The 228,624-nt window shown below is 71.0% G+C and carries 196 protein-coding genes, 1 tRNA gene and 3 pseudogenes (1 of these 200 only partly in view); 105 read left to right on the top strand and 95 right to left on the bottom strand.

Features of this window, described 5'->3' with window-relative positions:
- The 7 genes from ABIA35_RS13455 to ABIA35_RS13425 all read right to left on the bottom strand — a co-directional run.
- A protein-coding gene (locus ABIA35_RS13455; RefSeq protein ID WP_370358079.1) for a hypothetical protein crosses the window boundary here: on the bottom strand, positions 1–1,123 show its 5' portion. 1,001 nt of this gene lie to the left of the window's left edge; 1,123 of the gene's 2,124 nt are visible here — the first part of the coding sequence; the start codon lies at positions 1,121–1,123; its stop codon lies beyond the left edge, outside the window.
- 84 nt (positions 1,124–1,207) lie between these two features.
- Positions 1,208–1,939, bottom strand: a complete 732-nt coding sequence (locus ABIA35_RS13450) for a hypothetical protein (protein ID WP_370336898.1) — start codon at positions 1,937–1,939, stop codon at positions 1,208–1,210.
- 283 nt (positions 1,940–2,222) lie between these two features.
- Complete coding sequence (locus ABIA35_RS13445; RefSeq protein WP_370358168.1) at positions 2,223–3,161, bottom strand: LysR substrate-binding domain-containing protein; 939 nt, start codon at positions 3,159–3,161, stop codon at positions 2,223–2,225.
- Between the two features lie 95 nt (positions 3,162–3,256).
- The gene (locus ABIA35_RS13440; protein ID WP_370336900.1) at positions 3,257–3,835 is read right to left on the bottom strand and encodes a phosphonate degradation HD-domain oxygenase; all 579 of its coding nucleotides are present in this window, start codon (positions 3,833–3,835) and stop codon (positions 3,257–3,259) included.
- Positions 3,836–3,896: 61 nt separating this feature from the next.
- Positions 3,897–4,541, bottom strand: coding sequence for a bifunctional 4-hydroxy-2-oxoglutarate aldolase/2-dehydro-3-deoxy-phosphogluconate aldolase (locus ABIA35_RS13435; protein ID WP_370336902.1), 645 nt, complete (start codon positions 4,539–4,541; stop codon positions 3,897–3,899).
- Positions 4,538–6,181 (bottom strand): amidohydrolase family protein, encoded by a 1,644-nt coding sequence (locus ABIA35_RS13430; RefSeq protein ID WP_370358078.1) that lies wholly within the window; start codon positions 6,179–6,181, stop codon positions 4,538–4,540. Before ABIA35_RS13430 ends, ABIA35_RS13435 begins: the two co-directional genes overlap by 4 nt.
- A complete protein-coding gene (locus ABIA35_RS13425; RefSeq protein WP_370336906.1) occupies positions 6,181–7,515 on the bottom strand; it encodes an alanine racemase in 1,335 nt (444 codons plus the stop codon). The genes ABIA35_RS13430 and ABIA35_RS13425 overlap by 1 nt, the downstream gene beginning before the upstream one ends.
- A gap of 122 nt (positions 7,516–7,637) precedes the next feature.
- Here ABIA35_RS13425 and ABIA35_RS13420 point away from each other — a divergent pair, with 122 nt between their 5' ends.
- The 5 genes from ABIA35_RS13420 (at position 7,638) to ABIA35_RS13400 (ending at position 12,207) form a co-directional block, all read left to right on the top strand.
- The gene (locus ABIA35_RS13420) at positions 7,638–8,870 is read left to right on the top strand and encodes a sugar kinase (RefSeq protein ID WP_370358077.1); all 1,233 of its coding nucleotides are present in this window, start codon (positions 7,638–7,640) and stop codon (positions 8,868–8,870) included.
- A 58-nt stretch (positions 8,871–8,928) separates the two neighbouring features.
- Positions 8,929–9,669 carry an IclR family transcriptional regulator gene (locus ABIA35_RS13415; protein WP_370358076.1) on the top strand — a complete coding sequence of 247 codons (741 nt, stop codon included), beginning with the start codon at positions 8,929–8,931 and terminating at the stop codon, positions 9,667–9,669.
- 84 nt (positions 9,670–9,753) lie between these two features.
- Complete coding sequence (locus tag ABIA35_RS13410) at positions 9,754–10,164, top strand: RidA family protein (RefSeq protein WP_370358075.1); 411 nt, start codon at positions 9,754–9,756, stop codon at positions 10,162–10,164.
- Between the two features lie 132 nt (positions 10,165–10,296).
- Positions 10,297–11,523 (top strand): alpha/beta hydrolase family protein, encoded by a 1,227-nt coding sequence (locus ABIA35_RS13405; RefSeq protein ID WP_370358074.1) that lies wholly within the window; start codon positions 10,297–10,299, stop codon positions 11,521–11,523.
- 27 nt (positions 11,524–11,550) lie between these two features.
- A complete protein-coding gene (locus tag ABIA35_RS13400) occupies positions 11,551–12,207 on the top strand; it encodes an NAD(P)H-binding protein (RefSeq protein WP_370358073.1) in 657 nt (218 codons plus the stop codon).
- Positions 12,208–12,254: 47 nt separating this feature from the next.
- Here ABIA35_RS13400 and ABIA35_RS13395 read toward each other — a convergent pair whose 3' ends face one another.
- Complete coding sequence (locus ABIA35_RS13395; RefSeq protein WP_370358072.1) at positions 12,255–13,952, bottom strand: serine/threonine-protein kinase; 1,698 nt, start codon at positions 13,950–13,952, stop codon at positions 12,255–12,257.
- Positions 13,953–14,250: 298 nt separating this feature from the next.
- Between ABIA35_RS13395 and ABIA35_RS13390 the strand changes: the two genes are divergently transcribed.
- Positions 14,251–14,592 carry a hypothetical protein gene (locus ABIA35_RS13390; protein ID WP_370336920.1) on the top strand — a complete coding sequence of 114 codons (342 nt, stop codon included), beginning with the start codon at positions 14,251–14,253 and terminating at the stop codon, positions 14,590–14,592.
- A gap of 112 nt (positions 14,593–14,704) precedes the next feature.
- Here ABIA35_RS13390 and ABIA35_RS13385 read toward each other — a convergent pair whose 3' ends face one another.
- Positions 14,705–15,748, bottom strand: coding sequence for an SGNH/GDSL hydrolase family protein (locus tag ABIA35_RS13385; protein WP_370336922.1), 1,044 nt, complete (start codon positions 15,746–15,748; stop codon positions 14,705–14,707).
- A 409-nt stretch (positions 15,749–16,157) separates the two neighbouring features.
- On the opposite strand from ABIA35_RS13385, the gene ABIA35_RS13380 reads away from it, so the two are divergent.
- On the top strand, positions 16,158–16,724 hold the full coding sequence (locus tag ABIA35_RS13380; protein WP_370358071.1) for a peroxiredoxin: 567 nt from the start codon (positions 16,158–16,160) through the stop codon (positions 16,722–16,724).
- On the top strand, positions 16,724–17,254 hold the full coding sequence (locus ABIA35_RS13375) for a carboxymuconolactone decarboxylase family protein (RefSeq protein WP_370358070.1): 531 nt from the start codon (positions 16,724–16,726) through the stop codon (positions 17,252–17,254). Before ABIA35_RS13380 ends, ABIA35_RS13375 begins: the two co-directional genes overlap by 1 nt.
- Here the strand turns inward: ABIA35_RS13375 and ABIA35_RS13370 are convergent.
- From ABIA35_RS13370 to ABIA35_RS13345, 6 genes are all read right to left on the bottom strand, one after another.
- Positions 17,251–18,468, bottom strand: a complete 1,218-nt coding sequence (locus tag ABIA35_RS13370) for a low temperature requirement protein A (protein ID WP_370358069.1) — start codon at positions 18,466–18,468, stop codon at positions 17,251–17,253. The genes ABIA35_RS13375 and ABIA35_RS13370 overlap by 4 nt on opposite strands.
- Before the next feature lie 192 nt (positions 18,469–18,660).
- Positions 18,661–19,560 carry a lytic transglycosylase domain-containing protein gene (locus ABIA35_RS13365; RefSeq protein ID WP_370358068.1) on the bottom strand — a complete coding sequence of 300 codons (900 nt, stop codon included), beginning with the start codon at positions 19,558–19,560 and terminating at the stop codon, positions 18,661–18,663.
- 373 nt (positions 19,561–19,933) lie between these two features.
- The gene (locus tag ABIA35_RS13360; RefSeq protein WP_370336930.1) at positions 19,934–20,839 is read right to left on the bottom strand and encodes a transglycosylase SLT domain-containing protein; all 906 of its coding nucleotides are present in this window, start codon (positions 20,837–20,839) and stop codon (positions 19,934–19,936) included.
- A 324-nt stretch (positions 20,840–21,163) separates the two neighbouring features.
- Positions 21,164–22,498 carry a PhoH family protein gene (locus ABIA35_RS13355; RefSeq protein WP_370336932.1) on the bottom strand — a complete coding sequence of 445 codons (1,335 nt, stop codon included), beginning with the start codon at positions 22,496–22,498 and terminating at the stop codon, positions 21,164–21,166.
- Positions 22,499–22,728: 230 nt separating this feature from the next.
- On the bottom strand, positions 22,729–23,508 hold the full coding sequence (locus ABIA35_RS13350; RefSeq protein WP_370358067.1) for an isoprenyl transferase: 780 nt from the start codon (positions 23,506–23,508) through the stop codon (positions 22,729–22,731).
- A gap of 231 nt (positions 23,509–23,739) precedes the next feature.
- A complete protein-coding gene (locus ABIA35_RS13345; protein WP_370358066.1) occupies positions 23,740–25,593 on the bottom strand; it encodes a phosphoenolpyruvate carboxykinase (GTP) in 1,854 nt (617 codons plus the stop codon).
- Positions 25,594–25,830: 237 nt separating this feature from the next.
- Between ABIA35_RS13345 and ABIA35_RS13340 the strand changes: the two genes are divergently transcribed.
- From ABIA35_RS13340 to ABIA35_RS13325, 4 genes are all read left to right on the top strand, one after another.
- Complete coding sequence (locus ABIA35_RS13340) at positions 25,831–26,496, top strand: hemolysin III family protein (RefSeq protein WP_370336938.1); 666 nt, start codon at positions 25,831–25,833, stop codon at positions 26,494–26,496.
- A gap of 217 nt (positions 26,497–26,713) precedes the next feature.
- Positions 26,714–27,475 (top strand): helix-turn-helix domain-containing protein, encoded by a 762-nt coding sequence (locus tag ABIA35_RS13335; RefSeq protein WP_370337594.1) that lies wholly within the window; start codon positions 26,714–26,716, stop codon positions 27,473–27,475.
- Positions 27,476–27,604: 129 nt separating this feature from the next.
- Positions 27,605–28,585: a hypothetical protein gene (locus ABIA35_RS13330; RefSeq protein ID WP_370358065.1), complete on the top strand. Its 981-nt coding sequence runs from the start codon at positions 27,605–27,607 to the stop codon at positions 28,583–28,585.
- Between the two features lie 65 nt (positions 28,586–28,650).
- Positions 28,651–28,890 carry a hypothetical protein gene (locus ABIA35_RS13325; protein ID WP_370358064.1) on the top strand — a complete coding sequence of 80 codons (240 nt, stop codon included), beginning with the start codon at positions 28,651–28,653 and terminating at the stop codon, positions 28,888–28,890.
- Between the two features lie 18 nt (positions 28,891–28,908).
- Here the strand turns inward: ABIA35_RS13325 and ABIA35_RS13320 are convergent, their stop codons facing one another.
- The gene (locus ABIA35_RS13320; protein WP_370358063.1) at positions 28,909–29,229 is read right to left on the bottom strand and encodes a hypothetical protein; all 321 of its coding nucleotides are present in this window, start codon (positions 29,227–29,229) and stop codon (positions 28,909–28,911) included.
- A 125-nt stretch (positions 29,230–29,354) separates the two neighbouring features.
- Here ABIA35_RS13320 and ABIA35_RS13315 point away from each other — a divergent pair, with 125 nt between their 5' ends.
- On the top strand, positions 29,355–29,987 hold the full coding sequence (locus ABIA35_RS13315) for a DUF47 domain-containing protein (protein WP_370336946.1): 633 nt from the start codon (positions 29,355–29,357) through the stop codon (positions 29,985–29,987).
- 3 nt (positions 29,988–29,990) lie between these two features.
- Positions 29,991–31,001: an anion permease gene (locus ABIA35_RS13310; RefSeq protein WP_370336947.1), complete on the top strand. Its 1,011-nt coding sequence runs from the start codon at positions 29,991–29,993 to the stop codon at positions 30,999–31,001.
- A 59-nt stretch (positions 31,002–31,060) separates the two neighbouring features.
- On the opposite strand, the gene ABIA35_RS13305 is transcribed toward ABIA35_RS13310, so the two are convergent.
- Positions 31,061–31,354, bottom strand: coding sequence for a 4a-hydroxytetrahydrobiopterin dehydratase (locus ABIA35_RS13305; RefSeq protein ID WP_370336949.1), 294 nt, complete (start codon positions 31,352–31,354; stop codon positions 31,061–31,063).
- An 83-nt stretch (positions 31,355–31,437) separates the two neighbouring features.
- On the opposite strand from ABIA35_RS13305, the gene ABIA35_RS13300 reads away from it, so the two are divergent.
- The 3 genes from ABIA35_RS13300 (at position 31,438) to ABIA35_RS13290 (ending at position 35,351) form a co-directional block, all read left to right on the top strand.
- Positions 31,438–31,842 (top strand): (deoxy)nucleoside triphosphate pyrophosphohydrolase, encoded by a 405-nt coding sequence (locus ABIA35_RS13300; protein ID WP_370336951.1) that lies wholly within the window; start codon positions 31,438–31,440, stop codon positions 31,840–31,842.
- A gap of 231 nt (positions 31,843–32,073) precedes the next feature.
- Positions 32,074–34,551 carry a SpoIIE family protein phosphatase gene (locus ABIA35_RS13295; RefSeq protein ID WP_370336953.1) on the top strand — a complete coding sequence of 826 codons (2,478 nt, stop codon included), beginning with the start codon at positions 32,074–32,076 and terminating at the stop codon, positions 34,549–34,551.
- A 167-nt stretch (positions 34,552–34,718) separates the two neighbouring features.
- On the top strand, positions 34,719–35,351 hold the full coding sequence (locus tag ABIA35_RS13290) for a LysE family translocator (RefSeq protein ID WP_370336954.1): 633 nt from the start codon (positions 34,719–34,721) through the stop codon (positions 35,349–35,351).
- Positions 35,352–35,372: 21 nt separating this feature from the next.
- On the opposite strand, the gene ABIA35_RS13285 is transcribed toward ABIA35_RS13290, so the two are convergent.
- The 4 genes from ABIA35_RS13285 to ABIA35_RS13270 form a co-directional block, all read right to left on the bottom strand.
- Positions 35,373–36,182 (bottom strand): arylamine N-acetyltransferase, encoded by an 810-nt coding sequence (locus ABIA35_RS13285; RefSeq protein ID WP_370336956.1) that lies wholly within the window; start codon positions 36,180–36,182, stop codon positions 35,373–35,375.
- 78 nt (positions 36,183–36,260) lie between these two features.
- Entirely contained in the window at positions 36,261–37,040 is a 780-nt protein-coding gene (locus ABIA35_RS13280) for a succinate dehydrogenase/fumarate reductase iron-sulfur subunit (protein WP_370336958.1), read from the bottom strand.
- A gap of 2 nt (positions 37,041–37,042) precedes the next feature.
- Positions 37,043–39,292 (bottom strand): fumarate reductase/succinate dehydrogenase flavoprotein subunit, encoded by a 2,250-nt coding sequence (locus tag ABIA35_RS13275; RefSeq protein ID WP_370358062.1) that lies wholly within the window; start codon positions 39,290–39,292, stop codon positions 37,043–37,045.
- A 17-nt stretch (positions 39,293–39,309) separates the two neighbouring features.
- Entirely contained in the window at positions 39,310–40,134 is an 825-nt protein-coding gene (locus ABIA35_RS13270) for a hypothetical protein (RefSeq protein ID WP_370358061.1), read from the bottom strand.
- A 319-nt stretch (positions 40,135–40,453) separates the two neighbouring features.
- Between ABIA35_RS13270 and ABIA35_RS13265 the strand changes: the two genes are divergently transcribed.
- On the top strand, positions 40,454–43,117 hold the full coding sequence (locus tag ABIA35_RS13265; protein WP_370358060.1) for a serine/threonine-protein kinase: 2,664 nt from the start codon (positions 40,454–40,456) through the stop codon (positions 43,115–43,117).
- Between the two features lie 122 nt (positions 43,118–43,239).
- Positions 43,240–45,135 carry a translational GTPase TypA gene (typA, locus tag ABIA35_RS13260; RefSeq protein WP_370358059.1) on the top strand — a complete coding sequence of 632 codons (1,896 nt, stop codon included), beginning with the start codon at positions 43,240–43,242 and terminating at the stop codon, positions 45,133–45,135.
- A 124-nt stretch (positions 45,136–45,259) separates the two neighbouring features.
- Here the strand turns inward: typA and ABIA35_RS13255 are convergent, their stop codons facing one another.
- The 5 genes and pseudogenes from ABIA35_RS13255 to ABIA35_RS13235 form a co-directional block, all read right to left on the bottom strand.
- Complete coding sequence (locus ABIA35_RS13255) at positions 45,260–45,937, bottom strand: cell wall-binding repeat-containing protein (protein WP_370358167.1); 678 nt, start codon at positions 45,935–45,937, stop codon at positions 45,260–45,262.
- Positions 45,935–46,192, bottom strand: a pseudogene (locus tag ABIA35_RS13250) (cell wall-binding repeat-containing protein); the annotation flags it as partial. The gene ABIA35_RS13255 and the pseudogene ABIA35_RS13250, both read right to left, overlap by 3 nt.
- A 240-nt stretch (positions 46,193–46,432) precedes the next feature.
- Entirely contained in the window at positions 46,433–47,167 is a 735-nt protein-coding gene (locus ABIA35_RS13245) for a DUF4232 domain-containing protein (protein ID WP_370358058.1), read from the bottom strand.
- 90 nt (positions 47,168–47,257) lie between these two features.
- On the bottom strand, positions 47,258–49,516 hold the full coding sequence (locus ABIA35_RS13240; protein WP_370358057.1) for a WD40 repeat domain-containing serine/threonine protein kinase: 2,259 nt from the start codon (positions 49,514–49,516) through the stop codon (positions 47,258–47,260).
- Between the two features lie 153 nt (positions 49,517–49,669).
- Positions 49,670–51,817, bottom strand: coding sequence for a prolyl oligopeptidase family serine peptidase (locus ABIA35_RS13235; protein WP_370358056.1), 2,148 nt, complete (start codon positions 51,815–51,817; stop codon positions 49,670–49,672).
- A 74-nt stretch (positions 51,818–51,891) separates the two neighbouring features.
- On the opposite strand from ABIA35_RS13235, the gene mshB reads away from it, so the two are divergent.
- The 8 genes from mshB to ABIA35_RS13195 all read left to right on the top strand — a co-directional run bounded on the left by mshB (position 51,892) and on the right by ABIA35_RS13195 (position 63,296).
- Complete coding sequence (mshB, locus tag ABIA35_RS13230) at positions 51,892–52,911, top strand: N-acetyl-1-D-myo-inositol-2-amino-2-deoxy-alpha-D-glucopyranoside deacetylase (protein WP_370336974.1); 1,020 nt, start codon at positions 51,892–51,894, stop codon at positions 52,909–52,911.
- Positions 52,911–53,483: a hypothetical protein gene (locus ABIA35_RS13225; RefSeq protein ID WP_370336976.1), complete on the top strand. Its 573-nt coding sequence runs from the start codon at positions 52,911–52,913 to the stop codon at positions 53,481–53,483. The genes mshB and ABIA35_RS13225 overlap by 1 nt, the downstream gene beginning before the upstream one ends.
- Positions 53,484–53,761: 278 nt before the next feature.
- Positions 53,762–57,793 carry a VanW family protein gene (locus ABIA35_RS13220; RefSeq protein WP_370358055.1) on the top strand — a complete coding sequence of 1,344 codons (4,032 nt, stop codon included), beginning with the start codon at positions 53,762–53,764 and terminating at the stop codon, positions 57,791–57,793.
- 483 nt (positions 57,794–58,276) lie between these two features.
- Entirely contained in the window at positions 58,277–59,371 is a 1,095-nt protein-coding gene (locus tag ABIA35_RS13215) for a glycosyltransferase (RefSeq protein WP_370336980.1), read from the top strand.
- A 195-nt stretch (positions 59,372–59,566) separates the two neighbouring features.
- On the top strand, positions 59,567–60,532 hold the full coding sequence (locus ABIA35_RS13210) for an ABC transporter ATP-binding protein (RefSeq protein ID WP_370336982.1): 966 nt from the start codon (positions 59,567–59,569) through the stop codon (positions 60,530–60,532).
- Positions 60,529–61,251 (top strand): ABC transporter permease, encoded by a 723-nt coding sequence (locus tag ABIA35_RS13205; protein ID WP_370336984.1) that lies wholly within the window; start codon positions 60,529–60,531, stop codon positions 61,249–61,251. The genes ABIA35_RS13210 and ABIA35_RS13205 overlap by 4 nt, the downstream gene beginning before the upstream one ends.
- A 44-nt stretch (positions 61,252–61,295) precedes the next feature.
- On the top strand, positions 61,296–62,618 hold the full coding sequence (locus ABIA35_RS13200; RefSeq protein WP_370358166.1) for a sensor histidine kinase: 1,323 nt from the start codon (positions 61,296–61,298) through the stop codon (positions 62,616–62,618).
- 51 nt (positions 62,619–62,669) lie between these two features.
- The gene (locus tag ABIA35_RS13195) at positions 62,670–63,296 is read left to right on the top strand and encodes a response regulator (protein ID WP_370336985.1); all 627 of its coding nucleotides are present in this window, start codon (positions 62,670–62,672) and stop codon (positions 63,294–63,296) included.
- Between the two features lie 27 nt (positions 63,297–63,323).
- On the opposite strand, the gene ABIA35_RS13190 is transcribed toward ABIA35_RS13195, so the two are convergent.
- Together ABIA35_RS13190 and ABIA35_RS13185 are read right to left on the bottom strand one after the other, a co-directional pair.
- Positions 63,324–64,145: a hypothetical protein gene (locus ABIA35_RS13190; RefSeq protein ID WP_370336987.1), complete on the bottom strand. Its 822-nt coding sequence runs from the start codon at positions 64,143–64,145 to the stop codon at positions 63,324–63,326.
- Between the two features lie 10 nt (positions 64,146–64,155).
- Positions 64,156–64,659: a SigE family RNA polymerase sigma factor gene (locus ABIA35_RS13185; protein ID WP_370336989.1), complete on the bottom strand. Its 504-nt coding sequence runs from the start codon at positions 64,657–64,659 to the stop codon at positions 64,156–64,158.
- 130 nt (positions 64,660–64,789) lie between these two features.
- Here ABIA35_RS13185 and ABIA35_RS13180 point away from each other — a divergent pair, with 130 nt between their 5' ends.
- Positions 64,790–64,975, top strand: a complete 186-nt coding sequence (locus ABIA35_RS13180; protein WP_370336991.1) for a hypothetical protein — start codon at positions 64,790–64,792, stop codon at positions 64,973–64,975.
- Between the two features lie 53 nt (positions 64,976–65,028).
- Here the strand turns inward: ABIA35_RS13180 and ABIA35_RS13175 are convergent, their stop codons facing one another.
- The 5 genes from ABIA35_RS13175 to sdhC form a co-directional block, all read right to left on the bottom strand.
- Positions 65,029–65,496: an SSI family serine proteinase inhibitor gene (locus ABIA35_RS13175; RefSeq protein WP_370336993.1), complete on the bottom strand. Its 468-nt coding sequence runs from the start codon at positions 65,494–65,496 to the stop codon at positions 65,029–65,031.
- Between the two features lie 170 nt (positions 65,497–65,666).
- Entirely contained in the window at positions 65,667–66,437 is a 771-nt protein-coding gene (locus ABIA35_RS13170) for a succinate dehydrogenase iron-sulfur subunit (RefSeq protein WP_370336995.1), read from the bottom strand.
- The gene (sdhA, locus tag ABIA35_RS13165; RefSeq protein WP_370336997.1) at positions 66,437–68,200 is read right to left on the bottom strand and encodes a succinate dehydrogenase flavoprotein subunit; all 1,764 of its coding nucleotides are present in this window, start codon (positions 68,198–68,200) and stop codon (positions 66,437–66,439) included. The genes ABIA35_RS13170 and sdhA overlap by 1 nt, the downstream gene beginning before the upstream one ends.
- A gap of 8 nt (positions 68,201–68,208) precedes the next feature.
- On the bottom strand, positions 68,209–68,658 hold the full coding sequence (locus ABIA35_RS13160) for a succinate dehydrogenase hydrophobic membrane anchor subunit (RefSeq protein ID WP_370336999.1): 450 nt from the start codon (positions 68,656–68,658) through the stop codon (positions 68,209–68,211).
- Positions 68,659–68,665: 7 nt separating this feature from the next.
- Positions 68,666–69,064 (bottom strand): succinate dehydrogenase, cytochrome b556 subunit, encoded by a 399-nt coding sequence (gene sdhC / locus ABIA35_RS13155; RefSeq protein WP_370337001.1) that lies wholly within the window; start codon positions 69,062–69,064, stop codon positions 68,666–68,668.
- Between the two features lie 360 nt (positions 69,065–69,424).
- Here sdhC and ABIA35_RS13150 point away from each other — a divergent pair, with 360 nt between their 5' ends.
- Positions 69,425–70,675, top strand: a complete 1,251-nt coding sequence (locus ABIA35_RS13150) for a cytochrome P450 (protein WP_370358054.1) — start codon at positions 69,425–69,427, stop codon at positions 70,673–70,675.
- Positions 70,676–71,099: 424 nt separating this feature from the next.
- Positions 71,100–72,683, top strand: coding sequence for a methylmalonyl-CoA mutase (locus tag ABIA35_RS13145; RefSeq protein ID WP_370337005.1), 1,584 nt, complete (start codon positions 71,100–71,102; stop codon positions 72,681–72,683).
- 102 nt (positions 72,684–72,785) lie between these two features.
- On the opposite strand, the gene ABIA35_RS13140 is transcribed toward ABIA35_RS13145, so the two are convergent.
- Positions 72,786–73,514, bottom strand: a complete 729-nt coding sequence (locus ABIA35_RS13140) for an alpha/beta hydrolase (RefSeq protein WP_370358053.1) — start codon at positions 73,512–73,514, stop codon at positions 72,786–72,788.
- A gap of 214 nt (positions 73,515–73,728) precedes the next feature.
- Here ABIA35_RS13140 and ABIA35_RS13135 point away from each other — a divergent pair, with 214 nt between their 5' ends.
- From ABIA35_RS13135 to ABIA35_RS13125, 3 genes are all read left to right on the top strand, one after another.
- Complete coding sequence (locus ABIA35_RS13135) at positions 73,729–74,301, top strand: SigE family RNA polymerase sigma factor (RefSeq protein ID WP_370358052.1); 573 nt, start codon at positions 73,729–73,731, stop codon at positions 74,299–74,301.
- Entirely contained in the window at positions 74,298–75,248 is a 951-nt protein-coding gene (locus ABIA35_RS13130) for a hypothetical protein (protein ID WP_370358051.1), read from the top strand. The genes ABIA35_RS13135 and ABIA35_RS13130 overlap by 4 nt, the downstream gene beginning before the upstream one ends.
- Positions 75,249–75,385: 137 nt before the next feature.
- Positions 75,386–76,843: a N,N-dimethylformamidase beta subunit family domain-containing protein gene (locus tag ABIA35_RS13125; RefSeq protein WP_370358050.1), complete on the top strand. Its 1,458-nt coding sequence runs from the start codon at positions 75,386–75,388 to the stop codon at positions 76,841–76,843.
- Positions 76,844–76,900: 57 nt separating this feature from the next.
- On the opposite strand, the gene ABIA35_RS13120 is transcribed toward ABIA35_RS13125, so the two are convergent.
- A complete protein-coding gene (locus tag ABIA35_RS13120; protein WP_370337015.1) occupies positions 76,901–78,094 on the bottom strand; it encodes a N,N-dimethylformamidase beta subunit family domain-containing protein in 1,194 nt (397 codons plus the stop codon).
- 166 nt (positions 78,095–78,260) lie between these two features.
- On the opposite strand from ABIA35_RS13120, the gene ABIA35_RS13115 reads away from it, so the two are divergent.
- From ABIA35_RS13115 to ABIA35_RS13075, 9 genes are all read left to right on the top strand, one after another.
- On the top strand, positions 78,261–79,511 hold the full coding sequence (locus tag ABIA35_RS13115; RefSeq protein ID WP_370358049.1) for an amidohydrolase: 1,251 nt from the start codon (positions 78,261–78,263) through the stop codon (positions 79,509–79,511).
- A 350-nt stretch (positions 79,512–79,861) separates the two neighbouring features.
- Positions 79,862–81,013 (top strand): BMP family protein, encoded by a 1,152-nt coding sequence (locus tag ABIA35_RS13110; protein ID WP_370337019.1) that lies wholly within the window; start codon positions 79,862–79,864, stop codon positions 81,011–81,013.
- Between the two features lie 27 nt (positions 81,014–81,040).
- Positions 81,041–82,708, top strand: a complete 1,668-nt coding sequence (locus ABIA35_RS13105) for an ABC transporter ATP-binding protein (RefSeq protein ID WP_370337021.1) — start codon at positions 81,041–81,043, stop codon at positions 82,706–82,708.
- The gene (locus ABIA35_RS13100; RefSeq protein WP_370337023.1) at positions 82,701–83,990 is read left to right on the top strand and encodes an ABC transporter permease; all 1,290 of its coding nucleotides are present in this window, start codon (positions 82,701–82,703) and stop codon (positions 83,988–83,990) included. The genes ABIA35_RS13105 and ABIA35_RS13100 overlap by 8 nt, the downstream gene beginning before the upstream one ends.
- 63 nt (positions 83,991–84,053) lie before the next feature.
- Positions 84,054–85,358: an ABC transporter permease gene (locus tag ABIA35_RS13095; RefSeq protein ID WP_370337025.1), complete on the top strand. Its 1,305-nt coding sequence runs from the start codon at positions 84,054–84,056 to the stop codon at positions 85,356–85,358.
- A 241-nt stretch (positions 85,359–85,599) separates the two neighbouring features.
- Entirely contained in the window at positions 85,600–86,004 is a 405-nt protein-coding gene (locus ABIA35_RS13090) for a cytidine deaminase (RefSeq protein ID WP_370337027.1), read from the top strand.
- Between the two features lie 10 nt (positions 86,005–86,014).
- Positions 86,015–87,304: a thymidine phosphorylase gene (locus tag ABIA35_RS13085; RefSeq protein WP_370337029.1), complete on the top strand. Its 1,290-nt coding sequence runs from the start codon at positions 86,015–86,017 to the stop codon at positions 87,302–87,304.
- A gap of 9 nt (positions 87,305–87,313) precedes the next feature.
- On the top strand, positions 87,314–88,417 hold the full coding sequence (locus ABIA35_RS13080) for an adenosine deaminase (RefSeq protein WP_370337031.1): 1,104 nt from the start codon (positions 87,314–87,316) through the stop codon (positions 88,415–88,417).
- 171 nt (positions 88,418–88,588) lie between these two features.
- Positions 88,589–89,254 carry a hypothetical protein gene (locus ABIA35_RS13075; RefSeq protein ID WP_370337033.1) on the top strand — a complete coding sequence of 222 codons (666 nt, stop codon included), beginning with the start codon at positions 88,589–88,591 and terminating at the stop codon, positions 89,252–89,254.
- A gap of 255 nt (positions 89,255–89,509) precedes the next feature.
- Here the strand turns inward: ABIA35_RS13075 and ABIA35_RS13070 are convergent, their stop codons facing one another.
- From ABIA35_RS13070 to ABIA35_RS13060, 3 genes are all read right to left on the bottom strand, one after another.
- Positions 89,510–90,118 carry a hypothetical protein gene (locus ABIA35_RS13070; RefSeq protein ID WP_370337035.1) on the bottom strand — a complete coding sequence of 203 codons (609 nt, stop codon included), beginning with the start codon at positions 90,116–90,118 and terminating at the stop codon, positions 89,510–89,512.
- Complete coding sequence (locus ABIA35_RS13065) at positions 90,115–91,662, bottom strand: ATP-binding protein (protein WP_370337037.1); 1,548 nt, start codon at positions 91,660–91,662, stop codon at positions 90,115–90,117. The genes ABIA35_RS13070 and ABIA35_RS13065 overlap by 4 nt, the downstream gene beginning before the upstream one ends.
- A gap of 108 nt (positions 91,663–91,770) precedes the next feature.
- The gene (locus ABIA35_RS13060) at positions 91,771–92,448 is read right to left on the bottom strand and encodes a response regulator (protein ID WP_370337039.1); all 678 of its coding nucleotides are present in this window, start codon (positions 92,446–92,448) and stop codon (positions 91,771–91,773) included.
- A 116-nt stretch (positions 92,449–92,564) separates the two neighbouring features.
- Here ABIA35_RS13060 and ABIA35_RS13055 point away from each other — a divergent pair, with 116 nt between their 5' ends.
- A complete protein-coding gene (locus ABIA35_RS13055; RefSeq protein ID WP_370358048.1) occupies positions 92,565–93,104 on the top strand; it encodes a SigE family RNA polymerase sigma factor in 540 nt (179 codons plus the stop codon).
- 183 nt (positions 93,105–93,287) lie between these two features.
- Positions 93,288–94,085 carry a hypothetical protein gene (locus tag ABIA35_RS13050; RefSeq protein WP_370358047.1) on the top strand — a complete coding sequence of 266 codons (798 nt, stop codon included), beginning with the start codon at positions 93,288–93,290 and terminating at the stop codon, positions 94,083–94,085.
- A gap of 203 nt (positions 94,086–94,288) precedes the next feature.
- Here ABIA35_RS13050 and ABIA35_RS13045 read toward each other — a convergent pair whose 3' ends face one another.
- The 4 genes from ABIA35_RS13045 to deoC form a co-directional block, all read right to left on the bottom strand.
- The gene (locus ABIA35_RS13045; protein ID WP_370337045.1) at positions 94,289–94,615 is read right to left on the bottom strand and encodes a hypothetical protein; all 327 of its coding nucleotides are present in this window, start codon (positions 94,613–94,615) and stop codon (positions 94,289–94,291) included.
- 83 nt (positions 94,616–94,698) lie between these two features.
- Positions 94,699–95,748 (bottom strand): aldehyde dehydrogenase family protein, encoded by a 1,050-nt coding sequence (locus ABIA35_RS13040; protein ID WP_370358046.1) that lies wholly within the window; start codon positions 95,746–95,748, stop codon positions 94,699–94,701.
- Complete coding sequence (locus tag ABIA35_RS13035; RefSeq protein ID WP_370337600.1) at positions 95,741–97,168, bottom strand: aldehyde dehydrogenase family protein; 1,428 nt, start codon at positions 97,166–97,168, stop codon at positions 95,741–95,743. Before ABIA35_RS13035 ends, ABIA35_RS13040 begins: the two co-directional genes overlap by 8 nt.
- A 26-nt stretch (positions 97,169–97,194) precedes the next feature.
- Positions 97,195–98,136: a deoxyribose-phosphate aldolase gene (gene deoC, locus ABIA35_RS13030; protein WP_370337049.1), complete on the bottom strand. Its 942-nt coding sequence runs from the start codon at positions 98,134–98,136 to the stop codon at positions 97,195–97,197.
- Positions 98,137–98,254: 118 nt separating this feature from the next.
- Here deoC and ABIA35_RS13025 point away from each other — a divergent pair, with 118 nt between their 5' ends.
- Positions 98,255–98,977 carry a hypothetical protein gene (locus ABIA35_RS13025; protein WP_370337050.1) on the top strand — a complete coding sequence of 241 codons (723 nt, stop codon included), beginning with the start codon at positions 98,255–98,257 and terminating at the stop codon, positions 98,975–98,977.
- Between the two features lie 37 nt (positions 98,978–99,014).
- Here the strand turns inward: ABIA35_RS13025 and ABIA35_RS13020 are convergent, their stop codons facing one another.
- The gene (locus tag ABIA35_RS13020; protein ID WP_370358045.1) at positions 99,015–99,698 is read right to left on the bottom strand and encodes a TetR/AcrR family transcriptional regulator; all 684 of its coding nucleotides are present in this window, start codon (positions 99,696–99,698) and stop codon (positions 99,015–99,017) included.
- A gap of 83 nt (positions 99,699–99,781) precedes the next feature.
- Here ABIA35_RS13020 and ABIA35_RS13015 point away from each other — a divergent pair, with 83 nt between their 5' ends.
- A complete protein-coding gene (locus ABIA35_RS13015) occupies positions 99,782–100,891 on the top strand; it encodes an FAD-dependent oxidoreductase (RefSeq protein WP_370337054.1) in 1,110 nt (369 codons plus the stop codon).
- A gap of 10 nt (positions 100,892–100,901) precedes the next feature.
- Here the strand turns inward: ABIA35_RS13015 and ABIA35_RS13010 are convergent, their stop codons facing one another.
- From ABIA35_RS13010 to ABIA35_RS13000, 3 genes are all read right to left on the bottom strand, one after another.
- A complete protein-coding gene (locus ABIA35_RS13010) occupies positions 100,902–102,572 on the bottom strand; it encodes a phospho-sugar mutase (RefSeq protein WP_370358165.1) in 1,671 nt (556 codons plus the stop codon).
- 122 nt (positions 102,573–102,694) lie between these two features.
- Complete coding sequence (locus tag ABIA35_RS13005) at positions 102,695–103,504, bottom strand: purine-nucleoside phosphorylase (RefSeq protein WP_370358044.1); 810 nt, start codon at positions 103,502–103,504, stop codon at positions 102,695–102,697.
- A gap of 129 nt (positions 103,505–103,633) precedes the next feature.
- Complete coding sequence (locus ABIA35_RS13000; RefSeq protein ID WP_370337060.1) at positions 103,634–105,013, bottom strand: MFS transporter; 1,380 nt, start codon at positions 105,011–105,013, stop codon at positions 103,634–103,636.
- A 79-nt stretch (positions 105,014–105,092) separates the two neighbouring features.
- Here ABIA35_RS13000 and ABIA35_RS12995 point away from each other — a divergent pair, with 79 nt between their 5' ends.
- On the top strand, positions 105,093–106,508 hold the full coding sequence (locus ABIA35_RS12995; protein WP_370358043.1) for an NAD(P)H-quinone dehydrogenase: 1,416 nt from the start codon (positions 105,093–105,095) through the stop codon (positions 106,506–106,508).
- Positions 106,509–106,623: 115 nt separating this feature from the next.
- Positions 106,624–107,193: a DUF6215 domain-containing protein gene (locus ABIA35_RS12990; protein WP_370358042.1), complete on the top strand. Its 570-nt coding sequence runs from the start codon at positions 106,624–106,626 to the stop codon at positions 107,191–107,193.
- Between the two features lie 189 nt (positions 107,194–107,382).
- On the opposite strand, the gene ABIA35_RS12985 is transcribed toward ABIA35_RS12990, so the two are convergent.
- Positions 107,383–108,837, bottom strand: coding sequence for a hypothetical protein (locus tag ABIA35_RS12985; RefSeq protein ID WP_370358041.1), 1,455 nt, complete (start codon positions 108,835–108,837; stop codon positions 107,383–107,385).
- 80 nt (positions 108,838–108,917) lie between these two features.
- Positions 108,918–110,681, bottom strand: a complete 1,764-nt coding sequence (locus ABIA35_RS12980) for a biotin carboxylase N-terminal domain-containing protein (protein WP_370337066.1) — start codon at positions 110,679–110,681, stop codon at positions 108,918–108,920.
- A gap of 238 nt (positions 110,682–110,919) precedes the next feature.
- Between ABIA35_RS12980 and ABIA35_RS12975 the strand changes: the two genes are divergently transcribed.
- The gene (locus ABIA35_RS12975) at positions 110,920–111,693 is read left to right on the top strand and encodes a rhomboid family intramembrane serine protease (RefSeq protein WP_370337068.1); all 774 of its coding nucleotides are present in this window, start codon (positions 110,920–110,922) and stop codon (positions 111,691–111,693) included.
- A gap of 21 nt (positions 111,694–111,714) precedes the next feature.
- Positions 111,715–113,052 carry a hypothetical protein gene (locus tag ABIA35_RS12970; RefSeq protein WP_370358040.1) on the top strand — a complete coding sequence of 446 codons (1,338 nt, stop codon included), beginning with the start codon at positions 111,715–111,717 and terminating at the stop codon, positions 113,050–113,052.
- A gap of 58 nt (positions 113,053–113,110) precedes the next feature.
- On the opposite strand, the gene ABIA35_RS12965 is transcribed toward ABIA35_RS12970, so the two are convergent.
- The 3 genes from ABIA35_RS12965 to ABIA35_RS12955 all read right to left on the bottom strand — a co-directional run bounded on the left by ABIA35_RS12965 (position 113,111) and on the right by ABIA35_RS12955 (position 116,240).
- The gene (locus ABIA35_RS12965; protein WP_370358039.1) at positions 113,111–113,668 is read right to left on the bottom strand and encodes an isochorismatase family protein; all 558 of its coding nucleotides are present in this window, start codon (positions 113,666–113,668) and stop codon (positions 113,111–113,113) included.
- 61 nt (positions 113,669–113,729) lie between these two features.
- The gene (locus ABIA35_RS12960) at positions 113,730–115,043 is read right to left on the bottom strand and encodes a cytochrome P450 (protein WP_370337074.1); all 1,314 of its coding nucleotides are present in this window, start codon (positions 115,041–115,043) and stop codon (positions 113,730–113,732) included.
- 93 nt (positions 115,044–115,136) lie between these two features.
- Positions 115,137–116,240, bottom strand: a complete 1,104-nt coding sequence (locus tag ABIA35_RS12955) for a GGDEF domain-containing protein (RefSeq protein ID WP_370358038.1) — start codon at positions 116,238–116,240, stop codon at positions 115,137–115,139.
- A gap of 124 nt (positions 116,241–116,364) precedes the next feature.
- Between ABIA35_RS12955 and ABIA35_RS12950 the strand changes: the two genes are divergently transcribed.
- The 3 genes from ABIA35_RS12950 to ABIA35_RS12940 all read left to right on the top strand — a co-directional run bounded on the left by ABIA35_RS12950 (position 116,365) and on the right by ABIA35_RS12940 (position 117,258).
- A complete protein-coding gene (locus tag ABIA35_RS12950) occupies positions 116,365–116,574 on the top strand; it encodes a hypothetical protein (protein ID WP_370337078.1) in 210 nt (69 codons plus the stop codon).
- A gap of 67 nt (positions 116,575–116,641) precedes the next feature.
- Complete coding sequence (locus tag ABIA35_RS12945; protein WP_370337080.1) at positions 116,642–116,848, top strand: type II toxin-antitoxin system VapB family antitoxin; 207 nt, start codon at positions 116,642–116,644, stop codon at positions 116,846–116,848.
- Complete coding sequence (locus tag ABIA35_RS12940) at positions 116,839–117,258, top strand: PIN domain nuclease (protein ID WP_370358037.1); 420 nt, start codon at positions 116,839–116,841, stop codon at positions 117,256–117,258. The genes ABIA35_RS12945 and ABIA35_RS12940 overlap by 10 nt, the downstream gene beginning before the upstream one ends.
- 89 nt (positions 117,259–117,347) lie before the next feature.
- Here ABIA35_RS12940 and ABIA35_RS12935 read toward each other — a convergent pair whose 3' ends face one another.
- From ABIA35_RS12935 to ABIA35_RS12915, 5 genes are all read right to left on the bottom strand, one after another.
- Entirely contained in the window at positions 117,348–118,262 is a 915-nt protein-coding gene (locus tag ABIA35_RS12935; protein ID WP_370337084.1) for a hydroxymethylglutaryl-CoA lyase, read from the bottom strand.
- Positions 118,263–118,363: 101 nt separating this feature from the next.
- The gene (locus tag ABIA35_RS12930) at positions 118,364–119,656 is read right to left on the bottom strand and encodes an adenylate/guanylate cyclase domain-containing protein (protein WP_370358036.1); all 1,293 of its coding nucleotides are present in this window, start codon (positions 119,654–119,656) and stop codon (positions 118,364–118,366) included.
- A 90-nt stretch (positions 119,657–119,746) separates the two neighbouring features.
- Positions 119,747–120,286, bottom strand: a complete 540-nt coding sequence (locus ABIA35_RS12925) for a PH domain-containing protein (protein WP_370337088.1) — start codon at positions 120,284–120,286, stop codon at positions 119,747–119,749.
- A 122-nt stretch (positions 120,287–120,408) separates the two neighbouring features.
- Positions 120,409–121,320 carry a biotin--[acetyl-CoA-carboxylase] ligase gene (locus ABIA35_RS12920; protein ID WP_370337090.1) on the bottom strand — a complete coding sequence of 304 codons (912 nt, stop codon included), beginning with the start codon at positions 121,318–121,320 and terminating at the stop codon, positions 120,409–120,411.
- Positions 121,317–121,808 (bottom strand): RNA-guided endonuclease InsQ/TnpB family protein, encoded by a 492-nt coding sequence (locus tag ABIA35_RS12915; protein ID WP_370358164.1) that lies wholly within the window; start codon positions 121,806–121,808, stop codon positions 121,317–121,319. The genes ABIA35_RS12920 and ABIA35_RS12915 overlap by 4 nt, the downstream gene beginning before the upstream one ends.
- Before the next feature lie 178 nt (positions 121,809–121,986).
- On the opposite strand from ABIA35_RS12915, the gene ABIA35_RS12910 reads away from it, so the two are divergent.
- The 4 genes from ABIA35_RS12910 (at position 121,987) to ABIA35_RS12895 (ending at position 125,445) form a co-directional block, all read left to right on the top strand.
- Complete coding sequence (locus ABIA35_RS12910) at positions 121,987–122,112, top strand: helix-turn-helix domain-containing protein (protein ID WP_370358163.1); 126 nt, start codon at positions 121,987–121,989, stop codon at positions 122,110–122,112.
- Between the two features lie 173 nt (positions 122,113–122,285).
- Positions 122,286–123,878, top strand: a complete 1,593-nt coding sequence (locus tag ABIA35_RS12905; RefSeq protein WP_370337092.1) for an acyl-CoA carboxylase subunit beta — start codon at positions 122,286–122,288, stop codon at positions 123,876–123,878.
- Positions 123,875–124,150 carry an acyl-CoA carboxylase subunit epsilon gene (locus ABIA35_RS12900; protein ID WP_370337094.1) on the top strand — a complete coding sequence of 92 codons (276 nt, stop codon included), beginning with the start codon at positions 123,875–123,877 and terminating at the stop codon, positions 124,148–124,150. The genes ABIA35_RS12905 and ABIA35_RS12900 overlap by 4 nt, the downstream gene beginning before the upstream one ends.
- A 215-nt stretch (positions 124,151–124,365) precedes the next feature.
- Positions 124,366–125,445 (top strand): hypothetical protein, encoded by a 1,080-nt coding sequence (locus tag ABIA35_RS12895; RefSeq protein ID WP_370358035.1) that lies wholly within the window; start codon positions 124,366–124,368, stop codon positions 125,443–125,445.
- An 85-nt stretch (positions 125,446–125,530) separates the two neighbouring features.
- On the opposite strand, the gene ABIA35_RS12890 is transcribed toward ABIA35_RS12895, so the two are convergent.
- On the bottom strand, positions 125,531–126,163 hold the full coding sequence (locus ABIA35_RS12890) for a nucleoside triphosphate pyrophosphatase (protein WP_370358034.1): 633 nt from the start codon (positions 126,161–126,163) through the stop codon (positions 125,531–125,533).
- Positions 126,164–126,324: 161 nt separating this feature from the next.
- A complete protein-coding gene (locus ABIA35_RS12885) occupies positions 126,325–126,816 on the bottom strand; it encodes a hypothetical protein (protein WP_370358033.1) in 492 nt (163 codons plus the stop codon).
- Between the two features lie 176 nt (positions 126,817–126,992).
- Between ABIA35_RS12885 and ABIA35_RS12880 the strand changes: the two genes are divergently transcribed.
- Entirely contained in the window at positions 126,993–127,814 is an 822-nt protein-coding gene (locus tag ABIA35_RS12880; protein WP_370358032.1) for a polysaccharide deacetylase family protein, read from the top strand.
- A gap of 233 nt (positions 127,815–128,047) precedes the next feature.
- A complete protein-coding gene (locus ABIA35_RS12875; protein WP_370358162.1) occupies positions 128,048–129,232 on the top strand; it encodes a hypothetical protein in 1,185 nt (394 codons plus the stop codon).
- Between the two features lie 17 nt (positions 129,233–129,249).
- On the opposite strand, the gene fdhD is transcribed toward ABIA35_RS12875, so the two are convergent.
- Positions 129,250–130,140, bottom strand: coding sequence for a formate dehydrogenase accessory sulfurtransferase FdhD (gene fdhD, locus ABIA35_RS12870; RefSeq protein ID WP_370337104.1), 891 nt, complete (start codon positions 130,138–130,140; stop codon positions 129,250–129,252).
- Positions 130,141–130,261: 121 nt separating this feature from the next.
- On the opposite strand from fdhD, the gene ABIA35_RS12865 reads away from it, so the two are divergent.
- On the top strand, positions 130,262–132,175 hold the full coding sequence (locus tag ABIA35_RS12865) for an ABC transporter ATP-binding protein (RefSeq protein WP_370358031.1): 1,914 nt from the start codon (positions 130,262–130,264) through the stop codon (positions 132,173–132,175).
- Entirely contained in the window at positions 132,172–134,067 is a 1,896-nt protein-coding gene (locus ABIA35_RS12860) for an ABC transporter ATP-binding protein (protein ID WP_370358030.1), read from the top strand. Before ABIA35_RS12865 ends, ABIA35_RS12860 begins: the two co-directional genes overlap by 4 nt.
- 690 nt (positions 134,068–134,757) lie before the next feature.
- Here ABIA35_RS12860 and ABIA35_RS12855 read toward each other — a convergent pair.
- Entirely contained in the window at positions 134,758–135,135 is a 378-nt protein-coding gene (locus tag ABIA35_RS12855; RefSeq protein WP_370337110.1) for a hypothetical protein, read from the bottom strand.
- Between ABIA35_RS12855 and ABIA35_RS12850 the strand changes: the two genes are divergently transcribed.
- A complete protein-coding gene (locus ABIA35_RS12850; RefSeq protein WP_370337112.1) occupies positions 135,134–135,439 on the top strand; it encodes a hypothetical protein in 306 nt (101 codons plus the stop codon). The genes ABIA35_RS12855 and ABIA35_RS12850 overlap by 2 nt on opposite strands.
- Before the next feature lie 189 nt (positions 135,440–135,628).
- On the opposite strand, the gene ABIA35_RS12845 is transcribed toward ABIA35_RS12850, so the two are convergent.
- Both ABIA35_RS12845 and ABIA35_RS12840 read right to left on the bottom strand, forming a co-directional pair.
- On the bottom strand, positions 135,629–136,522 hold the full coding sequence (locus ABIA35_RS12845) for a 2-dehydropantoate 2-reductase (protein WP_370337114.1): 894 nt from the start codon (positions 136,520–136,522) through the stop codon (positions 135,629–135,631).
- Between the two features lie 26 nt (positions 136,523–136,548).
- A complete protein-coding gene (locus tag ABIA35_RS12840; RefSeq protein ID WP_370358028.1) occupies positions 136,549–138,048 on the bottom strand; it encodes a peptide MFS transporter in 1,500 nt (499 codons plus the stop codon).
- 93 nt (positions 138,049–138,141) lie between these two features.
- Between ABIA35_RS12840 and ABIA35_RS12835 the strand changes: the two genes are divergently transcribed.
- Positions 138,142–138,810, top strand: coding sequence for a response regulator transcription factor (locus tag ABIA35_RS12835; RefSeq protein WP_012785064.1), 669 nt, complete (start codon positions 138,142–138,144; stop codon positions 138,808–138,810).
- 18 nt (positions 138,811–138,828) lie between these two features.
- Positions 138,829–140,136, top strand: coding sequence for a sensor histidine kinase (locus ABIA35_RS12830; protein WP_370337118.1), 1,308 nt, complete (start codon positions 138,829–138,831; stop codon positions 140,134–140,136).
- Here the strand turns inward: ABIA35_RS12830 and ABIA35_RS12825 are convergent.
- Positions 140,099–140,680 carry a GtrA family protein gene (locus ABIA35_RS12825; protein WP_370358027.1) on the bottom strand — a complete coding sequence of 194 codons (582 nt, stop codon included), beginning with the start codon at positions 140,678–140,680 and terminating at the stop codon, positions 140,099–140,101. The two genes, ABIA35_RS12830 and ABIA35_RS12825, sit on opposite strands and share 38 nt — an antisense overlap.
- 46 nt (positions 140,681–140,726) lie before the next feature.
- Positions 140,727–141,281: a GtrA family protein gene (locus ABIA35_RS12820; RefSeq protein ID WP_370337122.1), complete on the bottom strand. Its 555-nt coding sequence runs from the start codon at positions 141,279–141,281 to the stop codon at positions 140,727–140,729.
- Between the two features lie 246 nt (positions 141,282–141,527).
- On the opposite strand from ABIA35_RS12820, the gene ABIA35_RS12815 reads away from it, so the two are divergent.
- From ABIA35_RS12815 to ABIA35_RS12755, 13 genes and pseudogenes are all read left to right on the top strand, one after another.
- Complete coding sequence (locus tag ABIA35_RS12815) at positions 141,528–142,685, top strand: 5-(carboxyamino)imidazole ribonucleotide synthase (protein ID WP_370337124.1); 1,158 nt, start codon at positions 141,528–141,530, stop codon at positions 142,683–142,685.
- Positions 142,678–143,235 carry a 5-(carboxyamino)imidazole ribonucleotide mutase gene (gene purE / locus ABIA35_RS12810; protein WP_370358026.1) on the top strand — a complete coding sequence of 186 codons (558 nt, stop codon included), beginning with the start codon at positions 142,678–142,680 and terminating at the stop codon, positions 143,233–143,235. Before ABIA35_RS12815 ends, purE begins: the two co-directional genes overlap by 8 nt.
- A gap of 152 nt (positions 143,236–143,387) precedes the next feature.
- Complete coding sequence (locus ABIA35_RS12805) at positions 143,388–147,659, top strand: protein kinase (protein WP_370358025.1); 4,272 nt, start codon at positions 143,388–143,390, stop codon at positions 147,657–147,659.
- Positions 147,660–147,746: 87 nt separating this feature from the next.
- Positions 147,747–148,175, top strand: a complete 429-nt coding sequence (locus ABIA35_RS12800) for an NADH-quinone oxidoreductase subunit A (protein WP_370337129.1) — start codon at positions 147,747–147,749, stop codon at positions 148,173–148,175.
- A pseudogene (locus ABIA35_RS12795) lies at positions 148,166–148,720 on the top strand (NADH-quinone oxidoreductase subunit B); the annotation flags it as partial. The gene ABIA35_RS12800 and the pseudogene ABIA35_RS12795, both read left to right, overlap by 10 nt.
- 319 nt (positions 148,721–149,039) lie before the next feature.
- Entirely contained in the window at positions 149,040–149,666 is a 627-nt protein-coding gene (locus tag ABIA35_RS12790; protein WP_370337130.1) for an NADH-quinone oxidoreductase subunit C, read from the top strand.
- A complete protein-coding gene (locus tag ABIA35_RS12785; protein WP_370337132.1) occupies positions 149,663–150,631 on the top strand; it encodes an NADH-quinone oxidoreductase subunit H in 969 nt (322 codons plus the stop codon). Before ABIA35_RS12790 ends, ABIA35_RS12785 begins: the two co-directional genes overlap by 4 nt.
- Before the next feature lie 3 nt (positions 150,632–150,634).
- Positions 150,635–152,461 (top strand): 4Fe-4S binding protein, encoded by a 1,827-nt coding sequence (locus ABIA35_RS12780; RefSeq protein ID WP_370358024.1) that lies wholly within the window; start codon positions 150,635–150,637, stop codon positions 152,459–152,461.
- Positions 152,458–153,072: an NADH-quinone oxidoreductase subunit J gene (locus ABIA35_RS12775; protein WP_370337134.1), complete on the top strand. Its 615-nt coding sequence runs from the start codon at positions 152,458–152,460 to the stop codon at positions 153,070–153,072. The genes ABIA35_RS12780 and ABIA35_RS12775 overlap by 4 nt, the downstream gene beginning before the upstream one ends.
- 1 nt (position 153,073) lies before the next feature.
- Positions 153,074–153,472, top strand: coding sequence for an NADH-quinone oxidoreductase subunit NuoK (gene nuoK / locus ABIA35_RS12770; RefSeq protein WP_370337136.1), 399 nt, complete (start codon positions 153,074–153,076; stop codon positions 153,470–153,472).
- Positions 153,469–155,610 carry an NADH-quinone oxidoreductase subunit L gene (locus ABIA35_RS12765; protein WP_370358023.1) on the top strand — a complete coding sequence of 714 codons (2,142 nt, stop codon included), beginning with the start codon at positions 153,469–153,471 and terminating at the stop codon, positions 155,608–155,610. The genes nuoK and ABIA35_RS12765 overlap by 4 nt, the downstream gene beginning before the upstream one ends.
- 8 nt (positions 155,611–155,618) lie before the next feature.
- The gene (locus ABIA35_RS12760; RefSeq protein ID WP_370358022.1) at positions 155,619–157,133 is read left to right on the top strand and encodes a NuoM family protein; all 1,515 of its coding nucleotides are present in this window, start codon (positions 155,619–155,621) and stop codon (positions 157,131–157,133) included.
- A gap of 1 nt (position 157,134) precedes the next feature.
- The gene (locus ABIA35_RS12755; RefSeq protein ID WP_370358021.1) at positions 157,135–158,661 is read left to right on the top strand and encodes an NADH-quinone oxidoreductase subunit N; all 1,527 of its coding nucleotides are present in this window, start codon (positions 157,135–157,137) and stop codon (positions 158,659–158,661) included.
- A 20-nt stretch (positions 158,662–158,681) separates the two neighbouring features.
- Here the strand turns inward: ABIA35_RS12755 and htpX are convergent, their stop codons facing one another.
- The 7 genes from htpX to ABIA35_RS12720 all read right to left on the bottom strand — a co-directional run bounded on the left by htpX (position 158,682) and on the right by ABIA35_RS12720 (position 168,480).
- Positions 158,682–159,563 carry a zinc metalloprotease HtpX gene (htpX, locus tag ABIA35_RS12750; protein WP_370337145.1) on the bottom strand — a complete coding sequence of 294 codons (882 nt, stop codon included), beginning with the start codon at positions 159,561–159,563 and terminating at the stop codon, positions 158,682–158,684.
- A gap of 135 nt (positions 159,564–159,698) precedes the next feature.
- A complete protein-coding gene (locus ABIA35_RS12745; protein ID WP_370358161.1) occupies positions 159,699–160,475 on the bottom strand; it encodes an ABC transporter permease subunit in 777 nt (258 codons plus the stop codon).
- Positions 160,476–160,488: 13 nt separating this feature from the next.
- Positions 160,489–161,664 (bottom strand): outer membrane lipoprotein carrier protein LolA, encoded by a 1,176-nt coding sequence (locus tag ABIA35_RS12740; protein ID WP_370358020.1) that lies wholly within the window; start codon positions 161,662–161,664, stop codon positions 160,489–160,491.
- Positions 161,665–161,730: 66 nt separating this feature from the next.
- Positions 161,731–162,222, bottom strand: a complete 492-nt coding sequence (locus ABIA35_RS12735) for a YajQ family cyclic di-GMP-binding protein (protein ID WP_370337149.1) — start codon at positions 162,220–162,222, stop codon at positions 161,731–161,733.
- 286 nt (positions 162,223–162,508) lie between these two features.
- A complete protein-coding gene (locus ABIA35_RS12730) occupies positions 162,509–164,095 on the bottom strand; it encodes a S8 family serine peptidase (RefSeq protein ID WP_370358019.1) in 1,587 nt (528 codons plus the stop codon).
- Between the two features lie 96 nt (positions 164,096–164,191).
- A complete protein-coding gene (locus tag ABIA35_RS12725; protein WP_370358018.1) occupies positions 164,192–166,276 on the bottom strand; it encodes a protease pro-enzyme activation domain-containing protein in 2,085 nt (694 codons plus the stop codon).
- A 95-nt stretch (positions 166,277–166,371) separates the two neighbouring features.
- Positions 166,372–168,480 carry an alpha-galactosidase gene (locus tag ABIA35_RS12720; RefSeq protein WP_370358017.1) on the bottom strand — a complete coding sequence of 703 codons (2,109 nt, stop codon included), beginning with the start codon at positions 168,478–168,480 and terminating at the stop codon, positions 166,372–166,374.
- 24 nt (positions 168,481–168,504) lie between these two features.
- Between ABIA35_RS12720 and ABIA35_RS12715 the strand changes: the two genes are divergently transcribed.
- The 3 genes from ABIA35_RS12715 (at position 168,505) to ABIA35_RS12705 (ending at position 173,243) form a co-directional block, all read left to right on the top strand.
- The gene (locus ABIA35_RS12715; protein ID WP_370358016.1) at positions 168,505–170,445 is read left to right on the top strand and encodes a glycoside hydrolase family 5 protein; all 1,941 of its coding nucleotides are present in this window, start codon (positions 168,505–168,507) and stop codon (positions 170,443–170,445) included.
- Between the two features lie 137 nt (positions 170,446–170,582).
- The gene (locus ABIA35_RS12710; RefSeq protein WP_370337159.1) at positions 170,583–172,325 is read left to right on the top strand and encodes a sigma-70 family RNA polymerase sigma factor; all 1,743 of its coding nucleotides are present in this window, start codon (positions 170,583–170,585) and stop codon (positions 172,323–172,325) included.
- Between the two features lie 24 nt (positions 172,326–172,349).
- Complete coding sequence (locus tag ABIA35_RS12705) at positions 172,350–173,243, top strand: fructosamine kinase family protein (protein WP_370358015.1); 894 nt, start codon at positions 172,350–172,352, stop codon at positions 173,241–173,243.
- A 6-nt stretch (positions 173,244–173,249) separates the two neighbouring features.
- Here the strand turns inward: ABIA35_RS12705 and ABIA35_RS12700 are convergent, their stop codons facing one another.
- On the bottom strand, positions 173,250–173,855 hold the full coding sequence (locus ABIA35_RS12700) for a TetR-like C-terminal domain-containing protein (protein WP_370337163.1): 606 nt from the start codon (positions 173,853–173,855) through the stop codon (positions 173,250–173,252).
- A 115-nt stretch (positions 173,856–173,970) separates the two neighbouring features.
- On the opposite strand from ABIA35_RS12700, the gene ABIA35_RS12695 reads away from it, so the two are divergent.
- The 5 genes from ABIA35_RS12695 to ABIA35_RS12675 all read left to right on the top strand — a co-directional run bounded on the left by ABIA35_RS12695 (position 173,971) and on the right by ABIA35_RS12675 (position 178,719).
- Entirely contained in the window at positions 173,971–174,990 is a 1,020-nt protein-coding gene (locus tag ABIA35_RS12695; RefSeq protein WP_370358014.1) for a zinc-binding dehydrogenase, read from the top strand.
- A gap of 186 nt (positions 174,991–175,176) precedes the next feature.
- On the top strand, positions 175,177–176,124 hold the full coding sequence (locus tag ABIA35_RS12690) for a YdcF family protein (protein WP_370337167.1): 948 nt from the start codon (positions 175,177–175,179) through the stop codon (positions 176,122–176,124).
- Between the two features lie 46 nt (positions 176,125–176,170).
- Positions 176,171–176,761 (top strand): PolC-type DNA polymerase III, encoded by a 591-nt coding sequence (locus ABIA35_RS12685; RefSeq protein ID WP_370337168.1) that lies wholly within the window; start codon positions 176,171–176,173, stop codon positions 176,759–176,761.
- Between the two features lie 113 nt (positions 176,762–176,874).
- Positions 176,875–177,936: a redoxin domain-containing protein gene (locus ABIA35_RS12680; RefSeq protein ID WP_370358013.1), complete on the top strand. Its 1,062-nt coding sequence runs from the start codon at positions 176,875–176,877 to the stop codon at positions 177,934–177,936.
- Between the two features lie 54 nt (positions 177,937–177,990).
- Positions 177,991–178,719: a TetR/AcrR family transcriptional regulator gene (locus tag ABIA35_RS12675; RefSeq protein WP_370358012.1), complete on the top strand. Its 729-nt coding sequence runs from the start codon at positions 177,991–177,993 to the stop codon at positions 178,717–178,719.
- Between the two features lie 158 nt (positions 178,720–178,877).
- On the opposite strand, the gene ABIA35_RS12670 is transcribed toward ABIA35_RS12675, so the two are convergent.
- Positions 178,878–180,074, bottom strand: coding sequence for an MFS transporter (locus tag ABIA35_RS12670; RefSeq protein WP_370358011.1), 1,197 nt, complete (start codon positions 180,072–180,074; stop codon positions 178,878–178,880).
- Positions 180,075–180,163: 89 nt separating this feature from the next.
- Between ABIA35_RS12670 and ABIA35_RS12665 the strand changes: the two genes are divergently transcribed.
- Entirely contained in the window at positions 180,164–181,108 is a 945-nt protein-coding gene (locus tag ABIA35_RS12665) for a helix-turn-helix transcriptional regulator (protein WP_370358010.1), read from the top strand.
- Between the two features lie 85 nt (positions 181,109–181,193).
- Here the strand turns inward: ABIA35_RS12665 and ABIA35_RS12660 are convergent, their stop codons facing one another.
- Genes ABIA35_RS12660 through ABIA35_RS12650 form a run of 3 tightly spaced genes read right to left on the bottom strand, consistent with a single transcriptional unit; the run spans position 181,194 to position 183,063 of the window.
- On the bottom strand, positions 181,194–182,150 hold the full coding sequence (locus ABIA35_RS12660) for a hypothetical protein (RefSeq protein ID WP_370358009.1): 957 nt from the start codon (positions 182,148–182,150) through the stop codon (positions 181,194–181,196).
- Positions 182,147–182,845 (bottom strand): cytochrome b N-terminal domain-containing protein, encoded by a 699-nt coding sequence (locus ABIA35_RS12655; RefSeq protein WP_370358008.1) that lies wholly within the window; start codon positions 182,843–182,845, stop codon positions 182,147–182,149. The genes ABIA35_RS12660 and ABIA35_RS12655 overlap by 4 nt, the downstream gene beginning before the upstream one ends.
- Positions 182,842–183,063: a hypothetical protein gene (locus tag ABIA35_RS12650; RefSeq protein ID WP_370358007.1), complete on the bottom strand. Its 222-nt coding sequence runs from the start codon at positions 183,061–183,063 to the stop codon at positions 182,842–182,844. Before ABIA35_RS12650 ends, ABIA35_RS12655 begins: the two co-directional genes overlap by 4 nt.
- A gap of 374 nt (positions 183,064–183,437) precedes the next feature.
- Between ABIA35_RS12650 and ABIA35_RS12645 the strand changes: the two genes are divergently transcribed.
- The 8 genes from ABIA35_RS12645 to ABIA35_RS12610 all read left to right on the top strand — a co-directional run bounded on the left by ABIA35_RS12645 (position 183,438) and on the right by ABIA35_RS12610 (position 190,132).
- Positions 183,438–184,187, top strand: coding sequence for a response regulator transcription factor (locus ABIA35_RS12645; protein ID WP_370358006.1), 750 nt, complete (start codon positions 183,438–183,440; stop codon positions 184,185–184,187).
- A gap of 4 nt (positions 184,188–184,191) precedes the next feature.
- Complete coding sequence (locus tag ABIA35_RS12640) at positions 184,192–185,634, top strand: ATP-binding protein (RefSeq protein ID WP_370358005.1); 1,443 nt, start codon at positions 184,192–184,194, stop codon at positions 185,632–185,634.
- Positions 185,635–185,754: 120 nt separating this feature from the next.
- Complete coding sequence (locus ABIA35_RS12635; protein ID WP_370337187.1) at positions 185,755–186,387, top strand: hypothetical protein; 633 nt, start codon at positions 185,755–185,757, stop codon at positions 186,385–186,387.
- A gap of 128 nt (positions 186,388–186,515) precedes the next feature.
- Positions 186,516–186,824, top strand: a complete 309-nt coding sequence (locus ABIA35_RS12630; protein ID WP_370337189.1) for a hypothetical protein — start codon at positions 186,516–186,518, stop codon at positions 186,822–186,824.
- A 3-nt stretch (positions 186,825–186,827) separates the two neighbouring features.
- Positions 186,828–187,895 carry an FAD:protein FMN transferase gene (locus ABIA35_RS12625; RefSeq protein ID WP_370358004.1) on the top strand — a complete coding sequence of 356 codons (1,068 nt, stop codon included), beginning with the start codon at positions 186,828–186,830 and terminating at the stop codon, positions 187,893–187,895.
- Positions 187,892–188,659 (top strand): ferric reductase-like transmembrane domain-containing protein, encoded by a 768-nt coding sequence (locus ABIA35_RS12620; protein WP_370358003.1) that lies wholly within the window; start codon positions 187,892–187,894, stop codon positions 188,657–188,659. The genes ABIA35_RS12625 and ABIA35_RS12620 overlap by 4 nt, the downstream gene beginning before the upstream one ends.
- Positions 188,656–189,912: an NADH-ubiquinone oxidoreductase-F iron-sulfur binding region domain-containing protein gene (locus ABIA35_RS12615; RefSeq protein ID WP_370358002.1), complete on the top strand. Its 1,257-nt coding sequence runs from the start codon at positions 188,656–188,658 to the stop codon at positions 189,910–189,912. The genes ABIA35_RS12620 and ABIA35_RS12615 overlap by 4 nt, the downstream gene beginning before the upstream one ends.
- Position 189,913: 1 nt before the next feature.
- Entirely contained in the window at positions 189,914–190,132 is a 219-nt protein-coding gene (locus tag ABIA35_RS12610; RefSeq protein WP_370337197.1) for a ferredoxin, read from the top strand.
- Positions 190,133–190,158: 26 nt separating this feature from the next.
- Here the strand turns inward: ABIA35_RS12610 and ABIA35_RS12605 are convergent, their stop codons facing one another.
- Positions 190,159–191,958 carry a CDGSH iron-sulfur domain-containing protein gene (locus ABIA35_RS12605; protein WP_370358001.1) on the bottom strand — a complete coding sequence of 600 codons (1,800 nt, stop codon included), beginning with the start codon at positions 191,956–191,958 and terminating at the stop codon, positions 190,159–190,161.
- Between the two features lie 43 nt (positions 191,959–192,001).
- On the opposite strand from ABIA35_RS12605, the gene ABIA35_RS12600 reads away from it, so the two are divergent.
- Positions 192,002–192,628, top strand: coding sequence for a TetR/AcrR family transcriptional regulator (locus tag ABIA35_RS12600; RefSeq protein WP_370358000.1), 627 nt, complete (start codon positions 192,002–192,004; stop codon positions 192,626–192,628).
- Positions 192,629–192,777: 149 nt separating this feature from the next.
- Positions 192,778–194,157, top strand: coding sequence for a condensation domain-containing protein (locus ABIA35_RS12595; protein ID WP_370358160.1), 1,380 nt, complete (start codon positions 192,778–192,780; stop codon positions 194,155–194,157).
- Positions 194,158–194,491: 334 nt separating this feature from the next.
- Here ABIA35_RS12595 and pstB read toward each other — a convergent pair whose 3' ends face one another.
- From pstB to ABIA35_RS12530, 13 genes are all read right to left on the bottom strand, one after another.
- The gene (pstB, locus tag ABIA35_RS12590) at positions 194,492–195,376 is read right to left on the bottom strand and encodes a phosphate ABC transporter ATP-binding protein PstB (RefSeq protein ID WP_370357999.1); all 885 of its coding nucleotides are present in this window, start codon (positions 195,374–195,376) and stop codon (positions 194,492–194,494) included.
- Positions 195,377–195,410: 34 nt separating this feature from the next.
- A complete protein-coding gene (locus tag ABIA35_RS12585) occupies positions 195,411–196,478 on the bottom strand; it encodes a sortase (RefSeq protein WP_370357998.1) in 1,068 nt (355 codons plus the stop codon).
- Positions 196,479–196,578: 100 nt separating this feature from the next.
- Positions 196,579–197,064 carry a hypothetical protein gene (locus tag ABIA35_RS12580; RefSeq protein WP_370357997.1) on the bottom strand — a complete coding sequence of 162 codons (486 nt, stop codon included), beginning with the start codon at positions 197,062–197,064 and terminating at the stop codon, positions 196,579–196,581.
- The gene (locus tag ABIA35_RS12575) at positions 197,061–198,230 is read right to left on the bottom strand and encodes a WxL protein peptidoglycan domain-containing protein (protein ID WP_370357996.1); all 1,170 of its coding nucleotides are present in this window, start codon (positions 198,228–198,230) and stop codon (positions 197,061–197,063) included. The genes ABIA35_RS12580 and ABIA35_RS12575 overlap by 4 nt, the downstream gene beginning before the upstream one ends.
- A 149-nt stretch (positions 198,231–198,379) precedes the next feature.
- Positions 198,380–199,957, bottom strand: a complete 1,578-nt coding sequence (locus ABIA35_RS12570; RefSeq protein WP_370357995.1) for an Ig-like domain repeat protein — start codon at positions 199,955–199,957, stop codon at positions 198,380–198,382.
- Positions 199,958–200,008: 51 nt separating this feature from the next.
- Positions 200,009–201,007: a hypothetical protein gene (locus tag ABIA35_RS12565; protein WP_370337213.1), complete on the bottom strand. Its 999-nt coding sequence runs from the start codon at positions 201,005–201,007 to the stop codon at positions 200,009–200,011.
- A complete protein-coding gene (locus ABIA35_RS12560; RefSeq protein ID WP_370357994.1) occupies positions 201,004–203,874 on the bottom strand; it encodes a hypothetical protein in 2,871 nt (956 codons plus the stop codon). Before ABIA35_RS12560 ends, ABIA35_RS12565 begins: the two co-directional genes overlap by 4 nt.
- On the bottom strand, positions 203,871–205,586 hold the full coding sequence (locus ABIA35_RS12555; protein WP_370337217.1) for a phosphate ABC transporter substrate-binding protein PstS: 1,716 nt from the start codon (positions 205,584–205,586) through the stop codon (positions 203,871–203,873). The genes ABIA35_RS12560 and ABIA35_RS12555 overlap by 4 nt, the downstream gene beginning before the upstream one ends.
- Positions 205,583–206,962, bottom strand: coding sequence for a phosphate ABC transporter permease PstA (pstA, locus tag ABIA35_RS12550; RefSeq protein ID WP_370357993.1), 1,380 nt, complete (start codon positions 206,960–206,962; stop codon positions 205,583–205,585). The genes ABIA35_RS12555 and pstA overlap by 4 nt, the downstream gene beginning before the upstream one ends.
- Before the next feature lies 1 nt (position 206,963).
- Positions 206,964–208,004 (bottom strand): phosphate ABC transporter permease subunit PstC, encoded by a 1,041-nt coding sequence (pstC, locus tag ABIA35_RS12545; RefSeq protein WP_370357992.1) that lies wholly within the window; start codon positions 208,002–208,004, stop codon positions 206,964–206,966.
- Positions 208,001–208,399, bottom strand: coding sequence for a hypothetical protein (locus ABIA35_RS12540; protein ID WP_370357991.1), 399 nt, complete (start codon positions 208,397–208,399; stop codon positions 208,001–208,003). The genes pstC and ABIA35_RS12540 overlap by 4 nt, the downstream gene beginning before the upstream one ends.
- 443 nt (positions 208,400–208,842) lie before the next feature.
- Positions 208,843–208,923 (bottom strand) — tRNA-Tyr (locus ABIA35_RS12535).
- Positions 208,924–209,144: 221 nt separating this feature from the next.
- Positions 209,145–210,098: an ArsR/SmtB family transcription factor gene (locus ABIA35_RS12530; protein WP_370357990.1), complete on the bottom strand. Its 954-nt coding sequence runs from the start codon at positions 210,096–210,098 to the stop codon at positions 209,145–209,147.
- 211 nt (positions 210,099–210,309) lie between these two features.
- Here ABIA35_RS12530 and ABIA35_RS12525 point away from each other — a divergent pair, with 211 nt between their 5' ends.
- Positions 210,310–211,539, top strand: a complete 1,230-nt coding sequence (locus tag ABIA35_RS12525) for an alpha/beta hydrolase (protein ID WP_370357989.1) — start codon at positions 210,310–210,312, stop codon at positions 211,537–211,539.
- Between the two features lie 14 nt (positions 211,540–211,553).
- Here ABIA35_RS12525 and ABIA35_RS12520 read toward each other — a convergent pair whose 3' ends face one another.
- On the bottom strand, positions 211,554–213,050 hold the full coding sequence (locus ABIA35_RS12520; protein ID WP_370357988.1) for an AAA family ATPase: 1,497 nt from the start codon (positions 213,048–213,050) through the stop codon (positions 211,554–211,556).
- Between the two features lie 53 nt (positions 213,051–213,103).
- Positions 213,104–214,858 (bottom strand): hypothetical protein, encoded by a 1,755-nt coding sequence (locus tag ABIA35_RS12515; RefSeq protein WP_370357987.1) that lies wholly within the window; start codon positions 214,856–214,858, stop codon positions 213,104–213,106.
- Positions 214,859–215,139: 281 nt separating this feature from the next.
- Here ABIA35_RS12515 and ABIA35_RS12510 point away from each other — a divergent pair, with 281 nt between their 5' ends.
- On the top strand, positions 215,140–215,955 hold the full coding sequence (locus ABIA35_RS12510; protein ID WP_370357986.1) for an ATP-grasp domain-containing protein: 816 nt from the start codon (positions 215,140–215,142) through the stop codon (positions 215,953–215,955).
- A 34-nt stretch (positions 215,956–215,989) separates the two neighbouring features.
- Complete coding sequence (locus ABIA35_RS12505) at positions 215,990–216,682, top strand: RibD family protein (protein WP_370357985.1); 693 nt, start codon at positions 215,990–215,992, stop codon at positions 216,680–216,682.
- Positions 216,683–216,738: 56 nt separating this feature from the next.
- Here ABIA35_RS12505 and ABIA35_RS12500 read toward each other — a convergent pair.
- Both ABIA35_RS12500 and ABIA35_RS12495 read right to left on the bottom strand, forming a co-directional pair.
- Positions 216,739–217,427, bottom strand: a pseudogene (locus tag ABIA35_RS12500) (YqjF family protein).
- 109 nt (positions 217,428–217,536) lie between these two features.
- A complete protein-coding gene (locus ABIA35_RS12495) occupies positions 217,537–217,953 on the bottom strand; it encodes a PPOX class F420-dependent oxidoreductase (protein WP_370357984.1) in 417 nt (138 codons plus the stop codon).
- A 42-nt stretch (positions 217,954–217,995) separates the two neighbouring features.
- Here ABIA35_RS12495 and ABIA35_RS12490 point away from each other — a divergent pair, with 42 nt between their 5' ends.
- The 5 genes from ABIA35_RS12490 (at position 217,996) to ABIA35_RS12470 (ending at position 226,371) form a co-directional block, all read left to right on the top strand.
- The gene (locus ABIA35_RS12490) at positions 217,996–219,666 is read left to right on the top strand and encodes an alpha/beta hydrolase (protein ID WP_370357983.1); all 1,671 of its coding nucleotides are present in this window, start codon (positions 217,996–217,998) and stop codon (positions 219,664–219,666) included.
- A gap of 89 nt (positions 219,667–219,755) precedes the next feature.
- Positions 219,756–220,373: a hypothetical protein gene (locus ABIA35_RS12485; protein ID WP_370337243.1), complete on the top strand. Its 618-nt coding sequence runs from the start codon at positions 219,756–219,758 to the stop codon at positions 220,371–220,373.
- A gap of 385 nt (positions 220,374–220,758) precedes the next feature.
- Positions 220,759–224,181 (top strand): S8 family serine peptidase, encoded by a 3,423-nt coding sequence (locus ABIA35_RS12480; RefSeq protein WP_370357982.1) that lies wholly within the window; start codon positions 220,759–220,761, stop codon positions 224,179–224,181.
- A 139-nt stretch (positions 224,182–224,320) separates the two neighbouring features.
- A complete protein-coding gene (locus ABIA35_RS12475) occupies positions 224,321–224,761 on the top strand; it encodes an iron chaperone (RefSeq protein ID WP_370357981.1) in 441 nt (146 codons plus the stop codon).
- Positions 224,762–224,823: 62 nt separating this feature from the next.
- On the top strand, positions 224,824–226,371 hold the full coding sequence (locus ABIA35_RS12470) for an SDR family NAD(P)-dependent oxidoreductase (RefSeq protein ID WP_370358159.1): 1,548 nt from the start codon (positions 224,824–224,826) through the stop codon (positions 226,369–226,371).
- 11 nt (positions 226,372–226,382) lie between these two features.
- On the opposite strand, the gene ABIA35_RS12465 is transcribed toward ABIA35_RS12470, so the two are convergent.
- Complete coding sequence (locus ABIA35_RS12465) at positions 226,383–227,126, bottom strand: helix-turn-helix domain-containing protein (protein WP_370357980.1); 744 nt, start codon at positions 227,124–227,126, stop codon at positions 226,383–226,385.
- 72 nt (positions 227,127–227,198) lie between these two features.
- On the opposite strand from ABIA35_RS12465, the gene ABIA35_RS12460 reads away from it, so the two are divergent.
- On the top strand, positions 227,199–228,449 hold the full coding sequence (locus tag ABIA35_RS12460; protein ID WP_370357979.1) for an alpha-L-fucosidase: 1,251 nt from the start codon (positions 227,199–227,201) through the stop codon (positions 228,447–228,449).
- The last annotated feature ends 175 nt before the right edge of the window (positions 228,450–228,624 follow it).

Genomic DNA, 228,624 nt, shown 5'->3' with positions numbered 1-228,624 from the left:
GGTGCTGTGACACCGAGACCGAGGCGCCGACGAGGTCGGTCGGGGAGGTCCCGGACAGGGTGACGATGTGGTCGGTGGCGGTCGGCAGGAAGGAGACCACGCCGGGCTTCGCAGAGAGCTGAGTCGGGGCGGCGCCGGGCTGGCCGGCGGCGAGCTCCATGATGCCGGTCGGCGTCGAGTAGGCGATCTGCTTGCCGTCCGGGGTCCAGGTCAGGTGCGTGGCGTTGGCGGCGTCGGCTTCGAGCGTCGTGGCCGGCGGCGTCGTGCCGTAGGCCTTGGCCATCGCGGCGGCGGTCGCCATCTCGATCCCGCCGCCCTTGCCGACGAACGCCAGAGCCCCGTCGGCGCTCAGGGCCGGCCAGCTGCCCTCGGCGAACTGGTCGGCGGAGTTCGCACCGCCGCGCGCGTTGCTGTCCTCGTGGTGGATCCACAGCTCCTGACCCTTGGCGCTGTGCGCCTGGAAGACCAGGGTCGAGGAGGTCCCGAACAGGTTCCGGGCCTCGGTGCTGGTGGGGTTCGACGCGTCGGCGACGGTGGTCCAGGTGCCCTTCTCCGTGCTCGCCGGCGTGGACATCTCGCTGCTGGAGTGGTCGCTCTGCCCCACGGCCTGCGCCTGCCGGACGAAGTGCGTCCCGGCCGCGTTCTGCTCGGTGTACAACACGGTCCCGCCCTGCCACGACGGGCCGGACAACTTCGACCCCTGATCCGGCTTCACCAGCACGACCATGCTGCTGCCGTCCGGCCGCGCGGTGGCCACGTTCCCGGACCCGTCGACGAACGCGATCCGGCTGCCGTCCGGGGACCAGGAGGCCTCGGACACCGTCGTCGGGAACGTCACCGGGGTCCCGGCGATGGTCACCGTCGCCGTGCCGTCGGAGATGAGCGGCGTCCCGGCGGCGTACTGCGGTGCCGGCTTCGCAGGGGACGCAGGGGACGCAGGGGACGTAGACGACGTGGACGGCGCGGCGGACGTGGGTGCGGCCGCCGACGTGTGCGTGGCGGCGGCGGCGACCGGCGCCGTGCTCGGCTGCGCCGCCGACTTGCCGCAGGCCGAAGCCAGCAGCGCGACCGACGTGGCGGCAGCAGCGGTGACCAGCAGGCGGCGCGAAGAAGAGCGGCTCACGGGAGGGGTCCTTTCCCCGAAACGATGTCGCCCTGTAGACGTGCGTGCAGGCCCCTGGTTTGCTGCCGAACCGCGCGCGGCGGGTCACATTTCGGTAACGCCGCCCCCGGCCCTGCTCCGCGCCATCGCAGCCTCCAGCAACGCCCTCGCGTACTCCCCGGCCGCCTCCTCGTCGTCGAGCAGGTAGGGCGGGCAGGACTCGGTCGGCGGCTCGGCGTCGGCCAGGGCGGCGACGAGCTCCGGGATCTGGTCGGCGCCCAGCTGGTGCGTGCGCAGTTCGGTCAGGCCGGTGAACAGGAACGCCACCTGGTTCGAGCCCGGCGTGTAGCTGAATTCGTAGTCTGCGAAGCCCGCGACCGCGCCGCCGACGGTGCTGCCGGCCTCGGCCGAGCTGCCCCGGGCCGTGCCGCGGGCCAGGGAGGCGCCCATGACCTCCGCGTCCTGGCCCCGGCGGGCGTTGGGACGGGCCAGGAAGGGGCAGGTGAAGGCGGCGAAGAGCATGCAGGCGCGGTGGCCCGGGGGCTCGGGGGAGGGCGCCTTGTTCGCGGCGTCGGTCCGGCCCGCGGCGTGCGCGGCGGCCAGCGCCTCGGTCTCGGCCGCCGCGATGACGCGGTACACCGGCCCCGCGGCCATCGGGGTCCCGCAGATCGAGCAGCGGCGCTCGATCGCGCAGATCAGCGTGCGGGCGGCGCCGGTGATGGCGAACGTCGGACTCCCGTCGGCGTCGCGGGGCGTGATCGCCGGGATCGGGTAGCCGCGCGGGTCGTGCGGCAGGGCGGCTATCGCGGGCGGCACGGGTGCTTCGCGGGGCGTCATGGCGCTATTGAAGCACCGGCGGGGGCACTGTGCGGTGGATGATCAACTGTGCGGTACGTAGCGGTAGCATCACCAATCGGTCATGTTCACGCAAAAGTTGATAACCGATCGGCAACAGCCCTTGGCGTTTCACTCAATTCTCAGCATTATTTGCAGGTGAGCCGGAGCTGGCGCTTCACTTGCGGCGGGGACAGATGAAGTGTCAGCTCCGACTGTCCGCTTCCGGGACCGGCAGCCGGACCGCCGGCTGGACCGGCAATCGGGCCGACAATCGGGCCGCCAATCAAACCGCCAGCCGCACCGGCAGCCGCGCCGCCGTCACCGCGTCGCGCATCGCCTCCGCCAGTCCGCCGAACTCCTCGGCACGCGCCGACGACGACCGGTACAGCAGCCCGATCCGCCGCGACGGCGCGGGAGCGTCGAATCTGCGCGCCTCCAGGCCCGATCCGGCGCGCGCGTCGACCGCGACCGCCGTCTCCGGCAGCAGCGTCACCCCTATCCCGCCGGCGACCAGCTGCACCAGCGTCGACAGTGACGCCGCGCGCGTCGCCCCGGAATCGGCGACGCCCACTTCGGTGCACACATCGAGCGCTTGGTCGCGCAGGCAATGGCCCTCTTCCAGCAGCAGGATCTGGTGGTCCTTCAACACTTTCCGCGACACCGGACCGTCCCCGGCCGGCAACGTGTGCTCGGGCGCGACCACCAGGAAGTCCTCGTCGTAGAGCGCCAGCTCCTCGACCCCGCTCGTCCCGGCCGGCAGGGCCAGCAGCCCCAGATCGAGGCGCCCGGAGGAGATGCCCTCCAGGAGTACGGCGGTCTGCTCCTCGTGGACGAACAGATCCAAGTCCGGGAAGCGCTTTTTCAGCGGACGCAGCAGCGCCGGCAGCAGATACGGAGCCAGCGTCGGGATCACGCCGACCTTCACCGTCCCGGTGTACGGCCGGCGCGCCGTGGCGGCCTCCTCGACCAGGTCGTCCATCGCGGCCAGGACCCGCTGTGCGTGCCGCGCGACCCGCTCGCCGGACGACGTCAGAAGGACTCTGCGCGTGGTGCGCTCGACCAGCCGCGTCCCGAGGTTCTCCTCGAGCGCCGCGATCGCACCGGACAGCGCCGGCTGGCTCATCCCGAGCACCGCGGCCGAGTCCCGGAAGTGCAGATGCTCCGCGACCGCCGTGAACGCCTTGAGCTGCGCGATGGTCGGGGTACGGGGGGACGTGGCGATGGTGGTGCTCCCGGCATGTGCGCTTGCGATTGATAGATCCAGTTTATCGCGGTATGCGCAATGCCCGGTGCGAGGCGATCAATCCAGCGAGGTGATCATTCTCTCGGCGCTGCCGCGTCGGCGCGCACCAGCCCCGCCAACAGCCCCCGGTAGTGCTCGAATCCCGGGTCGCCGGCGTCCGGCTCCTTCGCGGCCTCGTCCCAGCGCCGCAGCCGCACCGCGTCCTCGGCGTGCGGACCGGCCTCGAACTCCGCGACCTCCCGCGCCGACATCGGGCCGCCCTGTACTGACAGCGTGTACACCGAAGCCTCGGACAGCTTGCCGAAGTAGTCGGGCTCGACCGCGCACAGGTAGCGCTTGGCGGCGACGTGCAGCCGCACCGGCTCGGTGACCTCCGGCCCGAACCACGCCGCGAGCCAGTCCGCGCCCTGGTGGCTGTGCCGGTTGTCGTGGCCGGCCATCAGCTCCCGGCCGTGGACCGCGCCGGTGAAGTGGCCGACGTCGTGCAGCAGCGCGGCCGCGACGAGCGAGGGCGCCGCGCCGTCGCGCTCGGCCAGCGCCGCCGCCTGCAGCATGTGCCCGGCCTGGGTGACCGGCTCGCCGAGGTATTCGGCGCCGCCCTCTCCGGCGAACAGGGCGGCGATCCGGTCCACGACAGCTTCGGGGGTGCTCACGCCGTGAAGGGTAGCGAGGTGGCGGAGTGCGATGTAAGTGGCGATCGGCCTATGGCGGCTATCAGGCCGGTCGACGTACCGCCGCCATGAACGCCCGGGCCCGCCGCGTGATCTCCTGCCAGTCTCCCGCGGCCACGACGTCCGGCGGCACCACATCAGTACCCGCACATACCGCCAACGCGCCTTGCGCCAGGAACTCGGCGGCGTTGCCGGCGTTGACGCCTCCCGAGGCGACCAGCGGCAGCCCCGGATAGGGCCCGCGCAGATCCTTGAAGTAGCCCGGGCCGAAGGCCTTGGCCGGGAAGATCTTCACGGCCGCCGTGCCGAGGTCGAGGGCCTGCGCGACCTCGGTCGGCGTCAGCGCCCCCAGCACGACCGGCACCCCGGCCTCGTGCGCCACCTCGGCGACCTCGGGCCGCAGGCCGGGGGTGACCAGGAACGAGACCCCGGCGTCGATCGCCTCCTTGGCCTGCGTGGCGGTCAGGACGGTCCCGGCGCCGATGCGGTGCCCGGCGGCGACGGCGGCTCGCAGATGCCGAACCACGTCCGGAGTGCTGAAAGTGAGCTCCGTGCAGGTGATTCCCCCGCCGGCCAGCGCCGCGCACAGCGCCGCCGAATCAGGGATCGACGGTGCCCGGACCACGGCTATCACCGGTTCGGCGGCCAGCCCGGCCCGGAACTCCGGGTGCGGAAGGTCGAGTGTCATATTGCTGATACCCCCTGTTCTGTGCGTCGCAGCGCCCGGCCGGGGAGGGCCCCGGTGGGCTTGCCGTCTGTCAGTACCGACACGCCGTTGACCAGTACCTCGACCACGCCTTCGGCGGCCTGGCGCGGCTGCTCGAAGGTCGCGGTGTCGCGCACGGTCCGCGGATCGAACAACACCAGATCCGCGTGGTGGCCGAGCCGGATCAGGCCGCGCCGGTCGAGCCGCAGGCGCCGGGCCGGTCGGCCGGTCATCCGCGCGATCGTCTCCTCCAGCGTCAGGACGCCGAGGTCGCGGCTGTAGTGGCCGAGGTAGCGCGGGAACGTGCCCCAGGCGCGGGGATGCGGACGCGCTCCGACCAGCAAGCCGTCGCTGCCGGCGGTGTGCGCGCGGTGGCGCATGATGGCGCGCACGTTCTCCTCGTTGCCGACGTGGTGCAGGATCGTCGTCCCCAACCGGTCGGCGGTGAGCAGGTCGAAGAACGCGTCGGTGCCGGTCACGGCGCGCGCGGCGGCGATCTCGGCGACGTTCTGCCCGACGGCGTCGGACAGTGCGGTGTCGCGCACCCCCGAGATCTGGATGGTGCGCCAGTCCACGACCATGCCGTGGTTGCCGTCGCTGCCGCGTTCCTCGACGTCGCGCCGGATCCGCTCCCGGGCCGCCGGGTCGGCCAGCCGCGCCAGCGTCGCGTCCGGGCCGCCCTCGGCCGACCAGCTCGGCAGCAGCGCGGCCAGCGTGGTGGACCCCGGCAGGTAGGGATAGGTGTCGAGGCTGATGTCGCAGCCCACTGACTCTGACATGGCCGCGTCGATCAGGTCCAGGAACTCGGCGGCCCGGCCCGCGTTGACTCCGAAGTTCATGGTGGCGTGGGCCAGATGCAGCGGGCAGCCGGAGCGGCGCGAGATCTCGATCATCTCGGCGTAGCCGCCGAGCGCCCCGGCGCCGTAGGAGCGCTGATGCGGCGAGTGGTATCCGCCGTGCGCGGCGACGACTTCGCAGAGTTCGATCAGCTCGTCGGTCCCCGCGTACATGCCCGGGGTGTAGGACAGGCCGCTGGACAGGCCGACCGCGCCCTCGCGCAGGCCCTGCGCGACCAGTTCGCGCATGCGGTTCAGCTCGGCGCGGCTCGGTTCGCGGTTCTCCCAGCCCATCGCGAGCATGCGGACGGATCCGTGCGGGACGAGGTAGCAGGCGTTCACCGCAATACCCTGATCCAGCCGGTCCAGGTATTCGCCGACGGTCCGCCAGTCCCAGTCGAAGTCCTCCGGATCGCCGTTCCAGCCGGCGATCTGGCGGCGCAGGGCGGGCAGCGTGGTGTCGTCGACCGGGGCGTAGGACAGGCCGTCCTGGCCGAGGACCTCGCAGGTGACGCCTTGCGTGACCCGCGAGGGGTGGTCGCGCTCGACCAGGGCGCGCAGGTCGGAGTGCGCGTGCATGTCGATGAAGCCGGGGGCCAGGACCAGGCCGTCGGCATCGATCACGCGCGCGGCGGTCGCAGGCCGCGCGGAGGTGTCGGCGTCGGCGTCGGTGTCGGTGGTGTTGATGGCGGCGATGACGCCATCGGTGACGGCGACGTCGGCGCGGTAGCGGTCGGCTCCCGTGCCGTCGATGACGGTGGCGCCGCGGAAGAGCAGCTCGGCCATCAGAAGAAGGTCCTCACCAGATCGACGACTCTCGGGTCGGCGCTGTCAGCGTCGTCGAGGACCGGGATCAGGGTCCACTTGTCGAACGCGGTGCAGGGATGGGAGAGGCCGAGACGGATGACGGCACCGACCGGTGCGGTATCGCCGGCATCGCGCAGGAACGCGTGCTGGTCGTTGAGCGCGGTGATGACGCCGGAAGCCGGTCCGACACCGCGGACGAGCTGAGGGATGGGCAGGCCCTCATCGAACGGGAGGTCGCGCTTGCCCGCGTCGAGGAGGGAGAGCTGCGGTTCGGGGTGCGAGACGACGCGGGCCCAGCCGTGCATCGCCGCTCGGAAGGGGGTCGAGGTCTTGGCTTCCCGGGAGAGCGGGGAGATGCCTCGGTAGAACCCGTCGTCGTGGATGACGTAGGCGCCGGACCGCACGACGACTTCGGCTCCTGATTCGGTCGCCGCCGGCACCAGGATCTCGGCGACGGTGTCGAAGTACGCGCTGCCGCCGGCCGTGACGACGGGATGGTCGGTCTCGTAGGCGGCGGCGAGCCGGCGGTGCAGTTCGGCGAGGTCGCGGAGGTAGGAGCGGACGGCGTCGAGTCCCTCGGGCGAGGCGTCGTGCGCCAGCGCGCCCTCGTATCCGGCGACACCCGCGAGTCGCAGCGTCGGCGCCGTTACGACGGCGCGCGCGACGTCTTCGGCCTCTGCGATGCTGCGCGCCCCGGTCCGTCCGCCGGCGCCGCCGAGCTCGACGAGGACTTCGATCGGGCGGTCCGTCTCGGGATCGGGGCCGCTGCCGACGCCGGCGGCGCGCAGGGCGGCGTCCATCAGGGCGACGGTGTCCACGGAGTCGGCCCAGCAGGCGAAGGCGAAGTCCGGATCGGCGGCCAGCTCCGCCGCGATCCAGGCCAGGCCGGCCGGAGCTGTGTCGACCAGGGCGTTGGCGAGCATGAGGCGCTGGACGCCGAAGGCGCGGGCCACACGCAGCTGCGGGAGGTTGGCCAGTGTGATGGCGACTGCTCCGGCGTCCAGTTGGGCCTGCCAGAGCGCGGGGGCCATGGTCGTCTTGCCGTGCGGGGCCAGGGAGACGCCGGCCTCGTGGCACCACGCGGCCATGGTGCGCAGGTTGTGGTCCAGGGCGCCGGCGTCGAGGGTGAGCAGCGGGGTGCCGAGATCGGACAGGCGGGGGCCGGTGGCGACGTAGGCGTGCGCGGTGCGTCCCCAGGCCTGCGGCGGCAGGGCTTTGAACCGCCAGTCCAGGTGCTCGTCGCCGAGGGCGGCGACGGCGGTCCGGTCGATGCCGGCGCTCGCGGTGCGGCTGCCGAACGTCTGATGGACCATGCGTCGCCTCCGCTGCCTGTGGGATTGCAATATATGCAACGCTCGTTGCATATGCTGTGCATCGGTTCTAGCATTCCAGGCGAAGGGCGGTCAATGCTGTGGGTGCAGTGACTGTGGGTGCGATGACTGGGGAGGCCGGAGTGGTGACGGCTTGGGCGGTGTGCGTCGGCGAGTCGATGGCGGCGTTGCTGCCGGACGTGCCGGGCCCGCTGGACGCGGTCGAGTCGTTCGCGGTCTCGGCCGGTGGCGCGGAGTCGAACGTGGCGTGCGCGTTGCGCGCCTTGGGCGTGCCGAGCGCGTGGGTCAGCCGGGTCGGCGACGACGGCTTCGGACGGCGGCTGGTCGGCGAGCTGGCCCGGCGGGGCGTGGACACCTCGGGGGTGGCGGTCGATCCGCTGCGGCCGACCGGGCTGTACCTGAAGGAGACCGGCGGATCGGGGCGTGACGGGGACCTCGGCGCGGGTCGCAGCAAGCTGCATTACTACCGCGCGGGGTCCGCGGCGTCCGCGATGTCGGCGGCGACACTGCGCGAGCCCGAGGTGGCGCGCTTGGTGGACGGCGCGCGGCTGCTTCACCTGACGGGGATCACGCCGGCGTTGTCGGGGACGTGCCTGGAGATGGTGCGCGCGGTGCTGGCCGCGCCGCGCGGGCGGCGGCTGGTCAGCTTCGATCTGAACTGGCGGCCGACGCTGTGGCGGGACCGGGACCCGGGCGTGCTGCGGGAGTTCGTGAACGCGGCCGACGTCGCGCTGCTCGGCGCCGACGAGGCGGAGATCGCCTTCGGCACCGGGGATCCGGGCGAACTCAGGGCTCTGTTCCCGGGGCCGGCGACGATCGTGGTGAAGGACGCCGAGCGCGTCGTGACCGCGCTGACCGCCGACGGTGCGGTGTCCGAGCCGGCGCTGGCGGTGGACGTGGTCGAGCCGACCGGGGCCGGGGACGCCTTCGCGGCGGGGTATCTGGCCGGGACGCTGCACGGGTTCGACGAGCGGCGGCGGTTGCGGCTCGGGCACCTGGCCGCGGCGTCGGCTTTGGTGGCGCATGGGGATGTGGGGGAGTTGGGGGATCTGAGCAGGCTTGCTGACGATGGCCGCGCCGACCGCGCCGACCGAGCCGACCGAGCCGACCGAGCCGCGCATGCCGAACCTGCCGCGCACGACGGCCAGTGGTCGGCGGTCACGGTCGCCGCGCTGCTGGAGGCCTCGGAGGAGCAGTGGCGCGCGACGCGGATCTCGGCCGGGGGCATCGCTTTCGGCGGCGGTGCGGCTGGCGGCGCTGAGGCCGATGACATCGCGGTCGGCGGCATCCAGGCCGGCGATATCCAGGTCGGTGGCTCGGAGCCGGTGCGCTCGTGATGCCCGCTCTCCCACCCAAGTCGCGCAGCCGATCATTCCGCGAGAAGGTGAGGGTCTCATGAGCCAGACCGTCACCCGCGCCCTGCGCCTGCTCACCGAGCTCGGCGAGGGCGAGCGCTCGCTGGACCAGCTGGCCGAGGTGGTCGGCGTCCACAAGACCACGGTCCTGCGGCTGCTCCAGTCGCTGGAGGCCGACCGGTTCGTCTATCGCGACGCCGAGTACCGCTACCACCTCGGCGCCGGGTTGTTCGCGCTGGCCGGGCTGGCGATGGAACAGCGCGGCATCCGGCCGATCGCGGCCCCGCATCTGGCGGCGCTGAACGCGGCGACCGGGCAGACCGTGCACCTGGCCGCGTACGAGGGCGGCGAGGTCGTCTACATCGACAAGTACGACTCGCGTCACAGAGTACGTATGTACTCGCGTGTCGGGCTGCGGGCCGGGTTGCACAACACCGCGGTGGCGAAGGTCCTACTGGCGGATCTGCCGGTGGCCGAGCGGCGGCGGGTGGTGGCGGGGATCGAGTTCGTGCCGCACACGCCCAACACCATCGCCTCGGTGCCGCAGCTGCTCGCGGAGCTGGAGACCGTGGCCGCGCAGGGGTGGGCCCAGGACCATGCCGAGCACGAGACGTTCATCAACTGCATCGGCGCGCCGGTGCGGGACGCCTCCGGGCGCGCCGTCGCGGCGGTGTCGATCTCGGTGCCGGACGTGGTGCTCCCGTATGAGCAGGTGCTGGAACTGCTGCCGCAGCTGCTCGAAACGGTGCGCGCCATCTCCGCCGACGCCGGCGCCCCCTGATTTCGCTGCGCCCTGACCTTGGTGCCCCCTGACTTCCAATCCTCTGTTCCGAGAACCATCTCCGAAAGAAAGCGAGCTCTCCCGATGACTTCCGCGAAGACCGAGATCCGTACCGACGGCGCCCCGGCCCCGATGCCGGTGTTCTCCCAGGGCGTCCGCAAGGGCCCGATCCTGCAGGTGTCCGGGCAGGGCGGCGAGGACCCGGCGACCGGCCAGTACGTGGCCCCCGGCGACGTGAAGGCGCAGACCGCGCGCACGCTGGAGAACGTGAAGGCGATCGTCGAGGCCGGCGGCGGCACCGTCGACGACATCGTGATGCTCCGTGTCTACCTCACCACGCGCGACCACTTCGGGGCGATGAACGAGGCGTACGCGGAGTTCATCGAGGCGAACCTCGGCGCGGACGGGGTGAAGCCGAGCCGGACGACCGTCTTCGTGCAGCTGCCCAAGGAGTCGATGCTGGTGGAGATCGACGCGCTGGCCGTCGTCGGCTGATCGGCTCGCCGGACCTCATGGCAGGGGCTTCATCCTGGGGGATGAGGCCCCTGGACCTGGGGGATGACAGGGCTCGAAGGTGCCATCCGTGGGGTGATCCGCGATGAGACGCCCCGCTCATACCTTCAACCCATGGTTACCAACCGACGCCGCCTGGCGGCCTCCGCGATCGTCGCTCTGTCCGTTTCCGCGCTCACCCTTGTCGGGTCAGGCGCCGCTTCCGCTGCGGCTCCGCATGCGGTTTCCGCCTATTCCGCCGCCGCATCGGCCCACTCTCCGGCATCCACTTCGGCTTCCACTCCGGCCTCCGCGCAGTACTCGCTGCCCGCGCCGACCGGCCGCTACGCGGCGGGCGAGGACGTCCTGCACCTGACCGACGCCAGCCGCCTGGACCCCTGGAATCCCTCGGCGGGCCATCGCCAACTGACCGTCTCGATGTTCTACCCCGCTCGCCAGGGCACCGGTCAGCCCGCGCCCTACATGAGCGCCGGCGAGGCGGCGAACTTCGTGGCGCTGCGGGTCCCGCCGGGCTTCGGGGTCACCGCCGACGCCGTCGCGGCTCTGCAGACCCACGCCTTCACCGGTGCCAAGGCCGCTCCCGGCAAGTTCCCGCTGATCGTGCTCTCGCCCGGGCTGGAGAACCCGCGGGCGACCCTGACCTCGCTGGCGACCGGTCTCGCGAGCCGGGGGTACGTCGTGGCCCTGGTCGGGCACCCGTACGAGGACAGCGGCGAGCAGCTCGCGGACGGAAGCATCGCGCCGTGTCTGTGGTGCAGCCAGAGCGGGCCGGACCCGGCGAGCAACGAGCAGCTGGTCAGCAGCCGCGCCGTGGACGTGAAGTTCGTCGTGGACCAGCTCACCGGCGGGCATGTCTGGGGTCTGAGCCACCTGATCGACAAGTGCGCCGTCGGCATGGCGGGTCACTCGGTCGGCGGCGCTTCGGCGGCCGCGGCCATGGAGGCCGACCCGCGGATCCGCGCGGGCGTGAACATGGACGGGACCTTCTTCCCCGCCGTGCCGGCCGGCGGCCTCGGCGACCGGGCGTTCATGATGTTCGGCAAGCAGAGTGACCACAGCGCCGGCGACGCGCCCGACTGGGACCAGACCTGGGCCGACCTGACCGGCTACAAGCGCTGGTTCGCGGTGGACGGGGAGGCGCACGCGTCCTTCACCGACATCGCCGTGCTGGCCGAGGAGGCCTCGATGCCGGTCCCCGGGCAGAGCCTGGACGGGTTCCGCAGCATCCAGATCACCCGTGACTACGTCGCGGCGTTCTTCGACAAGGCCCTGAAGGGGATCCCGTCGCCGCTGATGGACGGCGCCTCGCCGGCGTACCCGGAAGTGGCCGCGCAGCCGTAGACGGGCCGTTGATCGGAGAATGGCGCCATGACAGTTCGTGATTCCGTGGCCGATGGCAGGTACCTGGTGCTCGGCGGCTCCGGCCGGACCGGCTCGCTCGTGACGGCGCTGCTGCTGGAGCGGGGGGCGCGGGTGACGGTCGCCGGCCGGCGCCCGCGCGGTGTGGCCGGCGCCGACACCGCCGTGGTGGACCTGTCCGCCGGCTTCGACGCCGCGCTGCTCGACGGGTACGACGGCGTGGTCGTGTCGGTCGAGCCGCCGACCGACGACCGCGGCGCGGAGGCGGTGATGCACCGGGGTGTGGCGGCGGTCGGCGAGGCCGCCGCCCGGAGCGGGGCGCGGGTGGTGCTGGTGTCGCAGATCTACATCACGCGGGCCCACGAGCACCCGGACTTGGCGGGGATCATCGCGGCCCGGGCACGGGGCGAGGAGGCGCTGCGGGCCAGTGGTGCCGCGTACACGATCGTGCGGCCGGGGTGGCTGACGTCGGGGCCCGCGGCCGGGATCCGGCTGGAGCAGGGGGACAAGGGGGACGGTCGGACCAGCCGAGCGTCCGTGGCCGGGGCTTCGGTGGCGGCGCTGACTGCCGCGGACGCCGTGGGGAAGACCTTCGAGATCTACGACGCCGGCGACGCGGCGCCGGACTGGTCGGCGGAGTTCGCGGCGCTGGCGGCCGACAGCTAGCGTGCTGACGGTGCCCGCTGGTGGCCGGTGGCTGCGGTAGGCGCTGTTCAGGGCGTTTTCTGCGCGGCCTTTCGTTTCGCGTCGGCCTCGACGGCCCAGCCGATCGCGACCGTCAGGATGCCCGCCAGGGTTCCGGCCGACGCCCACAGCGCTCCGATCGGCGGCAGCCAGGTCTTGTAGATCCCGGCGCCCGCGGCCTCCGCGCAGAACGCGGCGGCGCCGCCGGCGGCGAAGACGAAGATGCCGGCGACGACCTGGACGGTGGCGCCGAGAGCGTCCGGGATCGCCTTCACGGCCGCGATGGTCCACAGGACCGCGGCGGTCACGACGACGAAGACGGTCGGCGCGATGACCCACCAGCCGGGGGAGTAGGCGTCCTTGGTCGGGTCGATGCGGTCCTGGACGATGACGCGGGCGTCCTGGTCGGCGGTGACGGGGTGCCAGGCGGCGGGGATCTCGGCGTGGTTGAGGGCGTAGGCGGCCAGGCCGAGGAGGGCGAGCATGAGGAGGAGGATCGCCTTGGACTGCCAGGGGGATCGGGGTTTCGCAGGGTTCTGGCTCTGGCTCTGGCTCTGGCTCTTGTTCTGCTTCTTGTTCTGCTTCTTGGTCTTGTCCGTGGCGATGCCGGTGAAGGTCGATGCGCCTGATGGCGTCGACTGGCCCGACTGATTCGACTGGCCTGTCTGGGCTGACTGAGCTGCTCGGGCGCGGCGGTTCTGTTGTGCCGACTGGATGCGGTTCTCGGCATGGAGGACCGCGGCGGCCGCGTTCTTGCGGAGCGCCTTGGCCAGCAGCCCGGCGACTTCCTTGGCGCCGCCGCCGTTCTTGGCGGGGTCGTCGAACGGCATGAAGGGGCGTGTGTAGGCGCGGGTCGATCCGAAGGTCGTGGTGGCGCCGTCGCCGAGTTGTTCGGCCGCCTGCTGGACCATCGTCAGGGCGTCGCTGAGCTCGGGGCGGTTCGCGGCGTCCTTGTGCAGGAGCGCGCCGAGGAGCGGCTTGAGGGCTCCGGCGCGTTGCGGTTCCGGGGGATCTTCGAGGAGTACGGCGGTCAGTGATCCGGTGGGGGTGTCGCGGTGGAAGGGCGAGACGCCTTCGACCGCGTGGTACAGGGTCACGCCGAGCGAGAACAGGTCGCTGGCGTACGTCGCCTCGTGTCCGCGCGCCCGCTCGGGCGCCATGTACTCGGCCGAGCCGAGGATGACGCCGGCGGTGGTGATGGAGGGGTCGGCGTCGTTCACCGCGATGCCGAAGTCGGTGAGCAGGACGTCGCCGTCCTCGGTGAGCATCACGTTGGCCGGCTTGATGTCGCGGTGCACGACCTTCACGGCCTGCGCCGCGCGCAACGCCTGGAGCAGCGACGCGGCGAGGTAGACGGCGTCGGGCTCGGAGAGCGGGCCGCCGTCCTTGATCCGGGTCGCCAGGGTCCGGCCCTCGACGAGCTGCATGACGATCCAGGGGCCGCCGTCGTCCACGACGTCGTGCACCGCCACCACGTTCGGGTGGTCCCGCAGCTTGGCGGCGTGCCGCGCCTCGCGCAGCGCGCGCTCGGTCTGCGCCGCCTGCTGCGACTGCGGCGCGTTCAGCGGAAGCCGCACCTGCTTGACCGCGACATCGATGTCCAAAGACCGGTCCCGCGCTCGCCACACCTCCCCGAAGCCGCCCTCGCCCAACCTCGCCAGCAGGCGGTAGCGCCCGCCGACCGACCGCCCCAGCCCCGTCGCCCCCGGGCTCGTAGTCTCCACCACGTCCCGCCCTTCCCCGCTTGAGCGCCCGGCTACTCAGGAGGGGTCCCTTGACAGGAGGGCGATCATCGGTGACTCGGTGATCGCGCGCAGCTTGAAGGGCACCGAACGAGTGACCGGGCGGGTGACTGAGCGTGTGCCCGGGCGAGTGACCGAGCGAGTGCCCCACGACGGCCGAGCGCGCCCCCGCGCCGCCGGATCATCCCATCGGCCTACGCCTGCGCGAGCCCTGACGTCAGCGTGCATAGCATCCGAAAAGGGGGGGAGTCAGAGTTAGCACACCTGCGGAAGGAACCGGTTCATGGCTGACAACGGCACCCGCGTCAAGGCGGCCGACAACCCCATGGTCTACGTCGTCCTCGAGGGCAAGCGGCGGGCCCTGAACGAGTCGTCGTACCTGAACATCTTCAACGACTGGGAAGGCATCACCGAGGTCAACGTCGAGGACCTGCAGGACGGCGGCGCCATCCAGGACGGCTACATCGGCAACGCGAACGGCGAGAGCTACCTGGTCGCCGACAACGTCAAGTACCGCATCAACGGCAACGCCACCGCCGAGCGCCTCAACCTGAAGGTGACCACGCCCCGGCCGCTGAGCGAGCAGGAAGTCGGCGCGCTGGCCGACGGGCCGCAGTTGGGCTGATCGCGCGGATCGTATTGATCGTGCTGACCGCGCGGGTCTTGCCGATCGTGCGGATCGCGAAGCCGGCCGCGGGGTTGAGGATGCGCCTCCCCCGCGGCCGACTTCGTGCAGTTCAGCGTTCGAGCAGGGCGATGCGGATGGCTCGCTCCACGTGGGCGGCGGTGTTGGCGTAACCGGCGGCGTTGGGGTGGACGAGGGTGAGGCGCTTCTTGATGGGGGCGCAGTTCAGCAGCGTGCCAGGGAGCGAGGTCGGCCAGTAGTCCTCGGCGTCGCCGCAGATTCCTTCGACCCACTTGGTGTCCGCCGGCTTGCAGGCGTCGTGGCCGATGCTGGAGGAGTAGATGTCGACGTAGCGGTCGCCGAAGAAGTTCGAGACCCGCTGGATCGTGCTGTTCAGCTGCTTGAGGACGTCCTCACGGAGCCAGTCGATGTCGGCGGCGGTGACGGCGCCGAGCTGGGTGAGACTGAAGCGGGTACAGTCGCTGCCTTGCTCCGGCAGCACGGCCGGGTAGCCGACGGTGATCACCTTGGCGTTGGGCGCGGCCTGGTGCACCTTGGCCAGCATCTCGATGTACTCGTCCTGGACCCGGGCGAGCTTGTCCTGCATGCTCTCCTCCCCCGCGGGGGGATTGGTGTAGTAGTCGCGGCACGACTTGCCCAGCAAGCCTGTCTCCTGGCACTTGAGGAGAATGCCCCCGAAGGGCAGGCTGTTGCCGCCGACGCCGATGGTGACGACGTCGGTCTTGTCGTCCAGCTGCGCGCGCTGGATCTGCGTGGGCACCGAGGGCCAACCGTCCGCGGGCGGCTCCACGGGACTGATCGGCACCTGCTTGGCCGTGGCGATGTCGGCGATGGTGGCGTTGCCACAGCTGACGTTGGTCAGGTGGACGGGCTTGCCCGGCGGGAACTCGGCGAGTTCACGGTCGACGACGTCGGGGTAGGCGTTGGTCGTGCGGTCGCAGCCGTCGCGTGACGGATCGCCGAGCGGCGGCAGCGGGTCCCCGACGAAGCCGCCGGCGGTGTACGAATCGCCCAGCGCGGCCCACTGGTACTGGTCTGCCGCGCTCGCGGAGCCCAGGGGCGAAAGCGCGGAAGAAGCCGCCAGGGCGAGCCCCACGGCGAGTGCTCGCGTTCGCAGGCGGGAAACATGTCGCATGGATCCTCCAGGATGTGTGGAATCCACCCGGGACCGGAATACGGCAGCCGGGCGGAGGGCGCCTTCGCCAAGATCATCAAGGCGCCGCGTCCAAGATCATCCATGCCGCGGGGCCGGCGTTTGGGGAGGTCCGGGCGGTTCTGCACTCGATGCACTCGATCGAGTTAATGGAGGCGGATCCCATCTCATTCCGTGATGGTGATTCGTCACGGTCGGGATTCTGGGTGACACTGCTGGAAGCGTTTGGCGCCGATCCGCGATTGATCGGCTCTCCCTATCGCGACTCGCCCCTCGTGCCTATTTCACTGATCAATTCCGGTCTGACAGCCTGGTGATGTCGCGCCCGCGGACCCTTCGAGGCCGCCTGAGGCGCAGGTGCAAGGCAACCCTCATCGCTAGGAGACCAACCGTGGCCACGCTGACCATCGGCGACCAGTTCCCCAAGTTCAACCTGACCTCGGTCGTGGACATCGACCAGGCGAACCCCGAGGACGCGTTCGTCCAGATCACGGATGAGTCCTACGCGGGCAAGTGGAAGGTGGTGTTCTTCTGGCCCAAGGACTTCACGTTCGTCTGTCCGACCGAGATCGCGGCGTTCGGCAAGCTCAATGGGGAGTTCCAGGATCGGGACACGCAGGTGCTGGGGGTGTCCGTCGACAACGAGTTCGTGCACCGGGCTTGGCGGCTGGACCACAAGGATCTGCGGGAGCTGCCGTTCCCGATGATGGCGGACGTCAAGCGGGAGCTGACTGCTGCTTGCGGTGTGCTGAACAAGGATGGGGTTGCCGACCGGGCCACGTTCATTGTGGATCCGAACAACGAGATCCAGTTCGTCATGGTGACGGCCGGGTCTGTCGGGCGGAATGTTGATGAGGTGCTGCGGGTGCTGGATGCGCTGCAGACTGATGAGCTGTGCCCGTGCAACTGGAAGTCCGGCGACGAGACGCTGGTTGTGCGAGAGCTGCTGAACGCCTGATGGGGTACGAGGTTCTGAAGGACGCGCTGCCGGAGTACGCCAAGGACGTCAAGCTGAATCTCAGCTCGATGATCAACACCTCGAAGCTCACCGAGCAGCAGTTGTGGGGTGCGATTCTCGGGACGGCTATCGCGTCGCGGAATGCGAAGGTGATCGCGGAGCTTTCGGCTGATGCCAAGACGCATCTGTCGGAGGTGGCGTATGTCGCTGCCAAGGGGGCGGCGGCGATCATGGCCATGAACAACGTGTACTACCGGGGTATGCACCTGCTGGGCGACCCTGAGTACCAGAATCTGCGGGCCGGGCTGCGGATGAACTTCATGGCCAATCATGGGGTGGACAAGCTCGACTTCGAGTTGTGGTCGCTGGCCGTCTCGGCGATCAACGGGTGCCAGCGGTGCTTGGAGTCGCATGAGCAAGTGCTTGTGAAGGCCGGTGCCTCCCGCGAGACGGTGCAGGAAGCGGTTAAGATTGCTGCCATCGTCAACAGTGTCTCCGTGACGCTGGAGGCGGAAGACTCGCTGGCTTAAGCAGCACCCTGGTTTTGCCGGCGTCTGACCGCCGCCTTCCACTTCGTGACGATCTCCGAAGCCAGGAAGGCGGCGGTCGCGACGCATACGGACAGCAGCGTCCACATCGCGCCTCCCGCGGCGCCCGCGGCGGTGCCGATGACGAAGACCGCTCCCGATGCCATCAGCCAGCGCGAGCACGCTGCCCATTCGCTGACCTTGCGGAGCAGGGCGATGGCGGCCAGGAAGCCGGCCACCGGGATCGTCAGGGTCAGGGCCATGGCTGTGCGGCCCAGTGCTCCGTCGTCCTGGGCGACCTGCTCCAGGAGTGCGGCGAGCGTTCCGCCGATGGTGGTCAGGGTGCCGTAGACGAAGTAGTGGCCGTAGCCCCAGATGAAGGCCGTGCGCATCCGGGTCAGGTCGTATTCGCCGAGGAACCCGAAGTACAGCCACCACAGGCAGAAGGCCAGGATCGCCGCGCTGATCGCGCCGACCATCAGGGTCGCCAGGTGCTTGTGGTCCGTCAGGGCCGTGTTGAAGGCCGTTGAGGCGACCAGGACGATCTCGCCGAGGATGATGATCGTGAACAGGCCGTAGCGCTCCTCCACGTGCTCGGAGTGCGGCAGGGGGGCCACCTCGGCGCGCTGGGCCCAGGCCGGGACCGCCAGTTCGACGACCACGCCGATCGCGAAGAACGGGATGGTCTGCAGCGGGGTCAGGCCGCTCAGCCCGAAGCCGAACAGCACCCAGCCGACCTGGACCGCCAGGATGCCGTAGGCCCAGCGGTTGCAGAAGGGGCGCAGGGCCGGGTTGGCGTGGCCGGCGCGCATCCACTGCGCGGCCATCACCAGACGGATCACGACGTAGCAGCCCACCACGATGCGGAAGTCGTCGTGCTCGAACACGTCCGGGATGCCCGAGGCGATCCCGAGCGAGGCCAGGAGCTGTACCAGCACCATCAGGCGGTAGGGCACGTCGTCGGGGTCGAAGAAGTTCGCGAACCAGGTGAAACCCATCCAAGCCCACCAGACACCGAACACCATCTCGACCAGGGAGATGACGCCGTGCAGCAGCTGCCCGGAGATCACCGCGTGGTGCCACTGCTGGGCGATCGCGCTGATCGTGACCACGAAGACCAGGTCGAAGAACAGCTCCAGGGTGGTGGAGGTGCGCCCCTCCTCGTTGTGGTCGCGCAGCAGGATCGGCCGGATCAGGATCGTGGGTGAGGACGGCATAACCGCATTAAAGAACACCGGCGCCCCGTCCGGTCGCAAGATCCTTGCGAACGGACGGGGCGCCGGGGTGGCACGGCCCGTCGTCAGGCGGCGCTCAGGGGAAACCGTCGCCGGAACTCGGCTACGAGAACCAATCAGGGCGTGCCGGATCAGCGCTTCGACAGCGCCGGGATCAATCGGAGACCGCTGGTATCAGTACCAGTTGTGCGACTGCCAGAAGGACCACGCGCCGCACGGCGAGCCGTACCGCGAGTCCATGTAGGACAGCGTCCACTTGATCTGGGTGGTGGGATTGTTCTCCCAGTCCGAGCCGGCCGAGGCCATCTTGCTGCCCGGCAGGGCCTGCCCGAGGCCGTACGCGCCCGACGAGGGGTTGGTCGCGTGGACGTTCCAGCCGGACTCGCGCTCGATGATGTTCGCGAAGCACGCGAACTGGCCGGACGGCACGATCGACTGCGCGATCGCGTAGGCCGAGCCGTAGGAGCCGCCGCTGGGCGTCGTCGGCTTCTGCGTCGGGGTCGGGGTCGAGGTCGCGGTCGGCGTCGAGGTGGGCGACGACGACGCGCTCGGCAGCGGCTGGCGCTGCTGGTCGCGGTTCGCGGCGGCGGCCGCCGCGGCGCGGTCTGCCGCGGCCTTGTCAGCGGCTGCCTTGTCGGCTGCCGCCTTGTCCGCGGCTGCCTTGTCGGCTGCGGCCTTGTCCGCGGCCGCCTTCGCCGCCGCGTCCGCCTCGGCCTTCTGCTCCGCGGCCTTCTCCGCGGCCGCGTTGGCGGCGGCATCGGCCTGTGCCTTGTCGGAGGCGGCCTTCTGCTCTGCCGCGAACTGTGCGGCGGCCACCTGCTTGTTGTGGTTGGAGACGTCGTTCGAGTGGACCGCGTACGCGCTGCCCGCGCCTGCCAGGACCAGGGTTCCGGCCGCTGCCACCGCGGCTATTCGGGAGGTCTTGGTGGGGAGCTTGCCGGTCATGAACGAGACGGTCTTGCCTGCCGCGGTCGATGCGGCGCCCGCGATCCCGGACTTCGGGTCCTGCGAGGTGGGGTTGTGCTGGTCGTACTCGTGCTCAGTCTCGTGCTCAGTGCGCCTATGGCTGGACAAGAGTTGCCTTCCGCAGTGCCTCACCCCTTTTCGACGGCCGTTTTCGCACAGCCCGGATTGATCCGCGGCGTGTGGGAAGTGACGACCGGCTCCCTCATGGAGCGGCGCATGGGCGAACGGATAGGCGGCATCTTCGCCGCCACATCCACCCCCTGGTGGATCAACGTCCTTGAAGGACCTTGGTCCCGCGGGCCCGAGCGCGGGGTCTTCCGAAAATCGAGCCTCTCCCGGAACAGAGATCGAACTCAAGCCGGGAGAGCGTCGGAAAAATCACAGTGCACTGAGTAAGCGACCGGCCACTGTCGGGGACAGTGGCCGGTCGCTGGGGGTTTTCAGTTGTACCGCAAAGGGTTTTCAGCTATTACTGGGCGGCTTAGTAGCCGAACCAGCAGGAGCCACCGCAGCGCGCGGCGACGACGTTGTCCAGCGAACCGTAGGTCGCGGCCGCGTAGCGGGCGCCGGCGATGATGTTGTCGACCGGGTTGTAGATGTTGTTGTGGCCGGCCAGGTGGTAGGCGTTGAACGTGGGCTGGATCACCTGGAGCAGACCGATCGACGGGGTGCCCTTGGCGGCGTTGGAGTCCCAGCCGTTCACGGCGCTCGGGTTGCCCGCCGACTCGTGCATCGCGGCCTGGTAGACGGCGTTGTACGAGGTCGGGGTGCCGTTGGAGTCCAGGATCGAGACGGCCTGCTTGATCCAGCCGTCCAGGTTGTTCGCGTAGGTCGGGGTCGCGGCGGCGGCAGCGGCCTTGGCCTTCGCCGCGGCGGCGGCCTGGGCCTGCGCCTGGGCAGCCTGGGCGGCCCGGGCGGCAGCAGCCTGGTCGGCGGCGGCCTTGGCGGCCAGAGCCTTGTCCGCGGCGGCCTTGTCGGCAGCGGCCTTGTCCGCGGCGGCGTGCTCGGCGGAGGCCTTGGCGGCGGCGTCGGCAGCGGCCTTGTCGGCAGCGGCCTTCACAGCGGCGTCGGCGGCGGCCTTGTCGGTGGCCGCCTTCTGGGCGGCGGCCTGCGCGGCCGCGGTGTCGGCGGCCGGCGAGGCGGCCGGCAGGGCGGCGCGCTGCGCGCTGCGGTTGGCGGCGTCGGCCGCGGCGGCGCGCTGCGCCACGATGTCAGCGGCGCTCTTGGCCTGGTCGGACTTCATAGTGGAGACGGCGGCGGCGTCGGCCACAGCGGCCTTGCCGGACTTGACGGACGAGGCGTGAGCGGCCACACCGGTGGCGACGAAGGCGCCGGTGACGGCGAGAGCGCCGGTGATGGCCAGGGCCTTCGTCCGGGAAATACGCATACCGGACACAGAATTCCGCACGGAGAACAAAGGGAGCCTTCCGAAGTGGGTTCACCCCGCTGCGGCTCGACTCGCCGCCCGTTCACGGGCAGCGACGATGCAATAACTCATTGCAGTCGAGGCGAAAGTCGAGCCGGGAAAACTCCCTGTTCTCGCTTTCGGCGCCGGCGGCCGTCAGGCCCTGGATCGTCGAATGCGATTGCCAGACGCGGGGTCTTACGCATTCGACGATGCAGGGCCTTTGGTCCCTTTTCAACTCAATCGTGCGTGTCCTGCGTCACAGTCGACGCAGCGTGATAACCCCTGCACGAGGGGGGTCCGCAGTTATACCGCCAGTTCCTCCAGCAACTCTGTCACCAAAGCGGCGATAGGGGACCTTTCGCTTCTGCTGAGAGTTACATGGGCGAAAAGGGGGTGCCCCTTCAGCTTTTCCACGACCGAGACGATGCCGTCGTAACGCCCCACACGCAGATTGTCACGCTGTGCCACGTCGTGGGTGAGGACGACGCGCGAACCGGTCCCGATCCGGGACAGAACGGTGAGTAGCACATTGCGTTCAAGCGACTGCGCTTCGTCGACGATGACGAATGAGTCGTGCAGAGAACGGCCGCGGATATGGGTGAGCGGGAGCACTTCCAGCATTCCCCGGTCCACCACCTCGTCGATGACGGCCTGTGAGGTCAGTGCCGACAGCGTGTCGAACACCGCCTGGCCCCACGGCGACATCTTCTCGTTCTCGGTGCCGGGCAGATAGCCGAGCTCCTGACCGCCGACCGCGTATAACGGGCGGAACACCACGACCTTGCGGTGCAGGCGGCGCTCCATCACCGACTCCAGGCCGGCGCACAGCGCCAGCGCGGACTTGCCGGTTCCGGCCCGGCCGCCCAGGGAGACGATGCCGATGTCCGGGTCCAGCAGCAGATCCAGCGCCACGCGCTGTTCTGCCGAGCGGCCGTGCAGTCCGAAGACGTCGCGGTCGCCGCGCACCAGGCGGACCTTCTTGTCCGGGGCGACGCGCCCGAGCGCCTTGCCGCGCTCGGAGAGCAGCACCAGCCCGGTGTGGCAGGGCATGCCCGCGGCTTCGGGGACCTCGACGGTCCCCGAGGAGAACAGCTCGTCCACGACTGTCCCGGCGATCTCGATCTCGGCCATGCCGGTCCAGCCGGACGCGGCCTCCAGCGCGATCTCCGCTCGGTACTCCTCCGCGGGCAGCCCCACCGCGCTGGCCTTGACCCGCATCGGCAGGTCCTTGCTGACCAGCGTCACGTCCAGGCCCTCGGCCCGCAGGTTGCAGGCCACGGCCAGGATGCGCGAGTCGTTGTCGCCGAGGCGGAAGCCCGGCGGCAGACCTTCGGGATCGGTGTGGTTGAGCTCCACACGGAGGGTTCCGCCGGACTCGCCGACGGGGATCGGGGCGTCGAGCCGTCCGTGGACGACCCGCATCTCGTCCAGCATCCGCAACGCGTTGCGGGCGAAGTAGCCGAGCTCGGGGTGGTGCCGTTTGCCCTCCAACTCAGTCACGACCACGATCGGGACGACGACCTCGTGTTCGGCGAACCTGGTCAGCGCCGACGGATCGGCGAGCAGGACGCTGGTGTCGAGGACGTAGGTGCGGCGCCGGGCCTTGCTGGAGGCGCGGCGGCGAGGGGTAGCTGCCACTGTTGTCTGTCTCCCCAGAAGCGACTGATGCCGGGGAGCAGACCCGTCACAGCCATCTGTGTGAGTCGACCTTGCTCCACCGGCACGTCTGGAAAGTTCCCGTCACCTGTTGGGGCTAAACGCGGGCGCCCGTCATGTCACGGTTCTGACCTGTAGTGATAACAGAACGTAACAGAATGCGCGCGGCGCTGGACAGCACGGACTGAGGGCCCTGAGGCTGTGACCGTGAGCTATGCGCCGTAGCGGCGGTGGCGATTGGCGTAGTCGCGCAGTGCCCGAAGGAAATCGACCTTGCGGAACGCCGGCCAGTAGGCCTCGCAGAAATAGAACTCGCTGTGCGCGCTCTGCCACAGCATGAAACCGCTGAGCCGCTGTTCCCCGGACGTCCTTATGATCAGGTCGGGATCCTGTTGGCCCTGCGTGTACAGATGCTCCGTGATGTGCTCGGCGTCGAGCATCTGCACCAGGTCCTCGATGGAGGTGCCGCGGGCCGCGGCGTCGGCCAGCAGGGAGCGCACCGCGTCGGCGATCTCCCGGCGGCCGCCGTAGCCGATGGCGACGTTCACCTGGATCCCGGGGTTGTCCCGGGTCTGCTCCTCGATCTCCTTCAGGTGCCGGGCGAAGTCGGACGGCAGTATGTCCAGCGCGCCCAGCGGATGGACCCGCCAGCGGCCCGTGTCGGCCAGCGAGCGCACCGAGCCCTCGATGATCCGGAGCAGGTCGGTGAGCTCCTCGGGCGGCCGGTTGAAGTTGTCGGTGGAGAACAGCCACAGGGTGACGGTCTCGACCCCGGCCTCCTCGGCCCAGTCGAGCACCTCGTGGATCTTGTCCGCCCCGCGCTGGTGGCCGGTGGCGATCTGCTCGCCCATCTGCTTGGCCCAGCGGCGGTTGCCGTCCATGATGACGCCGATGTGGCGCGGGACCTTCTTCTTGCCCCGCTGGACGTCGCTGTGCAGGCGAGCCGCCAAGCGCCGCTCGTACAGGCTGTAGGCGATGTCTCGCAGACTCACAGCGCGGCGCCTTTCTCGCATTTTCGACAATAAACCGGGGGCGGGGAGGACTCATCGAGGTTATCGGAGTCCCACCGGGTCTCGTCACGGCCTTCAGTAAACCTTCGGGTGCGGGTTTCGTGAAGAAGCCCGGGGGCGCCTTGACGGCCGTCAGGCCCGTCCCCTCGGAGGGAACGGGCCTGACGGTGGTGCTCAAGACCACACGGGGCGCGTGAGACGCCCGGGGCGGGACTAGCTGTCGAGCCGGGTGAGCAGGCTCTCGTACTCGGCGGTCAGCTCGGCCGGCAGGTGGTCGCCGAACCGGTCGAAGTGCGCCGGGATCTGCGCCGCCTCGCGCTTCCAGACGTCCTTGTCGACGCTCAGCAGCACGTCCAGGTCCGCCTCGGACAGCTCCAGACCCGCCAGGTCCAGCGAGTCCTTGGTCGGCAGCACGCCGATCGGCGTCTGGACGCCCTCGGCCGCGCCGTCCAGCCGGTCCACGATCCACTTCAGGACGCGCGAGTTCTCGCCGAAGCCCGGCCACAGGAACCGGCCGCCCTCGCCCTTGCGGAACCAGTTGACGTAGTAGATCTTCGGCAGCTTGTCGGCCTCGGTCTTCTCCCCGACGCGCAGCCAGTGGCCGAAGTAGTCGCCCATGTTGTAGCCGCAGAAAGGCAGCATGGCGAACGGGTCGTGGCGCAGCTCGCCGGCCGTGCCCTCGGCCGCCGCGGTCTTCTCGCTGGCCACGTTGGCGCCCAGGAAGACGCCGTGCTGCCAGGAGAACGACTCGGTGACCAGCGGGACCGCGGTCGCGCGGCGGCCGCCGAACAGGATCGCCGAGATCGGGACGCCCTTGGTGTCCTCCCACTCCTCGGCGATGGTCGGGCACTGCGCGGCCGGGACGCAGAACCGGGCGTTCGGGTGCGCCGCCGGCTCGTCGCTGTCCGGGGTCCAGTCGCGGCCCTTCCAGTCGGTCAGGTGCGCCGGCTTGTCCTCGGTCAGGCCCTCCCACCACACGTCGCCGTCGTCGGTCAGCGCGACGTTGGTGAACACCGAGTTCGCGTACAGGGTGTCGATGGCGTTGGAGTTGGTCTCCCGGCCGGTGCCCGGGGCGACGCCGAAGAAGCCGGCCTCGGGGTTGATGGCGTACAGCCGGCCGTCCGCGCCGAAGCGCATCCAGGCGATGTCGTCGCCCACGGTCTCGACCTTCCAGCCCGGGATGGTCGGCGTGAGCATCGCCAGGTTGGTCTTGCCGCAGGCGCTCGGGAACGCCGCGGCCACGTACTTCGCCTCGCCGCTGGGCGGCGTCAGCTTCAGGATCAGCATGTGCTCGGCCAGCCAGCCCTCGTCGCGGGCCATCACCGAGGCGATGCGCAGCGCGTAGCACTTCTTGCCGAGCAGCGCGTTGCCGCCGTAGCCCGACCCGTAGGACCAGATCTCGCGGGTCTCCGGGAAGTGGGTGATGTACTTCGTGGTGTTGCACGGCCACGGCACGTCGGCCTGGCCGGCCTCCAGCGGGGCGCCGACGGTGTGCGCGGCCCTGACGAACTCGCCGTCCGTGCCGAGCTCCTCCAGCACCTTCTGGCCCATCCGGGTCATCACGCGCATCGAGACCACCACGTACGGGGAGTCGGTCAGCTCCACGCCGATCGCCGACAGCGGCGAGCCGATCGGGCCCATCGAGAAGGGCACGACGTACATCGTGCGGCCGCGCATCGAGCCGGTGAACAGGCCGCCGAGGATGCCCTTCATCTCGGCCGGGGCCATCCAGTTGTTGGTGGGGCCGGCGTCCGACTCGTTCTCGGAGCAGATGTAGGTCCGGCCCTCGACGCGCGCGACGTCGCTCGGATCGGACTTGGCGTAGAAGCTGTTCGGGCGCTTGGCCTCGTTCAGCCGGGTGAAGGTGCCCTGCTCGACCAGCAGGGAGGTCAGGCGTTCCCACTCAGCGTCCGAGCCGTCGCACCACTCGACCCGGTCGGGCTGGGTGAGCTGGGCGATCTCGGCGACCCAGGCCTTCAGGGCCTGGTGGCCGGTCGGGGCGTCGTCGAGCCCCGGTATGGCCGCGGGGCTGTTCGCGGGCACGGTTTTTGTGGACACGTCAGTCATGGCGCGCTCCTAAGGCACCGAGGTCGCTTCCCATCCGCACTGGTAGGCAGCCCCGGTCGATGTATGAGGGTATTTCGGAGTGTACCCAGCGCAGTCCACATGGTGGATAGTCGGCGATGGCTAGTTCGTCACAGTGGGTTCGACATGGTGTCCTGCTTTTGACGGTTTCCGGACTGTTTCTGGAACGGACGCCCACCCGCCTACCGAAGTTACGGTCCCGTAAGTTACCCTCCGGTTATGACGCCGCTTGTGGATGCCGTATCGAACGCCGTCACTCCGATCAAGCCCAAGCTGCGCGGCTGGCTGCATCTGTGCGCCGCGCCCTTGGCCCTGGCCGGCGGGATCGTGCTGATCGCGCTGGCCGACAACGGCCGGGCCCGGATCGCCTCGGCGGTCTTCGCCTTCTCCGCCGTGATGCTGTTCGGCACCTCGGCGCTGTACCACCGCCGCACCTGGGGCCCGCGCGGAGAGGCGATTCTGCGCCGCCTGGATCACGCCAACATCTTCCTGATCATCGCCGGCACCTATACGCCGTTCACGGTGATCCTGCTGCACGGCAGCGCCGAGCGCGCGCTGCTGTACACCGTCTGGATCGGCGCCCTGGTGGGCATCGCCTTCCGGGTCTTCTGGCTCGGGGCGCCGCGCTGGATCTACACGCCGTGCTACGTCGCGCTGGGCTGGGCCGCGGTGTTCTTCCTGCCGCAGTTCCTGCACTCCGGCGGCGTCGCGATCCTGGTCATGATGGTCGTCGGCGGGGTGCTGTACTCGATCGGCGCGCTGGTCTACGGCACGAAGCGGCCGGACCTCTCGCCGCGTTGGTTCGGCTTCCACGAGGTGTTCCACACGCTGACCATCGCGGCGTTCTCGCTGCACTTCATCGGGGTGTCGATGGCGGCCATGTAGCCGGCCGGATCGTGTCCTTATATAAGGACACGCTTTTACTCGGCGGCCGGCGGCGTCCGGCCGCCGGCCCTTTCCGGTCGAACAGTCGGGCCGCCTTTCGTATCGTGAGGCCATGAGCACCGCGACGATCGCCGCGCCCCGGACCACCGTCACGACCGACCCGACCGCGGCCCAGCTCAAGAAGCAGCCGCCGGCCACCGCCGCCGACTTCGGCGCCATGCTGCGGGCCTGGCGCCGGACCCGCAACATCAGCCAGCTGGACCTGTCCTCGGCCAGCGGGGTGTCCACGCGGCACCTGAGCTTCATGGAGACCGGCCGCGCCAAGCCCAGCCGGGACATGGTGCTGCGGCTGGCCGACGAGCTCGAGGTGCCGCTGCGGGACCGGAACAAGCTGCTCGTCGCCGCCGGCTACGCTCCGGAGTTCAAGGCCCGGTCGCTGGCCAGCCCGGAGATGACCGCGGTGCGCCGGGCGATCGACGTCGTCCTCACCGGGCACCTGCCGTACCCGGCGCTGATGCACGACCAGCGCTCCAACATCATCGAGGCGAACAAGACCGTCGGGATCTTCACCGACCTGGTCGCGCCGCACCTGCTGGAGAACGGCGGCAACACGGTGCGGATCACGCTGCACCCCGAAGGGCTCGCGCCGCACCTGGTCAACCACGGCGAGGCCCGGGACCGGCTGCTGCGCGCGCTGAGCCGGCGCGCGGCGGCCTCCGGCGATCCGGAACTGACCGCGCTGCTCAAGGAATGCGTGGCGTACCCGCATCCGGATCCCGAGCCGGAGCCGGATCTGTACGCCGGCGTGGTGCTGCCCTTCCGCTTCCGGCGCGACGGACAGGTGCTGACCTTCTTCAGCTGCACCGCGGTGTTCGGCTCGGCGGCCGACCTGACGCTCGCGGACATGCAGCTGGAGACCTTCTTCCCGGCGGACGAGGCGACCGGCGAGGCGCTGCGGGAGTATGCGGCACGCGGCTGATCGTCCGGGAGTGCACTAGCACGCCGTCGTCCGATCCGGTGGTATCGACGCGTCATCACGTAACCACCCTCGGTATGGCTCGTTGGGCAGCGGGATCAACCGCCGTCCCGAACCCACCAGGGGGTAGCCGTGAACCGTCGCCGTCTCGCCATCGGGGTCTCCTCGGTCAGCGGCCTGGCCGTCGTCGCCGTCGGCGCGATGGGCATGTTCGGATCCGGCGGCTCGGCGAACGCCGTCGACCTGCACGCGGCCCCGGTAGCGGCGATCACCGGCGCGGCCGGGGCGACGGTCCAGGCCGGGACGGCGCAGACCGACACCGTGGTCACGGTCGACAACCCGGCGGTCCCGGCGTACGGCTCGACGGCGGCCACTGCCGCGCAGACTCTGACCATGCACGGCTCGGGGCTGTTCGACTTCGGCACGGAGCGCGGCTCGGTCGACCTCACCCTGCCGACCGGTGCCCTGAACGAGGTGATGACACCCGGCACGGTCTGGGTGCGCCGCCCCGCGGCCGCCGCGACCCCGACCGCCGCCGCCGTCCCGGCCTCGGTCTGGAGCCCGACGTCGACCGGCAAGGTCTCCGACGGCAACCTGATCTCCGGCGGCTCCACCGACCCCTCGCTGATCATCGCGATGCTCCGCGGCGTCCAGCCCGGCGTGCAGCAGGTCGGCCAGGACGTGGTCCGGGGCGTTCCGGTGGCGCACTACCAGGGCACGCTGGACCTGGGGCAAGCCGCCGCCGCGCTGAGCGGGCCGGCCTCGGCCCGGGACGCCGAGGCGTCCTACGCCGCGGCCGACAAGCAGGCGCTCACCAACGCGTCCCGCGCGTTCACCACCACCAGCGTGCCCTTCGACGCCTACCTGGACGCGCAGGGGCGCCTGCGCCGCTTCGTCGCCACGTTCGCGTTCGTGGAAGTCGGGCCGACCAAGCCGGTCGCGCACGTCACCTCGGCGACCGAGCTGTTCGGCTTCGGCACCCCGGTCAGCATCACCGTGCCGACCGTCGCGCCGTCGGTCCGGCCGGCCCCGTCGGCGGCACCGAGAACGCCCGGCCGGCGCGCCACCAGCCCGTCGGCCCATCCGACTAGCCCCACCCGCTCCCACAAATAGTCCTGTTGGGCCATACCCGCAGGCCCTGGTACCCAATAGGCTCGACTGTCGGGGACCATGGGGTCGTGAGGACGGGCGGTGATTCAGCCATGACGCTCTACCAGCAGGATTCTGGTTCGGCGTACGGCCGCTACGGTGCGCTGCCCTCGGTGTACGACAACTCGGCGCTCGACGAGATCCGGCTGTACGGCGACCTGTTGCAGGTCGTGGCCGAGCATCCGGCCAGCGAGAAGCGGCTGGACTGGGCGGTCATCGACCGGGCGCTCGGGCTGATGCCGGCGGACCCGAAGCGGGACCGGAACTAACCTCGCGGGGCCGGCGGTTCAGCTTCCGGCCCGTGATTCGGCCGCGGCCCGCAGCCGCTCCAGGGCCTGTTCGATCGACCGGGCGTTGCTCGCTTTCGTCGTCCGCCTCGAGGGGCTCCGGCCGGTAGCTCCAGGTGGCGCATGAAGTGCCGCCAGCCGATCCGCCGCTCTTCTTCGAACTCGACCACTGTGTTGCGGATCCGGTACGGCGCGCAGGCCCTTATCCGCATCCGCATCCCGAACTTCGATCAGCACGTGCTGGCGGGGGTCGGCGAGGATGGCGAAAATCACATCGGCGGGCGCGAAGATCGTCATAGAACGGGACACAGGCTCGGCCACGGCGGCAACGGTAGTGGCTCGGTTGTGCGCTCGGTAGGTTGAGCACCTAGCATCCTTACGGCGAACAAGCCAGAACAAACAGCCGCTGCCCGGATTAACGGCAACTGAAGACCCGGAGACTTCCAGTGAAACTGCGTCTGACCCCCAGGGAGACCAGCTTCTACGACCTGTTCGCCGAGCAGGCTGACCACCTCGTCGTCGGAGCCGGCATCCTCACCGAACTGCTGGGGGCCGCCGGGCCCGGGGCCGGGGCCGAGCGGGCCAAGATCGCCGAGCGCATGCGGGCCGCCGAGCACGCCGCCGACGACACGACGCACAAGATCTACAACACCCTGAACTCCTCGTTCATCACCCCGTTCGACCGCGAGGACATCTACGCGCTGGCCTCCAGCCTCGACGACGTCATGGACGAGATGGAAGAGGCCGTCGACCTGGTCAACCTCTACGGCATCCAGACGCTGCCGTCCGGGGTCGCCGATATGGTGGACACGCTGGTGCGGGCCGCGGAGCTGACCGCCGAGGCGATGCGCAAGCTGCGCGGGATGAAGGACCTGTCGGGCTACTGGATCGAGGTCAACCGGCTGGAGAACGCCGGCGACCAGTCCTACCGCAAGCTGCTGGCGCACTTGTTCTCCGGGGAGTACGACGCGCTGACCGTGATGAAGCTCAAGGAGGTCGTGGACTCGCTGGAGGCGGCCGCCGACGCCTTCGAGCACGTGGCCAACACGGTCGAGTCCATCGTGGTCAAGGAGTCCTGAGGCGTGCACTGGCTCGGCCTGATCACGGTGGTGGCCGTCGCCCTGGGGTTCAGTTACACCAACGGCTTCCACGACTCGGCGAACGCCATCGCCACCTCGGTGTCCACCCGCGCGCTCACGCCGCGGGCCGCGCTGCTGATGGCCGCGGTGATGAACCTGCTCGGCTCCTACATCGGGCTCCGGCTCGGCGGCGGCGTGGCCTCGACGATCACCAAGGGCATCATCAAGGTCCCCGGCGGGGACGCGGGCCTGTGGATCGTGTTCTCGCTGCTGGTCGGCGCGATCGTGTGGAACGTGCTGACCTGGTCCTTGGGGCTGCCCTCGTCGTCCTCGCACGCGCTGATCGGCGGCATGATCGGCGCGGGTCTGGCGGCCGGCGCCACGGTGGAGTGGAAGGGCGTCTGGGAGAAGGTCATCCTGCCCATGGTGACCTCCCCGCTCGTGGGCTTCGTGCTGGCGTTCTTCCTGATGGTCGGGATCCTGTGGGCGTTCCGCAAGGCGCACCCGGGCCGGGTCACCCGGGGCTTCCGCATCTCGCAGACCATCTCGGCCGCGGCGATGGCCCTGGGCCACGGCATCCAGGACGCGCAGAAGACCATCGGCGTGATCATGCTGGCGCTGATCGCCGGCGGCCACGCCACCAGCAAGTCGGCCGTGCCGAACTGGGTGCTGCTGTCCAGCGCGTGCGCGATCTCGCTGGGCACCTACGCCGGCGGCTGGCGCATCATGCGGACCCTGGGCCGGAAGATCATCGAGCTGGACCCGCCTCGTGGTTTCGCCGCCGAGACCGTCGCCTCGGGAGTGCTCTACTTCACCGCGTTCGTGTGGAACGCGCCGGTGTCGACCACGCAGATCATCACCGGGTCGATCATGGGTGTCGGCGCGACGAAGCGGAAGACCGCGGTGCGCTGGGGCGTGGCGCGGAACATCCTCGGGGCGTGGCTGTTCACGCTGCCGTGCGCGGGGGCTTGCGCGGCCCTCGTGTGGTGGATCACGAACGCGATCTTCGGATAGCGCGATCCGCTCGGGCGCGGTCCGGTTCGGTTAGCTCCGGTTCGGTCCGGCTCGGACCGCTACCCGGGCTGCGCGGCCAGCAGCGTCTCGATCCGCCGGGCCAGCTCCAGGTCGAGCTCGGTGACGCCGCCCGCGGAGTGCGTCGAGAGCCGGAACCGCAGGGTCTTCCACCGGATGTCGATGTCGGGGTGGTGGTTCATCTCCTCGGCGATGACCGCCACCTTGTCGACCACGGTGATGGCCGCGGGGAAGTCCGCGGCGGTGAACACGCGCGAGAGATGCTCCGCGCCGCCCGTCCACTCGGGATGGTCGGCCAGCAGCGGGGAGATGTCCTCTTGCCTGAGAAGGCGCATGTACCCATTGTCGACCCGATGCCAAGAGGGGGCCAACGGCCGGTTACGGAACGTAGCCGGCGGTGCCCCCTAGACTCCCTGGAATGACCACCCAGACCCCCGTCATCGTCGTCGGCGCGGCCATCGTCCGGGACCAGACCGTGCTGTGTGCCCGCCGGTCGGCACCGGCGCGTCTGGCCGGGAAGTGGGAGTTCCCCGGCGGCAAGGTCGAGCCCGGAGAGGACGACGCCGAGGCGGTCGTCCGGGAGTGCCGCGAGGAACTCGGCGTGGCGGTGACGGTCGGGGCACAGGTGGGTGCGGACGCGCGGATCGACGAGCGCTTCACCCTGCGCGTCTTCCTGGCGCGCCTGGAGCCCGGGCAGCCCGAGCCGTCGCCACTTCAGGACCATGACTGTTTGGCGTGGGTCCCGCGCGGGGAATTGCTTGGTCTGGACTGGCTGACGCCCGACGTGCCGATCGTCGAAGAGTTGGGGCGTACGGCCTGGTGAAACCTGTGGGACCCGGTGACTGCTCTCATAGTGTGAAAGTCAGATCAATTGCTTGAGGGTGCGGCATTCCGGGAAGGATCACGGAAGACCCGGATCCGCAACACGGGGTTCCCGACCGCACAGATTCTCTGACAGCACAGAATCGAAGTCCGCCCTATGCCCGACTCGCCAGAGCAGCAGCCCCACAGGGAGCGGCAGGACAATCCCGGCTGGCGCGGCCGGGGATGGGCCATGACGACCTCCGTCTTCGGCCAGGGATCCGAGGGCGACGCGCAGCGTCAGCTCGGGCGGATGGCCGGAGTGATCGAGCGGGTACGCTCGGCGACCTTCATGCTGGACGGCGACGGTATCATCCGCGAGTTCCGGCTCAACGCCGAGGAACTGCTGGGATGGCAGCGTACGGAGATGATCGGCAAGCCGTTCCACGCGATGTTCCGGTCGGCCGATCGCGAGGCGGCAGACCGGATGGTCGCGGCGGTGCGGTCCGGCGACGACGCGCGCGGTGAGCTGGACGCGGTCACCCCGAACGGCGCGAGCGTGCATGTCGACGCGCATCTCATGGGTCTGCGGGACGGCGAGGGCCACGTCGTGGTGTTCGGCTACGCCAACTCCGCCGAGGACCTGATCCGGTTCACCCGGGACCGGGCGGTGCTGGACTCGCTGTTCGAGCAGTTCCCGGTCGGGATCGTGGTCTACGACGAGCAGGGACGCTACGTCCGGCTGAACCGCGCGCTGGAGCGTATCAACGGCCTGCCGGTCTCCGAGCACATCGGCAAGCGGGTCCGCGAGGTGCTGCCGGGCCTGGACCCGCGCCTGGAGGAGATCCCCGACGAGGTGCTGCGCACCGGCATCCCGGTGGTCGACGAGCAGTACGGCGGGTTCACCCCGGCCTCCGACGAGGAGCGGGTCTGGTCGGTCAGCTACAACCGGCTGCACGGCCCGGACGGCGAGGTCATCGGGCTGTCCGGATTGATACTGGACGTCACCGACCGGCACCGCGCCGCGGCCGCCGCGGCCGGCGCCCGCCGGCGGCTGGCGCTGGTGAACAAGGCCGGCTCGCGGATGGGTACCGCGCTGGACGTCGAGCGCACGGCCCGGGAACTGGCCGACGTCGCGGTGCCGGACTTCGCCGACGCCATCGTCATCGAGATCAAGGAAGAGGTCTTCGACGAGCGGATCGGCCCGGTCGGGCCGGTGTGGCTGGCCCCGGTGCGCCGCCGCCGGGTGCTGGTGCACCAGGGCTTCGGCGCCGTCCCGGATCCGGTGCGGGCCGAGGGGTTCAGCGCCTGGAGCACCGACTCCGACATCAGCGACCGCATGCTCGACGGCGCCGCCTGGCACTCCTCGGCCGGGATCAGCGCGGTCGCCAAGGAGCCGATCCGCTCGGTCGACGGCACGCTGCTGTGGCAGCCCACCGGCGGCGACTCGATCCTGGTGCCGCTGTGGGCCCGCGAGGCGCTGCTGGGCGTGGTGCACTTCCACCGGCACCCGGAGAGCCCGCCGTTCGAACCGGAGGACATCGAGGTCGCCGAGGAGATCACCACCCGGGCCGCGGTGTCGATGGACAACGGCCGGCTGTACTTCCGCGAGCGCAGCACCGCGCTGATGCTGCAGCGCGCCCTGCTGCCGCAACGGATTCCGAGCCTGCCCGGCGTGCAGGTGGCGTACCGGTATCTGCCCGGCTCGGTCGGCGCGGAGGTCGGCGGCGACTGGTTCGACGTGATCCAGCTGTCCGGCGCGCGGGTGGCGCTGGTGGTCGGGGACGTCATGGGCGTCGGGGTGCGGGCGGCCGGCATCATGGGCCAGTTCCGGACCGCGGCCCGGACCCTGGCCGGCCTGGACCTGTCGCCGGCGCAGGTGCTGCACCAGCTGGACGAACTCGGCGCCTCGCTGTCGGAGAACCACCTGGCGACGTGCATCTACGCGGTCTACGACCCGGCGACCGGCAAGCTCGCGGTGTCCCGCGCCGGCCACCCGCCGCCGCTGCTGCTGGCCCCGGACGGCACGGTCGGCGGCCTGGACGTGCCGCCCTCGCCGCCGCTGGGGGTCGGCGGAGGCGCGTACCGCAGCTGGGTGTTCGAGACGAAGGAGTTCGACATCCCCGACCGCTCCCGCGTGGCGTTCTACACGGACGGGATGGTCGAGGACAAGGGACGCGACATCGATGAGGGGATCGGGGTGATGGCTGCGTTGCTGGCGAACTGCCCTCCCGACTCGTTGGAAGAGTGCTGCGACGCGGTGACGGACGTCCTCGGCATAACCGGCGACACCTCCGACGACGCGACACTGCTCCTGGCGCAGGTCCAGTCCATCCCGCAGAACCGCAAGGCGCACTGGCAGCTGGACGCGCACCCCTCCGCGGTCTCCGACGCCCGCCGCAAGGTCCGCACCAAGCTCAAGGACTGGAACATGGCCAGCCTGTCGGACACGGCGGAGCTGCTGGTGAGCGAGCTGGTGACGAACGCACAGCGTTACGGGCGCTCGCCGGTGTCGCTGGACATGCTGAAGACGGACCGGCTGCTGGTGGAGGTCGGGGACGCGCTGGACGTGGTGCCGCAGGTGCGGCGCGCGCAGGAGACGGACGAGGGCGGGCGCGGGCTACAGCTGGTGAACCAGCTGGCCACGCGCTGGGGGACGCGGACGGCGGGGGACGGGAAGATCGTGTGGTTCGAGTTGGCGATGGGGGACAACGAGTTGGGAAGGCCATAGCGGGGGCGCGCCTGGCGAGCGAAGAGGGCCGCTGGGCGGAGAGCGCGTGTGCGGGGAGATGCGGGCAGATGGGTGGGGGAGTGGTGGATTCCTTTGCGCGGCCAGGCTTTTCGCCCTGCTGAGTAGCGGAAAACGGCGATCAGGGGTCCCTGGGATACTCCAGTCCCATGACTGGTTCGGTCGTCCACGCGCTGCTTTCCTTCGCCCTCGTCGCGGGGCTCATCACGATCATCCCGGGCCTGGACACCGCCGTGGTGCTGCGCTCGGCGCTGGTGCTGGGGCGGCGGCAGGCGTTCGCGGCCGCGTTCGGGATCAATGTCGGCGCGCTGGTGTGGGGTGCCGCGGCGGCGACCGGGGTGTCGGTGCTGCTGACCGCCTCGCACGAGGCGTACACCGCGCTGCGGGTCGTCGGGGCGGTGTACCTGCTGTGGATGGGGGTCGGGATGCTGCGGGCCGCGCGGCGGGGCGAGCTGCACGAGGCGGTGGAGCGGGCGCCGGATGCCGGGCTGGCGCGCGCGTTCTTGCGGGGTGCCGGGACCAATCTGCTGAATCCGAAGGTCGGGGCGTTCTACATCGCGATCTTCCCGCAGTTCATGCCGGCGCACGTGTCGCATCTGGCCATGGGGCTGATGCTGGCCGGTGCGCACGATGTCGAGGCCATGGTGTGGTTCACCGTGCTGATCCTGGGTGCGCACCGGGCGCGCGGGTGGTTCGCGAAGCGGCGGGTCAAGCGGGCCATGGACGCGGTGACCGGGACGGTGCTGGTCGGGTTCGGTGTGGAGTTGGCGCTGCGGGGGTGAGGTGAGGCCGATCGGGTGGTGCTACTGCTGCTTGCTGCGCTGCGGCGCCGTCGCCAGCTCGATCCCGAACCGCTCGCGCAACAGCCGCAGCAGTTCCTCGTCCGAGGCGACCTCCTCGACCCGCCGGCCCGCGTCGTCGGTCGTGATCAGCTGGTCGCCGGTCAGCGTCACCCGGCCGTCGTCGGTGAGCCGCGAGCAGATCACGTTCTGTGTGAAGTGCGACTCCGGCGACGTGCACTGCCACCAGCACGCCTGTGTGAAGTCCGCCAGCGCCAACGGCTTGGGGTCCAGGCGGTACGAGGCCTCGCCGTCGTGCAGGACGGTGAACTCGGCGTCGTCGTTCTCCGCGATGCGGAACAGGCCGCCGGGGTCCTTCTGGTCGGCGCGGTCGTCGAAGCGGAGCGGGAACTCGGTGTGGCGGCCGAAGCCGACGTCCGCCAGCCAGGCGTCGCCGGCGCGGTCGACGACCCGCAGCGCCAGGTGGTCCAGCGGCGGGCTGTAGCCGCGCGCGGTGCTGAAGGTGCGGGCCGACAGGCGGTGCACGCGGTACCCGAGTGCCTCCAGGAGCAGGGCGAACAGGCCGTTCAGCTCGTAGCAGAAGCCGCCCCGGCGGTGCCCGACGATCTTCTCGTACAGCGCCGTGCCGTCCAGCGGGACCGGTTCGCCCAGGTGGATGCTCAGGTTCTCGAACGGGACGGTGTGCAGGTGCGCGCTGTGCAGGCGGCGCAGGGTATGGGCGTCGGCCGGCGGCTCGGCGCTGCCGGCATCGATGCCGATGCGGTCGAGGTAGGCGGCGACCTGCTCGTGGTTCAGGGCGTGCGTGGGAGCCATGGATCCTTTATCGCAGATCTTGCCGGGAAGCGCCTGGGGCCGCGGTCCTAAGACCGCGGCCCCAGCTCGATATCCGCCTCAGGCGTCGGACGAGGTCCGCCGCCGGATCTTGTTACCCAGCCACACCAGCGGGTCGTACTTCTTGTCGACCACGCGCTCCTTCAGCGGGATGAGCGCGTTGTCGGTGATGTGGATGTGCTCCGGGCACACCTCGGTGCAGCACTTCGTGATGTTGCAGAAGCCGAGGCCGTGCTCCTCCTGGGCCGCCTTCTTGCGGTCGGCGGTGTCCAGGGGGTGCATGTCGAGCTCCGCGACGCGCATCAGGTAGCGCGGGCCGGCGAAGTTCTCCTTGTTCTCCTCGTGATCGCGCACCGCGTGGCAGGTGTTCTGGCACAGGAAGCACTCGATGCACTTGCGGAACTCCTGCGAGCGCTCCACGTCGATCTGCTGCATGCGGTACTCGCCGGGCTTCAGGTCCTTGGGCGGGGTGAAGGACTTCACCTCGCGGGCCTTGGTGTAGTTGAAGCCGACGTCCGTCACCAGGTCCTTGATCACCGGGAAGGTGCGCAGCGGGGTGACGGTGACGGTCTCGTCCTGCTCGAAGGTCGACATGCGGGTCATGCACATCAGCCGGGGCTTGCCGTTGATCTCCGCCGAACAGGAGCCGCACTTGCCGGCCTTGCAGTTCCAGCGGCACGCCATGTCCGGGGCCTGCGTGGCCTGCAGGCGGTGGATGATGTCGAGGACGACCTCGCCCTCGTTGATCTCGACCTCGAAGTCCTTCAGGTCTCCGCCGGACGCGTCGCCGCGCCAGACCTTGAACTTGCCGACGTAGCCCTTGCTGGATGTCGCGCCCATGCTCACTTCTCCTCGGCGGCGGTGTCGGACTTGGCGTCGTCGACCTGGGCCTGGGCCTCGGCGGCGGCGGTCTGCTGGCCGGGGATCGAGGCGGCCTCGGTCTTGGCGTCGGTGTCGGTGTCGGTGTCGGGCTTGGCCTCGGTCTCGGCGTCGGCGTCGGCCACGGTCTCGGTGTCGGGCTTGGCGTCGGCTTCAGTCTCGGTGTCGGGCTTGGCGTCGGCCACAGCCTCGGTCTCGGGCTTGGCGTCCTGCGCGGTGTTGGTCTCCGGCTGGTCGTCGGCCTTGGCCTCCGGCTCGGCCGCGACCGCGGCCTCCGGTCCGGCGCCGACCTGGCCCTGGTTCCCGAGAACCGCCAGCTCCTCGTCCGTGAAGTACTTCTTCAGCTCCGAGATCTCGAACAGCCCCAGCAGGTCCGGACGGATCGTCGGGATCGGCTGGTGCTTGAGGTCCACGCCGGAGCCGTCCTCCTTCAGCGTGCAGATCAGGTTGACCTGCCGCCACGTCGAGGACATCGCCGGGAAGTCGTCGCGGGTGTGCCCGCCGCGGGACTCCTCGCGCTCCAGCGCCGCCTTGGCCACGCACTCGCTGACGATCAGCATGTTGCGCAGGTCCAGCGCGACGTGCCAGCCGGGGTTGAAGCGGCGCCCGCCGATCGAGCCGACCTTCTTGTGCCGGGGCTTGAAGTCCTCCAGCTTGGTCAGCGCCTCGCTCACCTCGCCCGGCTTGCGGATGATGCCGACCAGGGTGTTCATCGTGACCTGCAGGTCGTGGTGCAGCGTGTACGGGTTCTCGCCGTCGGCGTTGACCAGCGGGGCCAGCGCCTCCTCGACGGCGGCGTCCACGTCGGCCGCGGCCACCGCCGGCGCACCGGCCGATCCCAGCCCGTCGACGTACTCCGCGGCGTGCAGGCCCGCGCGGCGGCCGAAGACCAGCAGGTCGGACAGCGAGTTGCCGCCGAGTCGGTTGGAGCCGTGCATGCCGCCGGAGCACTCGCCGGCCGCGTACAGGCCGGGGACGTTCGTACCCTGGGTGTCTGGGTCGACCTCGATGCCGCCCATGACGTAGTGGCAGGTCGGGCCGACCTCCATCGGCTGCGCCGTGATGTCGACGTCGGCCAGTTCCTTGAACTGGTGGTACATCGACGGCAGCCGGCGGCGGATCTCCTCGGCCGGCAGGCGCGTGGAGACGTCCAGGTACACGCCGCCGTTCGGGGTGCCGCGCCCGGCCTTCACCTCGGAGTTGATCGAGCGGGCCACCTCGTCGCGGGGCAGCAGCTCGGGGGGACGCCGGTTGTTCTCCTGGTCGTCGTACCAGCGGTCGGCCTCTTCCTCGGTCTCCGCGTACTGCTTGCGGAACACGTCCGGCACGTAGTCGAACATGAACCGCTTGCCCTCGCTGTTGCGGAGCACGCCGCCGTCGCCGCGGACCGACTCGGTGACCAGGATGCCCTTCACCGAGGGCGGCCAGACCATGCCGGTCGGGTGGAACTGCACGAACTCCATGTTCACCAGCGCCGCGCCGGCGAGCAGGGCCAGCGCGTGGCCGTCGCCGGTGTACTCCCAGCTGTTGCTGGTGACGGTGTAGCTGCGGCCGATGCCGCCGGTGGCCATGATGACCGCCGGGGCTTCGAAGAGCACGAACTGCCCGGTCTCGCGGTAGTAGCCGATCGCGCCGGCGATCCGGCCCTGCTCGTCCTTGAGCAGCCGGACGATCGTGGTCTCGGCGAAGACGCGCAGGCTGCCCTCGTACTCGCCGGTGGCCTCCTTGTCCTCCTGCTGCAGGGCGACGACGCGCTGCTGCAGGGTGCGGATCAGCTCCAGGCCGGTGCGGTCGCCGACGTGCGCCAGCCGCGGGTACTCGTGCCCGCCGAAGTTGCGCTGGCTGATCTTGCCGTCCTTGGTGCGGTCGAACAGCGCGCCCCAGGCCTCCAGCTCCCAGATGCGCTCCGGCGCCTCCTTGGCGTGCAGCTCGGCCATCCGGAAGTGGTTCAGGAACTTGCCGCCGCGCATCGTGTCGCGGAAGTGGACCTGCCAGTTGTCCTTCGGGTTCACGTTCCCCATGGCCGCGGCGGCGCCGCCCTCGGCCATCACGGTGTGCGCCTTGCCGAACAGCGACTTGCTGATGATCGCCACTCGCTTGCCCGCGTGCCTGGCCTCGATCGCGGCCCGCAGTCCGGCGCCGCCGGCCCCGATCACCACCACGTCGTAGGAGTGGCGCTCGATGTTCTCTGCGTTCTCGGTGTTGTCAGTCATGATTGCGCACTGATCCTTTAGAAGAACGTCGGGTTGCTGAACGTGCCGTTGGCCACTAGGGCGACATAAGCGTCCGTCAGCGCAACGCCGAACAGCGAAATCCACGCGAAGAGCATGTGCCTGTGGTTCAGCTTCGACACCAGCGTCCACCCCTTGTAGCGCAGGGGGTGCTTGGAGAAGTGCTTGAGCTTGCCGCCCATGATGTGGCGGCAGGAGTGGCACGACGCCGAGTACAGCCACAGCATGCTGGCGTTTGCCAGCAGCACCAGCGTGCCCAGGCTCATGTGGCCCCAGGCGCCGTCGGCGTTGCGGAAGGCCAGGATCGCGTCCCAGGTGAGGATGACGTTGAAGAGCAGGCCCGCGTAGAAGAAGTAGCGGTGCGCGTTGTTCAGGATCAGCGGGAAGCGGCGCTCACCGGTGTACTTGCCGTGCGGCTCGGCGACCGCGCAGGCCGGCGGCGACTGCCAGAAGGCCCGGTAGTAGGCCTTGCGGTAGTAGTAGCAGGTCATCCGGAATCCCAGCGGGAAGATCAGGATGAGCAGCGCCGGCGAGAGCTTCCACCACGTGCCGATGAACGTGAAGCCGCCCAGGGGCGAGTCCGGCACGCAGTTCGTGGAGATGCACGGGCTGTAGAACGGCGAGATGAGGCCGTCCGAGTAGTAGTCGGCGTTCTGGAACGCGCGGAACGTCGCGTAGAAGATGAAGGCGACTAGCACGAGCATCGTCAGGAGCGGACTGAGCCACCACCTGTCTGTGCGCAGCGTCTTCTGTTCGATCTGTGCGCGCGCCGGGCTCAGCGGGGCAGGTGCCTCGGGGCCGGGCGCGATGGTGTCAGTCGCCATCGACTTGTGTCTCCCAGACGGGCAATGTTCTTACACTGATGTCTTGCACTTAGACGGTCTTGCTTCGGATCGGCAGGGCTCTGAGGAGCTGCGCGAACTCTAATGGACATCGCGTCAGATTCCATAGAACGCGTCACTCGGAGTAGTGGAAACGTGATCTACGTCACATCCTACCGAGCGCTGATCAGGGCCCGGACGGCGGGGGGACCGACAAGGGTTTGGCATCATGCTCCTCGGCACGACGCTCAACGCGCCGACGGTGCGACGGGGAAACGGGAAACGGCGCGCGCGAAGCGGCCGTGATCAAGGAGTGGTCGCGATGGTCGGAGCGTCCGGGGCGCCCGGATCGGTGATGGGGCCGTTGATCGAGGGGGACCCGCGCCGGGTCGGCCCCTACACGACGATCGGCCGGCTCGGGGTCGGAGAGCTCGGCCCGCTGTATGGCGCGCGCGCCGCCGACGGCCGGGCCGTCGCGGTCCGGACGCTGCGCCCGGATCTGCTGGCCGACCAGACCGTCAAGGCCCGGCTGGCCGCCGACATCGCGGCGGCGCGCACGGTCGGGGGACCGTACGTCGCGCCGGTGCTGGCGGTGGATCTGGAGTCGACGACGCCGTGGCTGGCGTCGGAGTACGTCGCGGGCGTGCCGCTGGCCAATGCCGTGGCCGACCACGGACCGCTGCCCGAGCCGGCGCTGCTGAGCCTGGCCGCCGGCCTCGCCGAGGCCCTGACGGCCCTGCACGCCGCCGGCGTGATGCACGGCGACCTGCGCCCCGGCACGGTGCTGCTGACCCCGGAGGGGCCGCGCGTCGTGGACTTCGCACTGGCGCGCGCCTTCGACGGCGCGGCCGAGATCGGCATGGCCGGCTTCCTGGCGCCGGAGCAGGCGACGGGCCGGACGGTGACGCCCTCGGCGGACATGTTCGCACTGGGCTCGACGCTGTTCTTCGCCACGACCGGGCGCGCCCCCTTCGGCGAGGGACGCGCCGAGGAGGTGAAGAAGCGGGTCGCGAAGTCCTCGCCGGTGCTGGGCAAGCTGCCGGCTTCGCTGTCGGAGCTGATCCGCGGCTGCTTCCAGAAGGACGCGAACAGCCGCGCGCAGCCCCGGCAGGTGCTGGAGTACGTGCAGCGGCGGGCGCCGATCCCGATGGGGAGCGGTTGGCTGCCGCCGGCGGTGGCCGCGGACGTGCGGGCGGCGGCCGCGGAGGGGCTCGGCGGCGGGGCTGGGATGCCGGACGCGAGCGACGATCCGCATGCCACGATCGTGGTGGCTCCGGTGGCTCCGGTGGCTCCGGTGGCTCTGGTGGTGCCGGCGGCTCCGGGGATGCCGGGAATGCCGGCGGGCGGTGGCCGGGCGGGGACGACCGGTCCGATGCCGGCGGTGCCGCAGCAGGCTGATGGCGGCGCGGCGTTCGCCTCCGCGCCCGGCGGCCCGGCGACCGGTCCGATGCCGGTGGCCGGTGTCCCGGCAGCCGGTCTTGGAACGGGTGCCGCCCCCGGCGGCCAGATACCCGACTTCGGCGCACCGCAGCACGGCGCGCCCTCCGGCTACGGCGCGGCGGCTCCCACCGGTCCGCAGCAGTTGGTGGCCGCTCCCGGTCCCAGCCGTCGCAACCTTCTGCTCGCTCTCGGCGGCGCGGTCGTCGTCGTGGGCGGCGGCACCGCGGTGGCCCTCGGGCTCGGCGGCAGCTCCGGGACCACGACCACGGCCGATGCGCAGCCTTCTGCGGGTTCCGTAGGCGCCGTGCCGTCTGTCACCGGCACCTCCCTTCCCGCGCCCGGCGGGGCCGCCCCCAGTGCCTCTGCCAGCGCCTCCGCCAGCGTGCCCTCCGATGGCAGGCTTCCGTTGCCGCCGGGCGGGGCGCTCGCGCCGCCGGTGGGTGCGGCCGGCACGCTGCAGGGGCCGGATGCTGCGCCGTTCTGGCAGCTGCCCGGGGTGGGGACGGTCTCGTCGCTGGCGGTCGGGGGCGGCGTGCTCGTCGTGGGCGCCGCGGACGGTGTCTCCGGCTACGACCTCGGGTCCAACCCGAAGTGGGGACCGGTGCGGGCCACCGCTGTCCCGGGATCCGGCAACGGTGTGGTCGCCGGTGGCGCGGCCTGTCTGATCGTCGCTTCCGAGGACGGCGGCGCGGCCGGCGGTGAGGTGCTCGCGCTCGACGTCCAGACCGGTGCGCAGCGGTGGCGGGCGCCGCTGCCCCAGGCCTCGGCCGGGGCGCGGATCGGCGGCGCGGTGGACGGCATGGTGTTCGTGGTCGGGTTGGCCGGGCCCGCTCCCTTCCTCTGGGCCCTGGACGCCGCCACCGGGCGACCGCTTTGGCAGAAGAGCGGTGTGGAGTTCGCCACGCTCGCGGTGCCGGCCGAGGGCACCCAGATCCTGACCGCCGGAGCGTCGGCCCCGAACGCCTCGGGGTCCTACATGGCCTGGAACAGCGCCGGTCAACAGGTGTGGACCCATCCGCTGAAGACCGGCGTGGACTACAGCCGGGTGTCGCTGAGCAAGGCCGTGTACGCCGGCGACCAGTACGTGCTCCTGCTCACCGGGGCGCCGAACGGCGATTCCCTGGTCGGCGGGTCCGTGGCGGGCGGTCAGCCCACGTGGAGCACGGTGCTGCCGGAGCCCGCCGGGGACGCCGGCTCGCTCTCGCTGATCGCGGGCTCGCCCGACGCGCAGGCTGTCGTCGCCCTCTCGCGCCACGGCCTCTACGCCGTCGATGTGAAGTCCGGCAACGTGCTGTGGCAGTCGCAGGGGCCCGGTTCCTTCACCCTCACCTCCGACGCCGGCGCGCCGCAGCTCGCGGACGGCAACGTCTACGTCTGCGACGACCAGGGCAGCTGGTGGGCGGTGGACCTCGCCGGCGGGCGGACTCGCTGGAAGTACACGGTCGCGTCCTTCGTACCGGGCGTGGAGCCGGTGTGGACGGCCGTGCCGGGCGGGGTGGTCGTGGCCGTCGACGGGGCTCTGGTCATGATCGCCGCGCACGGGTAGCCGGGGCGCCGGTCACGGAGAGTTAACCCTTCCGCCGTGCGGCCGGGCACTGACGGTAAGCGGGGGGATTCCGGACCCCGTACGATGGGTAGGTATCCCCTTCTGCCAAGGAGCGCTCAGGCATGCCCACACGCGACAACATCAGGAACGTGGCGATCGTCGCGCACGTCGACCACGGAAAGACGACGCTGGTCGACGCGATGCTGTGGCAGTCCGGCGCGTTCGGCGAACACCAGCACGTCGACGAGCGCGCCATGGACTCCAACGACCTGGAGCGCGAGAAGGGCATCACCATCCTCGCCAAGAACACCGCGGTGCACTACCGCGGTCCCGAGGGCGAGGACGTGGTGATCAACATCATCGACACCCCCGGGCACGCCGACTTCGGCGGCGAGGTCGAGCGCGGGCTGTCCATGGTGGACGGCGTCGTGCTGCTGGTGGACGCCTCCGAGGGCCCGCTGCCGCAGACCCGCTTCGTGCTGCGCAAGGCGCTGGCCGCGAAGATGCCGGTGATCCTGCTGATCAACAAGGTGGACCGTCCGGACTCCCGGGTCGACGAGGTCATCGACGAGACCTACGAGCTGTTCATGGACCTGGACGCCACCGAGGAGCAGATCGAGTTCCCGATCGTCTACGCCATCGCCCGCGACGGCAAGGCCACGCTGACCAAGCCGGTGCCCGGCTCGTCCGGCAACGGCCAGGGCGGTGAGCTGGACTCGGACAACCTGCTGCCGCTGTTCAAGACCATCCTGGAGACCATCCCGGCCCCCTCCTTCACCGAGGGCGCGCCGCTGCAGGCGCACGTCACCAACCTGGACGCCTCCAACTTCCTGGGCCGCATCGCGCTGTGCCGGGTGCACCAGGGCGAGATCCGCAAGGGCCAGCAGGTGGCCTGGTGCCGCCACGACGGCACCATCGAGCGGGTGAAGATCACCGAGCTGCTGATGACCGAGGCGCTGGAGCGCAAGCCGGCCGAGTCCGCCGGCCCCGGCGACATCATCGCCATCGCCGGCATCCCGGAGATCATGATCGGCGACACCCTGGCCGACCCGGAGGACCCGCGTCCGCTGCCGCTGATCACCGTCGACGAGCCGGCGATCTCGATGACCATCGGCACCAACACCGGCCCGCTGGTCGGCCGCGGCCCGACCAAGGGCACCAAGGTCACCGCGCGCCTGGTGAAGGACCGCCTGGAGCGCGAGCTGGTCGGCAACGTCTCGCTGCGCGTCCTGCCCACCGAGCGCCCGGACGCCTGGGAGGTGCAGGGCCGCGGCGAGCTGGCGCTGGCCATCCTGGTGGAGACCATGCGCCGGGAGGGCTTCGAGCTGACCGTCGGCAAGCCGCAGGTGGTCACCAAGACCATCGACGGCAAGCTCAACGAGCCGGTCGAGCGCCTGACCATCGACTGCCCCGAGGAGTTCCTGGGCGCGGTGACCCAGCTGATCCAGGGCAACCGCAAGGGCCGCATGGAGACCATGACGAACCACGGCACCGGCTGGGTCCGCATGGAGTTCGTGGTCCCCTCCCGCGGTCTGATCGGCTTCCGCACCGAGTTCCTGACCATGACCCGCGGCACCGGCATCGCGCACGCGGTGTTCGAGGGCTACGAGCCCTGGTACGGCGAACTGCGCACCCGCACCTCCGGCTCGCTGGTGGCCGACCGCGCGGGCGCGGCGACCCCGTTCGCGATGATGAACCTCCAGGAGCGCGGCACGATGTTCGTGCAGCCCACCACCGAGGTCTACGAGGGCATGATCGTCGGTGAGAACTCGCGCTCCGACGACATGGACGTGAACATCACCAAGGAGAAGAAGCTCACGAACATGCGCTCGTCGACGTCGGACGTCACCGAGACGCTGATCCCGCCGCGCCAGCTGTCGCTGGAGCAGGCGCTGGAGTTCATCCGCGAGGACGAGTGCGTCGAGGTCACGCCGGACACCGTCCGGATCCGCAAGGTCGAGCTGAACGCCCAGGTGCGCGGACGCTCGCGCGGGAACGCGGCCAAGGGGAAGGGCTGACCGGACCCGGTCTGCTCCACCTGAGCTGACCTGATCTGAGCTGATCTGACGTGGAACGGCCGCCGCGGGAGTGATTCCCGCGGCGGCCGTTTTCGTTGTCGGGGCAGGGATTGCGTTCGCGTGTCTACCTCAGGTCGAAGCTCCCGGCGCCCCAGGCGAGGACACCGGCCAGGCGCACCGCGGCGTCCGGCACGGCCTGCGGACCGCCGAAGACAGGCACGAAGGTCAGCGCCGGGCCGTGCGCGTGCAGCCACACGGCCGCGCCGGCCGGCAGCGCCGGACCGTCGGTGAGCAGCAGCGGGGCGTGCAGCGTGCCGGCGTAGGCGCCCCCGGACAACGCGTCCGGCCAGGTCCGGCCCGTGGCCAGGGCCGCCTGCGCGGGGTGCGGGTAGAGCGTGGGGTCGTTCGCGACGGCGGCGTCGGTGGCGTAACGGTCGACGCCCTCCAGCGCGGTCATGTGCCCGGCGAAGCCCGGCAGCGTGATCAGCGCCGTGACACCCTGCACGCCCACGCCGTAGACCTTGGCCGTCGCCGGGTTCACACCGGCCAGGTACGCCTTGGTGCTCGCGGGCAGCGTCTTGCCGTCGGACAGCAGCACCACGCCGCCGTCCGGGTCGGTGGCCGCCGCGGCTCCGGCGGCGAGCGCGTCCGGCGCGTCGACGCCGGTCGCGACCAGCACGGTGTGCGGATGCGGCGAGATCTCGGCGGCGATCGCCGTCGCGGTCTGGAACCGGTCGGACCCGGCCAGCCGCTTCGGGGTCAGGCCCAGAGCCCGGACGGCCGCGTCGACCTGCGGGCTCACCGCGGCGGTCCCGCCCAGGATGTAGACCGTCGAGCCCTTCGGAAGCAGCCTGCCGAGCTCCGCCCCCACCGCCGGATCGAGCTTCGCGTTTCCGGTCAGCAGCAGCGGGCCGTCCTTCTGCGCGGCCAGCGCGTTGCCGGCGAGCGCGTCGGCGTAGCTGTCGGCGCGTGTCAGGACCGCGGCCTTCGCCTTGGCCGGGGCCCCGGGCCCGTAGGCGGCGTCGGCGACGGTGATGGCGGTGCCGACGCGGTCGGCGCCGCCGAGGCGGAGGGTGTAGGGGCGGCCGGGGCCGGACGGCGGCGGGGGTGTCTGGCCGGGGCGGCCCGGGTTCGGGGCGGTGGGCGCGGTGAAGGGGGTGCCCCGGCCGCGCGTGCGTGGATTCGGTGTGGCATGGTGCCCCCCATGATCAGCTGGTCATCCTGATCAGGTTAGGCGGGCATCGGGCGCCGCGGATCCGGTGGGATCCGTAGCGAATCATCATCCTGATATGAGGCCTCAGCCGCCGTCGGGGCTCGACTGCCCGCTCACGAACGCCTTCACCTGCAGCAGGCCCTTGCTGCACACCATCGTCGGGTTGTCCAGCGTGACGCGCGCCCACGCCGAATCGCCCGGGAGCTGCGCCAGCGCGTGCACCGTCATCGGTTCGCACTGTCCGCTCTGCGGCTCGCCGGGGCCGGCGATGTGCGGCGAGTAGCGCATCTCGGCGTGGACCCAGGCGCCGGGGGCCACGGTGATGGTGGTGACGGCGGCGGCGTTGTCCTTCACGACGTTCGTCGGCAGCGGGTGGTCGTTGGAGGCGAGCAGGGAGACGCCGGGGAAGCCCGCGACCGTGCATGTGTGACTGGACGTGTTCTGGAAGGCGATGTCGGCGGCGACGGCGCCGGTGCCCTCGCTGTCCGGGATCGCGCGCCAGGTGCCGGAGGGCATCTCGGTGGTGGTGCACGGCGAGCCGGCGGCGTGCGTGGGGGCCGAGGACGGCGCCGAGGACGTGGTGCCCGCGTTCGGGGACGTGCTGGTGCCGGCGGCCGGTGACGAGGCGGAGGTGGATCCAGAGCCGGCGTCGGGGTTCTGGCCCGAGGCCGACGAGGATGTGCTCGCCACCGAGCTCGAACTGCCCGACGTCGGCCCGCCGGCGGCGCCCGCGGTCTTGGCGGCGCCGCTCGAGCATCCAGCTGTCAGAGCGGCGGCTCCGAGCGCGCCCGCTGCGAACAGGACGGAAATACGGTTCATGGAACCCAACCTTTCCGGGTGACTACGGCCATTAGACGTCGAGTCGACCGGACAGGTTGCCTGTCCTGGGGTGAATGGGGGACAGCTGTTTCAGAACCGCCATACCAGGACGCTGTTGTCCTGGTCGGCGCATGCCAGGAGCTTTCCGTCCGGACTGAAGGCGACTCCGAGTGCGTAGCCGGTGTGGCCGGTCAGCGGGGCGAGGGCGCGCGGTGCGGCCGGTGTGGTCAGGTCGTACAGCCGCACCACCGTGCTCGCGCCGCCGCCGTTGGCGATCAGTCGGCCGTCCGGGCTGAAGGCCACCCCGGTCGCCTCGTCGGGTTCGGCGATCTTGGTGAGCACTGTGGGGGCCGCGGGGTTCGAGACGTCGAAGAGGATCAGCGAGTGGTCGCCCGATCCGGTGGCGAGGACGTCGCCATCGGGGTGGAAGGCGATGTCGAAGACCCGGTCGGTGTGGCCGGCGGCGGTGCCGAGCAGCTGTGCCGCGGCCGGGTTCCGGACGTCCCACAGCTTGGCCGTCTTGTCGAACGATCCGCTCGCCAGGGTCTTGCCGTCCGGGCTGAACGCCACGCTGTAGGCGAGGGTGCTGTGCGCGGCCACCGTCCACTGCTGCAGAGTCCCGGTCAGCCGCCGGACGTCGATCAGCTGGACCTTGCCGCTCCACAGTCCGACCGCCACGGTCGTGCCGTCCGGACTGAAGCACACGCCGGAGAGCCGCGACCCGAACTGCACCTGGTTCAGCAGCCGCGGCGAGCTCGGATCCTGGATGTCCCACAGCCCGATGGTCTGGTCGTAGGAGCTGGTGGCCAGCGTCCGGCCGTCGGGGCTGACCGCGACGTCGAAGACCATCGCGGTGTGGTGGGTGCAGACGCCGAGCGGCGAGGGCTTCGCCGGATCGGACACGTCGTACAGCCGGGCCGTGTTGTCCTGCGTGGCGCTGACGAGGATCTTGCTGTCGGGGCTGAAGGCCACATGGTTCACCGACTTCTGCTCGGCCACCCTGGCGACCTGCGTCGGATCGGTGGGAGCCGCGGCGGGCTTCGAGGTGCTGGAGGTCGGCGAATTCGGGGTGCTGGAAGCGATTTGCGGTGCGGCGGCGGGCCCGGAGGACGAGCCCGCGCCCGAGTTCGCGCCCAATCCTGAGCCCGAGCCTGAGCCCGAGCCCTTGTCCACCGCCAGCCAGGTGCCGACGGCCGCTCCTCCCACCGCGACCGCCGCCGCGCCCGAGAGGAACCAGCGGCGGGAGTGGTTCTCCTTCGGGAGCGCGGCGAGCGGGGTGGTTGTCGGCATCGGTACCGGCATGGGCATCGGTATCGGTGTCGTTGCCAGTGTCGTTGCCGGTGTGGGAGTCGGAGTCGGAGCCGGAGCCGGAGCCGGAGCCGGAGTAGGTGCGGGCATCGGTGCCGGTACCGGCGCGGGCATCGGTACCGGCGGTATCGGAGCGGTTGTCGGCAGCGGTCTCGTGTCGCCGGCCGTCTCGTTGGCGAGCTTGACCGTCGCCGGGTCCTCATCCCGTAAAAGCAGGTTCCTGATCCATTGGCCGACCGTCAGAGCGCTCCCCGGCCGGTCCTGCGGATCCTTGGCCAACAACGTCAGCACCAAGTCGTCCACCGCGGCCGGAATGCCTTGCCGATAGCGGCTCGGCGCCTCCGGCGTGCGCGACACGTGGAGCAGCGCCACGCTCAGCGGCGTGTCGGCCTCGAAGGGGCCGCGGCCGGTCAGGGCGAAGTGGAGCAGGCAGCCCAGGGAGTACAGGTCGGAGCGGGCGTCGAGGGCGCCGCCCTGGGCCTGTTCCGGGGACATGTACTCGGCGCTGCCGACGACCATGCCGGTCGCGGTCAGGTCCGTGCCGGTCTGCAGGTCGCCGACGAAGCGGGCGATGCCGAAGTCCAGGACCTTGACCGCGCCGGCGTCGCTCACCATCACGTTGCTCGGCTTGATGTCCCGGTGGATCACCTTCGCCGTGTGGGCGACAGTCAGCGCCTCGCAGATCTGGACGGCCCAGTCCAGCGCCGTCCGGGGGGACGTGGGGCCGTCCGTGCGGATCCGGTCGGCGATGGTGCGGCCGGCGACGAGTTCCATGACCAGGTAGGGCACGGTCTCGCCGGCGTATTCGTCGTGCCCGTAGTCGTGGACCGTCACGATCGAGGGTCCGGACAGGTTGCCGATGATGCGCGCCTCGCGGTCGAAGCGGGCCAGCGCCTCGCCGGTCAGGCCGCCGGCGGTGACGATCTTCACCGCGACATCGCGGCCGATGCGGGCGTCGTGGGCGCGCCAGACCTCGCCCATGCCGCCCCGGCCGAGCAGCCGGACCAGCCGGTACCGGCCGTCGAGTACCACCTCTGCCATCGCTGCCAGCCCCCTGGTTCACCTGCCCGAACAGTGTGGCGGCCAGAGTATCGAGGGCACGGGCGCGCCGCACCGGTCGTTCCATTCCCGGTGCGGCGCGGCGGGGTTTACCCCCTAGGGACTAACAAGGACTGACCCAGGACTGACCCAGGACTAACCCAGGGAGCGCTTCAGGAAGTCGACCTGCAGCAACAGCAGGTTCTCCGCGACGACCTCCTGCGGGGTCATGTGTGTGACCCCGGACAGCAGCAGCGTCTCGTGCGGCCGGCCCTCGGCCAGCAGCGCCGAGGACAGCCGCAGGGTGTGCGCGACCACCACGTTGTCGTCGGCCAGTCCGTGGATCAGCATCAGCGGCCGGTGCTGCTCCGCCCAGCCGCTCGGCTCGGTGCCGTCCACCACGGAGTTGCGGCGGTAGACGTCCGGCTCGGCGTCCGGGTGGCCCAGGTAGCGCTCGGTGTAGCAGGTGTCGTACAGGCGCTGGTCGGTGACCGGGGCGCCGACGACGGCGGCGTGGAACACGTCCGGGCGGCGCAGCGCGGCCAGCGCCGACAGGTAGCCGCCGAAGGACCAGCCGCGGATCGCCACGCGCGCCAGGTCCAGGTCGGGGTTCTGGGCGCCCGCCGCCTGCACGGCGTCGACCTGGTCCTGCACCACCGGGCCGGCGAAGTCGCGGTAGATCGCGCGGTCCCACTCCGGGCCCCGGCCCGGCGTGCCGCGGCCGTCCACGACCAGCACCGCGAAGCCCTGGTCGGCCAGCCACTGCGAGGCCAGGTGCATGTTGTGCGCGGCCAGCGCGCGCTGCGCGTGCGGGCCGCCGTAGGGGTCCATCAGCACCGGCAGCTTCGTGCCCGGCACATGGCCGGTCGGCAGGACCAGCACGCCGCGCAGACCCCGCTCGCCGAGCCGGACCATGGTCGCGTTGAGCTTCAGATCCGGGGTGTCTGCGACGTTGCGGACCGGGCACAGGTCCTTGGCGTCGCCGTCCTCGTCCAGGCGCACCACGCGGGCCGTCGTGCCGGGCTCGGAGAACGAGGTCGAGCTGACCACCGCCAGGTCCGCGCCGAAGGCCGCGGAGTGGACGCCGAAGGTCTCAGTGAGCTGACGGACGACGCCGTCGCGCGAGGCGAGGAACACGTGCACCTCGGCCGGGTCGTCGGCGCTGGCCGTGAACTGGACGCCGTGCTCGCCGACGGACAGCACCGCGCGCACCTGGAGCGACGGCGGGGTCAGCGGTTCGCCGTCGAGCAGGACGCGGTTCGCGCCCTCGCGCGCCCCGACCGTGACCAGCGCGGACGTCGGCTCTTCATCGCCGTCCTCGGCGCCCGAAATCCAGGCCGGGGTTCCGGAGACGATGTCCACCCAGCGCGGGTCGGACTCCTCGCTGTGCATGGTCACCATGCCGGTGTCCGGGTCGAGCAGCGCATAGGTGATGCGGGTCTGGCCGCGGTTCATCAGGCCGAGCACCGGGTCCCCGCCGGCCGACCAGTGGACCGTCGTGAGGTACGGCGAGGCCTCTTCCCACGCCACGTCCACTCGCGAGCCGTCCAGGCCCAGCACGACGCCGGAGACCGAGGCGTTGTTCGTCCCGGCGGCCGGGTAGCGCACCGCCGCCGGCTCCTTGCCGGGGTTCGCCGGGTCGGCGATGAACCAGGTCTGGATCGGCGCTTCGTCGGCGCGCTCGGCGAACAGCCGGTCGCCCTCCGGGGCCCACCAGTAGCCGCGGAAGCGGTCCATCTCCTCGGCCGCGATGAACTCGGCCAGACCGTAGGTGACCGTGTCCGTCTCCGGCTCGGCCAGCGCGCGGTCGCCGGAGCCGTCGATGCCGATCACGCGCATCGCGCCGGCGGCGACGTACGCCACATGCGTGCCGGCCGGGTTCGGCCGCGGGTCGGCGACGCCGGCCGGGGTTTCCAGGGCACGCACCGCCTGAGCGGCGTCGGAGGTCGTGAGGTCGGCCACAAAAAGCCGGCCGGACAGCGAGAACGCCGCGTGCCGGACCTCGGCGTCCACCGCGAAGCCGACGATGCCGGCCGCGCCCTGCCGCGACCGCTCGCGGCGGGCCTTCTCCTCCTCGGTCAGCTCTTCGCCCGCGCCGCCCAGCAGCGCGACCGGGTCCGCCACCAGCCGCTCCTCGCCGGTGGCCGGGTCCAGGACCCACAGGCACGTCGCGGTGTCGGTGCCGTGCTTGCCGCGCAGGAACGCGATCCGGGCGCCGTCCGGGGCGATGCTGAACGCCCGCGGCACGCCGAGGGTGAAGCGCTGGGTCCGGGCCGAGTGCCGCGGAAAGGAGATGTCAGCCATGCCGTCATGCTATTCGGCCCGGCTGTCACGTGAACGTTCCGGGAGTGGCGGGGAAGAGTGCGTACCCTTGCCCTATGACCGCGAACACGACCACGCAGCCGGAGGCAGCCGTGTCCCCGGCGAGCCCCACGGCCGCCCGGCGGCTGCTCCTCGTCCATGCCCATCCGGACGACGAAGTGATCGGCACCGGCGCGACGATGGCCGGTTACGCCGCCGAGGGCGTGCACGTCACGCTGGTCACCTGCACCGCGGGCGAGGAGGGCGAGATCCTGGTGCCGGAGCTGGCGCACCTGGCCGCCGACCGCGAGGACCGCCTGGCCGACGTGCGGGTCGTCGAGCTGGCGAACGCGATGACCGCGCTCGGCGTGGCCGACCACCGGTTCCTCGGCGGCGTGGGCCGCTACCGGGACTCCGGGATGATGGGGACGCCGGCCAACGACAAGCCGCGCTCGTTCTGGCACGCCGACCTCGACGAGGCCGCCGCGCACCTGGTGAAGGTGGTCCGCGAGATCCGGCCGCAGGTGCTGGTCACCTATGACGAGAACGGCGGCTACGGCCACCCGGACCACATCCAGGCGCACAGGGTCGCGATGCGCGGCGCGGAACTGGCCGCCGACCCGGCCTTCGCGCCCGAGCACGGCCCGGCCTGGGAGATCGCGAAGATCTACTGGACCGCGGTGCCCAAGTCGGTGCTCGCCGACGGGATCCGCGCGGTGCGCGAGTCCGGGGAGACGGGCTTCTTGGCCGTGGACTCGGTGGACGACCTGCCCTTCGGGACCGACGACTCGCTGGTGACCACCACGGTCGACGGCAGCGCCTACATGGAGAACAAGCGCGAGGGCATGCGCGCCTACCCCACGCAGATCTCGATGGAGCAGGGCTTCTTCGCGCTGTCGAACGCGATCGGCATGGAGTTCATGGCGCACGAGTACTACCAGCTGGTGAAGGGTGTCGCGGAGCGGTCGGACGCCCAGATGGAGAAGGACCTGTTCGCCGGCCTCGGGATCGCCGATGGCCATGGCGATGCCGATGGCGATGCTCACACCGGCGGGATCGCCGACGGGATCGGCGCCGACGGGGCCTCCCAGGACTGATGGACGTTTCGGGCGCAGCGGAGGTCGGCGTGTCGGTGGTCGTGGTGCTGGCCGGTCTGGTCGGCCTGGTGGGTCTGGTGGCGGCGGCACTGCTCGGCACCGAGTCCCCGCGCGGGCGCGTCCTGCTGATGTCCGGGCTCGGCGGGGCCGGTGTCGTGGTCGGGCTGATCGGCTCGATGATCCAGGGCTACACGATCCGCGTCGGCGGTTCCGGTCCGCGGTTGTTGGATGCCGGCGACCCGGCATCTGCCGTCGGCGGCGGCTCGGCGGGCTTCGCGTTCCCCTTCGGGTCCGTGATCGGCCTGGTGCTGCTCACAGCGCTTCTTCTGGTCGGCGGGTCGCTGCTGCGCGCACCGCGGGCGGTCGGTATCGCCGCCGGCGGCTGGCTGGTGGTGGTCGCCACGCTGATGTTCGGCGTCGGCACCTCGGGCGACGTGATCCTGGCGAACACGTCCTCGGCGCAGATCTTCGTTTATGGGGGCGTTGTCATCGCCTTCGGGGTCGGCGTGCTGGTCTTCCAGTGGCAGCTGGCCGATCGGCTCTCCACTAAGACCGTGAGCCGCTCGCGCTGAGCGCTGCCCGGTAACAAAACCGCCCAGATCCGGTCATTTCTCAAGCGGACTTAAGGCGGAATCAACCTCGCTCGATCGAGTGAAGCCGCGCCGGATTCCGGCGGGTCAGCGCCGTATGGCCGTGGCAATGTCACCCGTACGCCTCTGTGACCACCGCAGATCACAGTACTGTGATCGGAGCAATACTCTCGGTGGCCGGTGGCGCACTGCTAAATGGCACAGCTAGTAGGCACTGCCCGATGGCCCTGCGCGACCGACCTTGACAGAGGCGACCGATTTTGAACGACGAGTTTCCCCGACGCCAGGCAGACGACACCGACCCCGAGCGGCAGCCCGACTTCGGGTTCGGCGGCGCGCCGCTGTTCCGCGACGAGGTGCCGCCGGCGGCCCAGCCCGCGTACGGCCCCGGCTCCACCGGGTTCCACGACGCGTCGCAGTTCCGTGACCCCGCGCAGGGCTACGGCCAGAACGCCGATCCGCTGGGGGACTCCGGGGGCGGTTACGCCGCGGTGGGGGGCGAGCCGGCGCCCGGCGACCCGCGCGGCCTCGGCCTCGACTACAGCGTCTATCACGGCCTCGACCGCGGCCTCGACTACGGCGCCGGCGGCGACTACGGGACCGGCCTCATGTCCGGCTTCGGGGGCGGCGCCGACGCGCTGAGCAGTTCCGGCGAATTCCCGGCGCAGCGCTTCGCCGGGCCCGCCGACGCGGCCGAGACCCCGGCTCCGGGCGGCTTCTCGCACCCCGGGCCGAACGCCTTCAGCGGCGGTGCGGCCACGGCCCCGGGCGGGGATCCGCAATGGGGGCCGACCGAGGGGCCGCTGCGCGTGGTGCCCGCCGAGCAGGCCAGCGCGCTGCTGCGGATCAAGCTGCCGGAGAGCCCGCCGGTGCCGTCGACCACGTTGCGCGGCGACGCCCCGATCGAGGAGGTCGTCGAGGCCTCGCAGATGCTGCACCGGGTGAGCCCGGCGAAGGCGACCGCGCTGCCCGGCGACGTGCTGGCGCTGACCACCGCGACGATGGTCGTGCCGATGCCCGGTGCCGCGTTCGGCGGCGTGCGGACCGTCCAGCGCTCGGCGCGGCTCACCGCGTCGGTGCCGCCGGACCTGGCCAGCCGGGCCGAGGCGGACCAGCTGTCGGACACCGTCGAGCAGTTCTTCGGGGACTTCGACGCCATCGGGCGCGACCTGGAGGCGCAGCGCGCGGGCAGTGTTCCGGGCGGCGGCGTGCCCGGCGTGGCCGGAGTGCCCGGGGTGCCCGGGGTGCCCACAGTGCCCGCGCAGGGCGGCTATCCCGCCGGAGCCGAGGCTTCGCAGCCCCCGCCGGTGCCCGGCCAGTACGGCCCGAGCACACCGCCCGCCGGCCGCTACGGCGTGCCCACACAGGTTCCCGGCTACGACGCCGCGCGTCGCAGCCCGGTCGGGATGCGCTACCTCGGCGGCATCTTCCACGACTCGTCCGGCGAGTCCTCGTTCTACGACCCGTCGACCGAGTCGCTGGTGCCGATGGGGGCTGCCGCGATCCAGGCGTCGGACTTCCGGCGTACCGCGCCGCCGATCACCCGGCCGGTGCCGCCGCCGCGGACCGCTCCGGCGCCGCGGGGGACAGCGGGCACTGCGATGCCTTCGCAGGCCGCACCGGCAGCGCAGGCAGCGCAGGCAGCGTCGGCAGCACGGGCTGCGTCGGCCGTGCCCATGGCGCCGACGCCACCCAGGTCACCAAGGTCACCAACGTCACCAACGGCACCGACGCCACGGACGCCACCGGCCACTCCGGCCGCCGCGGTGCCGCCCCGCACCGCCCCGCGGACCGGCACGGTGCCCGCCCCGGCGCGCGCGGCCGGCCGCGCTGGCTTCGGCTCGGGCTCCGGTTCCGGCTCTCGTTCGAGAGACCACGACGGTGCCGACGACACCAAGATCCTGTCGACCGCGCACTGGTCCGACCACCACCCCGACCACCACCGGTCCCGGCGCGGGAGCCGGCGCGGCCGGGCGGCGCTGGTGTCCGGGCTGGCGGTCACGCTGGCGTTCGGCACGCTGTACGGCGCCGCCCTCGCCTTCCAGGGCCAGGTGCCCAACGGCACGGTCGTGGACGGCGTCGACATCGGCGGCATGTCGCGTACCGCGGCCGCGGCCAAGCTGTCGGCGGCGCTCGCCCCGACGCTGAACGCGCCGATCCGGCTGACCGCCGACGGCACCACGTTCCAGCTTCCGCCGGACACGTCCGGCCTGCACATCGACTACGCCGGCACGGTCGCCGCGGCCGTAGCCGGCCGCACCGATCCGGCGGTCGCCATCCCGGCGCTGGCCGGGACCGGCCGCCAGGTGTCGTTGCGGGTGAGCGTGGACCGCGCCGCGCTGACGGCCGCGCTGACCAAGCTCACCGCCGGTTTCGACAAGCCGATGGTGGACGGGAGCGTCATCTTCCCCGGCGGCGTGCCGACGCCGATCGCGCCGCGGCCGGGCCGGACGATCGATGTCGACGCGGCGGCGGACGCCGTGGTCTCGGCGTTCGACGACGGGGTCGCCGCGGTGCACCTGGCGGCGATGGGGACCCCCGGGGTCCTACCGACGGCTCCGGCCGCCCATGCGGTCGCGCCGGCGAAACCCGCGCTGTCTCCCACACATCACTCGACCGGGGCGCGCACGAAACAGCCCTCTGCGACACCTTCGTCGACACCTTCGTCGGCGCCCTCCGCGACGGATTCCCCCGGCGACAGCGCGAGCACGGCTTCGGCTCCGACGGCCACGTCGCCTTCCACGCCGGTCCCGTCCGATTCGGCCTCGGGCCAGACTCCGGCGCCGGCCATGGTTCCCTCGCCGGCACCCGCGCCCGCCGGGGCCGGCGTCCCGGTCCCGGCGGACGCCCCGGCATCGACGTCCGCCGGCGCCTTCCCCGTCGCGCCGGTCGCCCTGACGGTCCAGAACGTCCAGCCGACCGTCACCCCGGCGGCCGTCGCGCAGGCCATGCAGGACTTCGCGCGCCCGGCGATGTCCGGCTCGGTGACCCTGATCACCGGCAGCATGCGCACCGTTCTGAAGCCCGCGATCCTGGGGCGACATTTGGCGATCGAGCCGGACGGCCACGGCGGTCTGGCGCCCAAGCTCGACGGCGCCGGGATCCGCGCCGAGCTCGACCACGAAGCGCTGGCCAAGCTGGAGCAGCCGCCGACCGACGCTGGCTTCACCGTCTCCGGCGGCCAGCCGGTGCTGGCGCCGGGCAAGAACGGCGTGGGCTACGCGCCCCAGGCGATCCAGAACGCCGTGCTGCCGGTGCTGACGAAGACCTCCTCGGCGCAGCGCGTGGCGACCGTTCCGATCGGTCCGCTGCCCCCGGCGCTGGGCACGGAAGCCGCGCAGGCACTCGGGATCCGCGATGTGATGGGCCTGTACACCGCGCCCTTCAGCGCCGCCACGCAGCGCACCGCCAACGTCAAGCACGCGGCGGATCTGGTGCGCGGCCAGATCCTGCAGCCGGGCCAGGTGTTCAGCCTGAACCAGGTGCTCGGCGCGCGGACCGCCGCCAACGGCTTCGTCCCGGCCTCGGGCCAGTCCGGCTCGGCCGGCGCGGCCATCTCGGCGCAGGACGCCGGTGCCGGCACCTCGATGGTCGCCACCGCGCTGTTCAACGCCGAGTATCTGGCCGGGCTCAAGGATGTGGAGCACCATCCGCACGCCACCGTGACCGACCATTTCCCGCCGGGGATGGAGGCCGCGGTGTCGTATCCGGACGTGGATCTGAAGTTCCAGAACGATTCCGGCGCTCCGATCTACCTCTGGACCAGCTCCACCGACAACGCGGTGACCGTCGCGGTGCTGGGGCAGAAGGCGTACGACTCGGTGCAGACCGAGACCTCGCCGCACTACGCGCTGGTGCAGCCGAAGACCACGTACTCCTCGGCCTCGGCATTGTCCTGTGTCGCCGATGACGGCGTGCCCGGCTTCCAGGTCGACGTCACGCGCACCCTGATCAAGGCCGGGCAGGACCCGGTCCGCGAGGTCTTCCACAGCTCGTACGCCGCGCAGGACAAGGTCGTCTGCGGCCAGGCCGGAGCGGCCAACGGCCAGGCGGCCGATGGCGGGACGGGAGGCGTCCCCTCGGGGTCACCGGCCGGCGGGGCGACGTCCTCGCCGTACCCTCCCACCGGAACGCAGGGCGCCACTACTAGTAGCCCGAACACGCCGACCGGGACCGGGACCGGGACGCCGGGCGGCGGTGCCGGCTCCGGGTCGCCCGACGGCACCGCCACCTCGGGATCTGACGGATCGCTGTTGGGCGGTCTGCTGGGTGGACCGTCGTCGCATCACTGAGGTTTCTCAATTCTTTGCGACGCCGTTTCACGACGGCGATCCCCACTCGGCGGGCGATCAGTTTTTGATCGCCCGCTGATCGACCCTGAACCGGAAACGGTTGACATGGGCCTAACACCGGACGGAGTTGAACCAGTCGCCCTCCGGTGCCGTTGTCAACACAAATGAGGCCTCTTAGGATCCGCCTATGGGGACGGCCTACGGCGGATTCCGCAGCGCAGACAAGCGTGGGATCCGGGGGGAACCGATGGCAGGGGCGAACATTGCCGTGCGCGCGCACGGTCTTCGGGGGGTCCTATCCGATATCGCCGCCCATCCTCGGATCAAACCTCTGATTCCGCCGCGGGTGTCTCCACTCCCGGTCCGGGGCCGGCCCGGACCTCACCCCACGGCCCGTCCCCGCGCCGGCGCCCGCGACGGCGCAGGCCCGTGGCCGGCCGTCCGCCCGCGTTCCGGCGCGCGGGGCAAGGAAGGCGGCCCCGTATGACCAAAATCCTGCACGTCATCACCGGCCTGGCCTCCGGCGGCGCCGAACGCCAGCTGGCCACGCTGCTCCAGCACCTGCCCGAGGAGTGCGAGGTGGCGTGCCTGACCGAGGGCGGCCGCGTCGGGGAGCGGATCCGGGCCGACGGGTTCCGGGTGCACGACCTGCGCATGCCGTCCAACCGCGACATGGCCTCGCTGATGCACCTGGTGAGCCTGATCCGGGACGGCGGCTTCGACCTCGTGCACACCCACCTGTACCGGGCCCACCTGTACGGCCGGCTGGCCGCGCGCATGGCCGGGGTCCGGGCCATCGTGGCCACCGAGCACTCGCTGGGCCGCGAGCTCATCGAGGGCAAGCCGAAGGACCGGGTCGGCGTGCGCGCCATGTACCGGGCCTCCGAGCGCATGGGCCGGGTGACGATAGCGGTCTCGCAGGCCGTCGCGGACTACCTGCGGGCCTGGCGGATCGACCGGGTGGAGGTGATCGAGAACGGCATCGACATCCGCGAGTTCCGCTTCGACCCGAACGCGCGCACCCTCGTCCGCAAGATCCTGGGCATCGACAACGACGCCTTCGTGATAGGCGGGGTCGGCCGGCTGGACCCGGACAAGCACTTCGAGGTGCTCATCGAGGCCGCCGGCCGGATCGACGGCGCGATCGCGCTGATCGTCGGCGCCGGCCCGGACCGGGCCCGCCTGCAGCGGCTGGCCGCCGAGCTGATGCCGGGCCGGGTGCACTTCACCGGCGACGTCGGCGGCGGCATGCTGGAGATCAAGGACCTGCTCTCGGCGATGGACGTGTTCGCCTCGCCCTCGCCGTCGGAGACCTTCGGGCTGGCGCCGCTGGAGGCCGTGGCCTGCGGGCTGCCGGCGGTCTACTCCGACTCCCCGGCTTTGGACGGCCTGCCGGGCCTGGGGGACCGGGCGGCGCGGGTGCCCTCGCGCCCCGACGCGTTCGTGGCCGCACTGCGGTGCGCGGCGGAGCTGAAACCGGTGGACCGCTCGGCGCCGCCGGGGGCGCTGGAGCGCTACGGGGTCACCGAGCAGGCCGCGCATGTCAGCGAGTTGTACAGATCGGTGCTGGCCGGTTAGGTGGCGCGGGCGCCCGGTGCGGATCGTCCCGGGCGCCCCATGAGGTTTTCACAGCGGCGCCCATGACAGCTGTCATGCGGTTTTCACGAGCTTTCACCATGGCTGCGGCCCAGGTCGCGGTGATGTCATTGGTCTCGCACGGGAAATCGCCGCACAGCCGGCCACACCTTCTGAAGGACACTGGGGACCACTGAGATGCCACGAGACACTCGAAGCCCGGACGGGGCGGTAGTCGAGTTCGAGAACGTGAGCAAGACCTTCCACTCGCCCAAGGGCCCGGTCCACGCCGTCAACGGCCTGACCATGTCCCTGCAGCCCGGCCAGACCATCGCCTTCCTCGGCCCGAACGGCGCCGGCAAGTCGACGTCGCTGAACATGCTGCTGGGCCTGAGCCGGCCCGACTCCGGCCGGGTCGCGCTGTTCGGCGGGACCGCCGCCGCGGCCATCAAGCACGGCATGGTCGGCGCGATGCTGCAGTCCGGCGGCCTGATGAGCGACGTGACGGTGCGCGAGCAGGTCGAGCTGTGGGCCAAGCTGCACCCGCGGCCGATCCCGGTCGCCGAGGCGCTCAAGCGGGCCAACATCGCCGACCTGGCCGACCGCCGGGTGGACAAGCTGTCCGGCGGGCAGCAGCAGCGCGTGCAGTTCGCGATGGCGATCATCGGCGACAGCCCGCTGATCGTCCTGGACGAGCCCACGACCGGGATGGACGTGGAGAACCGCCAGGCGTTCTGGGCGACCATGCGCGAGCGCGCCTACGAGGGCAAGACGGTGCTGTTCGCCACGCACTACCTGGAAGAGGCGGACCAGTTCGCCGAGCGCGTCATCGTCATCAACAAGGGCCGGCTGCTCGCCGACGGCACGGCGGCCGACATCAAGGCCAGCGCCGGCGCCAAGCGGCTGTCGTTCCGGCTTCCCGGGGTGCAGGACGCGGTGCTGTACCGGCTGCCGAACCTGGTGAACGTGGAGCGGCAGGCGGACATCGTGCGGCTGCAGACCTCCGACTCGGACGCCACGCTGTACGCGCTGCTGGACGCCGGTTACCGGCCGGCGGACATCGAGATCCAGGCGCTGGGTCTGGAGCAGGCCTTCCTGGCGATCACCGCCGAGGACAACTCCGTCGGGGACACCAACACCGAGACCCTGGAGGCGGCGCGATGAACGCGACACTGACGCTCACCAAGCTGGACGTGCTGCGGGTCATGCGCAACGGCCGGTACCTGATCTTCGCGATCGCGATGCCGGCGGCGCTGTACCTGATCATCGGCAAGCAGAGCACCCAGGCCGACGGGGTCGACTTCAAGGCCTACTACATGCTGGCCATGGCCACCTACGGCGCGTTCGCCGGGGCCCTGATGAACAACTCCATCCGGATCGCCACCGAGCGCAAGTCCGGCTGGACCCGGCAGCTGCGGCTGACCCCGCTGCCGGGCTGGGGCTACGTCTTCGCCAAGGTGGTCACCTCGCTGGCCACGACCATCCCGTCGGTGCTGGTGGTGTTCGGCATCGGCGCCTTCCTGAACCACGTCGAGATGCCGGCCTGGAAGTGGGTCGCCAACGCGGTGATCCTGTGGCTGGTCTCGATGACCTTCGTCTCGCTGGCGGTGGCGATCGGCTACCGCTTCGACCCGGAGACCGCGCAGCCGGCCGTGATGCTGACCTTCTTCCCGATGGCGATCCTGGGCGGCCTGTGGTTCCCGCTCGGCGGCACGCTGGAGAAGATCGGCAAGTGGTTCCCGACGTACCAGGCCCACAAGCTGGGGACGGACATCCTGTCCACCGGCAAGGTCTCGATGACGTCGATCGCCGTGGTCGCGGCGTGGGGCGTGTTGTTCGCGCTGCTGGCGGTGCTCTCGTACCGGTCGGCGAAGGAACAGTGACGAATTGCGGAGGGACCCCCTAGGGGAGGCACGATACGGAGGTGATGGACGTGTGGAGCAAGCGGTCGGCCGAGGGGCCGTCGGCGACGGCCGAGGAGGGGATGGCCGGCGCTGCGGAATGGGCCGACCGTTTGGCTTACTTGGACTCACCTCCGAAGATGCGGCATCCGCGGGTGGGACAGCCGGGCCGGTACAAGTGGCTGTTCGCCGCGGTCTGGCTGTTCTACCTGATCGACCCGGTCGCGAAGGTGGCCGGGTCGCACCACGCGCCGGGCTTCAAACTGCTGGTCTACGGCGTGGTCGCGGTGTTCGTGGTGGCGTACTGCTGGCTGGCGAACGCGGTGTATCCGAAGACCGGGTCGGTCGGCGTGGTCAACGAGGCCCCGCGCGGGGTGCTGCCGATTCTGGTGGTCATGGCGTCGATCGCGCTGGTGACGAGTCTGTGGATCTACCCGGACCTGGCCGTCATGTGGGTGTACGTCGGCGCGGGGGCGGGCCTGGGCCTGTCGATCCGGAACGGCGTGGCCTTCCGCGGCGTCCTCGTGGCGCTGGGCCTGATGACCGTCTGCGTCCTGGTCTCCAGCGACCTCCGCTCCTTCTCCACCTGGCTGACCCTGTCCTTCCCGATCTTCTTCGCCGGCATGTCCACCCTCGGCATCCGCCAGATGGCGCTGCTGATCGGGGAACTGCGCGAAGCCCGCACCCAGGTGGCCCGCCTGGCGGCCAACGAGGAGCGCCTACGCCTGGCCCGCGACCTCCACGACCTGACCGGCCACTCCCTGGCGACCATCACCCTGAAGGCGGAACTGGCGCAGCGCATGATGGCCAAGGCCCGCGACGCCGCCCCGGACGGCCCCACCCCGCGCCTGGACGCGGCCCTGAAGGAGGTCGAGGAGATCGAGCAGGTCTCCCGCCAGACCCTGACCGACATCCGCCAGGCCGTGAGCGGCTACCGCCGCGCGACCCTCGCGGTGGAGGTGGCCTCGGCGCACGCGGCCCTGGAAGCGGCCGGCATCAAGCTCGACGCCTCCCCGGAGGTGGCCGCCGCCACCGGCGAGTTCGACGCCGGGAGCGAAGCCGCCCTGGCCTGGAGCCTGCGTGAAGCGGTGACGAACGCGATCCGCCACAGCGGCGCCGACCGGGTCGAGGTGACCCTGGTCCGCAGCGGCGAGGAGATGGTCCTCACCGTGCGCAACGACGGCCGCGGGCTGGCCGCCACGATCGGCTCGACGGACGACTGCGGCGGCCACGGCCTGACCGGGCTGCGCGAGCGGCTGGACGCGGTCGGCGGGCGGCTGTCGGTGGGCGGGAACGATGGGGACTTCCGGTTGGTGGCGGCGGCGCCGGCGCGGGCGAGTGCGGGGTAGATCCGCATCCGCCGCACCGCCTCCCGCCCCGCCCGACGATAGGTTGGCCCCATGACCGACGCCTCTCCCGATGTCGTCCGCCTCCTGCTCGCCGAGGATCAGGCCATGGTGCGCGGTGCCCTGGCGACGTTGCTCAACCTCGAGGACGATCTCGAGGTCGTCGCGGAGGTGGGCCGCGGTGACGAGGTGCTCGCGGCGGCGAAGGCGGCTGATGTGCGGGTGGCGTTGCTGGACATCGAGATGCCGGGGATGTCGGGGCTGGATGCCGCCGACGCCTTGCACCGGGCGCTGCCGGATGTGCGCATCATCATCCTGACCACGTTCGGGCGGCCCGGGTTCCTGCGGCGGGCGATGGAGTCCGGGGCTTCGGCGTTCCTGGTGAAGGACGCTCCGGTGGCCGAGTTGGTCGCGGCCATCCGCAAGGTGCTGCGGGGGGAGCGGGTCATCGATCCGGATCTGGCGGCCGCCGCGCTGGCCGCCGGGGAGAATCCGTTGACGCCGCGGGAGCGCGATGTGCTCGGGGCCTGCGCCGACGGGTCGACCATCGCCGACGTCGCGCGGCGGCTGCACCTGTCGGAGGGCACGGTGCGCAACTACCTGTCGGCCTGCATCCAGAAGACCGCCGCCCGGAACCGCACTGAGGCGGTCCGGGCGGCGCAGCAGCGGGGCTGGTTGTAGAGCAGAGGCGGGTCTACCGCCTCGGCATCACTTCTTCGGCAACGTCGCCAGCAGTGCGCCGGCCACCTGATTGTTCAACCCGACGCCCTTCATCTCGGCCATACCCAGCGGTGCCGCGATCTCTTCCGAGAAGAAGTAGCTGACCGAAGCCTGGTCGTCGTCGACGGTGAGGCCCGGGCCGCCGCTCATGCCACCGCTGTAGTAAGTCCACCTGACCTGGTGCCCCTGCAGCGTCGCAGTGCCCTTGGTGCAGTGGGAGGCGTCGGCCGTGCACGTGGTCGGAGTGCCCCCGGAGTTCCCCGGCACATAGTGCGTCACGGAAACATCGAGTACCGCCTGACCCATATTGAACTCCGCGGCGTAGCCATTCATCTCCGCACCCCGGAACAGCTTGAGTTCCGCAGCGTATTCGGCCGGCAGCGCGGCCTTGATCGCGGCCAGTACCGCCGCGTCGGCGACCGGATCATGGGACGCCGTCGGGAACGAGGGATCCTTTCCCGAGCCCGGAGGCGAGAACACCTTCGAACCCGTCGGCGGGCTGACCGGGATCCTGCCCGGGAGGCTGCGGCCCCCGTCGGAGCTCGGGACCGGCCCGGTTCCGGTGCTGCCGGGGCCGATCGCCGGTCCGCTCCCGGCCCTCGCCGGCTGCCCGGACCCGAACCCGCCGAGCGTCACCACCGCCCCGACCACCCCGGCCAGCGCGAGTGCCGTCCCGCCGCCGCTCATCACGGCGCGCCGCCGCCGCTGCCGGTGTCCCAGCGCCCGGGCCCGTTCCGGCAGGCCGCCGACCGTCGGCACCGTCTCCGGCGCCACCGCGGCGAACAACCTCCCGACATCTGTCTCCTCCATCTAGGCCTCCTCAGCTCCCGATGAGATCCAGCGCCTGGTCCCCCAGGACCGAGCGCAACTGGTGGAGACCACGGTGGGTGTGCGACTTCACCGAGCCCGCGGAGATGCCGAGCGCGTCGGCGGTCTCCTCGACGCTCCGGTCCTCCCAGAACCGCAGCACCAGCACCGCGCGGTAGCGGGGCGTGACCTTGGCGAGCGCGGACAGTAGAGTCAAGCGGACGTCGCTGGCAATACCAGTGCCAGCGACGTCCGGAACCGCCGCGCTCAAGATCTCCTGCTTCCGGCGACGCCGATAGGTGTCGACGTAAGTGCGGAACAGGATCCGGTGCACATACCCGTCGATCTGCTCGACGCGCTGGATCCTGTTCCATGCCGTGTACACCTTCGCCAGCGCGTTCTGCGTCAGGTCCTCGGCCAGGTGCCAGTCCCCGCACAACAGGTACGCCGTACGCAGCAGCCTGTGCTGCCGTGCGAGGACGAACTCGTCGAACTCCCGCTCACGCGCTTCCCGCATCCGCCGCTCCCTCCGTGGTCACCCCACTGACGAAGCGACGGACGCGGGGGGTTGCGTCAGCGGCCGAACACGTTGTCAGCGCTCAGATGTGCACGGCCTTCGGGGCGTCGGCGGAGACCCCCGCCCGCCGATGATCGATCCGGAGATGCTGACCGACCGCCTCGTCGGCATCCTGCTCGACGGTCTGCGCGCCGGCGCCGCGAACCGCCCGCTGCCCGGCGAGCCGGCGGTGTTCAGCCCGCTGGACCCCGACGACCGCGCGGCCGTCGAGCGGGCCATCGCCGAGGAGAACGCGCGCAGAGGGCTGCGGGGCTAGGCCCCGCGCAGGGACCTCGCCGCCGCAGCTTCAGAACCGCAGGGTCGGGTGGCTCAGAACGCGAACACGTCCCCGGTCGCCTTGGCCGCCCAGCCGCCGTTGGAGAACCTGTGGCTCCACGCGACCTTCCGGCCCTCCCACGTTCCGGCCGCCTGGACCTCCACCGGCGCTTCGAGGGCCGGTGCCATCCACGCCGGGTGGACGGCCAGCTCGTCGAGCCGGCCGTGGACCGCGGCCAGCTCCTGGCAGGCCGAGGTCGCGTCCTTCAGGCCGCCGGCGCCGTGGATCACCGGTGTGGCGCCGTGGGCCGTGGTCGTCGTACAGAGCAGGTAGGCGGTGTGGGTCCGGCCGTGCGGGGAGTCCACGCGCTTGAGGTGCACGGCGCCGAGCACGTGCACGGTGAACCGGGGCGCGGCGTGAGCGGTGCGGTGGGCGGTGGTGGCTTGAGCGGAGGCGGCGCCTGCGGACAGCGCGGCGACGGACAGGAACGCGGTGGCGGTGACGGCGGCCAGTCGGCGCATCGTCGGTCCCTTTCTCGAGGGCCCCGCCGGCCGCGGGATCGGCCGGCGTGGAGCACAGACCAGCGTCCCGCGAAACGTGCCCCCGAAAGTGGAAGACCCGCCGGAAATCACCATCCGGCGGGTCTTCTTTCAGATATCAGACCAGTGTCGCATATCGGGTCATTCAGAGGTCAAATGACTCGACGCGTGATCAGCGCCCGCTTCACCTCGGCGATGGCCTGCGTGATCTGGATCCCGCGCGGGCACGCCTCGGTGCAGTTGAACGTGGTCCGGCAGCGCCACACGCCCTCGCGGTCGTTCAGGATCTCCAGACGCTCGTTCGCCCCGTCGTCGCGGGAGTCGAAGATGAACCGGTGCGCGTTGACGATCGCCGCCGGGCCGAAGTACTGCCCGTCGGCCCAGAACACCGGGCACGACGTGGTGCACGCCGCGCACAGGATGCACTTGGTGGTGTCGTCGAAGCGGTCGCGGTCCTTCTGCGACTGGATCCGCTCGCGCGTGGGCTCGTTGCCGTGCGCGATCAGGAACGGCTTGACGTCGCGGTAGGCCTGGAAGAACGGCTCCATGTCGACCACGAGGTCCTTGAGCACCGGCAGGCCCTGGATCGGCTCGACGGTGATCGGCTTGGTCGGGTTCAGGTCCTTCACCAGGGCCTTGCACGCCAGCCGGTTCTTACCGTTGATCCGCATGGCGTCCGAACCGCAGACGCCGTGCGCGCAGGAGCGGCGGAAGGTCAGCGACCCGTCCTGCTCCCACTTGATCTTGTGCAGCGAGTCCAGGATGCGGGCCGTCGGGTCCGCGGTGACCTGGTAGTCCACCCAGTGCGGCGCGGAGTCCACTTCCGGGTTGTAGCGCCGGATGCGGACCGTGATGGTCATCATCTGGACGCCGGCCTTGCCGGATGCGGAGGTCTCAACGTGCTCTTGTACGGCGGTGCTCATCAGTACTTACGCTCCGTCGGCTGGTAGCGGGTCACGATGACGGGCTTGTAGTCCAGGCGGATCTTGTAACCGCCCTCGCCGTCCTTCTCCCGGTAGGCCATCGTGTGCTTCTGCCAGTTCACGTCGTCCCGCGTCGGGTAGTCCTCGCGCGCCTGCGCGCCGCGGGACTCGGTGCGGTTGCGGGCGCCCAGGACCAGGATCTCGGCCAGGTCGAGCAGGAAGCCCAGCTCCACGGCCTCCAGCAGGTCGGTGTTGAACCGCTTGCCCTTGTCCTGGACCGCGACGTCCTGGTACCGGCGCTGCAGCTCCTTGACGTCCTTCTCGGCCTGCGCCAGCGTCTCGTCGTTGCGGTACACGCCGGCGTTCTGGTCCATCGTGGTCTGCAGCTCCGAGCGGATCTGCGCCACGCGCTCGTGGCCGGTGGAGGTGCGCAGGCCCTCGACCATCGACACCACGGCCTGCTCCGGCTCGGCCGGCAGCGGCTTGAGCTCGGCGTGGACCGTGTACTCGGCGGCGTTGATGCCCGCGCGGCGGCCGAAGACGTTGATGTCCAGCAGCGAGTTGGTGCCCAGGCGGTTGGAGCCGTGGACCGACACGCAGGCCACCTCGCCGGCCGCGTACAGGCCCTTGACGACGGTGTCGTTGTCGGCCAGCGCCTCGCCGGCCACGTTGGTCGGCACGCCGCCCATCGCGTAGTGCGCGGTCGGGTACACCGGCACCAGCTCCGTGGTCGGCTCGACGCCGAGGTAGGTGCGGGCGAACTCGGTGATGTCCGGCAGCTTCTCCTCGATCTGCTCGGCCGGCAGGTGCGTCAGGTCCAGGTAGACGTAGTCCTTGTTGGGACCGGCGCCGCGGCCGTCGCGCACCTCCAGGACCATGGAGCGCGCGACGATGTCGCGGGGCGCCAGGTCCTTGATGGTCGGCGCGTAGCGCTCCATGAAGCGCTCGCCGTCGGCGTTGCGCAGGATGCCGCCCTCGCCGCGGGCGCCCTCGGTGAGCAGGATGCCCAGGCCCGCCAGACCGGTCGGGTGGAACTGGTAGAACTCCATGTCCTCCAGCGGCAGCCCGCGGCGCCACACGATGCCCATGCCGTCGCCGGTCAGGGTGTGCGCGTTGGAGGTGGTCTTGAAGACCTTGCCGAAGCCGCCGGTGGCCAGGATGACGGCCTTGCCGCGGAAGATGTGGATCTCGCCGGTGGCCAGCTCCAGCGCGACGACTCCGGCGGCGTGCTTGGTGCCGTCCGGGTCCTCGTGCAGGAGCAGGTCCAGGACGTAGAACTCGTTGTAGAACTCGACTTCCTGCTTGACGCAGTTCTGGTACAGCGTCTGCAGGATCATGTGGCCGGTGCGGTCGGCGGCGAAGCAGGACCGGTGCACCGGCGCCTTGCCGTGCTCCTTGGTGTGGCCGCCGAAGCGCCGCTGGTCGATCTTGCCCTCGGGGGTCCGGGAGAAGGGCAGGCCCATCTTCTCCAGGTCCAGGACGGCGTCGATCGCCTCCTTGCACATGATCTCGGCGGCGTCCTGGTCGACCAGGTAGTCGCCGCCCTTCACGGTGTCATAGGTGTGCCACTCCCAGTTGTCGTCCTCGACGTTGGCCAGCGCGGCGCACATGCCGCCCTGCGCCGCGCCGGTGTGGGAGCGGGTCGGGTACAGCTTCGTCAGCACCGCCGTGCGGCTGCGCTTGGAGGACTCCAGGGCCGCGCGCATGCCCGCGCCGCCGGCGCCGACGATGATGGTGTCGTAGGTGTGGATCTGAGGTGCCATGCGCTCGCCTAGCCCTTGATGTTCGGGTCGAACGTGAAGATGACCAGGGTGCCGAGGAAGATCGTCAGCACGGCGGCCGTGTACAGCAGGCCCTTGAGGATCGCGCGGGTGCGGTCCTTGTCGGCGTAGTCGTTGATGACGGTGCGCATGCCGTTGGTGCCGTGGATCATCGCCAGCCACAGCTGCAGCAGGTCCCAGAACTGCCACCACGGGGAGGCCCAGCGGCCGGCCACGAAGGCGAAGCCGATCTTCTCCACGCCGCCGTCGGTGACCATCATGATGAACAGGTGGCCGAGCACCAGGAAGACCAGCAGGACCCCGGAGGCCCGCATGAACAGCCAGGAGTAGAGCTCGAAGTTGCCGCGGGTGACCTTGCCCGGTCCCTTGCGGGTGCGCATGCGCTGCGAGCGGCCGGGGTTTCCCGTACGCGGCGGCTCGAGGGAGACGTGAGTGCTCATGACCGGCTTACCACCCGAACCACTCGTGGAAGGTGTGCTGCATCATCGGCTCCAGGAAGCCGAGCATGAGCACCGCCCACAGACCGACGACGAACCACAGGAGCTGGCGCTGGTACTTCGGCCCCTTGCTCCAGAAGTCGATCGCGATGATCCGCAGGCCGTTGAAGGCGTGGAACATGACGGCGCCGACCAGGCCGACCTCGAGGAGGTTCACCACGGGGTTCTTGTACGTGCCGATGACCTGGTTGTACGTGTGCGGACTGACGCGGACCAGGGCCGTGTCGAGCACGTGTGCGAACAGGAAGAAGAACACGAGGACGCCGGTGACGCGTTGCGCGACCCAGCTCCACATGCCTTCCCGGCCGCGGTAGAGGGTGCCCTTGGCGCCCTGAGCTCCGCTTGCCATGCCCAGCCTCTCAGGTGAAGTAGCTGACGAGACGACTACCGCTACCTCCCGCAACGGTCGTGACATGCGGCCAGGCTTCGGTGCCAGCGGTCATGCTAACGATCATCAAATGGACAAAAGGGACTCGCAAGCCGAGTGTGACCAACCCCTCAAGGCCCGGACGCCGAATGGGTAGCGTTCGGCCTTGTGAGGGATTTGCCAACGTTTTCGTTGGCTTAAATATCCGCCCGTCCTCGCAGGTTGCGGCGCGGTAACGACCGCCGGTGCCGATGGCTATTGCGGAAAGTAGAACACGTTATTACGGTGCCCCTACACCGGAAGCTGACAGCCCGTCAGGAAACTCGGCCGGGAGGCGCTCGCATGTCTGTTTCGACCAAGCCCGCGATCCCGGTGAACCGGGACTTCACCGATCCGGACCTGTACGAGGAGCGGATGCCGTTCGAGGAGTTCGCCGAGCTCCGGCGGACCGCGCGGCTGTGGTGGTGCGCGACCCCGGACTCCCAGCAGCCGTTCGGTGACGACGGGTACTGGGTGGCCTCGCGGCACGCGGACGTCAAGTACGTCTCCACGCACCCGGAGCTGTTCGCCTCCTCGCCGAACACCGCCCTGGTGCGCTTCGGCCCCCGCGTCACGCGCGAAGACCTCGACATGCAGAAGGTCATCATGCTGAACGCCGACGCCCCGGACCACACCAAGATGCGCAACATCGTCCAGCGCGGCTTCACCCCGCGCTCGATCAACGCGCTGGAGTCGGTGCTCAAGGAGCGCACGCGCCGGATCGTGGCCGAGGCGGTGGAGCGCGGAAGCGGGAACTTCGTCACCGACCTGGCCAGCGAACTGCCGCTACAGGCGATCGCCGACCTGATCGGGGTGCCCCAGGAGGACCGCTGGAAGCTGTTCGAGTGGTCGAACACCATGACCGGCTACGACGACCCGGACCTGAACGTCAGCGAGGAGGACGGCAAGAACGCCTCCATCGAGCTCCTCGTGTACGCGATGGGCCTGGCGGCGCAGCGCCGCGAGCACCCCGAGGACGACATCGTCACCAAGCTCATCCAGGCCGACCGCGGCGACGGCTTCGGCAAGCTGAACGACGACGAGTTCGGCTTCTTCGTGATGATGCTGGTGGTGGCCGGCAACGAGACCACCCGCAACGCCATCACGCACGGCATGCGGGCCTTCTTCGACAACCCCGCACAGTGGGAGCTCTATAAGAAGGAACGGCCCAAGACCGCCGCCGACGAGATCGTCCGCTGGGCCACCCCGATCATCTCCTTCCAGCGCACCGCCGCGGCCGACACCCTGCTCGGCGACGTCGAGGTCAAGGCCGGCCAGCGAGTGGTGATGCTGTACTCGTCCGCCAACTACGACGAGACCGTGATCGCCGCCCCCCACACCTTCGACATCACCCGCGACCCCAACCCCCACCTCGGCTTCGGCGGCGGCGGCCCGCACTACTGCCTGGGCGCCAACCTGGCGAAGATGGAGATCAACCTGATGTTCGAGGCGCTGGCCGACCTGGCGCCGGGGCTGGCCCCGGACGGCGACGTCCGGCGGCTGCGGTCGGCGTGGATCAACGGGATCAAGGCACTGCCGGTGCGGTACGCGTAGGGGGCTTCCGGGCTCAGGCCTCGGGGCTCAGGCATCGGCGAGCGGGCTGCTCATCAGGGAGACGGTGAGTTCCAGGCCGAGTGCTGTCGCGAGCTTGTCCAGCGTCTCCAGGGTCGGGTCTGGTCCAGATCGTGTCCGCGGACTCATGGCCTGCCTCGCAGCGGAAGCGCGGCGAGCCACTCGCGCACTTCGGGTTCCAGCTCGATGGTGTACGGCATCGAGCTGTGGTTCATACGGTCAACCGTATCGCCACCCGGGGCGGGTGGTTGAACCACGGCGTCACGGCATCGTGGCACCATGACCACTCCGAGGTGACGCAAAACTCAGGCCGACCCGTTGGTGCCCTTAAGAGGTACCGAATACCCTGCGGTCAAGGAGGCCGCGTACCCTCGCCGCGAGCCCCGTAGCCTTAAGGAGCCCGAAGGTGTCATCGCTGAGCGAGTCCGGCCTGCCGATCGAGTCCGTGTACGGTCCGTCCGCGCTGACCGGCTGGGATCCGGCCGCCAAGCTCGGCGAGCCCGGGGTCTATCCGTTCACCCGCGGGGTGTACCCGACGATGTACACCGGCAAGCCGTGGACGATGCGGCAGTACGCCGGGTTCGGGACCGCGGCGGAGTCCAATCGGCGCTACCACCAGCTGATCAATGCCGGGACCATGGGTCTGTCGGTGGCCTTCGACCTGCCCACGCAGATGGGCTACGACTCCGACGAGCCGATCGCCGCCGGCGAGGTGGGCAAGGTCGGCGTGGCTGTCGACTCGGTGGAGGACATGCGGGTGCTCTTCGACGGGATCCCGCTGGGCGAGGTGTCGACGTCGATGACGATCAACGCCCCCGGCTCGGTCCTGCTGCTGATGTACCAGCTGGTCGGCGAGGCGCAGGGGGTGCCGTCGGGCAAGCTGACCGGCACCATCCAGAACGACATCCTGAAGGAGTACATCGCGCGCGGGACGTACATCTTCCCGCCGAAGCCGTCGCTGCGCCTGGTGTCGAACGTCTTCCAGTACTGCCACCGCGAAGTGCCCAAGTGGAACACGATCTCCATCAGCGGTTACCACATGGCGGAGGCCGGTGCCACGCCCGCACAGGAGATCGCCTTCACCCTGGCCAACGGCATCGAGTACGTCCGCGCCGCGGTGGCTTCGGGGCTCGACGTGGATGACTTCGCGCCCCGCCTGTCGTTCTTCTTCGTGGCCCGCACCACCCTGCTGGAGGAGATCGCGAAGTTCCGCGCGGCCCGCCGCATCTGGGCCCGCGTGATGCGCGACGAGTTCGGCGCCAAGAACCCCAAGTCGCAGATGCTGCGCTTCCACACCCAGACCGCCGGCGTCCAGCTCACCGCGCAGCAGCCGGAGGTCAACCTGGTCCGCGTGGCCCTGCAGGGCCTGGGCGCGGTGCTCGGCGGCACGCAGTCCCTGCACACCAACTCCTTCGACGAGGCCATCGCCCTGCCGACGGAGAAGGCCGCCCGCCTCGCGCTGCGCACGCAGCAGGTGATCGCGTTCGAGTCGGACGTCACCAAGACCGTCGACCCCCTGGCCGGCTCCTACGCCATCGAGGCCATGACCGACGAGGTCGAGACCGCGGCCCTGGAGCTGATGGCCCGCGTCGAGGACTTCGGCGGCGCCGTCGCGGGCATCGAGGCCGGCTTCCAGAAGCAGGAGATCGAGCGCTCGGCGTACCAGATCACCCAGGAGATCGACAGCGGGAAGCGCACCGTCGTCGGCGTCAACAAGTACACGGTCGACGTCGAGGAGCCCTACGAGCCGCTGCGCGTGGACCCCGCGATCGAGGCCCAGCAGGCCGAGCGCTTGGTGAAGCTGCGCGCCCAGCGGGACAACGGCGCCGTGACGAAGGCGCTGGACGCGATGAAGCGCGCGGCGGAGTCGGACACGGAGAACGTGCTGTACCCGATGCGCGAGGCCCTGGCCGCGCGGGCCACCGGCGGCGAGGTCAGCCACGCACTGCGGGCGGTCTGGGGGACGTACGTGCCGGCGGACGCTTTCTAGGCGACAGCTTCCCGAATACATACGCGTTCCCGAACACATACGCGCCGCCTCGATCGACCGGTACCGGCCGATCGAGGCGGCTGTGCGTTCACGCGGTTGCGGCTAGCTCATGTGCCGCGCGAAGAACCGGGCCGCGCTGTCCACCTCGAACCACGGAGTGCCCTTGTGCCCGCCGAGGTTGGCGTGCAGCGTCTTCTCCGGGCTGCCGAAGGCGTCGAACACGTCCAGGACCGGCTGCCGTTCCATCCCTTCGTCGTCCCACTGCATGAGGTACAGCAGCGGGATCGTGAACTGCCGGGCCTCCTCGACCAGTGCCGCGGGTACGAAGCTCTGCGCGAACAGGGTGGCCGCCGCGATGCGCGGCTCGACCAGCGCCAGCCGGATGCCGACGGAGTTCATGCCCTCGTACCAGACCGGGCCGCCGATCTCCGGCAGCGCGGACAGGGCGTCCAGAACGGCCCGCCACTCCGGGACCGCCTTCTCGACCAACGGCAGGATGAAAGCGTCGATGATCGCGTCGATCGGTTCGCCGGCCTCCAGTGCCCGGCGCAGATCGGCGCGGTGCTGCTCGTCGACCGCGGACCGGGGCCGGTCGCCGTGCCCGGGCAGGTCGATGGCGGCCACCGCGTAGCCGTACTCCGCGGCGAAGTGGCGGGCCCGGGCCACCAGCCGGGGCAGGCGCCTGTGCAGGCCGCCGGGGTGGCCGCTCAGAACCAGTGGGGCAGGTGCGGACGCGGATCCGGGCGTCCACAGGATGCCGGGGACCTCGCCGAGGGTGAATTCGCGTTCGACGACGCCGTCGTCGAGACGCTGTTCGGCTGTGAATTCCATGGTCGTGCCTTTCGGGAATGCGCGTGGAACGGCGCTCCCGGACGGCCTACGACTGCCCGACCGTGACCCCGGAAAGGAGCACCCATGTCGATGTGTTCACGGGTACCACCTCCTCGGTCTCCTGCACGGTCCCGGCGAAAGTAGCGCGGCCCCCGGCGTCCGGGCAACCCCGATCGGCCGTCTCGTGCTCTAGGTAGGGCGGAAGGGGGTCGCGATGCCCGAGAGCGGCACAGACAAGAACGCCGGGGCCGGTGCCCAGGCCGACGCCGACGCCGAGTTCCAGGCCTACATGGCGGCTCGGTGGCCGGTGCTGGTGCGGACGGCTTATCTGCTGACGGGGGACCGGTTTCTGGCCGAGGACCTGGCGCAGACCGCGCTGACGCGGGTCTACGCGTCGTGGCGGCGGGTGCGGCGGGCCGACGACGTCGACGCCTACGTGCGGCGGGTGCTCGTCAACGCCAACTCCGGACGGTTCCGGAAACGGCGCGTGGCCGAGCACCTGGTGGCGGCACCGCAGGACGGGCGTTCGCACGTCCCGCACGAGCCGCTCGCCCAGCGCTCCACGGTGATGGCGGCGCTGGCCGAACTGCCGCCGCGGCAGCGGGCCGTGGTGGTGCTGCGGTACTGGGAGGACCTCTCCGAGCGGGAGGTCGCCGCGGTGCTGGGCTGCTCGACCGGCACGGTCAAGAGCCAGTCCTCGAAGGCGCTGGCCCGGCTGCGGCACAGCGCCGTGCTCGTCGATCCCGAGTCGATGCTGGCGGAATCTGGAAGGAAGGATGCGGAATGAACGACGAGTCAGAGCGTGAGGGACTGCAGGGGGGACTGCATGGCGCGTTCGACGCGGCGGTCTCGGGGTTGGTGATCGGCTCCTCGCCGACCGCGGAGGTCATGCGGGACGGCGCGGTGCGGCGGACGCGGCGCCGGCTGGCGGTGACGTCCGGGGTGGCGGCGCTGGCGGTCCTGCCGGTCGCTGCGATGGGCGTCTTCGCGGGCGGCCACCCCGCGAAGGGCAGGGTGGTGAGCGCGGCGTCGAGCCCGACATCGAGCCCGACGTCGAAGGCGAAGGACGCGGCCAACCCGCCGCCGATCGTCGTGCCCACGCCGCTGCCGGCGCCCGGGAAGGGGAACCCCGCGCTGCCGAACGACAGCGTCGTGGTGCTGGCGAGCGGAACGCAGGACGGGCAGCACTGGCGGCTGGTCCGTGACCACTATGTGGTGGCCGGTCCGGAACCGGCGAACGTCATGGGCGACCCCAGTTCGCGGCCGCACCTGCCGTACGCGGCCAACTGGGACAAGCCGGGGACCATCGAGTGCGATTTCACCGCGGTCCAGTGGGGCGACGCGGCGCCGGGCGAACCAGGCGACTTCCTGGCCGGCGGCGGGTGCAACCCGACCGACGACGGCTCGATCACCAGGATCTTGGGACGGTTCGCCGAAGGCAGCCCTCCCCAAAGCAATCCGGTGAACACGCCCGCCTACACCGAAGGCCGGATCGACGGCGCGGACGCGGCGTACGTCACCGTGCACCTCGACGGCTGGAGCTCCGGGAAGCAGCCGGTCATCGAGGTTCCCGGGGAGCAGAACGACTACTTCATGGTGATGGTGCCGGGCTCTGCGCTTTCCTACAAAAACGGGGATGTCACGGTGTACGACGCACACGGCCGTGTGCTCGGAACTCAGAAGTACCCGGGCCCGATGTTCGGCACTTCGGTCCCCAGCCCGACCGCCAAGTAGCGGTCCGACGCCACCGGCGGTGCGGTCTCAGGCCAACTCGACTGACCTGAGACCGCACTACCATGGTGGCAGATCTGCGAGCGCAGATCGGGGATCACTGCAGAGCGTTCCGATCGGCGGCGTCAATGGGTGTCAGCATGGGGTTCGGCAAGTACGGCCGGCGCGTCGCGGCCAAGGCCAAGCGCGAGGTCACCGGGATGTTCCGGGCCAAGCCGTACAACCCCGGGCACCCCGTCCCGGCGGCCCGCGCCGTCGCGCCGGCCGAGCACGTCGCCGCCGCCGGGGAGCCGGTCTGGTCGCCGAAGTCCGGCGGCACCTGCGCCAGCAGCGACGTCGAGGGGCGCGTGCGCGTCTACGCCTCGGCGAACAGCGTGAACCTCGGCGCGGGCATCGATTTCATGGTGTCGGTGAACCCGCCGCAGCCGTACACCGTCGAGGTGTTCCGGGTCGGGGCCGAGGATGTCAGCGTCCTGAAGACCGAGGCGCTGGAAGGCGTGCCGCAGGAGTGGTCGGCGCTGGATCTGTCGACCCGGACCATCACCTGCTCCTGGACGCCGAGCTGGCACCTGGACGTGCCGGCCGGCTGGCGCAGCGGGATTTACGTCGCGAAGCTGCGGACCGAGGACGGCTTGCAGACGTGCGTCCCCTTCGTGGTGCGCGACGACGCGCAGAGCCACGACATCCTGGTCGCGCTGCCGTTCCCGACGTACCAGGCGTACAACGAGTACCCCAAGGACAAGAAGACCGGCGCGAGCCTGTACTACGCCTGGGAAGACGGCAAGATCTACACCGAGGGCAAGGCCGCGACGAAGGTCAGCTTCGACCGGCCGTACCACGTCACCGGGCTGCCGGCGAACTTCGACCTGGACACCGCGTTCGCCAAGTGGGTCGAGACCTGGGCCGCCGAACAGGGCAAGAGCGTCGGCTACGCCGACAGCGCGGACCTGCACGACGGGACCGTGGACCCGACGCGTCACAAAGCCCTGATCTTCCCCGGGCACGACGAGTACTGGTCGGCGCAGATGCGCGACGCGCTCGACAAGGCGATCGCCAACGGCGCGCACGTCGCGTTCCTCGCCGCGAACAACGTCTACTGGCGCATCCGGCTGGAGGACGGCGGCCGGACGGTCGTCTGTTACAAGAACCGCCCCGACCCCGGCGCGGCGTCGGCGAACGAGCGCACCGCGCAGTGGCGGCAGACGGGACGGCCGGAGCAGGAGGTGCTCGGCGCGCAGTACGTGTCGACGCTGAAGGGGACCGCGCCGCTGGTGGTGGACAACGCGGGCCACTGGTTCTGGGAGGGCACCGGGGTCCGGGACGGGGAGCAGATCCCCGAGCTGCTGTGGGGCGAGTGCGACCAGGTGCAGCCGTGGGTTCAGAGCCCCGAGGGCGTCGAGATCCTGGCGGCGTCGCCGTACACCGGGCAGGGGCAGCCGCGGATGCAGCACACGGTGGTGCACCGGACGCCGGCCGGCGGGCTGGTGTTCGACGGCGGCACGTTCCACTGGGCGAAGGGGCTGTCCGCGCACGGGATCGCCGACTCGCGGATCCAGCGGGCGACCGCGAACCTGCTGGCGCGAATGCTGGGGGCGTAGGGGAGCAGGGGGAGTAGCCGGCGCGTCCTCGACCGCCGCCGGCCCGGCCGCCCGGCCTCAGTACCGAATCAAGATCCTGTCATCCCGGCCGTCGGGCCCCGGCGCGAAGTCGACCGAGGGCGGCGGCACGCCGTCGAGGCCGCCGACGTCGGTGCCGTGCAGCGACGCCTCGGCGATGGCGGCCCGCATCCGCGGCGACCACAGATCGGCGCGGAACAGCACCTTGCGATAGGCGGCCGGATCGACCAGGCCGGCGTGCACATCCAGGCTGGTGGCGAAGTCGGTGGCGGTCAGCGGCTCCACGAACGCGGCATCGGCGGCGAACCCGGCGGGCAGCCCGTTGCCCGCGAAGGGCCGGTCCAGCGAGAGCGCCCGAGCCCGCCGCACATCGGCGATCGGCCACGGATTGGCCGCGATGTACGCCGCGAACGGCAGCACCACCAGCGTCGGAAAACCCGCCGCCAACGGCCCGCGCACGACGAAGGGCACATACGCGCTGCGCCCCCGCAACGCCATGACGGACAACAGCGGAGCCTCGACGGTGAAGCGCGCGACATACAGGCCCGGCGGCCACGACTCGGGGATGTCGAGCAGGAGCGAGGGCTCCCAGTCGCACCAGGTGAGGGGGACGCCGAGATCGCCGGCCGGGCCGCCGGTGCCGATGGCGTTGATGCCGTCGCGGCCGGGCCGCTGGCTGCTGCCGGCTGTCGCGCCCGCGCCACGCTCGGAATCCCCGCCCGAAGTGCCGAAGCCGCTGCCGGCTGTCCCCTCGCTGCTGTCGAAATCGTCGCGCACCGGCTTCCGCTCGCCGCCGGCCGGGTCACTTTCGCCGCTGCCGACCGCCTCGTCGCCGCCGAAGCCGTTGCCCAAGTCATCGCCCAAGCCATCGCCCAAGCCGCCCCCGAAATTTTCGCGCGTCGACCGCCACCCGCCGCCCGCCACCCCGGGCCAGTCACCGAACCTGGCGTCGAGCCCGCCTCCGCTGCCGTCCTTCGCCGCCGTCACCCGCACCCATGTCAGTGCCGCGCCGTCCTGGTCCTCGCCGACGAAGCGCACCGCGGGCGTCGGCACCGGCGTGCCGATGCGGCGCACGGCGACCGAGCACGCGGCGCCGCTGGGCACCGAGACGCGGAACTCCATCGTGCCGCCGGCCGGGGCGCTCGGGGCGGAGGCGTAGGCCTGGATCGCGCGGCGGCCGCCGGGCAGCGGCAGCCGGGGGCTCGGCAGTCGGGGGGGCCTGCGGGTCTTCACAATCCGTCACCCTGGCATGGCTAGGTCGGAGAAACGCGTTCCTACCCACATGGGCCATGGGGCAATCCTCCTATCGGGTCAGAAAATCGCGATCTTCTTCACCCGATCAGCGCATCATTTGACAGACCGCCCCCACAGTCACCGCCTGCGGGCCTACCCTTGGGCAATGGACCAGGCTCACCAAGCGCCGGTCGCGAGCGACTCGGCCTCCGCATCGGATCAGCACGCGCACGTCTCGGACGTGCTCGACGTGGTGGGTCACCTCGTGCCGGAGCTGGTCCTCTTCCGGCGGGACCTCCATGCCAACCCCGAGCTGAGCCGTGCCGAGTTCCGGACCACCGCGGCCATCGCCGCGCGGCTGGAGCGGGCCGGGCTCGCGCCCCGGGTGCGCGGTGTCGGGACCGGTCTGGTCTGCGACATCGTCCCGGCGGGCAGCGAGAAGCTGCCCTTCCTGGCCTTCCGGGCCGACATCGACGCGCTGCCGGTCGAGGAGGCCAACGAGCTCGACTTCCGCTCCCGGGTCCCGGGCGTCATGCACGCCTGCGGGCACGACGTGCACACCGCCGTGGTCCTGGGCGCGGGCCTGGCCCTGGCCGAACTGGCCCGCGCCGGGCGGCTGACCCGGCCGGTGCGCCTGGTCTTCCAGCCCGCCGAGGAGGTCATGCCCGGCGGCGCGCTGGACATGGTGGCCGAGGGCGCGCTGTACGGGGTCAGCAAGATCCTGTCCATCCACTGCGACCCGAAGCTGGACGCCGGCCAGGTGGGCCTGCGCACCGGGCCGCTGACCGCGGCCTGCGACATGGTCTCGCTGACCCTGGACGGCCCCGGCGGCCACACCTCCCGGCCGCACCTGACCGCCGACCTGGTCTACGCCCTGGCCTCGATCGTGGCCGAGGTCCCGGCGGCGCTGTCCCGGCGCATCGACCCGCGCGCCGGCCTGTCCCTGGTCTGGGGCCAGATCGCGGCCGGCAGCGCGCCGAACGCGATCCCCGGCCACGGCTCGGCCAAGGGCACCATCCGCACCCTGGACCAGGACGCCTGGAACCAGGCCCCGGACGTGGTGCACGAGCTCATCGACGCGATCGCCGCGAAGTTCGGCGTCAAGCACACCCTGGACTACGTGCAGGGCGTGCCCCCGGTGGTGAACGAGGCCGAGTCGGTGGCCCTGCTGCGCACCGCGGCCTCCCGGGCCCTGGGCGGCGAGGCGGTGGTCAGCACCCCGCAGTCCCTGGGCGGCGAGGACTTCGCCTGGTACCTGCAGCGGGTCCCCGGCGCCATGGCCCGGCTCGGCGTGCGCACCCCCGGCGACAAGGCCGTGCGCGATCTGCATCAGGGGACGTTCGTGGCCGACGAGGGCGCGATCGCGGTCGGCGTCCGGATGCTCGCCACCGCCGCGCTGTGCGACTGGATCAGCTGAGCGCCCAAGGCGAAGCGGCGGCGAACCCGAAGCGGCGCCGCCTTAAAGGAACCTCAACGCCCGGGTGTCGCGGGGCGGACCGTTGAACAGCACATCGACCAGGCGCTGAACGCGTTTCAGCACCTGATGCCCCTTTCGTCCCTTTCGCCGCCGCTTGGTGCGTGCGCCCCGTAATCCCCCGGCGGCGTCGTGCGATCATGCCGAAAATGATCGCCTGTTCCGGGATCACAGGTGTATTGCGATGTGGCCCCGCAAGCGCTGAACTGACTGACCAATAGGTACGGCCTGCTTACGCTGTCTACCGTCGTCCACATTGTGGCTGTCTTATCGAAAGATCTGGAGGGGGAGCCGTGCGCACCACCAACATGACCAGGATCGCCGCCACCGCGGCCGTGGTGGCCCTGGCCGCCGCGGGCTGCGGCTCGAAGTCGACCGCGGGTTCGAGCTCTTCGAGCACGACCGGTTCGACGACCTCCGCGTCGTCCTCGTCCTCGTCCACCTCGGGCGGCTCCGCCTCGAACGCCAACTTCCAGGCGTGCATGGTGACCGACACCGGCGGTATCGACGACCGCTCGTTCAACGCCTCGGCCTGGAAGGGCATGCAGGACGCGCAGACCGACGGCAAGGCCAAGGTGAAGTACGTCCAGTCGGCGACGGAGAACGACTACGTCACCAACATCACCAGCCTCGAGTCGCAGAACTGCAACCTGATCGTCACGGTCGGCGGCCTGATGGCCGACGCCACGGACAGCCAGGCCGCGGCCAAGCCGGGCCAGAACTTCGCGATCGTCGACAACAGCTCGGCGGACAGCAAGACCAACAAGCCGGTGCCGAACGTGCACGGCATGGAGTTCAACACCGCGCAGGGCGGCTTCCTGGCCGGCTACCTGGCCGCCGCGTCCTCCAAGTCCGGCGTCGTGGCCACCTGGGGCGGCATGAACATCCCGCCGGTGACCATCTACATGGACGGCTTCTGGGAAGGCGTCCAGTACTACAACAAGGCCAAGAGCAAGAGCGTGAAGGTCCTGGGCTGGGACGAGACCAACCCCAGCAGCGGCACCTTCTCGAACTCCTTCACGGACACCAACAAGGGCAAGTCGATCACCGACGGCTTCATCAACCAGGGCGCCGACATCGTCTTCCCGGTCGCCGGCGGCGCCGGGCGCGGTGCCACGGCCTCGGCCAAGGCCGGCAAGGCCAAGGTGATCTGGGTCGACAGCGACGGCTGCGTCTCGGACAACGAGGACTGCTCGGTGTTCCTGGCCTCGGTGACCAAGGGCATCGAGACCGCGGTGAAGAAGACGGTCGAGGACGCCGCGGCCGGCAACTTCAAGGGCGGCACCCAGGACGTCCTGGACCTGTCCAACGGCGGCACCGACCTGGTGTACGGCCAGCAGCTGGGCTCCTCGATCCCGTCGGACCTGCAGACCGAGATCACGAACCTGAAGTCGCAGATCACCGCCGGCACGATCAAGATCACCTCGCCGTCCCAGCCGAAGTAACACCCTTTCGAGAAGCGATCACGACCGATGCGACTGGAACTCCGTGGCATCACCAAGACGTTCGGGTCGGTGGCGGCGAACTCCGCCATCGACCTGACCGTCGAACCCGGTGAGATCCACTGCCTGCTGGGCGAGAACGGGGCCGGCAAGTCGACCCTGATGAACATCCTCTACGGTCTGCTGACCCCGGACTCCGGGGAGATCGTGGTCGACGGGGAGACGCGCGAGTTCAAGTCGCCGCGTGACGCGATCGCGGCCGGGATCGGCATGGTGCACCAGCACTTCATGCTGGTCCCGGTGTTCACCGTGGCCGAGAACCTGGTGCTGGGCAACGAGGAGGCGCGCGGCGGCCCGCTGGGCTGGCTGGACCGCCGCAAGGCCAAGGCCGACGTGAAGGAGGTCTCGGCGCGCTACGGCCTGCCGGTGGATCCCGACGCGCTGGTCGAGGACCTGCCGGTGGGCGTGCAGCAGCGCGTCGAGATCGTCAAGGCCCTGATGCGCGACGCCGAGGTGCTGATCCTCGACGAGCCCACCGCGGTGCTCACCCCGCAGGAGACCGAGGAGCTGTTCACGGTCATGCGGGGGCTGAAGGCGGCCGGCAAGTCGGTCGTGTTCATCACCCACAAGCTCAACGAGGTCCGGGCGATCGCCGACCGGATCACGGTCATCCGCCGCGGCGCGGTGGTCGGCAGCGCCGAGCCCACCGCCTCCGCGCGCGAGCTGGCCTCGCTCATGGTCGGCCGCGACGTGCGGCTGGTCGTGGAGAAGGAGCCGCGCGAGCCCGGCGAGGTCGCGCTGAGCGTGAAGAACCTGAAGGTGACCGACGACCGCGGCTTCCTGGCCGTGGACGAGGTCAGCTTCGAGCTGCACGCCGGCGAGGTCCTGGGCGTCGCGGGCGTGCAGGGCAACGGCCAGACCGAACTGGTCGAGGCGCTCACCGGTCTGCGCGGCGCGACCGGCTCCGCGGAGCTGTTCGGCAAGCAGCTGGTCGGCGCCACGCCGCGCGCGGTGCTGCGCCAGGGCCTCGGGCACGTCCCGGAGGACCGGCAGCACGACGGCCTGGTCCCGGACTTCTCCATCGCCGAGAACCTGGTGCTGGACCAGTACGACAACAAGCCCTTCGGCGGCCTGCTGACCCTGGACCTGGACGCGATCGGCAAGAACGGCGCCGACCGGCTGGCCGAGTTCGACATCCGCGCCGAGTCCGAGCGCACCCCGGCCGGCGCGCTGTCCGGCGGCAACCAGCAGAAGGTGGTCGTGGCGCGCGCGCTGCAGCGCGACCCCAGCCTGCTGATCGCCTCGCAGCCCACCCGCGGCGTCGACGTCGGCGCGATGGAGTTCATCCACAAGCGGATCATCGAGCAGCGCGACGCCGGCAAGCCGGTGCTGATCGTGTCCACCGAGCTGGACGAGATCACCGCGCTGTCCGACCGGATCGCGGTGATGTACCGCGGCAAGATCGTCGGGATCGTGCCGCCGGACACCACCAACGAGGAGCTGGGCCTGCTGATGGCCGGCAGCACGCTGGACGAGGCACAGGCCCCGACCGCGGCTGTTCCGGAGGCGCGCGGACCGGTCGACGACGTGCCGGCCGACGACGTGCCGGACGCGGTGTCGGATGCCGTGCCCGATGAGGAACCGGTGGTCGAAGCACCCGCCGCCGCCGAGGAGAGCAGTGAGACCGCCGATGAGTAACGAGTCGGAACTGCGACGCGAAGCGTCTCCTCAACGGGCGGTGGAAGGAGACGGACGGGCGAAGCGCGTACTCGTCGGGATCAGCTCCGCCAACACCGTCACCGTCACGATCCTGGCGTTCGTGCTCTCGGTGGTGATCGGCGGCATCCTGATGATCGTCTCCGACCAGCACCTGCTGACCGAGTGGGGCTACGTCTTCAGCAAGAACTGGAGCGATGCGCCGAGCGATTCCTGGAACAAGGTCGCCAACGGCTACATCGCGATGTTCCACGGCGCGATCTACGACCCGCACGCCAAGCAGGCACTGCGCCCGATCGAGAACACCATCGTCGAGGCCACCCCGCTGGTCTTCGCCGGGCTCGCGGTGGCGCTGCCGTTCCGCGCCGGGCTGTTCAACATCGGCGGCCAGAGCCAGCTGATCATCGGCGCGGTCTTCGCCACCTGGGTCGGCTTCTCGATCTCGGCGCCGATGCCGCTGCACGTGCTGCTGGTCATCATCGCCGGCATCATCGGCGGCGCGCTGGTCGGCGGGCTGACCGGGCTGCTCAAGGCCCGGTTCGGGGCGCACGAGGTGATCAGCTCGATCATGCTGAACAACATCGCGCTCGGCGTGCTGGCCTGGCTGATCAAGACCAAGGCCTTCCACGACCCGAACCGCCAGGACGCGATCAGCAAGCCGGTCAAGAGCACCGCGCTGCTGCCGGCGGTCTCCGGCAGCAGCCCCGAGGTGAACCTCTCGACGGTGCTGGCGATCCTGGCCGTGCTGCTCATCTGGTGGCTGATGACCCGCTCGACGCTGGGCTTCCGGCTGCGCGCCCTGGGCTCCAACCCGGACGCCGCGCGCACCGCCGGCATCTCGGTCTCGCGCAACCAGGTCTACGCGATGCTGCTGGCCGGCGGTCTGATGGGACTGGTGGCCGTGACGCAGATCAGCGGCACGCTGTCGGCCTCGCACGCCATGACCGCCACCCTGGACAACGGCTTCGGCTTCACCGGCATCACGGTGGCGCTGCTGGGCCGCGGCAAGCCGGTCGGGGTGGCGCTGGCCGCCCTGCTGTTCGGCGCGCTGGACGCCGGCGGCGTGGTCATGGAGGCCGCGACGACGCCGACCGTGCCGCATGACGTGGTCACCGTGGTGCAGGCCGTGATCGTGGTCTTCGTCGCCGCCCCGAAGCTGGTGCAGGAGATCTTCCGGCTGCGGGACGTGCGGCGCAACGGCCACACGGTCACGCCGTCGGTCGCCCCGGCCTCGGCCGTCGACTCCGCGGCGGAGGCGGTGTGATGCTCCCTCCGACGTACGTTCCCGAACCGGCCCAGGCGGCCTCGAAGGCGGAGGTCAACTGACATGGCCGTAGCGACGATCGCCCCGGCGCCGGCCGCGATAGCCGGCGGCACCGAGGCGGACACCCGGCGGTACACCGCCGGGGCCACGCAGATCATCATGGGCCTGGTGGCCCTGTTCGGCTTCGGCCTGGGCACCCGCACCGCGCACGGCGCCAGCACCACCTTCGGGATGACGCTGGTCTCCAAGCAGGGCACGCACGTCCCGGACTGGATCTTCCCGGCGCGTCCGGCGATCGTGGGCCTGGCCGTGGTCGTCATCGCGCTCGGCGCGGCGCGCCTGGCGGTGCAGCTGCCCCGGCGCTGGCGGCTGATCGCGACCTCGGTGGTCCTGTTCTGCTTCACCTTCGCCTTCATGGCCTGGAGCGCCGCGGACCCCAAGGGCGGCGAGCGGCTGGTGCTGCCCTCCGTGCTGGACTCGATGGTGATCGCGGCGGTCCCGCTCGTGCTCGGCGCCCTCGGCGGCGTCGTGGGCGAGCGCTCCGGCGTGGTCAACGTCGCGATCGAGGGGCAGCTGCTGTTCGGCGGCTTCATGACCGCGCTGGTCGGCACGGCCACCGGCAGCCTGTGGATCGGCGTGATCGCCGGCGTCCTGTCCGGCGCGCTGATGGGCCTGCTGCTCGCGGTGCTGGCCATCCGGTACCTGATCGAGCAGGTCGTGCTCGGCGTGGTGCTGAACCTGCTGGCCCTGGGCGTCACCGGCTTCCTGTTCAAGTCGCTGATGCAGACCAACCAGAACTCGTACAACAACCTGACGCCGTTCACCACGGTCCGGATCCCGGGGCTGGCCTCGCTGTGGGTGATCGGCCCGGTGGTGTTCGACCAGCCGCTGATCGTCTACATCACCGTGTTCCTGGTGGTGGCGGTGCACGTGGGCCTGTTCCACACGCGCTGGGGCCTGCGGACCCGGGCGGTCGGCGAGCACCCGGCCGCCGCCGACACCGTCGGCGTCAAGGTGCTGCGGCTGCGGTACCGCAACGTGATGATCGGCGGGGCCTTCGCGGGCCTGGGCGGCGCGTGGCTGGTCGGCAACGTCGGCAACTTCACGGAGAACATGACCAACGGCAAGGGCTTCATCGCCCTGGCCGCGGTGATCTTCGGCCGCTGGTCGCCGTTCGGCGCGCTGGCCGCGGCGGCGCTGTTCGGCTTCACCGACGCGCTGGCCAGCCAGACCTCGTCGTTGCAGCTGCCGATCCCCTCGGACCTGCTGACGACGCTGCCCTACGTGGCGACGCTGTTCGCGGTGGCCGGCCTGATCGGCCGGGTGCGGGCGCCCGCCGCCGACGGCAAGCCGTACGTCAAGGGCTAGACGGTTGATTCCTGGGAGTACCGGCGCGCTGTATCCGTTGGCGCCTTCGGCGCATTGTCTGATCAGCGGCGCCTGGCCGCCCCGGCGGACCACCCACAGCCAACCAGGCTGAGGGAGGTCGTCCGGGTCGCCCATGCTTGCTGCTGAGCCGTTTCGCAAGATTGTTTGTCAGGTGCGGTGCTGCTTGCCGGACCCCCAGGAATCAATCGTCTAGACGAACAACGAAGGCTAACCTGATCCGATGAAGACCGAGATCGACTGGGCCGCCCTGCGCACCGCCGCACGAGAGGCTATGGCGCACGCGTACGTGCCGTACTCGAAGTTCCCGGTGGGCGCGGCGGCCCTGGTCGACGACGGCCGGATCGTCAGCGGCTGCAACGTGGAGAACGCCTCGTACGGCCTGACGCTGTGCGCGGAGTGCGGGCTGGTGTCCGCGCTGCACGCCTCCGGCGGCGGCCGGCTGGTCGCCTTTGCGTGCGTCGACGGCGCCGGCGCGGTCCTGATGCCCTGCGGGCGCTGCCGCCAGCTGCTCTTCGAGTTCGGCGGGAACGAGCTGCTGGTGGATCTGGGCCCTGACACCTCTCCGACGACGATGTCGGAACTCCTGCCGCGGGCCTTCGGCCCCGACAATCTCGGCAACAGCTAGGGAACAGCACATGGACGCCATCACCGTCATCCGCGCCAAGCGCGACCGCGCGGAGCTCACCGACGAGCAGATCGACTGGATCATCGCCGCCTACACCGACGGCCGCGTGGCCGACGAGCAGATGTCCGCGCTGGCGATGGCGATCCTGCTGAACGGCATGAACCGGCGCGAGATCGCGCGCTGGACGCAGGCGATGATCTCCTCCGGCGAGCGCATGGACTTCTCCGCGCTCACCCGCCCGACCGTGGACAAGCACTCCACCGGCGGCGTCGGCGACAAGATCACGCTCCCGCTGGCCCCGCTGGTGGCGGCCTGCGGCGCGGCCGTCCCGCAGCTGTCCGGCCGGGGCCTGGGCCACACCGGCGGCACCCTGGACAAGCTGGAGTCGATCCCCGGCTGGCGGGCCCGGCTGTCCAACGAGGAGATGCTGGCGGTGCTGGCCGAGGCCGGCGCCGTGGTCTGCGCGGCCGGCGACGGCCTGGCCCCGGCCGACCGCAAGCTGTACGCGCTGCGCGACGTCACCGGCACCGTCGAGGCGATCCCGCTGATCGCCTCCTCGATCATGTCCAAGAAGATCGCCGAGGGCACCAGCGCCCTGGTGCTGGACGTGAAGTGCGGAAGCGGCGCGTTCATGAAGGACTTCGCCAACGCCCGCGAACTGGCCGAGACCATGGTCGCCCTGGGCACCGACCACGGCGTGGCCACCACCGCGCTGATCACCGCGATGGACAACCCCCTGGGCCGCACCGCCGGCAACGCGCTGGAAGTGCGCGAGTCGGTCGAGGTGCTCTCCGGCGGCGGTCCCGAGGACATCAAGGAACTGACCCTCGCGCTGGCCCGCGAGATGCTGGCCGCGGCCGGCCTGGACGCGGTCGACCCGGCGGACAAGCTGAAGGACGGCTCGGCCCTGGACGCCTGGAAGCGCATGATCACCGCGCAGGGCGGCGACCCCGACGCGACCCTCCCGACGGCGAAGGAGACCCACGTGGTCACCGCCGACCGGGACGGCCTGCTGGTCGGCATGGACTCCTTCAAGGTCGGCGTCGCCGCCTGGCGCCTCGGCGCGGGCCGCGCCCGCAAGGAGGACGCGGTCCAGGCCGGCGCCGGCGTGGAGTGGCACGCCGTCCCCGGCGACGCCGTGAAGGCCGGCCAGCCGCTGTTCACGCTGCACACCGACACCCCCGAGGCATTCGACTCGGCGCTGGAAAGCCTGGCGGGCGCTTGCGAATTCGCTGCTCCCGGCGCGGAGTTCACTCGGTCGCCGCTTGTTTTGGACCGAGTCGCCGCTTCGAACCGGTAATGTCTATCCATGGATGAAGAGCTGATTCGCAGGGCTCCGAAGGCCCTGCTGCACGACCACCTCGACGGTGGTCTGCGCCCCCAGACGGTCATCGAACTGGCCGACCAGTACGGCTACACCAACCTCCCCGAGTACGACGGCACCGCCGACGGCCTCGGCCGGTGGTTCGCCGAGGCCGCGGACTCCGGGTCGCTGCCTCGGTATCTGGAGACCTTCGAGCACACGGTCGGAGTGATGCAGCACGCCGACGCGCTGTTCCGGGTCGCCGCCGAGTGCGCCGAGGACCTCGCCGCCGACGGGGTGGTCTACTCCGAGTCGCGGTATGCGCCCGAGCAGCATCTGGAAGCCGGGCTGAGCCTGGACGAGGTCGTGGAGGCGGTGGATGCCGGCTTCCGGGAGGGGGAGCGCCGGGCTGCCGCCGCCGGGCGGCAGATCCGGGTCGGGACGCTGCTGACCGCGATGCGGCACGCGGCGCGCTCCTCGGAGATCGCCGAACTCGCGGTGCGGCACCGGGACAAGGGTGTGTCAGGGTTCGACATCGCCGGGGCCGAGGCCGGGTATCCGCCCACCCGGCACCTGGACGCCTTCGAGTACCTGCGCCGGGAGAACTTCCACTTCACGATCCACGCCGGGGAGGCCTTCGGGCTGCCCTCGATCTGGGAGGCGCTGCAGTGGTGCGGCGCGGACCGGCTGGGCCACGGCAACGCCATCATGGACGACATCCTGGTGGACGCCGACGGCAAGGCGACGCTGGGCCGGCTGGCGGCGTATGTGCGGGACAAGCGGATCCCGCTGGAGATGTGCCCCACCTCGAACCTGCAGACCGGGGCGGCGCGCTCCTACGAGTCCCACCCGATCGGGTTGTTGCGAGACCTGCACTTTCGGGTGACGGTGAACACCGACAACCGGCTGATGAGCTCCACCTCGATGACGCGTGAGTTCACCGAACTGCACAAGGCCCACGGCTACACGCTGGAGGACATGCAGTGGTTTACGATAAACGCTCTGAAGTCCGCGTTCCTGCCCTTTGACCAGCGGTTGGAGCTGATCAACGAGCACGTGAAGCCGGCCTACGAGCAGCTGCGCGCCGAGGCGTCTCCGTCCCCTGCTTAAGGGGATTCCGACGGGAGCGGAAGGGTTCCGCGGCGTTCTGTTAGGAAGCCGGGTGACTCACCTCTTCGGCGGAGGACGTGTTGGATCCGCCGTCCGATGTCGGTACGTTGCGTAGGCGCCGCATCGCACACCGTGATCGCGGTCCCCTATGCAATCCGCGAGGTATCACCGATGTCGAAGCTCACCCCCAGCGCGCTCCGCGGTCTGAGCGTCGCCGCCGGCACCGTCGGTCTGGCCGCCGTCGGGGCGGCGGCCATGGCCGGCCAGGCCGCCGCGGCCGAGTCCGGCCCGGCGGCCCTCGCCGGCGGCGGTCTGCCGGTGTCCACCAACGCCGTGCCCGCGGTCTTCGGCGCGATGGCCCACAACCAGGGGACCATCGCCGGCATCCCGCTGTCGCACTTCCCGCTGTTCGGCCAGCTGCCGGGGATGATGAACGACGCCTCGCCGTCCCCCGACGCGCTGCCGGGCCTGGGCTACGCGGACCTCGGCGAGGTGCCGCTGGGCCGCAGCCGTCCGCTGCCGGGGGCGCAGGGCGTGCAGGGCGAGCGCACCACGCACATCGCGCGGCACGCCGCCCCCGTGGCCGCCATGACTCCGGCTGCCCCGGCCGCCCCGGCCGCCCCGGTCGCCCCGGCAGTCCCCGCGCCGTCCTTCCCGCCGGCCGCGGCCCCGGTGCCGCAGGCGCCGGCTCCGGCCGCCCAGGCTCCGAAGGCGCAGACCGGACCGCTCGACAGCGTCACCAACGCCTTGCACGGCCTGCCGGTCCTCGGCGGCCTCGCCGGCAACCTGCCGCTGGGCGGTCTGCCCCTGGGCGGACTGACGAACCTGGGCGGCTGAGCCCGGCGCCGCGGGATCCCTTGCGGCACCAGGGCTTCTCAAGCCTCCACCCCACCGGAAGCGGAAGACTCCGCCCGGAAGCACAAGCTCTCCCACCACGAACCCGGGCCGCCGACAGTGAAGACTCCTCGGCCCGGATGCCACCCGTGCGATCAGGGCACGGACACAACCCGGCGCGAAGCCGGTTCCGATAGGTGATTTTTCCGGCGGCCGCGCCGATCCCCGCACCGGGGGTCGCGCGGCCGTCGCGCTGTGTCAGTTTCCTGTCAGCGCCCTGCTCGTCGCCGGAACGGAGGGCTTGGCGGTCCCGACGCCGGCCGCTCCGCCGGCGTCGAGGACGACCCCCTCCGGGCAGTCCTGCCAGCCCGTGTCCTCCCCGGTGTCCGTGAATATGAGCCGGGTGCTCGCCTTGAGGTTGTCCCGATGCTGGATCCACCACTGGTCGAAGGTGCAGTACAGCTGCTCTTGGGCGAGCGTGCCGAGTCTGGTCGGGCTGGACACGTAGAACTCGTGCGCCTGGTCGCCCGGCTTGATGGTGACACCCGGCGGCACATAGGTCGTGTACTGCTGCACCTGCTCGTCGGCGGACAGCTGGGCGAGCTGGTTCGGCAGGTCCGTCAGGCTCGGCGCGGCGGCGACCGGCCGGTTGATCATCGTGCCCGGTCCCTTGTTGATGCTGGAGATCAGGAACACCGAGACGGTGTACGGGTACTGCGACGGGGAGACCGACTGCGGGCTGCTCGACGGGGACTCGCCGAACGGCTCGGTCTGCGCGATGTTCACCCCCGTGGGCTGTACGCCGCAGCCGGCGGCGGCCAGCGCGACGACGGCCGCGACGACGGCGATGGCCTTCCCGCGCCTCACTGCGGCATCACCTGTGCCGGGACGGTCGCCTGCAGCGGCAGCCGCAGAGTGAAGACGGCGCCGCCCTCGGGGTGGTTGCCGCCGGTCAGCTCGCCGCCGTGGATGTGCGCGTTCTCGTAGGCGATCGACAGGCCCAGGCCGCTGCCCTCGGAGCGGACGCGGGCCTTGTCGGCCTTGTAGAAGCGCTCGAAGATGTGCTCCAGGGCGTCCGGGGGGATGCCCGGTCCGTGGTCGCGGACCTGCAGGACCAGGTTCGGTCCGAACGTGCCGATGGACAACTCCACTGGTCCTTCCCCGCCGTGCTTTATCGCGTTGCCGACCATGTTGGCCACGATCACGTCGATCCTGCGCTGGTCCACGGTGACGACCAGGCTGGGCGGCACGTTCAGGGTGACGCGTCCGGTCCAGCCCCGGGTGTTCAGGCAGCCCTCCACCAGCGCCACCAGGTCGGCGTCCTCGCGCCGGAGCTGCGCGGTGCCGGCGTCGAAGCGCGAGACCTCCATCAGGTCCTCGACCAGCCGGGCCAGCCGCCGGGTCTCGGCCACGATGAGCTGGGCCGCCGGGGCGCTCTCGTCGCCGACGTCGGTCGCCTCCTCCAGCATGTCGGTGACGGCGGTCATCGCGGTCAGCGGGGTGCGCAGCTCGTGCGAGACGTCGGCGACGAAGCGCCGGGACGCCGCCTCCAGCGAGCGCAGTTCGGCGATGGAGCGTTCCAGGGCCTCGGCGGTCTCGTTGAAGGTGCGCGAGACGTCGGCGACCTCGTCGTTGCCCTTGACCTCGACCCGGGTGTCCAGCTTGCCGGCGCCGAGCTTGCGGGCCGCGATCCCCAGACGCCGCAAGGGAAGCAGGACGCCCCGCGAGGCGAGCAGGCCCAGCAGCAGCGATATCGCTATCGCGACGGCGGAGGCGATCGCGGAGTTCTGCGCCAGCCGCGTCAGGTCCTCCTGCTGCGGCTCCAGGTTGATGAAGTCGTAGACCTCGACCCCGTTGGGCTGCACCGAACTGCCGATGATCAGGCAGGGCTGGCCGTTGATCGTCGCCCGCTGCCAGGCGATGCTCTTCTTCGCCGCGGTGCGCAGCCCGGCCGGAATCGACTCGTAGCTGAGCGAGTTGTCGACCGAGCCATCGGGTATCCCCGTGCGGTGCAGGTACCAGGTCGTGCCGCTGGCCTGCTGGAGTTTGTAGGCGATGGTGGTCAGGCTGGTGGTGAGGCTGGCCGCCTGCGGCTGCGGCGAGGGGCGCGCGTTCTCGAGGGATTCCTGGTTGTTGCTGACGGCGGCCTTGAACTGGAGCACTGAGGTCTGGTTCATGCGCGTCATCAGCGACTGCCGGGTCAAGACGTAGGAGACCCCGGTCACCGCGACCGACGTCATCAGCGCCACCGCCGCGAAGGCCGCCAGCAGCCGCATCCGCAGCCCGGTCAGCCGCAGCGGCCGCTTGTGCCTGCGGCGTTCCCTGTCCGCACGCCGGGGCAGCCCTTGTACCTTCGCGGGCTTCGCCGTCTGCGAGGCGGACTTGGCGCTCTTCGGCCTCTCTTTAAGCACGCTGCACACTCAAGCAGTCGTCGCTGAATGTGGGCAAGACAATGCTCTGTGTGACACTCCTCAGGGTGGCGGTACCGGCGCCGGTCGTGGCGCGACCTGTCAGCGCGCTCATCGCGGCGGATCCAGGCGGTAGCCGACGCCGCGGACGGTCTTGATCAGCGTCGGTTCGGCGGGGACGTCCTCCACCTTCGCGCGCAGGCGCTGGACGCAAGCGTCGACCAGGCGGGAGTCGCCGAGGTAGTCGTGCTCCCAGACCAGGCGCAGCAGCTGCTGGCGGGACAGGGCCTGGCCGGCGTGCCGGGAGAGCTCCATCACCAGCTTCAGCTCCGTCGGGGTCAGCGGGATCGGGACGCCGCGCTTGCTCACCGTCATCGCCGAGCGGTCCACGGTCAGGTCGCCGTAGACCGCGACGTCGCTGGTCTCGCGCTCGCCGCGGCGCAGGACCGCGCGGATGCGGGCGTCCAGGACGCGCGGCTGCACCGGCTTGACGACGTAGTCGTCGGCGCCGGACTCCAGGCCGACGACCACGTCGATGTCGTCGCTGCGGGCGGTCAGCAAGATGATCGGGAGCTGCTCGGTGCGGCGGATCTGGCGGCAGACCTCGAAGCCGTCCACGCCCGGCAGCATCACGTCCAGGACGATCAGGTCGGGGCGCACGGACTTGTAGGCGGCCAGCGCCTCCTCGCCGCTGGCGGCGACGGTGACCTGGTGGCCTTGACGGGTCAGCGCGAGCTGGAGCGCCGTGCGGATGGCGGCGTCGTCTTCGACCAGGAGCAGGGACGGCATGGCTGCCATTCTGCCTTGAGCTGGGCGGCTCTCAGGAAGTCTTCAGGCAGGGGCTGTTGCACTCCTGTGACACGTCGGCGACGAAGCGCGGAAGGGCGGCCGCGAGCCTTCTAGACATGACGGACCATGCCCCCGACGTACGCAGCTCGCGAGACGACTTCACCGAGTACGTCGCCACGCGCCGCTCGACGCTGCTGCGCGCGGCCTGCCAGCTCACCGCCAACCCCGCCGACGCCGAGGACCTGCTGCAGGAAGGCCTGGTCAAGGTGTACGGGGCGTGGCACCGCATCGCCGACAAGCGGGTCGCGCACGCCTACGTGCGGCGCACCATGTCGAACCACCAGATATCGCAATGGCGCCGGCACCGCGTCGAGGAGTACCCGGCCTCCGACGAACTGCCGGACTCGGCGGTGTGGGACCTGGACACGGAGCGTGTCGAGTTGCGCACGGTCCTGCATCACGCGCTGGCCGCGCTCCCGCACCGCGACCGGCAGGTCCTGGCGCTGCGTTACTACGGCTCGTACACGGACTCCGAGATCGCCGAGCGGCTCGGTATGTCGATCGGTACGGTGAAGTCGACGTTGTGGCGCGCCTTGAGGAAACTGCGCGAGAACGGCGCGGTCCGCACATTGCACGCCGACTTGGTCGCGGCCTGAGGGCCTCCTGCCACGCCTTTGGGACCCGCAGTACCGCAGGCCCTTGTATTTCTTTGGTAAAGCCAAACCGGCGTCAATCCATAGATAACGCGATGACCTGAACGTTTTGTGTTCACGCGCCCCTGGTTGTGTGGAAGGCTGTTCGGCGAAGACTGACCGACTCACAGTTAGGGGCTAGAGGTCATGCCTCCGATAGCTCAGCGCCTTCGCGAACCGGCGGCCTTTGTGCTGCTCGCTTTCGGCGCGCTAAGCACGCTGTTCAATACGATCACGTTCCTGTTCGGCCCGGGGGAGAACAACAACGGGCTCGGTGGCGTAGGACCGTCCTTCTCAGACCGCGCGGCGATGCAGGTCTCCAGCCTGCTGAGCGTCGTGGTCGTGGCCGCGCTGGTCGGTGCGGTGTACCTGGCGCACTCCCCGGCGCCGCAGCTGAAGAACGCCAAGATCCTGACACTGCTGTCGCTGGTCACCCTGGGCGTCGCGGACCTGTTCGGGGTGGTCGCGCTGTTCTCGGCCTTCGGCGCCAACGGCGCGACCGGCTGGGACAAGACCTCGACCTTCTTCATCTCCCTGGGCCAGCTCGGCATCGCCGGCATCGGCAGCTGGTTGGTGCTGGGCTACTTCCAGCAGCACCAGCCCGCCAAGCCCGCCGCCGGCTTCCCGCAGCAGCAACAGCAGCAGTGGGGCCCGGCGCCGCAGCAGCAGCAGTGGCAGCAGCCGCCGGCGCCGCCGCAGCAGCAGCAGCCGCAGGGCCAGCAGCAGCCGTGGGGCCCGCCGCCCCAGCAGCAGCAGGCGCCGCAGACGGGGCAGCAGCAGCCGCCGCAGCCGCAGTGGGGTCAGCCGCAGCCGCAGGGCGACGCCGACTCGATGATGACGCAGGCGATCCCGACCGTGCCGCCGGCGCCGCACGGCCAGCAGGGCCAGCAGCAGCCGCCTCAGCAGGACGGCGGGCTGGGGATCGGGAACTGGACCGCGGAGTAGTCACGCCGCGGCTTTAGCAGGAATCACGGGGAGGGCCGGCCGGTGGCCGGCCCTCCTGCCTGTTCGGGGGCGGCCGACGAGCCTGGTGTCGGCCGGTGGGCCTCGCCTCGAAAACCGTGCGCGGCGCTCTGAATGAGCCTGGTGTCAGCCGGTGAGCCCCGCCTCGAAAACCGAGCCCGGCGCCCGGAAAGCCTGCTCCCCGCTCAGCGCAGCAGCCGCCCCACCAGCGGCACCTCCCGCAGCGGCAGCCCGTCGTGCAGGGGCGTGGTGACCGGCAGTGTCGACAGGTCCATGCCGGCCAGCGGCACATGCAGGTTGTTCGACAGCAGGTCCAGGGGCGTGTGCGCGAGCGGGTACAGCTGGGTGGCGCCGAGGCTGTGGGTCGCGTTGTGGATGGTCGCCGTGGCCGCGGCGGTTCCGGCGTCGGCCGTGGGGTCGTCGTTCTGGGCGGCGCGGGCGGCCGGGGCGGCGGTGAGGGCCAGGCCGGTGAGGGCGGCCAGGCCGAGGGTGCGGCGGGTGAATTCGGACATGTCCGCTCCAACGACACCGGGTGCCCGGCCGTAACGGCGGGGCACCCGGTGGTGGCTAACGGTATTGCTTGTTGCGGTGGTGCTCAGATGCCGATGGGGTGCCAGACCGTCTTCGTCTCCAGGAACGGCTTCATGCGGGACAGGCCCGGGTCCGCCGTCCAGTCCGGGCCGCCGGGGGCCGGGCGCACGACGCGCTTCAGGTTGTCCGCGGCCGCGATCTCCAGGTCGCGGGCCAGGTCCGAGCCGGCCGGGACGCCTGCCAGGTCCAGGGCGTTCACGTCCAGGTGCGAGGCCAGCCACGGGGCCAGCTCCGCGGTGCCGCCGGTCAGGATGTTGACGACGCCGCCGGGCAGGTCGGAGGTGGCCATCACCTCGCCGAGGGTGACCGCCGGGAGCGCCGAGGCGTCCGGGGCCACGGCCACGACCGTGTTGCCGCCGACGATCGCCGGGGCGATCACGGAGGTCAGGCCGAGGAGCGTCGGGGTGGCCGGGGCCAGCAGCGCCACCACGCCGGTCGGCTCCGGCGAGGAGACGTTCCAGTACGGCCCGGCGACCGGGTTGGCCGCGCCGAGCACCTGCGCCAGCTTGTCCGACCAGCCCGCGTACCAGACCCAGCGGTCCACGGCGGCGTCCACCTGCGCGTAGGCCGCCTCCGTCGAGATGCCCTCGACCCCGGCGATCTGCTGCGCGAACTGGTCGCGGCGCTCCTCCAGCATCTCCGCGATCCGGTACAGGATCTGGCCGCGGTTGTACGCCGTCGCCTTGGCCCAGCCGGGCTGGGCCGCGCGGGCGACGCGCACCGCGTCGCGCGCGTCCTTGCGCGAGGCCTGCGCCGCGTTGGCGATGAACTCACCCGTGCTCGCCGCCACGGCGTAGCTCCGTCCACTTTCCGAACGCGGGAAGGCGCCGCCGATGTAGAGCTTGTAGGTCTTGCGCACGGAAGAACGGGATGCGGCCGCGGGAGTGGGAGCGCTCACTGTCGCCGACACCTCTTCAGGAACAGCAGCAGAGACGGGAGCAGAGACGGGAGCAGCCGCCGCCTTGGCCGGAGCCGCAGCCGCCTTCGCAGTCTTCGTCACAGTCTTCGCAGCCGTCTTCGTCGCCTTGGCAGGCTTCTTCTTGGTCTCAGACATCGAGGTAAGCCTCCAGACCGTGGCGCCCGCCCTCGCGGCCGTACCCGGACTCCTTGTACCCGCCGAACGGCGAGGTGGGGTCGAAGCGGTTGAACGTGTTCGCCCATACCACGCCGGCCCGCATCCGCTGCGCCAGCCACAGGATCCGCGAACCCTTGTCCGTCCACACCCCCGCGGACAGGCCGTAGGCGGTGTTGTTGGCCTTCTCCACGGCCTCGGCCGGGGTCCGGAACGTCAGGACCGACAGCACCGGTCCGAAGATCTCCTCGCGCGCGATCCGGTGTGCCTGGGACACGCCGGTGAAGATCGTCGGGGCGAAGAAGAACCCGCGCTCGGGCAGCTCGCACGGCGGCGACCAGCGCGTGGCGCCCTCGGCCTCGCCGGCCTCGGTCAGGGTCCGGATCCGGGCCAGCTGCTCGGCGGAGTTGATGGCGCCGATGTCGGTGTTCTTGTCCAGCGGGTCGCCCACGCGCAGCGTCTTCATGCGCTCGCGCAGCCGGTCCACGACCTCCTCGGCCACCGACTCCTGCACCAGCAGCCGGGACCCGGCGCAGCAGACGTGCCCCTGGTTGAAGAAGATCCCGTCGACGATGCCCTCGATCGCCTGCTCCAGCGGGGCGTCGTCGAAGACCAGGTTCGCCGCCTTGCCGCCGAGTTCCAGCGTCACCTTCTTGGAGGTGCCGGCGACCTGCTTGGCGATCATCCGGCCGACCTCGGTCGAGCCGGTGAAGGCGACCTTGTCCACGCCCGGGTGCGAGACCACGGCCGCGCCGGTGGCCCCGGCGCCGGTGACGATGTTCACCACCCCCGGCGGCAGGTCGGCCTGCCGGCAGATCTCCGCGAACAGCAGCGCGGTCAGGGGAGTGGTCTCGGCCGGCTTGAGGACCACGGTGTTCCCGCACGCCAGCGCCGGCGCGACCTTCCACGCCAGCATCAGCAGCGGGAAGTTCCACGGGATCACCTGGCCGGCCACGCCGAGCGGCCGCGGGTTCGGTCCGAGGTTCGCGTAGCCGAGCTTGTCGGCCCAGCCCGCGTAGTAGAAGAAGTGCGCGGCGGCCAGCGGGATGTCGACGTCGCGCGACTCCCGGATCGGCTTGCCGTTGTCCAGCGACTCCAGCACGGCCAGCTCGCGGGCCCGCTCCTGGATGAGGCGCGCGATCCGGAAGATGTACTTGGCGCGCTCGGCGCCGGGCATCCTGGACCAGACCTCGTCGTAGGCGCGGCGCGCGGCGGCCACGGCGCGGTCCACGTCGGCGGCGTCGGCCATCGCGACCTCGGCCAGCACTTCCTCGGTGGCCGGGTTGACCGACTTGAAGGCGCTGCCGGAGCCCTCAACGAACTCCCCGTCGATGAACAGGCCGTAGGACGGCTTGAGGTCGACGACCGAGCGGGACTCGGGCGCCGGGGCGTATTCGAAGATGTTCTTAACGGCTGTGTCGGCCATGATCAGTCCACCGTCACGTAGTCGGGACCGGAGTACACGCCGGTGGCGAGCTTGCGGCGCTGCAACAGCAGGTCGTTGAGCAGGCTGGAGGCGCCGAAGCGGAACCAGTCCGGGTCCAGCCAGTCCGGGCCGGCGGTCTCGTTCACGGTCACCAGGTACTTGATCGCGTCCTTGGCGGTCCGGATGCCGCCGGCCGGCTTCACGCCGACCTGCCGGCCGGTCTGCGCGCGGAAGTCGCGCACCGCCTCCAGCATCAGCAGGGTGACCGGCAGCGTCGCGGCCGGGCTGACCTTGCCGGTGGAGGTCTTGATGAAGTCGGCGCCGGCCAGCATCGCGAGCCAGGAGGCTCGCATGACGTTGTCGTAGGTGGCCAGCTCGCCGGTCTCCAGGATCACCTTCAGGTGCGCGTCGTGGCCTCCTGTCGCGCAGGCGGCCTTGACGGCGGCGATCTCCTCGGCGACGGCGGCGTACCGGCCGGCCAGGAAGGCGCCGCGGTCGATCACCATGTCGATCTCGTCGGCCCCGGCCTCGACCGCCGCGGCGGTGTCGGCGAGCTTCACGGCCAGCGGCGCCCGGCCGCTGGGGAACGCGGTGGCCACGGCGGCCACCTTGATCCCGGTGCCGGCCAGCGCCTCCTTGGCGGTGGCGACCATGTCGCCGTAGACGCAGATCGCCGCCACGCTCGGGCAGTCGGGCTGGTCGGGCTCGGGGTGCGCGCCCTTGGCGCACAGCGCCCGGACCTTGCCCGGCGTGTCGGCGCCCTCCAGCGTGGTCAGGTCGACCATGCGCACGGCCAGGTCCAGGGCCTGGGCCTTCGCGGTGGTCTTGATCGATCGGGTTCCCAGCTTGGCGGCGCGGGCGTCGGCGCCCACCTGGTCCACGGGCGGCAGACCGTGGAGGAGGCGGCGCAGGCCCGCGTCGTCGAGGGCGAGTTGTGCGGTCACGGGACCACGGTAGACGGTGCTCTCTACGTGGAGAAATGGCAGGTCTTGACGATCACCGCTTGGTCACAATCGGTTCTCGGTCTCGGAGGGTGGGACGGGGGGTGGCAGAATCGGGTGTATGCGACTGAAATCCCCGGCTACGGCAGATGGCGCGACCGCGTCGGACGCCGAGAAGCCCACCGCCTACCGCACCATCGGCTCCCTCGGGACCGGTGCCCTGTTGGTGGTCTTCGGCGCGATCTTCGTGTTCGCGTTCGGCCTGAGTTCGGACAAGCACCCGGTCGGCGCCCTGGTCGGACTGCTGATGATGGTCAGCGGCGTGATCGGCGGCCTCTACCCGGCCGCATTCAGCTACCCCGACCGGATCTCGATCCGCAACCCCTTCCGGCGGATCGACGTCAGCTGGCCGCGCGTGGAGGCCGTCTCGGCCCGGCTGTCCATGGTGATCGAGACCGTCCCGGAGGAGGGCAAGGCCCACAAGTACACGGTCTGGGCCATCCCGGTCTCCATGCACGAGCGCCGCAAGAACGACCGCGCGGTGGCCAAGAAGGTCCGCGTGGCCCGCGCCGAGTCGGCCAAGCAGGCCGCGAGCGGCGGCGATCTGGCCGGCAGCGCGCTCGGCTCGGCCGGCTACGGCCGCCCCAAGACCCTGCGCGAGGACCCGGTCGAGACCATGGCCTTCGCCGACCAGGCGGTCGTGGAGATGCGCGACCGCAAGCGGATGTGCACGACGTCGGTGGAGAAGGCGGCGGCGACCACGGTGACGTGGAACTGGTACACGCTGGCGCCGTTCGGCGTGAGCGTCGCGCTGCTGGTGGCGGCCATTCTGGGCGCGTTCTAGCCGTCGCGGGCGCCTTCGGGTGCCTTTTGACCGCGCCTCAGCCGGCGATCCGCGCCCCGATGCCGTCGAGCAGGAAGTCCAGCCCCATCCGGAAGGTCTCGTCGGCATCCAGGTGCGCGGCGTCCCGTACGACGGTGGCCAGCGCCGGGAACTTGCCGTCGGCGAAGGTGCGCGTCAGGTAGGGCCCGGTGGCGGCCTGCCACTGCTCCTGGTCCATGCCGGTGACCCGTTCGGCGCGCCGTTCGGCGATCTCGCGGCGTACGGCGCCGATCACGTAGGCCCGCACGGCGCCGATCACCGGCATGACGGCGTCCGCGTGGACGGCCCCGCCGAGCCCGGAGATCACGGCCTCGCCGGTGGCCAGGGCCAGCGGCCCGAGCTGCGGCCGCCCGCCGATCAGGTCGGCCAGCCATTCGTGCCGGTGCACGGCCTGCCGCGTGCTCTCGGCGTACGAGGCCAGCACCTCCCGCCAGCCGTCGCCCGCGGGCCCGACCTCGGCGTGCACGGCGTCGACCATCAGGTCGAGCAGTTCGTCCTTGGTGTCGATGTAGCCGTAGAGCCGCATCGGCCCGACGTCCAGCGCGGCGGCGACCTTGCGCAGCGACACCGCGGCCAGGCCGTCCGCGTCGGCCAGGCCGATCGCGGCCCGGACGATCCGCTCCCGGCTCAGCGGGGCCGGCGCCGGCCGCTCCGGCGGTTCCGGCCGCTCCCACAGCACCATGGCGCCGACCTTACAGCGTCCGTCGCGATACAGTGTATCGACAGATACGGTGTATCGGCTGGATCGATAGCGAGGGAGACGCCATGCGCATCGCCGTCATCGGAGCCGGGCTGGGCGGACTGGTCCTGGCCCGGGTCCTGCACCTGCACGGGATCGAGGCCGTCGTCTACGAACGCGAACCATCGCGCGACGCCCGCGGCCAGGGCGGCATGCTCGACATCCACTCCGGCCAGCGTGCCCTGCGCGAGGCCGGCCTGATCGACGAGTTCTTCGCGATCGCCCGCGGCGAGGGCCAGGACATGCGCCTGCTCGAACCGGACGGCACCCTGCTGCTCCAGGAGGACACCCCGGACGACGCCCCGCTCCTGCGCCCCGAGGTCGACCGCGCCGATCTGCGGGCCCTGCTGCTGGACTCCGTTCCCGAAGGCACAGTGCGCTGGGGCCACGCGTTCCGCTCCGCCGCCGACGGCCTGCTGCACTTCGCCGACGGCAGCACCGCGCCGTACGACCTGCTGGTCGGCGCCGACGGCGCGCAGTCCCGCGTCCGGCCCCTGCTCACCGGCGCCCGCCCGGCGCACATCGGCAAGAACGTCGTCGAGATCGGCATCCCCGACATCGACCGCACCCGCCCCGACCTCGCGGCCATGGTCGGACGCGGCACCTACTGGGTGCTCGGCGGCGGGACGGCCCTGGCGGCCCAGCGCAACGGCGACGGCCGTGTCCGCATCGGCGTGAGCTTCTACAACACCCCCGAGGACTGGTTCGCCACCAGCGGCATCCCGTTCGACGACCCGGCGGCGGCGAAGGCCCGGCTGATCGAGCTCCTCCCCGGCTGGGACTCCCGGTTCATCGCGCTGATCCAGGCCTGCGACGACACGGTCATGCCCCGGTCGATCAGCACTCTGCCGGTCGGCCTCACCTGGCCGTCGCAGCCGGACGTCACACTGGTCGGCGACGCCGCGCACCTGATGCCGCCGACCGGACAGGGCGCCAACATGGCGATGGTCGACGGCGCGGTGCTCGGCGGGGAGTTGGCCGCGCGGCCGGACGACTGGCCCGCCGCCGTCGCGGAGTACGAACGCGAGATGTTCGAGCGGGCCGGCGCCGCCGCTAGGAGATCTGCGGAGATGCACGAGATGCTGTCGTCGCCCGACGCCGCGAAGAAGCTGCTCGCGTTCTTTCAGCCTGGGTGAAGTGGATCTCTTAAGCGAACCGCCCGAACCACTCGTCGAGATCGGCGCGCACCGCGGCGATCCGCTCCACCACCGGCGAGCGGTCCGCGGCCGCGCGGTCGCCGAGCTCGATGTAGCACTTGAGCTTCGGCTCGGTGCCGCTCGGGCGGACCGCGATCCAGCCGTTCTCCAGGGCCAGCCGCAGGCCCTGCTCCGGCGGGAGCGCCGTGCCGTTGGCGGACAGGTCGCCGACCTCGGTCACCGTGACGCCGCCGAGTGCGGCCGGCGGGTTCCGGCGCATAGTGCGCATCATCGTCTGGATCTGCTCGGGGTCGTCGCTGCGGATCGACAGCTGCGTGGTGACCAGGTTGCCGGTGATCTTGTCGACCTCGGCCAGGTAGTCCAGCAGCGTCCGGCCGTCGGCCTTGAGAGCGGCCACCATCACCGCGGTGGTCAATGCGGCGGTGACGCCGTCCTTGTCCTTCACATGCGAGGGGTCGACGCAGTAGCCGATCGCCTCCTCGTAGCCGAAGGCGAGGTCCGGGACCTTGGAGAGCCACTTGAAGCCGGTCAGGGTGCGGGCGTAGTCGACCGCCGCGTCGGCGGCGATGGAGGCCAGGCCTTCCGAGGACACGATCGAGGTCGCGAACGTGCCGCGGCGTCCCGCGGTCGCCAGGTAGTGGCCGAGGATCAGCCCGACGTCGTCCCCGGACAGCCGCCGCCAGCCGCCCGGCGCGGCCTTGTCCGGCACGGCCAGGGCCATGCGGTCGGCGTCGGGGTCGTTGGCGATGATGAGGTCGGCGTCGTGCTCTGCGGCCAGGGCGAAGGCCAGGTCCAGCGCGCCGGGCTCCTCCGGGTTCGGGAAGGAGACCGTCGGGAAGTCCGGGTCCGGCTTCTGCTGCTCCGGAACGCTGATCGGCTCGGGGAACCCGGCGTTCGTCAGGACCCTGCGGGCCAGTTCGTAGCCGACTCCGTGCATGGCCGTGTAGACGTACTTCAGGTCGAGGTCCGCCTCCGGCGGCAGCAGTTCCTTCGAGCGCGCCACGTAGGCGTCGATCACCGACTCCTCGATGACCTCCGCGTCCGCGACCGCCCCGCGCGGCACGTCGGCCAGCGCGCCGACCGCGTCGATCTTCGCGGCGATCAGGCTGTCGTTCGGTGTCGTGATCTGCGAGCCGTCGCCGAGGTAGACCTTGTAGCCGTTGTCCCGCGCCGGATTGTGGCTGGCGGTGACCATCACGCCGGCCTTCGCACCGAGTGCCAGCACGCTGTAGGCCAGCATCGGCGTCGGCAGCTCGCGCGGCATCAGGTACGGCCGGTGCCCGGCGCCGAGCATCACCTCGGCGGTGTCCTCGGCGAAGCGCCGCGAGTTGTGCCGGGCGTCGTAGCCGATCGCCACGACCTGCCCGGCGCCGTGCTGCTCGGTCACGAACGCGGCCAGGCCCGCGGCGGCGCGCAGCACCGTCACGCGGTTCATCCGGTTCGGGCCCGCGCCGAGTTCGCCGCGCAGGCCGGCGGTGCCGAACTGCAGACGGCCGTCGAAGCGGTCCTCGAGGTAGCCGTACGCCACCGAGTCGCCGGACTCGGCCGCCTCCAGCAGGTCGGTCAGCTCGGTGCGGGTCGCCGGGTCCGGGTCCTCGGCCAGCCAGGCGCGGGCGGCGGCGAACAGCGCTTCGCTGATCGGGGTGCCGAGGCTGGTCATGGTGCCGGTGGTGGTGCCGGTCTGAGTGCTGGTGCCGGTGGTGGCAACCGCCGCGCCGCCGCCGCTGTGGTCGGCGCTCTGAGTCTCGGTGCTCTGCGTCATCGCGTCCCCTTCCGGGCCGGTCAGATCTTCTCGACGATGCCCTGCAGCAACGTCCCCAGGGACGCCGCCGACGCCGCGCCGGTCTCCGTGACCTCTTCGTGCGACAGCGGCTGGCCGGTCATGCCGGCCGCGAGGTTCGTCACCAGGGAGATACCCATGACCTCGGCCCCCGCCTCGCGGGCCGCGATCGCCTCCAGCGCGGTGGACATGCCGACCAGGTCGGCGCCCCAGGCGCGGAACATGTGGATCTCCGCCGGGGTCTCGTAGTGCGGGCCGCGCAGCGCCAGGTAGACGCCCTCGGCCAGGGTCGGGTCGACGGTGCGGGCCAGCGCGCGCAGCCGCTCGGAGTACAGGTCGGTGAGGTCGACGAAGCGCGCCCCGACGATCGGCGACTCGTTCTGCAGGTTCAGGTGGTCGCTGATCAGGACCGGCTTGCCCGCCTGCATGTCCGAGCGCAGGCCGCCGCAGCCGTTGGTGAGCACGACGGTCTTCACGCCGTTGGCCACCGCGGTGCGCACGCCGTGTGCCACCGAGGCCACGCCACGGCCCTCGTACAGGTGGGTGCGGCCCAGGAACACCAGCACCTTGTTGCCGCCGACGGTCACCGAGCGGACCTTGCCCGCGTGTCCGACCACACCGGAGGCGGCGAAGCCGGGCAGGTCGCCGACCGGCGCCTCCCAGTCCGGGGTGCCGAGCCCGTCGGCGGCCTCGGCCCAGCCGGAGCCCATGACCACGGCGACGTCGTGCTGCCCGGCCAACTCGGTGAGGCGGGCGGCGGCCGTCTCGGCCAGCCGGTAGGGGTCCTGGGGGGCGTCAGCGCTGTTCGTCACCTGGTGAGCGTACAGCGCCGGGTCTGTGAACGCCTGACGCCCGATGCCCGATGCCGGACGGCGGTCGTCAACAAACGGTGCCCTGAGACCCGGTGCCCCGAGAACCGGATCCCCGAGACACCAGTCCCCTCAGACCGCCACGAACCCCGGCGCCGGCTCCTCGCCGAGCGGTGCCGGCAGCGCCGAGATCACCGGCGCGTCCGCGCGCAGGTGGCGCACCTGCGAGGACATGAACGTCAGCCCGGTCGCCCCGACGATCACCCCGGCCGCGCCGAGCTGCACCGCCTTGGTCCCGAAGGCGTTCGCCGCGGGGCCCGCGACCAGGTCGCCGAGCGGGGAGGCGCTCAGCGAGCCGAGCGCGTCGTAGGAGTAGACGCGTGCCAGCTTCTCCTGCGGGATGTGCCGGGTCAGCGCCACGGTCCACAGGATCATGAAGTACTCGCCGGAGAAGCCGGCCAGCACCGACACCGCCGAGATCGCCCACAGCGGCCCGCCCAGACTCATCACCAGCGGCGGCAGGGCGAAGGCGAAGGTGAGGATGGTGCCGACGAACATCGGCCGCTTCACCTGGTACACCAGCCCGGCGATGCCGCCGAGCAGGATGCCCAGGCCGTCGCAGCTGACGATGGTCGCCCAGGCCGCGGCGCCGCCGAGGCGGGTCTTGGCCACCTCCGGACCCAGCACCAGGAACCCGCCGAACCAGCCGGCCAGGACCGCCGCGTAGCAGGCGATGACCGCCCACAGCCAGGTGCGCGAGCGCACCTCGGCCCAGCCCTCGTGCAGCTCGTGCAGCATGCCCGGCGCCTTCTCGGCGACCCGCTCCAGCGCGGTGACGGTGATCCGGATCAGCGGTACCGAGCCGAGCAGCAGCAGGACCCCGTCCAGGCCCATCGCCCAGCCCGGCCCGAAGACCGAGACCAGCACGCCGCCCAGCGCCGAGCCGATCATCAGCATCGAGGACTGCGCCAGCCGGGACAGCGAGGACGCGGCCTGCATCCTATCCTCGGGCACCAGCCGCGGGATCAGCGACTGCGACGAGGGGTAGAACAGGGCGCCGCCGGTGCCCATCAACAGCGCGGCGACCAGCAGGTTCCAGGTGTTCGCGGCATGCGTGAACATCATCAGCGCGGCCAGGCCCTCGCCGGCGGCGGCCGAGAGGTTGGCGGCCAGCATCACCCGCTGCGGCCGGAACCGGTCCGCCAGCACTCCGCCGACCAGCGTGAACACCAGCATCGGGGCCAGCTGCGCGGCCAGCACCAGGGACACCGCGGCGGCGTTGCCGTCGGGGTGCGCTGTGGACTTGGTCACCTCGAGCACGGCGAAGGACAGCGCCACCGACGAGATGCCGGTCGCCGATGTGGACAGCAGGCGTTCCAACAGCACCAGCCGGAACTGGCTGAGCCGCAGGACGGTGAGGGACTCGCGGAAGGTCTCCTTCAGAGACGTCGGTTCCGCTACCCGGCTGATTGAGGGCGCTTCCGCCGCGAAGTCCTGGGCGGGGTTGCTCACGGTTATCTACCTGGTTTCTGAACTGGTCGCTAGCCGACCCAGGCTATCCGGTGCCGCCAACCAATTTTTGTGGGAGACAATGGAGCACGTGACTCGGATCGTGATCATCGGCGGCGGACCTGGCGGCTACGAGGCGGCGCTGGTCGCCTCCCGACTCGGCGCGGAGGTCGTGCTCGTCGAGCGCGACGGCGTCGGTGGCGCCTCGGTGCTCACCGACTGTGTTCCGTCCAAGACGCTGATCGCGACCGCCGACGTGATGTCCTCCTTCGAGTCGGCCGAGGAGCTCGGCATCCGCATCGGGGGCACGTCCGTCGGCAGCAGCTGTGTGACCGGCGTCAACCTGGACAAGGTCAACCGCCGCGTGAAGAACCTCGCCTCGGCGCAGTCCGTGGACATCGCCGAGTCGCTGAGCAAGGCCGGCGTGCAGATCGTCAAGGGCCGCGGCCGCCTCACCCCGGACCGCCAGGTCGAGGTGGACCTGGCCGACGGCACCGTCGGGATCTACCACGCCGACGTGATCCTGCTGGCCGCCGGCGTGCGCCCGCGCGAGGTGCCCGAGGCGATGCCCGACGGCGAGCGCATCCTGAACTGGAAGCAGGTCTACAACCTCAAGGAGCTCCCGCCGGAGCTGATCGTGGTCGGCTCGGGCGTCACCGGCGCGGAGTTCGCCGGCGCCTACCAGGCTCTGGGCTCGGCGGTGACCCTGGTCTCCTCCCGCGACCGGGTCCTGCCCGGCGAGGACGCCGACGCCGCCGAGGTGCTGGAGAGCGTCTTCCGCCGCCGGGGCATGCGCGTGCTGTCCCGCTCCCGCGCCGCCTCGGCGGTCCGGGACGGCGACCGCGTGATCGTGACGCTGGAGGACGGCCGCACGGTCGAGGGCTCGCACGTCCTGATGGCCGTCGGCTCCCTGCCCAACACCGAGGGCCTGGGCCTGGAGGAGGCCGGCGTCGAGCTGACCAAGAGCGGCCACATCGAGGTGGACCGGGTCTCGCGCACCTCGGCGCCCGGCGTCTACGCGGCCGGCGACGTCACCGGCGTGCTGCTGCTGGCCTCGGTGGCCGCGATGCAGGGCCGCATCGCGATGTACCACGCCCTGGGCGAGGCGGTGTGGCCGATAAACCTCAAGCGGGTCTCGTCCAACATCTTCACCAGCCCCGAGGTGGCCACGGTCGGCCAGACCAACGTCAACGCGCACCACGGCTCGCCCGGCTTCAACGAGTACAAGCTGGCGCTGGACTCCAACCCGCGCGCCAAGATGCTGGGCTTCAAGGACGGCTTCGTGAAGCTGTTCTCCCGCAAGGGCTCGGACACGATCGTCGGCGGCGTGATCGTCGCCCCGCGCGCCAGCGAGCTGATCCACCCCATCACCATGGCGGTGGACCTGCACCTGACCGTGGACCAGGTGGCGTCGGTGTTCACCGTGTACCCGTCGCTGTCCGGCTCGGTCGCCGAGGCCGCGCGCCGCCTGCACGCCGACGTCAAGGACGAGGACTGATCCCGCCCCAACCCGCCCGCAGGCTTGTCCGAGCCCTTGTCTGAGCCCTGATACGGCTGCCAGGATGGTCGCCGTCGGGAGGGTTACCAGTCGGTAGCGGCAGGGGGCGTCAGACGTGAAGGTCCCGCACAGCGGTGCCCGGTTCCAACTGATCGCGGCTCTGGTGATCGGCGGTCTCGTGGTCGGGGCGGCGGTGGTCTGGAACGCCGGCGGGGCCGGCGGCGACTCGGATCCGTGTCAGCCGGCATCGCAGAGTGCCGCGGACAAGACCGGATCGCAGCTGTGCGCGGCGCTGAAGAAGGCGGGACTGCCCGCGCTGCTGGGCGTCCCGGGCGCGAAACCCGTGTACGCCGGCCAGATGACGGTGCCCGGCAGCTCGCCGGAGGTCCACGTGGAGTGGAACGTGGGGCCGTACTCGGTGATCCTGTCGACCGGCCAGGCCGCCATCGCCAAGCCGACGGAGCAGGTCGCCGGACATCCCGCGGCGCTGCTGTCCGGGACGTCCGGCGGGAAGCAGGTGAACCGGCTGGAGGTGGACTGGAGTGCCGCCGGCGGCACGGGGGTCTACGCGGTGGACGTGATGATGGTGGACGGTTCGGCGATGGCGCAGAGCGACGCCGGCCGGCTGGAGCGGACCGTGGCGGCGAAGGTGTTGCCGGGGTTGCCGGAATGGCACGCCGGTTAAAACGCATATTCGAACGCCCGCAACGCCCGCAACGCCCGCAACGCCCGAAACGCTCGCAACGCCTGCAACGGATATGGCGTAGACAGCCGTGAGGAATACCGGCCGCCTACGCCACAATGTTCGATTCCGCTGATTCGGCTGATTCGGCCGAGTCGGTGAATCAGAACCCGGATGAATCAGAGTCCGCAATCACCAATCCGAACCGCCGCCGCCCCAATCCGAACCACCGCCTCCGGCATCGCCTCCGCCGCCGCCCCAGTCGCTGCCGCCCCAGTCGGTCGAGCCGCCGGAGTCGCCCCAGCCGCCGCCACCGCTGTCGCCGCCGGAGCCGCCATCGCCTCCGCCGCCACCGAAGCCGCCGTCGCCCCAGCCGCCGCCGTTGTCGTAGTAGTTGTTCTCGACGTAGCCGCCGTCCCCGCCGAACATCGAGCCCATCGCCGTCCCGATCAACAGCGCCGGCAGTATCGACCCGCCGTAGTACCCGCCGGCCCACGGCGCGTACACCGGTCCCGCGTTGTAGTACGGCTGCGGTCCGTAAGCCGTCTCGACCTCGCGCACCTGCGGGTACTGGCCGGTGTCCACCCGCGTCATGTCCGCGGCGCACGCCGGCACCGGACGCGGCGCGCCGCCCGGCGGAGCCCACGTCACCTCGCCGACCGACGGTCCGTGCCGCGGGTCGAAGAAGCACGGCGGCCGCCGCTCCGGCAGCGGAGTCCCCTTCCGGCGCGCGTCCAGGGTCGCCAGCGCGAACCGCCCCTCGTCCAGCGCCTCGGTGACCTTCTTCATGTCGTCCGGCCGTGCCGCCGCCGCGGTCGCCGTCTTGGCCGCCTCGTACTGGTCCAGCGCGGTGCTGTAGTCGGCGCGCATCTCGTCGGTCGCGGCCGGGTCGCCCGGGGAGAAGTCCAGACGGTCCAGCACCTCGCCGTAGGCGGTGATGTCCTCGTCGACGGCCTGCTTCAGCCCGGCCAGCTCCGCGGCGCGCCGCTGGTTCGCCCGCCGCTTCTTCCGGCTGTTCACCGCCAGCCAGGCGCCGCCGCCGGCCACCGCCAGCACCGCGATCAGCACGAGCGCGCCCGAGCCGGACTTCGAGGAGGAGGAAGAAGACGAAGACGGGCTCCCGTTCGGATTCCCGCGGCCGTCGGCGGCCACCGCGGCGTCGACGGAGGAGACGAACGAGGTCAGCACCGTGTCCAGGTTCCCGCCGCTGCCCTGTGCTGCGGCGAGGGCGAGCTGGTTGGCCTGTCCGGTCCGCAGCGTGCCGGAGAAGTCCAGGGCCTGGAAGCTGTGGCCGACGCTCGCGGCGTAGACGCCCGGCTGTCCGACCTTGTTCCGGAACTGCTGCAGCAGCGTGGACTGGTGGAACGTCGGGTTGTCCGGCAGTACCGCGATGAACACCTGGGTGCCCGAGTGCATCCCGTGGATCTGCGCCACCACCGCGTCGACCTGGGCCGAAGTCAGCTGGACCGGCGCGGCGGGGTCGATGTAGACCGGCTTGTCCTTGAGCGCCGCCGCGACCGAGTCGACCGACGACGGCGAGTCCGCGTGAGCGGTGCCGCCTATGGCGAACAGAGAGAGCAGGAGTGCGAAGCCCGCAAGAAGGACCGCGAACGTCCTCCTTCCCCGGCGGGCGAGAACGTGTTCCATGTCCCGAGGCTAACGGATCCGCGAAACGAAGGCCCGCCGTACGCGATGCGTACGGCGGGCCCGACCGGCCACGCCGGGATTCAGTCCTTGATCTCGCACAGCACGGTGCCGGCCGTGACCGTCGTCCCGACCTCGGCCGCGATCGACGTCACCGTCCCGGCCTTGTGCGCGTTGATGGGCTGCTCCATCTTCATCGCCTCGAGCACCACGATCAGGTCCCCGGCGGCGACCTCCTGGCCCTCCTCGACGCCGACCTTGACGATCGTGCCCTGCATCGGCGCGGTCAGCGAGTCGCCGGAGACCGCGGCGCCGCCGGAGGCCTTGCCGGACCGCTTCGGCGCGGCCTTGCCGCCCGCGCGGCCCGCGCCGCTGGAGGCCGACACCCCGAGCTCGGCCGGCAGCGACACCTCCAGGCGCTTGCCGCCGACCTCGACGACGACCTTGGTGCGCTCGCCGGCCTCCGCGGCCTCGCCGGGGGTGCCGGCGTAGGGCGGGATGGTGTTGTCGAACTCGGTCTCGATCCAGCGCGTGTGCACGTGGAACGGACCCTCCTCCGGCGTGAAGGCCGGGTCGTCCATCACCGCGACGTGGAACGTCAGCGCGGTGGGCATGCCGTCGATCTCGAACTCGGCCAGCGCCCGGCGGGCCCGCTCGACGGCCTGCTCGCGGTCCCGGCCCGAGACGATCAGCTTGGCCAGCAGCGAGTCGAAGTTCTGGCCGATCTCGGCGCCCTGCTCGATGCCGGAGTCCAGGCGCACGCCCGGGCCCGACGGCGGCCGCCAGGTGGTGACCACACCGGGGGCCGGCAGGAAGCCGCGGCCCGGGTCCTCGCCGTTGATCCGGAACTCGAACGAGTGGCCCCGGACCTCCGGGTCGCCGTAGCCCAGCTCCTCGCCGTCGGCGATCCGGAACATCTCGCGGACCAGGTCCAGGCCGGTGACCTCCTCGGTGACCGGGTGCTCGACCTGCAGGCGGGTGTTCACCTCCAGGAAGGAGATGGTGCCGTCCTGGCCGACCAGGAACTCGCACGTTCCGGCGCCGTAGTAGCCGGCCTCCTTCAGGATCGCCTTAGAGGCCCGGTAGAGCTCGGCGGTCTGCTCCTGGCTCAGGTAGGGCGCCGGGGCCTCCTCGACCAGCTTCTGGTGCCGGCGCTGCAGCGAGCAGTCCCGGGTGGAGACCACGACCACGTTGCCGTGCTTGTCGGCCAGGCACTGCGTCTCCACGTGCCGGGGCCGGTCCAGGTAGCGCTCGACGAAGCACTCGCCGCGGCCGAAGGCGGCGACCGCCTCGCGCACCGCCGAGTCGTACAGCTCGGGGATCTCCTCCAGCGTCCGCGCCACCTTCAGGCCGCGGCCGCCGCCGCCGAACGCCGCCTTGATCGCCACCGGCAGGCCGTTCTCGCGGGCGAAGGCCACGACCTCGTCGGAGCCGGAGACCGGGTCCGGGGTGCCGGCCACCAGCGGGGCGCCGGCGCGCTGCGCGATGTGCCGGGCCGACACCTTGTCGCCGAGCGAGCTGATCGCCGCCGGCGGCGGGCCGATCCAGGTCAGGCCGGCGTCCATGACCGCCTGCGCGAACTCGGCGTTCTCCGACAGGAAGCCGTAGCCGGGGTGCACCGCGTCGGCGCCGGAGTCGGCGGCGGCCTTCAGCAGCTTGTCGATGACCAGGTAGGAGTCGCCGGGCGTCGACCCGCCGAGGGCGTAGGCCTCGTCGGCGACCCGGACGTGCAGGGCGTCCCGGTCCGGGTCGGCGTAGACCGCGACGGAGCCGAGGCCCGCGTCCCGGCACGCCCGGGCGACTCGGACCGCGATCTCGCCACGATTGGCGATCAGAACCTTGCGCACGGCGGCAATCCCTTCCCAGTGGGTAGTCGTTCGCAGTTTAGGGCCGTATGCGTGAACCGGCTCTACGATGCGGACGTGGTTCGCGCCACTTCGGGGGACCCGCCGCGACCCCCGCCGTACCCGTATGCGCCTTTCGACGTCTCTTTTCTCCCTCTCAAGGTGGATGCGTCCTCGGACACCGACCGCTACGCTTTTCCCGGAGTAACGCGATACAACGCGAACACACTTGGGGGACCGGATGAACGGGCCAGGCTCCTGGGACGGCCGTAGTGCCGAGGAGGTCTTGTACGAGGCGCGTAAAGCGCTGTACGTCATGGTCGGCTTCATCGCCGTCATCTGGGCCTTGCAGGTGGTGAACTGGGCGACGAACTACCAGCTGTCCACCCACTTCGGCATCGTCCCCCGCAACGTCGGCCACCTCGGCGACATCATCTCCTCTCCGTTCCTGCACTACAGCTGGCAGCACATCGAGAGCAACAGCGGCCCGCTGTTCGTGTTCGGGTTCCTGGCCGCCTACCGGGGCGTCCGCAAGTTCCTGATGGTGACCCTGATCATCACCTTCAGCAGCGGGCTGATGGTCTGGTTCGCGCAGGGCAACTCCAACACCGTCGGCGCCTCCGGCCTGGTCTACGGCTACTTCGCCTACGTCATCGTGAAGGGCCTGTTCGACCGGCACCTGGTGGACGTGCTGATCGGCTGCGTCATGGCGCTGTCCTACGCCTACCTGCTCACCGCCGCGCTGCCCGGCGTGCCGCACGTGTCCTGGCTGGGCCACCTCGGCGGCGCGATCGGCGGCGTGCTGGCCGGCTGGCTGCTGCGCGAGCGCGGCGCCGCCAGGGAGGTCGAAGACGGCGGGGGCCGCGAGCCCCTGGGCGACGGCGGCGGCCTGTCGGACACCAAGATCCTGTCCGCGCCGGCGAAGGACGGTGGCCGGAAATCGGCCAAGGGCGGTAGTCTCCCGGGCAGCCCGCGGTCGGACCTCCTGAAGGAGCTCGACGATCTCGGGTTGTGATTCCCGAGAGGCGTGGGTGGGGTGCGGATACAACGCAGAGCACGGTCTGTCGTCGCCGGTGTCGCCGGCACCTGCCTGATCACGGCGGCGATGGGGGTCCTCGCGGCGACCCCGGCGCAGGCCCGCGGATCGGCGAGTCTGACGCTGGGACCGAACAACGGCGCCCCGAACACGCCCTTCACGGCCAGCTTCCACATGAATGCCGCCGGCGGGCCGGCGGGGTGCGCGGGCGGCTCGGTCACCTTCACGTTCGACAACACCCCGGTCGGCTCGGCCGGCCTGGACCAGACCTGCACCGCGACCACCACGCTGGCGGTGCCGGCGACGGCCGGCGCCGGCGCGCACAAGGTCCGTGCGACGTCCGCAGGAGCGCCGCAGAACGCCTCGGCCACGGCGAACTTCACGGTCACCGCCGGCGCGCCCACCAATACGGCGACCACTCCCGGCGCCCCGACGACGCCGTCCACGGACGCGGGCTCCCCGTCGTGGTCGAACTCGACCACGCCCTACCCGGGCTGGACGGCTCCGCCGTTCGCCAGCCAGGTGATCCCGACCTCGACCGGGCCCTGTGACACCTCCGGCCCGCACGCGGCCGCGCCGGACAAGGCCTTCCTGCAGATACCGGCCTACTCGGTCGGGGCGCACGCGCCGAACACCGGGTCCAAGGTCGTCGCCGAGCCGGCCACCGGCGCGCTGCCGATCCTGTCGGTGGGCCCGGCCGGGATGATCCCGCCGCAGCTCGGGGACGGCCAGCACCCGTACAAGTACCTCGAGCTGATGGAGACGATCGACCCGAACGTGTCGTCGAAGCTGCGGCTGGCCGCCGCGGCCGGCGAGCCGTTCGGATGCCTGCACGTGGAGTCGTTCGGCGGGCCGGGCAGCGGCTACGGCTACCTGTCGTACGCGCTGAAGGACGCGACCGTGATCAGCGTCCAGGACGCGAACCAGGACGGCTCGCCGTTCCAGACCGCCGAGCCCTCGGTGGCCGCGCCGAGCACCCCGGTGCCGGCGACCAGTGGCAAGCCGACCGGCAAGGAGACCGGCAAGGGCAAGGCGCCGGCGGCGCCCCCGGCGGCTCCGCCGACACCGACGCCCACGGCGAAGTTCGAGAAGGTCGTGCTGGGCTACTCGTCGCTGACCTGGGAGTACCAGGAGGCCGCCGGCGGCGCGCAGGCGCCGATCCACCGTGGCGCGGGGACCATCGTCCCCCCGCCGCCGCCCGCGCCGCTGTCGTACTCGAACCTGGTGTTCGCCTTCGGCGGCCTGGTCGCGGCGGCGGTCGCGTTGATGTTCGCGTACCACTCGCGGCGCCGGGACCTGGCGCGCCGCCAGCGGCGGCGGCGCGCGACGCACGCTTAGGGGACGGTCGGGGCGATCAGGGCGATCAGGGCGATCAGGGCGATTCTTTTGGGCGTTCTCAGCCCTGGTCGAAGCTGAGCTCCGCGGCGGAAACCGTCCCGGCGCTGCGGCCCGGCGCCTCGTGGTACTGCCAGTACAGGTTGGTGTGCGCGATGACGGCGCCCGGCGCCGGGGCGCCGTAGGAGCTCAGGTCCTCGGTGGTGTGCGCGTCGCTGACCAGGAGGGCGTCGTAGCCGCGGGCGACGGCGCCGTGCAGGGTCGAGCGGATGCAGGCGTCGGTCTGCGCGCCGGTCACCACCAGGCTGCCCACTTTCAGGCCGGCCAGCAGCGACTCCAGGTCGGTCTCCTCGAACGAGTCGCCCCACTGCTTCTGCACGTTCGGCTCGTCCTCGCGCGGGTCCAGTTCCGGCACGATCTTCCACGGCTCCGAACCGGCCGTCCGGTTCTCCCCGGCGTCCTGGATCCACACCACCGGAACGCCCGCCGCGCGCGCCTTGCCGACGACCGTGTTGATGTTGGCCACGACGGCGTCCCGCTCGTGGTTGCCGGCGACCACGCCGTTCTGGACGTCGATGACCAGGACGGCCTTGTTCGGGCGATTCTCGAGAGTGCTCATCTCCTCAAGCTAACCGGGGCCGGTGACAACCGCCCACCGATTCAGATCTTGCCGACCGGGCTCACAGCGCGTAGCCGAGACGCTTGATCCCATTGATGAAACTGGACGTCAGCCGGTCGGGCTCGCCGACGCTGCGGATGCTCGGCGCGCGAACGAACAGCTCCCGCAGCAGCGCGGTCATCTCGGTCCGGGCCAGGTGCGCGCCGAGGCAGAAGTGCGGGCCGGGGCCGCCGAAGCTCAGATGCGGGTTGGGGGAGCGGGTGATGTCGAACCGGTCGGGGTCGGCGAAGACCTCGGGGTCGCGGTTGGCGGCGTTGTAGAAGAGCAGGACCTTGTCGCCCTTCTTCAGCGGTGTGCCGTTGAGGTCGTAGTCCTGTGTCAGGGTGCGGCGGAACTGCGTCACCGGGGTCGCGTAGCGCAGGATCTCGTCGAGGGCGCCGACGATGTGCTTGTCGAAGTCGCTCTGCAACAGCGCCATCTGGTCGGGATGGTCCGTGAGGAGCTTCAGGCCGTGGGACAGCGCGGTCCGCGTGGTCTCGTTCCCGGCGACCACCAGCAGGATGAAGAAGGAGCCGAACTCCTGGTCGGTGAGGGCCTCGCCGTCGACGTCGGCGTTCACCAGCTTGGAGGTCAGGTCGCCGGTGGGCCGGCGGCGGCGCTCCCGGCCCAGGGCCGCGGCCAGGTGGTGCAGCTGGCGTCCGGCGCGGACCAGGCGGTACAGCGCGACGGGGCCGACCAGCTTGGTGCGCAGCGGGCCCGCGTCGTCGGGGACGCCGGTGTACTCCGGGTCGCTGCCGGCCACGATGCGGTTGGTGTGCGCGTGGACCATGGCGTGCCGGTCCTCGGGGATGCCCATCATGTCGCAGATGACCTGCATCGGCAGGCGGGCCGCGGCTTCGGCGACGAAGTCGCCGGTGCGGCGGGTGAGCAGGCCGCTGACGATCTGGGTGCAGGCCGCGTCGATGTCCGTCTTCAGTGCGCCGATCAGCTTCGGCGTGAAGGCGCGGGAGACGATGCGGCGCAGCCGGGCGTGCCGGGGGTCGTCCATGTTGATCATCGAGCCGAAGTAGGCGGCCAGGTAGCGCGGCATGTCCGGGATGCTGTTGGAGGTCGGCTCGCTGCTGAAGACCTCCGGGTGCCGGCTGGCCGTCACGACGTCGGCGTGGCGGGTCAGGGCGTAGTAGCCGGCGCCGGGCTTGATGAGGGGGAACCTGGGCTCGGCGAACAACGGGGCCGCGGGGCGCGCTCGGAGCTCGGCGAAGGCGGCCATACGCTGGTCGTAGGGCAGGGACCAGAAGCGGTTGTCGGACAGGTCGATGCCCGAGGGGTCGGGGTCGGTACCGGTGTCTGTACTGGTGCCAGAGTCGGTGGCCATGGGGTCAGCTTGACACCGGACTCTGATACGTCAAGCCTTTCCGGTGATCGCATGGTCACTTTGCGGAACGGCCGGGCCGCAGGATCCTGACGGCTACCGGCCGCGGCGTATTCGGCGGCGGTCGCGGGAGGCGGCGCTGCCGTCGGCCGCCTTCTCCTCGACCCGGACGAGGTGGCGCGCGGTGGCGGCCACGGGACGCTGGATGCCTTCGCGCTTGGCCTCGTACTGGGCCGCGTCGGCGAGGCGGAAGAGGGTGTCGCGGTTGCCGACCGGGCCGGCGGGGCCGTCGGTCGCGGCGTACCCGACCGCGGCGCCGGTGATGCCCTCCAGCTTCGAGGCCCGGGCCGCCAGGTCCTCGGCGAGCTGGCTGACCGCGGACCAGGGCTGGCCGACGACCAGGACACAGAACTCGTCGCCGCCGATGCGGGCCGCCAGAGCGCCGCTGACGGTGCCCGCCACCGCCGACAGGTGCCCGGCCAGCTGCTCCAGGACGGCGTCGCCGGAGTCGTGGCCGGAGGTGTCGTTGACCTGCTTGAGCCCGTTCACGTCGCAGATGATCAGCGCTACCGGCAGGCTGGTGAGCCGGTGCAGCTCCATGGCCTCGTCCAGCCCCACCTCGATGGCCCGCCGGTTGGCCAGCCCGGTCAGCTCATCGGTGTAGGCCAGCCGCTCCAGGTACTCCTGCCGGTCGGCCTGCGCGAGCCCGGCGCTGACCAGGGCCGCGAGCGTGGCGGCGAAGTCCAGGTCGGCGTCGGTGTAGGGCTCCTGGTCGGCGGTCCGGGCCGCGTACAGCTCGCCCCAGACCTGCCCGGCGAAGAAGATCGGCGCGATGAGCGCGCTGTCCCGCCGCCGCAGCCGCAGCGAGGCGGTGCGCCGCGGGTCGGCGTCGGCGTCGTCGCTGCGCAGCGTCCAGGGCCGCGGGTACTCCTCGCTCGTGATGCGCGGGAAGTCCGACGGCGCGTACCACTCGTCCTCCGGGCACCGCTCTTCGAAAGGATGCAGGTCCCCGTGGTTGAGCAGCACCCGCAGCTGCCCGGTGGCGCGCACGAACTCCGACAGCGAGACCACCCGCGCGTCCAGCGCCTTGCGCGACTCCTCGGCCACCACGGTGATGACCTCACTGAACCCGTGGACCCGCGCCAAAGCGCGGGCCAGGTCGGTGAGCGCACGCAGCCGAACCGAGGCTTGATCAGCCATCGTCGCGAGGCCCGCCGTTCGGAGTCACGGGACCACGCTAGGTGATCTCCCCCGCCTGTGCCACTTCACCCGTCCGGGCGACGGTCCACAAGATCCACCCCCGCTGTCGGTACCGTGACCCGACGTGACCGGAGTCGACCACCCCACACCCACGGCCGAAGACGGCCTCACCGCCGCCCGCACCCGGGCCGCCGAGCTGGGGGTGTCGGTATCCGAATACGTCCGCGACCAGCTGCGCCGGACGCGCGGCGAGGAGGCTTGGGAGCGGGCGCTGGCGGAGGCCGGGGCGGGGGAGGCGTTCCCGCCGGCCCAGCCGGGGGTTTCGGGGGAGTAGGTCAGGGGACGGCCGGATACGATGTACATAGGAAGCCTTGCTCGATGTACATCAGATGGAGGCCATCATGTCCACCACCCAGATCGACATCGATCTCGACTTGCTGAACCGGGCCGCGGAGATACTCGGTACCTCGACGAAGAAGGCCACGGTGAACGAGGCGCTGCGGCAGGTTGTCGATCAAGCGGTTCGACGACAGCACGTCGAGGAACTCGCCGCTGGAGCACTACCGGACCTCAGCGATCCCGCGGTGATGGACAACGCATGGCGGTAGCTCTCTACCTCGCCGACACGAGCGTGTGGGCTCGACTGGCCCAACCAGCGGTGCGCGGTGCCATAGAGCCGCGGATCGAGCGGGGCCTCGTCGGTACCTGCCCGATTGTCGACCTGGAGATCCTTTACAGCGCGCGCAGCGGTGCCGAGCATGATCACTTCTCGGCTCGGCGTCGTGCGTTCGAGTACTTCCCGTTGACCGACGAGATCGCTCAGCGGGCGATCGAGGTACAGAACCTCTTGGCGCACGGGGCCCAGCACCGATCGGTGTCCATTCCGGATCTCATCATCGCGGCGACGGCCGAACGCTTCGGCCTTACCGTGCTGCACTACGACGACGACTACACCCGCATCGCCATGATCACAGGACAGCCGGTCGAGTGGGTGGTGCCTCGCGGCACCGCGGACTGATCGCCGACCAGCGGGGACCGGCGGACGATCGGCGGGGCCGCCTGGTCCGGCACAGCCGGACCAGGCGGCCGACCTCAGCTCTGCGCTGCTCAGCTCTGAGCCAGCCGCGTCCGCGGCCCCGCCCGCAGCACCTGCGAGGGCAGCGTCCGCCCGACCGCGCGCTCGGCGTAGGCGGCCGTGTCCAGCAGGGCCTCCAGGTCCACGCCGGTGTCGATGCCCATGTCCTCGACCATGTGGACCAGCTCCTCGGTGGCGATGTTGCCGGAGGCGCCGGGCGCGTAGGGGCAGCCGCCGAGGCCGCCGACCGAGGCGTCGAAGTCCGTGACGCCCAGTTGCAGCGCGGCCAGGACGTTCGCCAGGCCGGTGCCGCGCGTGTTGTGGAAGTGCAGGTTCAGCGGCTTGTCGGCGTGGGCCGACCGGGTCTCGCCGATCAGGCGGGTCACGCGGGTCGGGGTGGCCATGCCGGTGGTGTCGCCGAAGGACAGGGAATCGGCCCCGTGCGCCGCGGCGGTGTTCACCACCCACATCACGCGCTCGGTGGGGACCTCGCCCTCGTACGGGCAGCCCCACGCCGTGGACACGATCACCTGGACCGTGGCGCCGCGGCCGTGGGCCAGGTCGATGATGGCGGCGATGTCGTCCAGGGACTCGGCGGTGCTGCGGTTCAGGTTCTTCTTGTTGTGCGTGTCCGAGGCGGAGACGACCACCTCGATCTCGTTGAACCCGGCGTCCAGGGCGCGCTCGGCGCCCTTCAGGTTCGGCACCAGCGCGGAGTAGCGCACGCCGGAGGCCCGGGTCATCTGCGCGGCGACCTCGGCGGCGTCGGCCATCTGCGGGATCGCGCGGGGGTGCACGAACGACACCGCCTCGATGCGCGACACGCCGGTGCCGGACAGTCGGTCGATCAGTTCGATCTTGGTCTGGGTGGAGACCGGGTCCTCGTTCTGCAGGCCGTCGCGCGGCCCCACTTCCCGGAGCGACAACGCTGTCGGCATATCGGTCATGGGACCGATGCTAATCGCGATGTCTCACACTGTGGAATGTGAGGGCGGTCACGAGCCGGCGTATCAGCAGCTCAGCCCGCGGTCCTCAGCCCGCGACACCCTCAGCCCGCGGTCAGCGCCGAGGGCTCGATCTCCCCGAGTCCGCGCACCATCCGCGTCCCGATCGGCTCCAGCTCGAACGTGGAGTCCGAGGCCAGCGCGGCCGCCAGCTCCGGGTCCACCACGATCTGGTCCGGCTCGGCCAGCGAGGTCAGCCGCGCCGCCAGGTTGACCGTGGTGCCGTAGATGTCGCCGTTGCGCTGCACCACGTGCCCGTACGCCACGCCGATGCGCAGCTCGGGCACCGCCTCGGTGCGCCGCATCGCGCCCAGCAGGTCCAGCGCGATGCGCGCGGCCCGGGCCGGGGAGTCGGCGGCGAACATGATCTCGTCGCCCAGGGTCTTGATCAGCCGGCCGCCGCCGTAGGCGACGGTGTCGGCGGCGTTGGCCTCGAACACCGACACCAGCCGGGCCAGCTCCTCCTCGGAGAGCTGGCGCGAGAGCCGGGTGAAGGACACCAGGTCGGCGAAGCCGACGGCCTGCAGGCCCTCGGCGTGCTCCTGCATCTGCTGCCGGACCCGCCCGGCGGCCGCGGCGAGCTGCCGGCGCCAGACGTAGACCAGCAGCTCCTCCAGCTCCGGCAGCACCCGGCGGCCGATCCGGTAGCCGAACTCGGCCATTTGCTCCGAGCCCACGCCGGCCGTGTCGAAGGCGTCGAACAGCACGTCGACCTGCCATTCGGCGAGCCGGGCCGTGGTCTGCCCCATGGAACGGGCGACCTGGACCGCGAAGTCCTCGGTGAACAGCCCGCTGCGCGGCATGCCGCCGAGCCGCAGCAGGGCGTCCACGTCGGCGTCGGTGAAGGCCCGGGCCTGGCCGACGTCGGCGAAGCCCATGGCCCGCCAGTAGCGGCGGGCCTCGTCGTAGGGGATCCCCGCGGCCTTGCAGACCTCGTAGGCGGTGTGCCGGGGGACGCCGCCGAGCAGCAGGGCCTCCAGCTCGTCGCCGCCGGCCTTGCGCTTGGCGCGGGATCGGGACGGGGACGGGGACTGGGGCTGCGGCTGCACGTCGGGCAGGTTGGCCGCGCCGGACGTGCCGGGTCCGGCGGGGCCGCCTGCGGTGCCGGGTGTGCCGTTGGACGCGGCGCCCGATGCTGTGCTGTTCGAGCCGGCGGTGTTCGACGCGGTGCCGTTCGACCCGGCACCGGAGGCAGCAGACCCGGCACCGGAGGCGGCAGCCCCGGCCCGCGCCGACCGGCCGGCCGGACCGCCGTTCCGGGCCGTGTTGCCCGCCCCGGAGGCCTTGCCGTTCCGGGCCGCGTCGCGGCCGCCGTCCCCCGGCACCCTGCGCGCCATCGTCTTCCGCAGCTCCTGCCCTGGTCGCCGTCGTATCGCCTGCGTACTGCTGCTTCCCGCCGGCGTACTGCTGATTCTCGCCTGTGTCTGCTACTTCTTGCCGTGGTGCTCCTCGGGCTCGGCCAGCGCGGCCGAGCCGTCGGCGCCGACGTTGCTGATCAGGTTGGTCAGCTCACGCTGGGTGGACTCCACGTGCGGGATGTCCTCCAGCTGCTCCTGACCGTGCTCGCCGGCCGACTCCACCACCAGCGTGCCACAGCCCAGGATGCGGTCGAGCAGGCCGTTGTGCTTGAACGACACGTCGTTGATCTTCACCAGGGGCATGTCGCGGCCCTCGCGGTGGATGAAGCCCTCGCGGATGATGAGGCGCTTGTTCGTGACGATGTAGTTCTTGTTCAGCCAGATGACCCACGGCCGGACCGTGAAGACGATGATGGCGATCAGCGCCAGCGCGCCGACGCCGATCGCGGCGACCTTCTGCGTGTTGCCGCTGGTGAGCCCGGCCGCGGCGCCGAACACGGCGACCGCGACGATCAGGTTCAGCACCGGGAGGATCAGCGCCTTCCAGTGCGGACGCATCGCGAGGTCGATCTGTTCGCCCGGCGCCAGAAGGTGCTTGGGGTAACCCATTGCCGTCACCACTCCCTCAACTCCGCGCCTCCCCCCTGTGAGGAAGCGAAGGTGTCTTGTCGCCACGCATACTGGCAGACAATAGGACCGCTTGGCAGTTACTTGCTGGTGACAGGGTCTTGTCATCTGAGATGAACGACATCGCCCGCTCCGAACGCCCGCTCCCCGTCGGCGTTCCGCACGAGCAGACGGCCGTCCCCGTCCAGCCCCACGGCCTCGCCCTCCACCGGCTCCCCGCCCGGCAGCTCCACCCGCACCCGCCGCCCGAACGTGGCGCACGAAGCGGCATAAGCCGAGGCCAGACCGGATGCCATGGGGTCGCCGCCGGTGACGCTCCAGTCCGTGTACCAGCGTTCGATCTCCCGCAGCACGGCCCGCAGCACGGTGTCCCGGTCGGCGGCCTTCGCGTCCTCCAGCACGAGCGACGTCGCGTGCGCGGCGGGCAGCTCATCGCGCCGCAACGAGACGTTGAGCCCCAGCCCCACCACAGCCGCCGGCCCGCTCGGCGTCTCGACCCGCTCGACGAGGATCCCCCCGAGCTTGCGCGCGGCACCATAAGCGGTGTCCTTATTACTACTGTCGGTTTCATTGGCGGCCCCGGACTCGTCCACCACGATCAGATCGTTCGGCCACTTCAACCGCACCGGCACCCCGGACACGGCGTCCACCGCCGTCCGCACCGCGGTCCCCGCCAACAACGGCAGCCACCCCCACCGCACCGCCGGCACATCCTTCGGCCGGAGTAGCACTGACAGGAACAACCCCGAACGCGCCGGCGCCGTCCACGTCCGCCCCAACCGCCCCCGCCCCGCACTCTGCGCCTCGGCGACGAGAACGTACCCCTCGTCCTTCCCAGCCCGCGCGGCCTCGGCCACATCCGCGTTCGTGGACCCGGTCTCCGGCACGATCTCGACCCGCCGCCAGAGCCCGCCGGGGCGGACTACAGCCTTGTTCACCGCCAGCTCACGGAGGGGCGGGCGGTCGAGATCACTGTAAGGCGATTGACGTCCGTTCGAATCCTCCGCGCCGGTCATGTCCAGATCCCTTCGCTTCGGTCGGTTCCTGCTTCATCGACGACTGCCGGAACGCACTCCGGGCTTACACCGCCTCCACAGGCGTTTAGCCTCTCCCTACGTCCCAGGGCGAGGATGTTGCGGGCCGCGTTCACATCACGATCATGTCGCATTCCGCAGGACGGGCAGTCCCACTCCCGGATGCGGAGCGGCATGTGCTTGACGCGAGTGCCGCAGCACGAACAGGTCATCGTGGTCGGGGCGAACCGGTCGACCTTGGCGAAATCCCGTCCCGCTCGGTTCTCGCGGATGATCCGAGTGGACTCCTGGTGGTGCCAGTCACGGCGCCGGTCGGCGACTCTCGCGTATTGCCGCGCCAGCTTCGACCGGGCCTTCTCCCGGTTGGCAGAGGATTTCTGCTTCCGGGACAACTCCCGGTGCAGCCGTTTGAGCTTCCGCTCGGCCTGCCGCAGGAACCGTGGTGCGGCGATCTTGGCTCCGTCGGACAGAGCCTGCCGTCGTCGCGGAGGGTGAAGGCATTGGACATCAGCCGAATCGCCTGCCGCGGGTCACGCTTCGACTTGAAGCGAGGGAGGTTGACCGCCGGACCGCTTCGCGTGCCCCGCCTGGACGCGAAGAAGGCACGGTAAGCGCGGTTCAGGTCGCGCAGCCGTCGTCGATGAACCCCTGCCCGGCCGCGAATGCCTCCTGCCGCAGGGCGATGCGCTCGCCCGGGCATTCGGGTGTGCCCGGGTGGTGTACAACGACGGCCTACGCCGCTGCGCTGCGTCCGGATACAGGCGGTACCTGTAGCGCAACAGCATGCAGCCGATGTTATGGCTGTCCAGCGCGCCGACGGCGAACATTCGCGCGATGATGGCCCGAACGAGTGATCGACGGCCTCCCCGCCGCCCGCTGGTTCGTGTGGACAGAATCACGGTCCGCCGCCCGGGGCATCGTGCCTGATACGCATTAAAGTGACCACCGTGACCGACGCCGAAGCCCCCTCAGCCCACGCACCCCACACCACGGCGGGCAAGCTCACGGAGCTCCGCTCCCGCCTCGACACCGCGATCCACGCCGGTAACGAGCGTGCGGTGGAGAAGCAGCACGCCAAGGGGAAGATGACGGCCCGCGAGCGGATCGAGTATCTGCTCGACGACGGCTCCTTCATGGAGCTGGACGAGCTGGCCGTGCACCGTTCCGCGCGCTTCGGCATGGAGCGGAACCGGCCCTACACCGACGGTGTGGTCACCGGCTTCGGGACCGTGGACGGCCGGCAGGTGTGCGTGTTCTCGCAGGACGTCACCATCTTCGGCGGGGCGCTCGGCGAGGTGTACGGCGAGAAGATCGTCAAGGTGCTGGACCTGGCGCTGAAGTTGGGCTGCCCGATCGTGGGGATCAACGAGGGCGGCGGGGCGCGCATCCAGGAGGGCGTCGTCTCGCTGGGCCTGTACGGCGAGATCTTCCGGCGCAACGTGCTGGCCTCCGGGGTCGTGCCGCAGATCTCGCTGATCATGGGCGCGGCGGCCGGCGGGCACGTCTACTCCCCGGCGCTCACCGACTTCGTGGTGATGGTCGACCAGACCTCGCAGATGTTCATCACCGGCCCCGACGTCATCAAGACCGTCACCGGCGAGGACGTCTCGATGGAGGACCTGGGCGGGGCGCGGGCGCACAACACCAAGTCGGGCAACGCCCACTACATGGGCGCCGACGAGAAGGACGCCATCGACTACGTCAAGGGCCTGCTGTCCTTCCTGCCGAGCAACAACCTCGAGGACGCCCCCGAGTACGACGTGCTCGGCGACCTGGAGGTCACCGACCAGGACCGGGAGCTGGACACCCTGGTCCCGGACTCGGCGAACCAGCCCTACGACATCCACAAAGTCATCGAGCACGTCCTGGACGACGGCGACTTCCTGGAAGTGCAGTCGCTGTTCGCCCCGAACATCGTGGTCGGCTTCGGCCGGGTCGAGGGCCGCACCGTCGGCATCGTCGCCAACCAGCCGATGCAGCTGGCCGGCTGCCTGGACATCGACGCCTCGGAGAAGGCCGCGCGCTTTGTGCGCACCTGCGACGCGTTCAACGTCCCGGTCATCACCTTCGTCGACGTCCCCGGCTTCCTGCCCGGCACCGACCAGGAGTGGAACGGCATCATCCGGCGCGGCGCGAAGCTCATCTACGCCTACGCCGAGGCCACGGTGCCGCTGCTGACCATCATCACGCGCAAGGCCTTCGGCGGCGCGTACGACGTCATGGGCAGCAAGCACCTCGGCGCCGACCTGAACGTCGCCTGGCCCACCGCGCAGATCGCGGTCATGGGCGCGCAGGGCGCCGTCAACATCCTGTACCGCAAGGAGCTCGCGGCCGCGCAGGACCCGGCGGCCGAGCGGGCCCGGCTCATCCAGGAGTACGAGGACGAGCTGCTGAACCCCTACGACGCCGCCGAGCGCGGATACGTCGACTCGGTGATCGAGCCGTCGCAGACCCGGGCCTACGTCATCAAGGCGCTGCGGGCGCTGCGCTCCAAGCGGGAGACGCTGCCGCCGAAGAAGCACGGGAACATCCCGCTGTGAGCGGCCAGGAGAACGGCGCGCAGGCCGCCGCCCCGGCCCCGGCCGCGGCCCCCGAAATCAGGGTCCTGCACGGCAACCCGACCGCCGAGGAGGTCGCCGTGGTGGTCGCGGTGGTCGCCGCCGCGGTTGCCGGTTCGGCTTCACGATTGGGTAACGATGCCGGTCCCCGGCGCCGCCCCAGCGGCTGGACCGCGCGTGAGCGGAGCGTGCGTGCCCCGCTGCACCCCGGCCCTGGTGGATGGCGGGCCTCGGCATTTCCGCAAGCCCGCTGACCGGAGGGCGTCCCCGTCTACTCCGAAAGGAGTAGACGAACAAGATCACGTCATCTGTAGGGGGATTCACAGGTTCCACCCGAAGTCGCATCCGGTCCGTCGGGCCTGGCGAGTACAGTTGACAGCATTAGAGAAACGTTAAGGCTCCGCTAAGTGGGGGGTTCCCAGCAATGCCGACGTCCATTTCCACACGGCGCCCAATACGTGCGCTGACGATGACGATCGCCGTCGGCGCCGTCGCCGGGCTCTCGCTGACCGCGTGCTCCTCCTCGGGCAGCGCCGGCGGCGGCAGCGGCAGCGGCAGCGGCAGCGGCGGCAAGACGCCGACCGAGGCGCTGGCTGCCGCGGTGCACAACATCTCCAACGGCAACGCCGAGTCCTTCCAGCTGTCGCTGAAGCCGGACGACGCGATGATCGCGGCGATGAACAAGGACAGCTCCGACCCGCAGTCCGCGCAGATCGTCAAGAGCGTGTTCGGCAACGGCGGCGTCGTCGTGAAGTTCACGGCCAGCGCCGACAAGCCGCTCAAGGACCTCAAGGCCGGGGAGAACCCGAACGTCGAGTTCGACGTCACCGCCGGCGGCACCGAGCTGTTCGACGTCCGCAGCGTCGGGGGTGCGCTGTACGCGAAGGTCAACGTGCCGCAGTTCCTGCAGCTGTCCGGCAAGCCCGCCTCGTCGCTGACCGCCCAGCTCGGCCAGGTGCCGCCGGACTTCCAGGCGCCGCTGCAGGCCCTGATGGCCGACAAGTGGGTCGGGGTCAGCGCCGCGGACGTCAAGGGCCTGGAGCAGACGCTGAAGAGCCTGGAGAGCGGCGGCGACCTCGGCTCCTCGCCGACCACGTCCGCCAGCCCGGGCACCCAGATGCTGGCCGGCGTGGAGTCCGAGCTGATGAAGGCCCTGACCCAGGACGCCACCGTCACCGACAAGGGCAGCGGCCAGTACGAGGTCAGCGGCAAGGTCAAGACCATCGGCCAGGACGTGCTGCAGGCCCTGGGCCCGGTCCTGAACTCAGTCCCCGGCAAGTCCAAGTCCGACCTGGACCAGCTGCGCACGGGCCTGAACTCGGTGCCGGACAGCGAGAACATCACGTTCGACATCTGGGTCAAGAGCGGCCAGATCAGCGAGCTGCAGGTGGACCTGGCGCAGTTCCTGCCGGGCGACAAGACCGGCGGCGGCCACCTGCCGGTGGACGCGAAGTTCAGCCAGAGCGCGGGCTCCGTGAGCGCGCCCGGCGACGTCACCAACGTCGACGTGCAGAAGCTGCTCTCGGCCTTCGGCGGGGCCGGCCTGTAAGGGTTCTGCGGCGGCGGGGAGTCCTCATCCGAGGGCTCCCCGCCGCCGTTTGCCGTCTGCGCGGTTTGTCCGCGCCTGCCCGCGCCTATTCCACGGCCGCGGTCCAGTACGCCGTGTAGTTCAGCCCCAGATCGGCCATCAGCTTGCGCAGCAAGGGCTTCGACAGCCCGATCACATTGGAGTGGTCGCCCTCCAGCCGGTCCACGAAGGCGCCGCCGAGGCCGTCGATGGTGAAGGCGCCGGCCACCCGCAGCGGCTCGCCGGTCGCGACGTAGGCCAGGATCTCCTCGTCGCTCGGCTCGCCGAAGTGCACGACGGTCGCCGCGACCTCGCCGGCCTCCTTGCCGGTGGCGCGGTCGACCAGCCAGTGGCCGGTGAGCAGGACGCCGGAGCGGCCGCGCATCGCGTACCAGCGCGCCACCGCCTCCTCGGGGGTGTCGGGCTTGCCGAGCGGACGGCCCTCGAACTCCAGGACCGAGTCGCAGCCGACGACCAGGGTGCCGTCGGTCTCCGGGAAGGCGGCCACGGCCCGGCACTTGGCCTGCGCCAGGGCCAGCGCGACCTCCGAGGGGCTGGCTTGCGGGCCGAGCGCCTCCTCGACGGCGTCCTCGTCGACGCCGCTGACCAGCACGCGGGGGGCGAAGCCGGCCCCGCGGAGCAGGGCCAGGCGGGCGGGGGAGGCGGAGGCCAGGACGAGCGGGGGCACAGGTGTGGGCATTCCCCGACTCTAGCCGGGCTTCGGGCGGGGCTTCCGGCGCTCCGGTTGCAGGCCGGTCAGGCGGTGTCAGGCCACGTCGGCAGTGTCAGGCCGTGTCAGGCCGTGTCAGGCATCTCAGGCCGTGCCGGCGGTGCCAGGCGGCGTCCGCCACGCCGGCAGTGTCAGGCCGTGGTCGGCGCGCCGTTCCCGGGCAGCGGACCGCCGCTGCCGCCGGCCGGCGGGGCCGGGTCCACCGGCCCCGGCTCCGGCTTCGGGGCGTTCGGCGTCACCATCGCCACCGCCAGGGCCCCGGCCACCAGCACGAACACGCCGCCGAGCAGGAACAGCTGGGTCCAGCCGGTCAGGCCGGTGACCACGATCGTCACGAACAGCTGCAGCGCGGCGATGGCCATCATCAGGCCCTGCATGAAGGCGGTCAGCACCATCCCGAACGCCGCCAGCACCAGGATGATCGCGCCCAGCAGCAGCGCCGCGCCCAGGCCCAGGTTCAGGGCGATGGCGACGATCTTCAGCAGCCCGGGCCCGGCCAGGCCGAACTTCACCCCGTTGCCGAAGGACACGAAGCCGTAGAACGCGGCGGCCACGATCAGCGTGCCCAGCGCCTCGGCGGCCAGTGCCACCGCTCCGGCGAGGATCAGTATCTTGCGTCCCACGGCGGCTCCCGATCCCGACGACGGCGTATTGGACGGTTCGTTGAAAACTACTCGCCGGTAGCGGGCCGTACAAGAGGGTTGATGACTCCCGATCGGGTGAAACACTGGTCGCACTTACGGCGGCACGCGGATCAAACGCCGGAAAACGGACGGCGGTCGACCTAGGATCTTGCGCCGTGAGGGCACCGGACCGACGTACTGCGCTGCGGGCGGGGCTGGCCGTGTTGGGGACGGCCGCCGCGTCGGCGGGCCTAGCGGGGTGCTCGGACGGGAAGGGCACAGGCGCGGCCGGGTCGGCCGCGCCGGACACCCCGAATCCCGCGACCCCCGCCGGCCCGGTGTCACCCTCGAGCCCGGCCTCGCCCGCCGACCAGGCGCCGCCGTCGAGCCGCGCGCCGGCCCCCGGCGAGGTCGACCACGCCGGCACCGGCCGCGCGCAGGTCGCCCTGACCTTCCACGGCGACGGCGACCCGCAGCTGGCCCAGGCCCTGCTGAAGGAGGCCGAGGCCGGCCAGGCCCGGCTCACGGTGCTGGCCGTCGGCCGCTGGCTCGGCGAGCACCCGGAGATGGCCCGGCGGGTCCTGGACGGCGGCCACGAACTCGGCAACCACACCGAGAACCACGTCGACATCTCCCGCCTGTCGCCGTCGGCGGCGTTCACCGAGATCCAGGCGTGCGCCGCGCGCCTGCAGAAGCTGACCGGCTCCCCGGGCGTCTGGTTCCGGCCCTCGCAGACCCAGCACGCCGACGCGATGCTGGTCGAGCAGGCCCGCCGCGCCGGGTACCGCACGGTCCTGTCCTACGACGTGGACCCGCTGGACTACGAGGACCCGACGGCCGCGCAGATCACCGAGCGCCTGCTGGCCGCGGTGCGTCCCGGGGCCGTCGTGTCGATGCACCTGGGGCACCAGCACACGGTCGCGGCGCTGCCCGCGGTGCTGGCCGGCCTGAAGTCCCGCGGCCTGGCCGCTGTCACCGCATCGGAGCTGTTCTCGTGACGCGCACCCCGCAGGACCGGCGCAGTACCCCCGACGCGCGGCGGACGCGGCCGGTGAAGGCCTCGCGGCCCTCCCGGCCCTCCCCGCGCACACGGCGCAGGCGGCGGGCCGTGGCGGCGCTGGCCGCCACCGGCTTGATCGGCGCGGGGGTGTGGCTGCTGACCGATCGCGGCGTCTGGCACGACGGCGGCGGCCCGGCGGCGTCGGGTTCCGGGCACAGCGGGATGGCCGGGATGGACACCGATGCCGGCGGCGGCTCGGCCGGTCAGACAGGTCAAGCCGGCCAGGCCGGTCTGCCCGGTCTGCCCGGTCAAGCCGCCCAGCCCGGCGTCCCGGGCTTCAAGAGCCTCACCGGCGGCGCCCAGCGCAGCACAGGGGCGCTCCAGCCCGCCGCCCTCCCCGGGATGCCCGGCTACGACCCCAGCGACCTGTACGCCTTCGACCGCCCCGGCATGGTCTCGCCGGTGATCGCGGCGGCCCTGCCGCGGGTCTACGTGCCGAACACCGAGAGCGACACCGTCACGGTGATCGACCCGTCGGACTACCACGTCATCGAGACGCTCAAGGTCGGCCGCGAACCGCAGCACGTGGTCCCCTCCTGGGACCTGAAGACCCTGTGGGTCAACAACGACCTGGGCAACAGCCTGACCCCGATCGACCCCTTCACCGGCAAGGCCGGCGCCCCGATCCCGGTCCACGACCCGTACAACCTGTACTTCACGCCGGACGGCGTCTCGGCCGTCGTGATGGCGAGCAAGGACATGCAGCTGGTCTTCCGCGACCCGCACACCATGGCGGTCCAGAAGGTCCTGCCGGTCCCGTGCGAGGGCGTGAACCACGCGGACTTCGCGCCGGACGGCTCGTACTTCATCGTGTCCTGCGAGTTCTCCGGCCAGCTGCTGAAGGTGGACACCAAGACCCGCACGCTGCTGGGCGTCATCACCCTGCCGCAGCAGGGCTCGATGCCCCAGGACGTGAAGATCTCCCCGGACGGCAAGGTCTTCTATATCGCGGACATGGTGGCCAACGGCCTGTGGACCGTCGACGGCAACGCCTTCAAACTGACCGGCCTGATCCCCACCGGCAGGGGAGCCCACGGCCTGTACGTCTCCCGCGACTCCACGACGATGTACGTCTCCAACCGCGGCGAGGGCACCATCACCCTGTTCGACTTCGCCACCGGCAAGCCGCGCGGCAAGTGGCAGATCCCCGGCGGCGGCTCCCCCGACATGGGCGGCGTCTCGGCGGACGGCAAGGTCCTGTGGCTCTCCGGCCGCTACAACGCCGAGGTCTACGCCATCTCCACGGTCGACGGCCGCCTGCTGGCCCGCATCAACGTCGGCCGCGGGCCGCACGGGCTGGCGGTGTACCCGCAGCCGGGGCGGTATTCGCTGGGGCATACGGGAGTGTTCCGCTAGCATCCGCCGGCAGCGGGTCAGTCGATGACCCGCTCCGACCCGCAGTACACGTTCGCCGTGCGTCCCCGCAGGAACCCGACCAGCGTCAGCCCCGACTCCGCCGCCAGGCTTACCGCCAGCGACGAGGGCGCCGACACCGCGGCCAGCACCGGGATCCCGCCGGCCACGGCCTTCTGGACCAGTTCGAACGAGGCCCGGCCGCTGACCGCCAGGACGTGCTCGCGCAGCGGCAGGCGGCCCGCGCGCAGGGCCCAGCCCAGGACCTTGTCGACCGCGTTGTGCCGGCCGACGTCCTCGCGCAGGCAGACCAGCTCGCCGTCGGCGCCGAACAGCGCCGCGGCGTGCAGGCCGCCGGTCTTGGCGAAGATCTTCTGGGCCTGGCGCATCCGGTCCGGCAGGCTGAACAGAACCTCGGCCGAGACCTTGACGTCGTCCTCGGCGACCGGCCAGCGCACGGCGGCGTGGACGGCGTCGATCGACGTCTTCCCGCAGACCCCGCACGCGCTGGTCACGTACGACGACCGCCGCAGCCGTTCCTCGGGCAGCTCCACGCCGGGGGCCAGGGTGACGTCCACGATGTTCAGGGGGTCGCCGTCGGCGAAGTCCAGGGACGCCTCGCCGTCCAGGTACGCGGTGGAGGAGCAGCCGTTGTCGGCCGAGCAGAACTTCATCTGGACCAGGTCGCGGGGGCCGGCCAGCACGCCCTCGGCGGCCAGGTGGCCGGCCACCAGGTCGAAGTCGTCGCCGGGGGTCCGCATGGTCACCGTGAACGGCCGGCCGCCGATGCGCATCTCCAGCGGCTCCTCGGCGGCCATGTGCTCCTCGCCGCCGCGCCGCAGGATCGCATCGCCCGGGCCCGCCGAACCGTCAAGGCGTACTATGCGCCGCCGCGCGGTGACTCTACTCACAACCGTCCCCAACTCTAGGATCCCAGGCTCCCCCGGTAATAGGCAAGTGATTTTCCACCACTGACATTCCCGCCTTAAAACCAGGTGAAAGGTGCCTTAGGCATTCTCTACCATCCGACTTATGGAGTCGACGCCAGCGCAACCCCCCACCAGTAAACCCAGGATTCCAGACGATACGAAGCTCCCCGGCGATCCGAAGCTTCCCGGCGAACCCAAGAGCGGCGCATTCGCCTCCTTGCGCCGCTTGACGCCCTTCATCCGCCCCTACCGGGGCCAGATGATCCTGATGTCCCTGGCGGCCCTCGGCGCCACCCTGGTCGGCGTCGCCGTGCCCCTGTTGACCAAGGAACTGATCGACGGGCCGATCGCGCACCACGACAAGGCAGCCCTGTGGCCCCTGGGCGGCCTGGTCCTGCTGTTCGGCGTCGCCGAGGCCGCGCTGGTCTGGCTCCGGCGCTGGTTCCTGCAACGCGCCGCCCTCGGCATCGAGGCCGACATCCGGAACGCCTTCTACCGCCACCTGCAGAAACTGCCGGTGGCCTTCCACGACTCCTGGCAGTCCGGTCAGCTCGTCTCGCGCATGTCCGGCGACATCAACAGCCTGCGCCGGTTCTTCGGCTTCGCGCTGATCTTCCTGGTGGTCAACGGCGCCACCTTCCTGCTGGTCGGCGGTGCCCTGGTCCTCATCCACACGCTGATGGGCCTGATCATCTACGCCGCCTCCGTCCCGCTGATCCTGTACGGCCGGCTCGCCGACCGCCGCTACCACCGGCAGTCCCGCGCCGCGCAGGACCAGGCCGGCGACGTGGCCACGCTGGTCGAGGAGTCGGCGCTGGGCATCCGCGCGATCAAGGCGTTCGGCCGCCAGGGCCTGGTGTTCGGCCGCTTCGACGAGCGCGCCCAGACGCTGCGCAGGCTGGAGCTCACCAAGATCCGGACCCTGTCGGAGCTGTGGGCGGTGTTCGCGCTGCAGCCGCAGTTGGTGCTCTCGCTGTGCGTCCTGCTCGGCGCCTACGCGGTGTCCTCCGGCGCGCTGTCGCTGGGCACGCTGGTCGCCTTCATCTCGCTGTACCTGACGCTGCTGTGGCCGATCGAGTCCATGGCCTGGCTGATGGCGCAGAGCCAGGAGGCGAACTCCGCGGCCGAGCGCGTGCTGGAAGTGCTGGACACGGTGCCCTCCATCGCCGACGCCGACACGACCGTCCGCCCGCGACCCGCCAGCGCCGGCGAGCTGGTCTTCGAGGACGTCAGCTTCACCTACCCGAACTCCGACCGGCCGGTCATCTCCGGGTTCGACCTGCGGATCGCCCCCGGGGAGACGGTCGCGCTGGTCGGCCCGACGGGCTGCGGCAAGACCACGCTGACCGCGCTGGTGCCCCGGCTGTACGACGTCACTGCCGGCCGGGTCCTGGTCGACGGGGTGGACGTGCGCGAGCTGCCGCTGACCGAGCTGCGGCGCACGGTGGCCTGCGCGTTCGAGGACCCGACGCTGTTCTCCGCCTCGGTGCGCGAGAACCTGACGATGGGCGTCCCGGACGCCACCGCCGAGCAGATCGAGGAGGCGATCGAGGTCGCGCAGGCCGGGTTCGTCGAGGAGCTGCCGTGGGCGCTCGACACCCGGGTGGGGGAGCAGGGGCTGACGCTGTCCGGCGGGCAGCGGCAGCGCGTCGCGCTGGCCCGCGCGGTGCTGGGGCGGCCCTCGATCCTGGTGTTGGACGACCCGCTGTCCGCACTGGACATCCATACCGAGGGCAAGGTCGAGGAGGCGCTGCACAGCGTGCTGCGCGGCACGACCGGGCTGGTGGTCGCGCACCGGCCGTCCACGGTGCTGCTGGCCGACCGGGTGGTGCTGCTCTCGCCGCCCGGGCCGGAGGGCACGACGATCGCGGCCGTCGGGACGCATCAGGAGCTGTTGCGGACTTGTCCGGCGTACCGCGACATCCTTTCGCAGACCTCTGATCTCGCGGACGCGGCCGAGGAAGCCGCCGATGCCGCCGAACCTGCCGACAGCACGCTTGCGGAGGTGTCCCGATGACGACAACCACCACCGACTGGCGAGGTGTCGCCACCGAGAAGAAGGACGATCTGCCCGGCAAGAGAAGCATCCGGCTGCGGGCGCGCAGCCGGAGACTGCTTGGCGAGCTGGTCCGGCCGCATCGCAAGGAGCTGCTCTTCTGCACCGGCATGGTGCTGGTCCAGACCGTGTTCAACATGGCCGGGCCCTACCTGGTCTCGATCGGCATCGACCGCGGCATCCCGGCGCTGCGGCGCGGGGACTGGGGCCCGATCACCGCGATCTTCGTGGCCATGGTGATCAGCGCGATCCTGGCCTCGGGGCTGCGCGCGATCTTCCTGAACAAGGTCGGGCGCATCGGCCAGACCATGCTGCTGAACCTGCGGCGCATGGTGTTCAGCAAGTTCCAGGCGCTTCCGCTGGCGTTCCACGAGAACTACACGTCCGGGCGCGTCATCAGCCGGCTGACCTCCGACCCGGACGCGCTGAACGACCTCATCGACAACGGCCTGGACGGGCTGCTGGACGCGGTGCTGACGGTCTCGGCGATCGGCATCATGATGGCGGTGCTGGACGTGCCGCTGACCTTGGTGGTGGTGCTGGCGTTCCCGGCGATGCTGCTGCTGATGCGCTGGTTCTCGCGGCACTCGGCGGTGGCCTACCGGCGCACCCGGGAGACGATCGCGGCGCTGATCGTGCACTTCGTCGAGACCTGCAACGGGATCCGCGCGGTGAAGGCCTTCCGCCGCGAGCCGCGCAACGAGGAGATCTTCGGCCAGCTGAACAACGAGTTCCGCGCCGCCAACGCCCGGGCGATGAACCTGCTGGCGGTCTTCATCCCGGGGATGAAGACCATCGCGGCGTTCACGACCGCTGCCGTGGTGGTGTACGGCGGGCTGCGGGTGATGGACGGGAACATCCAGATCGGCGTGCTGGTGGGCTTCGTGCTGTACCTGCGGCGGTTCTTCAACCCGCTGGAGGACATCGCGATGTTCTACAACTCGTTCCAGAGCGGAACGGCCGCGCTGGAGAAGCTGTCAGGGGTCCTGGCGGAGGCGAACGAGCTGCCGGAGCCGGCCGAGCCGAAGCCGCTGCCGTCGCCGCTGCAGGGCGCGGTGTCGTTCGAGGGGGTGACCTTCGCCTACCCGAAGCGCGAGTCCGACGCGTCATCGGCATCGGGGGCCGAGGCCGAAGCCGAAGCAGAGGACATCGGCACCGGTGGCAAGGTGATCCTGCCGCTGCTGGACCTGCAAGTCCCGGCCGGGCAGACCGTGGCCCTGGTGGGAGCGACCGGGGCGGGCAAGTCCACCCTGGCGCGCCTGCTGTGCCGCTTCTACGACCCGCAGGACGGCGCGGTCCGCGTCGACGGCGTGGACGTCCGCGACCTGGCGGACGCCGACCTGCGCCGCGCGGCGGTGATGGTGACGCAGGAGAACTTCCTGTTCGCCGGCACCGTCGCGGACAACATCGCCTTCGGCCGCCCCGACGCCACCCGCCCCGAGATCGAGGCGGCGGCGAAGGCCATCGGCGCGCACGAGTTCATCAGCGCGCTGCCGGAGGGCTACGACACGGACGTGAAGAAGCGCGGAGGGCGATTGTCGGCCGGCCAGCGGCAGCTGGTGGCCTTCGCGCGGGCCTTCATCGCGGATCCGGCGGTGCTGGTCCTGGACGAGGCCACGAGCTCGCTGGACGTGCCCAGTGAGCGCATGGTCCAGCGGGCACTGCGGACGATCCTGGCCGACCGGACGGCGCTGATCATCGCCCACCGGCTGTCCACGGTCGAGATCGCCGACCGGGTGCTGGTGATGGAGCAGGGGCGCATCGTCGAGGACGGGGAGCCCAGTGCGTTGCTCGCCGCCGGCACGGGACGATTCGCGGGGCTGCATCAGGCTTGGCGAGAGAGTTTGGTGTAGCGCGGGCTGGTGCCTGGAGTCAGCGAGCCGGCGTCGTTCCTTTGGGGGCGGCGCCGGCTTGTTTGCGGCGGTTTGTCTACGGGGCGGCAGGCGAAGGCGTTTTCTGATGGCTTCGCGCGAGGTTTGCGGGATCCGCTGATGGCGCAGTTCGTCTGGCCGAGGGTGACGCCCGGTATCTGCTCGATGGCCGCGCGGCAGATTTTTAGCCTGCTTTACCCGCTCCCTCAGACCTCATTCAGCTCCGGCCGACACTGTTGCAAGACGCGGATGCCCGTCCGTCTGCACGTGCGTCCGGCGCGTGCGTTCGGCTTGCGTGTTCCCTGGTGAGGGGGTGCGTCAGTACTCTGCGCTTAGCATTCGACCCCGGTGTGTAGTGCCAAGACTCGGCAAAGTCCGGGTCATCTTCGGGCCGTACCCATTGAGACCGGACCGTGACCTCCGGCAGATTGCTCTCCCGACAGGCCTCGCGCGAGCGTTCGAAAGCGATGTACCCCACGGCCGCGCACAGGAGGCGAAGTTCGGCGGAAGGCCTCTCTTGTCCGGCATATCCGGCTCCGGTTCCGGCAGACATGTCGCCAGCCATGCCAAGCCCGGGGCGATGAACAACGCCAAGGGCAAGGTCAAGACCGCGGCTGCGGTGACCAGTGTCCTGGCGGTCAGCGGAGGCGTCGCCACCGCGTTCCACCTGCATCAGGATGGTCTGCGCAACAGTGCTGAGGCTGCTTCGCAGGACTCGAATACCTCGGCGGCGGCCGCGGCGGCGAACGCGCTGCTCGCGCAGCGGACCGGGAGTACCACCGCGGCGAACCGCGACATGCAGCGGCCGACGCTGGCGCCGTCCTCGGCGCCGACGAGTTCGTCGAGTGCCGCGCCGACTTCGGCCAGCAGCTCCACCAGCACCACGCCGCCGGTGCCGACGTCCACCTCGACGTCGACCCCCGCGCCGACGACGGCCAAGTCCGAGACGCCGTTGCCGTCCAAGACCTCGACGTCGACTCCGACGCCGACGAAGACCACGACGACGCCGAGCTCCTCCAGCTCCAGTTCGTCCGGTTCGTCGACCAACATGGGCTACAACGCCACGCCCGCGCAGGCGAAGGCGATCGCCGCGGCGGTGGTGCCCTCCGGCGAGCTCGGGTGCTTCTCGGACATCATCGAGCGCGAGTCGAGCTGGAACGTCTTCGCCACCAACCCGTCGTCCGGCGCCTATGGCCTCGGTCAGGCCCTGCCCGGCGACAAGATGGCCTCGATGGGCTCCGCCTGGCGCAACAGCGCGCTGGTCCAGATCAAGTGGGCGCTGTCGTACATGAACGGCCGCTACGGCTCGCCGTGCGCCGCGTGGACCTTCTGGCAGGCCCACAACTGGTACTGAGGTACCGAGGTCCGTACCGCAAGACATCCGGCTACCGAGGTACCCACATACCGACGTACCGACCAGGCCCTCCCCGGGACCCCACAGCCGCCGCAGGCTCACGCGTGCGGCGGACCCGGGCCGGGCCGCAACACCGCCCCGCGGCCGAGCTCCCCACCGGCCGGCCGGGCGGACCAGGAAGGGTGCGTCTCAGCCGTCTGAGGCGGCGGCGAGCAACGGGACCAGAACGTCGGACACCGGCGTCGGGATCCCGTGCCGCCGCCCCAGGCGGCGCACCACGCCGTTGCGCGCGTCCCACTCCAGTTCCCGGCCGGCGAGCCGGTCGAACAGGATCGAGGACCCGATGTCCGGGTCCATCCGCTCGAAGATGCCGACCAGGGCCTCGGCCTCGGTTTCCGGCAGGGCCGCGCCCTCGGCCCGGGCCACCGCCAGCGTTTCCTGAGCCAGCGCCAGGGCCAGTTCCCTGATGTCGGGGCGCTGGTAAATCGCCGCGCGCAGGCCGGTCGCGGCCATCACGCCGGCGATCGCGTTGGTGGTCAGCTTGCGCCAGGCCGCGGTGGTGAAGTCCGAGACCAGTTCCACCTCGACCGCCGAGGCGCCCTCCAGCAGCCGGGCGAACTCCTCGCCGTCGGGGCCGGCCGGGACCTGCAGCAGCGAGGAGATGTTGTTGCGGACGGTGACCTCGCCCGGGCCGGTCGGTTCGGCGCTGATCCAGACGATGGCCGGCAGCACGTGCGCGTCGTTCGCGTACGGGGCGACCCGCTCCACGTGTTCCACGCCGTTCTGCAGGGCCACGACGGTCGTGGACGGCTTGCACAGCGCGTCCAGGTAGCCGGCGGCGCCGTCGGTCTGGTGTGCCTTCACCGCGAGCAGTACCCAGTCGGCCGGGCCGGCCACGTCCGCCGGGGAGGTGAGGATCGGGGCGTCCAGGTCCGTGGCGGCGCCGGAGGCGTCGTCGACCACCCGCAGTGCCCCCGGGTCGCGCCGTGCGCACAGCGTGACGGAATGTCGTCCCGTCTGCTGCGCGGCAAGCGCCGCGACCGAACCGATAGCGCCAGGCCCCACCACCGCTATGTCCGCCATGGGGGTAGAGCGTATACGCCCCCCGCCTACCGCACGTCGCCCATCAGCCGGTTGATGATCGGGGAGGCCAGGAACACCAGCACCCCGATGCCCGCCGCCACCGCCCCCAGGCTCAGGAAGTAGGCGAAGTCGCTCATGACCGTGCTGAGCTTGGTGACGTACACGTTCAGCGCGTTCCCGGTGGCCGTGGCCAGGAACCACAGCCCCAGCATCTGCCCGGCGAAGCGGGCCGGGGCCAGCTGCGTGGTCACCGACAGCCCGACCGGGGACAGGCACAGCTCGCCGATCGTCTGCAGCAGGTAGGTGACCGCCAGGAACCAGATCGAGACCCGGTGCGTGGGCGTGGCGTCCTTGCCGGCGATGCTCATCACGAAGAACGAGCAGCCGATCACCACCAGCCCGATCGCGAACTTCACCGAGGTGCGCGGGGCCCGGTCGCCGAGCTTCTGCCACATCCAGGCGAAGATCGGCGCGAACACCATGATGTAGAAGGGGTTCGCGGACTGCAGCCACACCGAGGGCATCTGCCAGCCGAAGATCGACAGGTCGGTCTTGTCCGCGGCGAACAGGTTGAGCTGGCTGCCGGACTGGTCGTAGATCATCCAGAACACGGTGGCGCCGACGAAGAACGCGACGAACGCCAGCAGCTTGGGCCGCTCCGCGGACGTCAGCCCGCCCCGGCTGAACATGTAGCCGAAGTAGAGGAACGGCGTGGCGATGATCGGCGCGGCCAGACCGTCGGCGAACGCCGAGACCGACCACTCGGTGATCGCCATCCAGCCCAGCACGATCACCAGGACCACCCCGACGATCAGCGCCCCGAGCCGCAGCGAGCGCCGGAGTTCCGGCGGGGTGATCGGTTTGGGCGGCCGGAGCCCGACGGTGCCCAGGTGCTTGCCCTCCACGACGTACCAGACCACCGCGAAGGTCATGCCGAGCGCGGCGATCCCGAAGCCCAGGTGGTAGTTGACGTGCTGGCCGACCCAGCCGGCGGTCAGCGGCGCCAGGAACGCGCCGGAGTTGATCGCCATGTAGAAGATGGTGAAGCCGGCGTCCCGCCGGTCGTCGTGCTGGTGGTACAGACCGCCGACCTGCGCGGAGATGTTCGGCTTGAGCAATCCGGTGCCCAGGACGATCAGCCCGAGGCCCAGGAACGAGGTGGCCGCGGTCGGGACGGCCATCACGTAGTGGCCCAGCGCGATGATGATGCCGCCCCACAGCACCGAGCGTCTGGCGCCCCAGATCCGGTCGGCGACCCAGCCGCCGGGCACCGCCATCAGGTAGACCAGGCTGTTGTAGATGCCGTAGAAGCTGTTGCCGGCCGCGTCCGACAGGCCCAGGCCGTGGTGGGCCGTGGTGTCGGTGAGGAACAGGACGAGCAGCCCGCGCATCCCGTAGAAGCTGTACCGCTCCCAGAACTCGGTCGCGAACAGTGTCTGCAGACCCTTCGGGTGTCCAAAGAACGCCCGGTCCTCGTCCTGCGGCGGCAGGCCCTGGGCAGGGGAGGGAACGTCGTGGGTCGTCATGCGTTCGGTGCTTCCCGGACCAGATCGCCGCATTACAGACAATGCTCCAGATGGGGGAGCGACAGCGGCTCGACCCCGATTACCATCACACTCATGACCCGAGTACTGCTCGCCGAGGACGACGCCGCCATTTCCGAACCGCTGGCGCGGGCGCTTCGACGTGAGGGCTACGAGGTCACTGTGCGCGCCGACGGGCCCGGGGCCCTGCTGGCCGGGCAAAGTGGCGTCGACCTGGTCGTTCTCGACCTGGGCCTGCCCGGAATGGACGGCCTGGAGGTCTGCCGCCGGCTGCGCGCCGACGGCCACACCTTCCCGGTGTTGGTGTTGACAGCCCGCGCCGATGAGGTCGACACCGTGGTGGGCCTGGACGCCGGCGCCGACGACTACGTCACCAAGCCGTTCCGGCTGGCCGAACTGCTGGCCCGGGTGCGCGCGCTGCTCCGGCGCGGCACCCCGGACCTGGGCAACGGCGTGCACGGCGTCCGAATAGACATCGAGTCGCACCGCGCCTACCTGGGCGACCAGGAGCTGAACCTGACGGCCAAGGAGTTCGACCTGCTCCGGGTGCTGGTCCGCGAGGTCGGCCGGGTGGTCACCCGGGACCAGCTGATGCGCGAGGTGTGGGACACCACGTGGTGGTCCTCCACCAAGACCCTGGACATGCACATCTCCTGGCTGCGCAAGAAGTTGGGCGACGAGGCCTCCCGCCCGCGGTTCATCACCACGGTGCGCGGCGTCGGCTTCCGTTTCGAGCGCGGCTAGCGAGCGGGCCCGCCTGCCGTGCGCCGTCGCCTGGTCTCCTCCACGTTCCTCGTGGTCATGATGGTCGTCATCCTGCTCGGCGTGCCGCTGGCGGTGCTCGAGGTGCGCTCGGTGGACACCAGCACCAAGACCGTGCTGGCCACCGAGGCGCGCATGCTCGCCGAGACGGTGCGGATGCAGGTCAGCAAGGCCAGCCTGGACGGCACCAACGCCGGGCCGCTGGGCGCCTACGCCAAGGACTGGCCGAATATGATCGCCTCCCAGCACGACGCCACCATCAACGTCGACGGCCAGAGCCCGATCCAGGTCAACAGCGCGCTGCCGGCCGGCTCGCCGACCTTCAGCGTCACCTACGACATCGACAACGTGCTGCGCAACGTCGGCGTGCACGTCACCGTGCGGGCCCCGCGCGAGCCGGCCGACCAGCAGATCCGCAGCTCGATGTACCTGATCGGCGGGGTGGCGCTGGCCGTGCTGGTGGCCGCCACGGGCCTGGCCTACCTGCAGGCCCGCCGGCTCACCAAGCCGCTGGAGGAGCTGGCGGCCACCGCCGAGCGCCTGGGCTCCGGCGACCCGCGGCCCCGGCACCGCCGCTACGGCATCAGCGAGCTGGACCGGGTCGCCGAGGTCATCGACAGCTCGGCGGACCGGATCTCCACGATGCTGGGGGCCGAGCGCCGGCTGGCCGCCGAGGCCTCGCACGAGCTGCGCACCCCGCTGGCCGCGCTGTCGATGCGGCTGGAGGAGATCATCACGCTGGCCGACGACCCGCAGACCGTGCGCGACGAGGCCGAGGTGGCGCTGTCCCAGGTCGAGCGGCTCACCGACGTGGTGCAGCGGCTGCTGACCACGGTGCGCACGCACCGGCGCTCGGACCTGGCGGTGCCGATCGAGGTGGACACCGTGATCCGGCAGCAGGTCCACGAGTGGCGCCCGGCCTACCAGTCGATGCGGCGCGGGATCGTGGTCTCCGGCGAGCGGCGGCTGATGGCCATGGCCACCCCGGGCGCGTTCTCCCAGATCCTGTCCACGCTGCTGGAGAACTCGCTGATCCACGGCGCCGGCACGGTCACCGTGCACACCCGCGCGGTCGGCGGCTCGGTGGTGGTCGAGGTCGGCGACGAGGGCGACGGCATCGCGCCGGACCTGGAGGCCAAGCTGTTCGAGCGGGGCGCCTCCTCGCGCGGGTCCACCGGGCTGGGCCTGGCGGTGGCGCGGGAGCTGGCCGAGGCCGACGGCGGCCGGCTGAACCTGGTGCTTCAGCGGCCGGCGGTGTTCGCCGTCTTCCTCACGGAGCACTCGCCGTTGTCGGTGATTGCGCGCTGAAGCCGCCGTCGTCGTCGGCGTCGGAGCCCCCCGGGCCTCCGGGGCGGGCGGCGGCCTGGGTGTTGCCAGCCGTTCCGGCAGCCCCAGCGGCCCCGGCAGCACCGCCGGTCTCGCCGGCCTCGGGGAAGACGAACAGGTGCGAGGTCGTGAACCGGAACACCCCGGCGACCGGCAGGCCCAGGACGAACTTGGCGACGTTGGCCGCCTCGATGCTGTGGAAGCCCAGCACCCGGTCGCCGACGAACACGAAGCTGTTCTCGATGATCAGGCCGACCAGGCTGATCAGCGCGAACATCGCCATCTCCCGGCGCCGGGCGTCGGCCGGGCGGTCGCGGAAGACCCAGTAGCGGTTGCCGATGTAGGCGGTGACGGTGGCCACGCAGGTACCGCCGATGGAGGCCACGGTGTGGCTCAGCCCGGTGTACTTCCACAGCAGGTTGGAGCTGAAGACGTCCGAGGCGACGCCGATGGCGCCGACCACGCCGAACTTGAGCATCTCGGCGTAGAGCTTGCGGACCGTCGAGACGGTTTTGGCAACGAGCACAGGAGGATTATCTACAAAGATGTGCGGTGGCTGTCAGCCCGCGACGTCAGCGGCCCGCGGTCTCGGGGACCGGGCGCTGGTGGGCGTGCGGGTGCGCCGCGTGCGCGTTCGCGACCGGGTACAGCGGGGCGGTCGCGGAGGCCGGGATCGCTTCGGGCTCCTCGGCGGTGCCCTCGGGGAAGACGAACGTCCGGTAGCAGTACAGGCGGAAGAGCATGCCCAGCGGGAGGCCGAAGACGTAGCTCGCGACGTTCACCGCCAGCGTGCCGTCCTGGCCCAGGCCGTACTTGCTGATGAAGACGAACATGACCTCGATGACCGCGGCGACGCCGTTGATCAGGAAGAAGAAGAGCATCTCCCGGCGGCGGTCGATCTTGTCGCGGTCCTTGTAGGTCCAGTAGCGGTTGCCGAGGTAGGCCACAAAGGTGGCCACGATGGTCGAGACGACCTTGGCGAAGATCTGCTTGCTGGGAGCCGCCAGCAGGTAGACGTTGAACACGCCCATGTTGACGACCAGGGCGACAGCGCCCACGGCCCCGAACTTCGACAGCTCGTGGACGAGGTGTTCGAAGCGGTTGTACAAAGAACGCACGACCGTCACGCCTGCCACCTGTCTTCCATCGGTTTTCTCCTAGCGACCCGAGGGTACCGTCCCTATCTGGGCCGCTTCGACTGCTGACCGGGAAACCTCCGTTAAATCTACTCATCGCGACGTAGCTGTGACATTAGGCCGCACCCATTCGTGGTGCTAGGTCCGGGATGTCGTCCTCCGATGTGTCCAGACAGGCAACCGGATCGACTCGCCAGTGCGTCGTGGCCGCACCTGGCCGCCCCATAGAATTAACCGGTGAGCTTTCCCGTGGTAGGAGTCGTCGGAGGCGGCCAGCTGGCCCGCATGATGCAGCAGGCCGCGATCGGCCTGGGGGTCGAGTTGCGCGTGCTGGCGCAGCGGCCGGATGATCCGGCCGCGCAGGTGACGCCCGGCACGGTGATCGGCGACCACCACGACTTCGAGGCGCTGAAGGCCTTCGCCGCCGGCTGCGACGTGCTCACCTTCGACCACGAGCACGTGCCCACGGACTTCCTGCACGAGCTGGAGGCCGCCGGCGTCGCCGTCCGCCCCGGTCCCGACGCGCTGGTCTACGCCCAGGACAAGGGCCTGATGCGGCAGCGGCTCTCCGAGCTCGGGCTGCCGTGCCCGCAGTGGGCGCTGGTCTCCTCCGACGACGATCTCGCCGACTTCGGCACCACGGTCGGCTTCCCCTATGTCCTGAAGGCCACGCGCGGCGGCTACGACGGCCGCGGGGTGTGGGTGGTGGACGACCTGGACGAGGCCAAGGCGGTGCTCGCCGGCGCGGTCGAGCGCGGCGTGAGGCTGCTGGCCGAGGCCAAGGTGCCGTTCGTCCGGGAGCTGTCGGCCCAGGTCGCGCGCTCCCCGCACGGCCAGGCCGCCGCCTACCCGGTGGTGGAGTCGCTGCAGATCGACGGCATCTGCCGCGAGGTGTACGTGCCGGCGCCCGGGCTGTCCGAGGCCGCCGCGCTGGACGCCCAGCGGATCGCGCTGACCATCGCCAAGGAGCTCGGGGTCACCGGGATGCTCGCGGTGGAGATGTTCGAGACCGCCGACGGCGCGGTGCTGGTCAACGAGCTGGCGATGCGCCCGCACAACTCCGGGCACTGGAGCATGGACGGCGCGGTCACCGGCCAGTTCGAGCAGCACCTGCGCGCCGTCCTGGACCTGCCGCTGGGCCAGGTCCGGCCGGTGGCGCCGATCGTGGTGATGGCCAACGTGCTGGGCCTGGACCTGCCCGAGGTCTACCCGGCGTACAAGCACGTGATGGCGCACGACCCCGGGGTCAAGGTCCACATGTACGGCAAGGCCGTGAAGCCGGGCCGGAAGATCGGGCATGTCAACGTCCTGAGCGTCCAGGGCGGGTCGTTCGAGGACACCGTCGAGCGCGCCCGGCACGCCGCCGCGTACCTGCGAGGAGAGATCGATGAGTGAGCCGGCCGCGGCCAGCGCCAGTTCCGCCAGCCCCGCCAGTCCCGCCAGTTCCGCCAGTCCCCTGGTCGGACTGGTCATGGGTTCGGACTCGGACTGGCCGGTGATGAAGCTGGCCGCCGAGGCGCTGGAGGAGTTCGGCATCCCCTACGAGGCGGACGTGGTCTCGGCGCACCGGATGCCGCGGGAGATGATCGCCTACGGCGAGAACGCGGCCGGCCGCGGCCTGAAGGTGATCATCGCCGGCGCCGGCGGCGCGGCGCACCTGCCCGGCATGCTCGCCTCGGTCACCCCGCTGCCGGTGATCGGCGTCCCGGTCCCGCTGAAGTACCTGGACGGCATGGACTCGCTGCTGTCGATCGTGCAGATGCCGGCCGGCGTGCCGGTCGCCACGGTCTCGGTCGGCGGCGCCCGCAACGCCGGTCTGCTGGCCGCCCGCATCCTGGCCGCGCACGACCTGGAACTGCTCGGCGCCATGCGCGCCTTCCAGGACGACCTCAACGCTCAGGCCACGGCCAAGGGTGCGGTCCTTCGCGCGGTTAGGGCAGAGTAGGCCGGTCGGACAGCGCGGCACACTGGTCTGGTATCCGTTGTCTGTGTTCATCTCTGCGGGCATCGCGGGCGACTTCGGCCCGCCCGCAGGGGACACTGTGTAAACGGGGGAACCTCGCAGGGCACGCGCGACGACAATGGGGGAGCAGATCTGTGGACGCCAACCGACCCGCTCCGGGCCCCGGCGGCTACGGCGGCCTCGGCGCCGGGAGCATCGTCTCGAAGAACATCCAGCCGCTGCTGGAGGCCGACCCGCGCCAGATCGGGCCCTACGCGGTGCGCGGGCGCCTGGGCCAGGGCGCGATGGGCAGCGTCTACCTCGGCTTCGCTCCCTCCGGCCAGGCGTTCGCCCTGAAGGTGCTGCGCCAGGACTTCGCCTCCGACCGCGACTTCCGCAAGCGCTTCACCCGCGAGATCGCCGCGGCGCGCGCGGTGCACTCCCCGTTCGTGAACGCCGTCACCGACGCCGACCCCAACGCCGCGACCCCGTGGCTGGCCTCGTACTTCATCCCCGGCCCGCCCCTGAGCTCGGCGGTGCAGCTGGCCGGCCCCTTCGCCCCCCGCTCGGTGGCCCACCTCGGCGTCGGCATCGGCCTGGCCCTGCAGGCCATCCACACCGCGGGCATCGTCCACCGCGACCTGAAGCCGGCCAACGTCCTGGTCGCCTCCGACGGCCCGCGCGTCATCGACTTCGGCATAGCCCGCGCCGTCGACGCCAGCATGCTCACCGCCACCGGCATGCGCCTGGGCACCCCGAGCTTCATGGCCCCCGAACAGGTGGCGGGCAGCGACGTGGACGCCCCGGCGGACGTCTGGGCGGTGGGCGGCATGCTGATCTACGCCGCCACCGGCCGCACCCCCTTCGGCGACGGCAACGCGATGGCCATCCTCTACCGCGTCGAGAACCACGAACCGGACCTGCAGGGGATGGAACCGGCACTGGCGTACATAGCAGGACGCTGCCTGACCAAGGACCCCGCCGAGCGCCCGACCCCGACCCAGCTGGTCGAGATGTGCCGCGCCGCCCTCAACGGCGGCCTGGAGGGACACCCGGCCCTGCGCGGCTCGGACGTCACCGGCTGGCTGCCGTCGGCGGTGTCGCGGGACCTCGCGGCGCGGGCGGTGGAGCTTGTGAACATCGGGCATGTGGTGCCGGGTCCGGGGCCGGTACCTGCGGCGGCTGCGCCTGCGACCGCGTCGCCGAGCGCGGGCGGCGACACCGGCACCGGTACCGGCGCGGGTGGCGCGGGCAAGACCGGCGGGGGCCTCGGCGGATTCTTGCGACGCAAAGGCGGAGGACCGGCCGGCGCCGGTTCCGCGACGGGGGCGCCCTCGACCGGGCAGCCGAGTGGTCAATACAGTCAGGGGACTGCGATGGGTGGCGGGCAGGGGCAGTACGGGCAGCCGAGCGGCCAGACCGGCGGCGGACAATACGGGCCTCCGCCGGGGTACGAGGGACAGGACCCGAACGGGACGGGCGGCAGTGGGACGGGGCAGATAGCGCCTGGTCACATACCGCCTGGTCAGATGCCGCAGGGGCAAATGCAACCGGGCCAAATGCCGCCTGGGCAGTACGGCGCACAGCAGCAGGGCACCTTCGGCGGGCAGAACCCGGGCGGCACCAGCGGACAGTACGGTGCGCCGGCTCCGCAGCAGGGGTATGCGAACCCTGAGCCCGCCGGCCAGTGGGGCCAGCCGCCGCAGAGTCAGCAGCAGCAAAGCCAATGGGGACAACCCGCCGCACCGGCGTGGGGACCCTCGGGGCCCTCGGGCAGCGACATGCCCACCACCATCACGCCCCCGAACGTCCCCGCCCCCGAACCTCAGGAACCGGCCTGGCGCGCGGCGACCTCCTCGCAGACACCGGCGGCCCCGGAACCGGAACCGGCGGGAGTCGCAGGGCTTCCCGCGGGCTTCACGCCGATCGGGGAAGAAGCCAGGCGCCTCGAAGAAGTAGCTGAAGCAGACTCGGCAGCCGCCTCCGACAGCGGTTCCGGTCAGCAGCCCGCGGGCAATGGTCCGGCCTGGGGCCAGACGCCCGGCTCCGGTTTCGGACAGCAGTCCGCGAGTGGCACTCCGGCTTGGGGCCAGCCTGCCGCTTCCGACGCTCCGGCTTGGGGCCAGCCTGCCGCTTCCGACGCCCCGGCTTGGGGCCAGCCCGCCGCTTCTGACGCTCCCGCCTGGGGCCAGCCCGCGCCTGCTTTGCCGCAGCCCGCCGCCTCTGCGGCTTCCGATGTCGATCCGGCTTTCGGCCCGCCCAAGCCCGCCAACTCGGCCATCCCCCAGATCGCGGAGCCCACTTTCGCGACCAACTTCAACATCCCGGCCGTCACCCCGCAGCCCGAGGCCGGCGCCGACTCCGGCCCCGCGCGCTCGGGCATCGGCGTGCCCTCCATCGCCGAGCCGACGTTCGCGACCAACTTCAACATCCCCGCCGTCACCCCGCAGCCCGAGCCGGCCGCCGATCAGCCTCAGGCCACGCCGTCGACTCCAAGCTCGACCCCGGCTCCCGCGCCGTCGTTCGCGGTCCCGCAGATCGCCGAGCCGACGTTCGCGACGAACTTCAACATCCCGGCCGTGACCCCCGCGCCCGCGCCCGACGCCGCCCAAGCCGCCGCCCAAGCTGCCTCCACCGCTGCCGCCACCGACGCCCCCGCGTCCCAGGCCGCGCCGCCGACTCCGCCCCCGGCTCCCGCGCCGTCGTTCGCGATCCCGCAGATCGCCGAACCCACGTTCGCCACCAACTTCAACATGCCCGCCGTGACCCCGCAGTCCGGCACCGGGGATTCCAGCGAGCCCGAAGCGTCGGCACCCGCGGCGCCGTTCAGCGGCATCAGCGTCCCGCAGATCGCCGAGCCGACGTTCGCGACCAACTTCAACATGCCCGCGGTCTCCGCCGCCCCGAACGCCGATACCGACGCGGGCGCCGACGCACCCCCCGCCCGCACCGGCCCTCCCGCGGTCAGCGTCCCCTCCATCGCCGAACCCAGCTGGGCCACCGGCTTCATGCCCGCGGTCACCCCCGACGCCCCGGCGCAGGACGCGATCCAAGACGCGATCCCGTCCCCGATCCCCGACGAGCCGGAACCGGCCCCCAAGCCGATCACCCACGCCCCGCCGATCCCGCCGCACCTCCAGCAGCCGATGACGCCGCCCAAGGGCTTCGGCACGCCATCCAGCACGCCGAGCTCCCAGCAGCAGCCGCAGTCGCCGCCGTTCCAGCAGCAGACCCCGGCCCAGCAGCCCTTCGCGCCGCCGCAGCAGGGTCAGGGTCAGGGACAAGGCCAATATCAGCAGCCCTACGCAGCCGGCGGCTACGCCCAGCAGCCTCAGCCCCCGTTCGCCCAGCAGCCCCCGGCTCCCCAGCCCCAGCACGGCTACCAGCAGCAGTCGCCGCAGGCCTACCAGCAGCCGTACCAGCCGCAGCCCCCGCAGAGCCCTCAGGCCCCGCACCCCCAGCAGCAGTTCGGCTACCAGCAGCCCCAGGCCTCGCCGCAGCAGTCCTCGGCTCAGCAATACGCGGGCTACCAGCAGCCCTCAACCTCGCCGCAGCAGCCGCCCGCCCAGCACTACGCGGGCTACCAGCAGCAGCCCCCGGCCCCGCAGCAGCCCCCGGCCCCGCAGCAGCACGCGGCCTACCAGCCGCAGCCCCCGCAGCCCTCCAACCACCCCGGCCACCCGGGCCACCCGGGCCACCCCAACCAAGCCCCCACCCCCCGCCCGGACCACAACCCCCAAGCCGGCGGCATGACCATCGTCCCCCTCCCGCCCTCGATGGAGTCCCCGTACGGCGTCCCCGAACGTCCCCAGGGCCCCGGCCCGACCCTCGTCGACACCGGCACCGCCAAGGGCTGGTCCTCCTGGTCCAGCAGCAAGCGCATCATCGTCCTCACCGTCGCGGGCATCGTCGTCGTCGGCGGCATCGTCGGCGCGATCCTGGCCATGTCCGGCGGCTCCTCCAAGTCCGGCGCCCCCGTCTCGCCCGCCGTCGGCAACGCCGCCCACACCACCGGCGGCTCCCCGACCACCACCGCGGCGGCCGGTCCGATCGGTGCGCAGCAGGGCGCGCCCGGCGCGCGCGACGTCGTTCTGCGCGGTCTCTATGTCGCCGCGGCCGACCGCGACTTCCAGACCGTCTGCTCCTCCCAGACCGACGCCGCGCAGAAGGGCGCCGCCAAGAGCGCCGGCTGGGACGGCCAGGGCGATCCCATGGCGCTGTGCGAGAAGTACTTCCAGGACAACTGGTCCACCATCAGTGCCGACTACCTGCGCGGACGCCAGGTGACCGACGTCAAGACCGGCCCGGCCGCGAGCACCATGACGGTCACCGTGAACGACCCGCCGCCGTCCGGCGGCGGCAGCACCCGCAGCTTCACCGTCGTCTGGCAGGACACCCACTGGCTGCTCGAGGCGGCGAACGCCTGATCCCGGCGCGGTCCCGACGTCGGTCCAGCGGTCCACTGGACGGCGCCGTGCTCAACGCGGCCCGGCCGGACCACTAACCTGTCAGTCATGACAGGGCATGGACCGGCCGTCGCAGCGGTCGGAAACGCGGCGGGCACGGGGAGTAGCGGCACATACTTCAGCGCCTACTCCGTGGTCGGAATCCTCCTGCTCCTGGGAGTGGCGTTCGTGGCGACCGCTTTCGGTGCCAACCGCTTGTTGCGTCCCCACGCACCGACCCCCGAGAAACTCCTCACCTACGAATGCGGCGTGGACCCAGTCGGTGAAGGATGGGCACATACGCAAGTCCGGTATTACGTATATGCGTTCCTCTACGCCATCTTTGCCGTAGACGCCGTATACCTGTTCCCCTGGGCGACCATCTTCGCGGCGCCCGGCTTCAAGGGCACGACGCTCGTGGAGATGTTCGTCTTCCTCGGCTTCCTGGCGGTCGGCTTGCTGTACGCCTACAAGAAGGGTGTGCTGACATGGCTGTAGACCTTCCCGTCCCGCGCGTCGGCGCGCCTGTGCAGTCCTCTGCACAGGGAACAGGTACGGGAGCCGCTTTAGGGTTCCTCAACAGTGCCGCGCCCCAGCCGATGCGTGTTGTCCTCAACTGGGGACGCCGCTACTCCCTCTGGGTCTTCAACTTCGGTCTGGCCTGCTGCGCCATCGAGTTCATCGCGACCTCCATGGCCCGCCACGACTTCATCCGTCTGGGCGTCATCCCCTTCGCGCCGGGACCCCGTCAGGCGGACCTGATGGTCGTCTCCGGCACGGTCTCGGACAAGATGGCTCCGGCCGTGAAGCGTTTGTACGACCAGATGCCCGAGCCCAAGTACGTGATCTCCTTCGGCTCTTGCTCCAACTGCGGGGGCCCGTACTGGGACTCGTATTGTGTGACCAAGGGTGTCGACCAGGTGATCCCGGTGGACGTCTACGTCCCGGGCTGCCCGCCGCGTCCTGAAGCTCTGCTTCAAGGAATCATTAAGCTCCAGGAAAAGATCGCGGCGGAAGACCTCCGGGCGCGCTATAGCGGACGCGATCCCCGCCACCCTCCGCGGCTCCCCTTTATGCGCCGCTCGCCTAAGCATCTCTCCAAGGCGTCCGCAGAGTCGGCTACAGGGTCGGCCCCAGAGTCGCCCGCCGACAAGGCCTCGTCCAAGACCATCGCGGACATCCTCGCGACGGCCCAGGCGCCGGTCTCCCTGCTTCCCCCGCGCGAGGACGCCTCGACGATCCTCCTCCCGGTCGTGGAGACGCCGAAGCCGCCGAAGCTCTTCTACCGCCGCTACCCGAAGGAGCTGCGGCGCTCCCGCGACATCGGCCTCAACATCCTCAACCAGAAGCCGGAGGCCGACGATGACTGAGGCCGAGACCTGGGATGACGTCCAGGAGACCTTCGGCGAGCGGACCGTCACCGCCGCCCCCGGCGACTGGCTGGCCACGCTGGAGCGGGCCCACGGGCTGGGCTACACGTTCTTCGACTGGCTGACCGCGGTCGACGAGGAGGACGCGGGCTTCGACGTCTTCGCGCACGTCGCCAAGGTCGAGGGCGACGAGCGCGCGGCCCGGCTGCTGATCAGGACCCGCATCCCGAAGGACAAGGCGGAGCTGCCCTCGGCGGTGCACGTCTACCGGGGCGCGAACTGGCATGAGCGCGAGACGTTCGAGATGTTCGGCATCACGTTCACCAACCACCCGAACCTGATCCCGCTGCTCCTGCCCGACGGCTTCGACGGGCATCCGCTGCGCAAGGACTTCGTGCTGGCCGCGCGGGTCGCCAAGGAGTGGCCGGGCGTCAAGGAGCCGGGGGAGGGCGGGCCCTCGCACGCGGCCCCCGCCGGGCGGGCCACGCGTCGCCGCATGGTTCCCCCCGGCGTTCCGGACGGTTGGCTGAAGCCGCTGCCCGAGGACGAGCCGCACGGGTCCGGTGCCGCTGATGCCGCCGATACCTCTCCGGCCGAGGGACAGGAAGGCGGAGCATGACCGTCACGGACGCCGTCGTCCGGCTGGCCATCATCCTGGGGTTCTTCCTGGTCGTGCCGTTGGTCGTGGGCCAGATGGAGCACAAGGCCATGGCGCACATGCAGTCCCGCGTGGGGCCGATGTACGCCGGAGCCTTCCACGGCTGGGCGCAGCTGGTCGCGGACGGCGTGAAGTTCGCGCAGAAGGAGGACGTGGTCCCGGCCGACGCCGACCGCCGCGTGTTCCAGCTGGCGCCGGCCGTCGCGCTGATCCCGTACCTGGTGGTGCTGGTGGCGATCCCGATCGGGCCGGGCACGCAGGTCGGGCGGAACCTGGACGCCGGGCTGTTCTTCGTGCTGGCGGTGCTGGGCGTTGCCGTGCTGGGCTCGCTGATGGCCGGCTGGGCCAGCGCCAACAAGTACTCGCTGCTCGGCGGCATCCGCAGCGCGGCGCAGCTGATGGCCTACGAGCTGCCGATGATCCTGGCGGCGTCCTCGGTGGCGATGGCCGCCGGCACCCTGTCGCTGACCGGCATCGCCGAGGCATGGCACTGGTACTGGCTGCCGTGGCAGCTGATGGGCCTGTTCGTGTTCTTCGTCTCGGGCCTGGCCGAACTCCAGCGCCCGCCCTTCGACATGCCGGTGGCCGACTCCGAGATCATCTTCGGCGCCTACACCGAGTACACCGGCATCCGCTTCGCCCTGTTCCTGCTGGCCGAGTACGCCGGCATCGTGGTCCTGTCCCTGCTGACCACGGTCCTGTTCCTCGGCGGCTGGCGGGGCCCGTTCTACCTCGGCCTGGGCGCGGCCGGCTTCGGCTGGTTCTGGACCCTGGCCAAGACCCTGGTGCTGGCCTTCCTGGTGATCTGGCTCCGCGTGAGCTACCCCCGCCTGCGCGAGGACCAGCTGCAGAAACTGGCGTGGACGACCCTGATCCCGCTGTCGTTGGCGCAGATCGCGCTGACCGGAATCCTGAAGGTGGCCTGACCGATGAGCGCGGACAAGCGCGGCCTGCCCGGCGCCGGCCTGGCCAAGGGCCTGGCCACGACCCTGAAGACGATGACCAAGCGCTCCGTCACGGCGCAGTACCCGGACGTGAAGCCGGAACTCCCGCCGAGGTCCCGAGGCGTCATCGCCCTGCTCGAGGAGAACTGCACCTCCTGCATGCTCTGCGCCCGCGAATGCCCGGACTGGTGCATCTACATCGACTCCCACAAGGAAGTCGTCCCCGCCACCGAACCAGGCCAGCGCGATCGCACCCGCAACGTCCTCGACCGCTTCGCGATCGACTACAGCCTGTGCATGTACTGCGGCATCTGCATCGAAGCCTGCCCCTTCGACGCCCTCTTCTGGAGCCCGGAGTTCGAATACGCCGAATTCGACATCGTCGACCTCCTCCACGAAAAGGACCGCCTCCGCGACTGGATGTGGACGGTCCCCCCGCCACCCCCGCACGCAGCGAACGCCGAGCCCCCGAAGGAAATCGCCGCCGCCCAGAAGGCAGTCGAGAAGCAGGCGGCGGCCGAGGCCAAGGCGGCAGCCGAGCGCGCGACAACGCCGCCGACGGCCTCGCCGACTACGCCGCCGGCTGCTTCGCCGACCACGCCGCCGGCCGCCCCGCCCCGCCCCGAGAGCGGCTCGGCGAAGCGCACCGCGGCCCCGCGTCCCGAGCGCCCCCGCCCGACTCCCGCGCCCGAGGCCGACACGACGGAGATCCCGAAGGTCACCGACACCGACGCCCCGAAGCGCCGCGACCCGCTGAAGGACACAGCGGAACTGCCGGTGGTCGAGCCGACGCAGTCCGGCACGCAGCCGCTGCCCCGCCCAGAGGCTGCCGCGACGCAGCCCCTGCCCCGCCCCGAGGCTGCCGCGACCCAGCCGCTCCCCCGGCCCGAGGCCGCCACCCAGCCGCTGCCCCGGCCGGAAGCTTTGGCCGAGGCGCAGCTCTCGGCGGGGCTGATCGCGGAGATCGCGGCCGCCGAGGCCGCGGGGAAGCCGGCGGGGGAGACTGAGGGCGAGCCTGCTGCTGGAGTCGAGACCGGTGCTGAAGGCGAGCCGGAGGCGGTTGCCGAGGCCGAAGCGCCGGTCGCGGCCGAGCCGGATGCTGCTGCTGAGCCTTCTGCCGAGGCCAAGACCGAAGCTACTGAGCCAATTGCTGTTGTGCCCGAGGCTCCGGCGCCGGCAGCGGTTGAGCCGGACGTTTCTGCTGAAGCAGCCTCTGCTGAGCCTGAGGCGTCTGCTGTGGTTGAGCCGGAGCCCGCCGCCGAAGCCACCACCTCTGCTGAGCCCGAGGTGCCTGCTGCGGTTGAGCCGGAAGCTTCTGCTGAAGCAGCCTCTGCTGAGCCCGAGGCATCTGCTGGGGTCGAGCCGGAGCCCGCCACCGAGCCGGAAGCCGCCACTGAGCAGGAAGCCGGCACCGAGCCGCCGGCCGAACCCAAGCCCGCGCCCACCCGCGCTCGCAAAACCGCGGCTTCCAAGACCGCAGCCTCCAAGACCGCGGCGGCCAAGAAGTCCGCGGCTTCGAAGTCTGCTGCCTCAAAGACCGCTGCCTCCAAGTCCACCGCCAAAACCACCCCCCGCCGCCCTCGCAAAACCGCGGCTCCCGACACCCCCGCCACCTCCGAAACTCCCGACACCGGCGGCGACACCCCCGCTCCCACCCCCAGCCCCAAGCGCCCCCGCAAGACCGCCGCCTCCGCTCCCTCCGAGCCGCCGGCCAAGCCCGGCTCGGGCGACAGCGGCAGCGGCAGCGGCAGCGGCAGCGACACCGACACCGACACCGGCCCCGCCCCCGACTCCCCGGAGGCCGCCGGATGACCGCCACCCGTGCGCTCGGCTCCACCACCGGGGTCGAGATCACCTTCATCCTGGTCGGGCTGCTGACCTTCGGGGCTGCCGTCCTGACCGTGACCGTGCGCAATCTTGTGCACGCCGCGCTCTGGCTCGTTGTGGCGCTCGGGGGGCTCGCGGGCTGCTATCTGCTGCTCGCCGCTGAGTTCGTGGCGTGGGTGCAGGTGCTCATCTACGTCGGTGCGGTCGCCGTGCTGTTGTTGTTCGGGTTGATGCTGACGCGGGCGCCTATCGGGCGGACCACTGAGCTGGACTCCGGGAATCGTTGGGCTGCCGCTGTTGTGGGGCTGGCGACGGCCGGGGTGCTGGTCAGTGTCGTCGGTGATGCGGTGCGGACCACGTGGTTCGATCCGCGGCAGGCTGTGGTGAACGGGACTGCCAAGGCCGTGGGCTCCAGCTTGTTCCGCTACTGGGTGCTGCCTTTCGAGCTGCTGTCCGTGCTGCTGCTTGCGGCGCTGGTCGGGGCGATCGTGCTGTCCCGGCGCGATGTGTCCGCCGATGCCGAGGGCGATGTCGAGGGCGATGCTCATGCCGTGGGCCACGCCGGCGCCGATTCCGTGACGGAGGCCGAAGCCTGACATGCACGCCATCTACCCCCTCACCCTCGCCGCCCTGCTCTTCGCGGTCGGCGTCTACGGCGTCCTGGCCCGCCGCAACGCGGTGGCCGTCCTCATGGCGATCGAGCTCCTCCTCAACGCCGTCAACCTCAACCTCGTCACCTTCTCCAGCCTCCTGCGCGACCAGTACGGCATGGGCCAGGTCTTCACCATCTTCCTGATCACCGTCGCCGCCGCCGAGACGGGCCTGGGCCTGGCGATCGTCCTGCTGCTGTACCGCAACCGCGGCACCGCTGCCATCGACGACGCGCGCGACCTCGGCGAGGACGGGGCCCTGGGCCTGCGCCGGATCCCGCAGCAGGCGGACGGCGACGGGCAGGGCGCCGGGACCGCCCCCGCCCCGAAGGCGGTGACCAAGTGAGTATCAGCACCCTGGCTCTGTGGATCCCGATCCTCCCCCTGTTCTCCGCCGCGGCCCTCGCGGCGGTCTCGCTGTCCGGCCGCGCCCGCGCGGTGGTCCCGGCTCTGGCCGTCCTCCCGATCGCCGCCGCTGCCGTCCTCACCTTCGTGGTCCTGTTCGGCCACGGCACCTCCGCGGCCACCCAGTCCCAAGTCCGGTACGCGGCGACCGGCGGGCCCGAGATCTGGCTCGGTGCCCGTGTAGACGGCCTGGCCGCGCTGATCGCGGTCCTGGTCGGCGTCGTGGCCACCGCGGTGCAGCTCTACTCGGTCAGCTACATGGCCCACGAGGAGCGCTACACCTCCTACTCCGCCCTCATCTCGCTGTTCACGGGGGCGATGCTGGTCGTCGTCTACTCCACCGACCTGATGGTTCTGCTGGTCGGCTGGGAGGTCATGGGCGCCTGCTCCTACTTCCTCATCGGCCACCACTGGGAGCGCCCCGAAGCCCGCAGCGCGAGCATCAAAGCGTTCCTGGTCACCAAGTTCGGCGACGCCCCCTTCCTGCTGGGCATCCTGTTCCTGGCGCACGGCGCGGGCTCGTTCCGCATCCAGCCTGTCCTGGCGCACGCGATCCAGGAGGGCGGCCACGGCTACACCGCCGCCGGCGCGATCCTGCTGATCGGCGGCGTGATGGGCAAGAGCGCGCAGATCCCGCTGCAGACCTGGCTTCCGGACGCGATGGCCGGCCCGACCCCCATCAGTGCCCTGATCCACGCGGCCACCATGGTCGCCGCCGGCGTCTACGTCGTGGCCCGCCTCTACCCGGTGTTCCTGGTGACGCCGGCCGCGTTGTGGATCCTCGCGATCGCCGCGGCGATCACCGCCGTGACCGCCGCGCTGTCCGCCTTCGCCCAACGCGACCTCAAGCGCATCCTGGCCTACTCCACGGTCAGCCAGCTGGCGCTGATGGTCGGGGCGCTCGCGGCCGGCGGCCGGGACGCGGCCGTGTTCCACCTGATGTCCCACGGTGCGTTCAAGGCCCTGCTCTTCCTCGGCGCCGGCGTGATCATCCACAAGGCCGGCACCGGTGACGTGGACGAGCTCAACACCCAGGATCTGCGCCGCAAACTGCCGCTGACCTGCGTCACCATGACGATCGGCCTCGCCGCCCTGGCCGGCGTCCCGCCCTTCTCAGGGTTCTTCTCCAAGGAGTCGATCGCGGGCGTGGCCTACGACACGGCGACGCACAGCGGCCCGACCAAGTCGCTCCTGGGCATCACCCCGGCCGCCGGTATCGGCTGGCTGGTCTTCGCCGCGACGCTGCTGACCGGCTTCCTCACCGCCGCCTACGCCCTGCGCACCTGGTGGATGCTCTTCGGCCCGCTGGAGCGCGGCTGGTTCCGTTCGGCGGTGGAGATCTCGCAGCGCCAGCCGAAGGCGACGCAGGCCTCGGCGCCGGCGGGCGAAGCCGAGACCGCGACGGCCGAGGAGGTCGCCGCGGCCGGCGAATGGGCCCTGGAGGCCCTCGTCGCGGAGTCGATGCGCGAGGAGACCGAGGCCGCGGAAAAGGCGGCGGCGAAAGCGAAGACCGGCCCCGAGGCACCGCGTGCCGAACTCCTCCCGCTGGTCGTCCTCGCGGCGGTCACCACGGTGTTCGGCTTCGTCGGCCTGAACCTCGGCTGGTTCCCGTCCTGGCTCGGTGACGCCGACGGCGGCGCCTACCGACCGTCGTTGGCCGGCGCCGGCAAGCTCATCCAGCCCGCCGACGCCTACCACCTGGCGCCCGCGCTGGTGTCGAGCATCCTGGCGGTGGCCGCGCTGCTGCTCGGTGTCGCACTGGTCCTGGCCGCCGCCAGGGCGAAGCCGGGCACGGATCCGAACCACGTCCTGGGCTTCCTGCGCAAGCCCGCCTTCCTGGGCTTTCGCGCCGACGACCTCCAGGACGCGATCGTGGTCCGCCCGGTGCAGGCCGCGGCGGACGCGGTCGGCTTCCTGGACACCGAGGTCGTGGACGGCTACGTGCGGGGGAGCGGCGCCGCCGCGCGCCTGCTCGGCGAGGGCCTGCGCCGGTTCCAGACCGGCAACGTCCAGCTCTACCTGACCGGGGTGCTGACCGGAGTGGTCGTCATCGCCGCCGCCCTCGGATTCGGAAGGTAGGGAAAGCGATGAACGCCATTCTGCTGGCGATGCTGCTGGTCCCGCTGGCCGGCATCGCAGTGCTCTACCTTCTGCCGCGGGCCGTCGCCGAGCGCGCCGCGACCCGCCTCGGGTTCTACGCCGGCGGCGCGGTTCTGGTGCTCGCCGCCGCGCTGGCTTGTGTCTTCGACTACTCGAAGGCCGGATACCAGGGGACCGTCGACTGGAACTGGATCCCCGCGCTGCACGTCCGGTTCCACCTCGGCGTGGACGGCGTCTCGCTGCCGCTGATCCTGCTCACCGCGCTGCTGTCGGCCCTGTGCTTCTTCTACTCGATCCGGCACATGCCCGACGGTGGAAGTCAGAGGTCTTATGTCGCCCTGCTGCTGCTCCTCGAGATCGGCATGCTGGGGACGTTCCTGGCCGTGGACCTGATCCTGTTCTTCGTCTTCTTCGAGATCGTCCTGCTGCCGATGTGGGCGTTGATCGCCTACTGGGGCGGCGACGGGGCGAAGGCGGCGGCGAACAAGTTCATCCTGTACACGCTGCTCGGTTCCGCGGTGATGGTCGTCGGGTTCCTGGTGGTCTTCGCCTACGCCGACAGCTTCGACATCGCCTGGCTCACCGCGCACGCCCGAAGCGACGTGCCCAAGGGCGCCGCCCTGACCGCGTTCGCGCTGATCGCGCTCGGGTTCGCGGTGAAGACGCCGATGTTCCCGCTGCACACCTGGCTGCCCGACGCCCACACCGCCGCGCCGACCACCGGATCGGTGCTGCTGGCCGGGATCCTGCTGAAGATGGGCACGTACGGCTTCGTCCGCATCGCGGTGCCGATCCTGCCGCAGGCCGCGCCGACGTACGCGCCGGCTCTCGCGGCGTTCGGGGTCGTGGGCATCATCTACGGGTCGCTGGCGTGCCTGTCGATCGCGCGCAAGCCCGACGGGGACCTGAAGCGGCTCATCGCGTACTCCTCGATCGGCCACATGGGCTTCGTGCTGCTCGCGATCGGTTCGCTGACCCCGGTCGGGATGAACGCGGCGCTGTTCGCCTCGGTGGCCCACGGCCTGATCACCGGCCTGCTGTTCTTCCTGGTCGGCGGGCTCAAGGTGCGGGTGCACTCGGCGAAGCTCGACGACATCGGGCGGGCGCTGTACCGGCGGGCCCCGAAGTACGGCGTGCTGATCGCCTTCGCGGCCATGGCCTCGCTGGGTCTGCCGGGGCTCGCCGGGTTCTGGGGCGAGGTGCTCGCGTTGTTCTCGGCGACCAAGCCGGGGTCCGGATTACGACAGGGTTCTTACATCGCGATGGCCTCGATCGCCGCGCTCGGGCTGGTGTTGACCGCGACCTATCTGCTGGCCGTGGTGCGGCGGGTGTGCATGGGGCCGGCCGCGACGCCGAGCGAGGAGCCGGTGACCGAGCTGACCGCGGTGGAGGCCACGACGTGGTCGCCGCTGGTTCTGCTGACGCTGTTGGCCGGGCTCTGGCCCGCGGTGCTGTTGGGCATCACCAATCCGGCTGTCCAAGTCCTGATGAAGGGAGTCTGACGTGACGGTCTCCTCCCTCGTCCAGAACGTCTCCTACGCGCAGATCGCCGCGCCGCTGATCGTCGCCGCCGGTGCGGTGGCGGTTCTGGTGGCGGAAGTCTTCCTCCCGCCGCGGCGCAAGCCGCTGGTGTCGTGGCTGTCGTTGCTGGTGCTGGCCGGGGCCGCGGTGCCGGACATCGCTTTGTGGCCGGGGCGGACGGTCGGGACGTTCTGCATGCCGCAGAGCGCCGCCAGCCTCTACTCGCTCGGGATGGGCGAGCCGCGCACGCTGCCGAGTACGTGTTCTTATGTCGCGGACCGGTTCACGCTCATCTTCCAGTTCATCGCGCTGGCCGGGGCCTTCATCGTGGTCCTGATGTCCGCCGCGTCGATGAAGCGGGACCGGATCCCGACCGGGGAGTACCACTTCCTGCTGCTGTCCTCGGTGGCGGGCGTCCTGGTCCTGGCGGCGTCGCGGGACCTGATCACGCTGACCGTCGCGCTGGAGACGGTTTCGCTGCCGGCGTTCGCACTGGTCGGGTTGAAGCGGTGGAGCGGAAGGTCCTCCGAGGCGGCGCTGAAGTTCTTCCTGGTGTCGGTGGCCTCGACGGCGGTGATGCTGTTCGGGATCAGCCTGGTCTACGGGGCCACCGGGAACGTGCACTTCGGGCCGGTCGCGCTGCACCTGCATGCCTTGAACGCATCGGCCGGCGGGCCGATCCGGCACCTGGCGTACCTCGGCGTCGGGATGACGCTGGTCGGCTTCGGGTTCAAGGTGTCGGCGGTGCCGTTCCACTTCTGGACGCCGGACACCTACGCCGGCGCGCCGGTCCCGATAGCGGCGTACCTGTCGGTGGTGTCGAAGGCGGCGGGCTTCGCCGGGCTGATCCTGTTGACCGGCACGGCTTTCAGCCCGCTGCTGGACAAGACGGGCCCGCTGCTCGCGGTGCTGGCCGCGCTGACGATGTCGCTGGGCAACCTGGTCGCGCTGCGGCAGCGGGACGCGGTGCGGCTGCTGGCGTGGTCCACGATCGGGCAGGCCGGCTACATCCTGGTGCCGCTCGCGGCGCACGATTCGGTGTCGTACACGAAGCACATCAACGCCTCGATCGCGTACATCATCATGTACGCCGCGATGAACCTCGGCGCGTTCGCCGTGGTGCACTCGGTGCACGACACCCGCCTGGAGGCCTACCGCGGCCTGGCGAAGACCCGCCCGCTGGCCTCCGCCGCGCTGGCGTTCTTCCTGCTCTGCCTCGCCGGGCTCCCGCCGGGCCTGATGGGCCTGTTCGCGAAGGTCGCCGTCTTCGGCGCCGCGGCCGGCTCGCACCTGGTCTGGCTGGCGGTGGTGATGGCGGTGAACGTGGTGATCGCCCTGTACTACTACCTGAGCTGGACCGCGATCCTGTTCGCCGCGCCCGGAGAGGCCACCGCCTCGGTCGGCCGCTCGCCGGCCACGCTGCGGTTCGCGATCGGGCTCACGATGGCGGCGGCGGTGCTGTTCTCGGTGTGGCCGCAGTCGGCTTTCGGGGCTTTCGGGGCCTTCTAGGCGTCGGGCCGGCGGCGGCTCTACCGCAAGCTCTCCCCAGCGAGCTGCTCCAGCCGCCGCACCCGGTCAGGAATCGGCGGGTGCGTCGAGAACAGCTTCGACATCCCGGCGCCGCTGAACGGGTTCGCGATCATCATCGAGCTGGTGGTCATCAGCTCCGGCTCGGGGGCCAGCGGCCGGGCCTGGGTCCCGCGCTCCAGCTTGACCAGGGCCGAGGCCAGGGCCAGGGGGTCGTTGGTGAGGCGGGATCCGGAGGCGTCGGCCTGGTACTCGCGGGAGCGGCCGATGGCCAGCTGGATCATCGAGGCGGCCAGCGGGCCCAGGAACATGATGGCGATCAGGCCGACCAGGCCGGGGCCGTCGTCGTCCTCCGAGCGGCCGATCGGGATCAGCCAGGCCAGGTTCACCAGCCACATGATCACGCTGGCCAGGGCGCCGGCGATGGAGGCGATGAGGATGTCGCGGTTGTAGACGTGCGACAACTCGTGGCCCAGGACGCCGCGCAGCTCGCGCTCGTTCAGCAGGTCCAGGATGCCGGTGGTGCAGCACACGGCCGCGTGCTGGGGGTTGCGGCCGGTGGCGAAGGCGTTCGGGGCGTCGGTGTGGGAGATGTACAAACGGGGCATCGGCTGGCGGGACTGCGTCGAGAGCTCGCGCACGATGCGGTACATCGCCGGCTGCTCCACCTCGCTGACCGGCTGGGCGCGCATGGAGCGCAGCGCCATCTTGTCGCTGTTCCAGTAGGCGTAGGCGTTGGTGCCGACGGCGATGAGCAGCGCGATGGTGACCCCGGTGCGACCCCAGAAGCTGCCGATCCCGATGATGATCGCCGACAGCAGCCCCATCAGCGCCGCGGTTTTCACGGCGTTGTGGCGGCCATGGAGATGCGTGGTGGATGTCATCGACGTCCTTGCCCGTTTGCGTGCGTTCCTTGCCCTTCCCCCTTCGGTCCAACGTAGGTGAAGATCTCCGGGGTTCCCGGGGGTGTGAGCCGGGCGGGTGAGGCGCGCGGGTGGGGCGCGTGGGGTCCGGGTGGTCTAAACCGCCAGATCCCTGGAGGTGAAGCGGGCCCAGGCCAGGCTGAGCGCGACCAGTGCGTAGCCTGCCTGGAGCCACAGGCTGTGGGAGATGGTCCCCCAGTACACGGGGGTCCGTAAGAGGTCGGCGAAGGCCAGCCAGTCGAAGGAGAACAGCCAGGGCTGCACCGGGCCCAGCTGCGGGATCGAGCCGGCGATCTCGGCGGCGACGATCAGCCCGATGGTGCCGGCCAGCGCGGTGGCCGGGGAGTCGGTGAGCGTGGAGATGGTCAGCCCGAGGACCGCGACCCCGGCCATGCAGCAGGTCACGACCCCGGCGATGAGCAGCGCCCGCCCGAAGGCCGCGCTCAGCGGGATGGTGGTGCCGCTGAGCAGGGTGACGTCCCGCATCGGGAACAGCGCGCTGCCGGTGGCCAGCGCCGACAGCGCCACCGTGCATGTCGCCGCCACCGCGTAGACGACGGCCGCCAGCAGCTTGGCGGCCAGCAGCCGGGTCCGGCCCACCGGCCAGGCCAGCACGGTCCGCAGCGTCCCGTCGGCGGCGTCCCCGGCGACCTGGTCGGCGGCGACCACGCCGACCGCCACCGGCAGGAACAGCGGCACGGTCAGCGCCAGCGAGGCGAACACGAGGAACAGGCCGTTGCCGGCCACCTGGTTCAGCATGCCCGTGCCGGACCCGGTGCCGATCCCGGACACCTTGACCGACACCCCGACCAGGACCGGCACCAGCGCGAGTACCAGGAGGATCAGGAGATTGCGACGGCGCCGGAAGGTCAGGGCCAGCTCGATGCTAGGAATGGCTCCCCACCTCCGTGTCCGTCGTCGTGTTGGCCGAAGTGGCCGGCGTCGCGGTCTTTCCAGAAGCCGCCACCGTGGCCTCCAGCGACTGCGGCGTCGCGAAAGCCACGAACAACCGCTGATCCGGCGTGAACACCAGGCTTACCAGCCGGCTGCTCCACACCAGCCCGACCGGCGTCTTGTCCCCGGCGGCCATCATCATCCGCAGGTAGCTCTGCATCGGCGTCCCTGGCGTGCCGGCCAGCGCGGCCAGCACCCCGGCCGCCCCTTCCGGCGTCGGCGCCGAAGCCGCGTGCGACGTTCCGAGCCCCGAGATCAGCTTCTCCGGAGAGACCCCGCCGATCGCCACCGCGGAGGTCCAGTCCTTCCCGGCGCCGTGCACCGGGTTCGCCGGCAGGTCCGGCGCGGCCTCCTCGACCACCTTCGCGCCCGCCGGCGGCGTGAACCGCAGTTCGGCCGGGTCGGCCGAGAAGGCCACCGACTCGAACTCGGCCTGGATCGCAGGACTCGACGATCCCGTCGGATACACCGCGACGCTCAGCGGCACCCCGGTCGCCGCGTCCACCGCGACCCGCACCGACCCGATCGTGGTCCCGTCCGCATGCGGCGTGATCCGCAGGACGTAGCAGTCCCGGCCCGCGACGCGCGTCGTCTCCCGCGTCGAGTAGGAGGTGTCGAACAGCAGCGTCTGCACCGCCGAGGGCCCGGTGAACGTCTTCGCCAGATCCGAGGGCGTGGCGAACGCCAGCAACGCCGAGGTCACCGCGTTCACCGACCCGTGGCGCGCCGTCTGGTGCGAGGAGTCCCACACCCACAGGTCGCTGCCGTCGCGGAACAGGTCGTACTCCGACAGCGTGTCCTGCACGGCGACCCGCTCGCGCGCTTCCGGACCCGAGGCATCGGTGGCCACCCGGACCAGGTGGTCCCCGGACAGCAGCCGTATCGGATCAGCGCCGCCGTCGCTGCCCAGTTTCGGCAGGCGCGGCAGCCCTATGTCGACCTTCAACCGCACCGTCCCGGACACCGCCTGAGTCTGCGGCTTCCCGATCTTTTTGAGAAGCGACACCGGGGATATCCCCGGCAAACGCGGAGGACCCGCCGCCGCCAGGCCGTGCCAGACCGGGGCGGCGACCACCAGGGCGGCCACCGCCACGAGCGGGGTCAGCATGCGCCGGCGCATCGGCTGTGTCCCCGGGCTAGGTCCGGGACGCCGGGCGGTCCGGCGCGGTCGGCGTCACCGGTAGTTGGTGAACTGGATCGCGAAGTCGTAGTCCTGCTCCTTGAGCAGCGATTGTGTGACCTGCAGGTCGTCGCGCGACTTCGAGGACACGCGCAGCTCCTCGCCGATGATCTGCGCCTTGACGCTCTTGGGCGCCTCGTCGCGGATCAGCTTGGAGATCTTCTTCGCGTTCTCCGAGGAGATGCCCTCCTGGATGGAGGCGCTGATCCGGTACTCCTTGCCCGACACCCGCGGCTCGCCGGCGTCCAGCACCTTCAGCGAGATCTTGCGCTTGATCAGCTTGTCCTTGAACACGTCCAGCACCGCGGCGACCCGCTCCTCGGAGTTCGCCCTCATCTCGATGCCCTCGCCGGACCACCGGATCTCGGCGTCCACCCCGCGGAAGTCGAAGCGCTGGGCGATCTCCTTGGACGCCTGGTTCAGCGCGTTGTCGACCTCCTGCCTCTCGACCTTGCTCACCACGTCGAACGACGACTCCGAAGCCACAGTCCGGTCCTCTTCTCTTCAGCTCTTCCGGCGGTCCACGTGCGCCGCGCTGAACGATCCTAGACGGTTGATTCCTGGGGGTTCCGGCAAGCAGCACCGCACCTGGCAAACAGTCTTGCGAAACGGTTCAGCAGCAAGCATGGGCGACCCGGACGACCTCCCTCAGCCTGGTTGGCTGTGGGTGGTCGGCCGGGGCGGCCAGGCGCCGCTGATCAGACAATGCGCCGAAGGCGCCAACGGATACAGCGCGCCGGTACTCCCAGGAATCAACCGTCTAGACGCGTCCTCACTTCCACGACCGCAAGTAGGACCTAGAAGGCGAACCCAGGCCGGTCACATCGTCGTAGCCGGCACCGGTGGAGAGCAGGCCGTCGTCGCCCAACTGGTACAGCCGGGCCTGGTGCGCCCCCTTGCCGTCCACGCCCAGGTCGACGATGGTGGCCGGCGGCGTGCCGGGGCGCGGGGAGTCCGCTCCGAGGGTGCGCGGGCCGACGTCGTGGAACACCCCCGAGGAGGCCAGGCCGTACAGCGCCGGGTTCAGGAAGCCGAATGGATGACCCGCGGCCTGCTCGGCGTCGGCCATCACGCCCGCGAACAGCGGGGTGGCCAGCGAGGTGCCGCCGATCGTGGACTCTGCGTACCCGACCGAGCCGTTCGGCAGTTTCTGCGTGACCCCGGTCATGAACCCGGTCATCGGGTCGGCGTCCATCGCCACGTCCGGGACCACGCGCATCGGCTGCGCCGCCGGCTTGCCGTCCAGCAGGGTCGTGGCCAGCGCCGGCGGGACGACCGCGGCCTGATAGTCGGGCTGCGGAACGTCTTCGCTCGTCCCGCCGCCGCCCCCGAAGCGCCATTCGCCGTTCCCCGCCGCCGGCGCCCACGAGGTCCCGTCCGGCGCCAGCGACGAGCGCCGGTCGCCCCAGCCGACCTCCCCGACGTACTGATCCCACGACCCGATCGCCAGACTGGTCCCGCCGACCGCGGTCACCCACGGGTCCTCGGCCGGGTACTCCGTCTGCGGCCGCGCCGAACCGGTCGCGCACTGCGCCGACGGGTCCTCGGCACCGCAGTCCCCGGTCGCGAACAGGAAGCTGATGCCCTGCTGCCCGCCGCGCTGGAACAGGGCCGAGTACCCGGCCATCGTCGCGGGATCCTCGTCGCCGTACGTGCTGTGCGGGATGCCGCCCCAGGAGTTGGAGACGATGGTCGCCAGGTGGTTGTCGACGACCGACTGCAGCGCGGCCATCAGATCGGTGTCGTCGCAGGACGCGGCGGCGACGTAGACGATGTCCGCCTGCGGGGCCATGGCGTGCACGGCCTCCACGTCCAGCGCCTCCTCGACCGCCCACGAGGACGGCGTCTCGCATTGGCCGTCCGTCAGGTGGTTGTACGCCGGGGGAGTGACCTCCCGGTACTGGCCCGCGCTCAGGGGGCGCTCGTCGTGGTTCATCGCGTAGTGGTTCGCGTCGGCGAGCATCGTGGGGGAGGCGTAGGCGTCCACGATCGCGACGGTGACGCCTTTGCCGCGCTCGAGCGACTGCGTGACGCCGTAAGCGAGGCGGAGCTGTTGGGGGCTGTACCCGCAGACGGCTAAGGGATTGCTGCCGCCGAACGCATCAGGAACGGTCCTGGCGGTGTGCTCGCCGTAGTAGTCGGAGCACTTCTGGGGACCGATGTAGTTGGTGTCGTCGTCGGTCAGCCGGATGTGGTTCGTGTGCATCGCCAGATGGCGGGCTATGTGCTGGGGAGCCGCCGGGACCGGCGACGTCGGGGCCTGCGATGTCTCCGAGACAGCGCCCTGCGACACGGCTATCAGCGCGCCGGCGGCCAGCGAGGCGGCCCAAGCGGAGCGACGGAATAAGCGACCGAACATCAACCCTCCCGAATCGGTACGTATGTCCGCTTCGTACCGTCGGGAGGGTGGAGGGATGCGCGGCCGCCCCGAATGGGTGACCGCGCGTCCTGACTTCTAGTGTTTGAACGAGTTCAGATACTCCTCACGGGGGGATCCGAGCCCGGTCGCGAGGTCGTAGCCGGACGCGGCGGCCAGGCCCTGATCGTGGCCGAGCTCGAACAGCCGGACCTGGCGCCGGCCCTGGGCGTCGGGGCCCAGGTCCAGGACCGTGGAGATGTCCGCGGGCGCCCCGGGCGGGTGCGCCACGACGTCGGTGAAGGTGGCGGACGTCGCGCGCTTGTACAGGTCCGGGTTCGCGAAGCCGATCGGCTTGCCGCCGCCGGCCACCCGGGCCTGCTGCCCGTCCGCCTGCGTCGCGGCGAACATCGGCGCCGCGGCCGAGGTGCCGCCGACCGCGGCCTCGCTGTACTGGCCGGTTCCCGGGTCGGTGACGCCGACCTGCACCGCGGTCAGCAGGTCGCCGTCCATCGCGGCGTCCGGCAGCGTGCGCATCGGCCCGGCGGCCTTCTTCCCGGTCCCGAGCGTGCGGGCGAGCGCGTTGGGGACCACGCCCTGTTGGTAGGCGGGCTGCTGGAAGTCCTCGCTGGTCCCGCCGCCCCCGCCGAAGTAGAAGTCGCCGGGGAACGGGACCCAGCTCTTGCCGTCGGCGGACAGCGTCGAGCGCCGGTCGCCCATCGAGGCCTGCCACAGCGGGTTCGCGTTCGGCCCGAGGGCCAGCGTGGTCCCGCCGACCCCGGTCACCCAGGGCGAGGACACCGGCCACTCGGTCTGCGCCCGCGCCGACTGCGGGTCGCAGCCCGGTCCGGTCCGATTCGAGTCGTCGCCGCAGTCCCCGGTCGCGAAGTAGAGCCCGATGCCCTCGCTCGCGGCGTACTGGAAGACCTGGGTGGCCTGGGAGATCAGCGCCGGGTCGATGTTGCCGGACAGGCGGTGCATGGTCTCGCCGAAGGAGGAGGAGACGATGTCCGCGGCGTGGGTGTCGACGATGTTCGCCAACGTGGCGTTGATGTCCTGGTCCGCACAGGAGTTCGCGCCGAAGTAGTGCACTGTCGCGCCGGGCGCCATCCCGTGGACGGTCTCGACGTCCAGCGCCTCCTCGCCGGCCCAGTCGCCAGGGCTCTGGCAGACGCCGTCCGAGGTGTGCGTCCACTGGCTCGGGGTGACGGTCTCCTGGTACTGGTTGCCCGCGAACGCCCGGTCGCCGTGCGCCTGCGCGAAGCGGTTCGCGTCGGTGAGCATCGTCGAGGAGCCGTAGGCGTCGACGACCGCCACGGTGACGCCGGAGCCGTTCAGGCCGGAGGCGTCGACGCCGTAGGCGGTGCGCAGCTGGCCGGGGACGTAGCCGCAGACGTCGATCGGCTCCGGGGAGCTGTAGCCGCGCGGCAGGCCCGGGTCGGCGTTGACGGCGCCCCAGCTGGGGGCGCAGGGCGGCAGGGCAGCCCGGGAGCGGGGGGTCGTCGTTGCTCCGCGGGAGTGAACGACGTCGGGGTGTTCGGGCAGGTCGGCGGGCCGGGGTACGCCGGTGGAGTGAATCGGGGCGGAGGTGCCCGGTGTGGAGGCGGCCAATGCGGAGGTGTCCCGTGCGGAGGTGCCCATTGCCGTCTGTGCGTGTCCGAGCGTGCTCACGCCGACCGGGTGGGCGCTCATACCCCGCCGAGCCGTGATTGCCGCCGTCGCCCCCTCCCGCATCCCCTGCACCTGCGTCTGGCCGAGCCGGGCCACGTTCGCCACGGCGTGCGCCACGTCGGACGGCGCCGTCAGGGCCCGCATCCCCGTGCCGAACGCGTTGCGCGCGGCCACGGCGCTGCCGGTCGCGTCGATCCAGTGCGCGTCCTGGTTCGTCACGCGCATCCCGGAAGCGCGCAGCCACGTGCGCACCGACCGCAGCTGCGCGTCCGTCGCGCCGAACCGCGCCCGGGCCTGGGCCGGTGTCAGGAAGTGGCCGTACTGCGGGTCGCCGGGCGTCGACACGGCCCGCGCGAAGGCCGCCAGGCCCGCCGGATCCCGCCCCGCGAGCCCGATCCGCACACTCACCGGCCCGCCGCGCTCCTGCGGCCCCGCAGTGCCGCCGGCAGGGCCGCCCGCAGTGCCGCCCGTCGCGGCGTCGGCCGTCCCGGCGGCCAGCAATGCGACCGCCATCGCACTTCCCAGGTATCGAAACATGAACCGGTGTTATCCAGACCAAACCATTTCATGTCGGGTGATTGAAGAGTGTGGCAATGCCCTTATCTGCTTTACAGTCTGCGCAGGCGGATCAGGCGGCTGGCATAGTCCCCGGATGGCAACCCCGGTTCCAAACCGTGTTCCCGCAGTACATCCCCTGAATATGTGGCGCCCCAGAACAGGTCCTGGTACCTCGACCCGGCCCGCAGACCCGGCAGCCGGACCGGCGCCGGCTCGTGCGCGAAGCGCATCGCGGGCCGCCAAACGAGTACCGCGTGCTCCGAGTCGTCGGGTGCCGCGTAGTGCATCCCGGTGAGGCCGTCAGGGGTCTGCAGGCGGTACGCGACGCCCCGCTGGACGAGCGGCCGCACCTCCTTGTACTCGGCCACCAGAGCGGCCGCCTCCGCGAGTTCCTCCTCCGACCACGCGGTCAGGTTCCCGCCGATGCCGAGCGCGCCGGCCATCGCCACGTGGAACCGGAACCGCAGCGGCGTCTCCCGGAACGTGATCGGGTTCGGGCTGTCGGAGGCCCAGGCCGCCATCGCCGCCGCCGGGTAGACCTGCCCGAAGCCGGCCTGGATCCCGATGCGGTCCATGGGATCGGTGTTGTCCGAGGCCCACACCTGGTCCACGCGCGCCAGCATGCCCAGGTCGATCCGGCCGCCGCCGCCCGCGCAGCCCTCGATCCGCAGCCCGGGGTGGGCCGCGCGCAGCCGGTCGATGACGCCGTAGACGTTCTGGACCGCCACGGCCCACATCCGGTCCGGGTCCGGCGACCCCGGCCACCCGGCGTCGGTCACCGGCCGGTTCATGTCCCACTTGAGGAAGTCGACGCCGTGCTCGCGGACCAGCTCGTCCAGTGTGGCGTGGACCCATTCGGCCACATCGGCGCGCGCCAGGTTCAGCATCAGCTGGTTCCGCAGCTCCGTGGCCCGGCGGGTCGGCGCGTGCACGACCCAGTCCGGATGGGCCCGGAACAGGTCGCTGTCGGCGTTCACCATCTCCGGCTCCACCCACAGGCCGAACCGCATGCCGAGCCGGTGTACCTCGTCGGAGAGCGGCTTGAGGCCGTCGGGGAAGGCGCCGGGGTACGGCGTCCAGTCGCCGAGCCCCGCGCGGTCGTCGCGGCGCGCCCCGAACCAGCCGTCGTCCACCACGAACAGCTCGACGCCGGTGCGGGCGGCCAGGCCGGCCAGGGTCTTCTGGCCGGCCTCGGTGAGGTCGAAGCCCATGGCCTCCCAGGAGTTGTAGAGGACCGGGCGGTCTTCCTCCGGGTGCGGGAGGACGTGGTCGCGGACGTACTCGTGCCAGGCGCGACTCGCGCCGCCGAAGCCGTCCGCGGTGTAGAGCCCTGCGAAGATCGGGGTCCGGACGCGCTCCGACGGCTCGATGCGGAAGCTCTGAGCCTCGTGGCCGTAGCCGCCGGTGAACGTCACGCGCCCGACGGGATCGCGGTGTACGGCGATCCGCCAACTCCCGCTCCACGCCAACGCCGCGCTCCAGACCGACCCGGACGTCTCGGTCGCGGTGCCGGCGTCCAGCGCCAGCCACGGGTTCGCGTGGTGGCTGGTCATGCCACGCCGGGAGACCAGGACGGTCTCGGCGACCGGCAGGCGGTCGCGCTGGAGCTGGGTCTCGCTGCCCCAGCCGCCGGCGAGGTGGGTGAGGCGATAGTCGGGCTGCTTCGGCAGGGTCCAGGACGCGCTGTCGGCGCGTTCGAGGACGATCGGTTCGGCGTCGGCGGAGCCGGTGTGCGCGATCTCGGTCCAGCGCTCGATGACGTCGCTGTCGGGCCGGACGCGGTAGAGGAGGTCGCACGCCAGCGGGTAGACGCGGTCCTCGAGCTTCAGTCGTAGAACGCCGTCTTCGATGTCGTGGCCGACGTAGCGCCACTGTGCCCCGCGCACGCCGTCCGCGAACCGCACGCGCAGTCCGGCCGGGCCGAAGCGCGCCCCGGTCTCGATCGGCAGTTCGTCCGGCGCCGCGTCGGCCTCGAAGCTGCTCTCGGCCGGTGAGCGCCATTCGCGCAGCTCGGTCGCGTCCAGCGGCGTGCCCCAGTACACGTGGCGCGGGCTGCCGTCGTCGCCGATCCGAAGCGTATAGACCGATTTCGGTGTCCGCAGGACAATCATGCCGCGCTCGGCATCGACGGATACTGATTCGTCAGCGTGGGCGTTCATGGCGGCATCCTAAAAGGGGAGTACATGAGAGTCCGTACGGTGATCTCCGCGTTCGCGCTGATGACATCCGCCCTGCTCGTGCCGGGTTCGGCGCACGCCGCGCCGGCAGCGTCGAACGCGCCCACCGCGCCTATGGCCAATACCGCGTCCTCGCTCTCCGCGTCCTGGACCGGTCCGCTGAGCACCAGCGGGCGTTATGTCGTCGACGCGACCGGGAACCGCTTCAAGCTGATCGGCGGCAACTGGGACGGCGCGCAGGGCCACTGGACCGGCAGCGGGTCCACGACCGACCCGGCGCAGAACCACGCCGGCGAGGTGTCGTACGACGTTCCACTGGCTCTGGACCGTGCGCCGATCCCGCAGATCCTGTCCGACTTCCACAGCCTGGGCATCAACACCATCCGGCTGCCGTTCGCCGACGCGATGATCCACGACACTTCGACGGTCCCGGACGCCGCGGTCACCGCCAACCCGCAGCTGCGCGGGCTGACCCCGCTGCAGGTGTACGACGCGGTCGTCAGCGCCCTGACGAACGACGGCTTCGCGGTGATCCTGAACAACCACACCACGAGCTACCGCTGGTGCTGCGGCCTGGACGGCAACGAGCGCTGGAACAGCGGGCAGACCACGCAGCAGTGGGAGTCCGACTGGCTGTTCATGGTGAACCGGTACAAGGCGAACAAGCGCGTCGTCGGCGCGGACCTGCGCAACGAGGTCCGGCGCGACACCTGGGACGACCCGAACTGGGGCTGGTACGACGACCACGACGAGTACGCCGCCTTCGAGGACGCGGGCAACCAGATCCTGGCCGCGGACCCGGACATGCTGATCATCATGGAGGGCATCAACTGGTACGGCATCCCGGCCGCCGGCTTCTCCCACGGCCGCCCGATGCTCACCCCGGTCGCAAACCTCTCCAACACCCTGATCACTTCGAACAAGCTGGTGTACTCGGCGCACTTCTACAGCTACACCGGCCCGAACAACTCCGGCGCCGCCGCCGGTTCGGCCGGGGCCACCAGCGACCCCCGCTACGAGGACTTCACCCCGGACCAGCTCGCCTCGGTGGTGAACCAGGAGGCCCTGTTCGTCACCCAGGTCGGCCAGCACTTCACCGCCCCGGTCTGGGTGAGCGAGTTCGGCGCGGCCGGCCGCGGCTCGACCGACACCAAGGAACAGGCCTGGTTCGACAACTTCACGAACATCCTGGTGGCGAACGACACCGACTTCGCCATCTGGCCCCTCATCGGCTACACGGCCTCGGACGGAAGCCTCCAGGACAACTGGGCCCTGCTCTCCTACGATGCCGCCGGACACCGTACCGGCATCACCGATCCCGGCGACTGGCGGCTGTCCGACTGGCAGAAGCTGACCGCGCCGCCCGCCGTCACCGGCCCGGTCCCGGCCTCGGTGCGCTGGAACATGCTCGATCTGGACCACGCCGACTACGACGTCTCCACTGCCATGCTGGCGCAGCCCGATTGGTCCTCCGGCAACCGCAAGGGCGACTGCCCCGACACCGAGCGCCTGATGGGTCTGGGCCGGGGCAGCAGCCGGGGTCTGTGCACGGACAACGGTGAGCCGGCCAAGAGCGCCGCGTCCCCCGCCTCCTGGACCGTGGTCACCAACGAGAACTACGTGACCGAGGGCGACTGGGCGCCCGGCTACAGCAAGCTCCAGTGCCCGGACAACACCTTCGCCGTCGGCTACAGCGTCCACAACAACGCGATGGAGGCACTCCTTTGCGCTCCCGTGGCCAAGTCTTTGCCCACGGCCGGTCACACCGTCTGGTTCAACAAGGGCGACAACCGTCCCGCCGGCGGTGGATCCACGGCTTCGGACTGGGCACCGGGCTCCTACAAGGGACAATGCGCCGACAACGAGTACGTCGCCGGCGTGGCGTACACCTACCAGTGGGCCGAAGGTGGCGTTCCGGATGCGCTGTTGTGCCGGCCGCTGATCTGATCTGAGGTGTGCTCCTTCGACCGAAATCACCCCGTCTGGGACGTGAACACAATCACGAATATTTTTGTGACTCGCGCCCTCGACTAGGGTCTCCCCCTACGTCCGAACAAAACAGCTCGGGTGTAGGAGGCCTGAAGATGGTGACGGAAACTGACGCGAATCTGGTGTCAGCGGCGGCGGCCGGGGACCCGGCCGCCTTGGAGCGCCTGGTCTCCGACCACCTGCCGCTGGTCTACAACATCGTGGGGCGTGCGCTCCCGGTGGCGGCCGACGTCGACGACGTCGTGCAGGAGACGATGCTGCGCGTGGTGCGGAGCCTGCCGACGCTGCGCGATCCGCGGGTGTTCCGGTCGTGGCTGGTCGCGGTGGCGATGAACCAGGTGCGCGACCACGTGCGGGCCTACCAGGGCCGGCCGCGGCCGTTGGACGAGGCGCCGGAGCTGGCCGATCCGGGCGCGGACTTCGCGGACCTGACGCTCACCGAGCTCGGCCTGACCGGGCAGCGGCGCGAGGTCGCGATGGCCACGGCGTGGCTGGACGACGACGATCGCGAGCTGCTGTCGCTGTGGTGGCTCGTCGAGGCCGGGCACCTGACGCGCGGGGACTTGGTCAGCGCGCTCGGCCTGGAACCGCATCACGTCACCGTGCGGATCGCGCGGATGAAGGGGCAGCTGGAGACGTCGCGGGCGGTGGTGCGCGCGCTGTGCGCCGTCCCGATCTGCCTGGAGCTCTCCGACCTGGCCATGAACTGGCACGGCCGCCCCGAGCCCTTGTGGCGCAAGCGGTTCGCGCGGCACGTGCGCCAGTGCCCGACGTGCGCGGGTCTGGCGACGGACTTCGTCCCCGCCGAGCGGCTGCTGGTCCGGCTGCCGCTGGTCCCGCTGCCGTTCGGGTTGGCCGAGGCCGTGCACCACGCGGTGCCCTCCGCGCTCCACTCGGCGGCGGCGACCGCTCAGCTTCCGGCCTTGGGCGGTCAGGGGCCGGGCGGGTACGGACCGGGCGGGCAGGGGCCGGGCGGACACGGGGCGGGGCCGACCGCCTCACACCGCCGAATACCCAGGGCCGGTGCCCGCTCCGCCGCCGGCCACTTCGCCGCGAAGGCGGCCGTCGCGCTGGCCGCGACCGGGGCGATCATCGGCGCGGTGGTGGTGACCACCGGGGCCACCGACTCCAAGGCCGATTCCGAGCCCGGGGGCACCACGACTTCGCTCAGCGTCGGCGGAAGCTCGTCCTCCGCGGCCGCCACCACCCCGACGCCCTCGGATTCCGTAAGCTCGGTAGCCGGATCGACCACCCCGGTCCCGCCGTCGTCCCGCTCCGACTCCGCCAAGTCGGCCCCGAGCACTTCGAAGAGCCCGATGAAGCCCCCCTCGCAGTCCGTGGCGAGTTCGTCCTCGCATTCCAGCGCATCGAGCGCCAAGCCGTCCTCCTCGTCGTCCCCGGCCGGCTCGTCCCAGTCCGACCCGGTGAGCCAGGTGCTGGCCGTGATCAACCAGGCCCGCGCGAACCAGGGCCTGGCACCGCTGACGATCACCGCCGGCCTGACCAAGAGCGCGTCGGCGCACACCTCGGTCATGGCGTCGGGCTGCGGCCTGTCCCACCAGTGCCCGGGGGAGGCGGCGCTCGGCGACCGCGAGACCGCCGCGGGCGTGTCGTGGTCGTCGGCCGGCGAGAACATCGGCGACGGCGGCCCGGTGTCGGACACGAACTCCGCCATCGCCTCCATGGCGGTCGGCCTGACCAACAGCATGCTCGCCGAGCAGCCGCCGGACGACGGGCACCGGCGCAACATCCTGAGCACCGACTACCACCACATCGGGATATCGGTGTTCCGGGACAGCAGCGGCACGGTGTGGATGACGCAGGACTTCTCGGACTGAGCGGTGGGCTGGGAGCCTTGGCTGATGCGGACCGACGAGACCGATGCGACCGACGAGACCGATGCGGCCGACCAGTGGGCCGATGAGCTGCTCCCGCCAGGAGTTCAAGCGCTCAGCAGAGAACCGCTGACCGGGGGTATGGCCCACACCGCCTGGCGGGTCGCGTTGTCCGACGGCCGCGAGGCCGTGGTGAAGGGCGGCCGCTCGGTCTCCGACGGCTTCTTCGGGCAGGAAGCCGAAAGCCTGTCGGCGCTGCGGGACATCGGCGGACTGCCCACTCCGCAGATCCTGCACGTCGGTCCCAAGTCGCTGGTTCTGGAAGCCCTGAAGTCCGAACTCCCCGACACCCCGCAGTTCTGGGAAGCCGCCGGCCGCGCCATAGCCGCCCTGCACGGCCACGGCTCGGACCGTCACGGCTGGCACCACGACGGCATGCTCGGCCTGCTGCCGCAGCAGAACAACTGGAACGAGGACGGCCACCGGTTCTTCGCCGAGCACCGGATCCTGCGCTATCTGCACGAGCCGAAGGTCGAAGCGACCTTCGAACCCGAGGATCTGCGCGGGCTGGAGCGCTTGTGCGAGCGTCTTCCCAGTCTGCTGCCGGCGGCTCCCGCGGCCTTGGTCCACGGCGACCTGTGGCGCGCCAACATCATCGCGACGTTCGACGACGCCCCGGTGTTCATCGACCCGGCCGTGTACTACGGCTGGCCTGAGATCGATGTGAGCATGATGTACTGCACCGGCGGCGTGCCGGAGGAGTTCTTCGCCGCGTACTACGAGGTGCGTCCGTCGGCCGGGGACTGGCGGGAGCGGATGGCGTTACTGAACCTGCGCGAGTGGCTGTGCGTGATCGCGCACTTCGGGGCGAGCGATAAGGCGGTGACGGGTATCCGTGACGTGATCAAGCGCTTCTCATAGGGCTTCTCACAGGGCCCGGATCCCGCGCAGCACTTGGTCCACCAAACGCATGGCGTTCTCCATCTCCATCACCTCGTTGAACAAGGCCAGCCGTGCCAGCACGGGACCGGCGATGGCGTCGACCACGAGTGTCGGATCGGTGTCCGCGCGCAGCTGCCCGGTTTCGATCCCGTGCCGAACGATGTCCGCCGACCGGTCCAACCGGTCGTGCCAGTACGCGGTGCGCTCCTGATCGAACTCCGGCGACACCGACAGGGCGCTGAGCCGGACCAGGGCCGAGCCCTGCGGCGTGTTCAGATACTCGATCAGGGCCCGCATGGTCGAGCGCAGGTCCTCGGCGATGTCGTCGCCGGCCGGCTGCGGGGGCAGAGCCTCGTCGGAGTACTGCGTGGCGGCCTCGTAGATCAGTCTCTCCGGCGTGCCGAACTGCCGGTACAGCGAGCTCTCGTGGACGCCGGCCGCCGCCGCGACGCCGGCCATGGTCACCGCCTGCGGGCCCTGCTCGGTCAGCAACCGCACCACCACCGCGAAAACCGCACGGCGCATCGGCTCCCCGCGGCGGCGCAGCGGCGGCGCCTTCGGGGGCTGGTCGGGGTTCTCCTGCGGGCTCACGGCACTCGACGCTAACCCCCGGCCGATCCGGACGCAATGCGAGCGATCTTGCGTTAGCTCGGAATGGGGCGTAGCTTCCAAAGCGAGGCGACTTGCAATATGAGAGGAGCGGGCCATGGCGACCATGCGTGCCGCACGGCTGAACCTGTCCACCGGGACGCTGAGCGTCGAGGACGTCGAGAAGCCGGCGCCGGGGACCGGCGAGGTGCTGGTCAAGGTCGAGGCGGCGGGCGTCTGCCTGTCGGACGTCCACCTGGTCCGCGGCTATTTCGCCAAGCCCCGGCTCCTGGTCGGCGACACGGTGACCCTGGGCCACGAGACCGCGGGCACGGTCGCCGAGGTCGGGCCGGACGTCGCCGGTTGGAAGCCGGGCGACCGCGTGGTGCTGCAGGCCGGCGAGATCCGCGACGGCCAGGTGTGGACCCGCGGCGTCGACTACGACGGCGGCTGGGCCGAGTACGCGCTCGCTCGCCAGGACACGCTGGTCGCGCTGCCGGACGCCATCCCCTTCGAGCAGGGCGCGATCATCCCGGACGCGGTGTCGACGCCGTGGGGCGCCATCACCACGACCGCGCACGTCGGCCCGGCGCAGTCCGTCGGAGTCTGGGGCATCGGCGGGCTCGGCGCGCACGGCGTCCAGTTGCTGCGCGCCATCGGCGCCTGCCCGATCATCGCGATCGACCCGTCGCCGGCTGCCCGGGAGCGTGCCCTGGCCTTCGGCGCGGACCTGGCGCTGGACTCCGCCGACCCGGACCTGCGGGCCGCGATCCGCGACGCGACCGGCGGCGCCGGGCTGGAGTTCGCCTTCGACTTCGCCGGGGTGACACCGGTGCGGGAACAGGCGCTGAAGGTGCTGGCGCCCGGCGGGAAGCTGGTGCTGGTCGGCCTGAGCGGCCAGCCGATCACCATCGAGAACAGCACCAAGTTCCAGTCCGCGCAGTTCCAACTGTTGGGGCACTACGGTTCGCCGCAGGAGGCGGTCGGACAGTTGATCCGGCTGGAAGCCGCGGGGCGGCTGGACTTCGCGCGGTCGATCTCCGGAGTGATGGGGCTGGAGGAGGCCGTCGAGGCGGTCGAGCGGTTGGAGAAGAAGGTCGGGGATCCGATTCGGATAGTGCTGCGTCCCGCTGCGTAGATTTCTCTAAAGAGGTCATAAGGAAACGCCGACAGGTGCTCTCTGGCGAGGCGCAGTAGACGGTCGCTCCATAAACTGGCCAGGTCAGGACATTCGGCCCGGCCGGTGCGGCCTCGAACTTCGGGAAGCAGACTGTTCGCCTACCTACTCGCCGCGTTTTTCGGCCTCCTGTTCGTCAATTCGGTGATGCGCGACCCGCGCGGGTTCCGCAATGCGGTGTTTCTCGGGCTGACCCTGTCCTTCTTGGGGCTGGGTCTGCTTCTCGGGGTCACGCAGACCTCCGGGGACGGACGGATGCTGGCCGTCGTGGCGGTGGCGCTGTTGCCGGTGCTGGGTCTGGTGGCACTGGTGACTTTCCTGATCCTCAACGGCATGACGATGCTGCGCAAAGAGGGGCGGACAGTGGCCAACCTGCTTTCCCTCGCTTGTGGGGTCGGCATCATCGCACTGCTGCTCTTGTTGGCGGCAGCACTGGTGGCTCGGCATCATGTGCTGACGGCCTTGGCCGCGGCGTCGGTGCTGGTGGTCTGCTACCTCGCTTTCCTGTTCTTCTGCTACCTCACGTATGGGTTTCTCTATAGGCGGATGCCGATCCGGCGCGCTCCCGACTTCGTCGTCATTCTCGGCGCCGGTCTGATGGGTGGAAAGCGGGTGTCGCCGCTGTTGGCCAGTCGGCTGGAGCGCGGGCGCGCCGTGTACGAAGCCCTTGATCCGCAATACGGTCCGATGCTCATCGTCTCCGGCGGCAAGGGCACGGACGAGCGGCTGTCCGAAGCCGAAGCGATGGCGAACTACTTGGTGGAGTCTGGCTTCCCGGCCGATCGGATCCTCAAAGAGGACCAGTCGAGTACAACGGAGGAGAACCTCCTCTTTAGCGCCGCGCTCATGAGGGAGAACCGGCCTGAGGGGTATCGCTGTGTGGTCGTCACGAACGACTTCCACAGCTACCGCGCGGCGTTGATCGCGCGGGACCTCGGAGTGCCCGCGCAGGTGGTGGGATCACCGACCGCCGCGTACTTTCTGCCGAGTGCCACCATCCGTGAGTTCATCGCTGTGTTCGTGCGCTACTGGAAGGTGAACGTGCCGATCTGCGCGTTCCTTGCGGCGCCGTCCTTGGTGTTGCTCGCGCGTTGAGGCGCGCCTTCGACACAGGTGCGTGTCCGCCCACGAAGATGGGTTGGTGAACGGATACGCAGTCGTCGATGTCGAGACCTCCGGATTCCAGCCTCCGAGCGCTGAGATCGTGGAGGTCGCGATCGTGCATGTGGACGTCACCGGCCAGGTGACGGGAAGTTGGGACAGCCTGCTGCGGCCGGAGGGCGGGGTCGGGGCGACGCGGGTGCACGGGATCACGCGGGAGATGGTGGAGCCCGCGCCGCGCTTCGAGGACGTCGGCCTGGAGTTGCACGGGCTGCTCGCGGACCGGGTGGTGGTCGCGCACAACCTGGCGTTCGACGCCAAGTTCCTGGTGACGCAGTTCGCGCGGATCGGCGTGCACTCGCCGGAGATCGCCGGCGGCGCGTGCACGCTGCGGACGTCGCAGGCGGTGCTGCCGGGGCCCTCGTACAAGCTGCTGGACTGCTGCCAGGCGGTCGGGGTCGAGCTGACCGACGCGCACAGCGCGCTCGGCGACGCGCTGGCGACGGCCCGGCTGCTCGGGTTCTTCCTGCGGCGCGGGGTCAACGTCGGCGGCATGGCGGTGCGGCCGCAGGCGGCGGTCCCGCAGCCCCGAGCCGAACTCGGTGAGCTGTTCCTGTCCAGGTCACACTAGGTTTTTCGATTCTTCCACGGCTCCTGGCCGAATCGGTTGCGCAGCCGCGATAACGGCGTTATCGTTCTTGTGACAACGTTATCGCCAGTGTTTCCGCCACCGAGGAGGCCGCCATGAACTTCACGATCCTGGACGATCACCGCGAGGTCGTCGTCGACGCTCGGCCGGCCGAGGACGGCAGCATCCTGATACCGGTCGCCGAGGTCCCCGCGGCCCTGGGCTGGGAGCGCAAACCCCAGGGCTGGTGCCGCGGCGACATCTGCATCCCGGCGCGGGTGGCCGAGGGCGTCGAGCGGGACGGCGGTCTCGTGGACCTGGCCGCCTTCGCCGCCCTGGTCGACCGCCCCTACGCCGCCGTGCCGGAGTGGGGCGTCGCGGCCCTGGGCGTGTCGGCCGCCGAGCGCGCCTCGGCGCTGGCCGAGGGCGAGGCGCCCGACTTCGAACTGCGGGACCTGGCGGGCACCGCGCACCGCCTGAGCGATCTGCGGGGACGCAAGGTGGCGCTGGTGTTCTGGGCCTCGTGGTGCGGCTGCCGCTACGACCTGCCGGAGTGGGAGCGCCAGCACGCCGCGCTGAGCCCCGAGGGCTTCTCGGTGGTGAGCGTGGCGATCGACCGCCGCCCCGAGGACGCCGCCCCCTGGATCCGCGAGGCCGCCGCGACCCACCCGGCCCTGATCGACGCCGACGGCACCGTCGCCGACCGCTACCAGGTCCTGAACGTCCCGACCGTGGTCTGGATCGACGAGCGGGGCCGGATCGCCCGCCCCAACGACACCCAGTTCGCCACCGACCTCTTCCGCTCCCTGAGCGGCCTGGACTCGGCGCGCGCCATCGCCGCCCTGCACCACTGGGTCCGCACCGACGACAGCGGCCTGACCGCCGCCGACGTCGCCGCCCACATCCCGCAGGTCACCGCGGCCCACCAGCAGGCCCGCACCGAGGCGGCCCTGGCCCTGTGGCTGCACCGCGCCGGCCACCCCGCCGATGCCGCCGAGCACTTCGCCGAGGCCGAGCGCCTGGCCCCCGAGGACGTGACCATCTGGCGCGGCTCGATGCCCCTGCTCGGCACGGACCCGATGGGCGACGAGTACTTCAAACGCCGCGAAGCCCTGACCGACGCGGGCATCCCGATCTACCGCCCCCTGCCCGACTGGCAGGCCGCGCCGGGGCAGTGATCGCTACAGTGACGCTCGGCCAAGGGGAGCGACAACCGACAGCGGGAAACGGACATGAGTAAGAAGCCTGAGACAGCCGCCATCGGCGACCACGCCGCCGACCGCGCCGCCGATCACACCGCCTACCGCGCCGCCGGCGTCGACGAATACGAGCCGATCGCCCCCGGCGTCTACGCCCGAGCCCAGGCGCGAGGCCAGGAGGTCCTGCGCGCATCCCTCCTGGACGTCGCCGCCCGCCTTCTGGCCGCCGAAGGCCCCGCCGCCCTGACCATGCGCCGCATCGCCACCGAAGCAGGCTGCTCCACGATGGTCCTCTACAAGCACTTCGGCTCCAAAGAAGCCATCGCCGCCGCCCTCTACCTCGAAGGCTTCGCCCGCCTCAAACGCCACCTCGACGCCGTCCCCCCCGACGACGACCCCGCCGAACACCTCGCCGCCCTGGGCCGCGCCTACCGCGAGAACGCCCTGGCGGAACCAAACTTCTACGACGTCATGCACGGCCCCGGCATCCCCGGCTACACCCCCGACGCCCAAGCCACAGCGGCAGCCAACCAAAGCCTCGCCGTCCTCCACGAAGCAGCCCAACGCTGCATCGACACCGGCACCTTCCGCCCCGACGCCGACGCATCCGAAATCACCGACCTCCTCTGGGCCGCCGCCCACGGCATCATCAGCCTCGAGCGCGCCGGCCACATCCCCCCCACCACCGCCCCCGCCCGCTTCCACACCCTGACCACCGCAGCCGCCGCGGCCTTCGCCGCCACCCCGGCCCAAACCACCTGACAGCCGGCGCGCTCAAACCGCCGCCGCGAACTTTGCCCGGGCCGGCCCAGCCTTTCGCGCGCCTCAATCGCGGCTGTAAGTTCCCCGAGCCAGCTTTTGCCCTTCGCGCCCCGATCGCGGCCGCCAGTCCTGTGCCGCCTCCCGACAGCCCCGCCCGACTAGCCCCGAGCCACAAACCGCCGCCGCCCGACCACCACGGCCGCCGTCAACGGCACCGTCGCCAGCCCGCAGACCCCGAACACCGTCCCGTACTGCCCGTGCGCTGCTGCCCCGCCGCCGAGTGCCGCCCCGAGTGCGCTGCCCACGAACAGCGCGGCCACGTAGAACGACACCGCTGTCCCGCGCGCCTGCGGCACGACCGAGGTCGCCCAGGTCTGCAATGTCGAGTGCAGGAATGCCCAGCCCGCCCCCAACAGCGTCGCCACCAGCGCGTACGTCGCCACCCCCGGTGCCACCGCCGCGCAGCCGTAGCCCACCGCGACCACGGCTCCGCCGATCGCCGCCAGGTTGTGCGGCGGCATCCGCCGCGTCAGTGCCTTCACCACCCGGGTGAAGGCGAGTGTCGCGGCGCCGTACAGCGCCGTCAGTGCGCCGGCCGCCGCTGACGACAGGCCTCGATGTTGCAGCGCCGGCGCCACGAACGTCAGACCGCCGAGCAAGACCGCGCCCTCCACGATCCCCAGCGCCGTCACCACATACGCGAACGGCGCGCGCAGGACCGCACCGATCTGCTCGCCCAAGCCTCCGACCGTCGCGCGCTCCGGTTCCCCGACGCCGCGCAACAGGACCACCGCCGTGATCGCGACCAGTGAGGGCACCGCGAATACCAGCCGCCAGCTCAGCCAGTGCGCCACCACGCCCGCGAACAGCGCGGCCAGTCCGCTGCCCAGCCCGAGGGCTGCCATCAGATCCGCGAGTGCGTTCTGCCGGCGCTCCGGGGCCACCGCGTCGCCCACGAAGCTCAGCGACGAGGGCACGGCCGCCCCGAACGCGAATCCCGCCACGCACCGGCACACCGCCAGCAGCGTCATCCCCGGCACCACCGCCGAGGCCAGCCCGGCCAGCGCGGCGATGCTCAGCGCGATCCGCACCACCGCCAGACGCCCGATCCGATCCGACAGGATGCCCCACAGCGGCTGCGACAGTCCGTAGGCGAGCGCGTAGCCGCTCGCGAGGGCGACGGTCGAGGACAGCGGTGTGTGCATGGCCGCCGCGATGGTGACCAGAATCGGGCCGACCGCGAACCGGTCGAAGTTGGCCGTGAACGCCGCCACGGTCAGCGGTATCGGCACCCGCATGTCGGAGTGGGCAGGGACGCGTCCGGTTTCCGCACCGGTGGCAATAGTGGAACTCACCCTCCGATGATCCGGCCGCACCACCCCTGAAATGCCCGGCAAACTCTCACGCTTCATCCTGTGACCAGAACTAATAGGCTGGCTGTGCCATGGACGATCACGACGCGCAGCGCCGGGCCGCGCTCGGGGCCTTCCTCCGCTCCCGCCGCGAACGCCTCACCCCTGCGGACGTCGGCCTCGCCGACGACTTCGGCCCGAGCGCGAGAGCCGATGCGCGCCTTGCTCTAAACGGCGGCAGTGGCAGCAGTGGCAGCGGCAAACCCAACCCCCGCCGCCGCACCCCGGGCCTGCGCCGCGAAGAGGTCGCGCTCCTGTCCGGCGTCAGCGTCTCCTGGTACTCCTGGCTCGAGCAGGGCCGCCCGATCGCGGCCTCCCGCCAGGTCCTCGACGCGCTGGCCGCCACGCTGCGCCTCACCGCCGCCGAGCGCCGCCATGTCTTCGAGCTGGCGGGGGAGAGCGATGCCGGCGCCGTGCAGGCCCCCGCCGCCGACGGCTGCCCGGCGGTCGGCGAGCACCTGCGGGCCACGGTCGCCGCGCTGGCTCCGGTGCCGGCGTGCCTGCTCGACCTGCACTGGGACATCCTCGCCTACAACGATGCCGAGGCCGCGCTCTACGGCGGCCTGGACCATCTGCCCTCCACGCGGCGCAACATGATCTGGCTCTACTTCGGCTGGCCGGGTATGCGCGAGATCCTCAAGGACTTCGAAGCCGAGGCCTGGTCCGTCCTGGCCCAGTTCCGTGCCTCCGCCGACCGGAACGTCGGCGACCCGCGCTTCGCCGAGATCCTCGCCGACGTCACCGCCGCCGACCCCGACTTCCCGCGCCGCTGGGACCGCCACGACATCGCCGCGTTCACCCCCGCGATCAAGCGGTTCATCCATCCGCGGCACGGTCCGCTCACCTTCCGGCAGACCAAGCTCATCGCCGCCGAGAACCCCGACCTGCACCTGCTCGCGCGCCACCCCGCCGATCCCTCGACCCGGCGGGCGATGGACGCGATGGCGATGGATGCGATGGGGATTGGCGCGATCTAGATAGAAGGCAAGCGCCGGCAAACACAAACCGGCCGCGGCATACACACGCACACCACGGCCGGTCCCGTTCAAAGCAAAAGCAACATCAGACCTCTGCGGCCGCCTGCTTCTGTTTCTGCGTCCGGTAGTGATGCCGCCAGATCAGCCGGTACACCGGCACCAATCGAGGTATCGACCGCAGGCCGGGGATGAACGGCAGGAACAGCAACACCGCCCCGACCAACCCCATCGTCCCCCACACCAGCGCGTCGCCGTTGCCGGAGGTCTTGTAGGGCGAGATCTGATACCAGAACGTGTACGGCGCGAGCCACACCTGGCCCGGGAAGTTCCCGACCTCGTTCATCATCCCCCACTGCGTCCCGGCCAGATGCTGCGTCTGCGCCTCGGCGGCCAGGTCGCTGCCGTCGGCCAGCAACAGCAGCGGCAGCGTGTAGTCCGAGTGGTAGAAACCGTCCTCGGACATCAGCTGGCCCTCCAGCGAGCCGGCCTGCGCCTGGTTCAGCAGCTGCGCCAGCATCAGCGGCACCGGTCCGAAGTCCCCGGGCGCGACCTTCGTCGGGTCGCCGCCGGCCTTGTCCAGCGCGGTGGAGTACGCGCCGGTCCACGCCGTCTGCTTGTCGCCGTCCGCCGCCTTCCAGGTGCCGATCGCGGCCGTCACCGCGGGGTTCTGCGGTACCGCCGACAGCGGCTTCAGGACGAAGGCGTCGACCGTGTCGATCGGGTGCGTGACCCCGGCCATCTTCGCGATCGCGAACGGCCCGAGCTTCTGCCCCTCGGCGGCGGTGTTGTACGGCGGTCCGTACCCGGCGGTCGTGCTGCTGCCGTCGAGTTCGGCCAGGGCCGTGGTCGTGAAGTCGCCGGGGTCGCTGGTCGCCCAGGACGCGATCGTCATCGGCTTCACGTCCGGCGAGGAGAACGCCGCGGCCAGCACGACGGTGAGCACCACCACTGCGACCAGCGCGATCACGAACTCTTTCACCAGGTCGTACGGCCGCGACCCGAACGAGTACGGGTCCGGCTCGGTGTGTGCGCGGCGCTTCACGCCTCCACCTCCTCGGCGACGTTCGCGGCGGCGTTCCCGGCGGCGTTCCCCAGTGCCAGCGGCGGTACCACGCCCCGTCGCCGCACCAGCAGGATGTGCAGCACCACGATGACCGACACGACCAGCGGCAGCAGTGCGACGTGCCAGATCAGCATCTGCCCGAAGTCCATCGTGTTGAAGTACGCGCCGACCCCGATCGAGTTCAGCCCGTCCTTGGCCTGGGTCGCGATCCACTGGGAGTCGAAGTTCTGCTGGATCAGGTACCCGGTCAGCGCGGTGAACGCCGAGGCGCCCAGCGCGATCACGCCGGTGATCCAGGTCAGCGCCCGCTTGCCGCGCCAGGCCGCCATGAAGAACTTGGCGATCAGGTGCACCGACATGAACGTCATGAACAGCTCCACCGACCACAGGTGCAGGCTGTTCACGAAGTGCCCGGTGCCCGACACGTGCCACCAGGCCGCGCCCTTGAGCGTGAGCACGGTCCCGGTGCCGACGACGGTCAGGAACGCCGTCAGGGTGAGCACCCCGAAGACGTAGATCCAGGACGCCACGTACGCCGGCTGCGTGTCCGGAAGCAGTTGCTCCGGCGGCATGGTCTCGACGATGCGGCGCCGCAGCGCGCCGGTCCAGCCGCCGGCCGGCTCCGGTTCCGGCATCGGCTCCGGCAGCGTCTTCTCCTCGATCAGGTCGGTCATTCGCCGTCCCGTCCCTTCGGCTTGGGCTTGGGGAACGGCACGAACAGCGCGGCCAGGAAGGCCACGCCGATGAGCACGATCATGACGGTGTTGGCGGCGGAGATCTGGACGAATCCCCAGTGCAGGTAGTGCCCGTGGCCGCTGAGGTTCACGGGTGGTGCGAAGGCGAGGTGTGGGTCGCCCGGCGTGGCGGGTGTGGCGGCGAGTGCGGTGGTCACTGGTGTCCTCATCGAGTGCGAGCCGCCGGGTGGGGCGGCGAGGGCAGGGTCGGGTCCCGGACCGGGTGGTCCGGGAACGGGTGAAGACGGCCGTCGCCGCGTGATTCTGGTTAAATAAGAACTCGTATGTCAATGGTCTGGCGCCAAACAGGCACTACGTGCGGGTGGCCGGGAAACCAATTACGGGTGCGTGCGTTGTGGCCGGCGCCCTGCCGATCGCGGTGCGGCCTAGGCTTCCGCCGCGGCCGTCCGGTGCCGCATGACCGACATCTACGAACCGGTCCGTAGTGCAGCGCTCTGGCGCTTATGCCTCATTAGGCCGCTGACCTCGTGGTCAGAGGGGATATGCCTTTCGGGCGTTTAGGGTTGGGGCCGTGGAGAGGATCGGAACCGAAGCCGGAGCCCGGATCCTGGTGGTCGAGGACGACGCCGGGATCGCCCAGTCGCTGGTCCGCGGCCTGGCCCGGGCCGGGTACGTGGTCGACACCGCGAGCACCGGCGCGGACGCGCTCGACGCCCCGCCGGCCGACGTGGTGCTGCTCGACCTGGGTCTGCCGGACCTGGACGGCGTCGAGGTGTGCCGGCGCCTGCGCCGTCGGGGCGACGCGGCGATCATCGTCGTGACCGCCCGTGGCGAGGAGCGCGACCGGGTCGCGACCCTGGACGAGGGCGCCGATGACTACCTGGTGAAACCGTTCGGCCTGGCCGAGCTGCTGGCCAGAGTGCGCGCGGTGCTGCGCCGGGTCCGCCCGGCGGGACCCGCGGTGTACCTGCACGGACCGCTGGCCGTGGACCCGCGCACCCGCCGCGTCACCGTCTCGGGCGCCGAGGTGATGCTCACGCCGAAGGAGTTCGACATCCTCGAGTGCCTGACCGCCGACCCGGGCCGTGTGGTCTCCCGGCAGGAGCTGCTGGAGCGGGCCTGGGACGCGAACTGGTACGGGCCGACGAAGGTGCTCGACGTCCACGTCGCCGCGCTGCGCCGCAAGCTCGGGGTCGAGGGGCTGGTCGAGACCGTGTACGGACGCGGGTTCCGGCTCGGCCGGGTCGCCGCGCCGACGGTACCGGCCGTACCGGCCGCACCGGGATCTCAGCAGCCCGCGCCGCCCCCGTCAGAAGCCTGACCCGATGACCCGCCGCATCGCCCTGGCCTTCGCCGCGCTCGTCGCGGTCCTGCTCGTGGCTGCCGTTCTGCCGCTCGGCGCGGCGATGCAGTCGCGCGAGGAGCAGTCGTTCCGGTTCGCCACCATCTCCGACGCGCGCCAGCTGACAGCCGCCGCGGAGGAGACCCTCGACGACCACCATGCCCCCGGGCCGATGGACCAGGCGGTCGCCGATGCGCAGCGGCATGGGGACTGCGCGGCCGTCTACACCGCCGCGGCGACCGTCATCGCCTCGACCGCCTGCGGCACCGCGAAGGACGCCTCGGCGGTCGCCCTGGCCCGCCGCGCGCTCTCGGCCCGTACCCAGATCGTCGCCCGCGACGGGGACTGGCTGCGCGCGGCGATTCCGGTCGGCGACGACGACGATGCCGGCGCCGTGGTCTTCGCGCGCTCGGCTGAATCGCTTGACCACCGGGTCGACGTCATGTGGGGCTGGCTCGCGCTGACCGCCGCCGCCTGCCTGGGCCTCGGTGTGGCCCTGGCCTACGCGCTGGCTCGCTGGGTCGCCCGGCCGCTGCTCGCCCTCGACACCGCCGCGTCCCGGTTGGGCGAGGGCGCGCTCGACGTGCGGGCCCCGGCCGAGAGCGGGCCGCCGGAGGTGCGCAGACTCGCCGAGACCTTCAATCGCATGGCCGAGCGCACCGAGACGCTGGTGCACGGGCACCGCGGATGGGTCGCCGACGTCTCGCATCAGCTGCGGACACCGCTGACCGCGCTGCGACTGCGGTTGGACGTGCTGGTCGGGGAGGTCGGGGAGGCTGCCGAGCAAGCCGGCCGCCCCGCCGACCTCGCCGCCGAACTGATCGGCGTCCAGGAAGAGATCGAGCGCCTCTCCCGCCTCGTCGACGGCCTTCTCGCCGTCGCCCGCGCCGAGTCGGTCGTCGCACGCCGCGAAGCCGTGCCGGTGGCTGACATCGCGGCGGAGCGCGTCGTGGCCTGGGAGCCTTTGGCCCACGAGCACGGCCAGCATCTGACCGCCGTCGCCCCGCCCGACGGCGGTCCGCTGCCGGCCGTACTGGCGCCGGGCGATCTGGAGCAGATCCTCGACAACCTCATCGCGAACGCGCTGGCCGCGGTCCCGGCCGGCGGCCACGTCCGCGTCGAGGCGCACGCCGACCGCGAGCGCGACCGCGTCGTCGTACGCGTCATCGACAACGGCCCCGGCATGAGCCCGGCGGCCAAGCAGACCGCCTTCCGCAGGTTCGGCACCAGCAGCGGCACGGGAAGCGGCCTGGGACTGGCGATCGTGGATCGCCTGGTGTCCGCGAACGGCGGCGAGGTCCGGTTGGCCGACACCGACACCGGCACCAACTCCGGCACGGGCACCGGCGCCGACACGGACCCCGATGCCCGTACCGCCACCGACACCGGCGGCCTCACCGTGGTCGTGGAGCTCCCGGCGGCGTGATCCCGAGCCGTGTCGGCACCTTATATATGTGCAGCGGTTTTCTTTGCCTTTTCTGAAGAACCGACGCGGCATGCTGTGTCCCGTCCGCCCCACGATCGACCCCCGCCGGAAGGACCGCGCTTGACCGCGCTTGTTACGCCAGCGCCAGGAGCGAGTGAGACCCGTGCCGCCGCCGGCGCCGAAGGCAACGAGCGCCTCACCGCGATCACCGGCTCGCTCCTGCTCGTCCTGTTCGCGATCGAGGGCGTCACGATCCTGGAACTCGACGGCATGCTCTACTGGCACTACTTCTTCGGCTTCCTGCTGGTCGGGCCGGTGTGCGTGAAGATCTGCAGCACGGTCTACCGCTTCGCGCGCTACTACACGCGCAAGCCGGCGTACGTGCGCAAGGGGCCCCCGATGATCCTGTTGCGGGTGCTGGGGCCGTTGGTCGTGCTGACTTCCTGCGCGGTCCTGGTGACCGGCATCCTGCTGGGCTTCGCGAAGTCCGAGACGGTCCTGGGCCTGCCGATGCTGTTCCTGCACAAGGGCTTCTTCATCGTCTGGGCCGGCGCCATGACCATCCACGTCCTGGCCTACCTGTGGCGCCTGCCCCGGCTGGTCGCCTCCGACATGCCGGGCGTCCGTCGGATGCGCGGCGCCGCGACGGCCGTCGGCGGGAGCGCCCTGCGCTGGTCGGTGACCGTGGCCGGGCTGGCCGGCGGCCTGGTGTTCGCGATGCTGGCGGCACACCTGTCGTCCCGGTGGCAGTGATTCGGTGCGATTGAGCGGATCTTTACCTTTTCTGTAGGACTTCCGAACCCTTTTCTTATGTCCGCGGGGAAGGCTGGTGGGGGAGGAAACCGCATGATCCGGCACGGGGGCCGATGGGAGCCGAGCTGATGGACGCCAGAACGCGCGACGCCGTCGCCGCCCGGGACCGTGCGGTCAGCCGGGTCGGCCACCTGACCTGGCGGATCGGGAGCCTCGCGGCGATCGGGGCCGTGGTCCTCGGCGCCGGGTTCGCGCATCTGCTGCCGACCCATCTGCCGCATCTCGGCAGCTCCGGGAACCCCGGCGACTCCGGCTCGACCGGCACCGGAACCGGCGGATCCTCGAACTCCGGCGGCAGCAACGGCATCCAGGGGCCCGGGACCGCGCCCCAGCAGGGTTCCGGAGGCGGAAGCCACGTCAGGTCCGGCGGGTCCTGAGCCATGGCGGCGGACGCAGCGGTCGGCCGCACCGAGTTCGCAGCACTCGGCGGACTCGCGGTCGTCCTGACCACGGACCCCGACGCCGTCGGACCGGCGACCGAGGCGGTCCGGGCCGAGGTCGAGGCGATCGACCTGGCCTGCAGCCGCTTTCGCGACGACTCCGAGCTGTCCCGGGTCAATGCCCGAGCGGGGGAGTACGTCGAAGTCGGCCCGTTGTTCGCCGAGGCGTTGAGCGCCGCGCTCTGGGCGGCCCGGGCCACCGACGGCGACGTGGACCCGACCTGCGGCGCCTCGATGCGGGCCCTCGGCTACGACAGGGACTTCGCGGAGCTCGCGACCGCGCCCGTACGACCGGCGGTGCCCCGGCCCGGGGCCGGATGGCGCGCCGTCGACTGGGACGAGGCGCGGTCCGCGGTCCGGATCCCGGTCGGGACCGCGCTGGATTTCGGCGCCACCGCGAAGGCGCTGGCCGCCGATCGCGCCGCCGGACGCGCGGCCACCGTGACCGGCAGCGGCGTCCTGGTGAGCCTGAGCGGGGACATCGCGGTGTGCGGACCGGCGCCCGAGGGCGGCTGGCGCGTCCGGGTCACCGAGGACCACCGCAGCGGCGACGACCTCCCCGGCCAGACCGTCGTCGTCACCGAGGGCGGGCTGGCCACGTCGAGCACCGTGGTGCGGGCCTGGCAGGTCTGGTCCGACGAGACGGTGCCGCGGCGCGTCACGGTCCACCACATCGTCGACCCGCGCACCGGCAGGCCCACCGACGGCGCCTGGCGCACCGTCTCGGTCGCCGCGGCCACCTGCCTGGACGCCAACGTCGCGGCCACCGCCGCCATCGTGCGCGGCCACGCCGCCGCGCGCTGGCTCGCCGGGCTGAGCCTGCCCGCGCGCCTGGTGCACACCGACGGTTCGGCGGTGACGGTCGGCGGCTGGCCGGCCGACCCGGACAGCCCGGACGGCCCTGGCAGCGCGGGCACCGGCATTCCCGCCGTCAGCGCCCTGCCGAAGCTCGGCGTCGCGACCGCCTCGCGTCCGTCTCCGCATCGTCTCCCCGGCAGCCGGCCATGATCCTCGCGTCGAACGTGGCCGCCTCGAACGTCGTCGCCTCCAACGTGGTCGCCTCGAACAGCTGGCTCTGGTACGCGACCCGGGCCACCGGTGTCATAGCCCTGATCCTGCTCACCGGCAGCGTGGTGCTCGGCATCATCGTGCAGGTCCGCGCGGCCTCGCGGCGGTGGCCGCGGCTGGTCACGCTCGGCGTGCACCGGAACCTGTCGCTGCTGGTGCTGGCGTTCCTCGGCCTGCACATCCTCACCGCGGTCGTCGACAGCTACGCGCCGGTCGGGTGGCTGTCGGTCGTCGTGCCGTTCGCCTCGTCGTACCGCCCGGTGTGGCTCGGGTTCGGGACCGTCGCCTTCGATCTGCTGGTCGCCGTGACGATCACGAGCCTGCTGCGGACGCGAATCAGTGCCCGTCTATGGCGGCTGGTCCACTGGGCGGCCTACGCGTGCTGGCCGTCCGCGGTCATCCACAGCCTGGGGACGGGATCGGACACCAAGCAGCCGTTCGTGCTCGGGGTGACGGTGGCCTGCGTGGCGGCCGTGCTGCTGGCCGGCGTGTGGCGGCTGGCGTCCGGTTGGCCCGAGCACGCCACGGCTCGCGTGGTCGCCGGCGTGACCGCGGCCGCGCTCACGATCGCCGTGACGGTGTGGACGATCGTGGGGCCGCTGCGTCCTGGCTGGGCCTCGCGGTCCGGAACACCGGCGGTGCTCCTGGAACAAAAGCACTCGTCGGCCCCGACGGACGGTACCGGTTCGGGGAGCGCACCATGAGCGTCACGATCGTCACGCAGCGCCTCACCGCGACCGGCGTCGACTACGCCGACCTGGCGACGCACGTCCGTTGCCACGGACCGCTGCCCACCGCCGACGCCGCGCAGATCATCGACACCGTCGAAAGCTCCGGACTGACCGGGCGCGGCGGCGCCGCGTTCCCGACCGGACGCAAGCTGCGCACCGTCGCGGGAAACGCTCGGCGCTCTGGTGCGGTCGTGATCGCCAACGGATGCGAGGGCGAGCCCGCCAGCGCCAAGGATCGCAGCCTTCTGCTGAAGGCGCCGCATGCGGTCCTCGACGGCATCACGCTTGCGGCGCGGGCCGTCCGTGCGGAGCGGGCATACCTGTGTATCCACGAGGACCAAAGCGAGCTTCGCAATACTCTGCGGCGCGCGTTCTCCGAGCGAGTGGCGGCGGGAACGCCGGACGTGGACACCGCCGTCGTCGAGGTGCCGAACCGTTACGTCGCCAGCGAGGAGAGCTCACTGGTGCACCTGCTCAACGGCGGTCCGGCCCTGCCGCTGTACACGCCGCCGCGCCCTTTCGAGCGCGGCGTCCGGGGCCGGCCCACGTTGGTCGACAACGTCGAGACGCTGGCGCAGCTCGCCCTGGTGGTCCGGCACGGCGCCGCCTGGTTCCGCACCGCCGGAACCCCTGACGCGCCGGGAACGGCGCTGGTCACTGTGGCCGGAGCCGTTGCGGCGCCGGGGGTTTACGAGATCGGACTGGGCGTCTCCGGCGCGGATCTGCTGGCGGTCGCCGGTGGACCCACGGAGCCCTTGGGCGCGGTCCTTGCCGGCGGTTACTTCGGCGCCTGGCTGCGCGCCGACCGCTTCGCCGCCGCCCCGATCAGCCCGCGCGGGCTGCACGCGGCTGGTGCCGCGATGGGTGCGGGCGTCTTCCTCGCTTTGCCCGCCGCGTCGTGCGGTCTGGCCGAGACCGCGCGGGTGGCGAGATACCTGGCCGACCAGAGCGCCAAGCAGTGCGGGCCGTGTCTGAACGGCCTTCCCGCCCTTGCCGATGCCTTGGCGGCGCTCGCCGTGCGCGGCGGCGGTCAGGGACCGGGAACCATCGCCGCGCTGTCGCCCTACGTCGTCGGTCGCGGCGCGTGTCACCACCCCGACGGCGCGGTGCGGCTGATCGGCAGTGCCCTGACAGAGTTCGCGGACGACGTCCGCAGCCACAGCGAGCGCGGTCCCTGCCAGGGGCTCCGCCGTACCCCGATCCTCCCTCTCCCGGCGAAGGTGTGACATGCCCGGACGACATCAGGAGCGCACCCTGCGTGTGGACCCGATCAAGTGCGAAGGCCACGGGCTGTGCAGCGAGGCCTTCCCCGAGATGATCACCGCGGATCCCTGGAACTACCCGGTTCTGGCCCCCGGCCCTGTTCCGCCGCACCTGATTCATCATGCCGAGCACGCCGTGAAGGTTTGTCCGGTGCTGGCTTTGCGGCTCGTGGGCCGGGGTTAGCCGGGGTTGGCCGGGGGCCGGAAGGGCTATGCGGGCTTGCCCGCCTGGATCCACCGCTCGAAGACATCCGTCTTCTCCGTCGGCCAGGCGCCGTCGCACGGCATCGAACCCTGCCGGAGCCGGCCGAGGATCGCCTCGGCGTGCCGGCTGACGTCGTCGTGGGACCACAGGTCGAAGACGAATTTCATCGACCGCCGGTCCATCTCCCGGAACAGGGCTCTGATATGGGCCTCGAAACTGATCGGCTGGTCGTCGGCGGGCAGGGTCACGACAGGTCCTTCCGGGTCGGGTTGTACGGCCAGCGCGGAGACCCGCGCGTCCGGGGTGGCGCCGCAGACCCACCACCAGCGCGGGACCGGCATGTGCGGCGGCGGCTGGGCGCCCGGCTGGGAGTTCTCCACGGCGATGCGCGAGCCCCACTCGATGTAGGAGACGAACGCCGCACGGAACTCGGGATCGCGGGGCAGCCCGGCGTCGTCGGCGGAGCGGATGATGAGCTGCGCCCAGCGTGCGCGCTGCTCCTCGGTGAGCGACCGGTTCGCGTGCTGGCTGACCATGCGGTCGTAGCCGCCGTAGGCGTCGGTGTACCGGGTGGGGCCGCCGAAGGTCTCGCCGAGCCAGGCCGCGACGCGTTCGGGGTGGTCCGGCGACATGGTCGCGAAGATCGGTGCCAGCAGCGGGTCCTCGGGCACGTACTTCGTATAGAAGATGCGAGTCATCCTGGTCAGTGCCGGCAGGCCGCCGGCCCACTGGAACAGCGTCGGCTCGGCGGGCGGCGGCGGGTCCCGGAAGTCGGTGTACCAGTGCATGCCGCTGCAGAACGGCTTGTTCTGGGACTGGCCGCACCGGCACAGGCTGTAGTGCTCGGTCGAGGCGCCCGCGGCGCGCGGCTCGGGCTCGCCGTCCGGGCCGGTGAGCGGGATCGAGCCGGTGACCCGGTAGGGGCCGTCTTTGGAGACTTCGATGGCCGGCGGCCGGGATTCCTGGTCGACCTGGTCGACCTGGTCGCGCGCCTCGCGGCCGTCGATCGCGAAACTCAGCGCCCCGGACGGGCAGTCGCGGACTGCTCGGACGATCTCGTCCATGCGGCCTCCGCTCGGGGCCACGAAGGGTTCGCGGCCCTGGCGGAACACGGTGGGGAGGCGATCGGTGCACAGGCCCGAGTGCGCGCAGATCCCGCGGTTGTCGAGGACGGTGATCTGCTGGCCCGGATACGAGTCCTGCTGATCGGCCACGCGCTCCGGGCTCTTGGCGCCGGTGAAGCCGTTCTTCGCGTGGGCGCCGTCGCAGAACGGCTTGGTGGCCGAGTCTCCACAGCGGCACAGCGCCATCTCGGGACGGACCGGTATCGGCTCGCCGAGCCAGGTGGTCAGTTCGGGCGCGTTGGTGACGAGGTAGGGGCCGTCGGGCGCGGCTTGGATGCTGGTCGGCAGGCCGGATTGCAGCTCGGTGAGCAGTGCGATCCGCGCTGCGACCTCTGTCGGGTCCGATGCCAACTCGCAGGTGATGTTCTGGAGCGCGGCGGTGGCCTCGATGAGCAGCGGAGAGGCGTCGGCGGAGACCTCGGTGGTGGTGCGTAGGCGGGTGGCTTCTTGGGCGAGGCGCCAGAGTTCGGCGTCGGCGTCGACGTCGACGGAGAACTCGTCGCCGTCGCTTGCCTCGGCTGCGGTGCCGGCGGCGTCGGGCCCGACGAGCTGAACCAGGGGCCTGATGACCGACTCGGCCAGGAGGGACGACAAGTCGTCCGGTATTCGGTGCCCGACACGGCGCACCCCGGCGAGCAACGCCGGCAGCGACGCTGTGGCGGCGTCATTTCCTGTGGTCACACCAATACGGTACAGGTCTGTATTGGATAGATACAATCCAGGAGTGCATCGGAAGCCAACGCCACAGGTCACAGCCCGATCGGCGGCCCAGGGAAGGGCGCGCGACAGCGACATCGACACCCGCATCCTCGCCGCGGCCAAGCGCCAGCTCGCGGTACTCGGCTACGAGGGCATGTCGATCGCGGCGGTCGCCGCCGAGGCCGGCACCACCCGCCAGGCCCTCTACCGCCGCTGGCCAGGCAAGGCCGCCCTGGCCGAGGCCGCCGTAGCGAGCGTCGAGGAAGCACCGGCCGAGGCGCCCCCGGAGGCCCCGGCCATCGCGGACCCCTTCGCCGCCCTGGTCGCCGAACTGACCGACTTCCAGCGCAAGGTCTCACGCCCCGGCCGCCTGTCCCTGGTCGGCACCATGCTCCAAGAGAGCACCGACTTGCAGGTCCGCGAGCGCTACCAGGCCCGAGTGATCCATCCCCGCCGGCAGCGTCTTACCGCCATCCTCGAAGCCGCTCAGCACCTCGGTCTCGTCGACGAGGACGCGGACCTGGCTGTCGCCGTGACGATGTGCACCGGGAGCTGGTACGGCCGTGCTTTGGCCGGCGAGCCGGTTCCGGCCGACTGGCCGATGCGTACTGCCGCTTTGGTGTGGCGGGCTGTCGGCGGGCAGACGGCGTAATCGTGTTCTTGCTGAGATTTATCAGAGTCTTGCATCACTGAGTCGCCTAGCCGACGATGGAGCGGGGCATGGGGGCCGGGCTCCGACGTTTCGAGGGGGCGGTGGCGATGGCTGGACCGGTTTCGGAGGCGATGCTGGGCGGGGTGCGTATGACGGATTGGGTCGTCGTGCCGTTCGAGGGGCCCGGTGGTGGCGTCGGGGAGCTGACCTGGGGGCAGCAGAAGGTCTGGGCGCTGATGGGGCAGGCCGGTACGTCGCTGAGCATGGGCGGGGCGGTGCCCGTGACGGATGGCAGGACGGTCGGGGACCTCGCGGCGGAACTTGCCTTCTTCCTGTGCCGTTACGCGTCGATGCGTGCTCGGATCAGGCCGGGAGGGGACGGCGCGTTGGTTCAGGAGGTGGCGGGTTCGGGGGAGGCGGTGCTGGGCATCGTTGACGTCGCGGAGGACGGCGATCCCGGTCAGGTCGCGGGGGAGTTGGCCGACTGGTGGGACGCGACGCCGTTCGACCATGCGCGGGAGTGGCCGATCCGGATGGCGGCGGTGCGGGCTCGGGGTGTGGTCAGCCATGTGGTCGTGACGATCTCCCACATCGCCACGGACGGGGCCGGGATCGCCGTCATGCTCGAGGAGCTGGCCGAGCGGGATCCCGTCACCGGTGCGCCGAAGAACGAGGCGTCGGCGATGGGGCCGTTGGAGCTGGCCGCTATGCAGCGCACGCCCTCCGGTCAGCGGCAGAGTGAGGCTTCGCTGCGCTACTGGGAGCGCCTGCTGCGTGCGGCGGCGCCCCTGCGTTTCGGTCCGCGCGTCGATCGCGGTGAGCACCGCTATCGCCGGGCGTTCTTCGAGTCCCGCGCCGTGCACCTGGCGTCGAAGGCAGTCGCGGCCCGGGTGGGCGTCCCGGCGTCCTCGGTGCTGCTGGCCGGGTACGCCGTGGCCGTGGCGCGGTCGACCGGCATCAGCCCGGCGCTGATCCAGGTGGTCGTCAGCAACAGGTTCCGGCCGGGGATCGCGGATGTGTCCCATCCGCTGTCGGTGAACGGTCTGTTCGTGGTGGACGTCGCTGACGTCACCTTCGACGAGGTCGTGATCCGCACCCACCAGGCCTCCGCGCTCTGCTCGAAGTACGCGTACTACGACCCGCAGCGGCTGGACGAACTGCGCGCCCGCGTCAACGACGAACGCGGCGAAGTCGTCGAGCTCTCCTGCCTGTTCAACGACCGCCGCCTCGGCGCCGACACCGAGCCGCCCGGGCCGCCGCCCTCGCGGCAGGAGCTGGAAGCCGCGCGGGCCGAGAGCACTCTGCGCTGGGGCGAACCCTTCGCGGCGTACCTCGACAAGCTGATGGTCCAAGTCAGTGCGGTCCAGGACGCGCTCGAGCTGGAGGTCCAGGTGGACACCCACCACCTGTCCGCGGACGGGGCGCACGCGCTCATGCTGGACCTCGAGTCGCTGCTGGTGGCCGCGGTGTACGACGCGGACCTGCCGACCGGGGTACAAAGCGGCACCTCTCCAGACATCGATACATGACAAAGCCTTGTTTTCAAGTCCCGCGGTCGACTCCCCCCACGAGCGTCGACCGCGGGACGACGCCCAGAGAGGCCGGATACGGTCGCAGGGATCTGCGTCGGTCTCTCTGTGGTGCCATCGGCAGTTGTACACCCGGTGATCAGGCGGGAGAACGGGGTCGAATGTTTGCATCGCGCTTGCGTTTCTCACGCGCCGCTCACGGGCTCGGGGCCCTGCCGCCGTCCGGCTTGCGTCCCGCGAGGCAATGGCTGAGCGGCGGCCGGACAGTATCGGTGTCCGGCCGCCGCATTGGCCGTATTCGGCCGTATCGGCCGCTTCGCGCTGCGTTCCGGCCTCAGCCGAACCGCCCGTTCACGTAGTCCGACGTCCGCTGGTCCTGCGGCGAGTTGAACATCGCCTCGGTCGGGCCGTGTTCCACGATGCGGCCCGGGGTGCCGGCGGAGGCCAGGAAGAAGGCGCAGTTGTGGGAGACGCGTGAGGCCTGCTGCATGTTGTGGGTCACGATGACGATCGTGACCTCGGAGGCCAGTTCGCGGATGGTCTCCTCGATGCGGTTGGTCGAGGTCGGGTCCAGGGCGGAGCAGGGTTCGTCCATAAGCAGTACTTCGGGGCGGACTGCGAGCGAGCGGGCGATGCACAGGCGCTGCTGCTGGCCGCCGGAGAGTGCGCCGCCGGGTTGCTTCAGGCGGTCGGAGACCTCGTTCCACAGGCCCGCTCGGGTGAGGCAGGACTCGACGATGTCGTCCTGCTCCGATCGGTTGCGGCGGGTGCCCGTGAGCTTCAGGCCCGCGGTCACGTTGTCGTAGATCGACATGCCGGGGAAGGGGTTCGGCTTCTGGAAGACCATGCCGATGCGGGCCCGGGCCTGGGTGAGGCGGATGGTCGGGTCGTAGATGTCGGTGCCGTCCAGGAGGACCTCGCCGGCCAGGGCTGCTGACGACACGAGTTCGTGCATGCGGTTCAGGATGCGCAGGAAGGTCGACTTGCCGCAGCCGGAGGGGCCGATGAGGGCGGTGACCTGGCCGCCGGGCATGGTCAGGGAGACGCGGTCCAGGACCTTGCGGTCGCCGAACCAGGCCGAGATCGCGCGGGCCTCCAGGGTGCCCGGGACGGCCGGGGGCAGGCTGTCCGGCTCGTACGGCGCGTTCGGGGCTTCCGGCACGGTGGCAACGCCGCCGGCGGCTACGGGGCCGATGGGGCCGATATCGCTGTCAGTCATCGAGGTCGCTCCAGGTGGTGCTTCGGTAGGCGGGTCACGTCAGGTTGGGCAGCAGCAGCGCGATCCGGTCCGCGAGCGTCAGCCCCACCACGAGCAGCACCGGCGCGGCGACCAGCCAGGTCTTGGCACGTCCCCAGCGCGGCCCGGCCCAGAACGCCAGCACCGTCGCGGCGCCCAGCACCGCGGCCCAGCCGAGGACGTCCCACCGCGCGTAGCGGTCCTCGCCCATCGCGGTCTGCTCCGAGCCCGGGTGCGGGGTGCGGCCCGGCGGGGTGGGCTGGACGTCGGAGATCAGGTCGGCGTCGACGTGCAGCGCGTCGTCCGGGGCGTACGCGATCCCGGTCGCGGTGACCAGGGTGAGGCGGCCGAGTTGGCCGCGCAGCCGCGCGGGTTCCGGGTCGCCGCTGTGCCGGACGTCGGACACGCGGTACTCGGCCACGCCCTGGCCGGTGGTGACCTCGACGCGGTCGCCCGGCTGCAGCTGGTCCAGGTAGCGGAACGGGCCGCCGTAGGCGGCGGCGCGGGCCATGATCTCGCTCGTCCCGGACTGGCCGGGCAGCACCGTGTCGGACGCCAGGCCCGGTCCCGATTCCAGGACCGCCGCGGTGGTGCCCTCGGCGACCACTTCGTCGACGCCGATGGACGGGATCGACAGCAGCGCGACCGGTGCGCCCGGCTGGAGCGGTACGCCGCGGTAGTCGCGCGCGCCGATCGGGGCGGTCCCCGCGGCGAGTTCGGCGCGGAAGGCGGCGTACTCGATCTGCTGGTCGTGCCGGTGCTCGAAGCGGCCGAGCACCGCCACCTCGGCGACGAACGTGGACAGGGCGACGCCGAGCGTGCAGACCGCGACGCCGGCCATCCGCAGCAGAAGCGCCTTGGTCAGCCAGTCGGGAATCAGGGCACGGAGACGGCGGGCCAGGCGCAGGGCGGGGCGGAACGGGGGACGCGCGGCGAGGCGGGATGCGAGAAGCTGTGCGCGGCCGGGGGCCGGATCATCCTCGGGTTCCTGCTCCTCGAGCTCGTCGTCGAAGTCGTCCGCGGTTTCCTCTTCGGAGTCCTCCGCGCTCTCGTCCTCGAAATCGTCCGCGTTCTCGGTGCTCACGGTCGGCCACGCCTCTTCTTCGGTACCGGCGAAAGGGGTGGAAGCCAGGCGGTATCGACGCCCGGCTGCCACCCGGTCAGGGAGCTCACCCGCGCGGTCATCAGATCGCGGTGAGCGTGAACGTCGCGGCCGCCGGGGCGTTCGCCGTCAGCGCCGCGTCCAGGCGGGTCGTCCCGAGGCTCGCGCCGGGGGCCGCCGAGGCCAGGATCCGGGGCTGGCCGAGGTTCTGGCGCGGACCGAGCACGATCGACGCGCCCGGGGCCGCCCCGAGCAGGTTCGGGTTCCAGCCCAGTCCGTCGGCGGGCCGGCCGGTGAGGATCGCGGTCACGGTCCATCCCGGGTCCTCGGTGCGGTTGTCGGTGATGACGATCGGCTGGAGCCGCCCGGCCAGCGGCGGCAGCCGCAGCGGCACGCTGATGACCAGCGAGCCGGGCGCCATGACCGTGGACACGGTGATGTCCCCGCCGCCGAGGGCGGAGCCGGCCGCGGTGGAGGCGGTGGAGGCGGTGGTGGAGGCGGCGGAGCCGTCGGCGGGCGCGGTCTGAAGCCAGGCCGTCATGACGATCACCGCGAGGACCGGTGTCATGCGTCCTCCGCCTTCCCCGTTTCGGACGCGGCGGAGGAACCCACGGCGGCCTTGGCGGGTGTGGCCTCCTTGGCCGCAGCCGTCTTCTTGGCCGCCGTCGTCCCGGTCTTCGCCGACTTCGAGCCCTGCTTCGTCTTCGCCGCCGCCTTGGCCCGCTGCGCCTTGGCCCGCACCCGCCGCCGCCACACCCACGCCCCGGCGATGCCTCCGAGCACGAGGACGAGCAGGATCGTCGACCACGGGATCGTCGCCACCGAGGCGTCCTGGTCCACCGCCGCGAGCACCGGATCGATGTCCCCGGTGACCGCCGTCGGCACCACCGAGATGTGGGCGGTCGAGGTGAACGACGGCAGTACCGACTTCACCGTCGCGGTCACCCGCTCCTGGTCGCCGGGAAGCAGTTCCTTGACATCGGCGATCGGCAGGCTCGGCCGGGAACCGCCGAACAGGCTGGAGACGTGCACCTTCTGGGTCCCGGCCAGCCGCACGTTGCCGGTGTTCGCGACCGTGTAGGACACCGTCACGCTTCCGCTCCCGAACGGGATCGACGAGCCGTGGTAGGACACTGACACGTGGCTCACCGTCAGCTGGGCCTTCAGCGTCCCGGGGACCCGGACCTGCAACCGCGTCCCGACCCGGGACTCGACCGCGATCTGGCCGCCCTTGCCGTCGGCGGCCTGGGTCGTCAGGGACAGCATGATGCCGCCGACGTGGTCGCCGGGCTTGGCGTCGGCGGGGACCTTCAGTGTGAAGGGCAGGATCTGCGAGGACTTCGCGGCCAGGGTGACCACCGTGGTGGGGAAGGACACCCACAGGCCCACGTCCTGGGGCTTGGTGGCCAGCGGCAGGACGGTGAAGCCGCCGTCGGCGGTGTTGTACGCGTCGGTGGCGTAGATGCGGAGCTTGAGCGGGCTGGTGCTGTAGTTGGAGACCGCGACGTAGTCGGTCTTCTGCGCGCCCGGGGTGGCCTGGTAGGTGAAGGAGTCGCGGCTCTTGTCGCGCGCGGTGGCGGTCGCCGGCTGGATGCCGAAGGTCGCGGCGCCGCTCGCGGGCGCGGGGGCGGGGTCGGTCCTGGGCGGCGTCCCGGCCGACGCCGGGCTCGCCAGGAGCGCAGCGGCCATGGCCGTCGCGGCCAGTGCCTTGATCAGGGAACGGAGACGGGGCATCGCCTGGTCCTACTCTCGACAGGGGTGCGGGGGTGGTGCTGTGGCGCGGCAGCCGGGCGGTATCGGTGCCCGGCTGCCGCTCCTGACTCGCTACTCACTCAGTGGAGGTGACAACGCTCCGATGAGATGGTTCCGGTGGTTCGGGCGGTTCAGATGACGGTCAGCGTCAACGTGCTCTGATACGTGCCGGCCGTGGTGGTGGTCGGGACGTTCAGCGCCAGCGACGCGCCGATCTTGGCGGTGCCCAGGCCCGCGCCGGCCGAGGCCGACACCAGGGTCCGGGACTGCGCCAGGCCCGCGTTGCCGTTGTCGGAGGCCGCGACGCCGTTCGCCGGGGCGACGGTCGGGCCGGTGGTCAGGGTCTGGCCCGCCGAGCCGGTCGGCGTGCCGGGCGTCCACCCGAGGTTCTCCGCGCTGATCTGGACCGAGCCGCCGGTCTGGGAGAACGCCGTGGCCAGGCCCGAGGCGGTCCAGCCGGGGTTGCCGGCGCGGTTGTCAGTGACGGTCACCGTCTCCAGCGAGCCGGAGGTGGTGAACAGGGTGCCGCTGCTGTTCAGCACCGGGTCCGGCAGGGAGACCTGGCCGGTCGGCACGCTGATGTTCAGCGAACCCGCGTCGACCGTCGTGGTGATGGTCTCCGTCGTGGTCGGGGGGACGTACTTGGTGACCGCGAACGGGACCGCCGGGGAGGCGGAGGGGCCGTAGGCGGTCGTGTTGGTGGGCGTGAACGAGGCCGACAGGGTGTGCGAGCCCAGCGCCAGGGTGGTCATGTTGAACACCGCCGCGCCGTTGGCCACCGCGACCGTGCCGAGCGTCGTGGTGCCGTCCAGGAAGGTGATGGAACCCGCGGCGCCGGCCGGCGAGACGTTCGCCGTCAGGTTGACGTTGCCGCCCTGCACCTGGCCCGAGCCCGGCGTGGTCACCAGCGAGGTGGTGGTGGACACCGGACCCGCCTGGTTGACGACGTAGGAGGACGCCGTCGAGGTCGAGCTGGAGAAGTTCGGGTCGGTGGAGGTGAAGGCCGCCGTGATCGAGTGCGTCCCGACCGCCAGCGAGCTGGTCTGGTAGCTGGCCGAGCCGGCGTTCACCGCGATCGGGGTCGCGTTGAGCGCGGTGGTGCCGTCGAAGAAGGTGACGGTGCCGGCCGCCGCCGGGTTGACGGTCGCGGTCAGGGTGACCTGCGAGCCGAAGCTCACCGGGCTCACCGGGGCCAGGCCCAGCGAGGTGCCGGTCGAGGTGCTGGACGCCGAGCTCCACGCGGTCTCGCTGGAGAACGTCAGCTGGCCGGAGTAGTCCGCGCCGACCGTGTTGCCCAGGGCCGGGATGCACTGGACGTCGATCGTGTACGCGGTCTTGCCCGACGGGTCCGGGTCCAGCTTGGTGACCGCGTAGTTGGTCGCCAGCTGGCGCAGGTTGTTGGAGATGGCGATCGAGTACCCGTTGCCGTTGGCCGCGAGCACGGAGACCGGCTCCTTGTTGATCGCGACGGCGTTGGCCGGGAAGTTCCCGCCGGTGATCGTGGCGTCCACGTAGGTGTCGTTCGCCGGGCAGACGCCCGAGGTGTTGACGTTGAAGACCGACGTGTCCGCGCCGGAGCTCGGCGAGAACGTGATGGTGCCGGTGGAGGCGGCCGAGGCGGTGGCGGTGCCGAGCACCGTCATCGCACCGATCGCCGTGGCGGTCGCAACCGCGGTCGCCGCGTAGCGGGCGAACCTGTTGCTGAACAAGGTGCTTCTCCTATCTGTGCACGTGCGGGATGTGAGGCCGGATGGCCGTCACTACGGAGCGGTAACGTTGGTGGTGCTACCGCAGTCGGGGGCGACGCTGAATCCGTACTTCGTGATCGTCGACACGTCGGTGCAGACCAGCGACTGGTTGGTGACGAAGGTGGTGCTCCACGGCGCCGTGGAGGTGTCGGACGTCGGGATGACGTTGTAGACCTCGCGGGTGACCGGGAAGGCCGAGTTGATCTGCTGGGCCGCGACCCCGCCGATGGCGCCCAGGACCGCCGCGCCGCGCACGTCCTGGATGGTCTGCGACTCCTCGGCGTCGTAGGACGCGATGGAGAACGGGATGATCGCCTTGTCCGTCAGGACCCGGCCGTCCTGCTCCTCGATCGGCTGGCCGTTGGACTTGTCGGTGATGCAGGGGTACTTGCCCGCGACCACGTCGGCGTCGGTGATGCCCATCTTGCCCTCCCAGAACGAGCGGGTGCCCGATCCGGCCTGCGGCAGCATCGCGGTGATGGCGTAGTTCGGGCCGGTGCCCACGACCGTCGGGTCGCAGGTGTAGATGGACTGCAGGGTGGCCAGGTCCAGGTTGCGCGGGATCAGCGTGTCGGTGCCGGTGATGGCGTAGGTGACGCCGTCCAGCGCGAACGGGATGTACGTCAGCTGCGCGCCGCCGGTGGAGGCCAGGTTCAGGCTGGAGGAGCGGGAGTACTGCAGGCAGCCGTCCTTGGCCGCCAGCGAGGCCAGCAGCGCGGTGCGCCCGGCGCCGGAGCCGTTCGGGCGGGCGATCGCCTGGCAGGCCGCGGCGGCCTGGGTGGCGACGGTCGCCGAGCCGGTGGCGTCGTAGGAGCCCAGGACCTTGGTGCCGTTGATGGTCAGGTCGTTCGACAGCGCGTTCATCACCGGGGTGGTGGTGTCCGAGCCGACGCCGGCCAGCTGCCGGAACTGCGGGGAGCCGCTCGGGTCGGCCTGCGCCGCGCCGGCCGCGCCGAGCACGAACAGCCCGACCGCGCCGATGACGGCGAGCTTCTTCGCCTTCTGATTCACTGCCCTGTTCCCTTCGAGGGGGACGGTTCCTGGGGCGGGTTCGTCCCAGGACTCTCAGAGGTGTCGCCGGTGTCGCCGGTGTCGTCCGGCTCATCGGGATCGCCGGGATCGCCGGGATCGGCGGGATCGTCCGGGTCGCCGTCCGGCTCATCGGGATCGCTGGGATCGCCGGTGTCGCCGGTGTCGTCGTCCGACTCGGGATCGCTGGGATCGCCGGAATCGCCGTCCAGCTCGGGCCCGCCCGCCGACTGCCGTGCCACGCGCAGCAGCCCCGGCCCGACCAGCACGCTCGCCCCGGCCGCCAGCAGGCAGATCAGCACGACGTACCGGATCGTCCCGGTCGGCACGCCCGGCGTGGGCCCGGCCGACCCGGCCACATCGGCCGCCGGCATGGTGCCCTGCACCACGACCGCGGGCCCGGGCCCGGTCGGCTTCGGCAGCGGCGGGTGCTGCACCGGGGCGGCCGGCGGCGGTGCGGACGAGGCGGGATGCGGAATGACGGCCGACGCGTGCTGGCTGGAGACCGCGCCGGTCGGCGCCGCCCCGGCCGGCGCGGCGTCCGGCACCCCGGCCGCGGTCCGCAGCAGCTTCGCGGCGGCGGCCGTCTGGGCGGCCATCGCCGCGGTCAGCGGGGCGTAGCCGGGCGGGAGGTCGCCGGGGTCCAGGCCCTGGATCTGCCCGGGACCGGCGATGTAGTCCAGCAGGTCGGCGTAGTGGCCGCCGTCGGTCTTCGTCAGCTTGCTGGGCACCGTCGCGGCATAGGTGATCGTGGTCAGCGGATAGGCGCCGAGGTCGATCGCGTTCGGATTCGGGACCACCACCTTCGGCGCGCCCGGACTGGGCTGCGCCGCCGCGGCCCCCTTCAGCAGCGTGTCGGTGGTCGGTGCGACGCAGTGCGCGTCGAGGTCGCCCGACGGCTGTTGACCCGGCGGCAGCAACGGATCGGGCACCCCGGCCTTGTCGTCGCACAGCTCCGCGGTCGGCAGCCCGTAGCGCGCGGCGGTCGGCGCGTCGGCGAGCACCAGGATGGCGACCTGGCCGTCCGGCTGCGGCGGGGTCGGGCCCCAGGAGCCGATGTCCGCGCTGTTCGGGTTCCACGTGACCCGCAGGCCCAGGCTGCCCTTGGTGGCGTTGAGGACGCCGTCGTGCATGGTGACCGGGTACGGGTGCAGCGCCAGGCCGCACAGCGCGACCTGCTGGTTGTGCGTGCCGGCGTGCGAAGGGTCCTGATACACCGTCGGCCGGCAGTAGGGGTCGGTCGTCGGGAAGTCCTCGATCGGGAACTGCGTCCGGAGGTAGTTCGGGTTCAAGGTCATGCCCGTGTAGCCGCGCTGACCGTACTTCCCGGCGTTGTCCGGGACCCCGCTGAGGAACTCCTCGGCCGCCGGGTCGTTCTTGAGCCAGGTCCACAGCTCGGTGTAGGCGTCGGCGTTCCCGAACGGCACCACCACCGACGGGATCCCCCCGGCGAAACTCAGGCCCTTGAACTGCGGGTTCAGCGCCAGGAACTCCGGATCCACGGTCAGATCCCGCGGGTTGTCCGCCGCCAGGTCGGACGCGGCGCCCTGAGGTGTGCCGACGGAGGAGTCGACGCCCCACCGGTAGGACTGCGTGACCAGCTTCGCCACCAGCCTGGCGTTGAGATTCAACCGGGTGATCTGCACGCCGTTCTGCGCCGCCGGCGGATTCGGTGGCTGCCCCGGTGGCGGGACGACCGCTTGGCTTTGGACGTAGAAGGAGATGGTCAGTCCGGAGATCGCGGCCGGGGCGTACAGCATCGTCGGCTGTGGCGTCCCCGGTGTCGGGGCGACCGGTTTGGAGACGAACTGGAAGCCGGGCAGGGGAGAGGCCAGCTGTTGGCGTGCGGCGTCCCCGCCGATCTGCGAGAAACTGAACGGGGCCTTGGGGTTCTTCGCGCACAGCCCCGGCTCCCAGCTCTTGACCGCCTCGGCCAGCATCTCGTCGCCGCCGATCTGCACCTCGTTGGCGCCGATGGCGCAGGCCGACGCCGCGGGCTGGAAGGTCAGCGGGAAGACGATCCGGTTCGCCCAGTTCGTCGGGGACAGCGGCGAGGTCTGCAGGACGATGTTGGTGCCGTCGACGGTCGTCTTGCCGTCGGCCTCCAAGGTGCCGCGGGGCACCACGACCAGCCAGCACGGCTCGATCCTGGTCCCGCCCGGCGCCGCCGGGTCGGCGACCGGCTGCCCGCAGCCCAGCGCCGGCGATTCGCGGACGGTGTCGAGCTGGAAGTAGACGTGGCCGGTGCCGTTGGCGTAGGTCCGCGCGTACGGGATCTCGTTCGTGTTCGAGCTGTCGAAGGACGTCGAGATGTTCGACGGGTCCTTGGTCGCCGGGGGCGGCGCGTACGGAGACGTCGGCGCGCTCGTCGGGGCCGGGACGAAGTCCTCGTACTCCTGATTGGGGTCCTTGGCCACGCCGGGCGGCAGCAGCGGATCAGGGAGCTGAGGGTTGTTCAGGCGCCGCGTCGTCGGACCGCCGAGCGTGGTCCCGCCGAACTCGCATTGCGAGGCGTCCGGGCCGCTCGCGGGGTCGTCGCCCCAACACTGCATGATCTGGAGGTAGTCGGCGCCGAAGTTCGTGTTGTTGTTCGGCGGCAGGGTGGTCGGCGCGCCGGTCCAGCTGATGCTCACGGCCTCGTTGATCAGGTTCTGCGTCTTGTCGACCGTGACCGACATGCCGCCGAAGGCCCCGGTGCCGTTCTTGGTCAGGGACGAGCTCGCGTCCTGCGCGGCGTTCGACAGCGGCCCGGCGGCGGCGTGCTGGGCCGGTCCGGCGAGCAGACCGGACACCGCGACACAGATGGCGAAGGCGCCGGAAACGGCCCGGGAGATGGCGACCGCTCTCATGACCGGCGCCCCTTCCGCAGACGGGACACCAGAGGCGGAGCGAACACCGTCGTCAGCAGCAGAACCGCCGCCGCGGTCGCCAGGTAGGCGCCGAGCGAGCCGCCCAGCGAGTCGCCGACCGTCACCGGCACCGCGGCGGCGTCGGCGTCGTCGAGCGAGACCGGGGCGGAACTCGGCGTGGTGGGCACGGTGATGACGTTGATCGTGGAGCTCGGGTGGGCGGACGGATTGGCCTTGCCCCCGGCGCTCGCGGCCGGGCCGCCGGCGGCCCCTCCCGCCGATCCGCCGCTGCCGCCTCCGGAATCGCCGCCCGAGCCGCCTCCGGAGCCTCCCGACGAGCCGCCTCCGGATCCGCCGCCCGAGCCGCCCGATCCGCCGCCCGGGATCGCGGTGACCCCGTCGGCCGCGCATTGGGTGGCGCCGGCCTTGTCGCAGGGCGCCGGGTTCGGCGCGGTCGCCACCAGCGTGTTGACCCCGCTCGTGGAGAACGTGGGGTTGTTGCAGGAGGAGATCACGATGTTCTGCACGACCGCGCCGGGGATCTTCTTGATCTGGTTGAACCCGGCCTGGACCAGGTTGATCGGCAGCGGCGAGTAGCCGAGCGGGGCCATCGTGCTCTGGCCCTGGCACAGCAGGTAGTAGGCGAAGGCGCTCAACGTCACGCCCTTGGCGGTGTTGAACGGCGGGGCCGTGGACAGCGGGACGATCATGTAGCTGTAGCTGGACAGCGGATAGGTCCGGGGATCGGAGTACCCGTACACCTGCGACAGCTTCTCGGTGAGGTACTGCGTGGGATCCGAGGCGTTCTCGTTGATCTGGGCCTGGGTCAGCGACACCGCGACGTTCGAGGCGGACGGCAGGGTGTAGTAGCCGTCGGCGTTGAGCATCTTCGCGACCGGGAAACCGGACTGGATCGCGTAGGAGTACTCGGTGTAGGTGATCGCGCCTTCCGAGGTGGGCTGCGCGACGTAGCCGGCGACCCCGGAGTCCAGCGACTGCGAGATGAAGGCCGACCCGGCCGGCGCCGGCGGGAAGAACGAGGTCGCTCCGCAGTGCGGGGAGACCACGCGGCCCGCCGCGGAGCAGAACGAGTCCCACAGCCCCGGGTACTCGGCGGCCATCCACGCCGTCAGCTGTGCGGTGGTGCCGGAGCCGTCGGTGCGCACGACCGGGATGATCTGCCGGGCCGGCAGCGTCAGACCGGGGTTGGTCTTCGCGATCGCCGGGTCGTTCCAGGTGGTGATGGCGCCGGTGAAGATCTTCGCGATGGTCTGGCCGTCCAGCCGCAGGTTGGTCACCCGGTGGCCGCCGATGTCCAGGTGGTACATGAAGGCCGTGCCGCCGGCGACCACCGGCATGTAGGCGAACGGCTTGTCCGGCAGGACGTCCAGGGTGCCGTTGTCGACCGAGCCGTAGGGGATGTCGGAGATCGCGAAGTCGACCGTGGCCGGGTCCGCCTTGAACTGGTTGCGGCCGTCGGAGGAGCCGGAGCCGGTGTAGCTGACCTGCATGCCGTACTGGGCCACGTCGCTGGTCCACTGGTTGACCGCGTTCTCGGCCCAGGTGGAGCCGGCGCCGGCGATCGGCGCGTACTGCGTCGCCACGGCGGCCGGCGGCGTCGCGAGCTGCGTCCCGAGCAGACCGAGGGCGGCTCCGAACAGCAGGAGTCTGCCGCGCGGCGATCGACGGCGCCGCGGGTGGGGGCGGTTCATGACGATGGCTCCATCGGTTCGGTTCGGTCGGCCGCCGCGGGGTCGGTCGCGACGTGGTCGGCCGCCGCGGGGTAGGTCGGTGCCGCGTCGAAGCCGATCGCCGCGAGACCGGTCGGCTCGGCGCGGGTGGTGTCGAAGACGGTCCGGCGTGCCAGGAAGCGTTCCTGGACCCGCTGCGAGGCGAGCGTGCGGCGCCGCCGCTGCCGCCGGCTCAGCTGGCCGGCCCCCTTGCCGCCGACGGCGCGCGCGGCGACGAACAGGATGAGCACCAACAGCATCAGCAGCGCGGCCGCGCCGTATCCGCGCGTGACGTAGTTCGGCTGGCCGGAGGTGACGAGCTTGAACGTGGCCAGCGGCAGCGAGGTCTGCGGGCCCTTGCGCGGGTCGTAGTTCGTGTACTGCGTGTATCCGGCGGTCAGCAGCACCGGCGACGTCTCGCCGATGCCGCGGGCCGCGCCCAGGATCACCGCCGTGGCCAGTCCCGACCGCGCCGTCGGGAGCGTGACCCGCAGCGCGGTCCGCCAGCGGCTGGCGCCCAGGGCGTAGGAGGCCTCCTTCAGATGGCCGGGCACCAGGCGGAGCACGACGTCGGAGGCGCGGATGATGATCGGCAGCGTCATGATGCTCAGCGCGAGCGCGGCGGCCAGCCCCGACTTGGGCAGGCCGAGCTCCAGGATGAGCAGCGCGAAGACGAACAGGCCGGCGACGATCGAGGGCAGCGCGGTGGCCGCCGCCGCGACCGTGCGCACCAGGTTCGCCAGGCGGCCGGGGGACTCGTTCATGAAGACGGCGCAGGCGATGCCCAGCGGGACCGTGATGGCCAGGGTGATGGTGATCTGCTCGGCGGTGCCGATCACCGCGTGCCGCAGGCCGCCGATCGAGATCGGCTGGACCGGCCCGGCCACGCGCAGGTCCTGCGTGTAGAAGTTCAGGTGGGTCAGGGACTTCACGCCGCCCCAGATCGGGAAGCCGACGATCAGGACGAGGACGGCGGCCACGAGGATCGCGATCGAGTGCGTCACCACGGTCATGAGGCGGTCGCGCAGGATCGGGCCGCTCTCGTCGGTCCAGACCAGAACGGCGTAGCAGGCCAGGAACAGCGGATAACACAGGACGACGAAGCCCAGCGGGCCGGAGAACGGCGCGAACCAGTGGCTGATCAGGACGGTCAGGCTGATCGCCGCGGCGGCCGCGCCGAGGAGGGCGAACACCGTGTCGGGTTTCAGGCGGCGGAGGCGGCGGACCCGTTCGGGCGGGCCCTCGAACTCCGACGGCGGCTCCGGCGGCACGGTCGTCGCCGTGTCCTGGGCCGCCACCTCCTGCGTTTCCTGATCTTCCCGGGCTTTCAGGGACCCCAGGGCTTCCGTGGCCGTCATGTCAGCCGCTGTCCCTTCCGGACCGGCTGCGCGCGATGATCGCCGACGCCGCCAGGTTGATGACCAGGGTGAGGAGGAACAGCACGAGGCCGGCGGCCATCAGCGCGGACAGCTCGAAGGGCGTCGCGGTGCCGTAGTGCGCGGCGATCAGTGCCGCCACCGAGCTGGCTCCGGCCTGCAGGATGTGCGGCTGGATCCGGAACACCAGCGAGATGATCATGTACACCGCGATCGTCTCGCCGAGCGCCCGGCCCAGGCCCAGCATCGCGCCGCCGATCACGCCGCCCCGGCCGAACGGCAGCACGACGGTGCGGATCATGCCCCACTTGGTCGCGCCGAGCGCGTACGCGCCCTCGCGCTCGCCCAGCGGCGCCTGCGAGAACGACTCGCGCATCATGGAGCTTACGATCGGCGTGATCATCAGCCCCACCACCGTCCCGGCGATGAAGGTCGAGGCGGTGTAGACGGTCAGCGGCGCGAGCGGATCGTGCACCCGCGCGCCGGTGACCCGGAACCCCGGGATCCAGGCCAGATACGTCGCCATCCAGTGCGCGACCCCGACCGCCCGGTGCTCCAGGAACAGGAAGCCCCACAGGCCGTAGACCACGCTCGGCACCGCCGCCATCAGGTCGATGAGGCTGGTGAACAGCGGCCGCAGCCGCGGCGGGGCGTACTCGGAGATGTAGAGCGCGACGCCGAACGCCAGCGGCACGGCGATGACGATCGCGACCAGCCCGATGAGCACCGTCCCGGTCAGGATCCCGGCCACGCCGAACTTGGCCGCGCCGCCGGTGCCGCTGCCCGGCGACCAGGCCGCGGTGGTGAGGAAGCCGGTCCCGGCCACGTGCAGCGCTTGCGAGGCGCGGGTGCCCAGGAAGCCGCCGATGACGGCGATGATCGTCAGGACCAGGATGCCGCTGCCGGCCAGCACCGCGAGGAACACACGGTCCCCACCGCGGGCCTTGAGGCGTACCGGGCGTGGCGGCTCGGCACCGGCGGCCGGCGGCAGGTCGACGACGTGCGTCGTGAACTGCTCGGTCATGCTAAGCACACCCGGCCGCGCTCGTCCCGTGTTCGGGCGGGCACCGGCATTTCGGCGAGCGGAACGGATTCCAAGAAGTGCGCGAGGTTGTAGAGGTTCTCGCGCCCCCGCAGGTACGTCCGAGCCGACCGCGCGATCACGACGTTGTCGATCTCCAGCCGCCAGGTCCGCCCCCCGGTCTCGGCCGCGACCCCGAGTACGGGCACCGCGTCGGCGATCCGCTCCCGCAGAAACAGAACGGCGGCGTACCCGGTCTCGAAATCGACGAAGCCCTCAGGCGCCCGACCCAGGACCCGGTTGTTCCCCCCGACCAGCCGCCACGCCGGAAGCGCCGCCGACCCCGGCGCGGCGATCGCGGCCACCGACGCCGCGACGTGAAAGCGAGTATGTGCCATGAGCCCGATACCTCCCCCACACCCGACAAGGACCGGACGCGGGGAGAGTTTCAGCAGTCCCGACGTCCGCGAACACTAGTTCCGTGCAGGCCGAAGGTCCCAGTCCACTGCGACATAGCGGAGTCTGAGGTGTTAACGCCGGACATGGCGCGCCCAAACCGCAGGCATTCACAGCTCTCTGACCTTGGATGATTCACAGCGCCGTGGCGGTGACGCACAGTGATGGAGATCGGCCGCGGCCCACCCGCCTTGTCGGCGGCTTTGTCGACGGCTTTGTGGTCCGGCACCGGATCGCAGGCGTGGAAAGGTCACGCGGTGCACCGACAGGCCGCCGACCCGGAGGGCTCGCGGCGAACGGTGGTGGCGGACGGTGGTGGCGGACGGTGGTGGCGGACACACGAACAAGCCCCCGACCGAGAATCCCGGTCAGGGGCTGTCACATGTGGCGGGTGAAGGATTCGAACCTTCGAAGCTTTCGCGACGGATTTACAGTCCGCTCCCATTGGCCGCTCGGGCAACCCGCCAATGTGCGTCCCGCAGCTCCGACCGAGATCGGCTCCGTGGGGCGACGGCACAACAATAGCGGATCGCGGGGGGTGCTTCGCCACTCGGTTGTCCGGTGGGGGACCGGGTGGCGTCCGGCGGGGGGTCGGGCGGGGCCGGGTGGGGCCGGTGGGGGGTGTGATCTTCGGGTGGGCGGGTGGTGGGGTTGTCTTTTTGTCGCCTCGCGGCGGTCTTCCGGTGCCTAGGCGGGGCCGGCTTCGGTGAGCATGCGGCCGAGGTCGGTGCGGGTGTGCTGGACGCTGCGGCCGGCGCGGTGGGTGGTGATCAGGCCGGCGCGGCGCAGGGCTGCGGTGTGGGAGCTGGCCGCGGCCAGGCTGAGGTGGGTGCCGGCGGCGAGTTCGGTGGTGGTGTGGGGGTGCTCCAGCAGGCGCAGGACGCGGGCTCGGGAGGTGCCCAGGACGTCGGCGAGGGGATCGCCGCCGGTCGCGGGTGCGGTGGGCGGCGGGAGGCCCGGGCCGGCCGGGTATACGAGGAGCAGGGGCTGGTCGGGGATGGTGCCGACCAGTGGTTCGTAGGTCCAGTGGAAGGTGGGCAGGAGGGTCAGGCCGTTGCCCGCCAGGCGGTGGTCGCGGTCTTTGAGCGCGGGGATGTGCCATGTGCCGTCGTCGAGCGTGGAGCCGGGGGCCAGGGCGGTCAGGGTCGGTTCGATGCCGTTCTCCGCGGCGCCGAGGGCGAAGCGGGTGAACTCGGCCGCGTGGCGTTCGCGGACCGTGGTCCACGAGGTGGCCAGGACCGACTGGTAGGCGTCGCGCAGGCCGCGGTCCAGGAGGTCCCAGGCCCGGGTGTCCTGCTCCATCAGGGCCCTGACCCAGGGGGTCGGCGGCCGCCGGAGCCGGGCGACGGCGGCGCGGACCGCGCTGCCCGGGGTGCTGCGTACCAGGTCCAGGGCCTCGTCGAGGTCGCCGGAGACCGGGTCGAGGAAGGCCGGGCCGCGGAACGGCTGGAGCAGGTCCCACAACGGCGCGGTGGTGGCCGGGAGGCGCCGGCCGACGTCGCGGCGCCAGCGGCCGAACAGGACCGGCGAGTCGCTGCGGCGGGACATCATCAGCGACAGCTTCAGCTCCACCAGCGGTGCGGGCCGGGGCAGGAAGCGGACCCGGGCGAAGTCGCCGGGGCTGAAATGGATGCGCAACATCGGTCCTCCGCAAGCCTTTCCGTCAGGATAGAAAGCTTCGCCGCGGGTTGTCGCGCGAGGCATCGTCGGGGGCATGGCCTTGGATCGGCGACGACCTTCCCGCATCGTGTCCGCGCCGGTCTTGGTGCCCGCCTTGACGCTGGTCCTGGCGCTTGTCGCCGCGGGCTGCCACGGGGGCAGCCCGCGGACGGCGCCGGGGGGCGCATCAAGCATGGTGACTCAGACTCCTGCGACAGCCGTCTGTCCGGGACAGCCGAGCGGCGCGCGGGTGTTGACGCTCACCACCGCCGACAACCTGACGCTGCCCGCGGTGGAGATGGGGAAGGGCACCCGTGGTGTGGTGCTGGTCCCCGAGGCCGGCTCGCGAGGCGAATGCGGGTGGATGGCGTACGCGGGCGAGCTCGCCGCCAAGGGACTGCACGTCCTCGTCTTCGACATGCCGTGCCAAGGCGCGAGCAGCTGCCCGAAAGCCGAAACCGACGAAGGCGTCCCGGCCGTCGACACGGCTCTGAACGAACTCCACTCCGACGGCGCCACGACGATCGTGCTCGTCGGAGCCTCGGCCGGGGCGACGACGGCGCTGGCCGCCGAGGCCGGATCCGCTGCGAGCTCGGCGCCGGGTGTGGCGGCGGTCGTGGCGTTGTCCGCCGACGAGCTGGGCACCTTGCCTGCCAAGGCAGCGACCATCCACGTCCCCGTCTTCATGGCGGTCGCGGACGGCGATCCCTACATCCCGACCGCCGCCGAGCGCGGTCTGTTCGACGAGCTCGCGGCGCCGCCGTCGCTCCGGACGCTGACGGTGCGGCCGGCCGGCTCGGGGCACGGCTGGGACCTGTTGGCGGACAAGGGATTCCAGGGCACGGTGACCGACTTCATCACCGCGCAGCTGGCCGCCGGCTACACGGTCTGGGGCACCGGCGCGCGGACGGTCGTGCTGAGCAACGAGAGCGACCAGGACCAGTGGTCGTGGCAGGCGTACGCGGACCATCTCGTAGGCGAGGGCTACAAGGTCGCTATGTGGGACTACGCGGATCAGGATCCTCTCGCCGGGCTGCGGGCGATGGTGGCCGACCTCCGCGCGCACGGATCCGGGCCGGTGTTCTTGCTCGGCGCCTCGAAGGGCGGCAAGGTGTCGTTGGTCGCCGCGGCCGGGATCAAGCCGCCGGTGAGCGCGGTGGTCACGTTGTCCGCCGAGGCGACGCTCGCTCCGAACACCGACGTGTCCACGTATGTCAAACAACTGATGTGTCCCGTGCTCCTGCTGACGGCGGCCCAGGACGGCTACGGTTCGACCGATGCCGCCAAGACGTTCCAGGCGGATCTGCCGAACCTGGCGCACGTCCTGACCTACGACGGCTCGGATCACGGGACACAGTTGCTGAACGGCGCCGACGGGGCGAAGGTGCTCGCCGACGTCGACGCGTTCCTAAGGGCGCACTAGTTCCTGATCACGCACTAGGCGAGGTCGTCGGGTGCGCCGAGGAGCCTTCGGGTCAGCTGGTGCCGCGATCCGGCCAGGAGTTCCAGCGCCGCGTCGAGGTGGTCGGCGCTGACGTGCAGGCTGCCGGCGGTGTCGGGCGCGGAGCCGTCCTCGCGTGCCTCGAGCGCGATCAGCGCGGCCCGGCGTATCAGCTCCTTGATGAAGGAGGCGGTGACCCCGTCCGTGCGCTCGATCAGACCGTCGGCCTTGGTGAGGTCCAGGTCCAGGCCGCCGCGGTAGAGCTCCAGCAGGCGGGCGCGGCCCTCGGCGTCCGGCAGCGGCACCTCGACGGCGTGGTCCACGCGGCCCGGCCGCATCGCCAGCGCCGATTCCAGGACGTCGACGCGGTTGGTGGTGAGCAGGAAGGTCACGTCGGCGTCGCCGTCGAGCCCGTCCATCTCGTTGAGCAGCTGGAACATCAGCGGGGTGGCGTGCATGTGGGCCGAGCGGTCCTGGGCGATCAGGTCCACGTCCTCGACCACCACCAGCGCCGGCTGCAGGGCCCGCGCGATCTCGCAGGCCTGGCCGATCAGGCGCAGGGCGTTGGCGGTGAGGACCACGACGGTGGTCTCGGGCAGTCGGCTCATCAGGTAGCGGACGGTGTGGGTCTTGCCGGTGCCGGGCGGGCCGAACAGCAGCACGCCGCGCTTGAGGTGCTGGCCGTGCGCCAGCAGGGCCGCGCGGTGCCGGTTCACGCCCAGGATCTGCGCCTCGATGCCCTCCAGCATTCCCGGCGGGAGGATCAGCGCCTCGCGGTCCATGACCGGGCGTTCGTGGAAGCTCAGGGCGGACTGGTGCGGGCCGAACACCTCGGCGCCGAACTCCAGAACATGGCCGCGATAGACGCTGAACTCGACAGCCAGGCGGCGGATCTCATTGGCGGCCTTGCGGGCCAGGGCGCGGTCGGCGCAGGCGATCTCCAGGCTGACGTCCTGCTGCGGGCCGCGCATCTCGGTGCCGCGCAGCAGGATGGCCAGCGGCGGGCGCGGGTCCTCGGTGCGGTCGCCGTCGTCGGGGCCGTCGACGCCGTCCACGAGGTACAGGCCGCACTGGACGCAGCTGCGGGTCTGGTCGCCGGGACCGCTGGGCTGGTCGGTCATGGACACGCCGCTGATCGCCATGGCGTGCTGGCCGGTCTCGTGGAACAGGTCGGACAGGCCGAACATGCGGTGCCGGAACCCGGCCATGCCGACCAGGCGGAAGGGGGCGCCGTTGCGGGACAGCCAGCGGTCCAGGGCACCCTGGACGTTCACGTGCTCGTAGGGCGGCCACGTCGCGGTGGTGACGGGGAACAGATCGGCTTCGGGACCGAGGTGGCCGGCGAGGAGTTCGGCGAGGCCGGGGGCGCCGTTCGGGGCGGCGTCCGCGGCGGGGGCGGGGACCGGGGAGGGTCCGTCGCCGGTGATGACGTTGTTCCGTGAGCCGCTCGGTTCTGCGTCGTTGCGGCGCGGCGGCATCGGCTGTGACGACATGGGGTCCACCATGCCAGCGCATCAGGGCGCTGAACCAGGGGTGGCGCCCTGGCTTATGCGCGGTTGACGGCCCGTGCCACCCCGGCGGCGATGGTGGTGGCGAGGATCCAGCCGGCGGCGGTGAGCAGATAGGCGACCCACTGGGTCCCGCCGGTGGCGATGTAGGCGCGGCCCTGCCCGAAGTTGATGACCGGCAGCAGCAGGTCGAGGGAGTAGATCAGGGCATTGAAGGGCGGCGCCTTGTCCGGCCCGATCGGCACCGGATGCCGCAGGCCGAAGACGACGACGCCGGTGATCAGCAGCGCGGCGAGCCATCCCAGGGCGCGCTCGGGCCGGTAGCCATAGCCGACGGCCGCGTCCTGCACCACGCCCCACGGCCGCGCGGCGAGCGAGAGCGTCCGGCGCCGGGCCCGCTGCTTGGCGAGCAGGACCCGGCGGGCTTCACCGTCCAGCCCCTGCCGTCGATAGACGGCGGCGAGCTGCTCGTAGGGGGCGGGCCGATAGCCGGCGGACTCGCGCGCCAGCCACGCGATGCGGCCGGCGACCGGGCCAGGCTCGGCGATGCGGTCGTAGACGAAGCCGTCGCGGGTCAGGTGCGGGGGCCAGACGGCGGGGTCGTCATTGAGGACGCCGATCTGGGCTTTGGCGAGGTAGATGCCGCCGGCGGGCGGCGCGGCGAAGCGGAGGGTGAGTTCGCCGGCGCGGAGGTGGCCGAGGTAGAGGAGATTGGCGGACTCTTCGGCCGCTGCGGTCACCACCGTCCCGCGGAAGTCCACATCGTTCCCCACTCGCGCGCTGGCGAAGGCGATGGTGCCGGTGACCCGCATGTCGCGGCAGCGGGCCGCGCCGCCTATCTCGGCGTAGCGGGCGTCCAGGGCGCTGGAGCCGTTGCCGCGCAGGATGGCGCCGTCGAAGCGCGCGTGACCGGCTATGTGCGCGCCTTGGATGCGGACCAGGCCGTCGGCCTCGAAGCCGCGGTAGCACTGCAGGTCCGCGCCGATCTTCGCCTGGTACGCCTCCAGGACGGTGCCGCCGGGGGTGCTCAGTTTCGCGTCGGCCAAGCGGAGCAGGCCCTGGATCTCCGCTCCGGACAGGCGGATGGTGCCCTCGGCGCGGAGTTCGTCGGCCATCAGGTCGCTGCCGACCTGGATGCGGGCGGCGTCCAGGGCCTGGCCGGCGGGGTCGCTGAGACGGGCGCGCTCCAGGCTCATGACGCCGTCCACCTTCGCGTCGCGCAGGGACGCGCGGCCCTCGATCGTCGTGCCCCACAGCATCAGGTCGCCGCCGACGCGGACCCGTTCGGCGCGCAGGGCGAGCTCGCCGGGGTGGGACAGGTGCGCCTCGGTGATCAGGAGTTCGCCGCCGATGACGGCGTGGTCCAGGCGGAGGCGGCCGTCGACGCGCGCGCGGTGCATCACCACCGTGGCCTCGACGTGGGCCAGCGAAGCGTTCAGGCCGGCCAGGCGGGTACCGCGCAGGTTGAGGCGGCGCAGGCGCGCGTCGTGCAGGTCCAGGTCGTCCTGAAACCAGCACTCCCCGAAGCTCAGCGAGTAGCCCAGCTCCAGGTACTCCAGCTCCAGCCGGCCCTCGACCCGCGCGCCGACCACCCGCAGCGGCGCGCGGCGGTCACCGGCCTCCTCGATCAGGCTCCTGATGAACGACGCGCGCAGCGTGCGCTCCGGGCCCCATGTCGCGCCCACCGCGGGATCGTCCGCCGCCGGGTCGCCGGTCGCGAAGGACGTGCGGCCGCCGTTCCGGAAATCATCCCGGACTTGCTTTTCGCTGGCGGACAGTCCCGTGAGGCGCATGGGACGTTTCTACCGTGGCTCCGTAAGAGAGATCGAGTCCTGAGGCGGCGATCCCTTCGGCCGCCGTGGTTCGCGGACGCCGCCGTCCGGACCGGCGGGCCAGTCCGGGCCGCCGCGCTCGCGGTCGCGCCGGCGGGCCTTCCTGGAACGCATGACACGTTTGACTCGCTGCTTCACCGTCATGTTCTGGGAACGCCTCCGGGAAAACCCCAGGTTCCGCAAAGGAGATCACGTACTCTCTGGGCGAACAAACCTGGGCGAACAAACGGGGAGGGCCCACCATGATCGAGCTGCCGCGCACACTCGTCTTCTCACCGCGCGCCAACGACACCTCGCACGTCCTGGCCTCGGTCGCGCACCGCCGCGGCCTGCTCACCGAGCACCTGACCGGCTGGGGAGTCCCGGAGGGCTTCCTGGTCGGCGGACCCGCGCACCTGTATGCCGGTCCGCTGTTCGCCGACGCGGTCGCCGCCGATCTCGGCATCGGACTGCTGGAGCCGCCGGACGACTGGCTGACCGGACTTCCCCGCGAGGCGGTGCGCCGCGAGATCAGGATGCTGACGATGGCCGAGGCGTGGACGCTGCGCGCCCCGGCGTTCCTGAAACCGCCCAACGACAAGAGTTTTCCGGCTCGTGTCTACCTCGAGGGCGCACAACTGCCCGGGCCCGACGCCGTCGACTCCGACACCCCGGTACTCGCCAGCGACCCGGTGCGGTTCACCGTCGAGTTCCGACTCCATGTCATCGACGGCGAGATCGTCACCGGCGCGCAGTACGCGATCGAAGGCGATCTCGACATCGAGCCGCTGGCCGGCCATGAGGCGGAGCAGCAGATCCTCGGTTTCGCGCGCGACGTACTCCAGGAATCGGCCGACAAGCTTCCGAGCGCGGTCGTGGTCGATGTCGGCTTGATCGCTGAAGGAGACGGGAAGCCGGCGCCCGCGGTCATCGAGGCCAACGCGGCCTGGGCCTCGGGACACTATGCCGCCGACCCCGAACGCGTGCTGGATGTCGTGCTGCGCGCCGCCGGTCCGATGACCGAGATCGGCGAGCGGGACCGCACCTTCCTGAGGCCGGCCGCCCAGCGCGTCGATTGATCGGCGCGTGATCGGCGCGTGCCACGATGACTCCATGCCCGAGCGCCCCCACGTGATCCTCAGCGCCGCCATGTCCCTGGACGGCCACCTCGACGACACCACCCCCGACCGCCTCATGCTCTCCGACGTCGCGGACTTCGACCGGGTGGACGCGCTCCGGGCCGGCTCCGACGCGATCATGGTCGGCGCCGAGACCATCCGGCGCGACGACCCCCGCCTGCTGGTCCGCGATCCGGAGCGGCGTGCGGACCGGGTGCGGCGCAGCCTGCCGGAGCACCCGGTCAAGGTCACGGTGACCGGCGCCGGCGCGCTGGACCCTGTCGCGCGCTTCTTCACCACCGGCGGCCACAAGCTCGTCTACTGCGCCGACGCCGCGGTGTCGGCGCAGGCGGACCGGCTCGCCGCCGTCGCGGACACCGAGGTGGTGCAGGCCGGCGCGCTGGTCGACTTTCCCAGGATCCTCGCGGACCTGAAGCGGCGCGGGGTTGACCGGCTGATGGTCGAGGGCGGCAGCTCGCTGCACACCCGGTTCCTCGCCGAGGACCTCGCCGACGAGATCCACCTGGCGATCGCGCCGTTCTTCGTCGGCGACGACCGGGCTCCGCGCTTCGTGCGGGCCGCGGAGTTCCCGCAGAACGCGCGGCACCGCATGACCCTCGCGGAGACCAGGCCGATCGGCGATCTGGTCTTCGTGCGCTATCTGATCAGCCACGTCAGCGCCGGCTGACCTGCCGGCCGACGGTCAGTCCCGGCTGACCTCCCGGATGAAGGCCCAGCAGACCTTCAGTCCCGGCCCACGGCGCGCGGCGTCCCGAACCGCACCGGCACGCCCGGCGAGAAGAGAACACTGTCCGGCGGCCGCGAGGAGACGCCCGGCAACCCGGCCGCGGCCACCAGATCCTCCTCGCACGCCAGCAGCTTCGCCTCGTGCAACGGCCACCGGGGATGCGCGTTCGGCATGTGCACGGTCCGGCCGGCCAGGGTGAAGTGCAGCCGCCACCGGGCCGTCAGGAAGTGGTCCAGCGCGGACGGCGTCTCGATGGCCGGTCCCACCTGCACCCCGATCAGGCTCTGCGCGTGCGGCAGCCCCGGCTCGCGGCGCCGCGAGCCGTACCAGTACACGTCCCCGTACTGGTACGCCGACATCCGCGCCCAGCGGTACGGCAGCCGGAACGCCGCCCGCGCCGTGGCCACCGGCAGCAGCCGCGAAGCCTCCAGCGACCGGAACACCACCCCGCGCCGCCCGGCCTCGTCCACCGAGTACAGCCGCACGTTGGTCTCCGGGACGTCCCCAGGTACGGCATCCCGGGCAGCGGCCACCACCCGATCCGGTGCATGCGGAAGGCGATGAGCCCGACGTAGGTCACCCCGTCGACGACGTCGGGCCGCACCCCGGCCGGCAGCAGCGGAGCCACCGTCTCCGGATCGACGGCCCAGTGCAGGAACGTCGCGTCCAGCCAGGACTGCGTCATCAGCGGCCGGCCGGGCAGCCTGGGGGGATCGGCGCTGACCGGTTCGGCGCTGACCGGCTCGGCGCCGACAGATTCGGCGCCGACCGGCTCGGGCTCCCTCGGGTCCGTGTCAGACCCCCATGCCGTAGGCGTGGGTCACCCGGATGGTCAGCACCAGACGCTTGTCGGCGATCATCGCGGCCCGGTACTCGTCCCAGTCGGGGTGCTCCTTGCCGGAGGCGGCCCGGTAGAGGCGGATCAGCGCCTCGACCGTCTCGTCATCCGGACTCTGGGCGACCGGTGACAGCTCGGCGTCGCCCTCGTACACCGCGTACTTGTAGGCCTCCGGGTGCACCATGAGCGAGACCCTGGGGTCCCGGCGCATGTTGTGGGTCTTCGCCCGGTCCGCGGTGATCGAGACCCGAATAGCCTGCTCAGCGGGGTCGTAGGCGTAGCTGATCACCGACAGCTGGGGCCGCCCGTCCTTCTTGATCGTCGCCAGTGTGGCGCGTCCCCGTGCGCCCAAGAGTTCCAGGAAGGCATCCATATCGTGATTCTAGGGTCGGGACGAGGTGATACACATGAGCGCATGAAGGTATTCGGGGCTCGCCGGGGCCGGACCATATCCGTCGTCGCGATGCTGCTCGGCGGGACCCTGGTCGCCGGCTGCACCTCGACCGGTTCGGTCGGCGGCAGCGGGGGCTCCACCGGCGGCTCCTCGAGCTCCTCGGGCGGGTCTTCCGGCGGGTCCTCGGGCGGCTCCTCGGGATCCGGTTCGCTCCCGAGCGGGAAGTTCACCACGCTCCAGGCCTTCGACACCCAGCAGGTCTCCTGGGGGGCCTGCACCAGCGAGCCGTCCGACGACCCGACCGCGGACCTGAGCGCCTTCCAGTGCGGGACCGTCGTGGTGCCGCTGGACTACACCAAGCCGACCGGCAAGGACGTCACGCTCGCCCTGGTCAAGTGGCCGGCCGCGGACCAGGCGAACAAGGCCGGCTCGCTGTTCACCAACCCCGGCGGGCCCGGCGCCTCCGGGGTGGACTTCGTCGAGGAGTCCAAGACGGAGTTCGACGGGGCCCTGCACGCGCATTACGACATCATCGGGTTCGACCCGCGCGGCCTGGGCCGCAGCGACCCGATCACGTGCCTGGACGACAAGACCCAGGACAAGCTCTACGAGCAGGACCCGCCGAAGGACGCGACGGCGCGGGAGAACAAGGCCGAGCAGGACAGCAAGACCCTGGCCTCGGCCTGCGAGAAGAACTCCGGCGACCTGCTGCCCTACGTCGGCTCCACGTACGTCGCGCAGGACATGGACCTCATGCGCCAGGTCCTCGGCGACAAGAAGCTGAACTACCTCGGCATCTCCTACGGCACCTACATCGGCTCGGTGTACGCCGAGGAGTTCCCGGCCAACGTCGGCCACATGGTGCTCGACGGTGCCGTGGACCCGAACGCCGACCAGCTCGAGGCGGACGTCCAGCAGCAGATCGGCTTCGAGAAGTCGCTGGAGAAGTTCGCCGGCGACTGCGTCACCAACTACGCCTCGGAGTGCCCGCTGTCCGGGACCCCGGCGGCCGCGGCGCAGCAGCTCGGCCACTTCATCGACGGCCTGCAGGACCACCCGCTGTCCTCCGGCGACTCCAAGCGGCCGCTGGACCAGACGCTGGGCTGGACCGGCGTCATCATCGGCCTCTACGGCGATGTCGGCTCGGACTGGTGGAAGTACCTGCGCGAGGCGCTGACCAAGGCCATGAAGGACGGCGACGGCTCGGAGCTGCTGGCCGGCGCCGACCAGTACAACGGCCGCGACCCCGAGGGCCACTACAGCACCGAGCAGAACGGCCTGATCGCGGTGCGCTGCGCCGACTTCACCACCCCGACGCCCAGCGCCTCGGAAGTGCAGAGCGCGTACAGCCAGCTCAAGGCCGGCGCCTCGATCCTGAACTCGGACCTGGCCCCGAGCGACCTGGCGCAGCCGATGTGCGCGAACTGGCCGTTCCAGACCCAGGAGAAGCCGCACCAGATCAAGGCTCAGGGTTCGGACACGATCCTGGTCATCGGCACCACCGACGACCCGGCGACGCCGTACCAGAACGCGGTGAACCTGGCCGACGGCTTCGCCAACGCGCGGCTGCTGACCCGGGTCGGCACCGGGCACGCGGCCTTCGGCAGCGGCAACCAGTGCGCGCAGTCGGCGATGGAGGCGTACCTGGTCAGCGGCACCCTGCCGCCGCAGGGGGAGCGCTGCTCGGCGTGAGCCGGGGGTAAAAGAGATCGCAAACGGGAACCCCCGCCGTCCGCAGCCCGTTTAGGATCGCGGAAGGTTCAACGATATGGGGGGCACCCGTGATCTGCTTCTTCGATCCGGCGCACGGCCAGGCGTCAGTCAACGTCATGTGGCAGCCGCAGTGGGGCGTGGCACGGCCCGTCGAGGTCTGCCAGTTCTGTGCGCAGCGCATCCAGACCACTCAGCCGCCGTACTACCAGCCGGTCCAACAGCAGGGGTACCCGCAGCAGGGCTACCCCCAGGCCGGCTATCCGCAGCAGGGCTATCCGGCGCAGCAGCCGGGCTACCCGCAGCAGGGGCAGTACCAGCAGCCGCCGCGCCAGGGGCACAGCACCGGCGCGGTGATCGGCGCGGGCGCGGCGGGCCTGGTCGGCGGGATGCTGCTGGGCGAGATGCTCGAGGGCGATGAGAACAAGCGCGACGAGCAGCAGGCGTACGAGCGCGGCTTCGAGGAGCGCGGCTACGACGACCAGCAGCAGTTCCAGCAGCAGGAGTACCAGCAACAGGAATTCCAGCAACAGCAGGAGTACCAACAGCAGGAGTACCAGCAGCAGGAGTTCCAACAGCAGGAATGGCAGCAGAACGACTACCAGCAGGCCGATTACGGCGGCGGCAACGATTTCGGCGGCGGCGGCGACTACAACAACAACAACGACGGCGACGGCGGCTTCTTCTAAGCGTCCGCGACCCGGCGGTCCATACGGGCCATCGGAAATCGCCGTATCCTATAAAAGTGCTAATACGCCGTCAGGGCGAGGATCCGCGGATCCTCGCCCTGACGGCATTTCCACCCTCACAACCCTTGCTCACCCCTTACCGCGTAGACGCCTCCCCGCACGCATATCACGAGGTGAGCGCAAGTCCAGGCGTGTCGCAACGTAAAGCGTCTACGTCTTTCTGAGGTTCCTGACACCCTCTACTGTGACGAGTATCGATCTTCGCAATGCAGTAGACGCATTGCCATTCTCCGGGACTCGTCGCAAGACCCTGTAAGGCGCCACCAGGTTCCATCACAAAGGGGGCGCGCGGCGGCGTGGCCGCGCGCCGGGAGAAAGGCACACTATGCAGTTTGCCCGCAGGCACCGCATCGCGGTGGTCGCGGTCACGGCACTGGGACTGGGGATCGGCACCTCCGCCGCCGCCCTGGCCAGTCCCATGCCCGCCAAGCCGACGGCGGCCCAGCAACTGGCCGCGCTGTCGACCGGCGCGAAGCACTCCGTGATCGTATTGCTGAAGAACCAGCACCCCGAGCTGTCGGTCAAGACCGCCAAGGCCCAGCGCAAGGCCGCCACCAGTGCCGACCAGGCTCCCCTGGTCAGCACTGTGCAGGCGACCGGCGCGCAGGACATCAAGAAGTTCTCGGTGATCAACGGCTTCTCGGCCAAGATGACCGACGCCGAGGCCGCGAACCTGCGGCAGAACCCCTCCGTCGAGGCAGTCGTCGCCGACCAGCAGCGGGTCGTCAACCCGCTGAGCGACGCCCAGAACGCGGCCATCGCCGACTCCGCCAAGGGCGCGGCCTCCACAGGAGCCGACGGCCAGACCCCGGCCGACAAGGTCCTGCCGGGCACCTGCCCGACCGACCCCAGCAAGCCGCTGCTGGAGCCTGAAGCGCTCCAGACGACGAACACCGCGTTCACCGACACCAGCCGGCCGCAGGCCCAGAGCCTGGTGGACGGCAAGGGCGTGAAGGTCGCGTGGATCGCCGACGGGCTGGACGTCAACAACCCGGACTTCATCCGCGCCGACGGCAGCCACGTGTTCAGCGACTACCAGGACTTCTCCGGGACGGACCCGAACGGCGCCGAGAGCGGTGACGAGGCCTTCGGCGACGCGAGCTCCATCGCCGCGCAGGGCCTGCACAGCTACGACCTGTCCAAGTACGTCATGCCGAACCACCCGCTGCCGGCCGGCTGCAACATCACCGTCCGCGGTGTGGCCCCCGGCGCCTCGCTGGTCGGCCTGAACGTGTTCGGCGCGGCCAACCTGGTCTTCGACTCCACCGTCGTGCAGGCCATCGACTACGCGGTGAACGTGGACAACGTCGACGTCATCAACGAGTCCCTGGGCAGCAACCCGCAGCCCACCCAGGGGCTGGACGCCACCAGCCTGGCTGACGACGCGGCGGTCGCCGCCGGCGTCACGGTCGTCACCTCCACCGGCGACGGCGGCGTCACCAACACCGAGGGCCAGCCGGCGGTCGACCCGAACCTGATCGGCGTCGGCGCCACCACCACCTTCGAGGACCAGGCGGCGACCGGCACCGGCGGCGTGCGCAACCTGGCCAGCAGTTGGGCCTCGAACAACACCGCGTCGCTGTCCTCGGCCGGCACCAACGTCCTGGGCCGGGTCCCGGACCTGGTCGCGCCGGGCCAGGGCGGCTGGGCGCTGTGCAGCCCCGAGGCCCGCTTCAGCGCCTGCGTTGACTACAACGGCAACCCGACCTCGCTGGAGGACTTCGGCGGTACCAGCATGGCCTCGCCGCTGGTCGCCGGCGGTGCCGCGCTGGTCATCGAGGCGTACGAGAACACCCACGGCGGGGTCCGTCCGACGCCGCAGCTGGTGAAGCAGATCCTCACCTCCTCGGCCAGCGACCTGGGCCTGCCGGGCGACCAGCAGGGCGCCGGCGAGCTGAACACCTACCGCGCGGTCCGGATGGCCATGTCCGTCAAGGACGGCAATGGCTCGCCGAAGGCGCAGGGCGACGGCCTGATGGCCACGACCAGCACCGGCGACACCCAGATCTCGATGATCGGCAACGGCGGCTCGAAGCAGACCACGACCGTCACGCTGACCAACACCAGCCCGAACACCCAGACGGTGTCGGCGAACGTGCGGGAGCTGGACACCACGGTCGCGAACGTCTCCGGCACCAAGGCCGTGGACTTCACCGACCCGAACTCGCCGTGGTTCTACGAGGGCTACACCCTGGGGACCCCCGGCCTGAAGCGGCACTGGTTCAGCACCACGTTCACCGTCCCGGCCGGCGCCGACCACCTGACCGGCACGGCGACCTGCGCCTGCGGCGGCACCAGCACGCTGCTGCGCCTGGTGCTGGTCGGCCCGAACGGCGAATACGAGAACTGGAACAGCCCGCAGGGCACGACCAACTACGCGCAGGTCGACCAGGCGAACCCGCCGGCCGGCACCTGGACGGCGTACTTCTACGCCAACGCCAACGCCACCGGCTTCAAGGGCAACGTCGACTACGACTTCCTGGCCACCAAGTACAAGGCCGTCGGCTCGGTGAGCCCGTCGGGCGCGGTGCTCAAGCCGGGCCAGTCGCAGCGGTTCACGGTGGCCCAGACGCTGGGCCAGAACCCCGGCGACGTCTCCGCGGCGCTGGCCTTCACCACCGGGTTCCACCAGGTGACCACGGTGCCGGTGACCAAGCGGACGCTGATCGCCACGAACAACGACGGCGGCGCCTTCACCGGCGCGCTGACCGGCGGCAACGGCCGTCCGGGCACGCCGTCGCAGACCGAGTCGTACTACTTCGACGTGCCGCGCGGCAAGAAGAACCTGGCGATGAACATGACGTTCAGCGGCAGCCACGAGGTCTCGGCCTACCTGGAGTCCCCGGACCACGAGGTCGTCTCGCTGAGCACGAACGTCGCGGTGGACGGGCAGGGCAACCTGTCCGCGCAGCCCTCGCTGACCGGCTACGTCGACGCCCCGGCCGCCGGCCGCTGGGTGCTGTTCGTGGACGACAACAACCCGGCGGTCCTGAGCGGCGACCTGGCTGACCCCTTCACCGGGCAGCTGCGCTATAACACGGTCGAGGCCAGTGCCAAGGGCCTGCCGGCGGGCAAGCTCGCGGCCGGCAAGGCGGTGACGGCGACGGTGAAGATCAAGAACACCGGCGCGGCCCCGCTGACCGTGTTCGCCGACCCGCGCCTGACCAGCAGTGCGGACTACGACTTGCCGGCGCAGCAGCCGCTGGGCGCGACGGTGGCCCTGCCGTTCGTCACGGCCGGCCCGCAGCCCTCGTTCCAGGTCCCGACGCACACCACCGAGCTGCGTGCGTCGCAGTCCTCGACGATCCCGGCGGACTTCACGGCTGTCGGCCCGTCCGGCCTCCCGGAGATCTACGGCGTGTCCAAGGGCCTGACCGCCGCGGCCACGGTCGACTCGCCGTGGATCACCCAGGGCGTCTGGGGCCAGGACCCGACCCCGGTGGGTCCGACGAACGGTGCCGTGACCGGCAGCGCGACCGCGGCCGAGAGCGTCACCACGCTGGCCTTCGACCGCTCGGCCGTGGCCGGCACCGGCGACCTGTGGCTGGACGGGGTCGACCCGACCGCGCCGGCGCTGGCGCCGGTGACGATCCTGCCCGGCCAGACCGGGACGATCACCGTCACCTTCACGCCGGCCGGCACGAGCGGCAGCAAGGTGAGCGGCGTGCTGTACCTGGACACGTACAACGCGGCGTTCGGCACCGCCGACGAGCTGACGGGCCTGCCCTACAGCTACACGGTGAAGTAAGCACAAGCCACACCTGGACGGCGGGCGCTCGGACCTCGGCGGTCCGGGCGCCCGCTGTTGTGTCCACCGATCAGCTGTTGTGCGCACTGATCAGTTTTTGAGAAGCCCCGGCGCAGGTCCGCTTCCTACGCTGAACGACATGGCGAACACGACGAAGAAGACCACCGAGAACTTCAGCGCCGAGGAGCGCGCCGCGATGAAGGAGCGGGCCAAGGAGGTCCGCGCCTCGAAGAAGGCCGCGACCGGCGCGGACGCCGAGGCCGAAGTGCTGGCCAAGATCGAGGAGTTCCCGCCGGACGACCGCGAGCTGGCCGAGAAGGTGCACGCGGTGGTGAAGGCGGCGGCGCCGGCCCTGACCCCGCGGCTCTGGTACGGGCAGCCGGCGTACTCCAAGGACGGGAAGGTGCTGGTGTTCTTCCAGCCGGCGTCGAAGTTCAAGACCCGGTACGCCACCCTCGGCTTCAGCGACGTGGCCGTCCTCGACGACGGCGAGATGTGGCCGACGTACTACGCGCTCACCGAGATGGCCGACGCGGTGGAGAAGCGGATCGCGGAGCTGGTGGCCCGGGCGGCTGCCTGAGGCGGCCGGAGCAGCACGGCACGCCAGGTAGATTTGTGCGGGTGATCGAGCAGGATGACGTGATGGCCGGGCAGACCGATGGTGCCGTTGTGACGGATGAGGCCCCGGAAAGCTTCGGCCCCGGCATCGCCCCGGAGCGCCTGGCCCTGCTGCTCGACATCCTGGCCGAGGTCGAAGAGCTGCCGACCGAGCATCCCGACGCGGTCACCGTGCGGCGGGCGACGGCCGGCGTCTACAAGAGCGTCAAGATCCGGCGGCGTTCCGAGCGGCAGGCGCGGGTGCTCGCGGCCGATCGCGCCGTCACCGCCAAGACCGCGACCGGCGCTCCGACCCGGCTCGACGACGAGACGCAGGGGCTGCCGCTCAGTTCGCAGACCGCCGAGTCGGGCAATGCCGTGGCCGGCGTGCTGACCCGGGAGCGCGGCTGCTACATCTGCAAGGTGCGCTATCGCGAGGTGCACGCGTTCTACCACCAGCTGTGTCCCGACTGCGCCGCCGAGAACTGGAAGCGGCGCGATGCCCGGGCCGACCTGACCGGCAAGCGGGCGCTGCTCACCGGCGGCCGCGCGAAGATCGGCATGTACATCGCGCTGCGGCTGCTGCGCGACGGCGCGCACCTGACCATCACCACCCGCTTCCCGAACGACGCCGCGCGGCGCTTCGCCGCGATGCCGGACAGCGCCGAGTGGCTGCACCGGCTGCGCGTCGTCGGCATCGACCTGCGGGACGTGGCCCAGGTGGTCGCGCTCGCCGACGCGGTCGCGGCCGAGGGACCGCTCGACATCATGGTGAACAACGCCGCGCAGACCGTGCGGCGCTCGGCCGGCGCCTACGAGCCGCTGGTCCGGGCCGAGGCCGAGCCGCTGCCCGACGGTCCGCTGCCGGAGCTGGTCTCCTTCGGGCGCTTCACCGGGTCGGGGCTGGTCGCGCTGCCCGGGCAGACGCGGTCCTCCGAGGCGATCGCGGCGGATCTCGTCGGCGTGGGGGCGCGGGGTCTCGGTGTCGCCACCGGTGTCGGGGGCGCGGACCTCGTCTCGCTCGCGTTGACCGCCGGCTCGGCGGCTCCGGACCGCATCGCCGCCGGCACCGCGATCGACGCCGGGGGCCTGGTCCCGGACCTGGCCGACAGCAACTCCTGGGTGCAGACCGTCGAGGACGTCGATCCGATCGAGCTGCTGGAGGTCCAGCTCTGCAACTCGACGGCCCCGTTCGTGCTCATCAGCAGGCTGCGGAACGCCATGAAGGCCTCGCCGGCGGCGCGCAAGCACATCGTCAACGTCTCGGCGATGGAGGGCGTCTTCAGCCGCGGCTACAAGGGTGCCGGGCATCCGCACACCAACATGGCCAAGGCCGCGCTCAACATGCTCACGCGCACCAGCGCGCAGGAGATGTTCCAGACCGACGGCATCCTCATGAACAGCGTCGACACCGGCTGGATCACCGACGAGCGGCCGCACCCGGACCGCGTCCGGCTGGCGGGCGAAGGCTTCCACGCGCCGCTGGACCTCGTCGACGGCGCGGCCCGGGTCTACGACCCGATCGTGCGCGGTGAGCAGGGCGAGGACCTGTACGGCTGCTTCCTCAAGGACTACGCGAACGCCGGCTGGTAGCGCGCGCGTTTTCACCGGCCGCGCAGCGCCCGCGGCGAGGCTCCGAAAGCCTTGCGACAGGCCTTGTTGAACGCTTGCAGGTCGGGAATCCCGACCGTCGTCGCGATGGCGGTGACGGACAATGTGGAGGCCTGCAACAGATGCAGCGCGCGGGCCATTCTGCGCGAGGCGATGTAGCCGACGACCGTGTCGCCGACGTGCTGGTGGAACAGGCGTGTGAGCTGGTTGTGCGACACACCGGCGATGCGGGCCAGCTCCGCGACGACCAACGGCTCGGCCAGGTGCGCCTCGATCCTTCGGATTACGGCCGCGACGACGGGATTCGGCGGCGCGGCTCCGTTGGCGTCCGCGAGGTCTGATACGCGCCACAGCGCTGCCCACACCGCGGCTGCCGAACGCTCCGGCGAGGTCGGGAACGCGGCCACCGCGTCAAGCAGCAGCTCGCGCAGGACCGGTAGCGCCGGGCCCGCGTCGCCGACGAACGGTTCGCGGCGTCGGCATCCGTTCAGGGCGAAGTGGACGTAGAGATGCTCGGAGCGGCCCCGGTAGCGGAACTCGACGGTGGTGCCGGGCGGTACCAGGCTCACGGTTCCGGGGCGGAGGTCGTACCACGCGCCGTCGGCGGCGAAGGCCGCGCTGTAGCTGTAGAGATGCAGCTGCCACAGGTCGGGGAGGCGGAAGACGTCCACCGCGGTGTTGATGCCGTGCACGCCGACGCCGGCGTTGGCGACCAGCGGCGGCGTCTGGAGCTCCATGGTGAAAAACTACCAGTGCGGGTGATCCAGACCGATCCGCAGCATGGCTTCCCGCGCCTAGCGTGGTGAACCGTGACCATGCAGCCCTGGTTCGCCGACGCCAAGCTCGGCATCTTCGTCCACTGGGGGATCTACGCCGTCAACGGCATCCCGGAGTCCTGGTCGTTCTACAACGGCGAGATCACCTACGAGAACTACATGAAGCAGCTCGACGGGTTCACCGCGAGCGCTTACGACGCGGGGGAATGGGCCCGCCTGTTCAAGGCGGCCGGCGCGCGCTACGCGGTGCTGACGTCCAAGCACCACGACGGCGTCGCCCTGTGGGAGACGGCCGAGAACGATCTGAACGTGGTGAAGCGGACGCCGGCCGGCCGCGACCTGCTGGCGCCGTACGCGCAGGCGATGCGCGACGCGGGGCTGAAGGTGGGGCTGTACTTCTCGCATCTGGACTGGTCGCACCCCGACTACCCGTTCCACTCGCGGGAGGAGTTCGAGAGCGGCGCGGCGGCCGAGGGTGCCGACGTTGCCGAGGACACGCAGGCGTGGGAACGCTTCCTGAAGTTCCACCGCGCGCAGCTGAAGGAGATCGTCGAGGGCTACCAGCCGGATCTGCTGTGGTTCGACGGGGACTGGGAGCGTCCCGAGGAGCGTTGGCGCATGGCCGAGCTGCGGGAGCAGCTGACGGCGATGAAGGCGGACCTGGTCTTCAACTCCCGCCTACTGGGCCACGGCGACTACGCGACCCCCGAGCAGGGCGCGCCGATCACGCCGCCGGAGGGGCCGTGGGAGCTGTGCTACACGGTGAACAACTCCTGGGGCTTCCAGCGCAACGATCACGATCACAAGCCGATCAGCCTCCTGGTGCGCACCTTCGTCGAGACCATCGCCGGCGGCGGCAACCTGCTCCTGGACGTAGGCCCCCGCGCCGACGGCTCGATCCCGTCGGAGCAGGCCTCGCGCCTGGAGGCACTCGGCCGTTGGATCGCCCGCAACGAACCGGCGGTCTTCGGCACGGTCCGCGGCATCCCCGCCGGACACGTCCACGCCCCGACAACCGTGTCGGCGGACCGGCGCACGCTGTACGTGTTCTGCTACGACCCCCCGCGCGACCCGGTGACGATCAACGGCCTGACGAGCAAGGTCAAGCGGATCACGGCCCTGTCGACCGGCGAGCAGCTGACACACCGACGGTACGGCGGCTTCGACCCGGTGCCGGGCGTGCTGGCGATCGATGCGCCGAGCGTCGCGGATCCGGTGGTGACGGTGCTGGCGGTCGAGGTGGAGGGGGAGGTGGAGTTGTATCGGGGGGAGGGGCGGAGCTGAGGGGGCGGGGGTGTGGTTGGTTGGCTGGGCTGGGCTGGTTGCGGTTTTGTTTGCGGGTTGACAGGCACAGGCGCTTCTTGACGGCTTCGCGTACGGTTTGCGGGATCCGCTGGTGGCGCGGCTCGGGGTGGGTGACGTCGTGTGTGGGCGGCGGTGGTGTGGGTAGGTGGTCGGG

The sequence above is a fragment of the Catenulispora sp. MAP12-49 genome, assembly GCF_041262705.1.
Lineage (GTDB): Bacteria > Actinomycetota > Actinomycetes > Streptomycetales > Catenulisporaceae > Catenulispora.
This window is presented reverse-complemented; position numbering and strand designations above follow the sequence as displayed.

What these genes read in the sequence shown, in the direction of transcription:
- ABIA35_RS12505 (WP_370357985.1), top strand. Translation starts at nt 215,990, where the DNA reads ATGCCCGAGCGCCCCCACGTGATCCTCAGCGCCGCCATGTCCCTGGAC.
- ABIA35_RS12925 (WP_370337088.1), bottom strand. Translation starts at nt 120,286, where the DNA reads ATGGGTTACCCCAAGCACCTTCTGGCGCCGGGCGAACAGATCGACCTC.
- ABIA35_RS13195 (WP_370336985.1), top strand. Translation starts at nt 62,670, where the DNA reads ATGACCGACGCCTCTCCCGATGTCGTCCGCCTCCTGCTCGCCGAGGAT.
- ABIA35_RS12920 (WP_370337090.1), bottom strand. Translation starts at nt 121,320, where the DNA reads ATGACCGGCGCGGAGGATTCGAACGGACGTCAATCGCCTTACAGTGAT.
- ABIA35_RS13045 (WP_370337045.1), bottom strand. Translation starts at nt 94,615, where the DNA reads ATGTCCGAATTCACCCGCCGCACCCTCGGCCTGGCCGCCCTCACCGGC.
- ABIA35_RS13385 (WP_370336922.1), bottom strand. Translation starts at nt 15,748, where the DNA reads ATGCGACATGTTTCCCGCCTGCGAACGCGAGCACTCGCCGTGGGGCTC.
- ABIA35_RS13265 (WP_370358060.1), top strand. Translation starts at nt 40,454, where the DNA reads ATGGTCGGAGCGTCCGGGGCGCCCGGATCGGTGATGGGGCCGTTGATC.
- ABIA35_RS13170 (WP_370336995.1), bottom strand. Translation starts at nt 66,437, where the DNA reads ATGAGCACCGCCGTACAAGAGCACGTTGAGACCTCCGCATCCGGCAAG.
- purE (WP_370358026.1), top strand. Translation starts at nt 142,678, where the DNA reads ATGAGTGAGCCGGCCGCGGCCAGCGCCAGTTCCGCCAGCCCCGCCAGT.
- ABIA35_RS12515 (WP_370357987.1), bottom strand. Translation starts at nt 214,858, where the DNA reads ATGCGCCTCACGGGACTGTCCGCCAGCGAAAAGCAAGTCCGGGATGAT.
- ABIA35_RS13020 (WP_370358045.1), bottom strand. Translation starts at nt 99,698, where the DNA reads ATGGTGCTGTGGGAGCGGCCGGAACCGCCGGAGCGGCCGGCGCCGGCC.
- ABIA35_RS12490 (WP_370357983.1), top strand. Translation starts at nt 217,996, where the DNA reads ATGAAGGTATTCGGGGCTCGCCGGGGCCGGACCATATCCGTCGTCGCG.
- ABIA35_RS13040 (WP_370358046.1), bottom strand. Translation starts at nt 95,748, where the DNA reads ATGTCTGAGACCAAGAAGAAGCCTGCCAAGGCGACGAAGACGGCTGCG.
- ABIA35_RS13415 (WP_370358076.1), top strand. Translation starts at nt 8,929, where the DNA reads ATGAGCCAGACCGTCACCCGCGCCCTGCGCCTGCTCACCGAGCTCGGC.
- ABIA35_RS12985 (WP_370358041.1), bottom strand. Translation starts at nt 108,837, where the DNA reads ATGGAACACGTTCTCGCCCGCCGGGGAAGGAGGACGTTCGCGGTCCTT.
- ABIA35_RS12710 (WP_370337159.1), top strand. Translation starts at nt 170,583, where the DNA reads ATGGTGACGGAAACTGACGCGAATCTGGTGTCAGCGGCGGCGGCCGGG.
- ABIA35_RS13270 (WP_370358061.1), bottom strand. Translation starts at nt 40,134, where the DNA reads ATGGCGACTGACACCATCGCGCCCGGCCCCGAGGCACCTGCCCCGCTG.
- ABIA35_RS12465 (WP_370357980.1), bottom strand. Translation starts at nt 227,126, where the DNA reads ATGGAGCTCCAGACGCCGCCGCTGGTCGCCAACGCCGGCGTCGGCGTG.
- pstA (WP_370357993.1), bottom strand. Translation starts at nt 206,962, where the DNA reads ATGACGGCCACGGAAGCCCTGGGGTCCCTGAAAGCCCGGGAAGATCAG.
- ABIA35_RS12690 (WP_370337167.1), top strand. Translation starts at nt 175,177, where the DNA reads ATGCGCGACCCGCGCGGGTTCCGCAATGCGGTGTTTCTCGGGCTGACC.
- ABIA35_RS12470 (WP_370358159.1), top strand. Translation starts at nt 224,824, where the DNA reads ATGGCCGGGCAGACCGATGGTGCCGTTGTGACGGATGAGGCCCCGGAA.
- ABIA35_RS12520 (WP_370357988.1), bottom strand. Translation starts at nt 213,050, where the DNA reads ATGTCGTCACAGCCGATGCCGCCGCGCCGCAACGACGCAGAACCGAGC.
- ABIA35_RS12855 (WP_370337110.1), bottom strand. Translation starts at nt 135,135, where the DNA reads ATGTTGGTCGACGAACCGGACGAACTGGAGCTGGAGGAGCTCGGCGTC.
- nuoK (WP_370337136.1), top strand. Translation starts at nt 153,074, where the DNA reads ATGCACGCCATCTACCCCCTCACCCTCGCCGCCCTGCTCTTCGCGGTC.
- ABIA35_RS13150 (WP_370358054.1), top strand. Translation starts at nt 69,425, where the DNA reads ATGTCTGTTTCGACCAAGCCCGCGATCCCGGTGAACCGGGACTTCACC.
- ABIA35_RS13085 (WP_370337029.1), top strand. Translation starts at nt 86,015, where the DNA reads ATGGACGCCATCACCGTCATCCGCGCCAAGCGCGACCGCGCGGAGCTC.
- mshB (WP_370336974.1), top strand. Translation starts at nt 51,892, where the DNA reads ATGACCGCGAACACGACCACGCAGCCGGAGGCAGCCGTGTCCCCGGCG.
- ABIA35_RS12655 (WP_370358008.1), bottom strand. Translation starts at nt 182,845, where the DNA reads ATGACCGACCTGATCGAGGAGAAGACGCTGCCGGAGCCGATGCCGGAA.
- sdhC (WP_370337001.1), bottom strand. Translation starts at nt 69,064, where the DNA reads ATGGCAAGCGGAGCTCAGGGCGCCAAGGGCACCCTCTACCGCGGCCGG.
- ABIA35_RS12730 (WP_370358019.1), bottom strand. Translation starts at nt 164,095, where the DNA reads ATGTTCGGTCGCTTATTCCGTCGCTCCGCTTGGGCCGCCTCGCTGGCC.
- ABIA35_RS12740 (WP_370358020.1), bottom strand. Translation starts at nt 161,664, where the DNA reads ATGCTGACCCCGCTCGTGGCGGTGGCCGCCCTGGTGGTCGCCGCCCCG.
- ABIA35_RS12525 (WP_370357989.1), top strand. Translation starts at nt 210,310, where the DNA reads ATGGTGACTCAGACTCCTGCGACAGCCGTCTGTCCGGGACAGCCGAGC.
- ABIA35_RS12945 (WP_370337080.1), top strand. Translation starts at nt 116,642, where the DNA reads ATGTCCACCACCCAGATCGACATCGATCTCGACTTGCTGAACCGGGCC.
- ABIA35_RS13425 (WP_370336906.1), bottom strand. Translation starts at nt 7,515, where the DNA reads ATGGTCCATCAGACGTTCGGCAGCCGCACCGCGAGCGCCGGCATCGAC.
- ABIA35_RS12935 (WP_370337084.1), bottom strand. Translation starts at nt 118,262, where the DNA reads ATGACCGATATGCCGACAGCGTTGTCGCTCCGGGAAGTGGGGCCGCGC.
- pstC (WP_370357992.1), bottom strand. Translation starts at nt 208,004, where the DNA reads ATGACCGAGCAGTTCACGACGCACGTCGTCGACCTGCCGCCGGCCGCC.
- ABIA35_RS13140 (WP_370358053.1), bottom strand. Translation starts at nt 73,514, where the DNA reads ATGGAATTCACAGCCGAACAGCGTCTCGACGACGGCGTCGTCGAACGC.
- sdhA (WP_370336997.1), bottom strand. Translation starts at nt 68,200, where the DNA reads ATGGCACCTCAGATCCACACCTACGACACCATCATCGTCGGCGCCGGC.
- ABIA35_RS13090 (WP_370337027.1), top strand. Translation starts at nt 85,600, where the DNA reads ATGAAGACCGAGATCGACTGGGCCGCCCTGCGCACCGCCGCACGAGAG.
- typA (WP_370358059.1), top strand. Translation starts at nt 43,240, where the DNA reads ATGCCCACACGCGACAACATCAGGAACGTGGCGATCGTCGCGCACGTC.
- pstB (WP_370357999.1), bottom strand. Translation starts at nt 195,376, where the DNA reads ATGACTGACAGCGATATCGGCCCCATCGGCCCCGTAGCCGCCGGCGGC.
- ABIA35_RS12760 (WP_370358022.1), top strand. Translation starts at nt 155,619, where the DNA reads ATGAACGCCATTCTGCTGGCGATGCTGCTGGTCCCGCTGGCCGGCATC.
- ABIA35_RS13240 (WP_370358057.1), bottom strand. Translation starts at nt 49,516, where the DNA reads ATGGCAGAGGTGGTACTCGACGGCCGGTACCGGCTGGTCCGGCTGCTC.
- ABIA35_RS12575 (WP_370357996.1), bottom strand. Translation starts at nt 198,230, where the DNA reads ATGCCCCGTCTCCGTTCCCTGATCAAGGCACTGGCCGCGACGGCCATG.
- ABIA35_RS13135 (WP_370358052.1), top strand. Translation starts at nt 73,729, where the DNA reads ATGCCCGAGAGCGGCACAGACAAGAACGCCGGGGCCGGTGCCCAGGCC.
- ABIA35_RS13130 (WP_370358051.1), top strand. Translation starts at nt 74,298, where the DNA reads ATGAACGACGAGTCAGAGCGTGAGGGACTGCAGGGGGGACTGCATGGC.
- ABIA35_RS12620 (WP_370358003.1), top strand. Translation starts at nt 187,892, where the DNA reads ATGATCCTCGCGTCGAACGTGGCCGCCTCGAACGTCGTCGCCTCCAAC.
- ABIA35_RS12615 (WP_370358002.1), top strand. Translation starts at nt 188,656, where the DNA reads ATGAGCGTCACGATCGTCACGCAGCGCCTCACCGCGACCGGCGTCGAC.
- ABIA35_RS13015 (WP_370337054.1), top strand. Translation starts at nt 99,782, where the DNA reads ATGCGCATCGCCGTCATCGGAGCCGGGCTGGGCGGACTGGTCCTGGCC.
- ABIA35_RS13160 (WP_370336999.1), bottom strand. Translation starts at nt 68,658, where the DNA reads ATGAGCACTCACGTCTCCCTCGAGCCGCCGCGTACGGGAAACCCCGGC.
- ABIA35_RS12510 (WP_370357986.1), top strand. Translation starts at nt 215,140, where the DNA reads ATGATCGAGCTGCCGCGCACACTCGTCTTCTCACCGCGCGCCAACGAC.
- ABIA35_RS12955 (WP_370358038.1), bottom strand. Translation starts at nt 116,240, where the DNA reads ATGGCTGATCAAGCCTCGGTTCGGCTGCGTGCGCTCACCGACCTGGCC.
- ABIA35_RS12890 (WP_370358034.1), bottom strand. Translation starts at nt 126,163, where the DNA reads ATGCCCACACCTGTGCCCCCGCTCGTCCTGGCCTCCGCCTCCCCCGCC.
- ABIA35_RS12995 (WP_370358043.1), top strand. Translation starts at nt 105,093, where the DNA reads ATGGAGCACGTGACTCGGATCGTGATCATCGGCGGCGGACCTGGCGGC.
- ABIA35_RS13215 (WP_370336980.1), top strand. Translation starts at nt 58,277, where the DNA reads ATGACCAAAATCCTGCACGTCATCACCGGCCTGGCCTCCGGCGGCGCC.
- ABIA35_RS12845 (WP_370337114.1), bottom strand. Translation starts at nt 136,522, where the DNA reads ATGGCGGACATAGCGGTGGTGGGGCCTGGCGCTATCGGTTCGGTCGCG.
- ABIA35_RS13370 (WP_370358069.1), bottom strand. Translation starts at nt 18,468, where the DNA reads ATGCCGTCCTCACCCACGATCCTGATCCGGCCGATCCTGCTGCGCGAC.
- ABIA35_RS13275 (WP_370358062.1), bottom strand. Translation starts at nt 39,292, where the DNA reads ATGACTGACAACACCGAGAACGCAGAGAACATCGAGCGCCACTCCTAC.
- ABIA35_RS13360 (WP_370336930.1), bottom strand. Translation starts at nt 20,839, where the DNA reads ATGCGTATTTCCCGGACGAAGGCCCTGGCCATCACCGGCGCTCTCGCC.
- ABIA35_RS12495 (WP_370357984.1), bottom strand. Translation starts at nt 217,953, where the DNA reads ATGGATGCCTTCCTGGAACTCTTGGGCGCACGGGGACGCGCCACACTG.
- ABIA35_RS13450 (WP_370336898.1), bottom strand. Translation starts at nt 1,939, where the DNA reads ATGACGCCCCGCGAAGCACCCGTGCCGCCCGCGATAGCCGCCCTGCCG.
- ABIA35_RS12930 (WP_370358036.1), bottom strand. Translation starts at nt 119,656, where the DNA reads ATGGCGCGCAGGGTGCCGGGGGACGGCGGCCGCGACGCGGCCCGGAAC.
- ABIA35_RS12595 (WP_370358160.1), top strand. Translation starts at nt 192,778, where the DNA reads ATGACGGATTGGGTCGTCGTGCCGTTCGAGGGGCCCGGTGGTGGCGTC.
- ABIA35_RS12695 (WP_370358014.1), top strand. Translation starts at nt 173,971, where the DNA reads ATGGCGACCATGCGTGCCGCACGGCTGAACCTGTCCACCGGGACGCTG.
- ABIA35_RS13340 (WP_370336938.1), top strand. Translation starts at nt 25,831, where the DNA reads ATGACGCCGCTTGTGGATGCCGTATCGAACGCCGTCACTCCGATCAAG.
- ABIA35_RS13225 (WP_370336976.1), top strand. Translation starts at nt 52,911, where the DNA reads ATGGACGTTTCGGGCGCAGCGGAGGTCGGCGTGTCGGTGGTCGTGGTG.
- ABIA35_RS12875 (WP_370358162.1), top strand. Translation starts at nt 128,048, where the DNA reads ATGGACACCGATGCCGGCGGCGGCTCGGCCGGTCAGACAGGTCAAGCC.
- ABIA35_RS12630 (WP_370337189.1), top strand. Translation starts at nt 186,516, where the DNA reads ATGGACGCCAGAACGCGCGACGCCGTCGCCGCCCGGGACCGTGCGGTC.
- ABIA35_RS13060 (WP_370337039.1), bottom strand. Translation starts at nt 92,448, where the DNA reads ATGCCGTCCCTGCTCCTGGTCGAAGACGACGCCGCCATCCGCACGGCG.
- ABIA35_RS13245 (WP_370358058.1), bottom strand. Translation starts at nt 47,167, where the DNA reads ATGAACCGTATTTCCGTCCTGTTCGCAGCGGGCGCGCTCGGAGCCGCC.
- ABIA35_RS13010 (WP_370358165.1), bottom strand. Translation starts at nt 102,572, where the DNA reads ATGACCAGCCTCGGCACCCCGATCAGCGAAGCGCTGTTCGCCGCCGCC.
- ABIA35_RS13175 (WP_370336993.1), bottom strand. Translation starts at nt 65,496, where the DNA reads ATGCGCCGACTGGCCGCCGTCACCGCCACCGCGTTCCTGTCCGTCGCC.
- ABIA35_RS12785 (WP_370337132.1), top strand. Translation starts at nt 149,663, where the DNA reads ATGACCGTCACGGACGCCGTCGTCCGGCTGGCCATCATCCTGGGGTTC.
- ABIA35_RS13285 (WP_370336956.1), bottom strand. Translation starts at nt 36,182, where the DNA reads ATGGCTCCCACGCACGCCCTGAACCACGAGCAGGTCGCCGCCTACCTC.
- ABIA35_RS12725 (WP_370358018.1), bottom strand. Translation starts at nt 166,276, where the DNA reads ATGGCGGTCGCATTGCTGGCCGCCGGGACGGCCGACGCCGCGACGGGC.
- ABIA35_RS12540 (WP_370357991.1), bottom strand. Translation starts at nt 208,399, where the DNA reads ATGGCACATACTCGCTTTCACGTCGCGGCGTCGGTGGCCGCGATCGCC.
- ABIA35_RS12580 (WP_370357997.1), bottom strand. Translation starts at nt 197,064, where the DNA reads ATGACACCGGTCCTCGCGGTGATCGTCATGACGGCCTGGCTTCAGACC.
- ABIA35_RS13305 (WP_370336949.1), bottom strand. Translation starts at nt 31,354, where the DNA reads ATGCGCCTTCTCAGGCAAGAGGACATCTCCCCGCTGCTGGCCGACCAT.
- ABIA35_RS13050 (WP_370358047.1), top strand. Translation starts at nt 93,288, where the DNA reads ATGCCTCCGATAGCTCAGCGCCTTCGCGAACCGGCGGCCTTTGTGCTG.
- ABIA35_RS13055 (WP_370358048.1), top strand. Translation starts at nt 92,565, where the DNA reads ATGACGGACCATGCCCCCGACGTACGCAGCTCGCGAGACGACTTCACC.
- ABIA35_RS12860 (WP_370358030.1), top strand. Translation starts at nt 132,172, where the DNA reads ATGACGACAACCACCACCGACTGGCGAGGTGTCGCCACCGAGAAGAAG.
- ABIA35_RS13105 (WP_370337021.1), top strand. Translation starts at nt 81,041, where the DNA reads ATGCGACTGGAACTCCGTGGCATCACCAAGACGTTCGGGTCGGTGGCG.
- ABIA35_RS13430 (WP_370358078.1), bottom strand. Translation starts at nt 6,181, where the DNA reads ATGGCCGAGCTGCTCTTCCGCGGCGCCACCGTCATCGACGGCACGGGA.
- ABIA35_RS12850 (WP_370337112.1), top strand. Translation starts at nt 135,134, where the DNA reads ATGGGCTACAACGCCACGCCCGCGCAGGCGAAGGCGATCGCCGCGGCG.
- ABIA35_RS12975 (WP_370337068.1), top strand. Translation starts at nt 110,920, where the DNA reads ATGAACGGGCCAGGCTCCTGGGACGGCCGTAGTGCCGAGGAGGTCTTG.
- ABIA35_RS13335 (WP_370337594.1), top strand. Translation starts at nt 26,714, where the DNA reads ATGCTGCGGGCCTGGCGCCGGACCCGCAACATCAGCCAGCTGGACCTG.
- ABIA35_RS13410 (WP_370358075.1), top strand. Translation starts at nt 9,754, where the DNA reads ATGACTTCCGCGAAGACCGAGATCCGTACCGACGGCGCCCCGGCCCCG.
- ABIA35_RS13375 (WP_370358070.1), top strand. Translation starts at nt 16,724, where the DNA reads ATGGGGTACGAGGTTCTGAAGGACGCGCTGCCGGAGTACGCCAAGGAC.
- ABIA35_RS13180 (WP_370336991.1), top strand. Translation starts at nt 64,790, where the DNA reads ATGATCGATCCGGAGATGCTGACCGACCGCCTCGTCGGCATCCTGCTC.
- ABIA35_RS13125 (WP_370358050.1), top strand. Translation starts at nt 75,386, where the DNA reads ATGGGGTTCGGCAAGTACGGCCGGCGCGTCGCGGCCAAGGCCAAGCGC.
- ABIA35_RS13185 (WP_370336989.1), bottom strand. Translation starts at nt 64,659, where the DNA reads ATGCGGGAAGCGCGTGAGCGGGAGTTCGACGAGTTCGTCCTCGCACGG.
- ABIA35_RS12480 (WP_370357982.1), top strand. Translation starts at nt 220,759, where the DNA reads ATGCAGTTTGCCCGCAGGCACCGCATCGCGGTGGTCGCGGTCACGGCA.
- ABIA35_RS13295 (WP_370336953.1), top strand. Translation starts at nt 32,074, where the DNA reads ATGACGACCTCCGTCTTCGGCCAGGGATCCGAGGGCGACGCGCAGCGT.
- ABIA35_RS13095 (WP_370337025.1), top strand. Translation starts at nt 84,054, where the DNA reads ATGGCCGTAGCGACGATCGCCCCGGCGCCGGCCGCGATAGCCGGCGGC.
- ABIA35_RS12715 (WP_370358016.1), top strand. Translation starts at nt 168,505, where the DNA reads ATGAGAGTCCGTACGGTGATCTCCGCGTTCGCGCTGATGACATCCGCC.
- ABIA35_RS13345 (WP_370358066.1), bottom strand. Translation starts at nt 25,593, where the DNA reads ATGACTGACGTGTCCACAAAAACCGTGCCCGCGAACAGCCCCGCGGCC.
- ABIA35_RS13435 (WP_370336902.1), bottom strand. Translation starts at nt 4,541, where the DNA reads ATGACACTCGACCTTCCGCACCCGGAGTTCCGGGCCGGGCTGGCCGCC.
- ABIA35_RS12555 (WP_370337217.1), bottom strand. Translation starts at nt 205,586, where the DNA reads ATGAACCGCCCCCACCCGCGGCGCCGTCGATCGCCGCGCGGCAGACTC.
- ABIA35_RS13200 (WP_370358166.1), top strand. Translation starts at nt 61,296, where the DNA reads ATGGACGTGTGGAGCAAGCGGTCGGCCGAGGGGCCGTCGGCGACGGCC.
- ABIA35_RS12625 (WP_370358004.1), top strand. Translation starts at nt 186,828, where the DNA reads ATGGCGGCGGACGCAGCGGTCGGCCGCACCGAGTTCGCAGCACTCGGC.
- ABIA35_RS13235 (WP_370358056.1), bottom strand. Translation starts at nt 51,817, where the DNA reads ATGGCTGACATCTCCTTTCCGCGGCACTCGGCCCGGACCCAGCGCTTC.
- ABIA35_RS12610 (WP_370337197.1), top strand. Translation starts at nt 189,914, where the DNA reads ATGCCCGGACGACATCAGGAGCGCACCCTGCGTGTGGACCCGATCAAG.
- ABIA35_RS13280 (WP_370336958.1), bottom strand. Translation starts at nt 37,040, where the DNA reads ATGGGCGCGACATCCAGCAAGGGCTACGTCGGCAAGTTCAAGGTCTGG.
- ABIA35_RS13400 (WP_370358073.1), top strand. Translation starts at nt 11,551, where the DNA reads ATGACAGTTCGTGATTCCGTGGCCGATGGCAGGTACCTGGTGCTCGGC.
- ABIA35_RS12530 (WP_370357990.1), bottom strand. Translation starts at nt 210,098, where the DNA reads ATGTTGCGCATCCATTTCAGCCCCGGCGACTTCGCCCGGGTCCGCTTC.
- ABIA35_RS12800 (WP_370337129.1), top strand. Translation starts at nt 147,747, where the DNA reads ATGACAGGGCATGGACCGGCCGTCGCAGCGGTCGGAAACGCGGCGGGC.
- ABIA35_RS13390 (WP_370336920.1), top strand. Translation starts at nt 14,251, where the DNA reads ATGGCTGACAACGGCACCCGCGTCAAGGCGGCCGACAACCCCATGGTC.
- ABIA35_RS13025 (WP_370337050.1), top strand. Translation starts at nt 98,255, where the DNA reads ATGCGACTGAAATCCCCGGCTACGGCAGATGGCGCGACCGCGTCGGAC.
- ABIA35_RS12835 (WP_012785064.1), top strand. Translation starts at nt 138,142, where the DNA reads ATGACCCGAGTACTGCTCGCCGAGGACGACGCCGCCATTTCCGAACCG.
- ABIA35_RS13300 (WP_370336951.1), top strand. Translation starts at nt 31,438, where the DNA reads ATGACCACCCAGACCCCCGTCATCGTCGTCGGCGCGGCCATCGTCCGG.
- ABIA35_RS12640 (WP_370358005.1), top strand. Translation starts at nt 184,192, where the DNA reads ATGACCCGCCGCATCGCCCTGGCCTTCGCCGCGCTCGTCGCGGTCCTG.
- ABIA35_RS12865 (WP_370358031.1), top strand. Translation starts at nt 130,262, where the DNA reads ATGGAGTCGACGCCAGCGCAACCCCCCACCAGTAAACCCAGGATTCCA.
- ABIA35_RS12940 (WP_370358037.1), top strand. Translation starts at nt 116,839, where the DNA reads ATGGCGGTAGCTCTCTACCTCGCCGACACGAGCGTGTGGGCTCGACTG.
- ABIA35_RS12475 (WP_370357981.1), top strand. Translation starts at nt 224,321, where the DNA reads ATGGCGAACACGACGAAGAAGACCACCGAGAACTTCAGCGCCGAGGAG.
- ABIA35_RS12780 (WP_370358024.1), top strand. Translation starts at nt 150,635, where the DNA reads ATGAGCGCGGACAAGCGCGGCCTGCCCGGCGCCGGCCTGGCCAAGGGC.
- ABIA35_RS13100 (WP_370337023.1), top strand. Translation starts at nt 82,701, where the DNA reads ATGAGTAACGAGTCGGAACTGCGACGCGAAGCGTCTCCTCAACGGGCG.
- ABIA35_RS12895 (WP_370358035.1), top strand. Translation starts at nt 124,366, where the DNA reads ATGACGATCGCCGTCGGCGCCGTCGCCGGGCTCTCGCTGACCGCGTGC.
- ABIA35_RS13205 (WP_370336984.1), top strand. Translation starts at nt 60,529, where the DNA reads ATGAACGCGACACTGACGCTCACCAAGCTGGACGTGCTGCGGGTCATG.
- ABIA35_RS12840 (WP_370358028.1), bottom strand. Translation starts at nt 138,048, where the DNA reads ATGACGACCCACGACGTTCCCTCCCCTGCCCAGGGCCTGCCGCCGCAG.
- ABIA35_RS12665 (WP_370358010.1), top strand. Translation starts at nt 180,164, where the DNA reads ATGGACGATCACGACGCGCAGCGCCGGGCCGCGCTCGGGGCCTTCCTC.
- ABIA35_RS12560 (WP_370357994.1), bottom strand. Translation starts at nt 203,874, where the DNA reads ATGAGAGCGGTCGCCATCTCCCGGGCCGTTTCCGGCGCCTTCGCCATC.
- ABIA35_RS13420 (WP_370358077.1), top strand. Translation starts at nt 7,638, where the DNA reads ATGACTGGGGAGGCCGGAGTGGTGACGGCTTGGGCGGTGTGCGTCGGC.
- ABIA35_RS12680 (WP_370358013.1), top strand. Translation starts at nt 176,875, where the DNA reads ATGAACTTCACGATCCTGGACGATCACCGCGAGGTCGTCGTCGACGCT.
- ABIA35_RS13075 (WP_370337033.1), top strand. Translation starts at nt 88,589, where the DNA reads ATGTCGAAGCTCACCCCCAGCGCGCTCCGCGGTCTGAGCGTCGCCGCC.
- ABIA35_RS12790 (WP_370337130.1), top strand. Translation starts at nt 149,040, where the DNA reads ATGACTGAGGCCGAGACCTGGGATGACGTCCAGGAGACCTTCGGCGAG.
- ABIA35_RS12720 (WP_370358017.1), bottom strand. Translation starts at nt 168,480, where the DNA reads ATGAACGCCCACGCTGACGAATCAGTATCCGTCGATGCCGAGCGCGGC.
- ABIA35_RS13080 (WP_370337031.1), top strand. Translation starts at nt 87,314, where the DNA reads ATGGATGAAGAGCTGATTCGCAGGGCTCCGAAGGCCCTGCTGCACGAC.
- ABIA35_RS13115 (WP_370358049.1), top strand. Translation starts at nt 78,261, where the DNA reads ATGGACCAGGCTCACCAAGCGCCGGTCGCGAGCGACTCGGCCTCCGCA.
- ABIA35_RS13190 (WP_370336987.1), bottom strand. Translation starts at nt 64,145, where the DNA reads ATGGAGGAGACAGATGTCGGGAGGTTGTTCGCCGCGGTGGCGCCGGAG.
- ABIA35_RS12960 (WP_370337074.1), bottom strand. Translation starts at nt 115,043, where the DNA reads ATGGCCACCGACTCTGGCACCAGTACAGACACCGGTACCGACCCCGAC.
- ABIA35_RS13210 (WP_370336982.1), top strand. Translation starts at nt 59,567, where the DNA reads ATGCCACGAGACACTCGAAGCCCGGACGGGGCGGTAGTCGAGTTCGAG.
- ABIA35_RS13290 (WP_370336954.1), top strand. Translation starts at nt 34,719, where the DNA reads ATGACTGGTTCGGTCGTCCACGCGCTGCTTTCCTTCGCCCTCGTCGCG.
- ABIA35_RS12705 (WP_370358015.1), top strand. Translation starts at nt 172,350, where the DNA reads ATGCGGACCGACGAGACCGATGCGACCGACGAGACCGATGCGGCCGAC.
- ABIA35_RS12965 (WP_370358039.1), bottom strand. Translation starts at nt 113,668, where the DNA reads ATGAGCACTCTCGAGAATCGCCCGAACAAGGCCGTCCTGGTCATCGAC.
- ABIA35_RS13405 (WP_370358074.1), top strand. Translation starts at nt 10,297, where the DNA reads ATGGTTACCAACCGACGCCGCCTGGCGGCCTCCGCGATCGTCGCTCTG.
- ABIA35_RS12775 (WP_370337134.1), top strand. Translation starts at nt 152,458, where the DNA reads ATGACCGCCACCCGTGCGCTCGGCTCCACCACCGGGGTCGAGATCACC.
- htpX (WP_370337145.1), bottom strand. Translation starts at nt 159,563, where the DNA reads ATGACATCCACCACGCATCTCCATGGCCGCCACAACGCCGTGAAAACC.
- ABIA35_RS12675 (WP_370358012.1), top strand. Translation starts at nt 177,991, where the DNA reads ATGAGTAAGAAGCCTGAGACAGCCGCCATCGGCGACCACGCCGCCGAC.